Annotated in this window: 215 protein-coding genes, 1 tRNA gene and 1 pseudogene (2 of these 217 running past the window's edge); 123 read left to right on the forward strand and 94 right to left on the reverse strand. The window is 68.3% G+C overall.

The window, feature by feature from the left end; all coding sequences use genetic code 11:
• The 3 genes in view from ASC67_RS06600 to ASC67_RS06610 are tightly spaced (at most 52 nt apart) and all read right to left on the reverse strand, a layout consistent with a single transcriptional unit that may run on beyond the window.
• On the reverse strand, positions 1-152 hold the 5' portion of the coding sequence (locus tag ASC67_RS06600) for a hypothetical protein (protein ID WP_056316775.1). 142 nt of this gene lie to the left of the window's left edge; 152 of the gene's 294 nt are visible here — the first part of the coding sequence; the start codon lies at positions 150-152; its stop codon lies beyond the left edge, outside the window.
• A gap of 23 nt (positions 153-175) precedes the next feature.
• Complete coding sequence (locus ASC67_RS06605; protein ID WP_011830717.1) at positions 176-1,072, reverse strand: 5'-nucleotidase; 897 nt, start codon at positions 1,070-1,072, stop codon at positions 176-178.
• 52 nt (positions 1,073-1,124) lie between these two features.
• Positions 1,125-2,135: an AAA family ATPase gene (locus ASC67_RS06610; protein WP_056316779.1), complete on the reverse strand. Its 1,011-nt coding sequence runs from the start codon at positions 2,133-2,135 to the stop codon at positions 1,125-1,127.
• Positions 2,136-2,383: 248 nt separating this feature from the next.
• Between ASC67_RS06610 and ASC67_RS06615 the strand changes: the two genes are divergently transcribed.
• Complete coding sequence (locus ASC67_RS06615; RefSeq protein ID WP_162245608.1) at positions 2,384-2,731, forward strand: hypothetical protein; 348 nt, start codon at positions 2,384-2,386, stop codon at positions 2,729-2,731.
• A gap of 56 nt (positions 2,732-2,787) precedes the next feature.
• Here the strand turns inward: ASC67_RS06615 and gspF are convergent, their stop codons facing one another.
• From gspF to gspG, 11 genes are all read right to left on the reverse strand, one after another.
• Positions 2,788-4,002, reverse strand: a complete 1,215-nt coding sequence (gspF, locus tag ASC67_RS06620) for a type II secretion system inner membrane protein GspF (protein WP_056316785.1) — start codon at positions 4,000-4,002, stop codon at positions 2,788-2,790.
• Between the two features lie 120 nt (positions 4,003-4,122).
• Positions 4,123-5,547: a type II secretion system ATPase GspE gene (gene gspE, locus ASC67_RS06625; protein WP_056316788.1), complete on the reverse strand. Its 1,425-nt coding sequence runs from the start codon at positions 5,545-5,547 to the stop codon at positions 4,123-4,125.
• A gap of 10 nt (positions 5,548-5,557) precedes the next feature.
• Positions 5,558-7,750, reverse strand: a complete 2,193-nt coding sequence (gspD, locus tag ASC67_RS06630) for a type II secretion system secretin GspD (RefSeq protein WP_310731971.1) — start codon at positions 7,748-7,750, stop codon at positions 5,558-5,560.
• A gap of 2 nt (positions 7,751-7,752) precedes the next feature.
• On the reverse strand, positions 7,753-8,637 hold the full coding sequence (locus ASC67_RS06635) for a type II secretion system protein N (protein WP_235566244.1): 885 nt from the start codon (positions 8,635-8,637) through the stop codon (positions 7,753-7,755).
• Between the two features lie 80 nt (positions 8,638-8,717).
• Positions 8,718-9,224: a type II secretion system protein GspM gene (gene gspM / locus ASC67_RS06640; RefSeq protein ID WP_056316794.1), complete on the reverse strand. Its 507-nt coding sequence runs from the start codon at positions 9,222-9,224 to the stop codon at positions 8,718-8,720.
• Positions 9,221-10,480 (reverse strand): type II secretion system protein GspL, encoded by a 1,260-nt coding sequence (gene gspL / locus ASC67_RS06645; protein WP_056316798.1) that lies wholly within the window; start codon positions 10,478-10,480, stop codon positions 9,221-9,223. The genes gspM and gspL overlap by 4 nt, the downstream gene beginning before the upstream one ends.
• A 91-nt stretch (positions 10,481-10,571) precedes the next feature.
• On the reverse strand, positions 10,572-11,573 hold the full coding sequence (gene gspK / locus ASC67_RS06650; protein ID WP_056316801.1) for a type II secretion system minor pseudopilin GspK: 1,002 nt from the start codon (positions 11,571-11,573) through the stop codon (positions 10,572-10,574).
• Positions 11,570-12,217, reverse strand: a complete 648-nt coding sequence (locus tag ASC67_RS06655) for a type II secretion system protein J (RefSeq protein WP_056316804.1) — start codon at positions 12,215-12,217, stop codon at positions 11,570-11,572. The genes gspK and ASC67_RS06655 overlap by 4 nt, the downstream gene beginning before the upstream one ends.
• A 2-nt stretch (positions 12,218-12,219) precedes the next feature.
• The gene (gspI, locus tag ASC67_RS06660; protein WP_056316808.1) at positions 12,220-12,615 is read right to left on the reverse strand and encodes a type II secretion system minor pseudopilin GspI; all 396 of its coding nucleotides are present in this window, start codon (positions 12,613-12,615) and stop codon (positions 12,220-12,222) included.
• A complete protein-coding gene (locus ASC67_RS06665) occupies positions 12,602-13,105 on the reverse strand; it encodes a prepilin-type N-terminal cleavage/methylation domain-containing protein (RefSeq protein ID WP_056316810.1) in 504 nt (167 codons plus the stop codon). Before ASC67_RS06665 ends, gspI begins: the two co-directional genes overlap by 14 nt.
• Before the next feature lies 1 nt (position 13,106).
• Positions 13,107-13,553 (reverse strand): type II secretion system major pseudopilin GspG, encoded by a 447-nt coding sequence (gene gspG, locus ASC67_RS06670; protein WP_056316814.1) that lies wholly within the window; start codon positions 13,551-13,553, stop codon positions 13,107-13,109.
• Between the two features lie 178 nt (positions 13,554-13,731).
• Here gspG and ASC67_RS06675 point away from each other — a divergent pair, with 178 nt between their 5' ends.
• A complete protein-coding gene (locus ASC67_RS06675; protein ID WP_156466685.1) occupies positions 13,732-14,184 on the forward strand; it encodes a hypothetical protein in 453 nt (150 codons plus the stop codon).
• Positions 14,185-14,214: 30 nt separating this feature from the next.
• On the opposite strand, the gene ASC67_RS06680 is transcribed toward ASC67_RS06675, so the two are convergent.
• Both ASC67_RS06680 and ilvA read right to left on the reverse strand, forming a co-directional pair.
• Positions 14,215-15,312: a nicotinate-nucleotide--dimethylbenzimidazole phosphoribosyltransferase gene (locus ASC67_RS06680; protein WP_056316822.1), complete on the reverse strand. Its 1,098-nt coding sequence runs from the start codon at positions 15,310-15,312 to the stop codon at positions 14,215-14,217.
• Between the two features lie 113 nt (positions 15,313-15,425).
• Complete coding sequence (gene ilvA, locus ASC67_RS06685; RefSeq protein WP_056316824.1) at positions 15,426-17,006, reverse strand: threonine ammonia-lyase, biosynthetic; 1,581 nt, start codon at positions 17,004-17,006, stop codon at positions 15,426-15,428.
• A 320-nt stretch (positions 17,007-17,326) separates the two neighbouring features.
• On the opposite strand from ilvA, the gene ASC67_RS06690 reads away from it, so the two are divergent.
• Positions 17,327-17,749: an OsmC family protein gene (locus ASC67_RS06690; protein ID WP_056316826.1), complete on the forward strand. Its 423-nt coding sequence runs from the start codon at positions 17,327-17,329 to the stop codon at positions 17,747-17,749.
• 34 nt (positions 17,750-17,783) lie between these two features.
• Here the strand turns inward: ASC67_RS06690 and coq7 are convergent, their stop codons facing one another.
• Positions 17,784-18,422: a 2-polyprenyl-3-methyl-6-methoxy-1,4-benzoquinone monooxygenase gene (gene coq7 / locus ASC67_RS06695; protein ID WP_056316830.1), complete on the reverse strand. Its 639-nt coding sequence runs from the start codon at positions 18,420-18,422 to the stop codon at positions 17,784-17,786.
• A gap of 237 nt (positions 18,423-18,659) precedes the next feature.
• Between coq7 and ASC67_RS06700 the strand changes: the two genes are divergently transcribed.
• The 7 genes from ASC67_RS06700 to ASC67_RS06730 all read left to right on the forward strand — a co-directional run bounded on the left by ASC67_RS06700 (position 18,660) and on the right by ASC67_RS06730 (position 26,114).
• A complete protein-coding gene (locus ASC67_RS06700) occupies positions 18,660-19,745 on the forward strand; it encodes a porin (RefSeq protein WP_156466686.1) in 1,086 nt (361 codons plus the stop codon).
• Between the two features lie 92 nt (positions 19,746-19,837).
• Positions 19,838-20,593 (forward strand): DUF3047 domain-containing protein, encoded by a 756-nt coding sequence (locus tag ASC67_RS06705; RefSeq protein WP_235566246.1) that lies wholly within the window; start codon positions 19,838-19,840, stop codon positions 20,591-20,593.
• A gap of 55 nt (positions 20,594-20,648) precedes the next feature.
• Positions 20,649-21,632 carry an ABC transporter permease gene (locus ASC67_RS06710; RefSeq protein WP_056316840.1) on the forward strand — a complete coding sequence of 328 codons (984 nt, stop codon included), beginning with the start codon at positions 20,649-20,651 and terminating at the stop codon, positions 21,630-21,632.
• Entirely contained in the window at positions 21,625-23,208 is a 1,584-nt protein-coding gene (locus ASC67_RS06715; protein WP_056316843.1) for an ABC transporter substrate-binding protein, read from the forward strand. Before ASC67_RS06710 ends, ASC67_RS06715 begins: the two co-directional genes overlap by 8 nt.
• Positions 23,205-24,119: an ABC transporter permease gene (locus tag ASC67_RS06720; protein WP_056316847.1), complete on the forward strand. Its 915-nt coding sequence runs from the start codon at positions 23,205-23,207 to the stop codon at positions 24,117-24,119. Before ASC67_RS06715 ends, ASC67_RS06720 begins: the two co-directional genes overlap by 4 nt.
• Positions 24,120-24,132: 13 nt before the next feature.
• Complete coding sequence (locus ASC67_RS06725; protein ID WP_056316849.1) at positions 24,133-25,122, forward strand: ABC transporter ATP-binding protein; 990 nt, start codon at positions 24,133-24,135, stop codon at positions 25,120-25,122.
• Positions 25,119-26,114 (forward strand): ABC transporter ATP-binding protein, encoded by a 996-nt coding sequence (locus ASC67_RS06730; protein WP_056316852.1) that lies wholly within the window; start codon positions 25,119-25,121, stop codon positions 26,112-26,114. The genes ASC67_RS06725 and ASC67_RS06730 overlap by 4 nt, the downstream gene beginning before the upstream one ends.
• A gap of 18 nt (positions 26,115-26,132) precedes the next feature.
• Here ASC67_RS06730 and lysA read toward each other — a convergent pair whose 3' ends face one another.
• A complete protein-coding gene (lysA, locus tag ASC67_RS06735; RefSeq protein ID WP_056316855.1) occupies positions 26,133-27,407 on the reverse strand; it encodes a diaminopimelate decarboxylase in 1,275 nt (424 codons plus the stop codon).
• On the reverse strand, positions 27,404-27,583 hold the full coding sequence (locus ASC67_RS20975; protein ID WP_310731972.1) for an LPS translocon maturation chaperone LptM: 180 nt from the start codon (positions 27,581-27,583) through the stop codon (positions 27,404-27,406). Before ASC67_RS20975 ends, lysA begins: the two co-directional genes overlap by 4 nt.
• A 15-nt stretch (positions 27,584-27,598) precedes the next feature.
• On the opposite strand from ASC67_RS20975, the gene cyaY reads away from it, so the two are divergent.
• Entirely contained in the window at positions 27,599-27,964 is a 366-nt protein-coding gene (gene cyaY / locus ASC67_RS06740; protein ID WP_056316859.1) for an iron donor protein CyaY, read from the forward strand.
• A gap of 37 nt (positions 27,965-28,001) precedes the next feature.
• On the opposite strand, the gene ASC67_RS06745 is transcribed toward cyaY, so the two are convergent.
• The gene (locus tag ASC67_RS06745) at positions 28,002-30,383 is read right to left on the reverse strand and encodes a penicillin-binding protein 1A (protein ID WP_056316862.1); all 2,382 of its coding nucleotides are present in this window, start codon (positions 30,381-30,383) and stop codon (positions 28,002-28,004) included.
• 275 nt (positions 30,384-30,658) lie between these two features.
• On the opposite strand from ASC67_RS06745, the gene ASC67_RS06750 reads away from it, so the two are divergent.
• The 21 genes from ASC67_RS06750 to ASC67_RS06850 all read left to right on the forward strand — a co-directional run bounded on the left by ASC67_RS06750 (position 30,659) and on the right by ASC67_RS06850 (position 54,717).
• On the forward strand, positions 30,659-31,714 hold the full coding sequence (locus tag ASC67_RS06750; RefSeq protein ID WP_056316865.1) for a pilus assembly protein PilM: 1,056 nt from the start codon (positions 30,659-30,661) through the stop codon (positions 31,712-31,714).
• On the forward strand, positions 31,714-32,358 hold the full coding sequence (locus ASC67_RS06755; protein ID WP_056316868.1) for a PilN domain-containing protein: 645 nt from the start codon (positions 31,714-31,716) through the stop codon (positions 32,356-32,358). Before ASC67_RS06750 ends, ASC67_RS06755 begins: the two co-directional genes overlap by 1 nt.
• 10 nt (positions 32,359-32,368) lie before the next feature.
• On the forward strand, positions 32,369-33,091 hold the full coding sequence (locus ASC67_RS06760) for a type 4a pilus biogenesis protein PilO (protein WP_056316870.1): 723 nt from the start codon (positions 32,369-32,371) through the stop codon (positions 33,089-33,091).
• Between the two features lie 8 nt (positions 33,092-33,099).
• Positions 33,100-33,633 (forward strand): pilus assembly protein PilP, encoded by a 534-nt coding sequence (locus ASC67_RS06765; protein ID WP_056316874.1) that lies wholly within the window; start codon positions 33,100-33,102, stop codon positions 33,631-33,633.
• Positions 33,630-35,834, forward strand: coding sequence for a type IV pilus secretin PilQ (gene pilQ, locus ASC67_RS06770; protein WP_056316877.1), 2,205 nt, complete (start codon positions 33,630-33,632; stop codon positions 35,832-35,834). The genes ASC67_RS06765 and pilQ overlap by 4 nt, the downstream gene beginning before the upstream one ends.
• Positions 35,835-35,893: 59 nt before the next feature.
• A complete protein-coding gene (locus ASC67_RS06775; protein WP_056316880.1) occupies positions 35,894-36,448 on the forward strand; it encodes a shikimate kinase in 555 nt (184 codons plus the stop codon).
• Between the two features lie 31 nt (positions 36,449-36,479).
• Positions 36,480-37,592, forward strand: a complete 1,113-nt coding sequence (gene aroB / locus ASC67_RS06780; RefSeq protein ID WP_056316882.1) for a 3-dehydroquinate synthase — start codon at positions 36,480-36,482, stop codon at positions 37,590-37,592.
• 19 nt (positions 37,593-37,611) lie between these two features.
• Positions 37,612-38,778 (forward strand): deoxyguanosinetriphosphate triphosphohydrolase, encoded by a 1,167-nt coding sequence (locus ASC67_RS06785; protein WP_056316886.1) that lies wholly within the window; start codon positions 37,612-37,614, stop codon positions 38,776-38,778.
• 35 nt (positions 38,779-38,813) lie between these two features.
• On the forward strand, positions 38,814-40,193 hold the full coding sequence (locus ASC67_RS06790; protein WP_235566247.1) for a porin: 1,380 nt from the start codon (positions 38,814-38,816) through the stop codon (positions 40,191-40,193).
• Positions 40,194-40,248: 55 nt separating this feature from the next.
• The gene (locus tag ASC67_RS06795) at positions 40,249-40,950 is read left to right on the forward strand and encodes a transposase (RefSeq protein WP_056316893.1); all 702 of its coding nucleotides are present in this window, start codon (positions 40,249-40,251) and stop codon (positions 40,948-40,950) included.
• Between the two features lie 126 nt (positions 40,951-41,076).
• Positions 41,077-45,816 carry a glutamate synthase-related protein gene (locus tag ASC67_RS06800; protein ID WP_056316896.1) on the forward strand — a complete coding sequence of 1,580 codons (4,740 nt, stop codon included), beginning with the start codon at positions 41,077-41,079 and terminating at the stop codon, positions 45,814-45,816.
• Positions 45,817-45,854: 38 nt separating this feature from the next.
• On the forward strand, positions 45,855-47,321 hold the full coding sequence (locus tag ASC67_RS06805; RefSeq protein WP_056316899.1) for a glutamate synthase subunit beta: 1,467 nt from the start codon (positions 45,855-45,857) through the stop codon (positions 47,319-47,321).
• Positions 47,322-47,445: 124 nt separating this feature from the next.
• Entirely contained in the window at positions 47,446-48,285 is an 840-nt protein-coding gene (locus ASC67_RS06810) for an ABC transporter ATP-binding protein (protein ID WP_056316903.1), read from the forward strand.
• Positions 48,282-49,064 (forward strand): lipid asymmetry maintenance ABC transporter permease subunit MlaE, encoded by a 783-nt coding sequence (gene mlaE, locus ASC67_RS06815; protein ID WP_056316906.1) that lies wholly within the window; start codon positions 48,282-48,284, stop codon positions 49,062-49,064. The genes ASC67_RS06810 and mlaE overlap by 4 nt, the downstream gene beginning before the upstream one ends.
• Positions 49,065-49,096: 32 nt before the next feature.
• Positions 49,097-49,579 carry an outer membrane lipid asymmetry maintenance protein MlaD gene (gene mlaD, locus ASC67_RS06820; RefSeq protein ID WP_056316909.1) on the forward strand — a complete coding sequence of 161 codons (483 nt, stop codon included), beginning with the start codon at positions 49,097-49,099 and terminating at the stop codon, positions 49,577-49,579.
• Positions 49,580-49,617: 38 nt separating this feature from the next.
• Positions 49,618-50,367, forward strand: a complete 750-nt coding sequence (locus ASC67_RS06825) for a VacJ family lipoprotein (RefSeq protein ID WP_056316912.1) — start codon at positions 49,618-49,620, stop codon at positions 50,365-50,367.
• Positions 50,368-50,504: 137 nt separating this feature from the next.
• Positions 50,505-51,134, forward strand: coding sequence for a phospholipid-binding protein MlaC (locus tag ASC67_RS06830; RefSeq protein ID WP_082535862.1), 630 nt, complete (start codon positions 50,505-50,507; stop codon positions 51,132-51,134).
• A gap of 9 nt (positions 51,135-51,143) precedes the next feature.
• Positions 51,144-51,425: a lipid asymmetry maintenance protein MlaB gene (locus tag ASC67_RS06835; protein WP_056316915.1), complete on the forward strand. Its 282-nt coding sequence runs from the start codon at positions 51,144-51,146 to the stop codon at positions 51,423-51,425.
• Positions 51,426-51,506: 81 nt separating this feature from the next.
• Positions 51,507-52,457, forward strand: coding sequence for a transaldolase (tal, locus tag ASC67_RS06840; RefSeq protein WP_056316919.1), 951 nt, complete (start codon positions 51,507-51,509; stop codon positions 52,455-52,457).
• Positions 52,457-54,091 carry a glucose-6-phosphate isomerase gene (gene pgi / locus ASC67_RS06845; protein WP_056316922.1) on the forward strand — a complete coding sequence of 545 codons (1,635 nt, stop codon included), beginning with the start codon at positions 52,457-52,459 and terminating at the stop codon, positions 54,089-54,091. Before tal ends, pgi begins: the two co-directional genes overlap by 1 nt.
• Positions 54,088-54,717: an HAD family phosphatase gene (locus ASC67_RS06850; protein WP_056316926.1), complete on the forward strand. Its 630-nt coding sequence runs from the start codon at positions 54,088-54,090 to the stop codon at positions 54,715-54,717. The genes pgi and ASC67_RS06850 overlap by 4 nt, the downstream gene beginning before the upstream one ends.
• Positions 54,718-54,744: 27 nt before the next feature.
• On the opposite strand, the gene ASC67_RS06855 is transcribed toward ASC67_RS06850, so the two are convergent.
• Entirely contained in the window at positions 54,745-55,938 is a 1,194-nt protein-coding gene (locus tag ASC67_RS06855; protein ID WP_056316929.1) for a M20 aminoacylase family protein, read from the reverse strand.
• Positions 55,939-56,057: 119 nt separating this feature from the next.
• On the opposite strand from ASC67_RS06855, the gene ASC67_RS06860 reads away from it, so the two are divergent.
• From ASC67_RS06860 to ASC67_RS06880, 5 genes are all read left to right on the forward strand, one after another.
• Positions 56,058-58,115: a molybdopterin-dependent oxidoreductase gene (locus tag ASC67_RS06860; protein ID WP_056316932.1), complete on the forward strand. Its 2,058-nt coding sequence runs from the start codon at positions 56,058-56,060 to the stop codon at positions 58,113-58,115.
• Between the two features lie 230 nt (positions 58,116-58,345).
• Positions 58,346-59,548, forward strand: a complete 1,203-nt coding sequence (locus tag ASC67_RS06865) for an ammonium transporter (RefSeq protein ID WP_235566249.1) — start codon at positions 58,346-58,348, stop codon at positions 59,546-59,548.
• Positions 59,545-60,261, forward strand: coding sequence for a hypothetical protein (locus ASC67_RS06870; protein ID WP_056316935.1), 717 nt, complete (start codon positions 59,545-59,547; stop codon positions 60,259-60,261). Before ASC67_RS06865 ends, ASC67_RS06870 begins: the two co-directional genes overlap by 4 nt.
• A gap of 42 nt (positions 60,262-60,303) precedes the next feature.
• Complete coding sequence (locus ASC67_RS06875) at positions 60,304-61,413, forward strand: aminopeptidase (protein ID WP_056316939.1); 1,110 nt, start codon at positions 60,304-60,306, stop codon at positions 61,411-61,413.
• Between the two features lie 18 nt (positions 61,414-61,431).
• Positions 61,432-61,779: a polyhydroxyalkanoic acid system family protein gene (locus tag ASC67_RS06880; protein WP_056316942.1), complete on the forward strand. Its 348-nt coding sequence runs from the start codon at positions 61,432-61,434 to the stop codon at positions 61,777-61,779.
• Positions 61,780-61,955: 176 nt separating this feature from the next.
• On the opposite strand, the gene ASC67_RS06885 is transcribed toward ASC67_RS06880, so the two are convergent.
• A complete protein-coding gene (locus tag ASC67_RS06885; RefSeq protein WP_056316946.1) occupies positions 61,956-62,210 on the reverse strand; it encodes an acyl-CoA-binding protein in 255 nt (84 codons plus the stop codon).
• Positions 62,211-62,318: 108 nt separating this feature from the next.
• Between ASC67_RS06885 and ASC67_RS06890 the strand changes: the two genes are divergently transcribed.
• Positions 62,319-63,752, forward strand: coding sequence for a wax ester/triacylglycerol synthase family O-acyltransferase (locus tag ASC67_RS06890; RefSeq protein ID WP_056316950.1), 1,434 nt, complete (start codon positions 62,319-62,321; stop codon positions 63,750-63,752).
• 31 nt (positions 63,753-63,783) lie between these two features.
• On the opposite strand, the gene ASC67_RS06895 is transcribed toward ASC67_RS06890, so the two are convergent.
• The 10 genes from ASC67_RS06895 to flgA all read right to left on the reverse strand — a co-directional run bounded on the left by ASC67_RS06895 (position 63,784) and on the right by flgA (position 74,926).
• Positions 63,784-64,935, reverse strand: coding sequence for a DUF6607 family protein (locus tag ASC67_RS06895; RefSeq protein ID WP_235566250.1), 1,152 nt, complete (start codon positions 64,933-64,935; stop codon positions 63,784-63,786).
• A 122-nt stretch (positions 64,936-65,057) separates the two neighbouring features.
• The gene (locus ASC67_RS06900; RefSeq protein ID WP_056316953.1) at positions 65,058-66,407 is read right to left on the reverse strand and encodes a methyl-accepting chemotaxis protein; all 1,350 of its coding nucleotides are present in this window, start codon (positions 66,405-66,407) and stop codon (positions 65,058-65,060) included.
• Between the two features lie 30 nt (positions 66,408-66,437).
• Entirely contained in the window at positions 66,438-67,151 is a 714-nt protein-coding gene (locus ASC67_RS06905) for an RNA polymerase sigma factor FliA (protein WP_056316957.1), read from the reverse strand.
• Between the two features lie 50 nt (positions 67,152-67,201).
• A complete protein-coding gene (locus ASC67_RS06910) occupies positions 67,202-68,101 on the reverse strand; it encodes a hypothetical protein (protein WP_056318227.1) in 900 nt (299 codons plus the stop codon).
• Positions 68,102-68,132: 31 nt separating this feature from the next.
• Positions 68,133-69,716, reverse strand: coding sequence for a flagellar biosynthesis protein FlhF (gene flhF / locus ASC67_RS06915; protein ID WP_056316959.1), 1,584 nt, complete (start codon positions 69,714-69,716; stop codon positions 68,133-68,135).
• Positions 69,717-69,754: 38 nt separating this feature from the next.
• Positions 69,755-71,848, reverse strand: a complete 2,094-nt coding sequence (flhA, locus tag ASC67_RS06920; RefSeq protein WP_404932841.1) for a flagellar biosynthesis protein FlhA — start codon at positions 71,846-71,848, stop codon at positions 69,755-69,757.
• A gap of 145 nt (positions 71,849-71,993) precedes the next feature.
• On the reverse strand, positions 71,994-73,157 hold the full coding sequence (flhB, locus tag ASC67_RS06925) for a flagellar biosynthesis protein FlhB (RefSeq protein ID WP_056316966.1): 1,164 nt from the start codon (positions 73,155-73,157) through the stop codon (positions 71,994-71,996).
• 166 nt (positions 73,158-73,323) lie between these two features.
• The gene (locus ASC67_RS06930) at positions 73,324-73,716 is read right to left on the reverse strand and encodes a hypothetical protein (RefSeq protein ID WP_056316970.1); all 393 of its coding nucleotides are present in this window, start codon (positions 73,714-73,716) and stop codon (positions 73,324-73,326) included.
• Positions 73,717-73,759: 43 nt separating this feature from the next.
• On the reverse strand, positions 73,760-74,068 hold the full coding sequence (flgM, locus tag ASC67_RS06935; RefSeq protein ID WP_056316973.1) for a flagellar biosynthesis anti-sigma factor FlgM: 309 nt from the start codon (positions 74,066-74,068) through the stop codon (positions 73,760-73,762).
• A 138-nt stretch (positions 74,069-74,206) separates the two neighbouring features.
• Complete coding sequence (gene flgA / locus ASC67_RS06940; protein ID WP_056316976.1) at positions 74,207-74,926, reverse strand: flagellar basal body P-ring formation chaperone FlgA; 720 nt, start codon at positions 74,924-74,926, stop codon at positions 74,207-74,209.
• 148 nt (positions 74,927-75,074) lie between these two features.
• Between flgA and flgB the strand changes: the two genes are divergently transcribed.
• The 13 genes from flgB to ASC67_RS07005 all read left to right on the forward strand — a co-directional run bounded on the left by flgB (position 75,075) and on the right by ASC67_RS07005 (position 87,055).
• The gene (flgB, locus tag ASC67_RS06945) at positions 75,075-75,479 is read left to right on the forward strand and encodes a flagellar basal body rod protein FlgB (protein ID WP_056316979.1); all 405 of its coding nucleotides are present in this window, start codon (positions 75,075-75,077) and stop codon (positions 75,477-75,479) included.
• A gap of 11 nt (positions 75,480-75,490) precedes the next feature.
• The gene (flgC, locus tag ASC67_RS06950; protein ID WP_011830648.1) at positions 75,491-75,907 is read left to right on the forward strand and encodes a flagellar basal body rod protein FlgC; all 417 of its coding nucleotides are present in this window, start codon (positions 75,491-75,493) and stop codon (positions 75,905-75,907) included.
• A 26-nt stretch (positions 75,908-75,933) separates the two neighbouring features.
• Positions 75,934-76,587 carry a flagellar hook assembly protein FlgD gene (locus ASC67_RS06955; RefSeq protein WP_056316982.1) on the forward strand — a complete coding sequence of 218 codons (654 nt, stop codon included), beginning with the start codon at positions 75,934-75,936 and terminating at the stop codon, positions 76,585-76,587.
• A 37-nt stretch (positions 76,588-76,624) separates the two neighbouring features.
• Complete coding sequence (flgE, locus tag ASC67_RS06960; protein WP_056316985.1) at positions 76,625-77,887, forward strand: flagellar hook protein FlgE; 1,263 nt, start codon at positions 76,625-76,627, stop codon at positions 77,885-77,887.
• Positions 77,888-77,912: 25 nt separating this feature from the next.
• Positions 77,913-78,641: a flagellar basal-body rod protein FlgF gene (flgF, locus tag ASC67_RS06965; RefSeq protein ID WP_056316988.1), complete on the forward strand. Its 729-nt coding sequence runs from the start codon at positions 77,913-77,915 to the stop codon at positions 78,639-78,641.
• Between the two features lie 148 nt (positions 78,642-78,789).
• On the forward strand, positions 78,790-79,002 hold the full coding sequence (locus tag ASC67_RS06970) for a hypothetical protein (protein WP_056318230.1): 213 nt from the start codon (positions 78,790-78,792) through the stop codon (positions 79,000-79,002).
• A 103-nt stretch (positions 79,003-79,105) separates the two neighbouring features.
• Entirely contained in the window at positions 79,106-79,888 is a 783-nt protein-coding gene (gene flgG, locus ASC67_RS06975) for a flagellar basal-body rod protein FlgG (RefSeq protein WP_011830644.1), read from the forward strand.
• Positions 79,889-79,905: 17 nt separating this feature from the next.
• Positions 79,906-80,580: a flagellar basal body L-ring protein FlgH gene (locus tag ASC67_RS06980; RefSeq protein ID WP_056316991.1), complete on the forward strand. Its 675-nt coding sequence runs from the start codon at positions 79,906-79,908 to the stop codon at positions 80,578-80,580.
• Between the two features lie 42 nt (positions 80,581-80,622).
• On the forward strand, positions 80,623-81,777 hold the full coding sequence (locus tag ASC67_RS06985) for a flagellar basal body P-ring protein FlgI (protein WP_056316996.1): 1,155 nt from the start codon (positions 80,623-80,625) through the stop codon (positions 81,775-81,777).
• A gap of 1 nt (position 81,778) precedes the next feature.
• Positions 81,779-82,627, forward strand: a complete 849-nt coding sequence (flgJ, locus tag ASC67_RS06990; RefSeq protein WP_056316999.1) for a flagellar assembly peptidoglycan hydrolase FlgJ — start codon at positions 81,779-81,781, stop codon at positions 82,625-82,627.
• A gap of 10 nt (positions 82,628-82,637) precedes the next feature.
• Entirely contained in the window at positions 82,638-84,599 is a 1,962-nt protein-coding gene (gene flgK, locus ASC67_RS06995) for a flagellar hook-associated protein FlgK (RefSeq protein WP_056317003.1), read from the forward strand.
• 26 nt (positions 84,600-84,625) lie between these two features.
• Positions 84,626-85,822: a flagellar hook-associated protein FlgL gene (gene flgL, locus ASC67_RS07000; RefSeq protein ID WP_056317007.1), complete on the forward strand. Its 1,197-nt coding sequence runs from the start codon at positions 84,626-84,628 to the stop codon at positions 85,820-85,822.
• Positions 85,823-85,843: 21 nt separating this feature from the next.
• Positions 85,844-87,055, forward strand: a complete 1,212-nt coding sequence (locus tag ASC67_RS07005) for an EAL and HDOD domain-containing protein (protein ID WP_056317009.1) — start codon at positions 85,844-85,846, stop codon at positions 87,053-87,055.
• Between the two features lie 4 nt (positions 87,056-87,059).
• On the opposite strand, the gene ASC67_RS07010 is transcribed toward ASC67_RS07005, so the two are convergent.
• Complete coding sequence (locus ASC67_RS07010; protein ID WP_056317012.1) at positions 87,060-87,716, reverse strand: pyridoxamine 5'-phosphate oxidase family protein; 657 nt, start codon at positions 87,714-87,716, stop codon at positions 87,060-87,062.
• A gap of 156 nt (positions 87,717-87,872) precedes the next feature.
• Between ASC67_RS07010 and ASC67_RS07015 the strand changes: the two genes are divergently transcribed.
• From ASC67_RS07015 to ASC67_RS07055, 9 genes are all read left to right on the forward strand, one after another.
• Entirely contained in the window at positions 87,873-88,727 is an 855-nt protein-coding gene (locus ASC67_RS07015; protein WP_056317015.1) for a TatD family hydrolase, read from the forward strand.
• Entirely contained in the window at positions 88,724-89,287 is a 564-nt protein-coding gene (locus ASC67_RS07020; protein WP_082535864.1) for a DNA-deoxyinosine glycosylase, read from the forward strand. The genes ASC67_RS07015 and ASC67_RS07020 overlap by 4 nt, the downstream gene beginning before the upstream one ends.
• A complete protein-coding gene (locus tag ASC67_RS07025) occupies positions 89,287-90,096 on the forward strand; it encodes a spermidine synthase (protein ID WP_056317020.1) in 810 nt (269 codons plus the stop codon). The genes ASC67_RS07020 and ASC67_RS07025 overlap by 1 nt, the downstream gene beginning before the upstream one ends.
• Positions 90,097-90,106: 10 nt before the next feature.
• On the forward strand, positions 90,107-91,948 hold the full coding sequence (locus ASC67_RS07030; protein WP_056317022.1) for a GspE/PulE family protein: 1,842 nt from the start codon (positions 90,107-90,109) through the stop codon (positions 91,946-91,948).
• A 127-nt stretch (positions 91,949-92,075) separates the two neighbouring features.
• Positions 92,076-92,540 (forward strand): tripartite tricarboxylate transporter TctB family protein, encoded by a 465-nt coding sequence (locus ASC67_RS07035; protein WP_056317028.1) that lies wholly within the window; start codon positions 92,076-92,078, stop codon positions 92,538-92,540.
• A gap of 16 nt (positions 92,541-92,556) precedes the next feature.
• On the forward strand, positions 92,557-94,065 hold the full coding sequence (locus ASC67_RS07040; RefSeq protein WP_056317033.1) for a tripartite tricarboxylate transporter permease: 1,509 nt from the start codon (positions 92,557-92,559) through the stop codon (positions 94,063-94,065).
• Positions 94,066-94,179: 114 nt separating this feature from the next.
• Positions 94,180-95,805 (forward strand): gamma-glutamyltransferase family protein, encoded by a 1,626-nt coding sequence (locus tag ASC67_RS07045; RefSeq protein WP_056317036.1) that lies wholly within the window; start codon positions 94,180-94,182, stop codon positions 95,803-95,805.
• Positions 95,805-96,716, forward strand: coding sequence for a DMT family transporter (locus ASC67_RS07050; protein ID WP_082535865.1), 912 nt, complete (start codon positions 95,805-95,807; stop codon positions 96,714-96,716). The genes ASC67_RS07045 and ASC67_RS07050 overlap by 1 nt, the downstream gene beginning before the upstream one ends.
• Before the next feature lie 20 nt (positions 96,717-96,736).
• Positions 96,737-97,519 carry an SDR family oxidoreductase gene (locus tag ASC67_RS07055; protein ID WP_056317043.1) on the forward strand — a complete coding sequence of 261 codons (783 nt, stop codon included), beginning with the start codon at positions 96,737-96,739 and terminating at the stop codon, positions 97,517-97,519.
• 12 nt (positions 97,520-97,531) lie between these two features.
• On the opposite strand, the gene ASC67_RS07060 is transcribed toward ASC67_RS07055, so the two are convergent.
• The 3 genes from ASC67_RS07060 to ASC67_RS07070 form a co-directional block, all read right to left on the reverse strand.
• Positions 97,532-99,937, reverse strand: coding sequence for an EAL domain-containing protein (locus tag ASC67_RS07060; RefSeq protein ID WP_235566251.1), 2,406 nt, complete (start codon positions 99,935-99,937; stop codon positions 97,532-97,534).
• 69 nt (positions 99,938-100,006) lie between these two features.
• Positions 100,007-100,972 carry a DMT family transporter gene (locus ASC67_RS07065; protein WP_056317050.1) on the reverse strand — a complete coding sequence of 322 codons (966 nt, stop codon included), beginning with the start codon at positions 100,970-100,972 and terminating at the stop codon, positions 100,007-100,009.
• A 6-nt stretch (positions 100,973-100,978) separates the two neighbouring features.
• Positions 100,979-101,302 (reverse strand): putative signal transducing protein, encoded by a 324-nt coding sequence (locus ASC67_RS07070; protein ID WP_056317052.1) that lies wholly within the window; start codon positions 101,300-101,302, stop codon positions 100,979-100,981.
• A 63-nt stretch (positions 101,303-101,365) separates the two neighbouring features.
• Between ASC67_RS07070 and ASC67_RS07075 the strand changes: the two genes are divergently transcribed.
• Positions 101,366-102,361, forward strand: coding sequence for a quinone oxidoreductase (locus ASC67_RS07075; RefSeq protein WP_056317055.1), 996 nt, complete (start codon positions 101,366-101,368; stop codon positions 102,359-102,361).
• Positions 102,362-102,498: 137 nt separating this feature from the next.
• Here ASC67_RS07075 and lspA read toward each other — a convergent pair whose 3' ends face one another.
• The 4 genes from lspA to pqqA all read right to left on the reverse strand — a co-directional run bounded on the left by lspA (position 102,499) and on the right by pqqA (position 107,184).
• Complete coding sequence (gene lspA / locus ASC67_RS07080; protein ID WP_056317058.1) at positions 102,499-102,993, reverse strand: signal peptidase II; 495 nt, start codon at positions 102,991-102,993, stop codon at positions 102,499-102,501.
• 2 nt (positions 102,994-102,995) lie between these two features.
• Positions 102,996-105,851, reverse strand: coding sequence for an isoleucine--tRNA ligase (gene ileS, locus ASC67_RS07085; protein WP_056317061.1), 2,856 nt, complete (start codon positions 105,849-105,851; stop codon positions 102,996-102,998).
• Between the two features lie 87 nt (positions 105,852-105,938).
• Complete coding sequence (locus ASC67_RS07090) at positions 105,939-106,988, reverse strand: bifunctional riboflavin kinase/FAD synthetase (RefSeq protein ID WP_056317064.1); 1,050 nt, start codon at positions 106,986-106,988, stop codon at positions 105,939-105,941.
• A gap of 121 nt (positions 106,989-107,109) precedes the next feature.
• Entirely contained in the window at positions 107,110-107,184 is a 75-nt protein-coding gene (gene pqqA, locus ASC67_RS20170; RefSeq protein ID WP_081771315.1) for a pyrroloquinoline quinone precursor peptide PqqA, read from the reverse strand.
• 189 nt (positions 107,185-107,373) lie between these two features.
• On the opposite strand from pqqA, the gene ASC67_RS07095 reads away from it, so the two are divergent.
• A complete protein-coding gene (locus ASC67_RS07095) occupies positions 107,374-108,744 on the forward strand; it encodes an ATP-binding protein (protein WP_056318238.1) in 1,371 nt (456 codons plus the stop codon).
• 214 nt (positions 108,745-108,958) lie between these two features.
• Positions 108,959-109,588 (forward strand): response regulator transcription factor, encoded by a 630-nt coding sequence (locus ASC67_RS07100; RefSeq protein WP_056317069.1) that lies wholly within the window; start codon positions 108,959-108,961, stop codon positions 109,586-109,588.
• A gap of 15 nt (positions 109,589-109,603) precedes the next feature.
• Here ASC67_RS07100 and ASC67_RS07105 read toward each other — a convergent pair whose 3' ends face one another.
• Positions 109,604-110,314, reverse strand: coding sequence for a pseudouridine synthase (locus ASC67_RS07105; RefSeq protein WP_056317073.1), 711 nt, complete (start codon positions 110,312-110,314; stop codon positions 109,604-109,606).
• Positions 110,315-110,470: 156 nt separating this feature from the next.
• Here ASC67_RS07105 and ggt point away from each other — a divergent pair, with 156 nt between their 5' ends.
• Entirely contained in the window at positions 110,471-112,195 is a 1,725-nt protein-coding gene (gene ggt / locus ASC67_RS07110; protein WP_056317076.1) for a gamma-glutamyltransferase, read from the forward strand.
• Between the two features lie 111 nt (positions 112,196-112,306).
• Here ggt and ASC67_RS07115 read toward each other — a convergent pair whose 3' ends face one another.
• Both ASC67_RS07115 and ASC67_RS07120 read right to left on the reverse strand, forming a co-directional pair.
• Complete coding sequence (locus tag ASC67_RS07115; protein ID WP_056317079.1) at positions 112,307-112,963, reverse strand: TIGR02281 family clan AA aspartic protease; 657 nt, start codon at positions 112,961-112,963, stop codon at positions 112,307-112,309.
• An 11-nt stretch (positions 112,964-112,974) separates the two neighbouring features.
• Positions 112,975-113,463 carry a YajQ family cyclic di-GMP-binding protein gene (locus ASC67_RS07120; protein WP_056317082.1) on the reverse strand — a complete coding sequence of 163 codons (489 nt, stop codon included), beginning with the start codon at positions 113,461-113,463 and terminating at the stop codon, positions 112,975-112,977.
• Positions 113,464-113,505: 42 nt separating this feature from the next.
• Between ASC67_RS07120 and murB the strand changes: the two genes are divergently transcribed.
• From murB to ASC67_RS07135, 3 genes are all read left to right on the forward strand, one after another.
• On the forward strand, positions 113,506-114,534 hold the full coding sequence (gene murB / locus ASC67_RS07125) for a UDP-N-acetylmuramate dehydrogenase (RefSeq protein ID WP_056317086.1): 1,029 nt from the start codon (positions 113,506-113,508) through the stop codon (positions 114,532-114,534).
• A gap of 214 nt (positions 114,535-114,748) precedes the next feature.
• Complete coding sequence (locus ASC67_RS07130; protein ID WP_056317089.1) at positions 114,749-115,147, forward strand: 4a-hydroxytetrahydrobiopterin dehydratase; 399 nt, start codon at positions 114,749-114,751, stop codon at positions 115,145-115,147.
• Positions 115,148-115,267: 120 nt separating this feature from the next.
• Complete coding sequence (locus ASC67_RS07135) at positions 115,268-115,744, forward strand: hypothetical protein (RefSeq protein ID WP_056317092.1); 477 nt, start codon at positions 115,268-115,270, stop codon at positions 115,742-115,744.
• An 18-nt stretch (positions 115,745-115,762) separates the two neighbouring features.
• Here the strand turns inward: ASC67_RS07135 and ASC67_RS07140 are convergent, their stop codons facing one another.
• The gene (locus ASC67_RS07140; RefSeq protein ID WP_056317095.1) at positions 115,763-116,560 is read right to left on the reverse strand and encodes a M48 family metalloprotease; all 798 of its coding nucleotides are present in this window, start codon (positions 116,558-116,560) and stop codon (positions 115,763-115,765) included.
• A gap of 127 nt (positions 116,561-116,687) precedes the next feature.
• Positions 116,688-118,028: an argininosuccinate synthase gene (argG, locus tag ASC67_RS07145; protein ID WP_056317098.1), complete on the reverse strand. Its 1,341-nt coding sequence runs from the start codon at positions 118,026-118,028 to the stop codon at positions 116,688-116,690.
• Between the two features lie 129 nt (positions 118,029-118,157).
• Between argG and ASC67_RS07150 the strand changes: the two genes are divergently transcribed.
• Positions 118,158-118,538, forward strand: a complete 381-nt coding sequence (locus tag ASC67_RS07150) for a YdeI family protein (RefSeq protein ID WP_056317101.1) — start codon at positions 118,158-118,160, stop codon at positions 118,536-118,538.
• Positions 118,539-118,587: 49 nt separating this feature from the next.
• Positions 118,588-119,520 carry a bestrophin family protein gene (locus tag ASC67_RS07155; protein ID WP_056317105.1) on the forward strand — a complete coding sequence of 311 codons (933 nt, stop codon included), beginning with the start codon at positions 118,588-118,590 and terminating at the stop codon, positions 119,518-119,520.
• A 6-nt stretch (positions 119,521-119,526) separates the two neighbouring features.
• On the opposite strand, the gene ASC67_RS07160 is transcribed toward ASC67_RS07155, so the two are convergent.
• From ASC67_RS07160 to ASC67_RS07175, 4 genes are read right to left on the reverse strand one after another with little or no spacing between them, the layout of a single operon-like run.
• Positions 119,527-120,978 (reverse strand): serine/threonine-protein kinase, encoded by a 1,452-nt coding sequence (locus tag ASC67_RS07160; protein ID WP_056317109.1) that lies wholly within the window; start codon positions 120,976-120,978, stop codon positions 119,527-119,529.
• Entirely contained in the window at positions 120,975-121,718 is a 744-nt protein-coding gene (locus ASC67_RS07165) for a metallophosphoesterase (RefSeq protein ID WP_056317111.1), read from the reverse strand. The genes ASC67_RS07160 and ASC67_RS07165 overlap by 4 nt, the downstream gene beginning before the upstream one ends.
• Positions 121,719-121,755: 37 nt before the next feature.
• Positions 121,756-122,718 (reverse strand): ornithine carbamoyltransferase, encoded by a 963-nt coding sequence (gene argF / locus ASC67_RS07170; protein WP_056317115.1) that lies wholly within the window; start codon positions 122,716-122,718, stop codon positions 121,756-121,758.
• Positions 122,719-122,764: 46 nt separating this feature from the next.
• A complete protein-coding gene (locus tag ASC67_RS07175) occupies positions 122,765-123,997 on the reverse strand; it encodes an aspartate aminotransferase family protein (protein WP_056317118.1) in 1,233 nt (410 codons plus the stop codon).
• A gap of 196 nt (positions 123,998-124,193) precedes the next feature.
• Here ASC67_RS07175 and ASC67_RS07180 point away from each other — a divergent pair, with 196 nt between their 5' ends.
• A complete protein-coding gene (locus ASC67_RS07180; protein WP_156466687.1) occupies positions 124,194-124,541 on the forward strand; it encodes a DUF3579 domain-containing protein in 348 nt (115 codons plus the stop codon).
• 47 nt (positions 124,542-124,588) lie between these two features.
• Here the strand turns inward: ASC67_RS07180 and rpsT are convergent, their stop codons facing one another.
• Positions 124,589-124,882, reverse strand: coding sequence for a 30S ribosomal protein S20 (rpsT, locus tag ASC67_RS07185; RefSeq protein ID WP_056317122.1), 294 nt, complete (start codon positions 124,880-124,882; stop codon positions 124,589-124,591).
• A 169-nt stretch (positions 124,883-125,051) separates the two neighbouring features.
• Here rpsT and murJ point away from each other — a divergent pair, with 169 nt between their 5' ends.
• From murJ to ASC67_RS07245, 12 genes are all read left to right on the forward strand, one after another.
• Complete coding sequence (gene murJ / locus ASC67_RS07190) at positions 125,052-126,617, forward strand: murein biosynthesis integral membrane protein MurJ (RefSeq protein WP_056317124.1); 1,566 nt, start codon at positions 125,052-125,054, stop codon at positions 126,615-126,617.
• A 154-nt stretch (positions 126,618-126,771) separates the two neighbouring features.
• A complete protein-coding gene (locus ASC67_RS07195; RefSeq protein ID WP_056317129.1) occupies positions 126,772-126,975 on the forward strand; it encodes a hypothetical protein in 204 nt (67 codons plus the stop codon).
• Positions 126,976-127,038: 63 nt separating this feature from the next.
• Positions 127,039-127,908 (forward strand): SirB1 family protein, encoded by an 870-nt coding sequence (locus tag ASC67_RS07200; RefSeq protein WP_056317132.1) that lies wholly within the window; start codon positions 127,039-127,041, stop codon positions 127,906-127,908.
• A gap of 193 nt (positions 127,909-128,101) precedes the next feature.
• Positions 128,102-129,163 carry an AI-2E family transporter gene (locus ASC67_RS07205; protein ID WP_056317135.1) on the forward strand — a complete coding sequence of 354 codons (1,062 nt, stop codon included), beginning with the start codon at positions 128,102-128,104 and terminating at the stop codon, positions 129,161-129,163.
• Between the two features lie 10 nt (positions 129,164-129,173).
• Positions 129,174-129,854, forward strand: a complete 681-nt coding sequence (gene hda / locus ASC67_RS07210; RefSeq protein WP_056317137.1) for a DnaA regulatory inactivator Hda — start codon at positions 129,174-129,176, stop codon at positions 129,852-129,854.
• Positions 129,851-130,519 (forward strand): HAD family phosphatase, encoded by a 669-nt coding sequence (locus ASC67_RS07215; protein WP_056317139.1) that lies wholly within the window; start codon positions 129,851-129,853, stop codon positions 130,517-130,519. Before hda ends, ASC67_RS07215 begins: the two co-directional genes overlap by 4 nt.
• Positions 130,516-132,123 carry a polynucleotide adenylyltransferase PcnB gene (pcnB, locus tag ASC67_RS07220; protein WP_056317144.1) on the forward strand — a complete coding sequence of 536 codons (1,608 nt, stop codon included), beginning with the start codon at positions 130,516-130,518 and terminating at the stop codon, positions 132,121-132,123. The genes ASC67_RS07215 and pcnB overlap by 4 nt, the downstream gene beginning before the upstream one ends.
• Before the next feature lie 2 nt (positions 132,124-132,125).
• Positions 132,126-132,617, forward strand: coding sequence for a 2-amino-4-hydroxy-6-hydroxymethyldihydropteridine diphosphokinase (gene folK, locus ASC67_RS07225; protein WP_056317147.1), 492 nt, complete (start codon positions 132,126-132,128; stop codon positions 132,615-132,617).
• A 9-nt stretch (positions 132,618-132,626) separates the two neighbouring features.
• Entirely contained in the window at positions 132,627-132,983 is a 357-nt protein-coding gene (locus ASC67_RS07230) for a DMT family protein (RefSeq protein ID WP_056317149.1), read from the forward strand.
• On the forward strand, positions 132,980-133,720 hold the full coding sequence (locus tag ASC67_RS07235; RefSeq protein ID WP_235566252.1) for a deoxynucleoside kinase: 741 nt from the start codon (positions 132,980-132,982) through the stop codon (positions 133,718-133,720). Before ASC67_RS07230 ends, ASC67_RS07235 begins: the two co-directional genes overlap by 4 nt.
• 66 nt (positions 133,721-133,786) lie before the next feature.
• Positions 133,787-134,434: a DUF47 domain-containing protein gene (locus ASC67_RS07240; RefSeq protein ID WP_056317152.1), complete on the forward strand. Its 648-nt coding sequence runs from the start codon at positions 133,787-133,789 to the stop codon at positions 134,432-134,434.
• 8 nt (positions 134,435-134,442) lie between these two features.
• Positions 134,443-135,453: an inorganic phosphate transporter gene (locus ASC67_RS07245; protein WP_056317155.1), complete on the forward strand. Its 1,011-nt coding sequence runs from the start codon at positions 134,443-134,445 to the stop codon at positions 135,451-135,453.
• A 46-nt stretch (positions 135,454-135,499) separates the two neighbouring features.
• Here ASC67_RS07245 and ASC67_RS07250 read toward each other — a convergent pair whose 3' ends face one another.
• Together ASC67_RS07250 and ASC67_RS07255 are read right to left on the reverse strand one after the other, a co-directional pair.
• The gene (locus ASC67_RS07250) at positions 135,500-136,021 is read right to left on the reverse strand and encodes an SRPBCC family protein (RefSeq protein ID WP_056317157.1); all 522 of its coding nucleotides are present in this window, start codon (positions 136,019-136,021) and stop codon (positions 135,500-135,502) included.
• Between the two features lie 58 nt (positions 136,022-136,079).
• Entirely contained in the window at positions 136,080-137,072 is a 993-nt protein-coding gene (locus ASC67_RS07255; protein ID WP_056317160.1) for a YncE family protein, read from the reverse strand.
• A gap of 217 nt (positions 137,073-137,289) precedes the next feature.
• Here ASC67_RS07255 and ASC67_RS07260 point away from each other — a divergent pair, with 217 nt between their 5' ends.
• Together ASC67_RS07260 and ASC67_RS07265 are read left to right on the forward strand one after the other, a co-directional pair.
• Positions 137,290-138,135, forward strand: coding sequence for a UDP-2,3-diacylglucosamine diphosphatase (locus tag ASC67_RS07260; RefSeq protein ID WP_056318240.1), 846 nt, complete (start codon positions 137,290-137,292; stop codon positions 138,133-138,135).
• On the forward strand, positions 138,132-139,202 hold the full coding sequence (locus tag ASC67_RS07265; protein WP_056317162.1) for a glycosyltransferase family 1 protein: 1,071 nt from the start codon (positions 138,132-138,134) through the stop codon (positions 139,200-139,202). Before ASC67_RS07260 ends, ASC67_RS07265 begins: the two co-directional genes overlap by 4 nt.
• 11 nt (positions 139,203-139,213) lie before the next feature.
• Here the strand turns inward: ASC67_RS07265 and ASC67_RS07270 are convergent, their stop codons facing one another.
• A complete protein-coding gene (locus ASC67_RS07270; RefSeq protein WP_235566253.1) occupies positions 139,214-139,882 on the reverse strand; it encodes an OmpW family protein in 669 nt (222 codons plus the stop codon).
• Positions 139,883-140,372: 490 nt separating this feature from the next.
• Between ASC67_RS07270 and ASC67_RS07275 the strand changes: the two genes are divergently transcribed.
• The 3 genes from ASC67_RS07275 to ASC67_RS07285 all read left to right on the forward strand — a co-directional run bounded on the left by ASC67_RS07275 (position 140,373) and on the right by ASC67_RS07285 (position 144,214).
• Positions 140,373-141,476, forward strand: coding sequence for a porin (locus tag ASC67_RS07275; protein ID WP_056317167.1), 1,104 nt, complete (start codon positions 140,373-140,375; stop codon positions 141,474-141,476).
• Between the two features lie 153 nt (positions 141,477-141,629).
• Positions 141,630-143,732: a polyphosphate kinase 1 gene (gene ppk1 / locus ASC67_RS07280; protein WP_056317170.1), complete on the forward strand. Its 2,103-nt coding sequence runs from the start codon at positions 141,630-141,632 to the stop codon at positions 143,730-143,732.
• Between the two features lie 20 nt (positions 143,733-143,752).
• Complete coding sequence (locus ASC67_RS07285; RefSeq protein WP_056317173.1) at positions 143,753-144,214, forward strand: histidine phosphatase family protein; 462 nt, start codon at positions 143,753-143,755, stop codon at positions 144,212-144,214.
• A gap of 31 nt (positions 144,215-144,245) precedes the next feature.
• Here the strand turns inward: ASC67_RS07285 and ASC67_RS07290 are convergent, their stop codons facing one another.
• Complete coding sequence (locus ASC67_RS07290; protein ID WP_056317176.1) at positions 144,246-145,784, reverse strand: Ppx/GppA phosphatase family protein; 1,539 nt, start codon at positions 145,782-145,784, stop codon at positions 144,246-144,248.
• 98 nt (positions 145,785-145,882) lie between these two features.
• Here ASC67_RS07290 and ASC67_RS07295 point away from each other — a divergent pair, with 98 nt between their 5' ends.
• Both ASC67_RS07295 and ASC67_RS07300 read left to right on the forward strand, forming a co-directional pair.
• Positions 145,883-146,755 carry a dienelactone hydrolase family protein gene (locus ASC67_RS07295; protein WP_056317179.1) on the forward strand — a complete coding sequence of 291 codons (873 nt, stop codon included), beginning with the start codon at positions 145,883-145,885 and terminating at the stop codon, positions 146,753-146,755.
• Positions 146,756-146,866: 111 nt separating this feature from the next.
• A complete protein-coding gene (locus ASC67_RS07300) occupies positions 146,867-147,736 on the forward strand; it encodes a ZIP family metal transporter (RefSeq protein ID WP_082535867.1) in 870 nt (289 codons plus the stop codon).
• Between the two features lie 9 nt (positions 147,737-147,745).
• Here the strand turns inward: ASC67_RS07300 and ppc are convergent, their stop codons facing one another.
• Complete coding sequence (gene ppc / locus ASC67_RS07305) at positions 147,746-150,550, reverse strand: phosphoenolpyruvate carboxylase (protein WP_056317181.1); 2,805 nt, start codon at positions 150,548-150,550, stop codon at positions 147,746-147,748.
• A gap of 120 nt (positions 150,551-150,670) precedes the next feature.
• Here ppc and hemC point away from each other — a divergent pair, with 120 nt between their 5' ends.
• The 8 genes from hemC to ASC67_RS07345 all read left to right on the forward strand — a co-directional run bounded on the left by hemC (position 150,671) and on the right by ASC67_RS07345 (position 157,577).
• The gene (gene hemC, locus ASC67_RS07310) at positions 150,671-151,624 is read left to right on the forward strand and encodes a hydroxymethylbilane synthase (RefSeq protein ID WP_056317184.1); all 954 of its coding nucleotides are present in this window, start codon (positions 150,671-150,673) and stop codon (positions 151,622-151,624) included.
• A 29-nt stretch (positions 151,625-151,653) separates the two neighbouring features.
• On the forward strand, positions 151,654-152,481 hold the full coding sequence (locus tag ASC67_RS07315; protein WP_056317187.1) for a uroporphyrinogen-III synthase: 828 nt from the start codon (positions 151,654-151,656) through the stop codon (positions 152,479-152,481).
• 116 nt (positions 152,482-152,597) lie between these two features.
• A complete protein-coding gene (locus ASC67_RS07320; protein ID WP_056318250.1) occupies positions 152,598-153,617 on the forward strand; it encodes a uroporphyrinogen-III C-methyltransferase in 1,020 nt (339 codons plus the stop codon).
• A 15-nt stretch (positions 153,618-153,632) separates the two neighbouring features.
• Positions 153,633-154,880 carry a heme biosynthesis HemY N-terminal domain-containing protein gene (locus ASC67_RS07325; RefSeq protein WP_056317189.1) on the forward strand — a complete coding sequence of 416 codons (1,248 nt, stop codon included), beginning with the start codon at positions 153,633-153,635 and terminating at the stop codon, positions 154,878-154,880.
• Positions 154,881-154,918: 38 nt separating this feature from the next.
• A tRNA-Arg gene (locus tag ASC67_RS07330) sits at positions 154,919-154,995 on the forward strand.
• A 243-nt stretch (positions 154,996-155,238) separates the two neighbouring features.
• Positions 155,239-155,793: an Rrf2 family transcriptional regulator gene (locus ASC67_RS07335; protein ID WP_056317192.1), complete on the forward strand. Its 555-nt coding sequence runs from the start codon at positions 155,239-155,241 to the stop codon at positions 155,791-155,793.
• 127 nt (positions 155,794-155,920) lie between these two features.
• Positions 155,921-157,129, forward strand: coding sequence for an NAD(P)/FAD-dependent oxidoreductase (locus ASC67_RS07340; RefSeq protein WP_056317196.1), 1,209 nt, complete (start codon positions 155,921-155,923; stop codon positions 157,127-157,129).
• 49 nt (positions 157,130-157,178) lie between these two features.
• A complete protein-coding gene (locus tag ASC67_RS07345; RefSeq protein WP_056317204.1) occupies positions 157,179-157,577 on the forward strand; it encodes a cupin domain-containing protein in 399 nt (132 codons plus the stop codon).
• Between the two features lie 242 nt (positions 157,578-157,819).
• Here ASC67_RS07345 and ASC67_RS07350 read toward each other — a convergent pair whose 3' ends face one another.
• Positions 157,820-158,161, reverse strand: a complete 342-nt coding sequence (locus ASC67_RS07350) for a hypothetical protein (protein WP_056317208.1) — start codon at positions 158,159-158,161, stop codon at positions 157,820-157,822.
• 204 nt (positions 158,162-158,365) lie between these two features.
• Here ASC67_RS07350 and ASC67_RS07355 point away from each other — a divergent pair, with 204 nt between their 5' ends.
• From ASC67_RS07355 to ASC67_RS07375, 5 genes are all read left to right on the forward strand, one after another.
• Positions 158,366-158,827, forward strand: a complete 462-nt coding sequence (locus ASC67_RS07355) for an HU family DNA-binding protein (protein ID WP_056317211.1) — start codon at positions 158,366-158,368, stop codon at positions 158,825-158,827.
• Positions 158,828-159,748: 921 nt separating this feature from the next.
• Positions 159,749-160,228 (forward strand): single-stranded DNA-binding protein, encoded by a 480-nt coding sequence (locus ASC67_RS07360; RefSeq protein ID WP_056317215.1) that lies wholly within the window; start codon positions 159,749-159,751, stop codon positions 160,226-160,228.
• Positions 160,229-160,290: 62 nt separating this feature from the next.
• Positions 160,291-161,154: a DUF932 domain-containing protein gene (locus ASC67_RS07365; protein WP_056317218.1), complete on the forward strand. Its 864-nt coding sequence runs from the start codon at positions 160,291-160,293 to the stop codon at positions 161,152-161,154.
• A gap of 204 nt (positions 161,155-161,358) precedes the next feature.
• The gene (locus ASC67_RS07370; protein WP_056317220.1) at positions 161,359-162,195 is read left to right on the forward strand and encodes a ParA family protein; all 837 of its coding nucleotides are present in this window, start codon (positions 161,359-161,361) and stop codon (positions 162,193-162,195) included.
• Positions 162,179-163,111, forward strand: a complete 933-nt coding sequence (locus ASC67_RS07375) for a ParB/RepB/Spo0J family partition protein (protein ID WP_056317223.1) — start codon at positions 162,179-162,181, stop codon at positions 163,109-163,111. The genes ASC67_RS07370 and ASC67_RS07375 overlap by 17 nt, the downstream gene beginning before the upstream one ends.
• Before the next feature lie 22 nt (positions 163,112-163,133).
• Here ASC67_RS07375 and ASC67_RS07380 read toward each other — a convergent pair whose 3' ends face one another.
• Both ASC67_RS07380 and ASC67_RS07385 read right to left on the reverse strand, forming a co-directional pair.
• Entirely contained in the window at positions 163,134-163,454 is a 321-nt protein-coding gene (locus ASC67_RS07380; protein ID WP_056317230.1) for a type II toxin-antitoxin system RelE/ParE family toxin, read from the reverse strand.
• Complete coding sequence (locus tag ASC67_RS07385; RefSeq protein WP_056317234.1) at positions 163,454-163,732, reverse strand: type II toxin-antitoxin system ParD family antitoxin; 279 nt, start codon at positions 163,730-163,732, stop codon at positions 163,454-163,456. The genes ASC67_RS07380 and ASC67_RS07385 overlap by 1 nt, the downstream gene beginning before the upstream one ends.
• Before the next feature lie 151 nt (positions 163,733-163,883).
• On the opposite strand from ASC67_RS07385, the gene ASC67_RS07390 reads away from it, so the two are divergent.
• From ASC67_RS07390 to ASC67_RS07405, 4 genes are all read left to right on the forward strand, one after another.
• The gene (locus tag ASC67_RS07390; protein ID WP_156466689.1) at positions 163,884-164,633 is read left to right on the forward strand and encodes a hypothetical protein; all 750 of its coding nucleotides are present in this window, start codon (positions 163,884-163,886) and stop codon (positions 164,631-164,633) included.
• A 19-nt stretch (positions 164,634-164,652) separates the two neighbouring features.
• A complete protein-coding gene (locus ASC67_RS07395) occupies positions 164,653-165,591 on the forward strand; it encodes a relaxase/mobilization nuclease domain-containing protein (protein WP_056317240.1) in 939 nt (312 codons plus the stop codon).
• Positions 165,592-165,706: 115 nt separating this feature from the next.
• Positions 165,707-165,988, forward strand: a complete 282-nt coding sequence (locus ASC67_RS07400; RefSeq protein ID WP_056317244.1) for a hypothetical protein — start codon at positions 165,707-165,709, stop codon at positions 165,986-165,988.
• 81 nt (positions 165,989-166,069) lie between these two features.
• Entirely contained in the window at positions 166,070-166,378 is a 309-nt protein-coding gene (locus tag ASC67_RS07405) for an XRE family transcriptional regulator (protein WP_056317247.1), read from the forward strand.
• Positions 166,379-166,645: 267 nt separating this feature from the next.
• On the opposite strand, the gene ASC67_RS07410 is transcribed toward ASC67_RS07405, so the two are convergent.
• Genes ASC67_RS07410 through ASC67_RS07425 form a run of 4 tightly spaced genes read right to left on the reverse strand, consistent with a single transcriptional unit; the run spans position 166,646 to position 167,790 of the window.
• The gene (locus tag ASC67_RS07410) at positions 166,646-167,008 is read right to left on the reverse strand and encodes a metal-dependent hydrolase (protein WP_056317251.1); all 363 of its coding nucleotides are present in this window, start codon (positions 167,006-167,008) and stop codon (positions 166,646-166,648) included.
• A 29-nt stretch (positions 167,009-167,037) separates the two neighbouring features.
• Positions 167,038-167,319, reverse strand: a complete 282-nt coding sequence (locus ASC67_RS07415) for a hypothetical protein (protein WP_056317255.1) — start codon at positions 167,317-167,319, stop codon at positions 167,038-167,040.
• 19 nt (positions 167,320-167,338) lie between these two features.
• Positions 167,339-167,560: a hypothetical protein gene (locus tag ASC67_RS07420; RefSeq protein ID WP_056317258.1), complete on the reverse strand. Its 222-nt coding sequence runs from the start codon at positions 167,558-167,560 to the stop codon at positions 167,339-167,341.
• Positions 167,557-167,790, reverse strand: a complete 234-nt coding sequence (locus ASC67_RS07425; RefSeq protein ID WP_056317262.1) for a DUF2188 domain-containing protein — start codon at positions 167,788-167,790, stop codon at positions 167,557-167,559. Before ASC67_RS07425 ends, ASC67_RS07420 begins: the two co-directional genes overlap by 4 nt.
• Positions 167,791-167,883: 93 nt before the next feature.
• Between ASC67_RS07425 and ASC67_RS07430 the strand changes: the two genes are divergently transcribed.
• The 5 genes from ASC67_RS07430 to ASC67_RS07450 all read left to right on the forward strand — a co-directional run bounded on the left by ASC67_RS07430 (position 167,884) and on the right by ASC67_RS07450 (position 174,374).
• Entirely contained in the window at positions 167,884-168,951 is a 1,068-nt protein-coding gene (locus ASC67_RS07430) for an XRE family transcriptional regulator (RefSeq protein ID WP_056317265.1), read from the forward strand.
• Positions 168,952-168,957: 6 nt separating this feature from the next.
• Positions 168,958-169,455 (forward strand): hypothetical protein, encoded by a 498-nt coding sequence (locus tag ASC67_RS07435; protein ID WP_056317268.1) that lies wholly within the window; start codon positions 168,958-168,960, stop codon positions 169,453-169,455.
• Positions 169,456-169,822: 367 nt separating this feature from the next.
• Positions 169,823-171,001 (forward strand): hypothetical protein, encoded by a 1,179-nt coding sequence (locus ASC67_RS07440; protein WP_056317271.1) that lies wholly within the window; start codon positions 169,823-169,825, stop codon positions 170,999-171,001.
• Complete coding sequence (locus ASC67_RS07445) at positions 171,001-173,259, forward strand: ThiF family adenylyltransferase (protein ID WP_056317272.1); 2,259 nt, start codon at positions 171,001-171,003, stop codon at positions 173,257-173,259. Before ASC67_RS07440 ends, ASC67_RS07445 begins: the two co-directional genes overlap by 1 nt.
• Positions 173,256-174,374, forward strand: a complete 1,119-nt coding sequence (locus ASC67_RS07450) for a patatin-like phospholipase family protein (protein ID WP_056317276.1) — start codon at positions 173,256-173,258, stop codon at positions 174,372-174,374. Before ASC67_RS07445 ends, ASC67_RS07450 begins: the two co-directional genes overlap by 4 nt.
• Before the next feature lie 161 nt (positions 174,375-174,535).
• Here ASC67_RS07450 and ASC67_RS07455 read toward each other — a convergent pair whose 3' ends face one another.
• Genes ASC67_RS07455 through ASC67_RS07525 form a run of 16 tightly spaced genes read right to left on the reverse strand, consistent with a single transcriptional unit; the run spans position 174,536 to position 190,051 of the window.
• The gene (locus ASC67_RS07455) at positions 174,536-175,699 is read right to left on the reverse strand and encodes a DUF1173 domain-containing protein (RefSeq protein WP_082535869.1); all 1,164 of its coding nucleotides are present in this window, start codon (positions 175,697-175,699) and stop codon (positions 174,536-174,538) included.
• Between the two features lie 34 nt (positions 175,700-175,733).
• Positions 175,734-176,816: an LPD7 domain-containing protein gene (locus tag ASC67_RS07460; protein ID WP_056317283.1), complete on the reverse strand. Its 1,083-nt coding sequence runs from the start codon at positions 176,814-176,816 to the stop codon at positions 175,734-175,736.
• A gap of 24 nt (positions 176,817-176,840) precedes the next feature.
• Positions 176,841-177,509, reverse strand: coding sequence for an OmpA family protein (locus ASC67_RS07465; RefSeq protein WP_056317287.1), 669 nt, complete (start codon positions 177,507-177,509; stop codon positions 176,841-176,843).
• Positions 177,506-179,521, reverse strand: a complete 2,016-nt coding sequence (locus ASC67_RS07470) for a type IV secretory system conjugative DNA transfer family protein (protein WP_056317290.1) — start codon at positions 179,519-179,521, stop codon at positions 177,506-177,508. Before ASC67_RS07470 ends, ASC67_RS07465 begins: the two co-directional genes overlap by 4 nt.
• Positions 179,518-180,621, reverse strand: coding sequence for a P-type DNA transfer ATPase VirB11 (gene virB11, locus ASC67_RS07475; protein ID WP_056317293.1), 1,104 nt, complete (start codon positions 180,619-180,621; stop codon positions 179,518-179,520). The genes ASC67_RS07470 and virB11 overlap by 4 nt, the downstream gene beginning before the upstream one ends.
• 5 nt (positions 180,622-180,626) lie before the next feature.
• Positions 180,627-182,021, reverse strand: coding sequence for a type IV secretion system protein VirB10 (virB10, locus tag ASC67_RS07480; RefSeq protein WP_056317297.1), 1,395 nt, complete (start codon positions 182,019-182,021; stop codon positions 180,627-180,629).
• The gene (locus ASC67_RS07485) at positions 182,014-182,943 is read right to left on the reverse strand and encodes a TrbG/VirB9 family P-type conjugative transfer protein (protein ID WP_056317300.1); all 930 of its coding nucleotides are present in this window, start codon (positions 182,941-182,943) and stop codon (positions 182,014-182,016) included. Before ASC67_RS07485 ends, virB10 begins: the two co-directional genes overlap by 8 nt.
• Complete coding sequence (locus ASC67_RS07490; RefSeq protein WP_056317303.1) at positions 182,940-183,710, reverse strand: virB8 family protein; 771 nt, start codon at positions 183,708-183,710, stop codon at positions 182,940-182,942. Before ASC67_RS07490 ends, ASC67_RS07485 begins: the two co-directional genes overlap by 4 nt.
• Before the next feature lie 12 nt (positions 183,711-183,722).
• A complete protein-coding gene (locus tag ASC67_RS07495; protein ID WP_056317308.1) occupies positions 183,723-184,418 on the reverse strand; it encodes a type IV secretion system protein in 696 nt (231 codons plus the stop codon).
• A 25-nt stretch (positions 184,419-184,443) separates the two neighbouring features.
• Entirely contained in the window at positions 184,444-185,532 is a 1,089-nt protein-coding gene (locus ASC67_RS07500) for a type IV secretion system protein (protein ID WP_056317311.1), read from the reverse strand.
• A 12-nt stretch (positions 185,533-185,544) separates the two neighbouring features.
• Positions 185,545-185,973 (reverse strand): hypothetical protein, encoded by a 429-nt coding sequence (locus ASC67_RS20175; RefSeq protein ID WP_082535870.1) that lies wholly within the window; start codon positions 185,971-185,973, stop codon positions 185,545-185,547.
• Positions 185,970-188,456, reverse strand: a complete 2,487-nt coding sequence (locus tag ASC67_RS07505) for a VirB4 family type IV secretion/conjugal transfer ATPase (RefSeq protein WP_082535871.1) — start codon at positions 188,454-188,456, stop codon at positions 185,970-185,972. Before ASC67_RS07505 ends, ASC67_RS20175 begins: the two co-directional genes overlap by 4 nt.
• On the reverse strand, positions 188,440-188,772 hold the full coding sequence (locus ASC67_RS07510) for a type IV secretion system protein VirB3 (RefSeq protein WP_056317314.1): 333 nt from the start codon (positions 188,770-188,772) through the stop codon (positions 188,440-188,442). Before ASC67_RS07510 ends, ASC67_RS07505 begins: the two co-directional genes overlap by 17 nt.
• A 10-nt stretch (positions 188,773-188,782) precedes the next feature.
• Entirely contained in the window at positions 188,783-189,085 is a 303-nt protein-coding gene (locus tag ASC67_RS07515; protein ID WP_056317319.1) for a TrbC/VirB2 family protein, read from the reverse strand.
• A gap of 32 nt (positions 189,086-189,117) precedes the next feature.
• On the reverse strand, positions 189,118-189,582 hold the full coding sequence (locus ASC67_RS07520) for a lytic transglycosylase domain-containing protein (protein ID WP_235566254.1): 465 nt from the start codon (positions 189,580-189,582) through the stop codon (positions 189,118-189,120).
• A 16-nt stretch (positions 189,583-189,598) separates the two neighbouring features.
• Positions 189,599-190,051 carry a hypothetical protein gene (locus tag ASC67_RS07525; RefSeq protein WP_056317325.1) on the reverse strand — a complete coding sequence of 151 codons (453 nt, stop codon included), beginning with the start codon at positions 190,049-190,051 and terminating at the stop codon, positions 189,599-189,601.
• A gap of 262 nt (positions 190,052-190,313) precedes the next feature.
• Here ASC67_RS07525 and ASC67_RS07530 point away from each other — a divergent pair, with 262 nt between their 5' ends.
• Positions 190,314-191,354 (forward strand): rhodanese-like domain-containing protein, encoded by a 1,041-nt coding sequence (locus ASC67_RS07530; RefSeq protein WP_056317329.1) that lies wholly within the window; start codon positions 190,314-190,316, stop codon positions 191,352-191,354.
• Here ASC67_RS07530 and ASC67_RS07535 read toward each other — a convergent pair.
• Entirely contained in the window at positions 191,339-192,121 is a 783-nt protein-coding gene (locus ASC67_RS07535; protein ID WP_056317332.1) for an autoinducer binding domain-containing protein, read from the reverse strand. The two genes, ASC67_RS07530 and ASC67_RS07535, sit on opposite strands and share 16 nt — an antisense overlap.
• The gene (locus ASC67_RS20785) at positions 192,096-192,656 is read right to left on the reverse strand and encodes a hypothetical protein (RefSeq protein ID WP_162245610.1); all 561 of its coding nucleotides are present in this window, start codon (positions 192,654-192,656) and stop codon (positions 192,096-192,098) included. Before ASC67_RS20785 ends, ASC67_RS07535 begins: the two co-directional genes overlap by 26 nt.
• Before the next feature lie 616 nt (positions 192,657-193,272).
• Here ASC67_RS20785 and ASC67_RS07545 point away from each other — a divergent pair.
• A complete protein-coding gene (locus ASC67_RS07545; protein ID WP_056317340.1) occupies positions 193,273-195,180 on the forward strand; it encodes a ParB/RepB/Spo0J family partition protein in 1,908 nt (635 codons plus the stop codon).
• A 134-nt stretch (positions 195,181-195,314) separates the two neighbouring features.
• Positions 195,315-195,542, forward strand: a complete 228-nt coding sequence (locus ASC67_RS07550; RefSeq protein ID WP_235566255.1) for a hypothetical protein — start codon at positions 195,315-195,317, stop codon at positions 195,540-195,542.
• A 72-nt stretch (positions 195,543-195,614) separates the two neighbouring features.
• On the opposite strand, the gene ASC67_RS20180 is transcribed toward ASC67_RS07550, so the two are convergent.
• Positions 195,615-195,845: an AlpA family transcriptional regulator gene (locus ASC67_RS20180; protein ID WP_082535873.1), complete on the reverse strand. Its 231-nt coding sequence runs from the start codon at positions 195,843-195,845 to the stop codon at positions 195,615-195,617.
• A 272-nt stretch (positions 195,846-196,117) separates the two neighbouring features.
• Here ASC67_RS20180 and ASC67_RS07555 point away from each other — a divergent pair.
• A pseudogene (locus ASC67_RS07555) lies at positions 196,118-197,128 on the forward strand (IS1182 family transposase); the annotation flags it as partial.
• A 199-nt stretch (positions 197,129-197,327) separates the two neighbouring features.
• On the opposite strand, the gene pcaF reads toward ASC67_RS07555, so the two are convergent.
• The 11 genes from pcaF to ASC67_RS20200 all read right to left on the reverse strand — a co-directional run bounded on the left by pcaF (position 197,328) and on the right by ASC67_RS20200 (position 208,394).
• Positions 197,328-198,536: a 3-oxoadipyl-CoA thiolase gene (gene pcaF, locus ASC67_RS07560; RefSeq protein ID WP_056317344.1), complete on the reverse strand. Its 1,209-nt coding sequence runs from the start codon at positions 198,534-198,536 to the stop codon at positions 197,328-197,330.
• A 10-nt stretch (positions 198,537-198,546) separates the two neighbouring features.
• Positions 198,547-199,197 (reverse strand): 3-oxoacid CoA-transferase subunit B, encoded by a 651-nt coding sequence (locus tag ASC67_RS07565; protein WP_056317347.1) that lies wholly within the window; start codon positions 199,195-199,197, stop codon positions 198,547-198,549.
• Positions 199,198-199,207: 10 nt separating this feature from the next.
• On the reverse strand, positions 199,208-199,909 hold the full coding sequence (locus ASC67_RS07570) for a 3-oxoacid CoA-transferase subunit A (RefSeq protein ID WP_056317350.1): 702 nt from the start codon (positions 199,907-199,909) through the stop codon (positions 199,208-199,210).
• Between the two features lie 49 nt (positions 199,910-199,958).
• Positions 199,959-200,249 carry a Dabb family protein gene (locus ASC67_RS20185; protein WP_082535874.1) on the reverse strand — a complete coding sequence of 97 codons (291 nt, stop codon included), beginning with the start codon at positions 200,247-200,249 and terminating at the stop codon, positions 199,959-199,961.
• Complete coding sequence (locus ASC67_RS07575; protein WP_056317353.1) at positions 200,246-201,124, reverse strand: dioxygenase; 879 nt, start codon at positions 201,122-201,124, stop codon at positions 200,246-200,248. The genes ASC67_RS20185 and ASC67_RS07575 overlap by 4 nt, the downstream gene beginning before the upstream one ends.
• 54 nt (positions 201,125-201,178) lie before the next feature.
• Entirely contained in the window at positions 201,179-202,258 is a 1,080-nt protein-coding gene (locus ASC67_RS20190; RefSeq protein WP_082535875.1) for a maleylacetate reductase, read from the reverse strand.
• 23 nt (positions 202,259-202,281) lie between these two features.
• Positions 202,282-203,748: an aldehyde dehydrogenase family protein gene (locus ASC67_RS07585; RefSeq protein WP_056318257.1), complete on the reverse strand. Its 1,467-nt coding sequence runs from the start codon at positions 203,746-203,748 to the stop codon at positions 202,282-202,284.
• Positions 203,749-203,853: 105 nt separating this feature from the next.
• Positions 203,854-204,861, reverse strand: coding sequence for a hypothetical protein (locus ASC67_RS07590; protein WP_056317359.1), 1,008 nt, complete (start codon positions 204,859-204,861; stop codon positions 203,854-203,856).
• A gap of 63 nt (positions 204,862-204,924) precedes the next feature.
• Positions 204,925-205,434: a hypothetical protein gene (locus ASC67_RS07595; protein ID WP_056317361.1), complete on the reverse strand. Its 510-nt coding sequence runs from the start codon at positions 205,432-205,434 to the stop codon at positions 204,925-204,927.
• A 542-nt stretch (positions 205,435-205,976) separates the two neighbouring features.
• Positions 205,977-207,038 carry an aromatic ring-hydroxylating dioxygenase subunit alpha gene (locus tag ASC67_RS20195; RefSeq protein ID WP_082535876.1) on the reverse strand — a complete coding sequence of 354 codons (1,062 nt, stop codon included), beginning with the start codon at positions 207,036-207,038 and terminating at the stop codon, positions 205,977-205,979.
• Positions 207,039-207,383: 345 nt separating this feature from the next.
• Positions 207,384-208,394 carry a LysR family transcriptional regulator gene (locus ASC67_RS20200; RefSeq protein ID WP_082535877.1) on the reverse strand — a complete coding sequence of 337 codons (1,011 nt, stop codon included), beginning with the start codon at positions 208,392-208,394 and terminating at the stop codon, positions 207,384-207,386.
• Between the two features lie 396 nt (positions 208,395-208,790).
• Here ASC67_RS20200 and ASC67_RS20205 point away from each other — a divergent pair, with 396 nt between their 5' ends.
• Complete coding sequence (locus ASC67_RS20205) at positions 208,791-209,753, forward strand: PDR/VanB family oxidoreductase (protein WP_082535878.1); 963 nt, start codon at positions 208,791-208,793, stop codon at positions 209,751-209,753.
• A gap of 25 nt (positions 209,754-209,778) precedes the next feature.
• Here ASC67_RS20205 and ASC67_RS07605 read toward each other — a convergent pair whose 3' ends face one another.
• Both ASC67_RS07605 and ASC67_RS07610 read right to left on the reverse strand, forming a co-directional pair.
• Positions 209,779-210,012 (reverse strand): SDR family NAD(P)-dependent oxidoreductase, encoded by a 234-nt coding sequence (locus tag ASC67_RS07605; protein WP_056317367.1) that lies wholly within the window; start codon positions 210,010-210,012, stop codon positions 209,779-209,781.
• Between the two features lie 6 nt (positions 210,013-210,018).
• A complete protein-coding gene (locus tag ASC67_RS07610; RefSeq protein WP_056317370.1) occupies positions 210,019-211,641 on the reverse strand; it encodes an NAD(P)/FAD-dependent oxidoreductase in 1,623 nt (540 codons plus the stop codon).
• Between the two features lie 203 nt (positions 211,642-211,844).
• On the opposite strand from ASC67_RS07610, the gene ASC67_RS20980 reads away from it, so the two are divergent.
• The 7 genes from ASC67_RS20980 to ASC67_RS07645 form a co-directional block, all read left to right on the forward strand.
• The gene (locus ASC67_RS20980) at positions 211,845-214,520 is read left to right on the forward strand and encodes a LuxR C-terminal-related transcriptional regulator (protein WP_056317374.1); all 2,676 of its coding nucleotides are present in this window, start codon (positions 211,845-211,847) and stop codon (positions 214,518-214,520) included.
• 319 nt (positions 214,521-214,839) lie between these two features.
• The gene (locus tag ASC67_RS07620) at positions 214,840-215,451 is read left to right on the forward strand and encodes a helix-turn-helix transcriptional regulator (protein ID WP_056317378.1); all 612 of its coding nucleotides are present in this window, start codon (positions 214,840-214,842) and stop codon (positions 215,449-215,451) included.
• 208 nt (positions 215,452-215,659) lie between these two features.
• Positions 215,660-218,140: an RND family transporter gene (locus tag ASC67_RS07625; RefSeq protein WP_056317381.1), complete on the forward strand. Its 2,481-nt coding sequence runs from the start codon at positions 215,660-215,662 to the stop codon at positions 218,138-218,140.
• A 20-nt stretch (positions 218,141-218,160) separates the two neighbouring features.
• Positions 218,161-219,531, forward strand: coding sequence for a DUF1329 domain-containing protein (locus ASC67_RS07630; protein ID WP_056317384.1), 1,371 nt, complete (start codon positions 218,161-218,163; stop codon positions 219,529-219,531).
• 2 nt (positions 219,532-219,533) lie between these two features.
• Positions 219,534-220,550 (forward strand): YCF48-related protein, encoded by a 1,017-nt coding sequence (locus ASC67_RS07635; RefSeq protein WP_056317388.1) that lies wholly within the window; start codon positions 219,534-219,536, stop codon positions 220,548-220,550.
• A gap of 52 nt (positions 220,551-220,602) precedes the next feature.
• Positions 220,603-222,435 carry a DUF1302 family protein gene (locus tag ASC67_RS07640; protein WP_056317393.1) on the forward strand — a complete coding sequence of 611 codons (1,833 nt, stop codon included), beginning with the start codon at positions 220,603-220,605 and terminating at the stop codon, positions 222,433-222,435.
• Between the two features lie 21 nt (positions 222,436-222,456).
• A protein-coding gene (locus tag ASC67_RS07645) for a DUF1329 domain-containing protein (RefSeq protein WP_235566256.1) crosses the window boundary here: on the forward strand, positions 222,457-222,823 show its start. 1,109 nt of this gene lie beyond the right edge of the window; 367 of the gene's 1,476 nt are visible here — the first part of the coding sequence; the start codon lies at positions 222,457-222,459; its stop codon lies beyond the right edge, outside the window.

Here is a 222,823-nt window from a genome sequence, read left to right on the forward strand (position 1 = left end):
CTGCCCTCCAAACGGAGTTCCACGATCGCGCGGCCCTGCAGTTCGAAACGGCCCTCGCGCTCGACGAGGCGCCATTCGCGCAGTTGGCGCTTGAGCCCGGCAAGCGCCTCTTCGGCCTTGAACGGAGGCGGGGCGAAGAAGTCGTCGGTCATGGCAGGCTCCCGGCGCCGCGGCGTCAGGGGTTGGAAACTCCCGAGGCGACATGCCCCGATGGCACATGGTGCGCCGCATTCTCGACGTGGCGCGTCTGGTCGTCGAAGAAGAAGTCGGGCTCGAATTCGCGCAGGAACTCGCCCTTCGGGAGGCCGCCGAGGAACATGGCCTCGTCGACCTCGATGTGCCAGTCCATCAGTGTGCGGATCGCGCGTTCGTGGGCGGGCGCGCTGCGGGCGGTGACCAGCGCGGTGCGCAGACGCATGCGCTCGGTGCTGGCCTGCTGCAGTTGCTGCAGCGCGTGCAGCAGCGGCTTGAACGGCCCGGCCGCGAGCGGACTGGCGGCGCGATCAGCCTCGTGGCGCTGGAAGGCGTCGAGGCCGCCGCTCTGGAACACCTGCTCGGCCTCGTCGGAGAACAGCACGGCGTCGCCGTCGAAGGCGATGCGGACCTCGTTCGGATGGGCCTCGGAGGCGCGTGCCGCGTGCGGCAGCACGCGTGCCGCCGGCACGCCGGCCTCGAGGGCCGAGCGCACGTCGGCGTCGTTCGCGCTCAGGAACAGGTTGGCGTGCAGTGGTTTCAGGTAGCGCCACGGCGAACTGCCCCGTGTGAACACGCCGCGCTGGATCGGCAGTCCGTAATGCTGGGCCGAGCGGAACACGCGCATGCCCGACACCGGGTCGTTGCGCGACAGGATCACCACCTCGACGCGCGGTGCTTCGGGTGTGGTGAAGGCGAGCAGCTTGTGCACCAGTGAGAACGCGACGCCGGGACGCGCGGGCCGATCGAGCCGCTGCAGTTGCAGCTGCATGTAGGCGCGGTCGTCGTTGCCTTCGAAGATGGTGTTCTCTTCCTCGAAGTCGAACAGCGCGCGCGAGGAGATGGCCACGACCAGCTGGCCGGCAAGGGAAACGGACATGCGCTGATGCTAGCCGGCCGTCGCGCTTCGCGCCGGCCGGTGGCGCGGGCCGCTATTGCACGAAGCCGATCGCCGCCTTGCGTCCGTACGCTTCCGGCAGATCGCGCGGTTCGACCGCCCCACGGCCGGCGAGCTTGGCGTTGCCGAAGGCGGTCATCCAGGCGCGCCGCATCTCGCGTGGCGCCAGTTCGGCCATCGCATCGAGCACGTCGTCGCCCGGCTCCGGCGCGAAGCGGCTGCCCCAGTCGTGGTCGGCGCGGATGCCACGGTACAGGCGCGCCGCGATCGCGCGCGCCGCCGCAGCATCGGGCATCTGCACCTCGAACACGTTCATGCGATTCAGGATCGGCTCGGGAATCGCCCGCGCATCGTTGGCGGTGGCGACCCAGATCACCTGGCTGGCGTCGATCGCGACCTCCGCGAACTCGTCGGTGAAGCTGCCGGCGGTGTCGTGCTCCAGCAGGCTGTACAACGCGCCCAGTGGATCGTAGGCATGCTCGCCGCCGGTCTTGTCGATCTCGTCGACCACCATCACCGGGTTGGCGTACTGGCCGTCGACCAGGGTCTCGAACACCTTACCCGGACGTGCGCCCTTCCACTGGCTGGACGCGCCGCTGAGCACCCAGCCCGCAGTCAGGGAGCTCATCGACAGGAAGCCCAGGCCGGTGCCGAGCAACTGCGCCATCTCGCGGGCGAAATGGGTCTTGCCGACGCCCGGCGGCCCGAGCAGCAGCATCGGCGTGATCTCGAGCGCGTCGCGGCTGTCGTGGCACAGCGCGAGCTGGCGCTTCACGTCGTCGAGCACATCGTGGAAATTGGGCAGTTGCTCGTAGAGGTGGTCCATCGCCGGCACGCCCGAGGGCTTGACCTGGAAGCGCTCTGCGCCCTTTTCGAGCATGCGTTCGTAGGTGGCACGCAGGCTCTCGTGCTCCTTGGGCGGAAGCTTCTCGAGCCGGCGCTCGACGTCGCCGAGGCGGTAGACGCTGCGCATGTGGGCGATCGGCAGACCCGATCGCGGCAACCCGGTTGGCACGGTCACGAGTTCTGTGGCGGTGGACGGCATTCAGATACTCCAGTCGACGACCCATTGAAACGCATTGCAGCAAAGCCTGACGCAAGCCAGCCCCGGATCAACGGGGCAAACCCCGAGCAGATCGCATGCAACCCACGTGCCGGGGGTCTCGGAAGCGGGGCTGCAGTGCTGCGTCGCAACATGACGACTGCAAGCCGACGCCAATCGGCATATAATGGTTTACCCTAGTTTGACGGTGACGGGCTAGATCCCGTCGATCGACTGCTTCAGAAACGACGGTGACGGTGTCCTACAAGGCTGCCGTCGATCGACTGCCTGGTTTGAGGTTCGTCATGAAGACCCTGTTCCGCCCCCTGATTGCCCTGTCCCTGGTCGCTGCAGCCGTGCTGCCCGTTCAGGCCGAAACGACCCTGCCGGTCGAGGATTTCGGTGTGTTCGTCGATCTGCCGACGGGTTTTGCCTACGTCAAGACGCCTTCGGGCTGGCACTTCGTGCGCCAGATCGAAGCGTCGCGCTTGTCCGACCTGCACCCGACGACCTTCGTGTCGCTGAAGCAGGCCGGTACGCCGCTCAGCGACGCGAGCGCGCTGAGCCAGCGCGTGCCGTCGAAGGCGACCGTGCTCTGAGACGGCGCACCGATACCGTTCGGCGATGAAGGCCGGCCCCGCGGGGCCGGCTTTTTTTATTTGACCCAGGTGTTGAGCTGGATGATCGGCAGCAGCACGGCCAGCACGATCAGCATCACCACCGCACCCATCACGACGATCAGCAGCGGCTCGAGGATCGTGGCCAGCGCCAGCGCGCGACGCTGCACTTCGGTGCCGAGCTGCGTGGCGGCTCGCTGCAGCATCACAGGCAATTGGCCGGTCTGTTCGCCCAGGCGGGCGAACATCGCCAGCAGGCCCGGAAAGCGTCGCTTGCCGGCCAGGGCCGAAGCCAGCGGCGCGCCCTCGCGCACCTGGATCAGGGCTGCCATCGCGTCGGCCCGCATGGCGCGGTTGCTCAAGGTTTCGGCGGCCGCCTGCAAGGCCTTCAGAATGGGTACACCGGCACCGGCCAGCATGGCCAGCGTGCCGGCGAAGCGCGCGGCGTTGTAGCCCCGGGATAGGCGGCCGATCAGCGGCAGCGTGAGCCAGAAGGCGTCGAAGCGCTCGCGGAAGGCTTCGTTGCGACGCATGAACAGCAGCGTGCCCACCCCGCCGGCGATGCCGAGCACGAGCAGCCAGCCCCAGCTGCGCAGGAAGGCACTGATCGCGAGCATGGCGCTGGTGAGGAAGGGCAGGGCGCGTTTGCCGCCGGCGAACACGCTGGCGACCTGCGGCACGACGTAGGTGACCAGGAAGACCACGATCACGATCGCCACCAGGGACACGATGGCGGGATACAGCGCCGCACCGATCAACTTGCTGCGCAGTTCCTGACGTTCTTCCAGATCGTCGGCGAGCTTCTCGAGCACCAGGCCCAACTGGCCGGTCTGTTCGCCGGCGCCGACGACCGCCCGGTAGACGTCGTCGAACTCGCGCGGTGCGTTGCCGAGCGCGCGCGCGAACGGCGAGCCGGAGTTGACTTCGGCGCGCAGGTGCGCCAGCAGTTCGCGCTGGCGGGGATCTTCGGCCTCGTCGGCCAGTGCGGTCAGCGCGCGTTCCAGCGGCAGGCCGGCGCTCACGAGGCCGGCCAGCTGGCGGGTCCAGATGGCCAGGCCGGTGCTGTTGAAGACCCGCCGCCCGAGCTGGAAGCCGCCGGTGCCGGTGGTCTGAGACAGCACCGGCTTGACGTCGAGCGGCACCAGCTGCTGCAGCCGCAACTGGGCCCGTGCGGCACGCGCGTTGTCGGCCTCCAGCAGCCCGCTCTTGGGTTTGCCGGCGGCGTCGATGGCTTCGAATTTGTAGGCGGGCATAGAGCGCGGAGCGAAGGCCGAGAGGCTCCGTTTACGGAGATCGGCCAGCGCAGCGATCGGCGAGCGGCGCGGGCTCAATGCCCGCGTCGCGAGAGCGCCCGAACCACCTCAGACCGCCCATCATTCCCTCGTCACCCTCAACAACTCCTCCAGCGACGTCGCCCCGCTCGCCACCAGCCGCTCGCCGTCCTCGCGCATCGTCTTCATGCCGCCCCGTTCCGCCGCGACGAACAGCTGCGACTCGGCGGCGCGGCTGTGGATCAGGCTCTGCAGGGCGCTGTCGGCGACCATCAGCTCATAGACGCCGGTGCGGCCCTTGTAGCCGGTGCTCCCGCAGGCCGGGCAGCCGACCGGGTGCCAGCGGCCCTTGTCGTCCTGCTTCTTGCAGTCCGGGCAGAGCTTGCGCACCAGCCGCTGTGCCAGCACGCCGAGCAGCGAGCTGCTGAGCAGAAAGGGCTCGACGCCCATGTCGGTCAGCCGCGTGACGGCGCTGGGCGCGTCGTTGGTGTGCAGCGTGGCGAGCACCAGGTGACCGGTCAGCGAGGCCTGGATCGCGATCTGCGCGGTCTCGAAGTCGCGGATCTCGCCGATCATGATGACGTCCGGGTCCTGGCGCAGGATCGCACGCAGCGACTTGGCGAAGGTCAGGTCGATCTTCGGGTTGACCTGCGTCTGCCCGATGCCGGGCAGTTCGTACTCGATAGGGTCCTCGACCGTCAGCACGTTGGTCGTCTGGGTGTCGACCTGGCCGAGACCGGCGTACAGCGTCGTGGTCTTGCCCGAGCCGGTCGGCCCCGTGACCAGCACGATGCCGTGCGGCTGCGCCGTCAGGCGCTTGAACCTGGTGAGCGTCTCGCCGCTCATGCCCAGCGACTCGAGCGTGAAGCGCGTGCTGTCGCCCTTGTCGAGCAGGCGCAGCACCGCTCGCTCGCCGTGCGCGCTGGGCAGCGTGGACACGCGCACGTCGATCGCCCGGCCACCGATGCGCAGCGAGATGCGGCCGTCCTGCGGCAGGCGCTTCTCGGAGATGTCGAGCTCGGCCATGATCTTCAGGCGCGAGATCAGCGCGGCGTGCAGCGCCTTGTTCGGCTGCACTACTTCGCGCAGCGTGCCGTCGACGCGGAAGCGCACCGCCGAGCTGCGCTCGTAGGGCTCGATGTGGATGTCGCTCGCGCCGTCCTTCGCGGCCTGCGTCAGCAGCGCGTTGAGCATGCGGATGATGGGCGCGTCGTTGGCGGCCTCGAGCAGATCCTCGACGGCTGGCAGGTCCTGCATCAGCCGCGACAGGTCGACGCCGCTCTCGACCTCGCCGATCACCGCCGCGGCGCTGGACTCGCCACCGGCATAGACGCGTGCGATGCGCTGCGACAGCGTGGCCGGCGCTTCGCGCTCGAGCGCGTCGACGGCATAGAGGCGCAGCACCTCGCTCAACACGGACGGCGAGACGGCGTCGCCGGCCCACAGCACGAGCTGGCTGCCGTTGTCCTCGAGCAGCAGCGAATGCGCCTTCGCGTAGGCGTAGGGCAGCGGATGGCGGGTGGCCATGCCGGGGCGCTCAGTTCTGCAGCGGCGGCGAAGCCGGCGGCGTGGGCGCGGGCGGCATCGGCTCGCCCGGCGGCGGGCGCAGCGGCGGCAGGACTGGTGCATCGAAGGTCGGCAGCAGCACGCGCGGCTCGGGCTGGCCGTCCTTCTGCTGCGCTCGGATCATGTCGTAGCGGTCGAGCGAGAGGTTCGTGCTGCTCTCGGCGCTGCGCATCACCTGCGGGCGCAGGAAGACCATCAGGTTGCTCTTGGTGCGCGTGCGGTTGTCGCTGCGGAACAGCACGCCGATGCCGGGGAGGCTGCCCAGTCCCGGCACCTGGCTGGAGTTGTCCTGGAACTGGTCCTGCATCAGACCGCCCATGACCAGGATGTCGCCGTCATTGACGACCACGGTCGATTCGATCGAGCGCTTGTTCGTCACCAGCCCGGCTGTCGCGTCGGACGTGCCCTGCGAGACGGCCTGGTTCACCACGCTCGAAGCTTCCTGGTAAACGGTCATGCGCACGGTGCCGTTCTCGCCGATCTGGGGCTTCACGCGCAGCGTGATGCCGACGTCCTTGCGCTCGATGGTCTGGAACGGATTGGTCGCTCCGCTGCCGGTCCCGGTGCTCGTGAACGAGCCGGTGACGAAGGGCACGTTCTGGCCGACGACGATCTTGGCCTCCTCGTTGTCCAGCGTGACGAGGTTCGGCGTGGAGAGAATGTTGCCGTCGGCGTTGGTCTCGAGGAAGCGAGCCAGCGCGCCGAGTGTGTAGACGCCCCCGTAGCGCTTGATGATGCCGAGGTTCAGGCCCGCCGACGGCAGGGTGGTGCTGGCCGTTCCCTGTGCGGCGGCGATCGACAGGTTGATGATGTTGTTGCCGCCGGTGCCGAAGTTGGTGCCGCCGATCACGCCAGTGCTGTCGCCTTCCTTGCCGATCAATCCTTGCCACTGGATGCCGGCGTCGGCAGCCTTGGTGGCATTGACCTCGACGATCATGGTTTCCACATAGACCTGGGCGCGGCGCGCGTCGAGCTGGTCGATCACTGAGCGCAGCTGGCGGTACATCGGCTCGGCCGCGGTGATGATCAGCGCATTGGTGGCCGGATCGGCCTGGATGAAGCCGCCGGTCGACGGCTGGGCGGCGCCGCTGACGGGGTTGGTGGTCTGCGGTGCGGCCCCGCCGGTCGCGGTCTGGTTGCCGAGCTGGGCGCTGGCCTGGTTGGCCAGGTTCGTGACCGAACTCGTCGCACTGCTGCCCGATCCGCTGCTGCCGGTGTTGCTGGCGAAGGCCGCGCGCAGCACCTGTGCCAGCCGGGTCGCGTCGGCGTTCTTCAGGTAGACCACGTAGATGTTGCTGCCGCCGGCGCCCGCGGTGCCGGGCTGGTCGAGCTTGCTCACCAGCGAGCGCACCTGGGCCAGCTTGGCTGGATTGGAGGCGCGCACCAGCAGCGCGTTGGTGCGGGAGTCGGCGATCACGGACAGTCCGCCCCCGCCGGCCGCAGTGGCCGGCGAGCCCGCCGCGGCGGCCGGCGCGTCGGAGAGGCGCTGCACCAGCACCGCGATATCGGACGCGACCGCGTGCTGCAGCGGGATCACCTCGACATCGGTCGCCGCCGGGACGTCCACCGTCGCGATCACCTTGGCGATGCGCTGCAGGTTGTCGGCGTAGTCGGTGATCACCAGCGAGTTGTTGCCGGGGTTGGCGTTGATGGTGTTGTTCGGGCTGATCAGCGGGCGCAGCACGGCCACCAGGTTGTTGGCGTTCTCGTGGTTGAGCCTGAAGATCTGCGTGATGATCTGGTCGCCCTGGCGCGTGACGTTGCCGACCGACACCGTGCCGGTCTGCAGCTTGGCATCGGCCTCGGGCACCACCTTCAGCAGCCCGGCGACCTCGACCACCGTGAAGCCCAGGCCGCGCAGCGCGGCCAGGAAGTTCAGGTAGGCCTCGCGCGGCGACAGCGGCTGCTCGCTGTACAGCGTGATCTGGCCCTTCACACGCGGATCGATCACGATCTGCCGCTCCAGGATCGCGCCGATGGCCCGGGCCACGCCCTCGATCTCGGCGTTGACGAAGTTCAGCGTCACCGGCTCGCGCGTCTTGGTCTTCTGCGCCAGGGCCGGCGGCGTGAGGCTGCCGAGCGCGACGCTGACCGCACAGGCCGCAGCCAGCGCGCGCAGCGCCGTGGCGCGGCGGGCGGGCTTCGGTGAAGTGGTCAGGCTCATGATCATCCGATCGAAATGACGGACCGCGCGCCGTCGCGCCGCCCGATGATGTTCAGCAGGTTCGTCAGCGCCGGCTGGTCGGCCTCCGCGGCGCTCGCCTCGCCGCGGAAACGCAGGCCTCCGGCACCCAGCGTGCCTTGACCCGACAGCTGCAACGCGCCCTCGATGGTGCTCAGGGTCAGTTGTGCAGTCCCGGAATTGCCCGGATCGCTGCCGATCTCCAGACGGTAACTGCCCAGCCGCTCCAGTGTCGACACCCGGGATGCGGCATTTGCCACGTCGAGCGCGGCCTGACCGGTCACGCGCCAGCGCCCCTGCACCGTCTGCAGGCTGATGCCGGGTGAACTGAGGCGCAGCACGCCGCCGAGCTGAAGCGTGTTCCAGGGCGTTCCCAGGCCGACCAGCCACTCGGCCGGCCATTGGCCGATCCAGGTGGGCGAACCCTGAAGTGTCGCCGTGACGGTGCCAAAACCCGGCGTGAGCCGCACGCTCGGGCGGCCGTTGAGGCAGCACGCGTGCTCCAGCTGGAGCGAGAGCGCCAGGCCGGCCGGTCTCAGTGTCCATTGCAGCCGGCCCGGCAGCGAGCGGGCACCCCGACTGTCCGCGCCACCGCTCAACACCGCGACGGCACTGCCTTGCCACAGGCTGCCGCGCGCGTCGGCCAGCAGCACGTGTCCGGCGCTGGCGCGCTCCACCCAGGCAGCGAACCAGGCGGCCGGCGCAAAGGCGATGACGCCGAGCAGGCCGCCCAGCACGGCCCCACAGATTGCCCAGCGCCGCCCGGCGTGGCGTGCGCGTTCCCAGCGCAGGCCCTCGTAGGTGGACGCGCCCCATTCGCTCGCCCGCGACACGGCACCGGCATCCCGCGGCCGGCGCAGCAGCGACACGCGCCAGGTCGACGGGCGCCACTGGGAGGCGGAAAAGGATCGGGCCATGGGCTGCGTGCCTCGTGCAAATGCGTCGTCGGTCAGCCCGGTCGCGGCAGCGTGAGCAGCACGCTGCCGCTGTAGCCGTTGGGGCCGTGCGAGAGCTTGGCTTCGTCGGGGCGCGCGCGGGCGGCGCTGCGCACCTCGCCCAACCATGCGGCCAGCGCCTCGCCGGGGACGCCGCTGAGCGTGAGTGTGGCGCGGTCGCCCTGCAGCGTGAGGCGTGCGTTGGTTCCCAGCCGCTCGGTGGCGCCACGCAGTGCGGCCTCGGCCTGGGCCGGCTTGACGGTGGGCAGCTTGCGGAGTTCCTGGCTTTCGGCGGCCTGCCGCTGCATCTGCTGCAACTGGAACTCGACCGCGTCGATCTGAGCGGGCGTGTCGCGCAGGCTGCGCCAGGCCGGCTGCACGCCCAGCATCCACACGAGCGCCACGCCGATCATCACCGACGCCGCGCTGACGAGCCGGCGTTCGCGCCGCGCCATGCGCCGCCAGCGCGCACGCCATTGTTCGCTCACGGCGGCTAGGGCTGGCGGCAGGGCCGTCTTCATGTGCGGGGGCCTGCGGCAGCGGCCGGCACGCGACGCAGGGTCACGCGATCGTCGACGGCTTCGACCTGCCAGCCGCTCGGCGCCAGGGCGCTGCGGAAGGCACCGACCTGCTGCTCGCTCCAGCCGGGCGTGGCCAGCGTGAGGAGGCCGTTCTCGTAGCCGAGCGTCTGCACCGGCTGTTGGGCCGGCCAAGCACTGGCCGCGGCCTGCAGCGCGGACTCCAGGTCCGCTTCGCCGGGCCGGCCGGCGGCCACCCGCAAGGCATCGGTTTCCCTCTGCATCTGGACCGGTGGATCGAGCACGGCGCGCACCTGCGGATGCGTGTCGCGCAGGAGCGAGGTCATGGCCAGGCGCTTGGCTTCCAGGGTGCTGCGTTGCTGCCACGCGACGACGTTCAGACCGATCAACTGCACGACGACCAGTGTCGCCAACCCGATGCGGACCGGCTGCCACGCCGAGCTGCGAAAGCGGCGCAGCGCTTCGCGCAGGGCGCTCAGGCCGCGATGCCGCGGTGCCAGGCCGAACTGGCGCAGGTTCCAGAGCGAGCGCGCCGTTTGCAGGGCGTGCTCGGCGGCCGATTGGACCCGCACCGTGCTGCCGAGCCAGCGCTCCGCCGGTGCCGCGACCGCGGGCGTGGCGGTGAAGCGTGCGTCGGCGGGCAGCGGCTGGGGCAGCAGCGCGCGCGCCAGTCCGCCTTGCAACGGCCAGCTGGCTACGCCTTCGGCATGGGCCCATGTCAGCACGAGCGCGAGACCCCCGACGCCGTCGGCACTGCTTTCGTGGGTCGCCGTGAAATGCCCGTTCGGCGGTTCGTCAGGCCACGCCGCCGGCACGACACGATCGACCCGCAGCCCGGCCGCCTCCAGGGTGGCGATCTCGCCAGCCAGCCAGGCGCGGTCCGTCGCAGCCACCCAGACCCGGTCGCCGCCCTTGGCGCCGGGCGCGAGTGCCAGATGCAACTGGCCGGCGTCTTCGAGCAACGCTTCTTCCAGCACGCCAGCCAAGGCCGCACCGAGGCGGGCCGCCGGGGCTTTGGGGCACGCGATGTGGTGCCAGCTGACATCGGTGGGAGCCAGCATGGCCACCACCTGGTCAGCCTTGGGCAGCAGCGCGGGCGCCGCCTGTCCTTCGCGGTCGACGGCCAGGCCGTCGGCGCTGAACGCGTACGCGAACTCTCCCATCACCCGCGCTGCGGGGGCAGGAGCGCCGGCACGCAGGCGCGGCCGCGGTGGAATGGAGACGACGAGCGTTGTCATGGGGGCAAGGGTGCGCGGCGATTGTAGGTGTGGCACATGAGCGACAGTCCGAAATCAGGGCGGGGGAGCGGTGTCCGGATGTGTGTGCGATTTACCGGGTGAGGCTCTCGATCGCTGCGACCCGATCGCGGCGCAGGGTCACGATGTCCAGGTTGCGGCGCTCGACCAGCGCGCGTTCCTCCACGCTGCGGTCTTGCAGGCGGAGTCGGCCACGGACCTCGAAAAAGGATGATGTCACCGAAACCCGCTCGGTGGCGGCGCTCACGCCCTGCGGCAGCAGCGTGCCGAGCTCTGCCACGTTGCGGAACGGGTTGCGCTGACGGGCCTGGATCAGCCGGTCGGCGCTGGCCAGGTCCAGACCTTCGATCACCGCCGACAGCACTTCCTTGGGCGCGGTGTTGGCGTTCACGGTCGTGCGCACCGGCAGCAGTGAGACATAGGGGGTCAACAGCGCCAGGGTCTCGGCGTCGAGTCCGAGCCAGGTCAGTTGCTCGATGCGCTCGGGCATCAGTGGCGGATCGGCGCTGAGCTCCGTGCCGCTCGACTGGCCGCTGGCGAGCGTGGCAGCGCGCAGTCCGCGCACGATCAGCGGTGCGAGATCGGAGCGCGCGCCCACGGCATCGAGCAGGCGCTGGAGCACGCGTTCCTCGGCAGTGCCCGCCGTCCCGGAGCCGGCCTCGACCAGATTGCGCAGGTTGTAGCGCGACTGCGCGTCGGTGATGGAGCCGGACAGAAAGGCTTCCGGCGCGTCGTCGGTATTGTCGCGATCGACCGCCAGGAAGGTCGAGAGCTTGGCCTCGGCCAGCGGCACCGCCCAGGGCTCGCCCAGGTGGTCGGCGCCGCCGGTGCGCGCGTCTTCCCGGAGGATCAAGCGCGCCCAGTCGACCGCGCCGTTCAGGATCCACAAGGCCTGCGCACGCGCGCGCTCGGCCACTTCCACCTGCACCGCGCGCCATTGCTGCCAGACCATGGCGCTGGCCAGCGTGGCCACCAGCGTGACGATGACCATGGCGGTCAGCAAGGCGGCCCCGCGCTGACGGCCCGCGCGTCGGCCGGCAAGCTTGCGTCGTCGTCGGAGAAGGGTCGAAGTCATGAGCCCTGCGGCGACAAGCGCAGATCGCGGGTCAGGGCACCGACATTGCCGCTGCCTTCCGTGAAGGCGAGGACCAGGCGCACGCCGCCCGGCAGCGCCTGTCGCGTCACCAGCGTCGGTGCTGCCGCGGTCGCCGGCGTGGCATCCCCGCTCGACTGCGCGTTGGTCCAGGCGTTGCCGCGCCAGTAATAGAGCTGCCAGCTGGCGATGCCGCTCAGTGCGCGCAACTGTTCGGCCTCATTGCCGAGCAGTTGCTGCGACTGCAGCCAGGCTTCGCGCAGCGCTGCGCCATGCGTCACCGCCGGGCTGGCCCAGCGCGTCCAGCTGTCGCCCCGCAACGACCAGACCACCAGTTGCAGGCCGGCAGCATGACGCCGCGTCAGCCGCAGGCTCGCGCCGTCGAACTGCAGGGCCGGGACGAGGCCGCTGTCCTGGACTTCGGCGAGATCGGCCTCCCACTGAGCGATGACCGACTGCAGCCGCAGCTGCTGCTCGAGCCGCTGGGCGCTGATGTCGCGCGAGCGCACGATGGCATCGATGCCCTGCCAGGACATGGCGGAGACGATGGCCATGATCATCAGCGCGACCAGCACCTCGACCAGTGTGAAGCCGGCCTGACCATCGAGTCGAGGGGAAGCGCGCATCTTCAGTACCTCGACAGCACCGTCGACAGGGTCAGGATGGTCTGTCCGCCGGGCGTGAAGACCACCGCATCAGCGCGTCGGAAGTTGGGGTTCGGTGTCGGGCGGATCACCATCTTGCCCTGGTAGACCACGCCGAGCTGCTCGCAATAGAACTCGCTGTCGCCGACCCCGGGGAACTGCTTCATGAGCTTGAAGGCGGTGAGCTGGTTGTCGGCACACCATTCGGCCACCGTCACGTCGGTGAGGCGCTGGGCGTTGTCGGTCAGCGCGCCGGCGGCCTTGAGCCCGGCGCCCAGTGTGACGGCCACGATGGCCAGTGCCACAAGCACCTCGATCAAGGTCATGCCGCGAGCGTCGCGGCCCTGGGGCCGGCGCGCCCTGGATTCAGCGCGACGCATTCGGGGCTCCCTCGTCGCCGACGACGGCAAACGGGCCGAAGCCGTCAGTGGCGAGCGCCACGGTCTGTGCCTCGAGGCGCAGCACGATGCGCTGGGCTCCGATCACCGGCTCGGGCCCCAGCACCGCCGCCTGCGCCAGGCCCCGTCCGGTCCGCACCTCGGCGCTGACGCCGGATTCCGCGAGCCAGCGGCTCGGCAGCGCGAGTTCGCTGGGCAGTCCGACGAAACGGAATCCGGTCTCGGAGGGCACCCACAACACGGCCACGCCGGCAGCCCGTGCCTCGGCCCGCGCCGTTTCGAGCAGGGCGGTCAGCCGGGCGGCTTCGCGCTCCAGTTGAGTCGCTGCGGGGTCGCGCAGCGCCAGCGAGGCAACGGCCGAGACGATGGCGATCAGGCTCACGACGATCAGCAGTTCGATCAGCGTGAAGCCGCTCGATCGGCCGACCGGCCGGCGCAGGCCCGTTCGGCCCCAGGCCGTGAGCCCGCTCATGTCATTGCCAGGAACCGATGTCCGCGTCCTTGCCTTCACCGCCGGCCCGACCATCGGCACCGAAGCTGAACACGTCGACTTCGCCCTTCACGCCGGGATTCGCGAACTGGTAGGCATTGCCCCAAGGGTCGTTGGGCAGCTTGTCGAGGTAGGGCTTCCAGTTGGGGGGCACCGGGCTGGCGGTCGGCTTGGCGACGAGGGCCTGCAGGCCCTGTTCGCCGGTCGGGTAGCGCTGGTTGTCGAGCCGGTAGAGCTTCAGCGATTGCATGAGGTTGTTCACGTCTGTCCGTGCCGCGGTGACGCGTGCATCGTCGGCTCGCTCGAGCACATTGGGCACGATCAGGGCGGCCAGCACACCGATGATCACGAGCACCACCATCAACTCGATCAGCGTGAAGCCGCGCGCACTGCGCCGTGGCAACGAGGTCAGGGGGAAAGGATTGCGCATCTGGGTTGGGGGACGGGGTGCACCGTCGCGGGGCGATGATTCGCTTCCATCATAATCTTCAGCCATGCCAGCCCGTATTGCTGCGTTCGTCGTGTGGGCCGCCGTCGCGGCCTGTATCGCCTTCTGGGGACTGCGCATCCTCGTGACGCCCCGACCGGCACCGAGCCAGACGCAGCCTGTGTCTTCCACCGACAGCCTGCGCGGTGACGTCACGAGGCTGTTTGCCGCGGGGGCCGTGCCGGCGGCGGCGACCGGCGCGACCGAGCCGGGCCTCGCGAGCCGCTTCAAGCTGATCGGCGTCATGGCGCCGAAGGAAGGCGAACGAGGGCGCGAGCAGGGCATTGCATTGATCGCCGTCGACGAGAAGCCACCCCGCGCTTACCGGGTCGGCGCGCGGATCGACAATGCTCTGGTGCTGCAGTCGGTGGCGCGGCGCAGTGCCACCATCGGTCCGTCGCAGGGCGCCCCTGCCGTTCAGCTCGACCTGCCGCCGCTACCGGCGCCCGCGACCGGCAGCCTGCCGCCGGCCGCCGGTTTGCTTCAAGCGGCGCCGGCTGTCGAGCCCATAACGGCGGTCCCTTCTATCCCAGGATCTGCCAGCCCGCCGAGGGCTCCGATCAACCGCCAGTGAGCCCGGACTGACGGCGGGGCCTGAGTCGCCTCAAGGGCGCGTACCGGACCCGAAGTCCGCTTCAACGGGCGAGTCGAGCGTGGGAATGGTCGTCGTCGACGGCAGTGTCGGCCCCGCATCTTCACCTTCGGCCACCTGCGTCAGCAGGGCGGCGGCGCTGTGGACCAGCGGCCAGGCCAGCGTGGAGCCGGTCCCGTCAGTGCTTTCCATCCCGAGCTCGAGCAATGCGCTGGCGCGAAACAGATTGAGCGCATGGTCGAGGCCACGATGACCGTGGCTGCGACAGAACACGACGTAGTCGGTCACCGGCGCCGAGATGCGGGCGGCCACCAGCAGCGCGGCGCAGGCCGGCAGACCGTCGACCATGATCAAGTGGCGCTTGCTGGCCGCGACCAGCATCGCGCCGACCATCGTCGCCACCTCGAATCCGCCGAACGCGGCCAGCACCTCGACCGGATCGGTCACGTCACGGTGTCGCCCCTGAGTGCTCTGCAGCACCACCATCGTCTGCGCCAGCATATCGGGCGGCATGTCGGGGCCGGAGATGGTGAGGTCCCGCAGCGGAATGTCGGCCAGCCGCGACAGCACCAGCGACGCGCTTTCGTGGGCGCCGACACCGATGCCGGCGCAGGCCAGCACGTTGCCGCTGAGCGAATCGGCGATCTCCATGCCGGCGCGGATCGCGGCGTGCGCCTGGTCGATAGACATCGCCGGGCCGGACCGCGCACTGCGGGTGCCGAAACCGATCTTGCGCTGAAGCAGGCTGGGGTAAGGGCTCATCGACTCGGCCAGACCCGCATCGACGACCGTGAGACCCATGCCCTGGATGAACGAGAACACCGCCATCGGCAGCCGTCCCGCGAGCAGGTGAGTGACCTGCTGCGAAGTCGATTCACCCCGCGTCGACAGGCCGTCCACCACCAGGCCGTGGTCGCCGGCGAAGACCACCAGTTGCGGGCTCTTGAGCCGGGGCTTCAGCGAGTTCTGGATCAAGCCCAGCCGCACCGCCAGCGGCTCGAGTTCGCCCAGGCTGCCGGCTGTCTCGGCGCGGTGCTGCAGCTTCTGCCGCAGCGCATCTTCGAGTCGCGGATGGGCGGTGGGAGCAATGAGGGAGCGCTGGACAGACATGGCGGCGTGGTGGGTTGGTGCCGTGAGATTGTGAGCCCTGCGCAGACGTCGAGACAATCGCAGACGATGACGGCCCGACTCACCGTCATCCGGCGGCCTTGGCCGGCGTCGAGTCAGCGCAGGAAAAGCTGGTAGACCGGGTTGTTCGTCTCCTCGACGCAGGGATAGTCGAGCGTGGACAGGAACTCGCGCAGTGCGCGCTGCGCGCCGCGGGGAATCTGCAGGCCGACGAGGATGCGGCCATAGTCGGCGCCCTGGTTGCGGTAGTGGAACAGGCTGATGTTCCAGTCGGGGTGCATGCGGGTCAGGAAGCGCATCAGGGCCCCCGGGCGCTCCGGAAACACGAACCGGAACAGCCGCTCCTCGCGGGCCAGCTCGGAGCGGCCGCCGACCATGTGGCGGATATGGGTCTTGGCCAGCTCGTCGTGCGTCAGGTCGACCGTCGGGAAGCCCTGCTTCTCGAAGCGCTCGGCAACGCGAGCCGACTCGCCGTGTTCGCGCGTGGCCAGGCCGACGAACACCTGTGCGGTGCGTGCGTCCGAGATGCGGTAGTTGAACTCCGTGACGCTGCGCGGGCCAAGCAGCTCGCAGAAACGCTTGAAGGAGCCCCGCTCCTCCGGGATCGTGACGGCGAACAGCGCCTCCCGCTCCTCGCCCACTTCGGCCCGCTCGGCGACGAAGCGCAGCCGGTCGAAGTTCATGTTGGCGCCGCAGGTGATGGCCACGAAGGTCTTGCCCTTGCAGCCGGTGCGCGCCGTGTATTGCTTGATCGCCGCCACGCCCAGCGCACCCGCAGGCTCCAGGATCGAGCGGGTGTCCTGGAACACATCCTTGATCGCCGCGCAGACGGCATCGGTGTCGACGACCTCGAAGTCATCGACCAGCAGTTTCGTCAGGCGGAAGGTTTCCTCGCCCACCAGTTTGACGGCAGTGCCGTCGGAAAACAGCCCCACGTCGTGCAGCGTCACGCGCTTGCCCGCGCGGACCGAGCGCACCATCGCATCGGAATCGGTGGTCTGGACGCCGATCACCCGGATCTCCGGTCGGACCGCCTTGATGTACGCAGCGATACCCGAGATCAACCCACCACCGCCCACGGCAACGAACACGGCGTCGATCGGCCCCTGGTGCTGGCGCAGGATCTCCATGGCGATGGTGCCCTGCCCAGCGATCACATCCGGATCGTCGAAGGGATGCACGAAGGTCTGGCCGTTCTCTCGCTCGAGCTTCAGCGCGTGGGCGTAGGCGTCGGAATAGCTGTCGCCATGCAGCACCACCTTGCCGCCGAGCGCCCGCACAGCCTCGACCTTGAGTTGCGGCGTGGTGACCGGCATCACGACCGTTGCCCGGCAACCGAGCTTGCGAGCGGAAAGCGCAACACCCTGCGCATGGTTGCCTGCCGAAGCGCAGATCACGCCCCGTTCCAATTGCGTCGCGCTCAGATGCGCCATCTTGTTGTAGGCGCCGCGCAGCTTGAAGCTGAAGACAGGTTGCTCGTCCTCGCGCTTGAGCCAGACCCGGTTGTCGACCCGCTCCGACAGTTGCGGCGCGAACTGCAGAGCCGATTCGTTAGCCACATCGTAGACCCGCGCCGTCAGGATGCGCTGCAGGTAGTCCGGTGTGACCTTGGCCTTGCGGGGAGCGGGCTTGGCGGCGGGGGGGCGGGGCGCAGGGCGCGGCGCGGCGCGAGCCATGGAGTCTCCTTGTTACAAGCACAAGCGCGCGATGATAAGTCAGGCCCCGGCGTGGTCCCGTCGACCGCTGCAGTGCAGCAAACATGCTGCGGACACGGCAATAAAAAAGCCCAAGGCCGTGAGGCCTTGGGCTGAATCCACCTATGGAGGAGGGTGGAGGAGACAAACGGTGATCGGGTCCAACAAATTCCGATCGATGTGCAATTCTAGCGCGAGCGCATGGTGCGCCGCAACAAGCACGAGCGTTCTTTTTCTAGGGGGAGGGCTCCAGATTCGTGCGACTCGGCACAATCGGCGCCTCTTCTGGAGGAGTTTCGAACATGGAGTGCACCGTTCGCTGGCAGCCCGACGCCGGTATGGCCTTCAACGCGGAAACCGGCAGCGGCCACCTGCTGTCGATGGACGGGGCGCCCGACGGCGGAGGACGCAACCTGGCGCCGCGCCCGATGGAGACCGTGCTGGCCGGGACTGGCGCGTGCGCCGCCTACGACGTGGTGCTGATCCTGCAGCGCGGGCGACACGACATCCGGGGTTGCGAAGTGAAGCTGAGCGCCGAGCGGGCAACGGTCGATCCGAAGGTGTTCACGAAGATCCACCTGCAGTTCGTCGTTCGCGGCCGTGGCTTGCCCCAGGGAGCGGTGGAGCGCGCCGTGGCGCTGTCGCACGAAAAATACTGCTCGGCGAGCGCGATGCTGGCCAAGACCGCCGCCATGACGACCGGCGTGGAGATCGTCGAGGTTTAGTCCGCCGGACGGCGGGGCCTCATCAGCCGGTCATTCAGATGCGGTGAGCGGTCGTGGTCATGACCTTGGCCATGCCTCGCATCAACCACCGCACCGGCGCCGGCAGCGACGTGGCGCCCGCATGCTCGGCGGCGGCGGCGTGCCGCGCCTCGTCTTCGCGCATCTGGGCCACGATCGCCCGTGACTCGACGTCGGCCACCGGCAATCTGTCGAGGTGCTGAAGCAGGTGTTGCTCCACCTGCCGCTCCGTCTCGACCACGAAACCGAGGCTGGCGGCGTCGCCGATGCGCGCGGCGATCAACCCCAGGCTGAAAGAACCGGCGTACCACAGCGGATTGAGCCAACTGGTGCGTCCGTTCAATTCGGCCAACCGGGCCTCGGTCCAGGCGAGATGGTCTGCTTCCTCACGCGCTGCGTGCTCGAACTGGACCTTGAGCGCCTCGTTTCGCGTGCCCAGCGCTTGCGAGTCATACAGAGCCTGGGCGCAGACCTCGCCGACATGGTTGACGCGCATCAGCGACGCGGACAGCGCCTTCTCCTGCGGCGTCAGCGTCAGGCCAGGATCGGCGACCGGCTTCGGTGCAGGGCGCGACGCCGAATGAGCGGTGAACACCGTGTTCAGAGCTTTGTGCAGCGAAGAAATCACCTGATCGGTGCGGCTGAGTGAACGCATGGTCGAAGCGGTGCGAAGAGGGGGTCTTCAGAGGTCGAAAGGGGCTTGTTCGTGAACGATTTCATTCATGACAGTCGTATGTCAGGGCTTACTCGCACCAAATAGGTGCGAGTAAGTTGTCGTCTCACAACAGAATAAGCATAGAACAAGCGCGGTGCTGGCGGGGGGCGCATCGGTCTGGTGGAATTGCGGCAGTTGGGAAGGTGAACTGCTGATGGCGTCGCAAATGGTGGCGAAGTGGCGGGCTCATTCGAAACCACATGTTCAACTCTGGAGATAGTTGCAATGAAAAAATCAGTACTCGCTCTGGCCGTTCTGGGTGCGTTCGCCGGCGCCGCTTCGGCGCAATCGTCGGTGACCCTGTACGGTCGTCTGGACACTGCGGTCACCTGGACCGACAGCACGATCGCTGAAGACAAGTGGACCCTGAACAACCACCAGCCGATCGGTGGCTCGCGTTGGGGCCTGAAGGGCAGCGAAGACCTGGGCGGTGGCTTGAAGGCCAACTTCACGCTGGAGTCGGGCTTCAATTCCGACGATGGCAGCCCCGGTAACTCGGCCAAGCTGTTCGATCGCCAGGCCTGGGTAGGCCTGAGCTCGGCCAGCCTCGGTGAGATCCGCCTCGGTCGCCACGACACGCTGACCCGCCAGTTGAACCTGGGCTACGGCTCGGACCTGACGGCTGAAGGCGAAATCACGGTGGTGGACGGCAACTTCGGCGCCGCGGCCGGCCGTGTGCTGTTCCAGAACTTCGGTAGCCGGGTCGACAACTCGGTCGTCTACCTGTCGCCTAGCTTCGGTGGCTTCCAGATCCGTGGCTTGGTCGCAGCCGGCGAAGGCGCCACGGCTCGCCAGCAAGGTCTGCTGCTCGGTTACGCGGCCGGCCCGGTCAAGGCCGGCCTGTCGTATGAAGAGTATGACGACGCTCCTGGCGGCGGCGGCAGCGCCTACAACAAGGTCTTCACTGCGGGCGGCAGCTTCAACTTCGGCGTCGCGACGCTGGGCCTGGGCTATCAGAAGACCAGCGACTTCGGCTCGAACATCGCTGAGTCGGGCGTGATCGATGACGTCGACTCCTACAACGTCGGCGTGCTCGTGCCGTTCGGCAGCTTCGAGTTCCGTGCCCAGTACACGCACGCGAAGGTCGATCTGGACGCAGGCGGCACCAACAAGAACGACAAGTACGGCGCTTCGCTCCGTTATGCCCTGTCGAAGCGGACCACGATCTACAGTGCGTACCTGCATCGTGAGTCGGACAACGACGATGTTGTCAACCTGAACGGCAAGGATCAGTTCCTGGTCGGCATCGGCCACAACTTCTGAATCGAGTTGTACGCTTGAAGGAAGCGCCCTGCGGGGCGCTTCTTTTTTGGCCGATCGAGAACCGTGCCGACGATGGTGTCCGGAGTCCTGACTTGCCTTCGCTGATGAGGGGCCTGGCCCTCGTGCTTCTCTGCTCCGTCGGCGCCTGCGCCCATGTGTCGACCCGCGACCCGCTGGTGTTGCGGGCGCCGGCGGGCGCGGTGTGGTCGCCGCACTGCGTGCCGGCATGGCAGCCCCACGCGCTGCCGGGCAAACGCGGGACGCGCTACGACCTTGGCTCCGACGCAGGATCCGCCGTGATTCGCGCGCGAGCCGATGCCTCGGCCAGCATGCTGCGTTACACGGTGCGCCTGGAGCCCGATGCGTTGCAGATGCTCCGGTTCTCGTGGCGCGTCAGCGCACTGATCGATCGGGCCGATGTGCGGCGTCGGGAGACCGAGGACTCTCCGGCGCGCATCGTGCTCGCCTTCGACGGCGATCACGACACGCTGCCCTTGAAGGACCGCTCGCTGTTCGAACTGGCGGAACTCGTCACTGGCGAACGTCCTCCGTACGCGACGCTGATGTACGTGTGGGACAACGGCGCGCCGCTCGAAAGCGTGGTGATCAATCCGCGCAGTGACCGCATTCGCAAGATCGTCGTCGAGTCCGGTCCGGAGCACTTGCGGCAATGGCGCGAGCACGAGCGCGATATCGCCGGGGACTACCGGCGCGCCTTCGGCGAAGCGCCGGGCGCGCTGATCGGCATCGGGCTCATGACCGATGCCGACAACACCGGTACCTCGGTCACGGCCTGGTACGGCGCGGTCTGCCTCAGCGGTGTGCAGCTGAGTTCCGCGCCGAACTGATCGACGGCGGATGGCCGGGTGCGCGGCCACAATGGTCGCTCGACACCGCGCAACCATGCTGGCCTTCCTGATTCGTCGCCTTCTTCAAGCCGTGATCGTGATGCTGGCCGTTGCCTTCATCTCGTTCATGCTGTTCCAGCATGTCGGCGATCCGGTGACGCATCTGCTCGGACAGGACGCGACGCCCGAGCAGCGCACGCAGTTGCGGGCCGATCTCGGACTGGACCGGCCGTTTCCGCTGCAGTTCGCACATTTCGTCGGCAACGCCCTGCAGGGCGATTTCGGCCTCAGCCTGCGCCAGGGACGCAAGGTGTCGACCTTGATCGCCGAGCGTTTGCCTGCGACCCTGGAGCTGTCGATCACGGCCGCGCTGCTGGCCTTGGGTGTCGGCGTGCCGATGGGCGTGATCGCGGCGCTGCGGCGTGGCAGTGTGCTGTCGCAGGTGTTGATGACGGTGTCCTTGCTCGGTGTCTCCTTGCCCACCTTCCTGATCGGCATCCTGCTGATTCTCGTGTTCTCCGTCGGGCTGCACTGGCTGCCGAGCTTCGGCCGCGGTGAAGTGTTGAGCGTCGGTGGCTGGACGACGGGCTGGTTCACTGTCAGCGGCTGGCAGCACCTGGTGCTGCCGTCGATCACGCTCGCGGTGTTCCAGCTGGCCCTGATCATGCGGCTGGTGCGCGCCGAGATGCTGGAGGTGCTGCGCAGCGACTACATCAGGTTCGCGAGGGCGCGTGGGCTCACGGACCGCGTGGTGCATTTCGGCCATGCCCTGAAGAACACGCTGGTACCGGTGATCACGATCACCGGGCTGCAACTGGGTTCGCTGATCGCGTTCGCCATCATCACCGAGACGGTGTTCCAGTGGCCGGGGATGGGCCTGCTGTTCATCCAGGCCGTGAGCTTTGCCGACGTGCCGGTGATGGCCGCCTACCTGTGTCTCGTCGCGCTGATCTTCGTGGCGATCAATCTGGCCGTCGACCTGCTCTACTTCGTGGTCGATCCGCGCCTGCGTCCGGACCGTGAAACCGCTCATGGATGACACCCTTGCCACGTTGAGGCGCTGGGGAGCAGCGGCCCTGCTCGTGCTGCAGATCGCCGCAAGCCACGCCGTGACGTTGCGCGTCGCGAACCAAGGCGATGTCCAGTCGATGGATCCGCACTCGTTCAACGAGTCGCTGCAGCTCAGCTTCGTCAACAACATCTACGAACCGCTGGTGTCGCGCGACCGCAATCTGCGGCTCGAGCCGGGACTGGCGGTTCGCTGGGCGCAGCCGACGCCGACGGTATGGCGTTTCGAACTGCGCCGAGGCGTGCGCTTCCACGACGGTACCCCGTTCACGTCCGACGACGTGGTGTTCTCGTTCGAGCGTGCCGCTGGCGAGGGCTCGGACATGAAGAGCTACACCGCCACGTTCAAGACCGTGCGTCGCATCGATGACCACACCGTCGAGATCGAGACCACCGCGCCGTTCCCGATCCTGCCCGAGGTCATCGCATCGGTCTACATGATGAGCCGGTCCTGGTGCGTGGCGAACAAGGCGCAGACGCCGGTCGATCGCCGCGAGCGGGTCGAGAACGCGGCATCGTTCAACGCCAACGGGACCGGGCCGTTCCGGCTGAAGGAGCGGCGCCCCGCGGCGCGCACGGTGCTCGTGCGCAACCCGGACTACTGGGGACGGGTGGACGGCAATGTCGACGAACTGGTGTTCACGCCGATCGGCAACGATGCCACGCGCGTAGCGGCGTTGCTGTCCGGCGAGATCGATCTGATGGAGCCGGTGCCGCTCCAGGATATCGAGCGCGTCCGGGCGAGCACGGGGTTCAAGTTGCTGCAGGGGCCCGAACTGCGCGTCATCTTTCTCGGCATGGACCAGCAGCGCGACGAACTGCTGAACGCCGATGTCCGCGGCAGAAATCCGTTCAAGGACCGCCGGGTCCGGCAGGCCGTCTACCAGGCGATCGACATCGCGAGCATTCGCAGCCGGGTGATGCGCGGAGCCGCCAATCCCGTCGCACTGATGGTTTCGCCCGGCGTGAACGGCTTCATCCCCGAACTGAACCAGCGCCTGCCCTACGACGTCGACGCCGCCAGGACGTTGCTGTCACAGGCGGGCTACCCGAAGGGCTTCGGCGTCGGCCTGGATTGTCCGAACGATCGCTATGTCAACGATGCCGCCGTCTGCCAGGCGGTTGCCGCCCAGCTGGCGCGCGTGGGCATCAAGGTCGACCTGCGCACCGAGAGCAAGGCCACCTATTTCCCGAAGATCCTGCGCCGCGACACCAGCTTCTACCTGCTGGGTTGGACGCCCAGCACCTACGATGCGCACGATGTGCTGAGCGCGCTGATCGCCTCGCCCGAGGACAAGGGCCGCGGGCAGTACAACCTGGGTGGCTACCGCAATCCGCGGGTCGATGAGCTGACGACGAAGCTGCAGTCGGAGGTCGACGTCGCGAAGCGCAACGCGATGATCCGCGAGGCCTTCCGGCTCCACCAGGACGATGTCGGGCACATTCCACTGCACCAGCAGACGCTGGCCTGGGGCATGAAGAAGAACATCGACGTGGTGCAACAGGCCGACAACTTCATGCCCTACAAGTGGATCGTCGTGCGATGAGCGCAGGCGCCGTTCATCGATTCTTCGACGGCGATGTCTGGCACAGCTTCCGCGCGTCGCCGGTGGCCATGCTCGCGGCGGCCATCGCAGCGGCCTGCCTGCTCTGCGCGGTGCTGGCCCCGGTCTTGGCGCCGCACGACCCCTTCGACCTCGCGACGCTCGAACTCGGCGATTCGCGCCTGCCGCCGGCCTGGATGGCCGAGGGGAAGGCGGTCTACCTGCTGGGCACCGACGACCAGGGCCGCGACATCCTTTCGGCGCTGATGTACGGCGCACGGATCTCACTGGCCGTGGGCATCGCCTCCGTGCTGCTGTCGATGCTGGCGGGCGTGACACTCGGCTTGTTATCGGGCTTCGTCGGCGGACGGGTCGATGCCTTCATCATGCGCGTGTGCGACGTGATGCTGTCCTTCCCCGCCATCCTGGTGGCCTTGATGATCGACGGCGTGGGCCGCGCGGTCTTCCCTGCGGCGCACGAGGCACTGGCCTTCGGCGTGCTGATCCTCGCCATCTCGCTGACCGGCTGGGTGCCTTATGCGCGAACGGTGCGCGGTTCCACCTTGGTCGAACGACAGAAGGACTATGTGCAGGCGGCACGCGTGATCGGCGTGTCGCCGGTGCGCATCATGCGCCGCCACGTGCTGCCGAACGTGCTCGGACCGGTGTTCGTGCTGGCGACGATCCAGGTCGCCACGGCCATCATCACCGAGGCGACGCTGAGCTTCCTCGGCGTCGGCGTGCCACCCACCTCGCCGTCGCTGGGTACCCTGATCCGCGTCGGCAACGATTTCCTGTTCAGCGGCGAGTGGTGGATCGCGCTCTTTCCCGGCGCGATGCTGGTGCTGATCGCCCTGAGCGTGAACCTGCTCGGCGACTGGCTGCGCGATGCGCTGAATCCGAGGCTGAGATGAGCTGCCCGCTGCCATGCTGAAGCCGCCCAGCCTGCTCGAAGTGCGTGATCTGGTGGTCGAGTTTCCCGCTCGTCGCGGCACGCTGCGGGCGCTCGACGGCCTGTCGTTCGACATCGCCCCCGGCGAGATCCTGGGCGTGGTCGGCGAGTCGGGCGCCGGCAAGTCGCTCACCGGCGCGGCCATCATCGGCCTGCTGGAGCCGCCGGGGCGCATCGCCGGCGGTCAGATCCGGCTGTCGGGCCAGCGCATCGACAACCTGCCACCGGCCGCACTGCGCCGCATCCGCGGCCGGCGCATCGGCGCGATCTTCCAGGACCCGCTGACCTCGCTGGATCCGCTGTACACCGTTGGCCAGCAGTTGGTCGAGACGCTTCGCACCCACCTGCCGCTCGATGAGCGCGCCGCGCGCGCGCGCGCTGTCGAACTGCTGCGCGACACCGGCATCCCGGCGCCCGAGGCGCGCATCGACCACTACCCGCACCAGTTCTCCGGCGGCATGCGCCAGCGGGTCGTGATCGCGCTGGCTCTGGCCGGGAACCCGGAGCTGGTGATCGCGGACGAGCCGACCACCGCGCTCGACGTGTCGATCCAGGCGCAGGTGATCGACCTGCTCAAGCGCCTGTGCAAGGAGCAGGGCGCGGCGGTGATGCTGGTGACGCACGACATGGGCGTGATCGCCGAGGCCTGCGATCGGGTGGCGGTGATGTATGCCGGCCGCATCGTCGAGATCGGCGCGGTGCGCGACGTGGTGCACGCGCCGGCGCATCCGTACACGGTCGGGCTGATGAGCTCGATCCCGGCGATGAACGAAGACCGCGAGCGGCTCGCGCAGATCGACGGCAGCATGCCGCGGTTGGACGCGATCCCCGTCGGCTGCGCTTTCCATCCGCGCTGCCCGCACGCTTTCGAACGCTGCCGCGCCGAGCGACCGGTGCTGTCGGACGCGGGCCGCACGCGTGCGGCCTGCTGGCTGGTCGATGCAGCAGCGGAGCGTCCGGCATGAGCGCACCGGGCGAGGCGCTGCCGCTGGTCGAGGCGCGTGATCTGGTCAAGCGCTTCGACGTGTCGGCCCCGTGGTTCGAGCGCGTGCTGGAGCGCAAGCCACGGCAGATCGTGCAGGCTGTCGACGGCGTGAACTTCGCGATCGAGCGCGGGCAGACACTGGCGCTCGTCGGCGAGTCGGGCTGCGGCAAGAGCACGGTGGCGCGGCTGCTGGTCGGCCTGCAGCGGCCGAGCAGCGGGTCGGTGCATTTCGGTGGCGAAGACCTGGCGCGCGTGCTGACCTCGCCGCAGCGCCGTCTGCAGATGATCTTCCAGGACCCATACGCCAGCCTCAACCCGCGCTGGAGCGTGCAGTCCATCGTCGCCGAACCGCTGATCGAGCGGGGCGTCGAACGCCGACCCACGGCCCTGCGCGAGCGCGTGGCCGCATTGCTCACGTCGGTGGGGCTGGCGGCTGCGGATGCCGGTAAGTTCCCACACCAGTTCTCGGGCGGCCAGCGCCAGCGCATCTCGATCGCGCGGGCGCTGGCCACGTCGCCGGACTTCCTGGTGTGCGACGAACCGACCTCGGCGCTCGACGTGTCGGTTCAGGCCCAGGTGCTCAACCTGATGAAGGACCTGCAGCGCGAGCGCGGGCTGACCTACCTGTTCATCTCGCACAACCTCGCGGTCGTGCGGCACGTCGCCGATCAGGTGGGTGTCATGTACCTGGGCCGGCTCGTCGAGCTGGCGCCGAAGCGCACCTTGTTCGATCGACCCCGGCATCCGTACACGCGCATGCTGCTCGATGCGGTGCCCGATCTGCAGATGAGCGGGCGGCCACGCATGCCCGTCCGGGGCGAAGTGCCCAACCCTCTGCAGCCACCCAGCGGCTGCAGCTTCCATCCCCGCTGTCCGCATGCCGACGAGCGTTGCCGACGCGAGCGACCGGCCTGGCAGGAGATCGACGGCATCCGCGTGGCCTGCCATGCGGTGAGCGAAGGGCGGCTGTGAGCCGCCCCGCCGGAGAAGTCAGCCCGCAGGCAGCAGTCGCTCACCGCGGAACAACTCGGCAGCGGCCTCGCGTTCACGGATCAGCGTGGCCACGCTGCCATCGACCATGACCTCAGCCGCCCGCGGACGGGTGTTGTAGTTGCTGGCCATGCTCATGCCATAGGCGCCAGCGCTGAGCACCGCGACGTGGTCGCCGGGCTGCAGCGCCAGCGCGCGGTCGCGGCCCAGCCAGTCGCCCGATTCGCACACGGGGCCGACCACGTCGTAGACCACCGGCAGGCCGTCGCGCAGTCTGCAAGGCACGATGCCCATCGTCGCTTCGTACATGGCCGGGCGCATGAGGTCGTTCATGGCAGCGTCGACGACGCAGAAGTTCTTGTCCTCGCCGGGCTTCAGGTACAGCACCTCGGACAGCAGCACGCCGGCATTGCCGACCAGCGAGCGGCCCGGCTCGAACACCAGCGCGCGCGCACCGTGCCCGCGGGCGTCGAGACGTTCCAGCAGCGCCGCGATCAAGTCATCGGCGGCCGGCGGCACCTCGTCGGTGTACTGGATGCCCAGGCCGCCGCCGAGGTCGAGGTGGTGGATGCGCAGGCCGGTCGATTCGACGGCCTCGACCAGGTCGAGCACACGGTCGGCGGCGTCGAGGTAGGGTGCGATCTCGGTGATCTGGGAGCCGATGTGGCAGTCGATCCCGACGACATCGAGCCCGGGGAGTTGCGCCGCGCGCCGGTAGGCCGCCACGGCCCGGTCGTGCGCGATGCCGAATTTGTTGCCCTTCAGGCCGGTGGAGATGTAGGGGTGGGTCTTCGCGTCGACGTCGGGGTTGACGCGCAGGCTGACCGGCGCGGTCCGGCCCAGCGATACCGCCACCTCGGACAGCACCTCCAACTCAGCCTCGCTCTCGACGTTGAAGCAACGCACGCCGATCTCGAGCGCGCGCCGCATCTCCGAGCGCGTCTTGCCGAGCCCTGAGAACACGACCTTGCCCGGGTCGCCGCCAGCGGCCAGCACGCGCTCCAGTTCACCACCGGAGACGATGTCGAAGCCGCAGCCGGCCTGGGCGAAGGTCTGCAGCAGCGCGAGGCTCGAACTCGCCTTCATCGCGTAGCAGATCAGGTGCTGCCGGCCTGCCAGCGCCCGCTGGTACGGCGCCAGCGCGGCGAGCATGGCGCGGCGGCTGTAGACGTAAAGCGGGGTGCCGAAGCGTGCGGCGAGCTCGCTCGCCGCACAGCCGTCGATGAACAACTCCGTGCCGCGGTAGGCGATGAATGGGGCGCCGGGCAGCGTCATCGGGCAACACCGGTGGGCGCGGAGGCTGCCTGGCCTGGGGCCGGCGCGTGCGGCACCGATCCCGGCAGGTAGAGCGCGCCTTTCTGGCCGCAGCCACCCAGGGCCAGTCCCCCCAGCAAAGCACACACCGCGATCGCGGTGATGCGGCTGCCTAGAATCGAAGCAGGTTTCAACATCACCGGATTCTACGAATGAGCACCGCGACCCCCGCCACTGCGCTGAGCGACGCTGACTACCAGGCGCTGACGAGGGCCGTGCTGGGCGGCATTGAACTGCAGGTCGATCGCTGGCTGCAGGACGATGTGGTCGACATCGATGCTGCGCGCACTGGCGGTCTGCTCGAACTGAGCTTCCCGAATGGTAGCAAGATCGTCGTGAACACCCAGCCGCCCTTGCAGGAGATCTGGCTGGCCGCGCGCAGCGGGGGCTTTCATTACCGCCACGCGGGCGGGGTCTGGCGCGACACCAAGACTGCAGAAGACTTGTTCGTCACGCTGTCGCGCTGCGCCAGCGAGCAGGCGGACCGGCCCTTGAGCTTCACGCCGCCGACGACCTGACGGCATGGCGCCGGCGACGCATTTGCCGGGATGACGCTCAATTCTTGAACAGATCGAGGATGCTCTTGCGCTCTTCCTCGGTGGGCGCGGGCGCGGCGGGAGTGTCGAGCCCGAGGCTGCTGACGCCGTTGCCAGGGCTGTACTCCTCGTAGTACCACTCGCCGCCGACGTTGAGCAGGCCTTCCGGGGGTGTGAGTTCGCTCACCTTTACGCCCTTGAGCGCGACGCTCATGTAGTCGATCCACACTGGCAGAGACAGGCCGCCGCCGGTCTCGCGGTCGCCGAGCTTGCGCGGCTGGTCGTAGCCGATCCACACCACGGCCACCAGGTTCGGCGTGTAGCCGGCGAACCAGGCGTCCTGGGAATCGTTGGTGGTGCCGGTCTTGCCGTAGACGTCGGTCCGTTTCAGGGTGGCCTGGGCGCGTGCTGCGGTGCCGGAGCGCGTGACCTCCTGCAGCAGGCTGCTCATCACGAAGGCGTTGCGGCCGTCGATCGCGCGAGCCGACTCGTCCAGCGGTGCCGGCTCGGTCTGCGCCAGGATGCGGCCGCGGTTGTCGGTGACCCGCGTGACGAGCACCGGATTGATGCGGTAGCCGCCATTGGCGAACACCGCATAGCCCGCAGCCATCTGCAGCGGCGTCACCGAGCCGGTCCCCAGCGCCATCGGCAGATAGGGTTGGTGCTTGTCCGCATCGAAGCCGAAGCGGGTGATCCAGCTCTGCGCGTAATCGGTACCGATGGCCTCCAGGATGCGGATCGACACCATGTTCTTCGACTTCGCCAGCGCGCGGCGCATCGACATCGGGCCGTCGAACGTGCCGTCGTAGTTCTTCGGCTCCCAGGGCTGGCTGCCGGTGGCGGCCGCGTCGAAGAACAGCGGCGCGTCGTTGATCACCGTGGCCGGTGTGAAGCCCTTCTCGAGCGACGCCGAGTAGATGAAGGGCTTGAAGCTCGAGCCCGGCTGGCGCCAGGCCTGCGTCGCGTGGTTGAACTTGCTCTTCGCGTGGTCGAAGCCGCCGACCATCGTGCGGATCGCGCCGGTGCGCGGGTCGAGCGAGACGAAAGCGCCCTCGACCTCGGGCACCTGGGTGATCGACCAGACGTCCTTCGCGCCCTTGATGACACGGATCACCGCGCCACGCCGGATCTGGACCTTGGGGCTGGCCTTGGGCGACAACCCCGAAGTGGCCGGACGCAGGCCCTCGCCGGTGATCGTCAAGGTGTCGCCGCTCTGCAGCACGGCGACGACCTGCTTGGCACTGGCCTCGAGCACGACCGCGGCCTTGATCTCATCGTTGTCCGGATGCTCGTCGAGCGCCTCCGCAACCCGTGCGTCGAGCGCCTTGGGATCTGCCGGCAGATCCACATAGCCCTCCGGTCCTCGGTACACCTGCCGTCGTTCGTAGTCCGTGATGCCGCGGCGCAGAGCCCGGTAGGCCGCTTCCTGCTCGACCGCACGCACACTGGTGTAGACGTTCAGGCCGCGTGTGTAGGCGTTCTCGCCGTACTGGCTGAAGATCAGTTGGCGAGCCGTCTCGGCCACATACTCGGCGTGCAACGGGACCGAGATGTCCCTGCGGTACTTGAGCTGCTCGGCCTTTGCGGCCTCGGCCTGTTCCTCGGTCAGGTAGCCGTTTTCGTACATCCGCTCGATGATGTATTGCTGCCGTTGGCGCGCCCGCGTCGGGTTGGCGACCGGGTTGTAGGCCGACGGCGCCTTTGGCAGGCCCGCGAGCATGGCCGCCTCGGCGGCCGTCACGTCCTTCAGCGGCTTGCCGAAATAGATCTCCGAGGCAGCCGCGAAACCGTAGGCGCGCTGCCCCAGATAGATCTGGTTCATGTAGACCTCGAGGATCTGGTCCTTGCTGAGCTGGCTTTCGATCTTCAGCGCCAGCAGGATCTCGTACACCTTGCGGATGAAGGTCTTCTCGGTCGGCAAGTAGAAATTGCGCGCCACCTGCATCGTGATGGTCGACGCGCCCTGGCTGCGGGATTCGCCGACGTTGGCGAGGCCGGCGCGCACGATGCCGATGTAGTCGACGCCGCCATGCTGATAGAAGCGCGCATCCTCGATCGACAGCACTGCCTCGCGCATCACCTTCGGAATCTGGCCGATCGGCGCGAACAGACGGCGCTCTTCACCGTACTCGCCGATCAGCACCTCATCGGCGGAGAAGACGCGCAGGGGCAGCTTGGGCCGGTAGTCGGTGAGGCTGCTGATCTCGGGCAGGTTCGGGTAGGCCACGGCCAACGCGATGGCCAGCAGCGCCAAGCCACCCAGCAGCGCTGACCCGACGAGCGCCAGTGCCGACCCGCCGACCAGCAGGGGCCACCGGGCCGCAGCGGGCAGGTTGGAGAGAAAACCGGCACGGGAAGATGTGGACGCCGTCGGCGAGGGCTTGCGATCTTTGGCGCTCATGAATCTCCAGCAGGACCCGGCGATTATAGAAATGCGCTCAGGGCAGCATTGGTGGCATTCCGGAGTGCCCGTCGGTGCCCTGTTCCCGTGCCTGGTGCGCAAGGGCCCAGGCGCTTGCCCGGACCGTGAGTTTTGCAACGTGAGCTTGTCGCGTGCTCGCCCACGCACGGCCTGAAAGCATTGGGACACAAAGGCTTTACTGCTAGCATTGAAGTAACTTCTTAACAGCCGTGCAGCGGCGAGCGGGAGACCGTGTGGGCTTTCTAGACGGGTTGATGGGAGGCAAGCAAGCGCCGCTCGTCGGGCTGGATATCAGCTCCTCGAGCGTCAAGCTCGTCGAGCTGGGTCAGTCCGCCTCGGGTGAGTACGTGCTTGAGCGTTTTGCCACCGAGAGTTTCGAGCGAGGCTGGATCGCTGACGGCCAGATCGAGAAATTCGATGAAGTGGCCGATGCGGTGCGTCGCGTCGTCAGCAAGAGCGGCACCCGTTCCAAGCGGGTGGCGATGGCAATGCCACAGTCGGCAGTGATCACCAAGAAGATCATGTTGCCGGCTGGTTTGCGCGACGAGGAACTCGAGCTTCAGGTCGAGTCCGAAGCCAATCAGTACATTCCCTTCTCGCTGGATGAAGTGAGCCTGGATTTCTGCGTCGTCGGACCGAGTCCATCGTCGGCTGGCGACGTCGAGGTGCTGATTGCTGCCTCCCGCAAAGATCGGGTCCAGGACCGGCAGGGCCTGGCCGAGGCTGCCGGACTGAAGCCGGTCGTGCTGGATATCGAGTCGCACGCCTCCCGTCTGGCGATGATGCGCATTATCTCGGCATTGCCTAACGAAGGGCGCGATGCGCTGGTGGCGCTGTTCGAGATCGGCGCCGAAACCACCAGCCTCAAGGTACTTCGTGACGAGGAACTGCTGTACGACCGCGACCAGGCCTTCGGTGGCTCACAGCTGACGCAAATGATCTCGCGCCAATACGGCTTCTCGTTCGAAGAGGCCGAGCAGAAGAAGCTGGCCAGCGATCTTCCGGAAGACTACGAGTCCAGCCTGCTGGTGCCGTTCGTCGACAGCCTGGCGCAAGAGATCGGTCGCGCCTTGCAGTATTTCTTCACCAGCACACCGCACCACAAGGTGCACTACGTCATGTTGGGCGGCGGCACCGCGACGTTGCCTGGCCTGAAGGAGCGTGTGACCGAATTGACGGGCTTTGCGTCGATGGTGGTCAATCCTTTCGAAGGCATGCGCCTCGGGTCGGCTGTGCGCGAGAGCAAGCTGCGCCGTGAAGCCCCGGCCTACCTGACCGCGTGCGGCCTGGCGATGCGGAGGTTCCTGTAATGATCTTGATCAACCTCCTGCCGCACCGCGAAGAGCGGCGGCAGCGTCGCAAGAAGGCTTTCTTCGTCGGCTTGGGTGTCGCGGCTGCAGCCGGCATTGCCATTGCTGCGCTTTGGTACCTGGTGCTGCAACAGATGATCAGCACCCAGCAAGAGCGCAATGCCTACCTGACGGCCGAGATCAAGAAGCTCGAGGAACAGATCAAGGACATCGCGACGCTCAAGGCCGAGATCGACAGCTTGAAGGCTCGTCAGAAGGCGGTCGAAGATCTGCAGACCGATCGCAACATCCCCGTGTACCTTCTGAACGAGCTCGTCAAGCAGACGCCGGAAGGCGTGTACCTGACGACGATCAAGCAGGACGGTCAGGTGGTGGCGATCAACGGCATTGCGCAGACGAACGAACGCGTTTCCGAGTTCCTGCGCAATACCGCCTACAACTCGACCTGGCTTGAGAAGCCGGAGTTGGTGGAAATCAAGGCGGCCAGCCTGACGACGCCGAACCGCGAACAGAAGCGATTGTTTGATTTCGTGGTGAAGGTCGGTCTCAAGCGTCCTCAGGTGGAGACGCCGGACAAGTCGTCAGTCCCGGGCGCTGCGGGGGCTTCAGCCCCGGCAGCGGCTGCGTCGGTGCCCCGGTCGTGAGGACGCTCAGATGGCAACCAAAAAGAATCCCGCACTCGATCTGAACTCCGTCCTGCAAGACCTTTCCGGGCAGTTCCGTGGGTTGAACACCAACGAGCCTGGGCAGTGGCCCTGGTTGCCCAAGCTGGCGACCTTCGTGGCTGTGGCGGCCGCATTGGTGGTGGTGGCCTGGTTCGTTCTGCTGTCGGCGACGGCCGACGAACTGCAGGCGGAGCGCGACCGCGAACCGGGACTGCGACAGGACTACCGCGCCAAGCTGGCGCAGGCCGTGAATCTCGGCGAGCTACGCAAGCAGAAGATCCAGGTTCAGGAGTACGTGACTCAACTCGAGAAGCAGCTGCCGGGCAAGGCCGAGATGGATGCGCTGTTGTCGGACATCAATCAGGCCGGCTTGGGCCGTGGACTGCAGTTCGAGTTGTTCCGTCCCGGCCAGGTGGCCGTCAAGGACTATTACGCGGAATTGCCGATCGCGATCCGCGTCACCGGCCGCTACCACGACATCGGCTCCTTCGCTGCCGACGTGGCCAACCTGTCCCGGATCGTGACCTTGCACAACCTCAATATTTCCGGCGTCGGTCCCGGTGGCGCGCAGAACGCGGCCAATGCGGGAGCCGGCAATCTGAGCATGGACGCCCTGGCGCGCACCTATCGCTATCTCGACCCGACCGAGGTGGAGACCCAGCGCAAGGCGCGGGAAGCGAGCCAGAAGGCTGCAGCAGGGGCGAATAAATGACCAGGCCGATGCACCGCACCGCGCTGCTGACGTCTGCGTTGGCGGCCTTGATGATGCTGTCGGCTTGCGGCGCCGAGCAGGAAGAGCTTCAGTCGTGGATGGACCAACAGCGTCGCGAGGTCCGGCCCAGCATTGCCCCGCTGTCGCCACCGAAGCGCTTCGATCCCCAACCTTATGAGCAGGCGCGTGCGGTAGAACCGTTCAGCAGCCAAAAGCTCGCGGTGGCGCTCAAGCAGGAGGCCCGACAGCCGAATTCACTGCTGGCGGGCGAGATGAACCGTCGCAAGGAGCCGCTGGAAGCCTATCCGCTCGATTCGATGAGCATGGTCGGCAGCGTCTCTAAGCAAGGTCGTCAGTTCGCACTGCTGCGGGTCGACAACCTGCTCTATCAGGTGAAGGTGGGGGACTACCTCGGTCAGAACTACGGGAAGATCACGAAGATCTCCGAGACCGAAGTGGGTGTGCGGGAAGTTGTCCAGGATGCCGCGGGTGAATGGATAGAGCGTCCCTCTGCCCTCCAGCTGCAGGAGAAGGCGCGATGACGAAAATTCGGGAGATCACGACCATGAACCAATGGCGAGCACCAGCCGTCGCGCTCGCGCTGTTCTTCTCCGCGGTATCCGCGTGGGCGGAGAACGCGATCCAGTCGATCAACAGCAGCCAGCAAGGTGCGGCCGACGTGGTGCGCATCGAACTGAGCGAAGCGCTGGGTGCGGTGCCGGCCGGTTTCGCGGTTCAGACCCCGCCGCGTATCGCGATCGATCTTCCGGGGGTGAGCAACGCGCTAGGCCGCTCCAGCGTCGACGTCAATCAGGGCAACCTGCGGTCCGTCAATGTCGCTCAGGCGGGCGATCGAACGCGGCTCGTATTGAACCTGAAGCAGCCCGGCAACTATTCGGCGGCGCTTGACGGCAAGGCCCTCGTGTTGACGCTGCAGACCAGTGGCAATGTCGCGGCCGCACCGGCGGCGGCGCCCACGCCAGCCGCTCCTGTCGCCGCCCAGCCGGCAGCAGCCCCCGTGCGTTTCGCAGACAGCCTGAACGACGCGCCGCAGGTGCTGCGCGCGGTCGACTTCCGTCGCGGGCAGGACGGTGCCGGGCGCGTGGTGGTTGATCTCCCCAGCAACCAGGTCGGTGTCGACATCCGCCAGCAGGGCCAAAATCTGGTGGTTGAGTTCCTGAAATCCAGCCTGCCAGAAAGTCTGCGTCGCCGTCTTGATGTGACCGACTTCGGTACTCCAGTGCGGACCGTGTCGGCTTTCCAGAGCGGTGACAAGGTACGCATGGTGGTCGAGCCGACCGGCGTCTGGGAGCACAGTGCCTACCAGACTGACAACCAGTTCGTGCTCGAGGTGCGGCCGCAGAAGGTCGATCCGAACAAGCTGACACAAGGGCCGGGTTATGCCGGTGAGAAGCTGTCGTTGAACTTCCAGAGCATCGAGGTTCGCGCCCTGCTTCAGGTGATCGCCGATTTCACGAATTTCAACGTCGTGACCAGCGACACGGTGACTGGCAATGTCACGCTGCGTTTGAAGGACGTTCCCTGGGATCAGGCGCTCGACATCATCCTGCAGGCCAAGGGTCTGGGTGTGCGCAAGAGCGGGAACGTCCTGTGGATCGCACCGAAGGACGAGATTGCGACCAAGGAGAAGCTGGAGCTGGAGTCCAAGGCGCAGATTGCGTCCCTGGAGCCGGTCCGCACTCAGGCATTCCAGCTGAACTACGTGAAGGCCGAGGAGGTGTCGAAGGGGCTCACGGGGCAGCAGGCCGGGCAAGGTGGTAGTGGTGGTCAGGGCGGCGGCTCGAACAACAGCCGCATCCTGTCGCCGCGCGGCAGCATCGTGTACGAGACGCGGACCAACCAACTGTTCGTCAGCGATATTCCATCGAAGCTCGAAGAGGTCGCGCAGATCATTGCCCGTATCGACATTCCGGTCCGTCAGGTCCTGATCGAGGCTCGCATCGTCGAAGCAACTGATACTTTCGGTCGCTCGCTGGGTGCCAAGCTCGGTGCGACGGTGGCGCCTTCGTCGAAGATCAACGCCGGCATCGGCGGAAACTATCTCGGGATTGGTGCAGCGACCGGGCAGGCGCCTCCGATCAACAGCAGCGGGCTGACCACAGGCACGCCGTCGACGAACAGCTACTTCGTCAACCTACCCGCCGTCGGGCAGAACGGTTACGACGCGGCCACGTTCGCGGTGTCGATTTTCAATTCGGCGATGAATCGCTTCCTGAATCTCGAAATCTCGGCGCTGGAGGCCGATGGCAAGGGCAAGATCGTGTCCAGTCCGCGGGTGGTCACGGCTGACCAGGTCAAGGCGCTCATCGAGCAGGGCACGGAGATTCCGTACCAGACGGCAACCTCCAGCGGCGCGACGGCGATCCAGTTCCGCAAGGCCACGCTGAAGCTTGAAGTGATCCCGCAGATCACGCCCGAGGGCAACATCATCCTGGATGTCGATGTGAACAAGGACAGCCCCGGCGCGACCACAGCGGCCGGCATCCTGATCAATACCAAGCATGTGAAGACGCAGGTATTGGTCGACAACGGCGGAACGGTGGTGATCGGCGGCATCTATGAGCAGACCGAGCAGGTCGACAATACCAAGGTACCCCTGCTGGGTGACGTGCCGGTGCTCGGCGCGCTGTTCCGCAGCCAAACCAGGACGTCGAACAAGACCGAGCTGCTGGTGTTCCTCACGCCCAAGGTCGTGACAGACCGCACCGCCGCTGCACGTTGATCGGGGGCGTCGCGGTTGACGGACGACAGCCCGCCGACGGGCACCAGCAAGAAGCCGCGATGCGGCTGGCGCTTGTCGGCCTCCCTGGCTCAGGAAAATCCTCGGTCGGCCGTGCGCTCGCGCGGAAGCTCGGCGTCAGTTTCATCGATACCGATACGGTGATCCAACAGCGAATCGGCGAACCGATCCGCACTTTCTTCGAGCGGGAGGGTGAAGACCGCTTTCGCGATATCGAGCTGCAGGTGATCGCCGAACTCTGCGCGACTCGCTTTGGTGTCCTTGCGACGGGCGGCGGTGCCGTGCTGCTGGAGGCTAATCGGCGCAGCCTGCATGAGGGGTGCACCGTGCTCTACCTGCGATCTTCGCCGGAAGAGCTTCATCGGCGCTTGCGCCACGACACGCAGCGACCGTTGCTGCAGGTGAAGGATCCGCGGGCCAAGCTGCAGCAGCTGTATCGCGAGCGCGACCCCTTGTATCGCGAGACGGCCCATTTCGTCATCGAGACGGGGCGGCCGACGGTCCAGACCCTCGTCGGCATGATCCTGATGCAGCTCGAACTCGCCGGGGTCGTCGACGCGAGCCGCGTGCCCTCGGCGGTCGAGCCGCCGCGCTGAGACGGTCGGACAGGGCCCGTACACTTCGGGCATGTCAGCGTCTAACGTGGATTCTTCCTCTGCCGTAGAGACCGTCACCATTGCGCTTGGTGAGCGCAGCTACTCGATACACATCGGCTCGGGCTTGCTTCGCTCCCCCGAAAGTTTTGCGGACGCGCCACGCAGCAGCCGAGCGGTCATCGTCAGCAATACCACCGTGGCGCCGCTGTATGCGCAGACCCTCCAGGATGCACTGCGCGGCAGGTACGCTCAGGTCGAGTTGATCGCGCTACCTGACGGTGAGAGCCACAAGGACTGGGCCACTCTGAACCTGATCTTCGACGATCTGCTGGCTGGGGGAGCCGATCGAAAGACGGTCCTCTACGCTCTGGGGGGAGGGGTGGTCGGCGACATGACCGGCTTCGCCGCGGCCAGCTACATGCGTGGCGTGCCGTTCGTTCAGGTGCCGACCACGCTGCTGGCGCAGGTCGATTCCTCGGTGGGTGGCAAGACAGGAATCAACCACCCGCGTGGCAAGAACATGATCGGCGCGTTTTATCAGCCGGTCTGCGTCATCGCCGATCTCGAGACTTTGAATACGCTGCCGATGCGTGAGTTGCGCGCCGGCCTAGCCGAAGTCATCAAGTACGGGCCGATCGCCGATGCAGGATTCCTGGGCTGGGTCGAAGCGAACCTGGACGCACTGCTCGCTCGCGATGCTTCCGCCCTGCGCCATGCTGTGCGACGGTCGTGCGAGATCAAGGCCGCCGTCGTCGGTCAGGATGAGCGCGAAGCCGGCCTGCGGGCCATTCTCAATTTCGGCCATACCTTCGGCCATGCCATCGAGGCAGGTCTGGGTTACGGAGAGTGGCTCCATGGTGAGGCTGTCGGCTGCGGCATGGTGATGGCGGCTGAAACTTCGGCGCGATTGGGTCTGCTGCACGGACGAGACGCGGAGCGACTTATCCGGCTCATCGAGCGTGCCGGCTTGCCGGTGAAGGGGCCGGACCTCGGAGCGGATCGCTATCTCGAGCTCATGCGCCTCGACAAGAAGGCAGAAGCCGGCGAGATCAAGTTCGTGCTGCTCGACGCCATCGGGCATTCCGTAGTGCGCAGCGTGCCGGACGCCACCTTGTGCCAAGTCCTCGCTTCGCGCTGCACGTGACTCCCGCGCCGCGATAACGATGTCGCTAGCGTCCTACGCCAGCGATCCGGCCAGCGGCCGTGGCCGCCGCTACGCCGAGCCGGCCGCACCGACCCGGGACGATTACCAGCGCGACCGCGATCGCATCGTCCATTCCACAGCGTTCCGTCGCCTCGTCTACAAGACCCAGGTCTTCTTGAACCACGAGGGCGACCTGTTCCGGACGCGGCTCACGCACTCGCTCGAGGTGGCGCAGCTCGCGCGTTCGATTGCGCGTGCCCTGCAGCTCAACGAAGACCTCACGGAAGCCATCGCCCTGGCGCATGACCTGGGGCACACCCCGTTCGGGCATGCAGGTCAGGATGAGTTGAACGGGTGCCTGCGACGCATCGATCCGCAGGGATCGGGATTCGAGCACAACCTCCAGTCGCTGAGAGTCGTGGACCGGCTCGAGCAACGCTATGCCAGCTTCGAAGGATTGAATCTCAGTTTCGAGACGAGGGAAGGCATCCTCAAGCACTGCTCCCGACGCAACGCGCAGGCGCTCGAGCTTCATGAGCCCGGCGGTGTCGGGCGTCGTTTCCTCGATGGCACGCAGCCCAGTCTGGAGGCGCAGCTGTGCAACCTTGCCGACGAGATTGCCTACAACGCGCACGATGTCGACGACGGCGTGCGTTCGGGCTTGATCGCTCTCGAGCAGCTTCGTGAAGTTCCCTTGGTCGCCACCCACATGGACGCTGCTCAACGTGAGCACAGCGGCCTGGAGGGCCGTCGACTGTTGTTCGAAACCTTGCGGCGTTTGTTGTCCGCCCAGGTCTACGACGTGATCGATGCCACCCGCAGTGCACTGCGCCAACATCGCATCGAGCAGGTGTCCGATGTGAGGAAATCGCTGCTGCTGGTGCAGTTCACACCGGCCATGCGGGAAGAGAGCTTGGCACTGAAGCGCTTTCTGTTTGCACGGCTCTACCGCCACCCGCAGGTTGAGAGTACGACGCACCGCGCGAGGTGCGTGGTACGCGAGCTGTTCGAGGCCTACGTGACGGGTGCTGCCGAGCTGCCGTTGCCTGCGGCCGAAAGCGCCACACCGTTCCGCGCTGTTACCGACTACGTGGCGGGCATGACGGATCGCTTCGCGATCAGCGAGCACCGGCGCATCACGGGCCGTACGGTCTTCGAAGACCACGGACGAGTGTCTGGAGGGTAGTCTCTACTCCCTTGTGAGCAAATCGCAACATCCCCGTGTTGACCCGCTACGGTGCTGTGGGAGGCGTCGATACAGTCATTTGCAGAGGTTGTCGAGGCAACGCCACGACGGCCCGATTCGAGAATCTGCAGGAGACGCTCCCCATGAACAAGACCCTCTTCGCATTGGCCGCGACATCGGTTGTCGCCGCGTCGGCACAGGCACAGAACTCGGTCACGCTGTACGGCAGCGTGGATGCCGGTATCAACTACGTTTCAGGTCAGGACGCCGCCAAGACGCGCTTGGCGAGCGGCATCATGGAAGGCTCGCGTTGGGGCTTCAAGGGCAATGAAGATCTAGGGGGTGGCTACCGCGCGCTCTTCGTGCTGGAAAGCCGTTTCGAGGCCGACACCGGCGCGATCAGCAACCGGGCCGCATCGGGCATTCAGGTGCCCGATCGCTTTCTCGATCTGCAGTTCCTCGGCGTGCCGCTGATCCCGCTGGCCCCGGGTGTGACGACGCAGACGGTCGTGAACCAGGTCGGCGCGCAACTGGGCAGCCAGATCGGCGTGAACCTGACCAACAACGTCTTCGACCGGCAGGCGTTCGTCGGTCTCGTCACACCGGTCGGTGCTGTGCTCGCGGGTCGGCAGTACACGCCGGCCTACGAGATGTTCTACGTGTTCGATTCGATGCAGACCGATTCCAGCCTGTCGGCGGCACAGATCGCCACACTGCCGGCTGCGGTGGACATCCGCAAGAGCAACGCGCTGGCCTACCGTCTGCAGAAGGATGGATTCACGGCCACTCTGATGTATGCCTTCGGTGAAACCGGTGATTCCACCTCGAACAACCGCTACATGAGTGCCAACGCCTACTACAAGGGCAATGGCTTCGCGGTGGGGGCAGCCTACGGCACCAACAACAATGCCGTCGGCGACAAGGCCCTGACCGACGTGCTGCTGGGTGCTTCGGTGGACCTGGGTCCCGGCAAGCTGTCGACGCTCTATGCAACCTTCAAGGACGACAATCCTGGCGTCGGCGCGGACGTGACCGCGGGATTGATCGCTCAAAACCCGAGCCCCGCATTTGCGCCGCTCGCCACCCTGATCGGCAATGCCTTCGAGCGTGCGTTGCGCCAGGATTCGCGGCTGTTCCACGTGGGCTATCGCTTCAACTTCGGCCCGAGCACCGTGACGGTGGCCTACAACCGTTATGACGATCGCACCATTGCCGATGCGGACGTGCAGTCCTACGGTGCCGTCTACACGTATGCGCTCTCGAAGCGGACCGACGTCAACTTCGTGCTGACCCGTTTCGACAACGACGACAACGCGCAGGCCGCTCCGGGTGGCGGTGGTTTCTTCGGCGGCGTGACCTCCGAGGCGGGCAAGGGCGCTCACAACATCGCGCTGGCGCTGCGTCACCGCTTCTGAGCATCCGTCAGCCGGCGGTCCGCCCCTTCGCTGCCGCGGTGTACGCTCGCGCGCCATGGCCCGACTGCCCCGCTTGATCGTTCCGGCGCTGCCGCACGTGGTGAGCCAGCGTGCCCAGCACGGCCAGGCGATGGTGCGGGACGATACGGACCGCCAGTCATTGATGCAGTTGCTGCGCGAGGCCGCAGCACAGCATCACGTTGCGATTCATGCCTACTCGGTGCTCGAGTCGCGCCTCGACCTGGTGGTGACGCCCGAGCAGGCGAGTGGCCTGAGTTTGGTGATGCAATCGGTGTCGCGCCGGCATGCGTCGGCATTCAACCGACGGCACGGCCGCGCTGGTGGCTTGTGGGAGGGCCGTTTCCGCGCGGCAGTCATCGAGCCGACGTCGTGGCTGCTGCCTTGCATGGTGTATGTGGAGCGTCTGGGTCTTGCCGCCCAGGCCACGGCGCCTGTGTCGTGGCTGTGGTCCAGCGAGGCGGCTCATCGCGGTCACGCCGCAGACCCGTTCCTGGTGCATCCGGTGGCGTACTGGGCCCTTGGCAATACGCCCTTCGAGCGTGAGATGGCCTACGGCGGCATGCTCGAACACGCGTTGCCGGATCGGCAGATTCAGGCCATCGAAGCCGCGCTGCGCGGCGGTTGGGCGCTGGGCTCGGACCACTTCGTGGCGCAGCTCGCTTCCGCCTCGACGCGCCCGGTCGCGCCGCGGCCGCGAGGCCGTCCGCCGAAGAGCCGCACGGCGCACCATATTTGATATGTCACCATTTATTTTCGCACCAGTCTTGAGCGCTCAATAAATATAACCTGACCCTAAATTTTTAGATTGTCAGTTTTGCTGCGCTGCCGTAATCTCTTGCCCGTTTCCCGCCAGGAGAGCGCCGTGACCTCGTCCGCCCCAAGCCAGCAAGATATCGATACCCTTCGCCTTGAAGGTCTCTACGACCCGGCCAACGAGCACGACGCCTGCGGTGTCGGCTTCGTCGCTCACATCAAGGGCCACAAGGCGCACAGCATCGTCGGCCAGGGGCTGAAGATCCTGGAGAACCTCGACCACCGTGGCGCTGTCGGTGCCGACAAGCTGATGGGCGATGGCGCAGGCATCCTGATCCAGATTCCCGATGAGTTCTACCGTGCCGAGATGGCGTTGCAGGGCATCGAGTTGCCGCCGCCCGGAGAGTACGGCGTCGGCATGATCTTCTTGCCCAAAGAGCATGCCTCGCGTCTGGCCTGCGAGCAGGCCTTGGAGCGTGCCGTGCACGCCGAAGGGCAGGTGCTGCTGGGCTGGCGCGACGTGCCGGTCGACCGGGACATGCCGATGTCGCCCACCGTGCGTGCCAAGGAGCCGGTGATCCGGCAGATCTTCATCGGCCGTGGCGCCGACGTGATCGTGCCCGACGCGCTTGAGCGCAAGCTCTACGTGATCCGCAAGACGGCCTCAGCCGCGATTCAGAAATTGCAGCTCACGCACAGCCACGAGTACTACGTGCCCAGCATGAGTTGCCGCACAATCATCTACAAGGGTCTGCTGCTCGCCGACCAGGTGGGTACTTACTATCTGGATCTTCAAGACGAACGAACGGTGTCGGCGCTGGCACTGGTGCATCAACGCTTCTCGACCAACACCTTCCCCGAGTGGCCACTGGCGCACCCCTACCGGATGGTGGCGCACAACGGCGAGATCAACACCGTCAAGGGCAACTTCAACTGGATGCGCGCGCGCCAGGGCGTCATGAAATCGCCGGTGCTCGGCGACGATCTGAACAAGCTATACCCCATCAGCTTCGACGGCCAGTCCGACACCGCGACGTTCGACAACGCGCTGGAATTGCTGACGATGGCCGGCTATCCGCTGGCCCATGCCGCAATGATGATGATCCCCGAGGCCTGGGAACAGCACGCGACGATGGATGAGCGGCGCCGCGCGTTCTACGAGTACCACGCCGCGATGCTGGAGCCGTGGGACGGCCCGGCTGCGATGGTGTTCACCGACGGCAAGCAGATCGGCGCCACGCTAGACCGCAACGGCCTGCGTCCAGCCCGCTACATCGTCACCGATGACGACCTGGTGGTGATGGCCTCCGAGTCCGGCGTGTTGCCGATCCCGGAGAACAAGATCGTCAAGAAGTGGCGCCTGCAGCCCGGAAAGATGTTCCTGATCGACCTGGAACAGGGCCGCATCGTCGACGACGAGGAACTCAAGAACACTTACGCCTCGGCCAAGCCCTACCGGCAGTGGATCGAGAACGTGCGCATCAAGCTCGACGCGATCGCCGCGCCGGCCGAGGCCGCACCGGCCTTCGCCGAGACCTTGCTCGATCGCCAGCAGGCTTTCGGCTACACACAGGAAGACATCAAGTTCCTGATGAGCCCGATGGCCCAGGCCGGCGAGGAAGGCATCGGCTCGATGGGCAACGACTCGCCGCTGGCGGTGCTGTCCGACAAGAACAAGCCGCTGTACAGCTACTTCAAGCAGATGTTCGCGCAGGTCACCAACCCGCCGATCGATCCGATCCGCGAGGCGATCGTGATGTCGCTGAACAGCTTCATCGGCCCCAAGCCCAACCTGCTGGACATCAATGCGGTCAACCCGCCGATGCGGCTGGAGGTCGCGCAACCCATCCTCGACGTCGAGGACATGGCGCGTCTGCGCAGCATCGAGAAGCCGACGCACGGCAAGTTCAAGTCGTATGAGCTCAACATCGTCTACCCCTACGCCTGGGGCGGCGAGGGCGTGGAGGCCAAGCTGGCATCGCTGTGCGCCGAGGCGGTGGACGCGATCCAGAGCGGTCACAACATCCTGATCATCACCGACCGTCGCATGAGTCGCGACCAGATCGCGATCCCCGCGTTGCTGGCCCTGTCGGCGATCCACCAGCACCTGGTTCGCGAGGGTCTGCGCACCACGGCCGGCCTGGTGGTGGAGACGGGCTCGGCGCGCGAGGTGCATCACTTCGGCGTGCTCGCCGGCTACGGCGCCGAGGCCGTGCACCCCTACCTGGCGATGGAGACGCTGGCATCGCTGCACAGGGAGCTGCCGGGCGACCTGTCGGCCGACAAGGCGATCTACAACTACGTCAAGGCCATCGGCAAGGGCCTGTCGAAGATCATGTCCAAGATGGGCGTGTCGACCTACATGTCCTACTGCGGCGCGCAACTGTTCGAGGCAATCGGCCTCAACAAGCCGCTGGTGGAGAAGTACTTCCGCGGCACGGCCTCGCAGGTCGGCGGCATCGGCGTGTTCGAGGTCGCTGAAGAGGCGCTCCGCATGCACAAGGCCGCCTTCGGCGACGACCCGGTGCTGGCCACAATGCTCGACACCGGTGGCGAGTACGCCTGGCGCACGCGGGGTGAAGAGCACATGTGGACGCCCGACGCGATCGCGAAGCTGCAGCACAGCACGCGCGCGAACAAGTTCGACACCTACAAGGAGTACGCCCAGCTGATCAACGACCAGTCGCGCCGGCACATGACGCTGCGCGGGCTGTTCGAGTTCAAGCTCGATCCCAGCAAGGCCATCCCGCTCGACCAGGTGGAGCCGGTCAGCGAGATCGTCAAGCGCTTCGCCACCGGAGCGATGTCGCTCGGCTCGATCAGCACCGAGGCGCACAGCACGCTCGCGATCGCGATGAACCGCATCGGCGGCAAGTCCAACACCGGCGAGGGCGGGGAAGACCCGGCGCGTTACCGCAACGAGCTCAAGGGGATCCCGATCAAGCAGGGCACGATGGTCAGCGAGGTCATCGGCAGCAAGGTGATCGAGGCCGACTACGAGCTCAAGGAGGGCGACTCGCTGCGCTCGAAGATCAAGCAGGTGGCGTCCGGGCGCTTCGGCGTGACGACCGAGTACCTGGTGTCGGCCGACCAGATCCAGATCAAGATGGCCCAGGGCGCAAAGCCCGGCGAAGGCGGCCAGCTGCCGGGCGGCAAGGTGTCCGAGTACATCGGCATGCTGCGCTACTCGGTGCCGGGCGTCGGACTCATCTCGCCGCCGCCGCATCACGACATCTACTCGATCGAGGACCTGGCGCAACTGATCCACGACCTGAAGAACGCCAATCCGCGCGCCTCCATCAGCGTCAAGCTGGTGTCCGAGGTCGGTGTCGGCACGATCGCCGCCGGTGTCGCCAAGGCCAAGAGCGACCACGTGGTGATCGCCGGCCATGACGGTGGCACCGGTGCCTCGCCGTGGTCCAGCATCAAGCACGCCGGCACGCCGTGGGAGCTGGGCCTGGCCGAGACCCAGCAGACGCTGGTGCTCAACGGGCTGCGGGGCCGCATCCGCGTGCAGGCCGACGGCCAGATGAAGACCGGCCGCGATGTCGTGATCGGTGCGCTGCTCGGGGCCGACGAGTTCGGCTTCGCGACCGCGCCGCTGGTCGTCGAGGGCTGCATCATGATGCGCAAGTGCCACCTGAACACCTGCCCGGTCGGCGTGGCGACGCAGGACCCGGTGCTGCGCGCCAAGTTCCAGGGCAAGCCCGAGCACGTCGTCAACTACTTCTTCTTCGTCGCCGAGGAAGCGCGCCAGATCATGGCGCAGCTGGGCATCCGCACGTTCGACGAGTTGATCGGCCGCGCGGACCTGCTCGACACCAAGAAGGGTGTGTCGCACTGGAAAGCGCGTGGGCTCGATTTCGGTCGGGTGTTCCACCTGCCGCAGGTGGGCGCGGACGTGCCGCGTCGCCAGGTCGACGTGCAGGACCACGGTCTCGCCAAGGCGCTGGACGTGCGCCTGATCGAGAAGTGCCGTCCGGCAATCGAGCGCGGCGAGAAGGTCCAGTTCATGGACGAGACGCGCAACGTCAACCGCACCGTCGGCGCGATGCTGTCGGGCGAGCTGATCCGCCATCGACCCGAAGGCCTGCCCGACCACACCATCTTCATGCAGATGGAAGGCGTGGGCGGCCAGAGCTTCGGCGCCTTCCTGGCGCAAGGCATCACGCTCTACCTGATCGGCGACGCGAACGACTACACCGGCAAGGGCCTGAGCGGCGGCCGTGTGGTGGTGCGGCCAAGCATCGACTTCCGGGGCGACGCCACGCAGAACATCATCGTCGGCAACACGGTGCTCTACGGGGCCACCAGCGGCGAGGCCTTCTTCCGCGGCGTGGCCGGCGAGCGCTTCGCGGTGCGGCTCTCGGGTGCGACCACGGTGGTCGAGGGCACCGGCGACCACGGCTGCGAGTACATGACCGGCGGCACGGTGGTCGTGCTCGGCAAGACCGGGCGCAACTTCGCGGCCGGCATGTCGGGCGGCATCGCGTACGTCTACGACGAGGACGGCAGCTTCTCGCAGCGCTGCAACACCGCGATGGTCGCGATGGACAAGGTGTTGACGGCCGACGAGCAGCGCAGCACACAGGAGGCCGCGATCTTCCACAAGGGCGTGGCCGACGAGGTGCTGCTGCGCAAGTTGATCGAGGACCACCACCGGTGGACCGGCTCGCTGCGCGCGCGCGACATCCTCGACCACTGGCCCGCGGCGCGCGGCAAGTTCGTCAAGGTCTTCCCGCACGAATACAAGCGGGCGCTGGGCGAGATCCACGCCAAGAAGGAGGCCGGCGAGACCATCGCCAAGGCCAGGACCAACGACAAGAAGTCGAGCAAGGCGAAGGCCTGAGGCCTGCCTGCAAGAGCGACCGCACGGAGCATCACACCATGGGAAAAGTCACTGGATTTCTGGAGTACGAACGTCTCGAGGAAGGCTACGCGCCGGTCGAGCAGCGGCTCAAGCATTACAAGGAATTCGTCATCGGCCTGAAAGAGGACGAGGCCAAGGTCCAGAGTGCGCGCTGCATGGACTGCGGCACACCGTTCTGCAACAGCGGCTGCCCGGTCAACAACATCATTCCCGACTTCAACGACCTCGTGTACCGCGGGGACTGGGCGAACGCGATCTCGGTGCTGCACAGCACGAACAACTTCCCCGAGTTCACGGGCCGCATCTGTCCGGCGCCCTGCGAGGCCGCTTGCACGCTCAATGTCAATGACGATGCGGTCGGCATCAAGAGCATCGAGCACGCCATCATCGATCGCGCGTGGGCCGAGGGCTGGGTGCAGGCGCAGCCTGCGCGCCACAAGACCGGCAAGACGGTGGCGGTCGTCGGATCGGGGCCGGCCGGCATGGCCGCGGCGCAGCAGCTCGCCCGCGCCGGTCACGCTGTCACGCTGTTCGAGAAGAACGATCGCATCGGCGGCCTGCTGCGCTATGGCATCCCCGACTTCAAGATGGAGAAGACGCACATCGATCGGCGTGTCGAGCAGATGAAGGCCGAAGGCGTGACGTTCCGTACCGGAGTGCTGGTCGGTCACCTGCCGGAAGGCTCCAAGGTCACGAACTGGGCCAAGGAGATCGTGTCGCCCGAGCAGTTGAAGGCCGAGTTCGATGCGGTCGTGCTGACCGGCGGCGCCGAGCAGAGCCGCGACCTGCCCGTGCCCGGCCGCGATCTCGACGGCGTGCATTTCGCGATGGAGTTCCTGCCGCAGCAGAACAAGATCAATGCCGGCGACAAGCTCAAGGGCCAGCTCCGCGCCGACGGCAAGCACGTCATCGTGATCGGCGGCGGCGACACCGGCAGTGATTGCGTCGGCACCAGCAACCGCCACGGCGCCAAGAGCGTCACCCAGTTCGAGCTGATGCCCATGCCGCCGGAGCAGGAGAACAAGGAACTCACCTGGCCCTACTGGCCCTACAAGCTGCGCACCAGTTCCAGCCATGACGAAGGATGCGAGCGCGAGTTCGCGATCGCCACCAAGGAGTTCATCGGCGACAAGGGCAAGGTCACGGCGCTGAAGACGGTGCGTGTCGAGTGGCAGGGCGGCAAGATGGTCGAGGTGCCGGGCAGCGAGCAGGTGCTCAAGGCCGATCTGGTGCTGCTGGCGATGGGTTTCGTCAGTCCCGTGTCGACCGTGCTCGACGCCTTCGGGGTCGACAAGGACAACCGCGGCAACGCCAAGGCCACGACCGACTTCACCGGGGGCTACCAGACCAATGTCGCCAAGGTGTTCGCTGCGGGGGACATCCGTCGCGGCCAGTCGCTGGTGGTGTGGGCGATCCGCGAAGGGCGCCAGGCCGCCCGCGCCGTGGACGAATTCCTGATGGGATACAGCGACCTGCCCCGCTAGGGACTGCCGCAAGGCCGAGCCCGTGCAGACGGGCAGGTCGCACGGTGCCGCTCAGCGGACACCCCGGGTATCCCATATCATCCGCAAAGCCGGGTCGTTTGATTCGGCTTTTTCACTTCGGCCCATGACAAGTCCAACAGCGCCGTCGAACCCCGGCCGCGACCCGAACGCTCTCGTCGAACTCCAGCAAGTCACGTGCGGCTACGGCGAGCGCGTGATCCTGCGCGACGTGGACCTCGTCGTGCCGCGTGGCAGCGTGCTGGCGCTGATGGGCACGTCGGGTGGCGGCAAGACGACGGTGCTGCGGCTGATCGGCCGCCAGCTCGACCCGATGAGTGGCAAGGTGCTGTTCGACGGGACCGATCTGGCCACGCTGGATCGCGACGCGCTCTACGCCGCGCGGCGCCGCATGGGCATGCTGTTCCAGTTCGGCGCCTTGTTCACCGACCTGACGGTGTTCGACAACGTGGCCTTTCCACTGCGCGAGCACAGCGGGCTCGGCGAGGCGATGATCCGCGATCTGGTGTTGATGAAACTGAACGCGGTGGGCCTGCGTGGTGCCCGCGACCTGATGCCCAGTGAGGTGTCCGGCGGCATGGCGCGTCGCGTCGCGCTGGCCCGGGCGATCGCGCTCGATCCCGAACTGATGCTCTACGACGAGCCCTTCGCCGGTCTGGACCCGATCTCGATGGGCGTGGCCGCACGCCTGATCCGCGAACTCAACCGGGCGCTCGGCATCACCAGCATCGTCGTGTCGCACGATGTCGACGAGACCTTCTCGATTGCCGACCATGTGGTCTTCATCGCCAATGGCGGCGTCGTCGCGCAAGGCACGCCGGCCGAGATGCGGGCCAGCGAAGATCCGCTGGTGCGGCAATTCGTCGACGCCCAGGCCGACGGCCCGGTGCGGTTCCATTACCCGGCCTCGACCGTGAATGAAGACTTCCAGGCGGGCTCCGCATGAGCTGGTACCGCCCGTCCGACGTCGGTTACGCGGTGCGCACCCAGCTCACGGGCCTGGGCGCAGCGGCGCGGCTGTTCGGACGCATGCTCGCGAGCTTCGGGCCGGCCTTCCGGCGCGGCCGGCTGGTGGTCGATCAGGTGCATTTCCTGGGCAACCACTCGCTCGCGATCATCACCGTGTCGGGCTTGTTCGTCGGCTTCGTGCTCGGCTTGCAGGGGTATTACACCCTGCAGCGCTACGGTTCGTCGGAGGCGCTCGGCCTGCTTGTCGCGCTGTCGCTGGTGCGCGAGCTCGGCCCGGTGGTCACCGCGCTGCTGTTCGCCGGGCGCGCCGGCACCTCGCTCACCGCCGAGATCGGCCTGATGAAGGCCGGCGAGCAACTCACCGCGATGGAGATGATGGCGGTCGATCCGGTGCAGCGCGTGCTCGCGCCGCGCTTCTGGGGCGGCGTCATCGCGATGCCTCTGTTGGCGGCGGTGTTCAGTGCCGTCGGCATCCTGGGCGGCTGGGCCGTCGGCGTGCTGTTGATCGGTATCGATGCCGGCGGCTTCTGGTCTCAGATGCAAGGCGGCGTCGACGTGTTCAAGGACGTCGGCAACGGTATCGTCAAGAGCGTGGTGTTCGGCATCACGGTGACCTTCGTCTCGCTGTGGGAGGGCTATACCTGCCAGCCCACGCCGGAGGGCGTGTCTCGCGCCACCACCCGCACCGTGGTGGTGGCCTCTCTCGCGGTGCTCGGGCTCGATTTCGTGCTGACGGCGATGATGTTCTCGATTTGACGACGGACGAGGCGCCCGTCAGGAGTAGGAAGATGCAGAAATCCAAACATGACCTGTGGGTCGGCCTGTTCGTGATGATCGGTGCCGCGGCGATCGTGTTCCTGGCCCTGAAGGCCGGCAACCTGCTGAGCCTGAGCTTCGACGACACCTACACGGTCTCGGCCCGCTTCGACAACATCGGCGGGCTCAAGGTGCGCGCGCCGGTCAAGAGCGCCGGCGTGGTGGTCGGGCGCGTGGCGTCGATCGGCTTCGACGCCGATACCTACCAGGCTCGCGTCGAGATCGATCTCGAGAAGCGCTTCGGATTTCCGACAGACAGTTCGGCCAAGATCCTTACCTCCGGACTGCTCGGTGAGCAGTACATCGGTCTCGAGCCCGGCACCGAAGAGAAGTTGATGGTCACCGGCGACAAGATCCGAGTCACCCAGTCGGCGGTGGTGCTGGAGAACCTGATCAGCCAGTTCCTGTACAGCAAGTCGTCCGACTCCAGCAACGGCGAGGGAGCGAAGAAGTGAAACAGGGCTTCTGTCGATCGGCGGTCGTGGCGACGGGCATGGCCCTCTGCCTGGGCGGTTGCGCGACGGTCGAGCAGCCGGATCCGCTAGAGAAGCTCAACCGCAAGACGTTCGCGTTCAACGAGACCGTGGATCAGTACCTGATCGCACCGCCGGCCCGTGTCTATCGCGATGTCGTGCCCTCTGTCGCCCGCCAGGGCATCGACAATTTCTTCAACAACCTCCGCGATGTCTGGTCGGCCTTCAACCTGATCCTGCAGGGCCGCTTCGCCGACAGCGCGAACGACGTGATGCGCTTCGGCACGAACAGCGTGTTCGGCATCGTCGGTTTCGTCGACTGGGCCTCCGAACTGGGTCTCGCTCCCCACTACGAGGACTTCGGTCAGACCCTGGGTGTCTGGGGCTTCGACGCCGGAGCCTATCTCGTGCTGCCGGTGCTGGGGCCGTCATCGGCGCGCGATGCGGTCGGCCTCCCTGTCGATCTCCTGGCCTCGCCGGACCAGATCGTCGAATCCGTGCGGCTGCGCAATGCCCTGACCGGCCTGCGCGTGATCAACACGCGAGCCGGGTTGCTGGACGCGACGGGTCTGCTCGACGACATCGCACTCGACAAGTACAGCTTCGTGCGCGATGCCTACCTGCAGCGCCGCCGCAGCCTGGTGGAGGACGGCAAGCGCCGCGATGCGGCGGCGGCCGAAGAGGATTACGTGCCGGACGAGCCGGCTGCGGCGGCTTCGGCCCCGGCGTCGTCGCCGGCCAGCGCGCCCGCGCCGCAAGTCCGACCCTGAGTGTCGTGGCCTGTTGTGAACCGCAGGGCTCGCCGCAGCGTTGTATCCACATTGCAACGTCTTGTAGTGTCGCGAACTTGTCGCCGCAAACGGTCTCCAAGATGCACGATCGTGGTCGATTCCACAGAAAGGCAAACATGCTGAAACGTCAATTCCTGTCGCTGAGTCTGGTCGCATTCGGCCTGGCGCACGGCGTCGCCGTAGCCCAGACCGCCGCGCAGACCCCCGACGGCCTGGTCAAGCAGGTGTCCACCGAGGTGCTCGATTCGATCAAGGCCGACAAGGCCATCCAGGGCGGTGACACCAAGCGCATCCTCGCGCTGGTCGACGCCAAGATCCTGCCGCATGTCGATTTCGATGCGATGACCGAGTTCGCCGCCGGCAAGGCCGCCTGGAGCCAGGCGACGCCCGATCAGCGCGCCCGCCTCCAGGACGAGTTCAAGGTGATGCTGGTGCGCCAGTACGCCGCGGCATTCGCCCAGGTGCGCGACCAGTCGATCGAGTTCGGACGGGTCGTCAAGAGCCCGGACAACCCGGGCGAAGTCATCGTGCGGACCAAGATCGTCGGCCAGCGCGATCCGGTGCCCATCAACTACTACCTGCGGCGGACCGGCGATGCCTGGAAGATCCACGACCTCGACGTCCTGGGCATCCGTCTCGGCCTGAGCTACCAGCAGCAGTGGGTGCCCATCATCAAGGCCAAGGGCATGGATGCCCTGATCGCCGAACTGGCCCAGCGCAACAAGAGCGCCGGTGCCAAGGGCTGAGCCGGCATCATGCTGCTGCTGCCCGAGACGCTGACCCTGAACGAGGCGCGCGACACGCTGCGCCTGCTCAAGGTCTCGCTGGAGCGCGAGGCCGAGCCCCTGCTCCTGATCGACGGATCGCAGCTGCAGCGCTTCGACTCCACGGCGCTCGCGGTGCTGCTCGAGTGCCGCCGGCTTGCCCAGGCCTGGGGCAAGCGCTTCGAACTGACGGCGCTGCCTGAGAAGCTGAGCGAGTTGTCGCGGCTCTATGGGATCGACGAATTGCTCACACCGTCGCCTGTGCAGGCCTGAATCGGCGGTGTGGCGGGCTCGGCCCGGGGCAGGTGTCGGTTTACCATCGACGCCCACCCGACCGTGTCGTGCGCGAAGCCCATGTCCAGCCAACTCGAGCAGCTCAAGGCCTACACCACCGTGGTCGCCGACACCGGCGACTTCAAGCAGATCGGCGCCTATGCGCCGCGCGATGCCACCACCAACCCCTCGCTGATCCTGAAGGCGGTCAGCCAGCCGGCTTATGCGCCGTTGCTGGCACAGACCGCCACGGCGCACCGCGGCCAGCCGCTGGATGCGATCGTCGACCGTGTGCTGGTCCGCTTCGGGTGCGAGATCCTCAACGTCGTGCCGGGTCGCGTATCTACCGAGGTCGATGCGCGTTTGAGCTTCGACGCCGCAGCGACCGTGGCGCGGGCCCAGCGCATCATGGCGCTGTACGAATCCGAAGGCATCGCCCGCGAGCGCGTGCTGATCAAGATCGCCGCCACCTGGGAAGGCATCCAGGCTGCCAAGGCGCTCGAACACCATGGCATCCGCTGCAACCTGACGCTGCTGTTCTCGTTCTGCCAGGCGGTGTCCTGCGGCGAGTCGGGCGTGCAGCTGATCTCGCCCTTCGTCGGACGCATCCATGACTGGCACAAGAAGGCGGCTGGCGCCCAGTGGGACGAGGCCGCCAACGCCGGCGCCAACGATCCCGGCGTGAAGTCGGTGGCGCAGATCTGGCGCTATTTCCGCAAGTTCGGCATCGAGACCGAGGTCATGGGCGCCAGTTTCCGCAACACCGGGCAGATCCTGGCGCTGGCGGGGTGCGACCTGCTGACGATCTCGCCGGAGCTGCTGGCCCAACTGCAGGCCAGCGAGGCGCCAGTGGCGCGCGCGCTCGATGTCGATGCCGCGCTGCACTGCGATGCCAAGGCGCTGAGCTTCAACGAGGCGAGCTTCCGTTATGCGCTCAACGAGGACGCGATGGCCACCGAAAAGCTGGCCGAGGGCATCCGCGCCTTCGCGGTCGACGCCGCGAAGCTCGACCGGCTGATCCAGGCACTGTGATGGCCGCTTCCTGGATGCGTGGCGACCGCACGCCGGCCTGGGCGGACTTGCGCGCGCATTTCTCGGCATCGGCCTCTGCCTTCGATCTCCGCACGGCCTTCGCGAGCGATGCGCAGCGCTTCGAGCGCTTCGGCGTCGAGGCGCCCCACCTGTACGCCGACCTGTCGAAGAACTGGCTGGAGGCCCCGACGCTCGCGCTGCTGCTGCGCCTGGCGCGCGAGGTCGGCCTGGAAGGGCGGCGCGATGCGATGTTCGCCGGCGCGCTGCTGAACAACACCGAAGGCCGCGCCGTGCTGCACAGTGCGTTGCGCGCCCCGCGCGGCACGGCGCCCTGCAGCGACGACGTGCACGCCACGCTCGATGCGATGCTGGCCTTCGCCGAGCGCGTACGTGACACCGCGCACAGCGGCATCAGCGACGTCGTCAACATCGGCATCGGCGGGTCCGACCTCGGGCCGCAGATGGCAGTGCCCGCGCTGCAGGCCTACACGCAGCCCGGCCTGCGCAGCCATTTCGTCTCCAACCTCGATGGCCACGAACTCGCGCCGCTCCTGACGCAACTCGACCCGCAGCGCACGCTGTTCATCGTCGCGTCGAAGACCTTCACGACCCAGGAGACCCTGGCCAATGCCGAGACGGCCAAGGCCTGGTTCCTGGCGCGTGGCGGTCGCGACATCGCCCGCCACTTCGCCGCGACGACCACCAACGTCGATGCCGCCGCGGCCTTCGGCATCACCACCACCTTCGGCTTCTGGGACTGGGTCGGCGGCCGCTACTCGCTATGGTCGGCCATCGGCCTGCCGGTGGCGATCGCGCTGGGGACCACGCACTTCCGGGCCTTGCTGAGCGGCGCCCACGCGATGGACCGCCATTTCGCGGAGACGCCGCTGGAGCGCAACCTGCCGGTGCTGCTGGGCCTGCTCGACGTCTGGTACCGCAACTTCCATGGCCTCGCGAGCCGAAGTGTCGCGCCCTATCACCAGGGCCTGCGCCGCTTGCCGGCCTATCTGCAGCAGCTCGAGATGGAGAGCAATGGCAAGCGCGTCGACCGTGACGGCGAGCCCCTGCCGTTCGCGACCTCGCCGGTGGTCTGGGGTGAGCCCGGCACCAACGGTCAGCACGCCTATTTCCAGATGCTGCACCAGGGCAGCGACGTGATCCCGGTCGAGTTCATCGCGGTGCGGGACACCAGTCACGCGCGCCTCGACCTGCCGCCGGCGCTGCAGCCGCTGCTGGCCGACCAGCAGCGCAAGCTGCTCGCCAATTGCCTGGCGCAATCGCAGGCGCTGATGATGGGCAAGAGCGAGGCGCAGGCGCTTGCAGAACAGGCGCCGACCGCCGCGGCCGGTCTGCCGCGCGACGTGCTGGCGCGCCACCGCAGCTTCCCGGGCAACCGACCGAGCACCACGCTGCTGCTGGAGCGCCTCGACCCGGCCGGGCTCGGGGCGCTGATCGCGATGTACGAGCACCGCGTCTTCACCAGCGGCGTGGTCTGGGGCCTCAACAGCTTCGACCAGTGGGGCGTGGAGCTCGGCAAGGCGATGTGCAACGGACTGCTGCCGCGCCTGGACAATGGCGACGCGAGCGGACTCGACGCTTCGACGGCCGGCCTGCTGCGGAAGCTGCGCGGGTGACGCGACCGGCTGTCGTCTTCGATTTTGGCGGGGTCGTGTTCCGCTGGCAGCCGTTGTCGCTGTTGCAGCAGGTGTTGCCGCAGCACGCCACCGACGAGGGCAGTGCGCGCGTACTGGCCGAGCGCATCTTCCAGGGATTTCGCCTCGGCGGCGACTGGGCCGAATTCGACCGCGGGACCATCGAGGCCCACGGGCTGGCCGAGCGCATTGCTGCGCGCACCGGGCTGACCGCTGCCGAGGTGAGGGCAGTGGTCGATGCGATCCCGCCGCACCTCGAGGCCGAGCCCGGCACCGTGGCGCTGCTGCGTGCGCTGCGCGACGCGCAGCGGCCGCTGTACTACCTGTCGAACATGCCGGCGCCGTATGCGGACCATCTCGAGCACCATCATGATTTCCTGGCGTGGTTCGAAGCCGGGTTGTTTTCGGCGCGCATCGGTCTGATGAAGCCCGAGCCGGCGATCTTCCGGCGCGCCGAGCTCGACTTCGGCATCGACCCGGCACGCAGCCTTTTCATCGACGACCATGCCGGCAACATCGACGCGGCGCGCGCGGCCGGTTGGCGCGCACTGCATTTCACCGGGGCGACCGACTGCGAGGCTGTGCTGCGTGAGCAGGGTTGGCTGTAGCCGTCCGCGCGCGTCGACGCTCGCCGTTCAGCGCGGCGTCGCCAGCCAGCGCTCGGCCAGCCGGACCCACAGCGTCGCCCCGAGCGGGATCAGGTCGTCGTTGAAGTCGTAGCTCGGGTTGTGCAGCATGCAGGGGCCCAGGCCGTGGCCGCCTTCGCGGTGCGCGCCGTCGCCGTTGCCGATGACGAAATAGCAGCCGGGCTTGTGCTGCAGGTAGTAGCTGAAGTCCTCGGCCCCCATCGTCGGCTCGAACTCCAGCACGTTCTCGGCGCCCACCACCTCGGCCATCACCGTTTGCGCGAACGCCGTCTCCGCCGCGTGGTTGATCGTGGGCGGGTAGTTGCGCGAGAACTCGAAGCGGCAGCTCGTCTCGAAGGCCGCGCAGGTGGCTTCGGCCACGGTCTTCATGCGCTGCTCGATCAGGTCCAGCACCTCGGTGGTGAAGGTGCGCACCGTGCCGCGGATCTCGCAGCGATCGGGCACGACGTTGGTCGCCTCGCCGGTGTGGATCATCGTCACCGAGATCACACCGGTGTCGAGCGGCCGCTTGTTGCGCGTGATGATGGTCTGGAAGGCCTGCACCATCTGGCAGGCCACCGGCACCGGGTCCACACCGAGGTGCGGCATCGCCGCGTGCGAGCCCTTGCCCTGGATCGTGATGCGGAACTCGTTGCTGCTCGCGAACACCGGGCCCGTCTTCAGCGCGAACTGGCCGACCTTCAGCCCGGGCCAGTTGTGCGCGCCGAACACCGCCTCCATGGGGAAGCGCTCGAACAGGCCTTCCTTGATCATCTCGCGCGCGCCGCCGCCGCCTTCCTCGGCCGGTTGGAAGATCAGGTACACCGTACCGTCGAAGGCCCGGTGCTTCGAGAAATGCTTGGCGGCCGCAAGCAGCATGGCCGTGTGGCCGTCGTGGCCGCAGGCGTGCATCTTGCCGGCGTGCCGGCTGGCGTGCGGGAAGGTGTTGTGCTCGGTGATCGGCAGCGCGTCGATGTCGGCGCGCAGTCCGACCGCACGGTCCGAACGGCCGCCCTTCACGATGCCGACCACTCCGGTGGTACCGAGCCCGCGATGGACCGGGATGCCCCAGTCTGTCAGGGCCTGCGCGATCACGTCGGCGGTGCGGCGCTCCTCGAAGCACAACTCCGGGTGGGCATGCAGGTCACGGCGGATCGCGGTGACGGCGGCACTGTCGGCCAGGATGGATTCGATCAACTGCATCGGGCGCTCCCGCGCGGGCCGACGGGCCCCGCCGTGGAATATTACGCCGGCCCCTGGTGTCGAGGGCGCGCCGCGCTCCGCGTCCCCCGGGGTCGAAGGGCCTGTGCCATGATTTCGCGATGAACCTGCCTGCCGATGATGTCCTGTCGCCTGGGGATCGCACGGTCCGCGGCGCCTGTCCGCACGACTGCCCCGACACCTGCGCCTTGAGCGTCACCGTGCGGGACGGCCGCGCGGTGAAGGTCCAGGGCGAGGCCGACCACCCCACGACGCAGGGCGCGCTGTGCACCAAGGTCTCGCGTTACCCCGAGCGCACCTACCACCCCGAGCGTGTTCTGCACCCGCTGCGGCGCGTCGGACCCAAGGGCACCGGGCGCTTCGAGCGCGTCGGCTGGGACGAGGCGCTGGATGCCATCGCGACGCGCCTGCAGGCGATCGCCGCGCGCGATCCGCAGGCCGTCGTGCCCTACAGCTATGCCGGCACGATGGGCCTGGTGCAGGGCGAGAGCATGGCCGCGCGCTTCTTCCACCGCCTGGGCGCCTCGCTGCTCGACCGCACCATCTGCTCCAGCGCCGGCGGCGAGGCGCTGACGGCAAGCTACGGCGCCAAGGTCGGCATGCACGTCGAGCATTTCGCCGAAGCCAGGCTGATCCTGATCTGGGGCAGCAACAGCATCGCGTCGAACCTGCACTTCTGGACCTACGCCCAGGCCGCCAAGCGCGCCGGCGCGAAGCTGGTGTGCATCGACCCGCGCCGCACCGAGACCGCCGACAAGTGCCACCAGCACCTCGCGCTGCTGCCCGGCACCGACGGTGCGCTGGCGCTCGGTCTGATGCGCGAGCTGATCGTCAACGACTGGCTCGACCACGACTACATCGACCGCCACACCGAGGGCTGGCCGGCGCTGCGCGAGAAGGCGCTCGCCTGGACGCCCGAGCGCACCGCCGCCGTCTGCGGCCTGGACGCCGATCAGGTCCGCGGCCTGGCCCGCGACTACGGCACGACGCGCCCGGCCGCGATCCGCCTGAACTACGGCATGCAGCGCGTGCGCGGCGGCGGCAACGCGGTGCGGCTGGTCGCCACGCTGCCCTGCCTGACCGGCGCGTGGCGGCAGCGCGCCGGCGGTCTGCTGCTGTCGAGCAGCGGCTGGTACCCGATCGACCACGCCGCGCTGCAGCGCCCCGAGCTGCTGGGTGCGCGCCGTCCGCGCACGATCAACATGAGCACCATCGGCGACGACCTGCTGCGCGAGAGCTCGGCCGGCTTCGGCCCGAAGATCGAGGCGCTGGTGGTCTACAACAGCAACCCGGTCGCGGTGGCGCCCGAATCGCCCAAGGTCGTGCGGGGCTTCGCGCGCGAGGATCTGTTCACCGTGGTGCTCGAACACTTCCTCACCGACACGGCCGACCACGCCGACTTCGTGCTCCCCGCAACCACCCAGCTCGAGCACCTGGACGTGCACCGCAGCTATGGTCACACCTCGGTGCTGATCAACGAGCCGGCCGTCGCGCCGCTGGGCGAGGCGCTGCCCAACACCGAGATCTTCCGGCGCCTCGCCGCGCGCATGGGCTACGACGATCCCTGCTTCGGCGACAGCGACGAGGCGATCGCCCGCCAGGCCTTCGGCAACCATGTGCGCTTCGACGAGCTGCGCGAACAAGGCTGGGTCCAGCTGCCGCTGCCCGAGGCGCCGTTCGCCAACGGTGGCTTCCCCACGCCGAGCGGGCGCTGCCGCATCGACGCGCCCGGCTGGGGCGTGCCCGATCACGTGCCCAATCACGAATCGGCGCAGAGCACGCCGGCGCTCGCTGCGACCTATCCGCTGGCGATGATCTCGCCGCCGGCGCGCAACTTCCTCAACTCCAGCTTCGTCAACGTGAAGAGCCTGCGCGACATCGAGGGCGAGCCGGTGCTGGAGATCCACCCGGGCGACGCTGCGCCGCGTGGCATCCACGATGGTGCGCTGGTGCGTGTTTTCAACGAGCGCGGCCAGTATTGGTGCAAGGCCACGCTCAGCGAGCGGGCTCGCCCCGGGGTCGTCAACGGCCTGGGCATCTGGTGGCGCAAGCTCGGCGTACGCGGCAGCAACGTGAACGAAGTCACCCACCAGAAGCTCACCGACCTGGGCCGCGCGCCGAGCTTCTACGACTGCCTGGTCGAGGTGAGCCCGGGCTGAGAAGTCCGTCACGCGGTCGATGCGCCGCGCGCGCGTCCGGCCGCCGGCCCGCGCGGTGGCATGTGTCTTGCCACATTCCAGCGTCACCAGAACGTTGGGAATCCCTCTTGAAACCTGCTGTCCGTCGGGCCGCACGTCTCCTGACGTGCGCCGGTCTTCTTGCCGGCCTTGCCTTCACCGTCCGCGCCGCCGCTCCCACCTCGCTCGAACAACTGAAGACCGGAACCGACATGGTCTGGCTGACCGCGGCCGGCGCGCTGGTGTTCTTCATGCAGGCCGGCTTCGCGCTGCTGGAGAGCGGCATGAGCCGCGCCAAGAACGCGATCAACGTCATCATGAAGAACTACTGCGACATGTGCTTCGGTGCGGTCGCGTACTGGGCCGTGGGCTTCGGCCTGATGTTCGGTGCCAACGCCAGCGGCTGGATCGGGACCGACCGCTTCCTCGTCCATGCGGTGCCCGAGGCCGACTACGGCATGCTGTTCTTCCAGATGATGTTCGCCGCCACCGCGGCCACCATCGTCAGCGGCGCGATCGCCGAGCGCACGCGTTTCTGGGCCTACATCGTCGGGTCCGTCCTCATCACCGGGCTCATCTATCCGGTGTTCGGTGCCTGGGCCTGGGGCTCGCTGTTCTCGGGCCAGGGCTGGCTGCGAGAGATGGGCTTCATCGACTTCGCGGGGTCGACCGTCGTGCACTCGGTGGGCGGCTGGTCGGCGCTCGCCGCCATTCTGGTGGTCGGGCCACGGCTCGGCCGCTTCGGGTCTCATGGCGAGGTGCGGCCCGTGCTGGGCCACAACCTGACCTCGGTCGCGCTCGGCGGCTTCATCCTTTGGCTGGGCTGGTTCGGCTTCAACGGCGGCAGCACCGCCGCGGCCACGGTGGGCATCGGCAAGATCGTGCTCAACACCCACCTGGCCGGCGCAGCCGGTGCGATCGGCGCGCTGGCGGTGCTGGCGCTCGGCCGCCAACCGGTGCTGATGACGGCGGCCGTCAACGGCAGCATCGCCGGCCTGGTGGGCATCACCGCCGGCTGCCATGTCATGGAGCCGGCTTATGCGCTGCTCACCGGCTTCGTGGCCGGCGGACTGAGCGTGCTGGCCGGCTGGCTGCTCGAGGCGGGCCGCATCGACGACGTGGTCGGTGCCGTCTCGGTGCACGCGGTCGGCGGCGTCTGGGGCACGCTCGCGGCCGGGCTGTTCAAGCACGACGCGATGTTCGACCTGCGCCAGCTCGGCGTGCAGGCGATCGGCTGCGGCGTCGCCTTCGCGTGGTCCTTCGGCACCGCGCTGCTGATGTACTGGCTGCTGGCCCGCAGCATCGGCCTGCGCGCCAGCACGCTCGACGAGCAGCGCGGCCTCGATTTCACCGAGCACTACGAGATCGGCTACCCCGAGTTCCAGCAGGAAGCGGTGCACCGGGGCAAGCGATGAACGGTGTTGCATCGTCGAATGGGGGCCGCGACAACGACCCTGTCACCGTGCGGCGTGCGCTCGCGCAGGCGCTGGGCGAGTACCTGGATGCGCCGCGCGTGCGCGAGGCGGTGACGCTGTGGTGCCAGCAGTTCCAGGGGCGCGGCGCGCTGTTCCTCGGCCTGAGCCGCTACTGCCGGCAGATCGCCGACGGCTTCGACCTGGCGGGCAAGGAAGCCGAACTGCACCTCAGGATCTTTCGCGCGTTGCAGAGCGACCCACAGCGCCTGCCGGACGATCCGCTGTCCTCGCAGCCCTTCGAGTCCACCGAGCCGGGCAGCCTGCCGCCGGGCTCCGTCGCGCCGGCGGCGCCTCGGCTCGGCGAGGGGGCGGCCGCCATGCAGGCCTTCTTCGCGGCGATCGAGGCCCAGCTCTCGCGCGACCTGCCGGTCGGCCTGACGCCGGCGCGCGTGCGCCGCGCGCTGATCCGTCATGCCACCAGCCTGCCGCGGCCCCAGCAGCACGCGGCCTCGCTGTGGTGGAGCGGGCAAGTGAGCACGCTCGACGGCGACTGGCCGGCCGGCGGCCACGGCACGCTGCTGGTCAACGTGATGTACGTGGCGCTCGCCGAACTGCTGGGACCGGTGCGCGCGGACGCCTGCTTCACGCACGCCGTCGATCGGCTCGAAGCCAGTGGCGCTCCGGCGCTGATCGGCATCCGCCGCTACCTGTAGCGCCGCACCGTCCGGCCAAGGTGGGGCCGTAGACTGCGCGCCATGCTGCTGCGCGCCCGGTCCTGGTGGTTCACGCTTGCCGCGCTGGGCGCTGCGCTGGCGCTGCCGGCGGCGCTCGGCGGCTGTGGCACCGTGGGCTACCTCTCGCAATCGGTCCAGGGCCATCTCGGCGTGATGCGCGCCGCGAAGCCGGTCGACGCCTGGCTGGCCGACGCCGGCACGCCGGCGGCCTTGCGCGAGCGCCTGCTGCTGAGCCAGCGCATGCGCGATTTCGCAGTCCAGGAACTGGGCCTGCCCGACAACGCCAGCTACCGCCGCTATGCCGACCTCGGCCGGCCCGCCGTGGTGTGGAACGTGGTTGCGGCGTCCGAGTTGTCGCTGACCCTGAAGACCTGGTGCTTCCCGGTGGTCGGTTGCGTCGGCTACCGCGGCTACTTCGAGCGCGGCGCGGCCGACGCGCTGGCCGCCGAGCTGCTGGCCCAGGGCCAGGAAGTCAGCGTCTACGGCGTGCCCGCCTATTCAACGCTCGGCAAGCTGCCCGGCGACTTCTTTGCCGACCCGCTGCTCAACACCTTCATCGGCTACCCCGAAGGCGAGCTGGCGCGGCTGATCTTCCACGAGCTGGCGCACCAGGTGGCGTACGCGAAGGACGACACCGAGTTCAACGAAAGCTTCGCGACGGCGGTCGAGCGCCTCGGCGGCGAGCGTTGGCTCGCGCAACGGGCCGATGCCGCGGCGCGCGAGGAGTACGAGCGCTTCGACGCGAGACGCCGCGACTTCCGCGCGCTCGTGCTCACCACCCGCACGCAGCTCGACGTGCTGTACCGCGGCCCCGGCAGCGAGGCCGACAAGCGCGCCGGCAAGGCGGCGCTGATGGAGCAGATGCGCGCCGAGCACGCGCGCCTCAAGGCCGGCCCGTGGGCCGGCTATGCCGGCTACGACGCCTGGTTCGCCCGGGCCAACAACGCCAGCCTGGGCGTGCAGTCGGCCTACAACGCGCTGGTGCCCGGCTTCGAGGCGCTGTTCGCCGCCGAGGGCAGCGACTTCGCGCGCTTCTACGCCGAAGTGCGGCGCCTCGCCGGCTTGCCGCAACCTGAACGCCGCGCCACACTCGCAGCCGGCCGTCAGCTGCCCCTGCTGCTGACGCCCTGAACCGAACCGAGTGCCTTCATGCCCGACATCGCCCTTCATCGTCCTCACCGGCTTGGCCTCAAGCGCGCCCGCGAGATCGCTTGGAAATGGGCCGAGGATGCCGAGGCCAAGTTCGGCATGGAATGCACGGTGGAGGAGGGCGACGACGAGGACGTGGTGCACTTCACGCGCAGTGGCGTGAACGGCACGCTGCTCGTGCGGAGTGATGCTTTCGAACTTTCAGCGAAGCTGAGCTTCCTGCTCGGCGCCTTCCAGAAGACCATCGAGGGCGAGATCGAGAAGAACCTCGATGGCCTATTGGCGGCGGAGCACAAGCGGGCCAAGGCGCCGGCCACGGCGAAGAAGTCGGTGCGAAAGAAGACCTGACAAGGTCTGCATACCTGATACGGGCTGTATTCGAGCGCTGAGCGGGCGCCACGCCGGTCCGCTGTGTTGCGTTCGTGTCCCCCGGCGTCGGCCTTGCGGCCGACCCCTCCTCCTCTACCTCACTCCACACAGCGGCCCGTCACGGCGCTTCGATACACCGTGGACTGCGGGTGCCCCTACTTCAGCGACTCGATCAACTCGATGTAGCCCTGTTGCGCAGACTCGCCAGCGGTGCCCTTCAGTTCATTCCAGGCGTCCCACTTCGCGCGACCCACCATGTCGGAGAAGCCGGGGCGCTTGCCGTCGACGTCGCCGGCAGTCGCCTGTTTGTAGAGCGCGTAGATCTTCAGCAAGGTCTGGTTGTCCGGCTTCTCCGGCAGGGTCTTGGACGCGGCGACGGCGGCGTCGAAGCGGGCTTGCAGATCGGCCATGGAGCGCTCCTCGTGGGCAAGGGACAGCAGTGAAAATCAGATTGACGCTGTCGATCTTACCGAGCATCGTCCCGGCCAAAACCCGAGAACAACCCGAGGAGACCCTTGATGGCCACCGCCGCGCCGGAGCGCATGTCGCGTGTCGATACCGCGTGGCTGCGCATGGACAACCCATCCAACCTGATGATGATCCTGGGCGTGTGGCTGCTCGAGCCCGGCGTGTCGCATGCCGCGCTGTGCCAGCGCGTCGAGGCGCGGCTGCTGAAGTACAGGCGCTTCCGGCAGAAGGTGGTGGAGGACGCGATGGGCGCGAGCTGGGTCACGGACCGCAGCTTCGACCTGCAGCGCCACGTGCTGCGCGAGCGCCTGGTGCCCGGCAAGGGGCAGAGCCCGCGGCAGGCACTGGAGGCGCGCGCCGCCGAGCTGGCGACCACTCCGCTCGATCCGGCGCACCCGCTGTGGCAACTGCACCTGATCGAGGACTACCCCGACGTCGAAGGCCGGCGCGGCAGCGCGATGATCGCGCGCATCCATCACTGCATCGCCGACGGCATCGCGCTGATCTCGGTGATGCTGTCGATCACCGACGGCGGCAAGCCGCCACCCGAGCGCGCGCAGAAGCCCGACGACGAGAAGGACTGGCTGAGCGACGCGGTGCTCAAGCCCATCACCGACGTGGCGATCAAGGCCATCGGTCTCTACGGCGACGGCGTGGCCAAGTCGGTCGAGCTGCTGTCGAAGCCGCAGCCGCCGCTGTTCGGCTCGGTCGAGATGGCGCTCACCGGCGCGCAGGTCGTCAAGGATCTCGCCGCGCTCGCGCTGATGCCCGACGACTCGCCGACCCGGCTCAAGGGCAAGCCCGGCACGAGCAAGCGCGTGGCCTGGTGCGAGCCGATCCCGCTGGACGACGTGCGCTCGGTCGGCAAGGCGCTGGGCGCGTCGATCAACGACGTGCTGCTGGCCTGCGCCGCCGGCGCGATCGGCGGCTACCTCGCGGCGAAGGACGAAGACCCCACCGGCAAGGAGATCCGCGCGATGGTGCCGGTCAACCTGCGGCCGCTGGAGAAGGCGCATCAGCTGGGCAATCGCTTCGGCCTGGTGCCGCTGGTGCTGCCGATCGGCATCGCCAACCCGGTGCAGCGCGTCTACGCGGTGCGACGCCGCATGAACGAGCTCAAGGGCAGCTACCAGCCGGTGCTCGCCTTCGGCGTGCTGGCCATCGCCGGGCTGCTGGTCAAGCCGGTGCAGCACGCGCTGCTGAACCTGTTCGCCAAGAAGGCCACCGCCGTCATGACCAACGTGCCGGGACCGAAGGAACCGTTGAAGTTCTGTGGCTCGACGCTGCGGCAGACGATGTTCTGGGTGCCGCAGTCGGGCGACATCGGCATGGGCGTCTCCATCCTCTCCTACGGTGGCGGCGTGCAGTTCGGGCTGATCACCGACGCGACGCTGTGCCCGGACCCCGAGGCGATCATCGAACGCTTCGCGCCGGAGTTCGAGAAGCTGCTGCTGGTGACGCTGATGCTGCCGTGGGGCGAGTGACGGCGCCTCGCGCACGCCCCGGCGGTGGCGGTCACTGCGGCGCCGGCACGCCGGCCAGGTAGCGCTCCGCCAGCGTCCGGTCGATGAAGCGTCGGGCGTCGTCGGCGTCGAAACGCTTGCCCTCCGCCAGGCCTTCGGCGTACTCGAAGAAGGGCGCGAACAGCCCGCCCTGGTCGACCGGCGCGCGCAGCGCGAAGCGCGGCTGGGCGCTGCCGATGCGGTGCCAGGCGGCGCGCACCTCGGCCCAGAACGGCTCGGTGCGCTCGAAGTAGATCTGCCCGGCGCTGAAGTCGTGGCCGGTGATGCGCTCGTAGCGCGCCACGCCGTACTCGCGCGCCAGGTGGGGCAGGGTCGCGCGCGGCCGGCCGCCGTCGTCGAGCGCGAGCTTCAGGTTGTTCTCCTCCTGCACCCAGCCGCCGGGCGTGATGGTGTGGCGGTTGGTGCCGACCAGCACCTGGTAGTCGCTGCGCACGCTGAACTCGCGCCGCGGCAGCGGGCGCCAGGTCTCGTCGCCGATCCAGGTGGAAAAGCTGTCGCCGTGCTGCCAGCGCCCGCGTGCCGCATAGCGCGGCGAGTCGTCGACCTGCAGCACGCTCTGCACCCAGCTGCCGCTGCGTTCGCCGGCAGGCACCGGCCGGCGCACCCAGGTGTTGCGGCCTTCGTAGGCGAGCAGGCTGTCGGCCTGGTAGCGCCACTCCTGCCGCCAGTGCCGCACGACGATGGGCTCGCTGACCTGGCCGTCCTGCATCTGCACCCGCATGACCAGGATGTGCTGCAGCGCGATGAAGTCGCCGCGGTCCTCGGACACGAACACGTACTCGGTGCCCCAGCTCTGGTAGGGCGCATCCGGCTTCAGCGCGGGGTCGAAGCGCAGCACCTCGAGGAAGTCGAAGCTCACGCGGTAGGGGCCGGCCATCGCGAGGATGGCGCGGCGGTCCCGCTCGCGCGCGGCGAGGCCGGGCTCACGCAGCCGTTTCCAGGCGTCGCTGGCCGCCGTGTCGAGCTCGACCGGCACGCCGCGCGTGCTGGCGCCGCGCGGCTTCAGCGCCGCTTCGCCCAGCGGCCAGGCGAAGATGAATTGGCTGGGTGCGGAGGCCGGGGTCGCGTCGGTGTAGGTCCATGCGGCCCCGGGCAGTGCCAGCAGTGCGAGCAGGGTCAGCAAGGCAGTGAGCTTCTTCTTCATGCGGCGCATTCTGTGCGCGTTCGCGCCGCGGGCCGCAATGCACCTGCCGAATGTCCGGGCTTGGCGCTCGCCCATGAAAAACGGCGCCCCGGGGGCGCCGTGTCACGTCGAGCGGGATCGGCTCAGAACTGAAAGGCCAGCCGCACGCCACCCCAGTGGCGACCGTTGACGGTGATCGGGGCCGCGGCTTCCTTCATCAGCACGAAATTGCCGCCGCCCATGTCGCGCCGGTAGGTCTGCAGCAGGAAGGGCCGGGTGTTGCGCGCCGACGCGAGGCCGGTGCGATCGTTGAAGATACGGCGGTAGCGGCTGTTCGCGGCGTTCCACACCGGGTCGTTGCTGCGCTGCGGGTTGCAGTACTGGCGGTTGTGCGTGGCCACGTAGCCGTTGCGGTCGACCGCGATGCAGTAGACGACCTTCTGGTTCAGCGTCAGCAGGCGCTCCTGCACCTGCGGGAACAGCCGGTCGGCCAGGGCGACGAAGCGCGTGGTGTGCTGCGCCGGGTTGGTGCCGGCCATGGCCTGGTAATTCTCGTCGAACAGGTCGCCGACGGCGACGGTGTGGGTGCGCAGCGCGTCCTCCAGCAACCGGCTGATCTGCGAGGCCGCCTCCTGGACGCCGCGGATGTAGGGGGTGTCGTCGGTGTCGATGCCGCAGTCGGCCACCACCTCGATCATGTTCTCGCTGACCTTCAGGAAGGCCTCGCTGCGTGCGGTGGCGTTGCCCAGCGTCTGGCTGGAGCGCTGCATCTCGCGGTCGATGGCCGTCATCTGCTCGTTCAACCCGTCGCAGATGCTGCGGCTCTGCACCGCGGCGGCGCTGATGCTGCCGACCCCGCCCTGCACCTCGGCCAGCGCCCGGTGGAAGGCTCCTTGCGGGGCTTCGCCTTCGCGCAACTGGATCTCGCGTGCCAGCGCGCCGACGCGCTGGTCGAGCTCGGCCACGGTGCTCATGATCTGCTTCGACGAGGCCTCGACCTTGGCCGACAGGTCCTTCACCGCATCGGCCACGACGCCGAAGCCGCGTCCGGCCTCCCCGGCCCGGCCGGCCTCGACCGAGGCATTGAACGCCACCAGCCGCGTCTGCAGCGCGATCTGCGTGATCTGCCCGGCCGCGGCCGCCACCTGGCGCAGTGTGTCGACGATGCCACCCACCTCGGTGCCCACCTGCTCGACCGCAGCGCGCGCGCGCTCCACCGCCTTCAGGCTCTCCGTCGTGGTGGTGCCGATACCGCCTTGGGCGCGCTGCACCTCGCCCAACTGGCTGCCGAGCGTCTGCAGCGCCTGGACCTGGCGCTGGTTGACCTGGTTGCTGTCCTCGATCAGGCCGCGCACCTCGGCCGCGTCACGGCCGAGACGGGAGGCCGCCTGGGCGATGCTCTGCACCGCCTGGCGCAGGTCGGGAGCCGGTGCCGCGACGGGGGCCGGGTCGGCGGCGGCGGCGCTCGAAGTCTTCTTGAACAGGCTCAGCATGGTTTGTCTCTTGTTCGGTTTCTTCTCGGTTCAGTGGTCGCGCAGCTTCGCGCGCAGACGCGCGATCGACTGGCTGTGCAGCTGGCAGACTCGCGATTCGGTCACGCCCAGCACCGCGGCGATCTCCTTGAGGTTCATGTCCTGCTCGTAGTACATGCCCATCACGAACTGCTCGCGCTCGGGCAGCGTCTTGATTGCCTCGATCAGTGCCAGGCGCATGCGGTGGTCCTGCAGCAGGGCCACCGGGTTCTCGTTCTCGTCGGCCACGTGGCGGTCGAGGAAGTCGTTGTCGCCGTCGTCACCGGACATGTCTTCCAGGTAGACAAGCTGCGTGCCGCGCACCTTGCCCAGCAGCTCCTGGTAGTCGGCGAGCGACAGGCCCATCTGCTTCGCGATCTCGCTCTCGGCCGGCGCACGGCCGAGCTGCTGCTGCAGCTTGTGCACCGCGACCTCGATCTCGCGCTGCTGCTTGCGGTTGCCGCGGCTCATCCAGTCGCTGCCGCGCAGCTCGTCGAGCATCGCGCCGCGGATGCGCTGGGTGGCGAAGGTCTCGAACTGCACGCCCTGCGCACTGTCGAAGCGCGTCATCGCGTCGGTCAGGCCGATCAGGCCGACCTGGATCAGGTCGTCGATCTCCACGTTGGCCGGCAGCTTGGCGATCATCTGGTGCGCGAGACGGCGCACCAGCGGGCTGTACTGCTTGATCATGGCGTTCGTTTCGAGGCGACCGGTGGCGGTGTACATGTCGGGCTCCAGGCGGTGTTCGGCGGTTCGTTCGGTCTTCGATCGGGGATTCAGCGCGACCGCGGCAGGCGCGAGCCCAGCGACGGCAGCGCGGAGCGCGCACCGATCTCGCCGGCCAGCGCACCGAAGACGCTGTCGCTCACGGTGTGCGGCAGCGCGCAGGCAAGCTGTTCGCGTGCCAGGCGCTTCAGGCGCAGGCTGGGGCCGTCGGTCGGCGCCTCGGCGGGGTCGACGGCCACCCAGTCATGCAGCGTGGCCCCCAGGAAATCGTCGGCGCAGCGCGCCAGGCGTTCGGCCACCTTGGCGGCGCGCGGCGAATCGGGCAGGGCGCTGAACAGCAGGTCGTGCGTCAGCAGGCCGGCGCGCATCGCCAGCAGCTTGATGGCCGCGTAGGCATGCGTCACGCTGTCGGCCTGTTCGTCGCACAGCACGATCGGGCGCACGGCCACCGCCTGCAGCTCCTGCACGCGGCGGGCGAACAGGCGCGCCAGCTCGGGGGCGCTGGCATGCACCAGCAGCACGTCGATATCGGGGGCGGCCTCGGAAATGGCGTCGAGGAAGCCGGAGGTCGAGCCGCTGGCGTCCACGAAGCGCAGCGTCAGGCCGCCGGCGGCGAGGTAGCTCACGTGCGAGCTGAGCACTTCCACGCCCTCGGCGAGGTCGAAGCTCGCCAGCTCGGCCGGCGCGCGAGCGTTCTCGCCGGCGTCGACCACGAGCGTGCGCAGGCCCTGCTCGGCGTAGGCGCTGCACAGGCGTTCCAGCAGCGCGCCGCCGAAGGCGATGGCGGGGTTGGACACGACCGGGATGCAGCGCATCGTGCGGCTCACGAACATGCGGCGCAGGCCCTGGGCCTGGTCGGCCGGGGCAGGGCTGGTGGGCAGGTCTTCGAGCTGGTTGTACCAGCTGTCGGTCGCGGGGCGGTAGGCGCGGCGGGGCAGGTCGGCGGACATGGCGGCAGCGGGGTCGTCGGGATCGGGGAGGTCAGGCGCGGCCGGCCGGCACGGCACGGCGCTCCGTCATCTGCGGCGTGGCGAACACCAGGTTCATTTCGCTGGCGTCGAAGTTGTAGGCCGGGCTGCCGGTGGCGCGCAGCGCGCGGTGCACCAGGGCCTGGCCCGACAGGCGGTGCCAGTCCTCCGGCACGCGCTGGCCGTTGGCCACCGCGACGATCTTCTGCTTGTGGCGGATCACGGCGTCGAGGGCCGGGGCGAGCTTCACGGCCTCGTCGAGCTTGGACAGCACGATGCCCTTGCAGGCGGCGGCGCGGTAGGAGGTCATCACGTCGTCGATGGTCTCGCCCTGCACGGCGGTGTTGACCACCAGCAGCTTGTTGATCGAAGGGTGCGCGAGCATGTCGAGCAGCTCGCGCGTGCGGGTGTCGCGCTGGGCGACGCCGGCGGTGTCGATCAGCACCATCTTCTTGGCCGACAGCAGCTCGAGCAGGTCTTCCAGCGCCGTACGGTCGTGGGCCGTGTGCACCGGCACGCCGAGGATGCGGCCGTAGGCACGCAGCTGCTCGTGGGCGCCGAGGCGGTAGGCATCGAGGGTGATCAGGCCCAGGTTGGACGCGCCGTGCCGGGTGGCGAAGGCGGCGGCCAGCTTGGCGGTGGAGGTGGTCTTGCCGACGCCGGTGGCGCCGATCATCGCGAACACGCCGCCCTGGTCCTCGATCGGCAGCTCGCGCTCGCCGGTCATCAGGTTGCGCTCCAGCACGCTGGCGGCCCAGGCCTGCTCGTCGCCGACGTCGGCCGTCATGCCGGCCACCAGCTTGCGGATCAGCACCGGCGAGAAGCCGCACTCGAGCAGCTTCTGGGTCAGCTTGGCCTGGCCGGGCTCGCGCTGCAGCTTCTCCATGAAGGCCAAGGCGCCGAAACGCTCCTCGATCAGTCCCTTCATCGAGCGCAGCTCGCTCAGCATCGTGGCATCGGCCTGGGCCTCGCGCAGCACCGGCTCGGCGGCCGCGGCGGGGGCTTGCGACCGGCGGCCGTAGACGACCTGCTCGCGCAGCACCGGCATGGCGGCGGGCTGCTGCTGGCTGGCGATGCGGTTCTGCACGGCGTCCACCGCGGCGTCGACCGCATCGTCGTCGTCCAGATCCTGGGCGTACAGAGTCGCCTGGGCAGCGGCGCGGGCCGGCGCCATCGGCGCGGCGTTCAGCGTCGGTTCGGTGCGTTCCTCGCGCAGCGCCTCGCCGCGCAGCGCGGCCTCGCGCTTCTTCAGCATGCGGTCGCGCACATAGTCCTGGAAGGACAGCGTGCTCATCGTCAGTTGCTCCACGTCCTGCTGCACGTCGTCGGCTGCGGCGGAGCGGGCGCCCTTGGCCGCCTTGACCGGTTTCGTGGCCTTGGCGGGCGTCGCGGCCACAGGCTGCGCGGCGACAGCCTGCTGCTGCTGCACGGCCGCCTGGCGCTCGACCGCGGCCAGCGCGCCCGGTGCCATCGCCAGCATCTCGATGCCTTCGGGGCAGGGCTTGGTCGACAGCACCACGGCGTCGTCGCCGAGGGTCTGGCGCATCTTGGTCATCGCGTCGCGCGAGGTACGGCCTGTGAAGCGTTGGACGTTCATGCGGAGCCTCTGGGTCGGGGTCTGTCAGGGGGCCCGGATCAAGCGGCGGCGCCGATGATCGAGCCGATGCGGATCGAATGGGTGTCGGGGATCTCGCTGTGCGAGAGCACGCGCAGCCGCGGCGCGGCGCGCTTGAGCAGGCGGGCGATCGGCACGCGGATCGCGTCGGGCACCAGCAGGCAGGCCGGGTGGCCCAGGTCTTCCTGGCGCTTGGCGGAATCGGCGGCGGAACGGGTCAGGATGTCGGCCATGCTGGGGTCGAGCACCGGGCCGTTCTGCGAGGCCAGGGCCTGCGACAGCAGGCGCTCGAGGTCGGGTTCGATGGCGATCACTTCCAGCTCGCGCACGGGGCCGTAGATCTGCTGCACGATCGACGGCGCTAGCGCCACGCGGATGCGGCGCGACAGTTCCTGCGGATCGTTGGCGAGGTTGGGGTTGGCGCCGACGTGCTCGGCCAGCGCTTCCACCACCGAACGCATGTCGCGGATGTGCACGCCTTCCTCCAGCAGCAGCTGGAGCAGTTTCTGGAGGGCGGCGATGGGGACCATCTTGGGGACCACGTCTTCGATGAGTTTGGGTGCCAACTTCGTCACATGCTCGACCAGCTGCTGCGTTTCCACGCGGCCCAGCAGGCGCGCTGCATTCACTTGCATCAAGTGTGAGAGGTGGGTCGCCACCACGGTCGAGCAATCAACGACCGTATAGCCGGCCATTTGCGCCGCTTCGCGCTGGCGCTCCTCGATCCACGTGGCGGGCAGGCCGAAGGCGGGGTCGGTGGTGGTGGTGCCGATCAGCGGCGTGCTGGCGTGGCCGGGGTTGATGGCCATCAGCATGCCGGGGAAGGCCTCACCCTCGCCGATCACCGCGCCGCGCAGCGTGAGCCTGTACATGCTGGGGCGCAGCTCGAGGTTGTCGCGGATGTGCACCGACGGCGGCAGGAAGCCCACGTCCTGCGCGAACTTGCGCCGCACGCCCTTGATGCGCGTCATCAGATCGCCCTGGCGCTCCTTGTCCACCAGCGCGATGAGGCGGTAGCCCACTTCCAGACCCAGCGTGTCGACCGGCTGCAGGTCGTCCCAGCTCGCCTCGGCGTCGGGGGCCGGTCCGGCTGCGGCGGCCGGCCGGGGCGGCGCCAGTTTGGCGCGCTGCTCGCGCTGGTGCATCAGCCATGCGATGTAGCCGAGCGCGCTCGCGATCAGCAGGAACACGAAATGCGGCATGCCCGGGATCACGCCCAGCAGCCCGATCACGCCGGCCACGATGCCCATCGACTTGGGCGTCTTGAACATCTGGCCCATGATCTGCTCGCCGACGTCCTGCTCCTTGCCGACGCGCGACACCACCATCGCTGCGGCGACCGAGATCAGCAGGGCCGGGATCTGCGCCACCAGCGCGTCGCCGATCGCCAGCAGGATGTAGCTGTCGGCGGCCTTGCCGGCACTGAGGTCGTGCTGGACCACGCCGATGATGAAGCCGCCGACGATGTTGATGAACAGGATCAGCATGCCGGCGATCGCGTCGCCGCGCACGAACTTGCTGGCGCCGTCCATGGAGCCGAAGAACTCGGCCTCGTTGCCCACCTCGAGGCGGCGGCGCTTGGCCTCCTTCTCGTCGATCAGGCCGGCGTTCAGGTCGGCGTCGATCGCCATCTGCTTGCCGGGCATCGCGTCCAGGGTGAAGCGCGCGCCGACCTCGGCGATGCGCTCGGCGCCCTTGGTCACCACGATGAAGTTGATGACCACCAGGATCGCGAACACGATGATGCCGACCGCGAAGTTGCCGCCGATCAGGAAGTGGCCGAAGCTCTCGATCACCGCGCCGGCCGCGCCGGGGCCGGTGTGGCCTTCCATCAGCACCACGCGCGACGAGGCCACGTTCAGCGACAGCCGCAGCAGCGTCGTCAGCAGGATCACCGCCGGGAAGGCCGAGAAGTCCAGCGGCTTGACCATGTAGGCCGACACCATCATCACCATCAGCGCCAGCGCGATGTTGAAGGTGAACAGCAGGTCCAGCGCCAGCGGTGGCAGCGGCAGCACCATCATCGCCAGCACCATCAGCACCAGCAACGGCACCGCGAGACTGCGGATCATGCGGGCGTTGGGCCCCAGCCAGGCCTGGACTTGGGAGAGCATCGGGTTCATGACAGCCCCCCGACCGGCGGGTACGCCGTTCGTCCCCCGGGGGCCACGAGGGGCCCCTTCGTGGCCCTGGGTGTGCGGGCCGGCTTGGGAGCGGCCCGGCGCTCGGCCCGCTCAGCTCCGATGGGGGTCAGTGACGTCATGCGAGGGCTCCATCAGCGGAAGACGGTTTGTTGTGCGGGTCGAGTTCGGCGGGCACCGGCAGCTCGGGCAGCTCGCCCGGCAGCGGTGCCTTGCCGGCCAGCGCCGCGCGCAGCTGGTACACGTAGGCCAGCACCTGGGCTACCGCGGTGTAGAGCGCGATCGGGATCTCGCGGTCGAGTTCGGCGTGCGCGTACAGGGCTCGGGCCAGCACCGGTGCCTGCAGCACCGGCACCTTGGACTCCTTGGCGAGGTCGCGGATGCGCAGGGCGATCAGGTCGGCGCCCTTGGCGACGACGCGCGGGGCGCCGCCACGGCCTTCCTCGTACTTCAGGGCGACGGCGTAGTGGGTCGGGTTCATCACCACCAGGTCGGCCTTCGGCACGGCCGCGAGCATGCGGCGGTTGGCCATCTCGCGCATGCGCGCCTTGACCTTGGCCTTGACCTCGACGTTGCCCTCGTTCTCCTTGTGCTCCTGCTTCATTTCCTGGTGGCTCATCTTCAGCCGCTTCGCATGCTGGAAGCGCTGCAGCGGCACGTCCACCATGGCGAACACCGCCAGCGCGAGCAGCAGGAACATCAAGCCGTAGAGCACGTCGCTGCCGGCCTGGGCCAGTGCCGTGGGCAGCGGCAGCGTCAGCGTGGTGGTGAACTGGTAGACGTTCTGAGACAGGTAGAAGGCGCCGACCAGGCCGATCACCAGCGCCAGCACGCAGCTGCGCACCGTGTCCACCAGACGGTCGGCCGACAGCATGCGGGGCAGGCCGGTCAGCGGATTGAGCTTGCTGAACTTGGGCTCGATCGGCTTGAGCGTGAAGTTCCAGCCGCCGACCGCCAGGCCGCTGGCCAGGGCCGCCAGCACCATCACCGCGCCGACCGGCAGCATCGCCCACGCGAACTGGGTGCCCAGTTCGGCCAGGCGCTCGGACATGCTGGCGGTGCTGTCCAGGGTGCCGGCATCGAAGCGCAGGCCGCTCTGCAGCAGCCGCGTCATCCAGCCGGTGGCCGTGGGCGCCATTGCCGCCAGCAGGGCGACGCCGGCCGCCACGGCCGCGAAGTGACCGAGGTCGCGCGAACGCGGCACCTGCCCGTCTTCGCGCGCCTTCTTCAGCTTGCGTTCTGACGCGGGCAGGTTGCGGTCTTGGGCGCCTTGATCGGCCATGGTTCCTCGGAAGAGTCCTGAAGGAGGATTCTTCCGGGCGGCCGCGAAAACTTGAGCGAGATAAGCAGGGCGGGGACCGTGCTTTTCCGGCCGCGGGCCTGGAACAGCCCGGAATGCAAACGGCGCTCCGAGGAGCGCCGCTAGGAGGCCGGGTGTTCGCGGGAACTCAGGCCTTCACCACCCCGCTGTGCGCGGCCAGAGCTGCCGCGCCGCGCGCGTTGTAGACGGCCGCTTCGCGCGGGATCAGCACCTCGATCGCGCGGTCGAGGGCCGCGGTGGCCCGCGCCAGCGTGTCGCGTTGCGAGGCGACCTGGCCGCTGGCCTGTGCCAGGCGCTGGCGCAAGGCCGCGGGGATCGGGCCGCGGTTGCGGCCGAAGCAGTCGAGGGCGGTGGCCAGGGCGCGCTGCAGTTCGACGGCGGCCGTGTCGACACCGCGGCTGTCGCGCTCGAGCAGCGTCAGCGCCAGCGCGGCGAGGCGTTGCTCGACGTCGGCGATCGCGGCCTCGAGGATCTGGGGCGCAGACGCGCGCAACGGGGCGGAGCTCAGATCGGTCTGCATGGGAGGCTGGTGGGCAAGGACGAGGGCATGCGGAGGGGCGGGCTCAGCGCTTCACGGCGTCGAGCATTTCCTGCGCGTTGGCGATCAGCTTGTCGGCGATGACGTCGGCGTTCACCTTGAACGAGCCGTCGGCGATCGCCTGCTTCATGCGCTCCACCTTGGCGGCGTCGAACTCCGGGCTGCTGGCGCCGGCCAGCAACTCCGTCGCGGTGCTGGAGAGCTCCACCGTGCTGGTGCCGGCATCGGCGGCCTGGGCGACACGCGCCTTGGCGGCGGCAGCGCCGGCTTCGGCGTTGGAACGGGCCAGGATCGCGGCGTCGGCAGCGGGCGTGGAGGTTTGACCGATCTTCATGACGGGCTCCTGCAGACCAAGGGCAGCGCCCCCGGACGGTTCAACATCCCAGCGGTATCGACGAGGGTTCGTCGAACTTGAGAGATTCTTTTGTAACAGCGAGAGGGGTGCACGGCAAGCTCCGGGTTCAGACGCGGATCACAGCCGCAACTCGACGCGCCGCTCGCCCACCGGCAGGCCGGTGACGATGCGGCCACTCTCGGTGCGCACACGCACCGGGCTGCCGTCGAGGCCGGGCGTGATCGCCTGGCCTTCGCTCTGGACGGAAAAACCGGGACCGACGGCGACCAACTGCACGGTCTCGCCGGCGGCGAACCACTGGCGGGCGCGCAACAGGTTCTGGCGCAGGTCCTCGCCGGCGCTCACCATGCGCAGCAGCGAGCGGCCGACGGCCTCTTGCGGATCGGTGAGGGCGGCGGCCGGGTCGGCCGCGAGGTCGATCTCGGCCTCGCGCAGGTCGGCGGCGGTCAGCACGGTGCCGGCCGGCAGCGCGCTGGCGGCGACCAGTGCACGGCCAAACACCTTGACGGTGATCGGCAGGTAGACGTTCCACTTGGTCGCACCCTGCAGGCAGCGCAGGCCGACGCGCGTGCGGCCCCAGGGCTTGAAGCCGGTCGGCAGATAGGGTTCGATCTGCTGGCAGGGGGCCAGCTTGAGGCGGGGGTCGAGCGCGCCGGCCTCGACCTCGACCCGCAGGCCGGCGGCCGGCTGCGAGCTCTTCAGGGCCAGGCTGCGCACCTGTTCGGCCAGCACGGCGGTGGCCGCGGCGTCCTGCGCCCGGGCGGGCAGCGACGCGGTCGCAGCGGCCAGCAGGAGCAGGCACAGGGCGAGGGCGGCGGGGACGGCGTTCGGCTTCATCGAGCAGGACTTTAGAGGGCGGCCTGCATCGGCGAGCCGGGAATTGAGCGGGGAAGAGGGTCCTATTCCCGCTAATGTTTCAGACGGTCACGACCAAGAATGCCAACCATCGCCACCCAAGCGTGGCCATCCGTCCGGGCACCTCATCATGATGGACCGACTCACGAACTCGCTGAACTTCCAGACCCAGGCGCTGCTGCTGAGGTCGGAGCGCCAGCGCCTGATCGCGAGCAACATCGCCAATGCCGACACCCCGGGCTACCAGGCCCGCGACATGGACTTCGGTGCCGCGCTGCGCGAGGCCACCGGCTCAGCAACGCCCGGCAATGCGCTATCGGCCACGCAGACCGGGCACTTGAGCCCGGCCGCCGGTGCGCGCAGCGAAGCCGGGCTGAAGTACGCCACGCCGAGCCAGACCAACCTGGACAGCAACACGGTCGACATGGACCGCGAACGCGCGGCCTTCGCCGACAACGCGGTGCACTACGAGGCCACGCTGCGCTTCATCAACGGCAGCGTGCGCACCATGCTCAGCGCGATCACCGGCCAGTAAGGGGAACGATCATGTCGATGTTGAACATCTTCAACGTGAGCGGCAGCGCGGTGAGCGCGCAGAGCCAGCGGCTCAACGTCGTGGCTTCCAACCTGGCCAACGCCGACACCGTGGCCGGCCCCGATGGCAAGGCCTACAAGGCGCGCCAGGTGGTGTTCCAGACGCTGCCCTTCCAGCAGCCCGGCGAAGCCGGTACCGCCGCCGGCGTGCAGGTCTCGCAGGTCACGGAAGACAACGCCCCCGGCCGCAAGGTGCTCGATCCCAAGCATCCGCAGGCCGATGCCGACGGCTACGTGACCTACAGCAACGTCAATGCGGTGGAGGAGATGGTCAACATGATCTCGGCCTCGCGTTCGTACCAGAACAACATCGAAGTGATGAACACCGCCAAGACCCTGCTGCTGAAGACGCTGCAGATGGGCCAGTAACGCTGACTTCCTGAACAGGACCCGCCATGGCCACCGCCCCCGTCACCAACAGTTCGTCCAGCGTCTACGACGCATTGAACGGCAGCACCACCACGAAGACGGACGACGGATCCGAACGTTTCCTCAAGCTGCTCGTCACGCAGATGAAGAACCAGGATCCGATGAATCCGATGGACAACGCGCAGGTCACCAGCCAGATCGCGCAGATCAACACCGTGACCGGCATCAGCACGCTGAACCAGACCGTGAAGTCGCTGTCGAGCCAGATGTTGTCTTCGCAGGTGCTGCAGGGCGCCGGCCTGGTGGGCCACACCGTGCTGATGGAGGGCAGCAAGCTGCACTTCGGAGAGGACGGCACGACGGCCGGCGGCTTCGAGCTCGCCAACGCCGCCGACAGCGTGAAGGTCGAGATCCTCTCGCCGAGCGGCCGCGTGGTCGACACGATCAATGTGGGTGCTGCCTCGGCCGGCCGCAGCGGCTTCGAATGGACCGCACCGACCGGCACCAGCACCGACGGCATGAGCTTTCGCGTCACCGCGAAGTCCGGCGGCACGACGCTGACCGCCACGCCGCTCACCACCGATCTCGTGAAGGCCGTCTCGACCAGCGGCGACACCCTGAACCTGGAGCTGCTGTTCGGCGGCTCGATCCCCTACACCCAGGTCAAGGCCATCTCCTGAGCCGCGACTGCCGTCCCCTACCGAAGAGGAAATCCCCATGAGCTTCCAGCAAGGTCTGTCCGGTCTGAACGCCGCCAGCAAGAACCTCGAGATCATCGGCAACAACGTCGCCAACGCATCGACCTTCGGCGCCAAGAGCTCGCGCGCCGAGTTCGGCGACGTGTACGCCAACGCGCTGAACGGCTCGGGCACCAACATGGTCGGCATCGGCGTGAACCTGGAGACCGTGGCCCAGCAGTTCACGCAGGGCAACATCACCACCACCGACAATCCGATGGACCTGGCGATCAACGGCTCGGGCTTCTTCCAGGTGAGCGACGGCAAGAACCCGACCATGTACGCCCGCAACGGCCAGTTCAAGATCGACCGCGAAGGCTTCATCGTCAACAACTCGGGCTACAAGCTGCTGGGCTACCCGGCCGACGGCCAGGGCGTGATCGTGCCGGGCCAGGCCCAGGCGATCCAGCTGCCGACGGCCGGCATCGCGCCGCGTGCGACCGACCGCATCGAGATCGAGATGAACCTCGACGCACGCCAGGCCGTCACCACGCCGGCGACCGGCAGCATCGACTTCGACGATCCGGCGACCTACAACAACGCCACCTCGGTCACGGTGTACGACGCCAAGGGGCAGGACGTGGCGCTGACCTACTACTTCCAGAAGTCGGGCACCGACCAGTGGGACGTGTACGTGACCGCGAACGGCACGCCGATCAGCGTCGACGGCACCGGCGCGGCGCTGCCGAGCACCACGATGCAGTTCCCGACCAACGGCTCGGCGCCGACCGCGCCGGTCGGTGCGGTGGCGATCGACATCCCCAGCACCACCAACGCGAGCGGCGGCACCACGCTGCCGATCACGGGCGTGGAGCTCGACGTGACGAGCGCGACGCAGTACGGCTCGGGCTTCGGCGTGACCGACATGTCGCAGACCGGCTACGCGCCGGGCCAGCTGTCGGGCATCTCGATCGAGGCCAACGGCGTGATCATGGCGCGCTACAGCAACGGCCAGTCCAAGCCGGGCGGCCAGCTCGAGCTCGCCAACTTCCGCAATCCGCAGGGCCTGCAGCCGCTGGGCAACAACGTCTGGGCCACCACCTTCACCTCCGGCGACCCGGTGGTCGGTGCGGCCGGCGACGGCAACTTCGGCGTGCTGCAGTCCGGCGCGCTGGAGGAAAGCAACATCGACCTGACCGGCGAGCTGGTCAACATGATCACCGCGCAACGCGTCTACCAGGCCAATGCGCAGACCGTGAAGACGCAGGACTCGATGATGCAGACGCTGGTCAACCTGCGCTGATCGCAGCGGACACTGAGGAGTCGCGATGGACCGGATGATCTACTTGTCGATGTCGGGCGCGAAGGCGACGATGCAGCGGCAGGAGACGCTCGCGAACAACCTCGCGAATGCCTCGACCACCGGCTTCCGCGCCGAGCTGCAGGCCTTTCGCGCCGTGCCGGTGCGTGGCGACGGCGCCAGCACGCGCGTCTACTCGCTCGAGACCACCACCGGCTACGATCCCACCCCCGGCCCGATGGCCTCCACCGGCCGGGCGCTCGACGTCGCCATGCAGGGCAACGCCTGGCTGGCCGTGCAGGGGCTCGATGGCACCGAGGCCTACACCCGCATGGGCTCGCTGCAGGTCGACGCCGAGGGCACGCTGAAGACCTCCGGCGGCCTCACGGTGCTGGGCGACGGCGGTCCGATCGCGCTGCCCGCAAACTCCACGCCGCAGATCGCCGCCGACGGCACGGTCAGCGTCAAGCAGGCCAACGGCGGCGTCACGTCGGTCGGTCGCCTCAAGCTCGTGACGCCCGAGGCTGCGCTCCAGCGCGGCGATGACGGCCTGTTCCGCGCCGCCGACGGCGACCTGCCGGTCGACCCGAACGCCCGCGTGGCCGAAGGCACGCTCGAGGGCAGCAACGTGAACCCGATCGAGAACATGGTGGCGATGATCGCCGCCGCGCGCCAGTTCGAGAGCCAGATGAAGATGCTGCAGACGGCCGAGGGCGACGAGAAGGCCGCCAGCCAGCTGCTGTCGATGAACGGCTGATCTCGGCGCGCTCGCGAGGCCGAGCGTTGACGGCCTCCTCGCCGTCGTGCACCGCTGCGGCGGGGGAGGCAGTTGCTGGCACGGTCCCTGCTCGGGTCCGATCGGGCGGATCGTTTCGACCGCCCGGTCGATACGAGGAGTGATCTTCATGGCCCATCTGCCGACGGCAACCGTCGCCGCAACCGGCTTCCTGCTGCGCTTTCGCTCGCTGTTCGACGAGGGGCGCGGCTACGTCTTCCCCTGCGATGCCGCCGGCCACGTCGACACCGACGCGCTGAGCGACCGGGCCCGCCGCAACTACTTCTACGCGCGCACCGCCGTCGGCCGCGAGCTCGGCGTACCCGCGGTGCGTCCGGCCTGACCCCGCGCCGCTGCGGCGCGGAACTGGGGCCCGAAGCGGGCCCTTATCCGGGGCTCGCCGGCCTTCATCGCCGTCATGATCGGTCGATGAGGAGTCCCCCGCCATGATGCGTTCCCTTTGGATCTCGAAGACCGGGATGGAAGCCCAGCAGACCCAGCTGGACCACATCTCGCACAACCTCGCCAACAGCGCGACGAACGGCTACAAGCGTTCGCACGCGGTGTTCGAGGACCTGATGTACCAGACCATCCGCCAGCCGGGTGCCAACAGCTCCGAGCAGACGCAGCTGCCCACCGGCCTGCAGCTCGGCCTGGGCACGCGCGCCGTCGCCACCTCTCGCCAGTTCAGCCAGGGCTCGCTGCAGCAGAGCACGAACCCGCTGGATCTCGCGGTCAAGGGCCAGGGCTTCTTCCAGATCCAGCTGCCCGACGGCACCACCGGCTACACCCGCGACGGCGCCTTCCAGGTCAGCGCGCAGGGCCAGCTGGTCACCAACAACGGCTACGTCGTGCAGCCCGGCATCACCATCCCGGCCAACGCCCAGAACGTGACCATCGGCGCCGACGGCAACGTGAGCGTCACGCTGCCCGGCCAGGCGGCCGCGCAGACGGTCGGCCAGATCCAGCTCGCCAGCTTCGTGAACCCGGCCGGCCTGGAGCCGCGCGGCGAGAACCTCTACACCGAGACCGCGGCCTCGGGCACGCCGAACGCCGGCGCGCCGGACAGCAATGGCCTGGGCGCGATCGCCCAGGGCTTCGTCGAAGGCAGCAACGTCAACGTGGTCGAGGAGCTGGTCGCGATGATCCAGACCCAGCGTGCCTACGAGCTCAACTCCAAGGCCATCCAGACTTCGGACCAGATGCTGCAGAAGCTGGCCCAGCTGTGAGCCTGAAAGGCGATCCCATGTCGTTCGTCCTCCGCCGTGTCGCTTCGCTGACGCCGCTCGTCCTGCTGTTCGGCTGCCAGGCGATGACGCCCAAGGTCGATATCGCCGACACCTCGCCGGTGCTGCCGCAGGCCGTGGTCGCGCCGCCGGTCAACAATGGCGCGATCTTCCAGGGCGCCAGCTACCGGCCGCTGTTCGAGGACCACCGCGCGCGCCTGATCGGCGACACGATCACGGTGCAGATCGTGGAGAAGGTCGCGGCCAGCCAGCAGTCCACCAGCAGCATCGACAAGAACGGCTCGGTCAACGGCAGCATCTCGGCGCTGCCCTTCTTCGCGCCCAACTCCTTCAAGCGCGCCTCGGCCACCGGCAGCAACGAGCAGGCTTTCGAGGGCAAGGGAACGACGGCCAGCGCCAACACCTTCAGCGGCACCATCACGGCCACCGTGATCAACGTGCTGCCGAACGGCCACCTCGTCATCAGCGGCGAGAAGCAGATCGGCGTGAACCAGCATGTCGACGTGCTGCGCTTCTCCGGCCAGGTCGATCCGCGGGCCATCCAACCCGGCAACGCCGTTGCGTCGGCGCAGATCGCGAACGTGCGCATCGAGCAGCGCGGCCGCGGCGCCCAGGCCGAAGCGCAGGGAATAGGCTGGTTGGGACGCTTCTTTTTGAACGTTCTCCCGCTCTAAAGTTTTCCAGAATGGTGGCATCCCCCCGGGAAAGCCACCACCATGCACCGCCCCTTCCTCCCTGCTGAACAGCGCGCCGACCTGCTGCTGCGCCTGCTGATCGCGTTCAGCCTGTTCATCGCCAGCGCGGCCGTCTGGTGGCCGGTCGATGCCCAGGCCGCACGCCTGAAGGAAGTGGCCGCCGTACAGGGCGTGCGATCCAACCAGCTGATCGGCTACGGCCTCGTCGTCGGTCTCGACGGCACCGGCGACCAGACCACCCAGACCCCGTTCACGACGCAGAGCCTCAACGCCATGCTGCAGCAGTTGGGCGTCACGGTGCCGCCTGGCACCAGCGTGCAGCTGCGCAACGTCGCTGCGGTGATGGTCACCGCCTCGCTGCCGCCGTTCGCTCAGCCGGGCCAGCAGATCGACATCAACGTGTCCTCGATGGGCAATGCCAAGAGCCTGCGCGGCGGCACGCTCGTCGTCACGCCGCTGCGCGGCGCCGATGGACAGATCTATGCGCTGGCGCAGGGCAACCTGATCATCGGCGGCGCGGGCGCCTCGGCGGGCGGCTCCAAGGTCCAGGTCAACACGCTCAACGCGGGCCGGGTGCCCGGCGGCGCCACCGTGGAACGCGGCGTGCCGACCCCGCTGGCGCAGGGCGACGCGATCCAGCTCGACCTCAACGCCACCGACTACTCGACCGCGCGCGAAGTGGCACGCGTGATCAACGGCAAGATGGGCGCGAACACCGCCCAGGCGCTGGACGGCCGCACGGTGCGCGTGCTGATGCCGGCCGACGCGAATGCGCGCGTGGCCTTCCTGGCCGACATCGAGAACCTGCCGATCGACCTGGCCGCACCCGCCGCGCGCGTGGTCGTCAACGCCCGCACCGGCTCGGTGGTGGTGAACCAGTCCGTCACGCTCAACCCCTGCGCGGTGGCGCACGGCAACCTGTCGGTCACGATCAGCTCCCAGCCGGTCATCAGCCAGCCGGGGCCGCTGTCGAGCGGCCAGACCGTGGTGGCCGAACGCGCCGACATCTCGATCAAGCAGGACGCCGGCTCGTTGATCCAGTTGCCGGCCGGCACGCAACTCACCGACGTCGTGAAGGCGCTGAACTCGCTCGGCGCGACGCCGCAGGAGCTGCTGGCGATCCTGCAGGCCATCAAGGCGGCAGGCGCGCTGAACGCCGAGCTCGAGGTGATCTGACGTGAAATCGACCGTCGGCCTCGACGCCAACGCGCTGCGCTCGCTGCAGGCGAACGCGAGCGCCGACCCGCGTGCGGCGATCAAGGAGACGGCGAAGCAGTTCGAGGCGCTGTTCATGCAGCAGCTGATGAAGAGCATGCGCCAGGCCACGATGTCCAGCGGCATGCTCGACAACTCGGGAACCCAGATGGGCACCGAGCTGCTCGACACCCAGTTCGCGCAGAAGCTCACCGGCCTGCCCGGCGGGTTGAGCGCCCAGATCGCGCGGCAGCTCGAGCAGCAACTCAACGGCAAGGTCGCCGCCACCACGGCGCCTGCGGCGCAGGCCGCCGGTGCCGCAGGCGCGCAGGTCTGGAACCGCCTGCCCGGCGCATCGCGGGCGCAGGACTTCGTCGCACGCCACAACACGGCCGCCGAGCAGGCCGAGGCCGAGACCGGCATTCCCGCCGCCTTCATCCTGAGCCAGGCCGCACACGAATCGGGCTGGGGCCAGCGCGAGATCAAGAACGCCGACGGCAGCAGCAGCCACAACGTGTTCGGCATCAAGGCCGGTACCAGCTGGAAGGGTGCCGTCACCGAGGTCACGACGACCGAGTACGTGAACGGCCAGCCGCAGAAGGTGAAGGCGAAATTCCGCGCGTACGCGACGCCCGAAGACGCCTTCCGCGACTACGCGAACCTCATCAAGAACAGCCCGCGCTACGCCAAGGTGGTGGAGCAGGGCGGCACTGCGCAAGGCTTCGCGGTGAACCTGCAGCGCGCCGGCTATGCCACCGACCCGGCCTATGCCGCGAAGCTCGGCCGCGTCATCAACACCACGCTGCGCCTGCAGCGCACGCTGACCGCGTGAGGAGAAGCACATGGCCGGCCTGATGTCCCTCGGCACGCGCGCGATGTTCGCGAACTACGCGACGCTGCAGACGATCGGCAACAACATCGCCAACGCCAACACGCCGGGCTACTCGCGTCAGCAGGTCGAACTCGGGACCGCCGGCGGGCAGTCGACCGGTGCCGGCTTCTTCGGGCAGGGCGTGAACGTGCAGACGGTCACGCGGGCGAGCGACGCCTTCCTGACGCGCGACGCCTCGATGTCGAAGTCCCAGGCCGCGCGCGACGCGGCGCGGCTCGAGCAACTGGAGCGGCTCGAGAAGGTGTTCCCGACCGGCGAGTCCGGCCTCGGCTATGCCGCGGGTGACCTGCTCAATGCCTTCGTCGACGTGGCCAACCGGCCGCAGGATGCCTCGGCGCGTCAGGTGGTGCTGGCGCGTGCGGAGGAACTGGCCTCGCGCTTCCGCGCTGCCGACAGCCAGCTCGACGCGTTGCAGAGTGGCGTGACCGAGGACGTGAAGAACTCGATCACGGTGGTCAACACGCTGGCCAAGCGCGTCGCCGACATCAACCGCCAGATCGCCGCGGCGCAGGGCGGCGGCCACACGCCGAACGACCTGCTCGACCAGCGCGACCAGCTCATCAGCGAGATCGGCAGCTACGTGCAGGTCACCACCATCGAGGCCGACGACGGCTCGCTGGGCGTCTTCGTCGGCGGGGGGCAGCGGCTGGTGCTCGGCAGCAATGCCCTGCAGCTCAAGGTCGTGCCGGACACCTACGACGCCTCCAAGGTGCGCCTGGCGATCAGCGAGGCCGGCGGCGACCGCCTGCTGCCCGAGGACGCGCTGGTGTCGGGCAAGCTGCCCGGCCTGCTGGCCTTCCAGAACGAGGACCTGGCCGACGCACGCGCGATGATCGGCCAGCTGGCCAGCGCGATCGCCGGCGCGGTGAACCGCCAGCAGGCGCTCGGCCTGGACCTGGGGCAGCCGGCGGGCAGCGGTGCGCCGCTGTTCGCGCTCGCTGCGCCCGCGGCCCTGCCGGCATCGACCAATGCCCGCGACGCGAGCGGCAACTTCCTGTCGTCGGTCTCGATCACGGTGGCGGACTCCAAGCGCCTGCAGGCCAGCGACTACGAACTGCGCGTCGACGCCGGCACGCCGGGGCAGTATTTCCTGACGCGGCTGAGCGACGGCCTGACGCGCAGCGTCGCCGACGGTGACACGATCGACGGCTTCACCATCGACATCGGCACGCCGGCGCCGGGCGCGACCGACCGCTTCCTGCTGCAGCCGGTCAGCCAGGCCGCGCAGAGCATGGCGCGGGTGCTCAACAACCCGAACGGCATCGCCGCGTCGTCGCCGGTGGTCGCCACGGTGGGCGCCGGCAACAGCGGCACCGCGACGGTGGGCACGCTCACCGTCGCGAGCACCGCGCTGAACCCGACGCAGACCGCCAACATCAGCTTCACCGACGACAGCGGCAACTACGACTGGGAGCTGCGCGACGCCAGCAATGCGGTGGTCAGCAGCGGCACCGGCACCTGGACCGCGGGATCGACGATCGCGCTGAACGGCTTCGAGCTCACGCTGGCAGGGGTACCGCGCAGCGGCGACACGCTGCAGGTCGCGCCGACCACGTTCCCGGCCGCGAACAACGGCAACGCGCTGTCGCTGCTGGCGCTGCGCGACGCAGGACTCGTCGGCGAGGAACTGCTGTCCGGGGGCGTCGTGTCGGCGGGCGAAAGCATCACCAGCGCCTACGCGAGCGCGATGGCGGACATCGGCGTGCGAGTGCAGAGCGCCCGCTCGTCGAGCAACATCTCCACCGCGGTGGCGACCAATGCCGAGGCGGCGCGCGCCGGCGTGTCCGGCGTGAACCTCGACGAGGAAGCCGCGCGGCTCATCCAGTTCCAGCAGGCTTACCAGGCCGCGGCCAAGGTCTTGCAGGTGGCGCAGAGCGTGTTCGACACCCTGCTCAGCGTCGCCGCTCGCTGACCGACCGATACGACGAGGATTCCTCCATGCGCGTGAGCACATCCAGCACCTACGACGCCACCATCGCCAACCTGCAGCGCCGAGCCCAGGAACTGAGCCGCAGCCAGGAGCAGATGAGCAGCCTGAAACGCGTCAACCGCGCCAGCGACGACCCGACGGCCGCTGCCCGGGCCGAGCGCGCGCTCGCCGTCGAGGCGCGCAGCGCCGCGACCCAGCGCGCCATCGACGCCAGCATGAACGCCGTGAGCCAGACCGAGTCGACGCTCGGCGATGCGCTGGGCCTGCTCCAGCAGGCTCGCGACACCGTGGTATCGGCCGGCAACGCCAGCTACAGCGATGCCGAGCGCGCCAACCTCGCGATCAGCCTGCGCCAGATGCGGGCCGAGCTGCTGACCATCGCCAACAGCCCCGACGGTGCCGGCAGTTACCTGTTCGCAGGGCAGGGCGCGAGCAGCCCGCCGTTCGTCGACACGCCGGCCGGCGTGCAGTTCCGCGGCGTATCGGGCGAAACCGGCGCGCCGTCCACCGAACCGCTGCCGCTGACGATGGATGGCCGCAGCACCTGGCTGCAGGCGTCCAGCGGCAACGGTGTGTTCGTGACCAACGCCACCCAGCAGAGCGGCACCGCGTGGATCGATGCCGGCAGCGTCATCGATCCGTCGGCCGCGACCGGTGATCCGTACAGCCTGAGCTTCACCGTCGCCGGCGGCGTGACGACCTACACCGTGCTGCGCGACGGCAATCCGACCGCGCTGACCAACGTGCCCTACCAGAGCGGGCAGGCGATCGAGATCGACGGCCTGTCGGTCACCGTGACCGGCGCGCCGGCCGACGCCGACAGCTTCGACCTCACGCCTTCGTCGGCCTCGCTCAGCGTCTTCGACGTGCTCGACCGCGCAGCGACCGAGCTGGAGACGGGGGGGCGCAACAATGGCCAGATCGCGCAGTCGGTGGCCACCGCGCTGCGCGACATCGACGCGTCCAGTGCCAAGCTGACGGCGCAGCGCGCCGTGGCGGGCGAGACGCTGAACCGCATCGACCGGGCCGCCGAGCGGCTCAGCGGCCAGAAGCTCGCAGCGAAGACCGACCGCTCGCAAGCGGAAGATCTCGACATGGTCGAGGCGATTTCCACGTTCCAGAAACAACAGACCGGCTACGAGGCGGCGTTGAAGTCCTATGCTTCGGTGCAGAACCTGTCGCTGTTCCAATACCTCAATGTGTGATTCGTCTGCGGAGACCCTTTCGTGAGTGACTCCCTCCTTGGCCAGGTCGCGCTGAGCTACTCCCCGATGATCGACCGGCAGCGCATCGTCAGCGCGACCCGTCTGACGGTGTTTCCGCTGCAGCCCGGTGCCGAGCTCGACGCGGCCGGCCTGCTGGAGGAGGTGGCCGCCGTGTGGCCCGAAGGCGGAGGCCAGGTGTCGCTGAACGTCGTCAGCGAGAACCTGCTGACCGGCCTGCTGCAGGCGCAGCCGACCCCGAACGTGATGATCGAGATCCCGGCCTTCATGGCCGGCGACGAGGCGCACACCCAGGCCATCCGGGACCTGCATGCACGCGGCAGCACGCTGCTCATCAAGGGCCGGCCGCTGCGCGAACTGCCGCGCGAGGTGCTGCCGTGCTTCCGCTACTCGATCGTCGACCTGGCCGACGACCGCCGTGTCGGTGAAACCGCACCGGCCGCCGGTGTCACGCGCAGCATCGGCTACGTGCAGTCGGGCGTGAACACCCTCGTCGACATGGAGGCTTCGTTCGGGCGCGGCGCGGTCGCCGTGCTCGGATGGCCGATGGACGATGCGATCGCGCACTCCTCGGTCAGCAAGGAGAAGGACCCCAAGGCGGCGACGCCGGATCTGCAGGTGATGGTCGAGCTGATCCACCGGGTCGACCAGCAGGAACCGATCGAGAAGCTCGAGGACACGCTGCGGCGCGACCCGACGCTGGCCTTCAAGCTGATGCGCTACATCAACTCGCCGGCCTTCGGACTGAGCGTGGAGATCAGCTCGTTCCGCCACGCCATCATGATGCTGGGCTACAGCCGGCTCAAGCGCTGGCTGGCGCTGCTGCTGGCCACCGGCAGCAAGGACACCAACCTCAAGCCGGTGATGTTCGCCGCCGTGCGCCGGGGCATGCTGATGGAGGAGATGGTGCGCAACCTCGGCGACGAGGAAATGCGCAACGAGCTCTTCATCTGTGGCGTGTTCTCGCTGCTCGACCGCATGTTCAAGCAGCCGTTCTCGGAGTTGCTGAGCACGATCCCGGTGCCCGAGCGGGTGTACCAGGCTCTGGCCGAGGAGTCCGGTCCCTATGCCCCGTACTGCACGCTGGTGCGTGCGGTCGAGGGCAATGCGCTGGACGCGATCCGAGAAGCCTGCGACGGCCTGTTCACCGACCCGGGGGAGATCAACCGCGGGCTGCTGCGCGCGCTGGCGAAGGCGGCGCAGCTGGACGCCTGAGTCCTCAGCCGTCGCCGGCCGCCACCTTGCCCAGGTAGTTGCCGAAGTCGATCACCCCGCCCGCCGCCGGAACGCGGGCCACGTCCTGCGCCGGCAGCACGTCCTGCACCAGGTCGATCCGCTTCCATTGCGCCAGCGGCGCCTCGCAGGCGGCCTGCGGCACGTACTTCGAGGTCCCGAGCTTCTGGTAGCGGTGGATGTAGCGCGGGCAGTTGACGAAGATCGACGAGATCGCCAGCCGCACCACCAGCTCGGCGCCCGGGTAGTGGGCCTTCAGGGGGTCGTCGTCGGCGATCGAGGCCTCGCCGTGCACGCGCAGGCGGTGCGGGGTCTCGAAGTCGATGAACAGCAGGCCGATCTTCGCGGTCGCGCGGATGTTGCCGGTCGACAGGAACATGCCGTTGCCGTCGTAGCTGGGAAACGCCAGCGTCTTGGCGTCGACCACCCGCACGAAGCCCGGCGCGCCACCCTTGTAGGAGCAGGACGGCTGGCCGTCGGCGCCGACCGAGGCGAGGAAGAACATGTCGCGGCTCTCGATGAAGCCGCGCTCGTCGTCCTGTACTTCGTCGTGAATGATCAGGTCGGTGAGACGGTCCGCCAGCGCGCGGCTGTCGAACCGGTCCTGAAGCTGGCGCTGTGCGTCGCCGTAGAAATCGCTCATCCGGGGTCTCCTTTGGGGCTGCTCGGGCCGTGTGACGCCAACAAACGCGCTAGGGTAGGGGCGAGCCCGGCCGCTGCGGCCCCAGGAATACCCACAGAACGGCGGCGCCCGTCGGCGGCCGGTGGGCGCCGGCGCGGCCCGCGGTCTAATGTCGCCATGGCCACGCCCACAGCGCCCGCCGGGTGGACCGACACCCACTGCCACCTCGACGCGCCGGAGTTCGACGCCGATCGGGTGGCCGTGGTCGAGCGCGCGCGCCACGCCGGGGTCGTGCAGATCGTGCTGCCGGCGGTCGCGCCGTTCGACTTCGACACCGTGCGGGACCTGGCGCACCGCCACGGGCTGGCCTATGCGCTGGGCATCCACCCGATGTACACCGGACCGCTCGACGATGCCGCGCTCGATACGCTGCGCGAGGCGCTGGCGGCGCACCGCGACGACCCCCGGCTGGTGGCCGTCGGAGAGATCGGGCTGGACCACTTCGTGCCGGGGCTGGACCGCGCGAAGCAGGAGCACTTCTACGTGCGGCAGCTCGCGCTGGCGCGTGCCGCCGGCCTGCCGGTGCTGCTGCACGTGCGCCGCTCCGCCGACAGCCTGCTCAAGCACCTGCGTCGCGCGCCGGAGTTGGGTGGCATCGCGCATGCGTTCAACGGCAGCGCCCAGCAGGCACGGGCCTTCGTCGACCAGGGCTTCAAGCTCGGCTTCGGGGGCGCGATGAGCTTCGAGCGCGCCTTGCAGCTGCGCCGGCTGGCGACCGAGCTGCCACTGGAGGCGATCGTGCTGGAGACCGACGCACCCGACATCCCGCCGCAGTGGCTCTACCGCACCGCGGCCGAGCGCGCCGCCGGCGAGCGCAGCCGCAACGAGCCGGCGGAGCTGCCTCGCATCGCCGCCGGGCTGGCGGCCTTGCGCGGGCTGACGCTCGAGGCGCTGGCGCGCGCGACCCAGGTCAATGCGCGCGCGGCCTTGCCGCGCCTGGCCGTGCTCGATGCCATGGAGACGGCAGCATGACCCGACCGCAGACGCCCGATGTCGCCGGCGCAGCGCCGCGCGCCGACGCCGCCACGCTGTCGATCTTGTCCGGCCTGCCGCCGGTGGTCGGCCCGGCCACGCGCCTGGTGGTGCTGGGCAGTTTCCCCGGCGCGGCCTCGCTGGCCGCGCAGCAGTACTACGCGCACCCGCGCAACCAGTTCTGGCCGCTGCTGTCGGCGCTGTGGGGCCTGGATCTGCGCGCGCTCGACTACCCGCAGCGGCTGCAGGAGCTCACCGCGCGCGGTCTTGGTCTGTGGGACGTGTACGCCGCCTGCCGCCGCGAAGGCAGCCTGGACAGCGCGATCCGCGATGCACAACCCAATGACCTGGCGGGCCTGCGCCGGCGGGTGCCGCACTGGCAGGCGGTGGCGCACAACGGCGGCGAGTCGTCGCGGTCCGCGCGCCTCACCGCCGCGCTCGGGCTGGTCGTGCATCGGCTGCCCTCCACCAGCCCGGCCAACGCCAGCTGGTCGTTCGAGCGCAAGCTCGCGGCCTGGCGCGCCGCCTTCGAACAACACGGACTGATCCCTTCCTCCTGATGGCGACCTCCCGCAAGCCCAAGACGCCGACGCTCGCGCCGGCCACGATGTCCGAGTTCGACGGCGTGCGTTATCTACACCTGGGCACGCCTTGGGTGCAGGGCGCGATGCGCATCGCCAAGCCGCACAAGATCGAGCTCGAGTACGTGCAGCGCATGATGGCGTGGATGCTGCTGTCGGGTCGGCTGCACGCCGCCGCCGGCAAGGATCAGGACGGCGAGCCGCCGCATGCGGTGCAGCTGGGCCTGGGTGCGGCGGCCATCACGCGCTTTTGCCACAAGAAGCTGCGCTGGCGCACCACTGCGGTGGAGATCAATCCGAGCGTGATCGGCGTGTGCCGCCTGTGGTTCAAGCTGCCCGCCGACGACGCACGATTGGCGGTGATCGAGGCCGATGCCGGCGCCTACGCGGCCGATGCGGCGCACGCCGGCCGGGCCGACGCCCTGTGCGTCGATCTCTACGACCACGACGCTGCGGCGCCGGTGCTGGACGACGAAGCCTTCTATCGCGACTGCCATGCGCTGCTGGCGGAGGGCGGGGTGATGAGCGTCAACCTGTTCGGCCGCGACGTGAGCTTCGACCGGAGCGCGCGGCGCATCGCGACGGTGTTCGGCACCGGCCGCATCCTGATGCTCAAGCCGACCCGCGAGGGCAACACCATCCTGCTGGCCTGGCGCGGCGGCGATCGGCCGGGGCGTGAAGAACTCGAACGTCGCGCCGTGGCGATCGAGGCAAAGTTCGACCTGCCGGCCCGCAAATGGCTCAAGCTCTTGCAGAATCTGCCCGAACGCCTCCCCACTGCCGCCTGACGAACCCTGCATGACCGCTCGCACTCCCGCTGCCTCGCGCGCGCCGGCGCCGGCCGACACGGCCCCTCCTGCGCCCGACACGGCGCCGCAAGGGCCGCTGCACTGGCGCCAGCTCGTCACCTGGCTGCTGACCGACGGCGTGATCACGCTGGCCGACGGCAAGCGCGTGGCGCAGCGCTTCGCCGCCGGTGACAGCGCGCAGCACCCGCTGGTGCGGCTGAGCGGCGCGGGGCTGGTGCATGCGACCACCGGCGCGGCGCTCGACGTCGAATCGCTGACCGAGTGGCTGGCCAAGCGTTGCCAGCTGCCTTATGTGCGCATCGACCCGCTGAAGGTCGACGTGGCGCGCGTGGCCGACGTGATGTCGGCCACCTATGCCGAACGCCGCCGCGCGCTGCCGCTGCAGGTCGGTCCGACCGAGGCGCTGGTGGCGACCTGCGAGCCCTTCGACATCGACTGGCTGCCGCAGATCGAGGCGCACACGCGCAAGACCATCAAGCTCGCGCTGGCCAGCCCGCTGGAGATCCAGCGCTACACCACCGAGTTCTACACGCTGTCGCGCTCGGTGCGCGCGGCGCAGAAGAGCGGCGACGGCGCCGGACCGGCCAGCTTCGAGCAGCTCGTCGAGCTGGGCAAGAGCAACAAGCAGCTCGACGCCAACGACCAGGGCGTGGTGCAGGTGGTCGACTGGCTGTGGCAATACGCCTTCGACCAGCGCGCCTCCGACATCCACCTCGAGCCGCGCCGCGAGATGGGCGCGATCCGCTTCCGCATCGACGGCGTGCTGCACACCGTCTACCAGGTGCCGCTGTCGGTGATGAATGCGATGACCAGCCGCATCAAGCTGCTCGGCCGCATGGACGTGGTGGAGAAGCGTCGCCCGCTCGACGGCCGCATCAAGACGCGCCGGCCGGGCCCCGACGGCACGTCGCGCGACGTGGAAATGCGGTTGTCGACGTTGCCCACGGCGTTCGGCGAGAAGATGGTGATGCGCATCTTCGATCCCGATGCCGCGGTCAAGCCGCTGTCGGGCCTGGGCTTCGCGCCACACGAGGTGCGGCTGTGGGAGCAGCTCGTCACGCGCTCGCACGGCATCATCCTCGTCACCGGTCCCACCGGCTCGGGCAAGACCACCACGCTCTATTCCACCCTCAAGCGCCTGGCAACCGACGAGGTCAACGTCTGCACGATCGAGGACCCGATCGAGATGATCGAGCCGGCCTTCAACCAGACCCAGGTGCAGCCGGTGCTCGACCTCGGCTTCGCCGAGGGGCTGCGTGCGCTGATGCGCCAGGACCCGGACATCATCATGGTCGGCGAGATCCGCGACCTCGAGACCGCCGAGATGGCGATCCAGGCCGCGCTCACCGGTCACCTGGTGTTCAGCACGCTGCACACCAACGACGCCGCGGCGGCCGTCACGCGCCTCACGGACCTCGGCGTGCCGCCCTACCTGATCGGCGCCACGGTCATCGGCGTGCTGGCGCAGCGCCTGGTGCGCACGCTCTGCCCGGCATGCAAGCAGCCCGACGACAGCGCCACCGGCCGCGAGGTGCTCGACGAGGCCATCAGGCCCTGGAAGCTCAATGGCGAGTACCAGCCCTGCAAACCCGTCGGCTGTCTCGAATGCCGCCACACCGGCTACCGCGGCCGAGCCGGCCTGTACGAGTTGCTGGAGCTGAACGACGCGCTGCAGTCGAGCATCCATCCGCACTACGACGCCGGGGCCTTGCGCAAGCAGGCCGCGAAGCAGGGCCTGCAGCCGCTGCGGCTGGCCGGTGCGATGAAGGTCGCACAGGGCCTGACCACGATCGACGAGGTGCTGCGCGCCACGCCGCGCTGGGAGATCTAGACCGAGGCTGACACTGGGCCGGAACTCCTGGGCGCTACGTGTAAACCACACAGAGCGTGCCGCCGGGCGCTTCCTAGAATCGCGTTCACAACAGTGCTGCAGGGCACGGACCGAGAGGAGACACCCGGTGAAGATCAAGAGTCAGCGAGATTTCGTGTCCGGCGTGATGTTCGTCGCCATCGGCGTGGGCTTTGCGATCGGTGCCACGACCTACAACTTCGGCACCTCGGCCAAGCCCGGTCCCGGCTACTTCCCGTTGCTGCTGGGCCTGATCCTCGCGGTGCTGGGCGCAGCGGTGCTGTTCAAGGCCTTGACGATCGAGAGCGACGGCGGCGACCCGATCGGGCACATCGCCTGGAAGCCGCTGCTGCTGATCCTCGGTGCGGTGATCCTGTTCGGCGCGCTGCTGCCGCGGCTGGGCATGGCGATCACGGTGCCGATCCTGATCGTGATCGCCAGCTTCGGTGGCGACCAGTTCCACTGGAAAGGCGTGCTGGCGACCTGCGTGCTGCTCACGGTCGGCAGCTATCTGGTGTTCGTGAAGGGCCTGAGCCTCACGATCCCGGTGTGGCCCACCTTCCTAGCCGGCTGAAACGAGGCACACCGTCATGGACCTGCTCAACAACCTCGCGACCGGCTTCGGCGTCGCGCTCTCGTTCCAGAACCTGCTGTACGGCTTCTTCGGCTGCGTGCTCGGCACGCTGATCGGCGTGCTGCCCGGGCTGGGCCCGGTCGCCACCATCGCGATGCTGCTGCCGTCGATCTACGCGCTCGACGCGACGCCGGCGCTGATCATGCTCGCCGGCATCTACTACGGCGCCCAGTACGGCGGATCGACCACTGCGATCCTGATCAACGTGCCGGGCGAGTCGAGCTCGGTCGTGACCGCGATCGACGGCTACCAGATGGCGCGCCAGGGGCGCGCCGGCGCGGCGCTGGCCACCGCCGGCCTCGGCAGCTTCTTCGCCGGCACCGTCGGCACCATGATCCTCGCGGCCTTCGCACCGCCGCTGACCGAGTTGGCCTTCAAGTTCGGCCCGGCCGAGTACTTCTCGCTGATGGTGCTGGGCCTGATCGGTGCCGTGGTGCTGGCCTCGGGTTCGCTGGTCAAGGCGATCGCGATGATCCTCCTCGGCCTGCTGCTCGGTCAGATCAACACCGACGTGATCTCCGGCGTGCCGCGCTACAGCTTCGACATCGCCGAACTGACCGACGGCATCGGCTTCGTCGCGATCGCGATGGGCGTGTTCGGCTTCGGCGAGATCATCGCCAACCTCGGCCAGCCGCCCGAGCACCGCGAGGTCTTCACCAAGTCGGTGGGCGGGCTGTGGCCGACCAAGGAGGACTTCAAGCTCGCGGCGCCGGCGGTGCTGCGCGGCACGGCACTCGGCTCCATGCTCGGCATCCTGCCGGGCGGCGGAGCGTTGCTGGCCTCGTTCGCCGCCTACACGCTGGAGAAGAAGGTCGCGAAGGACTCGCGCAAATTTGGCAAGGGCGACATCCGCGGCGTCGCCGGCCCCGAGAGCGCCAACAACGCCGGCGCGCAGACCAGCTTCATCCCGATGCTCACGCTCGGCATCCCGCCCAACGCGGTGATGGCGCTGATGGTCGGGGCGATGACGATCAAGGGCATCCAGCCCGGTCCACAGGTGATGACCAGCAACCCCGAGCTGTTCTGGGGTCTGATCGCCAGCATGTGGATCGGCAACCTGATGCTGGTGGTGCTGAACCTGCCGCTGATCGGCATCTGGATCAAGCTGCTGACGGTGCCCTACCGCTTCCTGTTTCCGGCCATCCTCACCTTCTGCTGCATCGGCCTGTACACGCTGAACAACAACAACTTCGACGTCTACATGGCGGCCGGCTTCGGCCTGATCGGCTACGTGTTCTACAAGCTCAGCTGCGAGCCGGCGCCGCTGCTGCTGGGCTTCATCCTCGGGCCGATGATGGAAGAGAACCTGCGCCGCGCGCTATTGCTGAGTCGCGGCGACTGGAGCACCTTTGCGACGCGGCCACTGTCGGCCGGGCTGTTGCTGGCGGCGGTCCTGATGATCGTGGTCGTGATGCTGCCCTCGATCCGCAGCAAGCGCGAGGAAGCCTTCCAGGACGCGGACTGACGCCGCCGCGCGCGTTCTCGCCATGCCGCGTCGTCGGCGCCCCAAGGCCCCTTGCGGTGCTGTGGCAGAACGATCGGGGCAGCGAGTCGCGAGGCCGCTGCCCATAATCGGGTCATGAACCCCTTCGACTACCGGGCGGGCTACGGCAGCCAGCGGCTACCGCTGTTCGCGCGCAACGTCGTCGCCACCTCGCACCCGCTGGCGGCCCAGGCCGGCCTGCGCATGCTGGCGGCAGGCGGCAACGCGGTCGATGCCGCCGTCGCCACTGCGGCGGTCATGACGATCGTCGAGCCCTGCAGCAACGGCCTGGGCTCGGACGCCTTCTGCATCCTGTGGGACGGGCAGGCGCTGCACGGGCTCAATGCCTCGGGCCGCGCGCCGCAGGCCTGGACGCCCGAGTACTTCCATCGCAAGTACGGCCGCGACACGGCCGCGCCACCGGCGCGCGGCTGGGACAGCGTGACGGTGCCCGGTGCGGTGGCCTCGTGGCTGGCGCTGAGCGAGCGCTTCGGCAAGCTGCCTTTCGGCGATCTGCTGGCGCCGGCGATCGAGGTGGCCGAGCGCGGCTACGCGGTGCCGGTCGTCGTGGGCCAGAAGTGGGCGGCGGCCGCGCAGGTCGAGGCGCTGGTGGCGCAACCCGGCTTCGCCGAGGCCTTCCTGCCGCGCGGCCGCGCGCCGCGGGTCGGCGAGCTGTTCAGGCTGCCGGGCGCGGCCCGGGCGCTGCGCGCGATCGCCGCGTCGCGCGGTGCGGCGTTCTACGGCGGCGAGATCGCCGAGGCGCTGGCGCAGCAGGCGCGCGCACAGGGTGGCGGGCTGACCGCGCAGGACTTCGCCGCCTACCGGCCCGAATGGGTCGCGCCCATCGCCAAGGCCTACCGCGGCCAGGTGCTGCACGAGATTCCACCGAACGGGCAGGGCCTCGCGGCGCTGCTCGCGGCCGGCATCCTGGCGCACTTCGACGTCGCCGCGCTCCCGGTCGACGGCGTGGCGTCGCAGCACCTGCAGATCGAGGCGATGAAGCTCGCCTTCGCCGACGTCTACCGCTACGTGGCCGAGCCCGGCAGCATGGAAGTGAGCGCCGAACAGCTGCTGGCCGACGACTACCTGGCCGAGCGGGCTCGGCAGATCGACCCGAAGCGCGCACAGGACTTCGGCGCCGGCAACCCGGTGAAGGGCGGCACGATCTACCTCACCGCGGCCGACGAGACCGGCATGATGGTGAGTTTCATCCAGAGCAACTACATGGGCTTCGGTGCCGGGGTGGTGCTGCCGGAATGGGGCCTGAGCCTGCAGAACCGCGGCCATGCCTTCAGCCTGGACGCGCGCAGCCCCAACGTCGTGGCGCCGGGCAAGCGGCCCTTCCACACCATCATCCCGGCCTTCCTGAGCGATGCCGACGGCGCGCCGCGCATGAGCTTCGGCGTGATGGGCGCGAACATGCAGCCGCAAGGCCACCTGCAGACGCTGGTGCGCATGGTCGACTACGGCCAGGACCCGCAGGCCGCCTGCGACGCGCCGCGCTGGCGCTACAACGCCGGGCTGGAGATCAACGTCGAGGCCGGCATGGACCCGGGCACGGTGCAGGGGCTGGCCGCGCTGGGGCACCGCATGGAGGTGATCCAGGACAGCTACCAGGACTTCGGCGCCGGGCAGTTCATCTGGCGCCTGGGCGATCCGGCGGTCGAGGGCTACGTTGCTGCGAGCGATCCCCGGCGGGACGGCCAGGCCGTGGGCTTGTAGTGCCGTCGGCGCCGTCGCTCGGGGCTCGGCCCGGCCTCCCCTGGGCCGGCCTTGCGCTGGCGATGGCCGGCGCGATCGCCTTCTCCGGCAAGGCCATCGTCGCCAAGCTGCTGTACCGCCACGGCCTGGACGCCGTCACGGTGCTGTTCTTCCGCATGCTGTTCGCGCTGCCGCTGTTCCTGGCGATGGCCTGGTGGGCGAGCCGCGGCAAGCCGCCGCTGACGGCGCACGACAAGCGCATGGTGTTGCTGCTCGGCTTCACCGGCTACTACCTGGCGAGCTTCCTCGATTTCCTGGGCCTGCAGTACATCAGCGCGAGCCTGGAGCGGCTGATCCTCTACCTCAACCCGACGCTGGTGCTGGCCTTCGGCGTGCTGCTGTTCGGCCGGCGCGTGACGCGCCCGCAGGCGCTGGCGATCGGCGTCAGCTACCTTGGCGTGCTGCTCGTGTTCGGCCACGAGGTCGGTTTCCAGGGGCCCGATGTCGTGCTGGGCGCGCTGCTGGTGTTCGCCAGCGCGGTGAGCTACGCGATCTACCTGGTCTACAGCGGTGAGGTCGTGCAGCGCCTGGGCTCGATGCGGCTGGTCGGGCTGGCGAGCACGGTGGCCTGCGCGCTGTGCATCGCGCAGTTCTTCGTGCTGCGCTCGCCGGAGGTCGCGCTGGCCGTGCCGGTGCCGGCGCTGTGGCTGTCGCTGCTGAACGCCACCGCCTGTACTGTCGCGCCGGTGCTGATGGTGATGATGGCGATCGAGCGCATCGGCCCCACGCTGGCGGCGCAGACCGGCATGGTCGGACCGATGAGCACGCTGCTGATGGGCATCGTGATCCTCGGTGAGCCTTTCACCGCCTGGGTCGCTGCCGGGACCGCGCTGGTGCTGGTGGGCATCTGGCTGCTGGCGCGGGCGCGCTGAACGACGACGAGGAGAACGACATGGATCTGGGCATCGCCGGCAAGTGGGCGCTCGTGTGCGCCGCCAGCAAGGGACTCGGCCAGGGCTGCGCACAGGCGCTGGCCGGCGAGGGCGTGAACCTGGTCATCACCGCGCGCGGTGCCGAGGCGCTGCAGGCGGCGGCGGCGGCGCTGCGTGTGTCGAACCCGGCCATCGAGGTGCGCGCGGTCGCGGGTGACATCACCACCGCCGAGGGGCGTGCCGCGGCGCTGGCGGCGTGCCCGCAGGTTGACATCCTGGTGAACAACGCGGGCGGTCCGCCGACCGGCGATTTCCGCGACTGGGACCGCGACACCTGGATCGCGGCGCTCGACGCCAACATGCTGACGCCGATCGAGCTGATGAAGGCCGTGGTCGACCCGATGATGGCGCGCGGCTTCGGCCGCATCGTCAACATCACCTCGGCAGCGGTGAAGGCGCCGATCGACATCCTCGGCCTGTCCAACGGCGCTCGTTCGGGGCTCACCGGCTTCGTGGCCGGCCTGTCGCGCAAGACGGTGGCGCGCAACGTGACGATCAACAACCTGCTGCCCGGCCCGTTCGAGACCGAGCGGCTCGCCGCGACGCTGGAAGGCGCCGCGCAGGCCAGCGGCCAGACGACCGCCGCGGTGATGGCACAGCGTGCGCTGAAGAACCCCGCGGGGCGCTTCGGCACGCCGGCCGAGTTCGGTGCGGCCTGCGCCTTCCTGTGCGGCGCGCAGGCCGGCTACATCACCGGCCAGAACCTGCTGATGGACGGCGGCGCCTACCCGGGGACGTTCTAGTCCTGCCCGCGCTCACTGGCGGCCCGCGGCCCAGATCTGCAGGTCGGCCTCCGAGAGCGGCGGCGCGATCCGCAGGCCCTGCAGTTCTTCGCATCCCAGTTCGCGCAGGAAGCGCTCCTGGGCCTCGGTCTCCACGCCCTCGGCGATGACGGTCATGCCCAGGCTGCGGCCGAGCTGCACGATCGCCCGCACGATGGCTGCGGCGTCGGCGTTCTGCGGCACGTCCTGCACGAAGGACCGATCGATCTTCACCTTGTCGATCGGCAACTCCTTCAGGTGGCCGAGCGACGAGTAGCCGGTGCCGAAGTCGTCGACCGAGATGCGCATGCCCAGGGCCTTGAGCTGCGCCAGCGAGGCCTTCACCTCGACCAGGTCGTCCATCAGCATGCGCTCGGTCAGTTCGAGCTCCAGCCACTCGCCGCTCACCTGTTCCTGCTGCAGTAGTTCGGCCAGCGAGGCGACGAAGCCGCGCTGCTGGAACTGCATGCTGCTGAGGTTGACCGAGATCGGCAGCTCCAGCCCCTGCGCATGCCAGCGCCGTGCGCAGCGCATCGCCTCGCGCAGCACCCACTGGCCGATCGGCAGCATCAGCCGGCGTTCCTCGGCCACAGGGATGAAGTCATCGGGTAGCAGCAGGCCCCGCTCGGGATGGTGCCAGCGGATCAACGCCTCGACGCCGACCAGCCGGCCGTCACTGGAGCGCAGCTGCGGCTGGTAGTGGAGCTCGAAGGCACCGGTCTCCAGCGCCTGGGCCAGCTGGCTCTCGACCACCAGCGCATCGTAGGCGGCGCTGGCCACTACCGGATCGAAGAACTGCACGTTGGCGCGACCGCGCGCCTTGGCCATGTACATCGCCGCGTCGGCATGCTGGATCAGCTCGGCCGGTGTGCGGCCGTGCTCGGGGAACAGCGAGACGCCGATCGACGGCGATACCGAGATCGAGCGGCCCGCGGCCTCGAGCGGCGCCTCGATCACCGCCAGCAGCTTGCCCGCCACCTGCTCGACCACGCTGCGGTCGGTCACGCCCGGGATCAGCACCATGAACTCGTCGCCGCCGAAGCGCGCCACCACGTCGTCGGCGCGCAGACTGGCCGTGATGCGCGCCGTCACGGTCTGCAGCAGCAGGTCGCCGACCAGGTGGCCGAGCGAGTCGTTGATGCGCTTGAAGTGGTCGAGGTCGATGAACAGCAGCGCGATCTGCGCATCGCCGGCGCGGTGCGATGCGGTCAGCTGCTCGAGCTGCAGGCCGAACGCGGCGCGGTTGGGCAGGCCGGTCAGCGCGTCGTGGTGCGCCAGATGGTGGATGCGCGCCTGCGCGGCGACGCGCTCGCGGATGTCGCGCACGATCACCAGGCGCAGCCGCTCGCCGCTGCGCATGATCGAGCGCGTGATCAGCTCGACCGGGATGCGCTCGCCGGACCGGCCGAGCGCGACGCTCTCCCACGCGGTCTCGGCGCCGGTGGCGAGCGCCTGCTGCGCGCGTGGCAGGTGATCGGGCGCCAGGAACTCCGAGGTCTGCCGGCCGATGACCTCGTCGCGCGCGTAGCCGGTGAGTTCGCAGATCGGCGCGTTGATGTCGATCACCGTGCCGTTGCGGTGGAACAGGATGCCCTCGGCGCTGGCCTGCATGAACTTCGCGAGCCGATCCTCCGACTCGCGCACGGCGCGCTCGGCCAGGCGGTGCTTGGTGATGTCGGTGACCCGCACGAAGGCGCCCGACAGCTCGCCCTCGTCGTCGAAGTTCGGCAGCACGTCGACCTCGAGCCACTGCGGCCGGCCGGCGGTGTCGGTCAGTTCGCGCTCGTAGGACACCTGGGCTCGGGTCTCGACCACCTGCTCGATGTAGGGGCGGATCTGCTGCCAGCCGCGCTCGCCGACGATCTCGGCCGCGGTGCGGCCGAGGATGTTCTCGGGGGTCCAGCCCAGTGCGCTCGCGTAGTGGCGGTTCGCGAAGGTGCAGCGGAAGCCCTGCTGCTCGTAGTACGCGATCAGTGCCGGCACGTTGTCGGCCAGCACGCGCAGCTGCGTGGTCTGCTCGCGCAGCGCGAGTTCGGTGCGCTTGCGCGCGCTCACGTCGTGCAGCGCGCACAGGCACAGCTCGGTATCGCGGTTCCAGCGCGCGTCGCATTCGAGCCAGCCGACCTCGCCGCCGGGCCGACGGAACTGCAGTTCGAGGCGGAAGCGGTCGGTGGTGCCGACGTTGTCCAGCGCCTTCAGCAGCTCGCGGCGCGACGGCGCGGAGAGCCGGTCGAGCCAGGCTTCGCCGTCGGCGGCGGCGTCGCGGTGCCAGCCGGTGCATGCCGCCAGCGACTCGTTCACGGCCAGCAGGCGCGCCTCGCGGCTGAGCGCCATCATCAGACCCGGCAGCCGATGCCAGTCGTGCGTTTGCGGAAGGGCGACGTCGCGGGAGGTGTGCATTGGGGGCGGCTGCTTGCGCGGATCATAGCGAGCAGGCCGACCGGCGGGTGCGACCAAACGTTCGTCGGACTAGGGGCTGTCGAGGCCTCGGGAAGTCGGGCGCCGCGACGACACGGCGATGCCGGCCACGATCAGCGCGAACGCCACACCGTGGTACCACTGCGGCAGCTCGCCGAGCAGCGCGGCCGACAGCAGCGCAGCGAACAGCGGCGTGAGGTTGCCGAAGAAGGCGGCCGCTGCCGGGCCCGCCACCGCCACCCCCAGGCCCCAGCAGCGGTAGGCGATCAGCGAGGGGCCGATGGCGACATAGAACAGCGCGGCCACGACCCAGCCGTTCCAGCGGATCGGCGGGCTGCCGAGCGCCTGCTCGCCCGCGGCGGCGGCCGCGGCGCTGACCAGTCCGAACACCACCTGCACCGCCAGCGCCTCGGACCAGTTCCACGGGCGCGCAGCTTCGCCGCCGTCCTCCAGCAACGGCTGCCCCGTGCCGCGCAGGTGAGCCGGCGGACGCGCCAGCATCCAGCTGTAGAACGCCCACGCGACGATGGCGACCAGGATGTAGAGATCGCCCGCGACGAACTGCACGCGCGCCAGCGCTGCCGGGTCGCCGCGCGCGATGACCAGCGTGACGCCTGTCAGCGACAGCGCCGCGCCCGCGAGCTGGCGGCGCTGCGGATGCACGCCGTGGAACAGCGCGCCGATCGCGAGCATCCAGACCGGCATGCTGGCGGCGATCAGCGTCACGTTGATCGGCGTCGAGGTCTGCAGCGCCAGGTACTGCAGTGCGTTGTAGCTGCCCACGCCCAGCGTGCCGAGCAGCAGCAGGTGCGGCCAGCGCACCGCCAGCTCGCGCGGCGCGCGGAACACGCGCCAGGCCAGCGGCAGCAGCAACAGCAGAGCCAGCACCCAGCGCAGCAGGTTCAGCGTCAGCGGCGGCACGCTGCCCACCGCCAGCCGGCCGACCACGGCATTGCCGGCCCACATGAGGGGCGGCAGGGTCATCAGCAAGGCGATGCGCGGGGTCAGGCCGGCCATCGACGTTCAGAGCCGGGTCGGCGGGTCCGGCGGCATGGCGGCCCCGCAGTTCCAGCATTGCTCGAACGGACCGTCGATGCGCTCGCCGCAGCCCGGACAGACCCACAGGCGCGCCGGGCAGTGCGTCAGCTCGTCGAGCAGGGCGCCGGCGCGGTCGAACTGCTCCTCGTGCTGGATCCAGACCTCCGGCAAGGCCTGGTCGGGCGGCACCTGGCCGGCAATGCTGCTGGCGAACGCGCGCTGCACCGTGGCCGCGACGCCGGCCTGCCCGAGCAGGTCGGTCCACAGCGTGGCGATCGCGAGGTTGGGGGCGGAGCGAAGTCGGCGCATCGGCAAGGGGTAAGGGAACCCTGGCACGATACCGGAGAACACGACATCACCGAGGATCCCCGCATGCCAGCAACCACCGTCAAAGCCATCCAGGTTCCGCAAGCCGGCGGTGCCGACGCGATGCAACTCGTCGACCTGCCGATCGGCGAGCCCGGTCCCGGCGAGGTGCGCATCCGCCACCATGCCTGCGGGCTGAATTTCATCGACGTCTACCAGCGCAGCGGCCTGTATGCACTGCCGATGCCGCTCACGCTGGGCATGGAGGGGGCCGGCGTGATCGAGTCGGTCGGCGCCGGCGTGACGCACCTGCGCCCCGGTGACCGCGCCGCCTACGCCGGCCAGCCGCCGGGGGCCTACTGCGAGGCGCGCGTGATGCCGGCCAAGTGCGTGGTGCAGTTGCCCGACGGCATCGACTTCGAGACCGGTGCCGCGATGATGCTCAAGGGCCTGACGGCCCAGTACCTGCTGAAGAAGACGCTGCCGCAGGGCGGGTTGCAGCCGGGCGATGCCGTGCTGTTCCATGCCGCGGCCGGCGGCGTGGGCCTGATCGCCTGCCAGTGGGCGCGCGCACTGGGCCTGCGGCTGATCGGCACCGCCGGCAGCGACGAGAAGTGCGCGCTGGCCGTGCAGTACGGTGCCGAGCACGCCATCAACTACCGGCGCGAGGATTTCGTCGCGCGGGTGAAGGAGCTCACCGGTGGGCGCGGCGTGAAGGCGGTCTACGACTCGGTGGGTCTCGACACCTTCGAGAAGTCGCTCGACGTGCTGCAGCCCTTCGGCCTGCTGGCGAACTTCGGCAACGCCTCGGGCAAGGCGCCGCCGGTGGACCTGGGCGTGCTGGCGGCCAAGGGCTCGCTCTACGTGACGCGCCCGACGCTGTTCACCCACATCGCCACGCGCGAGAGCACGCAGGCGATGGCCGACGACCTGTTCGCGGTGGTCGGCAGCGGCGCAGTGAAGATTCCGGTCGAGCGCCGCTATGCGCTCGCCGACGCGGCGCAGGCGCACCGCGACCTGGAGGCGCGCCTCACCACCGGCTGCTCGGTCCTGATTCCCTGACGAGCTCCGATCGGACATTGCGGCACTTGCGTCGCACGGAGCGGCCAAGCGAGTAGCCGCCGCGGACCGGCTTTGCCGGGCCGCCAGCGGCGCCCCCTCGAGGGGGAGCGGCGAAGCCGCAACGGGGGTGGGTGTCTCTAGCCTCGGCGCACGCGCCGCAGTTCGTCGAAGATCAGCAGCGTGGCGCCGACGGTGATCGCACTGTCGGCGATGTTGAAGGCCGGGAAGTGGCGGGCACCGAGGTGGAAGTCGAGGAAGTCGACCACGTAGCCGTGCAGCAGCCGGTCGATCACGTTGCCGAGCGCGCCACCGAGGATCAGCGACAGCGCCCAGGCGAACAGGCGCTGGTGCCCCTGGCTGCGCAGCATCCAGACGATGAAGCCGGCCGCCACCAGGCCCAGCCCGACGAAGAACCAGCGTTGCCAGCCCGAGGCCCCGGCCAGGAAGCTGAACGCCGCGCCGGTGTTGTGCACGCGCACGACGTTGAAGAAGCTCGTCACGTGACGCGAATCGCCGTACTGGAAGTAGCCGAGGATCAGCGTCTTGGTGAACTGGTCGAGCACGATCACGATCAGCGCGATGCCTAGCCAGGTGAGCAAGCCGGTGCGGCCGAAGGTCGTCGTCTTGGCCATGGTCAGGCCACCGTGCGGGTTTCGCCGGCACCGTAGAGATTGCTCGTGCAGCGGCCGCAGATCGTCGGATGGGCCGGGTCGGCGCCGACGTCGTCGCGATAGTGCCAGCAGCGTTCGCACTTGGGCGCGGAACTGGCTTCAGGCGTTACGCGAAGTGTCTCTGCGTCGTCGGGCGGTAACAGAGCGAGTTCAGCTTTAGATGCAATGAGGACGAACTTGAGCCCATCGCCAAGGCTATTCAACAGATCGTAGAGCTCGGTCTTAGCAGCGACATTTACATTTGCCTGGAGTGACGATCCGACCAAGCCAACGCTGCGGAGCGCCTCGATGCGCCAATTGGACGCATTGCGGACTGTTTGAACACGAGACCACTTGGCAAGTCGCGCGGCATCGGGCGCATCGAAGGCGGCATACGTCTGCGTGAAGATCGACGGCGACACGCCCGGCGCGAAGATCGGCCAGGCCTCCTCGGCGGTGAAGCTCAGGAACGGCGCCATCCAGCGCAGCATGGCGTCGGTGATGCGGTGCAATGCGGTCTGCGCGCTGCGGCGCGCCAGCGACTTCGGTGCGGTGGTGTAGAGCCGGTCCTTCAGCACGTCGAGGTAGAAGGCGCCCAGGTCCTCGCTGCAGTAGACCTGCAGCTTCGAGACCACCGGGTGGAACTCGTAGACCTCGTAGTGCGCCAGGATCTCGGCCTGCAGCTGCGCGGCGCGGTCGATCGCATAGCGGTCGATCTCCAGCATCTGCTCGGCCGGCACCGCGTCCTTCGCGGGGTCGAAGTCGCTGGTGTTGGCGAGCAGGAAGCGCAGCGTGTTGCGGATGCGGCGGTAGGCGTCGACCACGCGCGCGAGGATCTTGTCGTCGATGTTCAGGTCGCCCGAGTAGTCGGTGCTCGCGACCCACAGACGGATGATCTCGGCGCCGAGCTTCTCGCTCACCGACTGCGGCGCCACCGTGTTGCCGAGCGACTTGCTCATCTTGCGGCCCTGGCCGTCGGTCGCGAAGCCGTGCGTCAGCAGGCCGCGGTAGGGTGCGCGGCCCTCGATCGCGCAGGCGATCAGCAGCGAGCTGTGGAACCAGCCGCGGTGCTGGTCGTGGCCTTCGAGGTAGAGGTCGGCCTCGGGCCCGCCGTCGTCGCGGCCGGCGCCGGCATGGCTGCCGCGCAGCACGTGGAAGAAGGTCGAGCCGGAGTCGAACCACACGTCGAGGATGTCGGTGCTCTTCGCGTAGTCGTCGGCGGCCTCGCCCAGCCACTCGCGCGGATCGAGCCGCGACCAGGCCTCGACGCCGCCCTGCTCGACCAGCGCCGCGGCGCGGTCCATCAGCGCCGGCGTGTCGGGGTGCAGCTCACCGCTCACCTTGTGCAGGAAGAAGGGCAGCGGCACGCCCCAGTTGCGCTGGCGGCTGATGCACCAGTCGGGCCGGTTGGCGATCATGTCGCGCAGCCGGGCGCGGCCGTTCTCGGGGTAGAAGGCCGTGGCGTCGATCGCCGCGAGCGCGGTCTGGCGCAGCGTCTTCGGCGCCTTGTCGACGGTGAACACGCCCTCGCCCTCGTCCATGCGCACGAACCACTGCGCGGCGGCGCGGTAGATCACCGGCGTCTTGTGGCGCCAGCAGTGCGGGTAGCTGTGCTCGAGCTTCGCGGTCGCCATCAGCCGGCCGGCGTCCTGCAGCGCCTGGACGATCAGCGGGTTGGCCTTCCAGATGAACTGGCCGCCGAACAGCGGCAGGTCGGCGGCGTAGACGCCGTTGCCCTGCACCGGGTTCAGGATCTCGTCGTGCTTCATCCCGTGCGCGATGCAGGAGTTGAAGTCCTCCACGCCGTAGGCCGGCGCCGAGTGGACGATGCCGGTGCCGTCCTCGGCGGTGGCGTAGTCGGCCAGGTAGACCGGGCTCCGCCGCGCATAGCCGGGGTGCACGTGCGCCAGCGGGTGGTGGAACTCGAGCCCCTCGAGCGCCTTGCCGGCGGTCGTGGCGAGCACCGTGCCGGCCAGGCCGTAGCGCGCCAGGCACTTCTCGACCAGCGCGCTGGCCAGCAGCAGCAGGCCGCGCTCGGTGTCGACCAGCGCGTACTCGAGTTCGGGGTTGAGATTCAGCGCCTGGTTGGCGGGGATGGTCCACGGCGTGGTGGTCCAGATCACCGCGAACGCGTCCTTGGCCAGCGCCGGCAGGCCGAAGGCGGCGGCGAGCTTCTGCGGCTCGGCGGCCAGGAAGGCCACGTCCACCGTCGGCGAGGACTTGTTCTCGTACTCGATCTCGAACTCGGCCAGCGAACTGCCGCAGTCGAAGCACCAGTACACCGGCTTCAGGCCGCGGTAGACGAAGCCGCGCTCCATCACGCGCTTCAACGCGCGGATCTCGCCCGCCTCGTTGCCGAAGTCCATCGTGCGGTAGGGTCGGTCCCAGGCACCGAGCACGCCCAGGCGCTTGAAGTCGGCCATCTGCTGCGCGATCTGCTCGGTGGCGTAGGCGCGGCTCTTCGCCTGCACCTCGTCGCGGCCCAGGCCGCGGCCGTGCAGTTTCTCGATCTGGTTCTCGATCGGCAGCCCGTGGCAGTCCCAGCCGGGCACGTAGAGCGCGTCGTAGCCGGCCAGCTGGCGGGCCTTGACGATCATGTCCTTGAGCACCTTGTTCAGCGCGTGGCCGATGTGCAGTTGGCCGTTCGCATACGGCGGGCCATCGTGCAGCACGAACTTCGGGCGGCCGACCCGCGCGTCGCGCAGGCGCTGGTAGGTGCCTTGTTGCTCCCACTGCTTCACCCAGCCCGGCTCGCGCTTGGGCAGGTCGCCGCGCATCGGGAAGGGCGTGTCGGGCAGGTTCAGCGTGGCGCGGTAGTCGGTGGGCTGGTCGGTGCTCATGGCGTTCTCGGCGCGGCCGCGCGGGCGGCGCGCGGCGGGGACAGGGCAGGTGGGTGCGTCGGCGCAGCAGGCGCCGGCGCCGCAGGGTCAGCGGCCCTGAATTCGATCGCGGGTGGTCTGGCGGCGCTCGGCCGCATGGGCCGCGTGCGGGCTGCTCGTCAGCCACTGGCGCGCCTGGCTCACGTCCTGCGCGATCGCGGCGGTCAGCGCAGCGAGCCCGTCGTAGCGGGCTTCGTCGCGTAGCTTGTGCAGCAGTTCCACGCGCACGAGTCTACCGTAGCCCCCCTCGGCGCCCAGGTGCGGCGGCCAGTCCAGGCAGTGCACTTCGAGCAGCACGCGCCCGCTGTCGTCCACCGTGGGCCGGGCCCCCAGACTGGCCACGCCGTCCAGCGGCTCGGCGGTCAGCCCGTGGGTGCGCACCACGTAGATGCCGTGGGCGGCCGGCCGGGGATGAGGGAAACGCAGGTTGAGCGTGCGGAAGCCGTCGCCGCCGTTCGGACCGGCGCCGAGCTCGCGGCCCAGCTTGCGGCCGTGGGTCACATGCCCGCTGATGCTGTAGGGCCGCCCCAGCAGGCGGGTGGTCAGCCCCATGTCGCCCACCGCCAGTGCTTCGCGCACCGCCGAGCTGCTGACGCGCAGGCCGTGCACCTCGTAGCTCATCATCCGCGCCACGTCGAAGCCCTGGCGTTCGCCGGCGGCGTCGAGCATCGCGTAGTCGCCGGCCCGCCTGGCGCCGAAGCAGAAGTCGTCGCCGACCAGCACGTAGCGCGCCTTCACGCCGCCCAGCAGCACGTCGTCGATGAAGGCCTGCGGCGACTGGTCGGCGAAGGCCTGGTCGAAGCGCAGCACCACGACGCGCTGGACGCCGCAGCGCGCCAGCTCGCCGAGCTTGTCTCGCAGCGTGGCGATGCGCGCCGGCGCCTTGGCCGGGGTGCCGGCGCGCGCGGCGAAGAAGTCGCGCGGATGGGGCTCGAAGGTCAGCACGGTGCTGACCAGGTCGCGGTGCTCGGCCTCGCTCTTGAGCAAAGCGAGCATGGCCTGGTGGCCGCGGTGCACGCCATCGAAGTTGCCGACCGTGACGGCAGACGCTCCGCCATCGGCCAGCAGGGTGTGGTGCAGACCTCGGAAGACTTGCATCGCCGGATTATCGCGACAGCGCGCGCAGGACCCTGTCGCCTCGGGGGCAGACGCAAAAAGGCCCGCTCGAGGCGGGCCTTCCTGAACCGGCGCGGCGCGAGGCCGGCCGGAACCGTTGCCATCAACGGTTCGAGATGTACATCGTGATCTCGAAGCCGTAACGCAGGTCGGTCGCTTGGGGCTTTTGCCATTGCATGTTGAATCTCCTTCACTCGGTGGCACAGGGCCGGGTCGGCTGCTGCGGAGTGAACGGTTTCCCGTCAACTCATGGCTCATGATGCCCACGACGCCGGCTGCCGGGCAGTGCCCCGGCCATGATTCGCGCCTCATGATTTTCTGGAATCGACGGCGTGCCGGCGCGCGGTCGGCCGATACCATGCGGCGCATGAGTCTGCGCTTGAAGATCCACCTGATCGTCGGTGTGCTGGTGGCGCTGTGCCTGGTTGCGGTCATGGCGCTGCAGGTCAAGGGGGCGCGCGACTCGATCCACGAGGAGATCGAGGCCGCCAACCGGGTGGCCGCGCAGTTGCTGCAGCGCACCCTGTGGCTGCAGGCGGCGCGCGGCACGCCCGCGATGATCGGCTACCTGCAGGGGGTGGGCCGGGTGCGTGCGAACGACATCACGCTGCTCGACGGCAAGGGCGAGCTGGTCTACCAGTCGCCGCCGTCACCGTACAAGTCGGGCCGCGATGCACCCGACTGGTTCGTCGACTTCATGGCGCCGCCGCTGGAGCCCCAGAAGATGGACTTCCCCGACGGCACGCTGGTCGTGCGGGCCGACCCGTCGCGCGCGGCGCTCGATGCGTGGGACCAGTTCGCCGTGCTCTTCCTGGCGGCCCTGGGCGTGCTGGTGGTCCTGAACCTCATCGTCTACTGGGTCGTCGGCCGCACGGTCAAGCCCTTCGGGCAGATCGTCGCGGCGCTCAATCGCATCGAAGCCGGGCAGCTCGACGTCACGCTGCCGCGCCTGCCGGGCACCGAGGCGGCCGCGATCGGCGCTGCCTTCAACCGCATGGTGGTGGGCGTCAGCGAGCGCATCGAGGCCGAGCGCCGCGCCGCGCAGGCCGAGCACGAGCTGTCCGACCGCCGCGACCTGGCGCGCTGGATCGACCGCCATCTGGAGCAGGAGCGTCGGCTGATCGCACGCGAGCTGCACGACGAACTGGGACAGTCGGTCACCGGCATGCGCAGCCTGGCGCTGTCGGTGGCACAGCGCGTCGCAGTGGCCGACCCGGAAGCCGCGCGTGCGGCCAACGTGATCGCCGAGGAAAGCTCGCGCCTGTACGACGCGATGCACGGCCTGATCCCGCGGCTGGCGCCGCTGGTGCTCGACGCCTTCGGGCTGGCCGATGCGCTGCGCGACCTGGTCGAGCGCACGCGGGTCAGCCAGCCGCAGGCCAGCGTGGAGCTGCGCATCGACCTGGGCGACGTGCAACTGGGCAGCGAGGCGACGCTGGCGCTCTACCGCGCGGCACAGGAAGGGCTGACCAATGCGCTGCGCCACGGCCAGGCCCGGCACCTGAGCGTCAGCCTGCAGGCCGAGTCCGAGGGCGCCAAGCTCCAGGTCGCCGACGATGGCCAGGGGCTCGCGCCCGACTGGCGCGAGAAGGCGAAGCAGGACGGCGGCCACTACGGCCTGCGCTGGCTGGCCGAGCGCGTGGAGGCGCTGGGCGGCGTGCTGCGCATCGACAACCGCAGCCCGCGGGGCGCGGAGCTGCAGGTGTGGGTGCCCTTCACGGCCGCGGAGCCGGTGTGAACCGCACACGGGTCGGCACCGGTAGCGCTCCGCGTTGGCACACGGTGGCCGCGCTGCGACCCGCGGCGTGGGGGACAACGATAGGGGGCCGTCGGCGGCCTGCTGCGTTAGTCTGTGCCGAGGGTCCGGCGTCCGCAGGCCGGGCCGGTTTCCGGACGTTTTCTCCCATGCCGATTCACTCTTTCCTGCGCGGTCTCTTGCGCCCCTCGCGATCATGATCCGCGTGATGCTGGTCGATGACCATGCGCTGGTCCGCATGGGCTTTCGCATGCTGCTGGCCAATGCCGACATAGAGGTGGTGGGGGAAGCCGAGACCGGCGAGGAAGCCTGCCAGGCGGTGCCGAAGGTCAAGCCCGACGTGGTGGTGATGGATCTGTCGATGCCGGGCATGGGCGGTCTGGAGGCGGTGCGGCGGCTGCTGGCCCAGGACCCGAAGCTGAAGCTGCTGGTGCTGTCGGCCCACGAGGACACCGCGCACCCGCAGCGCGTGCTGCGGGCCGGCGCGCTGGGCTATCTGGCCAAGCGCAGCGCGCCGGAGGCGCTGATCGCCGCGGTGACCGCGGTGGCGCGCGGCGAGCGCTACGTGGACGCGCAGACCGCGCAGCGGCTGGCGGTGGCGCAGATCGACGGCGAGACCAGTCCGGCCGACATGCTGAGCGAGCGCGAGTTCTCGGTCTTCATCCAGCTTGCGCGCGGCATGACCGTGGCGCAGATCGCCGAGACGCTGAAGCTCTCGCCCAGCACGGTCGGTACCCACCTGTACCACATCAAGCAGAAGCTCAACGCCAGCAACCAGAGCGAGATCACGCTGGTGGCGCTGCGCTGGGGCCTGATCCAGGCCTGAAGCCGCCGACGCGGCTTACGCGTCCGATTTCTGCGTGAGCCGGGCCCGCTCGTCCGGGCCGATCCAGCGCCACTGGCCGACCGGCAGGTCGTCCAGGTCCAGCGCGCCGATGCGGCTGCGGTGCAGCCCCTCGCAGCGGTTGCCCACCGCCGCCAGCATGCGCTTGACCTGGTGGTACTTGCCTTCGGTCAGCGTGAGGCGCAGCGTGAACTCACCGGTGCGTTCGGCTGCGGCCGCGCGCACCGGGCTGGGGTCGTCGTCGAGCACCACGCCCTCGGTCAGGCGGGCGACCTGCTCGTCGGCCAGCGGATGCTTGGCGGTGATCTCGTAGACCTTGGGCACGTGGTGCTTGGGAGACGTGAGCCGGTGGATCAGCGTGCCGTCGTCGGTGAGCAGCAGCGCGCCGGTGGTGTCCTCGTCGAGCCGGCCCACCGGCTGCAGGCCGCGCACGCGCAGCGGCGTGGGCAGCAGCGAGAGCACGCCGGGGTGGTGGCGCGGCTTCTGCGAGCACTCGTAGTGGGTCGGTTTGTGCAGCAGCACCAGCGCCTTCTCATGGAAGGGCCAGCCCCGGCCCTGCACGCTGAACACCAGACCCTCGGTCGGCAGCTCCTCGTCGGGGTCGTCGATCACGCGGCCGGCCACCTCGACCGCGCCCGCGTGGATGAGCCCGGCGCAGTCGCGCCGCGTGCCGAAACCCTGGGAGAACAACACTTGCGAGATGCGCATCCGGCAGTGTAGCGAGCGGCTACTCGCGCTCGCCGGGGCCGGGCAGCGCCGCAGCGGCCGGCTGCGGTTCTGTCCTGCGTCCCGCGCAGGCTGGGCCCGCGGGCTATCCTGCCCCGGTCGTCCTCGAGCGGGCGACGCGCGCCCAGGAGCTTCGCCATGCATGCAGCCCAGTGCTTCAGGTCCCTCTTTGCCGCGGCTGTGGTGCTGGTCGCGGTGGCCGTGCAGGCGGCGTCGGTCGCGCCGGTGGCGGCCGAGAACGGCATGGTCGTCACCGCGCACCGGCTGGCGACGCAGGTCGGGGTCGACGTCCTGCGGCGCGGCGGCAATGCGGTCGACGCGGCGGTGGCGGTCGGTTACGCGCTGGCGGTGGTGTACCCGGCGGCCGGCAACCTGGGCGGCGGCGGCTTCATGACGCTGCAGTTCGCCGACGGCCGCAAGACCTTTCTCGACTTCCGCGAGAAGGCGCCGCTCGCGGCCACGGCCGACATGTACCTCGGCGCCGACGGCCAGCCGGTCAAGGGCCTCAGCACGCGCGGCCATCTGGCGGTGGGCGTGCCCGGCACGGTATCGGGGCTCGAATTCGCACGCGCGAAGTACGGCACGATGCAGCGGGCGGCGCTCGTCGCGCCGGCGCTGCGGCTGGCGCGGCGTGGCTTCGTGCTGGAGCCGGGCGACATCGCCATGCTCGCCACCGCCACCGAGGACTTCCGCAAGGACCCGGCCTCCGCGGCGATCTTCCTGCGCGACGGCGTGCCGTGGGCTACCGGCCAGCGGCTGGTGCAGAAGGACCTGGCGCGCACGCTGCAGCGCATAGCCCGGCATGGCAGCCGCGGCTTCTACCAGGGGCCGGTGGGCGCGGCGCTGGCGGCATCGAGCCGCGCCGGCGGCGGCCTGATCACGCAGGCCGATCTCGACCAGTACGCGACCCGCGAACTCGCGCCGGTGGAGTGCGACTACCGCGGCTACCGGGTCGTCTCGGCGCCGCCGCCGAGTGCCGGCGGCGTGATCCTGTGCGAGATCCTCAACATCGTCGAGGGCTATCCGCTGAAGGACCTGGGCCACGGCTCGGCGCAGGGGGTGCATTACCAGATCGAGGCGATGCGCCACGCCTACATCGACCGCAACAGCTACCTGGGCGACCCCGACTTCGTGCAGAACCCGCTGGAGCGCCTGCTCGACAAGAGCTATGCCGCGCGCATCCGCGCCGCCATCGACCCGGCGCGCGCCGGCGTGTCGCAGGAACTGCGGCCCGGCGTGGCGCCGCACGAGGGCAGCAACACCACGCACTACTCCGTCATCGACCGCGAAGGCAACGCGGCCTCGGTGACCTACACGCTCAACGACTGGTTCGGCGCCCGCGTCACCGCGGCAGGTACCGGCGTGCTGCTGAACAACGAGATGGACGACTTCACCGTCAAGCTCGGCGCCGCGAACATGTACGGCCTGGTGCAGGGCGAGTCCAACGCGATCGCGCCGGCCAAGCGTCCGCTCAGTTCGATGAGCCCGACCATCGTGTCGCGCGACGGCAAGCCGGTCCTGGTGCTGGGCACGCCCGGCGGCAGCCGCATCATCACCGTGACGGCGCTGGTGCTGCTGAACCTCATCGATTACGGCATGACCGTGCAGGAGGCGGTCGATGCCCCGCGCTTCCACCAGCAGTGGCAGCCGGAGGCGACGAACCTCGAGCCTTTCGCGCTGAGCCCCGACACGCGGCAGATCCTGCTCGGCATGGGACACCGATTCGGTGCCCCGCAACCGGCCAACCACGTGACGGCCATCCTGGTCGGCGCGCCCTCGCTGGGCGGCAAGCCGGTCGGCAGCAACCGCTATTACGGCGCCAACGACCCGCGGCGCAACACCGGTCTGGCGGCCGGCTACTGAGCACCCCCAGGGCCGGTCTGCGCCCAGCCCGCCCCCCGCGGGGGTCAAGGAAACTTGAGGCGGCCCGACGTTTCCTTGAGAACGGCCACGCTGCGCACTGCCGATCCGCGCTCAGTAGCGCCGCTGCAGCAGCAGCGTGTCGTTCTCGCGCTTCATCTGGAAGCGCGTCAGAAAGCTGTTGCCGAGCAGGATGAAGGGCATCGGCTGGGGCTGCACCACCGCCGCCACGTTGTGCACCTCCACGTCACCGACCCGCACCGTGTTCAGCGAGATGCGGTAGCCCACGGTGTTGCCGTTGGCGGTGCGCAGGCCGATGCGCTCGCCGTTCTTGTAGGACAGGCCCAGACGCTCGGCCTCGTCCTGGCCCATCGCGACCATCGTCGCGCCGGTGTCGACCAGGAACAGCACGCCGCGGCCGTTGATCTGGCCATTGGCCTGAAAGTGGCCGTTGGCATCGCTGCTGAGGGCGATCTCGGTGCCGCTGCCGGCGCTCGCCGTGCCGCCCAGGTTCACCGCCGCTTCACCGAGGCGCAGCGTCTGGCGCTGGCCGTCGATCTCGACCACCGCCTGCGCCTCGTTCAGGCTGACCAGCTTGACGCCCTGCACGGTGGTGCCCACCGCGACCGCACGCGGCGCGCCGCCGTCGATGACCAGCAGCGCGCGGCTGCCCATGCTGCCGCTCAGCGCCACGCGACGGGACGGTGGCTGCTGCGCCGCCGCCAGGGCGGCGGCGAGGATCAGCACGGCGGACAGCAGCGCGGCGCGCATCCGGCGCCGGCTCAGTCGCGGAAGTTGTTGAACGACAGCGGCACGTCGGCCACGTCCTTGCGGATCAGCGCCATCGCGGCCTGCAGGTCGTCGCGCTTGGTGCCAGTGACGCGCACCGCATCGCCCTGGATCGCGGCCTGCACCTTCATCTTGCTGGCCTTGATCAGCTGCTGGATCTTCTTGGCGGTCTCGCTGTCGATGCCTTCCTTGACCTTGAGCACCTGCTTGACCTTGTCGCCGCCGATCTTCTCGATCTTGGCGCTGCTGTCGAGGAAGCGCGCATCGACGCTGCGCTTGGTGAGCTTGAGCGTCAGGATGTCCATCACCTGCGAGAGCTGGAAGTCGCTGTCGGCATAGAGCGTGATGTCCTTGTCCTTCAGCTCGACGCGGGCCGACGAGCCCTTGAAGTCGAAGCGCGTGCCGATCTCCTTGCTGCTCTGGTCGACTGCATTGCGCACCTCGACGAGGTTGGGTTCGAGCACGGTATCGAAGCTGGGCATGATGAAGGGCTTCCTGTGACGGAGATCAGCGAAAATTCTGCCATGCCGGACGTGCCTGCCCTCGAAACCAATGTCAGCCTGAGGCCGTACAACAGCTTCGGCCTGCCCGCGCTGGCCCAGCGGCTCGTGCGCGTGCGCGCACCCGAGGACGTGCAGCGCCTGCTGGCCGACCCCGATCTGGCCCGTCTGCCCAGGTTCGTGCTGGGCGGCGGCAGCAACATCGTGCTGACGCGCGACCTGCGCGCGCTGGTGCTCAAGGTCGAGATCCCCGGGCGTCGCGTGCTCGAGCGCCGGGACGATGCGGTCATCGTCGAGGCGGGTGCCGGCGAGAACTGGCACGAGTTCGTCGCCTGGACGCTGGAGCAGGGCCTGCCGGGGCTGGAGAACCTGGCGCTGATCCCTGGTTGCGTGGGCGCCGCGCCGGTGCAGAACATCGGTGCCTACGGCGTGGAGCTGAAGGACCGCTTCGACTCGCTCGACGCCATCGACCTGCAGACCGGCGCCGCGCTCACGCTGGACGCCGCCGCCTGCCGATTCGGCTACCGCGACAGCGTGTTCAAGCAGGCGCTCGCCGGCCGCTGCCTGATCACCCGCGTGCGGCTGCGACTGCCGCAGCCGCCGACCGCGGTGCTGGGCTACCTGGACCTGGAGCGCAGGATGGCCGACACCGGCATCACCCACCCGACGCCGCGCCAGGTGTTCGACTGGGTCTGCGAGATCCGCCGCGCCAAGCTGCCCGACCCGGCGGTGATCGGCAACGCCGGCAGCTTCTTCAAGAACCCGGTGGTCACGCCGGAGCAGTGCCGCGACATCATCGCGCGCGACCCGGCGATCGTGCATTACCCCATGGCCGACGGCAGTTTCAAGCTCGCGGCAGGATGGCTGATCGACGCCTGCGGCTGGAAGGGCAAGTCGATCGGCCAGGCCGGCGTCTACGAGAAGCAGGCGCTGGTGCTGGTGAACCGCGGGCAGGCCATCGGCGGCGAGATCGTGACGCTGGCGCAGGCGATCCAGGAAAGCGTCTACGGCCGCTTCGGCATCCGGCTCGAGCCCGAGCCGGTGGTGGTCTAGGGCCTGTTAACGCTACCGGAGGGCTCGCGCCCGTGCTGCGCAGGCCCGAAGGGTGACCCATGAAACGGGCGCCCTCGGCGTTGCCCATGCTCGCCGGGGGCCGACCCCGGCTGCGCTGTGCGCCTTGATGGCGTCCGTTTCATGGGTCACGCGAGCCCTCCGGTAGCGTTAACAGGCCCTAGGGCGGGGCTCATCAACCATCGAGGAGACGGTCATGACGCAATGGCGCAGGAAGGGGGCCGACGAGGTCTATGCCCCCGAGGAGATCGAGGCCCGGCTGAAGGCCGAGCTGCCGCACTGGACCTACGAGGACGGCTGGATCCGTCGCAAGTACAAGACCAGCGGCTGGAAGGCCACGCTGATGGTCGTCAACACCGTCGGCCACCTCGCCGAGGCGGCCTGGCACCACCCGGACCTGGCGGTCAGCTACGCGTTCGTGATCGTGAAGCTGGTCAACCACGCCGCCAAGGGCGTGACCGAGAAGGACTTCGCGCTGGCCAGGAAGATCGAGGAGGTGGTGCAGTGGCAGCCGGCGAAGGAGGAGGGCGCGGTGCTCGAGGGCACGCCCAATGACGATGCGCGCTTCAAGTATCTGAAATACGACGCGGCGTGAGCTGCGGCTGCCGCGCGGGCAAGCCACTCGAATGCGGGAGGCCGAGGCACGCAAGTTCACGCCCCGGTCGCCGTTCCATTCGGCACACTCGCTCGGCGTCGCATCGAGGAGTGCCCTGCCATGTTCGCCCGTTCGCTTGCCGTTGTCATGCTCGTTGCCGGGCTGCTGGGGGGTTGCGCGTCGTCGCGCCACACCGAACCGGGAGCGGCGGCCGCAAGCGCCCTGTCGCAGGGCAATGCCACGGTGAGCCGGATCACCTACTTCGCGGCCTGGGTCGACGCACCGGCAGCGGTCGCGGTCCCGACCGCCCCGGCCGTGGCCAAGCCGGCCCCGGCCTCCAAGGCCAAGCCGGCGGCGAGCGGCAAACGCGACAAGCGCACGGCGCCTTCAGCAGCCACGGCTCGACCCGCGACGCCTGCCGCGCCAGCGGCTCCCGTCGACGCAGGTCCCAAGCCCCCGCCGCAGCCGCGCTACGAGTACACCGTCGAACTCGATGGCGGCGGTGTCCAGACCCTGGTGGGGCATCGCGACCTCGGCATCCGGGTGAACGATCGCGTGCTGGTGCAGGGCGGCAGTGTGACCGCGCTGGCGAACTGAGCCGGCGGTCCGCCGGGGTCAGGGGCGACGGCCGGCGGTGTCTCGACGCGCCGCCTCGTACAGGCGCCAGGCCAGCGGCAGTCGCTCCTGCAGGCGCAGCAGCCGCTGCGTCGCGGCCGGGTGCGTGGCGGCCAGCGGACGGCGGCCATCGTCCTCGGCCACCTCGTTCTGCATGAACTCGAGCTGCCGGGCGGGCGCGTAGCCGGCCAGCGCGGCCAGCAACAGGCCCAGCTCGTCGGCTTCGTATTCGCCCTGGTGCAGCACCGGTTCCAGCGTCTTCAGCAGGCCGAAGTTGAACTCGAACTCGACATACATGTCGGGCACGCTGCGCTCGACCAGCCGCGGCAGCAGCAGGCGGCCGGCGGTCAGCAGCTGGCGTTCGTGTTCCAGCAGGCTGTGCGCCATCTCGTGCGCCAGCACGAAGGCCAGCGCCTCGTCGGACAGGCCGCGGTCGTCGATCAGCGTTTCCGACACGACCACCTGACCGTCGGGCAGCGCGAAGGCGCCGCTGTCGTCCTGGTGCAGCACGGTCAGCGACCAGGGCAGCAGGGCGGCGCGTCGCGTCTGCTGGCGGGCCTCGACGACCAGCCGGTCGAAGATGCGCTGCAGGCGATCGCAATGCTGCACGCAGCCGAGCCGGTCGTGCCGGGCCGCGTGCGCGACGGTCTGCTGCAGGGTTTCGGCACCGATGCGGCCGACCTCGCCCGAGGTCCAGTCCAGCGCGGTGGGTTCGTAGGCGAGCTGGACGGCGGCCGCTCCTCCGGAAAACACCGAAGCCAATCCCAGGGCCAAGACGCGGCGGCACACAGCGTTCATCGCAAGCCTCCTGGACGGAGACTACGCTTTGTGACGCGGGTGTGAAAGACCCTGGGTGCCGCTCAGGCCGGGGCCCGGCGGACGGATCGCACGGCCGGCGGCGCGAGGCGCTGCCGAGCAGGCCTGATCAGGGCGTGTCGTCGTTCTGCAGGCGCGCCAGCGCCGCGCCGCTGCCCAGCGACAGCAGCCCGCTCTTGGCGTAGATGCCCAGCTTGGCGCGGGTGTCGACGATGTCGAGGTTGCGCATCGTCAGCTGGCCGATGCGGTCGGCCGGCGAGAACGGCGCATCCTCCACCTTCTCCATCGACAGCCGCTCGGGCTGGTAGGTGAGGTTGGGGGAGCGCGTGTCGAGGATCGAATAATCGTTGCCACGGCGCAGTTCGAGCGCGACCTCGCCGGTGATCGCACGCGCCACCCAGCGCTGCGCGGTCTCGCGCAGCATGATGGCCTGCGGGTCGAACCAGCGGCCCTGGTAGAGCAGGCGGCCGAGCTTGCGGCCGTTGTCGCGGTACTGCTCGATCGTGTCTTCGTTGTGGATGCCGGTCACGAGGCGCTCGTAGGCAATGTGAAGCAGCGCCAGGCCCGGGGCCTCGTAGATGCCGCGGCTCTTGGCCTCGATGATGCGGTTCTCGATCTGATCGCTCATGCCCAGGCCGTGCCGGCCACCGATGCGGTTGGCCTCCAGCAGCAGCGCCACCGGGTCGGCGTACTCGACGCCGTTCAAGGCGACGGGCCGGCCCTCGTCGAAGCGCACCGTGACCTCCTCGCGCTTGACCTCGACCTCGTCGCGCCAGAACGCCACGCCCATGATCGGGTTGACGATGCGGATGCCGCTGCTCAGGTGCTCGAGATCCTTGGCCTCGTGCGTGGCGCCGAGCAGGTTCGAGTCGGTCGAGTAAGCCTTCTCGGCGCTCATCTTGTAGCCGAAGCCGGCCTGGGTCATGAAGGCCGACATCTCGGCGCGGCCGCCGAGCTCGTCGATGAAGGCCTGGTCGAGCCAGGGCTTGTAGATCTTCAGCGCCGGGTTGGTGAGCAGGCCGTAGCGGTAGAAGCGCTCGATGTCGTTGCCCTTGAAGGTGCTGCCGTCGCCCCAGATGTGGACGTCGTCCTCCTTCATCGCGGCGACCAGCATCGTGCCGGTGACGGCACGCCCGATCGGCGTGGTGTTGAAGTAGGTGATCCCGGCGGTCGAGATGTGGAAGGCGCAGGCCTGCAGCGCGGCCAGGCCTTCGGCCACCAGTTGTGCGCGGCAATCCACCAGCCGTGCCTTCTCGGCACCGTACTGCATCGCCTTGCGCGGGATCTCGTCGTAGTCCGGCTCGTCGGGCTGGCCGAGGTGGGCGGTGTAGGCATAGGGCAGGGCGCCCTTGAGCTTCATCCAGTGCAGCGCGGCGCTGGTGTCCAGTCCGCCGGAGAATGCGATGCCGACCTTCTGGCCGGTGGGAAGGTGCTGGAGGATGGTTGCCATGGTGGGGGACAGTGCTGCGGGTTCGGACTCGCCGGGGCGCGGGCGGGACGGGCGCGCGAGTGAGGTCAAATCGGCGAAGCCGAGATTTTAGGCGCGCCCCCGAACCGCCCCCGAACGAGAAAGCCCGCGATGCCCGGAGACACCCTGCCCCCCCACGCCGTCGAGGCGGCCGACCGCGCCGCCTGGCGCCGCTGGCTGAGCAAGCACCAGGGCCAGGCCAACGGCGTGTGGCTGGTGATGGCCCGCAAGGGCAGCGACCACGAGGCGCCGACGCTGGACGAGGCGATCGACGAGGCGCTGTGCTTCGGTTGGATCGACAGCAAGCAGGGCCGGCTCGACGAGCGCCGCTCGCTGCTGTGGTTCGCGCCGCGCAAGCCCAAGAGTGCCTGGTCCGGCCCGCACCAGCGTCGCGCCGAGGCGCTGGAAGCCGCCGGCCTGATGCAGCCGGCCGGGCAGGCCAAGATCGACGAGGCGCGGCGCAGCGGCCTGTGGCACAAGCCGCCGGCCTGATGCGGCACCTGCCTTTTTTCCCTGCCCCGCCACCGAGCGAGCCCGCGCCATGATCGTCGTCGACCGCCCGAACGGCTTCCGCCTGTTCTTCGCCCTGCGCGGCTCCATCCTGCCGCGCATCTTCTGGAGCCTTGCCACCTGCACGGCGCTGGCGACCGCGGTGGCGCTGAGCCACGGCATGCTGTTCCAGTGGAAGGTGACGCTGACGCCGGTGCCGTTCTCGCTGATCGGGCTGGCGCTGGCGATCTTCCTCGGCTTTCGCAACACCGCAGCCTACGACCGCTACTGGGAGGCGCGCCGGCTCTGGGGCGACGTGGTGCATCGCTCGCGCAGCCTCGCGCGCGAAGTGCAGACGCTGTTCCAGGCGCCCGCCGCGCCCGGCCCGGCCGACGGCGCGCGGGCCGCGCTGGTGCGGCGGACCATCGGTTTCGCCCACGCCTTGCGCCACCAGCTGCGCGACAGCGACGCCGGACCCGACATCGAGCGCCTGCTCGGGGTCGACGAGGCCCGTGCCTTCCGCGCCGCGAGCCTGGGCACGGAGCACCTGCTGCGCAGCGTGGGGCGCGGCCTCGGCGAGGCGCTGAGGGCCGGACAGGTCGATGCCCGCATCGCCGCCGAGATCGACACCCATGTCTCGGGGCTGGCGGCTGCAGCGGCCGGCTGCGAGCGCATCGCGAGCACGCCGATCCCGTTCGCGTACACGCTGTTGCTGCACCGCACCGCGTACGTCTACTGCTTCCTGCTGCCGTTCGGCCTGGTCGATCTCATCGGCTACCTGACGCCTTTCGTGGTGCTCGTCGTCGCCTACACCTTCTTCGGGCTCGACGCCGTGGGCGACGAGATCAAGGACCCGTTCGGCCTGAAGCCCAACCACCTGCCGCTCGAGGCGATCTGCCGCACCATCGAGATCAACCTGCTGGAAGCGCTGGGTGAGACCGACCTGCCGGCACCGCTGCAGCCCACGGGATCCGTGCTGCGCTGACGCGGATCAGCCGCGGCCGGCCGGGTCGCGCACCACGGTCACGCTGCAGTCCGACTCCGCCACCACCTGGGCCGACACGCTGCCGAGGTAGCGCCGCAGCGGCGAGGCGCTGCGGGCGCCCATGATGATGTGGTCCACCTCGTTGCGGCGCGCGAACTCGACGATCGCGTTGGCGGCATCGGGCGCCTCGAGCACATGGAAGGTCACGCGGCCGCTGCGCTCGGGGCCGTCGAGGCCCAGCGCCTGCTGCAGCGGGCGGGCCCAGTGCTTCAGCGCCACGAGCTGCTTGACGTGCAGGCTGCTGCCTTGCGCGTCGACCAGCTCGTCCAGGCCGATGCGCGCGGTCTTCATCACACCCACGCAGGCCAGCCGTGCGCCGGTCTCGGCCTGCAGGAACTGCTGCGCCGTGTGGCGCAGCGTCTCCAGCAGCCCCGGCGTGCCGCCGACATCGACCGCGGCCATCAGGATCGCGTGCCGCGGCAGGTCGGCGCTGGCGCCGCCATGCGCCTGGGGCTCGGACCCGACCGACGCGAACCAGCGCCGCAGCGCCTGCAGGCGCCCGGAGCGCTCGCGCTTCTCGGCCCGGGCGGTCAGCGACACCTGTTGCGGGTGCATCAGGTCGAAGGCGAGCTGGGCCGCAGTGTCGTGGCGTTGCTCGGCGCGCGGCTCGAGGCAGCGCAGCAGGATCTCCTGCAGCCACGGTGGGCAGTCGGGTCTCAGCACGCGCGGCGGCACCGGCTCGCGGTAGAGCCGCTGGCGCAGGCCGGCAATGCTGGTCGGTTGGCCGAACGGTCGCTCGCCGGTCGTCAGGTGGTAGAGCATCACGCCGAGCGCGTAGAGGTCGCTGCGCGGCTCGTCGCGCACGAACTGGATCTGCTCCGGCGACATGTAGGGCCCGGTGCCCATCGGCAGCGTGAACTCCTCGTCCAGCAGATCGGGCAGGTGGTCGTGGCGCGACAGCCCGTAGTCGATCAGCACCGCCTCGGCGTCGCTGCCGTCCGGCGCGTGGCGGAACAGGATGTTGCTCGGCTTCACGTCGAGGTGGATCACGTGCTGGCGGTGCAGGTCGTGCAGCGCCGTGGCGACCTTCGCGCCGATGGTCGCCACCTCGTCGATCGGCAGCGGCGCGCGGTCGAGCCGCGGGCGCAGCGTCTCGCCGGCCAGGCGTTCCATCACGAGGTAGGGCTGGGCAGTGAAGTCGCCCTGCGCCACGTAGCGCGGCACGTGCGGTCCCTGCAGGCGCGGCAGGATCATCTGCTCGACCTCGAAGCCGACGATGGTGGCCGGGTCCTCGCCGCCCTTGATGCGCGGCAGCTTCATCAGCATCGGCAGCGCGTGGTCCGGGTGGGTCACGCGCCACAGGGTGGTCATGCCGCCCTGGTGCAGGGGTTCCTCGAGCCGGAAGCCGTCGATCACGGCGCCCGGCTGCAGCGGCACGGGACCGGCACCGCCGTTCATCGGCCCTCGATCAGCCGATCGGCCAGACGGCCCGGCAGGCCAGCCCCGCGCACCTTCGCGGCCGCGGCGTCGTGGTCGTAGGGCACACGGTGGAAGCACAGGCTGAACGCGTCGGTGTCGAAGAGCGCCCAGCAGGCCGCCGGGTCGCCGTCGCGCGGCTGGCCCACCGAGCCCGGCAGCACCAGCCACTGCCGGTGCGCCGGCACCGGGATCTCGACATCGGGCACCGGCAGGAACTCGCCGGTCTTGCCGGTGCCGGCCAGGTGGTAGAGCCGCGGTTCGTGCACGTGGCCGATGAACACGTGGCGCGCCGCCGTGGCCTGCAGGCAGCGCACGGCGTCGTGCCGGCTGGTCACGTACTCCCAGTCGGCCGGCGCCCAGGTGTTGGCGTGGGCGAAGCCGCAGCCGGCGCGCTCGACGGTGAGCGGCAAGGCATCGAGGAAGGCGAGTTGCGCGGCGTCGAGCTGCGCCCGGGTCCAGGCAATGACCCGGCGGGCGTCGTCGACCATCGTCGGTCGCGGCCCCTGCACGGTCGATTCGTCGTGGTTGCCCTTGAGCACGATGGCGCCTTCTCGCGCCAGCGCGCGCACCCGATCGACGACCCAGGCCGGATCGGCGCCATAGCCGACCAGGTCGCCGAGGATCGCGTAATCGGTCGCACCGCGGGTGGCCGCGTCTTCCAGGCAGGCCTCGAAGGCCTCGCGGTTGGCGTGCAGGTCGGTCAGCAGTGCGAGCTTCATGACGCTGCGCGTTCGGGCGACGCCCCGGCCTGCGGGTTCAGCCGATCCGGCCGAGCAGCAGGTACTCCATCAGGGCCTTCTGCACGTGCATGCGGTTCTCCGCCTCGTCCCAGACCACCGACTGGGCGCCGTCGATCACCTCGGCCTCGACCTCTTCGCCGCGGTGGGCCGGCAGGCAGTGCATGAACAGCGCATCGGGGCGCGCCGCGGCCATCATCTCGCGGTCCACGCACCAGTCGGCGAAGGCCTGCTTGCGGGCCTCGTTCTCGGCTTCGTAGCCCATGCTGGTCCACACGTCGGTGGTCACGAGGTGGGCGTCGCGGCAGGCGTCCATCGGATCCTTGAAGACCTTGTAGCAAGCGCTGCTCGAGATGCCGGCCACGGCCGGGTCGATCTCGTAGCCGCCGGGTGTGCTGACGTGCACCGTGAAACCCAGGATCTCGGCCGCCTGCAGCCAGGTGTGCGCCATGTTGTTGCCATCGCCGACCCAGGCCACCACCATGCCGCGCAGGCAGTCGGCGGCCTTCGCGCTGCCGTCGTGCGTGCCGCGGTGCTCGATGTAGGTGAACAGGTCGGCCAGGATCTGGCAGGGGTGGTACTCGTTGGTCAGTCCGTTGATCACCGGCACGCGCGAATGCGCGGCGAAGCGCTCCAGCTTGGCCTGCTCGTAGGTGCGGATCATCACGATGTCGACCATACGGCTGATGACGCGCGCGCTGTCCTCCACCGGCTCGGCGCGGCCGAGCTGGCTGTCGCCGGTGGTCAGGTGCACGACCGAGCCGCCCATCTGGTACATGCCGGCCTCGAAGCTCACGCGGGTGCGGGTGCTGGCCTTCTCGAAGATCATCGCCAGCGTGCGATCGAACAGCGGCGTGTACTTCTCGTAGTTCTTGAAGCGGCGCTTGATGATCGCGGCGCGTTCGAACAGGTAGGCGTACTCCTCGGCGCGGAGGTCCTTGAACTGCAGATAGTGCTTCATGAGGCTGGAGCCGGGTTTCATGGTGCTCGTTCGGGCGAAGGCCACGGGGCAGGGCGCTGCGTGCGGCTCAGGCGGCCGGCTTCGGCGGCTCGGCGAGGAAGCTGCGGATCAGCGGGCACAGGATCGCCACGATGCGCTCGGCCTCGGCGGCGGAAAGAATCAGCGGCGGCACCAGCCGGATCACGCGATCGGCGGTCACGCTGATCAGCAGGCCGGACTCGGCGGCGCGGCCGAGCAGCTCGCCGCAGGGGCGGGCCAGCTCGATGCCGATCATCAGGCCCTGGCCGCGGATCTCCGTCACGCCATCGGGGCCGCTCAGGTCGGCCAGTTCGCGCGCCAGCGCGGCGCTGAGCGCTGCGCCCACCGTCGCGGCGTTCTCGAGCAGGCGGTCCTGCTCCATCACCGCGAGCGTCTCGATGCCGGCGCGCATCGCCAGCGGGTTGCCGCCGAAGGTGGTGCCGTGGTTGCCCGGGCCGAGCACGGTGGCTGCGCGCGGGCCGCACACGACCGCACCGACCGGCACGCCCGAGCCCAGGCCCTTGGCCAGCGGCATCACGTCGGGCTGGATGCCGGCCCACTGGTGGGCGAACCACTTGCCGGTGCGCCCGATGCCGCACTGCACCTCGTCGAGCATCAGCAGCCAGTCGTGCTCGTCGCACAGGCGACGCAGCGCCTGCAGGTAGGGCACGGTGGAGGGGTTGATGCCGCCCTCGCCCTGGATCACCTCCAGGAAGACCGCCACCACGTTCGGCCGCGTCTGGGCCACTTCCTCGATCGCCGCCACGTCGTTGAGCGGCACGCGCACGAAGCCCTCCACCAGCGGCCCGAAACCGGCCTGCACCTTGGGGTTGCCGGTGGCCGACAGCGTGGCGATCGAGCGGCCATGGAAGGCCTTCTCGTAGACGATGATCTCCGGGCGGTCGATGCCCTTGTCGTGACCGAACTTGCGCGCGATCTTCAGTGCGGCCTCGTTGGCCTCCAGGCCGGTGCTGCAGAAGAAGGCGTTGGTCAGCCCGCTCAGCTCGCACAGTCTGGCGGCCAGCTGCTCCTGCAGCGGCGCCTGGTAGTAGTTGGAGCAGTGGATCAGCTTGCCGATCTGGTCGGTGAGCGCCGGCACCAGCTTCGGGTGGGCGTGGCCCAGGGTGTTGACGGCGATCCCGCCCAGCGCGTCGAGGTACTCGCGGCCGTCGGTGTCCCACACTCGGCAGCCCTGGCCATGCGACAGCGCGAACGGAAGGCGGCCGTAGGTGTTCATCACGTGGGGGGACGGCGGCGGCTTCGGGGCTTCGGGCGCGTTCATGAGCGGCTTCCTTGAATGAAAAAGGCGCAGTCCGTCACGGATGCTGCGCCTGCACGATTCTACGGATGCCTGACGACGGCGCCGCGACGCGGTGCGCCGCGCTTCCTCGCAAGGATTTGCCGATTGTCTCTGCTGCGCTGCAGCACAATAGTGCCGTCCATCGCCGCCACAAGCGGCGTCCTGCCTGCGCCTGTCCGTGTCCACACCCGAACGCCCCCAACCGAGAGAAGTCTTCATCCAGGGCCTGACCCTGGACGGACGCACCTTCCGCCCCAGCGACTGGGCCGAGCGGCTGGCGGGCGCGATGTGCAGCTTCCGGCCGGGCGGGACGCAGATGGGCCGTGCGGCCTACATCGGCTACTCGCCCTACTGTGTGCCCAACGTGATCAATGGCGTGAAGTGCGTGGTCGTCAACGAGGCACTGCGAGAGCTGGAGCCGATGGCCTGGGACTTCGTCATGAACTTCGCGCGCGACAACCAGCTGCAGGTGGCCGATGCCTGCCTGCTGCCGGACGCGCCGCCGGCGGCGCGCCCTCCAAAGTAAAAAGGGCTCCTTGCGGAGCCCTCTTCATTTCCCACCCGGATGCGGTTTCAGACCGCCAGCGCCTTGATCTTGGCCGACAGGCGGCTCTTGTAGCGAGCGGCCTTGTTCTTGTGGAACAGACCCTTGTCGGCGATCGAATCGATCACCTTCTGGGCCGACTTGAAGGTTTCACCGGCCTTGGCCTTGTCGCCAGTGGCCACGGCCTTGAGCACGCCCTTGATGGCAGTGCGGAACTTCGAGCGCAGCGAGGTGTTGGCGGCGTTCAGGCGGACGTCCTGACGCACGCGCTTGCGGCCCGACGCGATGCGGACCGATTTCTTGACTTTGGAAGAGGTGGCCATTGTGTGACGGGGTTTTGGGGGGAAAGCCTGCGAGTATATCACTGGCCCCCAGGTCGTCCATGGGGCCGGGCGCCGGCGTGAACCGACGTTAGTAGGCACTTCTATACTCGCGCACCTTCCTTCGTGTCTGCCCCGCTCTCGACCAGCGTCAGGCCAGCCCATCTCCTCCATGAACCTGCTGCGTGCCGCGTCGACCGTCTCCCTGCTGACGCTGGCGTCCCGCATCACCGGTCTGGTGCGCGAGCAGATGGTGGCGGCGGCGTTCGGCGCGAGCGTGATGACGGACGCCTTCAATGTGGCCTTCCGCATCCCCAACCTGCTGCGCCGGCTGTTCGCGGAGGGCGCGTTCTCGCAGGCCTTCGTGCCCTTGCTGGCCGAGAGCCGCGCGCGCGACGGCGACGAGGTGACGCACGCGCTGATCGACGCCGTGGCCACGGTGCTGCTGTGGGCCCTGCTTGTCACCTGCGTGCTCGGTGTCGTCGGCGCGCCGGTCCTGGTGTGGGTGATGGCGCAGGGACTGCAGAAGAGCGGCGGCTTCGACCTCGCGGTCGCCATGACGCGCTTCATGTTCCCCTACATCGGCTTCATGTCGCTGGTCGCGCTGTCGGCCGGCATCCTGAACACCTGGAAGCGCTTCGCGGTGCCGGCGGCCACGCCGGTGCTGCTGAACCTGTCGTTCATCGCAGCCGCCTGGTGGGGCGTGCCGCGCTTCGAGGCCTGGGGCATCGAGCCGATCTATGCGCTCGCGCTGGGCGTCATGGTCGGTGGCGTGCTGCAGCTCGCCGTCCAGCTGCCGGCCTTGAAGCGCATCGGCGCCCTGCCGCATTTCGGCCTGTCGCTGGCCCGCCTGCGCCGTGCCTGGCACCACCCCGGCGTGCACCGCGTGCTGAAGCAGATGGCGCCGGCGGTTCTGGGGGTGTCGGTGGCGCAGATCTCGCTGCTGATCAACACCCAGATCGCCACACAGATCGGCGCCGGCGCGGTGTCGTGGCTGACCTATGCCGACCGGCTGATGGAGTTTCCGACTGCGCTGCTGGGTGTGGCGCTCGGGGTGGTGCTGCTGCCCCAGCTGTCGGCCACCCAGGCCGAAGGCGGCGGCGAACGCTACGCGGCGCTGCTGGATTGGGGCCTGCGGCTGGTCGTGCTGCTGGCGCTGCCGTGTGCGGTGGCGTTGATCGTGTTCCCCGAGGCCCTGGTGTCGGTGCTCTACCACCGCGGCGCCTTCAGCGCCTTCGACGTGCACCAGACCGTCACCGCACTGCGTGGCTACGGTGCCGGGCTGCTGGGGCTGGTGGCGCTGAAGGTGCTGGCGCCCGGCTTCTATGCCAAGCAGGACATCCGCACGCCGGTCAAGGTGGCGATCGTCGTGCTGGTGCTCACCCAGTTGCTGAACCTGCTGTTCGTGCCACAGCTCGGCCATGCCGGCCTCGCGCTGTCGATCGGATGCGGGGCGCTCGTCAACGCCCTGTGGCTGCTGATCGGCCTGCACCGCCGCGGCAGCTGGCGGCCGTCACCGGGCTGGCTGGCCTTCGGCGCGAAGGTGCTGGTCGCGAGCCTGCTGATGGGAGCAGGGCTGACCTGGGCCGCGCAGTTCTTCGACTGGGTGGCGCTCGGCGCGCGCGAGCTGCAGCGCGCCGGCACGCTGGCCGCGGTGCTGCTGGGTGCGGCGTTGCTGTACTTCGGCACGCTGCTGGCGTTGGGCGTGCGGGTGAGGCACTTCGCCCGCCGCGCGTGAGGGTCCCCGGTAGGACGCCGCCTACAGGGCCTCGCGCCGGCGTCCGGCCGACAGTCCGCAGGCAACTGCCTACAGTGCGTTCAGGCCGCAGCTCGCGAGCAGCGGCCCAGCAGAACCGAACGCAACCGGCACCCAGCACATCGAGGAGAAGCCCATGAACACCCCCCGTTCCACCCTGGCCGTCATGGCCCTGAGCACCCTGTTCGCGCTGGCCGCCTGCCAGCCTGCCGAAGGCCCGGCCGAGCGCGCCGGCAAGCAGATCGACAACGCCGCCGAGAAGGTGGGCGATCAGGTCGAGAAGGCCGGCGACAAGATCAAGGACGCCACCAAGGAAGCGAAGAAGGAACTGAGCAACTGAGGCCGGGTCCTTGCGGCGGGCCGCCGGCTCGCCGCCGCTGACGATCCGCTCTAGACTCGGTGCATGCCTGCACCGTTTACCGTCGAGGTGCCTACCGCGCTCGAGCATTTCGCCGCGTTGGTGGCCGACGACGCCAGCCTCTCGCTCACCGAGGCAGCCATCTCCATCGCGCAGGACGAGCACCCTCTGCTCGACAGCCAGTCGGTGCTGGCGGAGCTCGATGTGCTGGCCGATCGGCTCAAGCGCCGGATTCCGGCCGATGCGCCGGCAGTCCAGAAGCTGCGCTTCCTGAACCGCTATTTCTTCCAGGAACTCGGCTTCGCCGGCAACCTGAACGATTACTACGCCAGCGGCAACAGCTACGTGCACGAGGTGCTGCGCACGCGCTGCGGCATCCCGATTTCGCTGGCGGTGATCTACCTCGAGTTCGCCGGCCAGATCGGGCTCACCGCGCGTGGGGTGTCCTTCCCCGGCCACTTCCTGGTCAAGGTGAAGATGCCTCAGGGCGAGGTGATCCTCGATCCCTTCACCGGCCAGTCGCTGTCGCGCGACGAGCTCGACGAACGCTTGGTGCCCTACAAGCGCCGCCAGGGCCTGCAGGGCGAGTTCGACATGCCGCTGGGCCTGTTCCTGCAGGCGTCGTCGTCGCGCGAAGTGCTGGCGCGCCTGCTGCGCAACCTGAAGGAAATCCACCGTGCGGCCGAGGACTGGGCTCGCCTGCTGGCGGTGCAGCAGCGGCTGGTGCTGCTGCTGCCGCGCGAATGGGACGAGCGGCGCGATCGCGGCCTGACCCAGGCCGAACTCGGCGTCTGGGATGCCGCCGCCGACGACCTGGATGCCTATGTGGCGCACAGCCCGCAGGCCGAGGACCGGCGCGCGATCGCCGAGCGTGCGGCCGAGCTGCGCGCGCAGGGTCGGCCGCGCCTTCACTGAGCCGCCACCGCGATTCACCGACACGCCGAGCCGCGAAGTGCGGCCCCGGCGCGAGACACCGTCTCGCTGGCGCGCCCCGGGCGCCCCATAAAATCGGTGCATCTTCGGGGTGGCCTGCCAGGCAGGGACCGCCTCACTCGCCGACGCCGGATGCGCGTCGCCCGCCTTGCCTCCCGCTGCCGACACCCGCCCCATGACCCTGACCGCCGCCCAAAAGCAGAGCCTGGCCTGGCTCGTCATCGGCGCCGCGCTGGCGCTGGCGTTGTGGTTGCTGGGGCCGGTGCTCACGCCGTTCGTCATTGCTGCGGTGCTGGGCTACGCGCTCAACCCGCTGGTCGATGGGCTGACGCGCCGCCGCGTGCCGCGGCCGCTGGCCGCCCTGCTGGTGGAGGTGCTGGCCCTGCTGGTGCTGCTGGCGGTGCTGCTGCTGATCGTGCCCATCTTCGTGAAGGAGCTGCCGGCGCTGCGCGACCAGATCCCGGAACTGCTGACGCGGCTGGATCGCTGGCTGCAGCCGACGCTGGCGCGCTTCGGCGTCGACGTCGCGCTCGACGTGGCCAGCATCAAGGCCTTCATCCTCGGCCACGTGGGTGACAACACCGAGAGCTGGATCGCGACCGCGCTCGACTCGCTGCGCATCGGCGGCAGCTTCATGCTGGGCCTGCTCGGCGGCGCGGTGCTGCTGCCGCTGGTGCTGTACTACGTGCTGGTGGACTGGCCGCAGATCGTGGCCCGCGTCCAGGCGCTGGTGCCGCCGCGCCGCCGCCCCGGCTTCGACAGCTTCATGGGCGAATGCGACCGCATGCTCGGGCAGTATCTGCGGGGACAACTGCTGGTGATGGGCATCCTGGCCGCCTTCTACAGCATCGGCCTGGCGCTGTTCGGCTTCGACCTGGCCCTGCCGGTCGGCGTGTTCACCGGCGTCGCGGTGTTCATTCCCTACGTGGGCTTCGGGCTCGGCCTGGTGCTGGCGTTGCTGGTCGGCCTGCTGCAGTTCGGCGGGCTGTACGGCATCGTCGCGGTGGCGGTGGTCTACGGCCTGGGCCAGGTGGTCGAGAGCTTCTACCTCACGCCGCGGCTGGTCGGCGAGCGCATCGGCCTGCACCCGATCACGGTCATCTTCGCGCTGCTGGCCTTCGGCCAGCTGTTCGGCTTCATCGGCGTGCTGGTCGCGCTGCCGGTCAGTGCCGTCGGCGTGGTGGCCTTCCAGCGCCTGAAGGCGCTCTACCTCAGCAGTCCGCTGTACCAGGGGTGATGCCGTCCGCATGAAGCAACTGCCCTTGCTGCTCGGGCCCGGCCCGGCGCAGAGCTTCGAGAACTTCGCGGTCGGCGCCAATGCGGTGGCCGTCGGCGCCTTGCGCGCGGCGTCGTCCTCGTCGACTCCGCTCTACGTGTGGGGGCCGGCGGGAGCCGGCAAGACCCACCTGCTGCGCGCGCTGGCCCGCGAGGCGGCGGTGCAGGGTCGGCGCGTCGGCGCCTTCGATCCGTCGCTCGAGGCGCCCTGGCCCTGGGGCGAAGGCGTCGACCTGGTCCTGCTCGACGGCTGCGACGATTTCGACGCTGCCCGGCAGCACGCCGCCTTCGCGCTGTTCGTCGAGGCCGCGACGCATGGCGTGCCGGTGGTGGCCGCCGGGCGCCTGCCGCCGGTCGACCTGCCGGTGCGCGAGGACCTGCGCACGCGCCTGGGCTGGGGGCCGGTGTTCCAGCTGCTGCCGCTGGCCGAGGCGGAGATGCGTGTCACGCTCAAGCGCGAGGCGGGCCGCCGCGGCATCGCGCTGTCCGACGACGTGACGAGCTACCTGCTGACGCGCTTCGCACGTGACCTCGGTTCGCTGATGGCGCTGCTGGACGCGCTGGACCAGTTCGCGCTCAGCGAGCAGCGCGCGGTCACCGTGCCCCTGCTCAAGCGCATGCTGACCGAGCAGCCTCTCAAGGAAGGTGCATGAATCTCTGCCTGTTCGATCTCGACCACACGCTGCTGCCGCTGGATTCCGACCACGCCTGGGGCGAGTTCGTCGTGGCGCTGGGCTGGGCCGACGGCCCCGAGCAACGGCGCGCCAACGACGCCTTCTACGCGCAGTACCAGGACGGCACGCTCGACATCGCGGCGTACGTCGAGTTCGCCACCCGCGCGTGGCGCGCGCGCCCGGCCGCCGAGCAGGCCGCCGCCCACGAACGCTTCATGCGCGAACTGATCCGCCCGGCGATCCGGCCCGAGGCGCTGGCGCTGGTGCGCGAGCACCAGCAGCGCGGCGAACTGACCGCCATCGTCACCGCGACCAACGAGTTCGTCACCCGGCCGATCGCGGCCGCCTTCGGCGTCGAGACGCTGATCGCGGTCGAACTCGAGCGCGACGCGGCGGGCGCCGTCACCGGCCGCATCCAGGGCACGCCGTCCTTCCGCGAGGGCAAGACAGTGCGTGTGCAGCAGTGGTTGCACGGCCTGGGCCGGCGTGTGCAAGACTCCGAACGCGTCACCGTCTACAGCGACTCGACCAACGACCTGCCGCTGCTCGAACTCGCGACCCACCCGGTCGCAACCAACCCCTCGCCGGCGCTCGAGGCGATCGCCCGTGAACGCGGGTGGCCCCTACTGAAACTGTTCCCATGATCAAGAGACTCATCAACAAGCTGCTCGGCAAGGGCGACGACGGCACGCCGGTGGCACGCCCCGACAAGGGCCAGGCCAAGGCCGGCAAGCGCGTCGAGGTGGCGCAGGCCGAGCACGGCATCGACCCGGCACTGGTCGACGACCGCGCGCTGAAGGTCGTGGCCACTCTGCACGAGGCCGGCTACGAGGCCTACATCGTCGGTGGCGCGGTGCGCGACATGATGCTGGGGCTGCGGCCCAAGGACTTCGACGTCGCCACCAACGCGACGCCGGAGCAGGTCAAGGGCCTGTTCCGCCGCGCCTTCATCATCGGGCGGCGCTTTCGCATCGTGCATGTGGTCTACGGCCGCGGGCGCGAGCACGAGGTCATCGAGGTGTCGACCTTCCGTGCCTACCTCGATTCGGCCGCAGCCGAGCAGGTGGCCGGCAACGAGAAGACCTCCAAGGCCGAGCTGTCCGGCAAGAGCCACGTGGTGGACGCCAGCGGCCGCGTGCTGCGCGACAACGTCTGGGGCCCGCAGCACGAGGACGCCGCGCGGCGCGACTTCACCGTCAACGCGCTCTACTACAACCCGCAGACGCAGATCGTCGTCGACTACCACGGTGGTATCGCCGACGCGAAGAAGCGCCTGCTGCGCATGATCGGCGACCCGGTCACGCGCTACCGCGAGGACCCGGTGCGCATCGTCCGCGTGGTGCGCTTCGCGGCCAAGCTGGGCTTCGAGATCGAGCCGAAGACGCGCGCACCGATGCGCGAATGTGCGGCCCTGCTCGAGGCGGTGCCGATCTCGCGGCTGTTCGACGAGATGATCAAGCTGCTGCAGACCGGCCACGCGCTGGCCTCGATCGCCCAGTTGCGCAAACAGGGCCTGCTGGGCGCCGGCCCCGATGCGCCGGGCATCTTCCCGCTGCTCGACGCGGTGCTGGCCGACGCCGAGCGCAACCCGGCCCGCGCCGCCTTCATCGACGCCGCGCTGGCCGACACCGACCGCCGAGTCGGTGAGGACAAGCCGGTCGCGCCGAGCTTCCTGCTCGCCTGCCTGCTGTGGCACGAGGTGCTGGTGGGCTGGGAACGCGCCAAGGCCCAGGGCGAGCCGCCGTTCCCGGCGCTGCAGCTGGCGATCGACGGCGTGTTCGACATGCGCATCGGCGACATCTCGGGCCGCGGCAAGCTCGGCACCGACATGCGCGAGATCTGGATGATGCAGCCGCGCTTCGAGCGCCGCAGCGGCAGCACGCCGCTGAGCCTGGTGGAGCAGCCGCGCTTTCGTGCCGGCTTCGACTTCCTGCGCCTGCGCGCCGACACCGGCGAGGTGGAGCCCGAACTCGCCGAGTGGTGGGAGGACTTCTCGCTCGGCGACGACGAGGAGCGCCGCGCCTTGCTCGATCTGGCGCGCGAGCAGGACCACGGCCGGCGCGCGGCCGGCGGCGCCGCTGGCCGCAGCGGCGGCCATCCGGCAATCGCTGGCGGCGAAGTCGTCCCGGACAGTGTCTCCGACGCGCCGGCGAAGAAGCGCCGCCGCCGGCGCCGCAAGCCGGCCGGTGGCGCGGGAGCTGCCGGCGAGGCGCTGGTGGGCGCATCGGCGGGCGACGGGGACGCCTGAGCATGGCGGAAGTGCGGCGGGCCTACGTCGGCCTCGGCGCCAACCTGGGTGATGCGCGGCTCACCCTGCAGGCCGCACTCGACGCCCTGGCGGCGTTGCCGGACACGCAGCTCGTGGCGGTCTCTTCCCTGTACCGCAGCGCCCCGATCGACTCCAGCGGCCCCGATTATCTCAATGCCGTCGCGGCGCTGGACACGGCGCTCGAGCCGCACGCGCTGCTGTCCGCGCTGCAGGCCATCGAGCAGGTGCACGGCCGCGAGCGCCCCTACCGCAACGCGCCGCGCACGCTCGATCTCGACCTGCTTCTGCACGGCGACACGCGCCTCGACACGCCGGTGCTGACGCTGCCGCATCCGCGCCTCCACCAGCGCGCGTTCGTTCTGCTCCCGCTGGCCGAGATCGCGCCATCGCTGGCGCTGCCGGGCCGCGGCGCCGTGGCCGACTGGCTGCCGGGCGTTGCCGACCAGGCCGTCGAGCGCTGTCCCTCCGACTGAAAGCCGCGCATGAACCTGTCCTTGCCGATCCCGTTGCAGACCATCCTGCTGCTGACCGCGTCCAACGTCTTCATGACCTTCGCGTGGTACGGCCACCTGAAGAACCTGGCCGACCGGCCCTGGTACGTGGCGGCCCTGCTGAGCTGGGGCATCGCCCTGTTCGAGTACATGCTCATGGTGCCGGCCAATCGCATCGGCGTGCAGCAGTTCAGCGTCGGGCAGCTGAAGATCATCCAGGAGGTCGTGACGCTGAGCGTGTTCGTGCCGTTCGCGGTGTTCTACCTGCGCGAGCCGCTGAAGCTCGACTACCTGTGGGCCGGCCTGTGCCTGGTGGGAGCGGTGTACTTCATGTTCCGGTCGTCATGAGCGCTGCAGCCGGGATGCGCTTCGCGCACGTGGTGGTGGAAGGGCCCATCGGCGTGGGCAAGACCACGCTCGCCCGCTCGCTGGCGGCTCACTGGGGCGCCAGACTGGTGCTGGAGCAGCCAACCGAGAACCCCTACCTCGCGCGCTTCTACGAGCACATGGGGACGCCGCAGGGCCGCGGCCGCGGCAACCCGCTGGCGCTGCAGACCCAGCTCAGCTTCCTGTTCCAGCGCGTCGAGCAGATGAAGGAGCTGGGGCAGGGCGGCATGTTCGACCACGGCGTGGTGAGCGACTTCCTGTTCGCCAAGGATGCGATCTTCGCGATGCTCACGCTGGGCGACGAGGACCTCGCGCTCTACCGGCAGATCTACAAGCGCCACAGCGCGCAGGCACCGCAGCCCGACCTGGTGATCTGGCTGCAGGCGGAGCCCGATGTACTGATGGCGCGCATCCGCCGCCGCGGCATCGAGATGGAGCGCCACATCACCGAGGACTACCTGGGCTCGCTGTGCCGCGGCTACGTGCGCTACTTCGCCAACCACCGGGGCGCGCCGGTGTTGGCGATCAACACCGAGGTCTTCCACCCCAGCGAGAACCCGGCCGACTTCCGGCGGCTGCTCGATCGCATCGATGACTTCAAGGGGCCGTTCGAGCTCTTCGACCCGCCGGACCCGCCCGGTCGGGGCGCCGATGGACAGATCGGCGACACCGTCGCCGGGGGGCTGATCGAACTGTGACAGTAATGTGACAATCCGCCTCGCGCGGCGCCGGCCCTCGGCACCGCACCCGTTCCTGGAGCGTCCATGCTGTTCGGCAAGCTGCTGCCGCGTGAAGGCAATTTCTTCGAGTTGTTCAACCAGCATGGCGAGCACATCGTCGAAGGCGCGCGCGCCTTCATCGCGATGATCGAGCACTATGCCGACGTGCCCGAGCGCGAGCGTCACGCCGCCGCCGTGATCTCGGCCGAGCAGAAGGCCGACAAGATCACGGCCGAGGTCAACCGCCTGCTGCACAAGACCTTCATCACGCCGCTCGACCGCGAGCAGATCCACGGCCTGATCAACGCGATGGACGACGTGCTCGACCTGCTGCAGGACACGACCGAGACGATGAGCCTCTACGACGTGCGCCGCATGACCGAGGAGACGCTGCGCCTGGGCCAGCTCAGCGCGCGCTGCTGCGAGCGGGTGCGCGACGTGGTGGCTCTGCTGCCGCGCATCAGCGAGCCCAGTGCGGTGGAGGCGGCGATGAAGACCTGCGAGGAGATCGACCACCTGGAGAGCGACGCCGACCGCGTGATGCGCTCGGCCATGAGCAAGCTGTTCCGAGAGGAGCCCGACGTGCGCGAGCTGATCAAGCTCAAGGCGATCTACGAGATGCTCGAATCGATCACCGACCGCTGCGAGGACGTGGCCAATCTGATCGAGGGCATCGTCCTCGAGAACTCCTGAGACCGTCCGTGGAGGCGGTCCAAATCAGCTTCTGGGTCGTCGCATTGCTGGTTCTTCTGGCGATCGCGTTCGACTTCATGAACGGCTTCCACGACGCGGCGAACTCGATCGCCACCGTCGTCTCGACCGGCGTGCTCAAGCCGCAGCAGGCGGTGGTGTTCGCGGCCGCCTTCAACTTCATCGCGATCTTCGTCTTCCACCTGTCGGTGGCGGCCACCGTCGGCAAGGGCATCGTGCAGCCGGGCATCGTCGACCCGAACGTGGTGTTCGGCGCGTTGGTCGGGGCGATCGCCTGGAACCTGATCACCTGGTACTACGGCATCCCGTCGTCGAGCTCGCACGCACTGATCGGCGGCATCGTCGGGGCGGTGATCGCGAAGGCCGGCCCCGATGCACTGGTGCTGGCGGGCGTGCTGAAGACGGTCGCCTTCATCCTCGTCTCGCCGCTGCTCGGCTTCGTGCTGGGCTCGGGCCTGATGGTCGCGGTGGCCTGGCTGTTCCGCGGCAAGACGCCGCTGCGCATCGACCGCTGGTTCCGCCGCGCCCAGCTGGTGTCGGCCGGCATGTACAGCCTGGGCCATGGCGGCAACGATGCGCAGAAGACCATCGGCATCATCTGGATGCTGCTGATCGCCTCGGGCTACGCGGCGGCCAGTGACACATCGCCGCCGTGGTGGGCGATCTGGTCCTGCTACATCGCGATCGCGCTCGGCACCATGTTCGGCGGCTGGCGCATCGTCAAGACGATGGGGCAGAAGATCACCAAGCTCAAGCCGGTGGGCGGCTTCTGCGCCGAGACCGGCGGGGCGATCACGCTGTTCCTCGCCACCGGGCTGGGCATCCCGGTGTCGACCACGCACACCATCACCGGCGCGATCGTCGGGGTGGGCTCCACGCACCGCCTGTCGGCGGTGCGCTGGGGCATTGCGGGGCGGATCGTCTGGGCCTGGATCTTCACGATCCCCGCCTCGGCGCTGATCGCAGCGGTGTTCTACGGGCTGAGCCTGCTGGTGTTCTGAGCTGACGCAGCGCGGCCCGCAGCGCGCGCCGCATCTCCAGCGCTCACTACTTCTTCTCGACCAGCTTCTTCAGGTTCGCGAGCCCGGACTGGTAGACGCCGGTCACGGCCTTGACGGCCGCCTCGTCGTTCTGGTCCGGCGGCGGATCGTTGTTCGGGAAGCCGCGGTAGAACGCACCGCGCCACTCGACGGTGCTCTTGGCGCCGTCGCCGCTGACGGTGAGGGTCGAGGTGTAGTTGGTGACCGGCAGCGCGCCGCCGTCCTTGGCGCGGTAGGTGTAGCTCCTGCCTTCCGCGTTGTAGCGCTCGAGCGACTCGACGAGGCTGCCGCCGCCCTTGATCTTGACGGTGCGCACCGAGCCTTCGGTGTTGCCCTTGTCGGCCGGGCTCTCGGCCACGGCGGGGTGCCACTTCGCGAGCGCGTCGAAGTCCTTGATCTGCGCCCACACCGCATCGGCCGGCGCGTCGATCGTGATCTTCTCGACCACCTTCTGACGTGTCGGGCCGTGGGCGAGCGCCACGCTGGAAGCCAGTGTCAGTGCCGCGAGGGCGAGCCACCGTGAAAACATCGAAAGTCTCCTGTCTGTTGGGGGAACACAAGGCGCAGGGCGGGAGCCCTGCATCGAATCAGGGTGCGACCGGTGCACCGACGAAGGCGCCGAAGCCGCGCGGGTTGCTGCCGGTGTTCACGCGGCGCAAGAGTTGTCCGGTGGCCGCATCGAGCACCGAAACATTCTCATCCATCCAGTTCACCACCAGCACGTGGTCGCCTGAGGAGGCTACGCCTTCCGGGTAGCCGAAGCCCGTCAGGGTCTGTACCAGCGTGAGTGTGTCGGGATCGACCACCGACACCGTGTCGTCGCGCTGATTGGTGACGTACAGGCGCCGGCCGCCCTGCGCCAGTGCGGCGCCGTAGGGCGCCTTGCCCACCTTCACGCGACCGGCGACGCGCGGCGCCGCGGCGTCGCGCACGTCGATGGCCGTCAGGTCGTCGCTGTAGACGTTCAACGCATACAGCCGCTGGCGCGCGGCATCGAACAGCAGTGCGAAGGGGTGTTCGCCGACCGGCACCCGGGCCCGCACGGTGGCGCTGGCCACGTCGACCAGCGCCACGAGGTTGTCGTCGCGCTCGGCCACGTAGACGGTCGCGCCGTCGGCCGCTACCGCCACGCCGGCCGGCGCGCGGCCCAGCGGCACGCGCAGGGTTTCCTGGTGCGTGGTGGTGTCGAAGCCCAGCAGGTGCCGGCCGAACCAGTCGGCCACGTAGACGCGCCGCCCGTCGGCCGAGGCATCGATGCCGACCGCGCCCTGGCCGGCCGGCAGCGTGTCGATCACGCGCTGCGTGCGCATGTCGATCACCGATACGGCATTGCTGTCCGGCGCGGTGACGAACACCTTGCCGACCCGCCCGACCGCCACCACGCCGGCCGGCGAGCGGGCGACCGGGATGGTCGCCGTCACGCGGTCGGTCGCCAGGTCGATCACCGACACGCTGTGGTCGCCCTGGTTGGTGATGTAGGCATAGGGCGCGGCGGGGGCGGCCGTTGCCAGCATCAGCAGCGCCAGCAGCGCGATCGTGCGCGGTTCGGGGGTCGCCGCAGGCCGGAAAGGGAATGACATGGCGGGACGATACCAACGCTCGCCGCCGTCGCCCGGTCAAAGTCCTGCCGCGCCGAAGGGCTGTCGGCGGCCGGGCGGTCATCGAAACGTCATGCGCCGGACGCCGGCGCGTCATCGGCCGGCGTGACCATGGCGGTCCATGCGATGGGCGTCTCTTTCCTTTCGAACCATGGGCACGCGCCTGGCGGCCGAGTCGGTCGCCTCGCGCCTCTCGCCCATGGCGACACTGCCTTCGTCGGATGATGAAGGGGAGGGGCGGTTGCAGGTCCGCAGCGTCTGGATCTCCGACGTGCACCTGGGCACGCCGGGCTGCCAGGCGGCCGCGCTGCTCGACTTCCTGAAGACCGTCGACAGCCGTCACCTCTACCTCGTCGGCGACATCATCGACGGCTGGCAGCTGCGGCGAAGCTGGTACTGGCCGCAGGCGCACAACGACGTGGTGCAGAAGCTGCTGCGCAAGGCGCGCAAGGGCACCCGCGTGGTGTTCGTGCCCGGCAACCACGACGAGTTCGCGCGCAAGTACCTGGGCCACAGCTTCGGCGGCATCGAGGTGGTGGACGACTGCGTCCACACCACCGTCGACGGCCGGCAGCTGTGGATCACCCACGGCGACTACTTCGACGGCGTGATCCAGTGCGCCAAGTGGCTGGCCTACGTGGGTGACTCGGCCTACGAGTTCACGCTGCGGCTGAACCGGCACTTCAATTCGCTGCGCGCCCGGCTCGGGCTGCCGTACTGGAGCCTGTCGAAGTACCTGAAGCTCAAGGTCAAGCGCGCGGTCAGCTTCATCGGCGACTTCGAGCAGGCGGTCGCGCGCGAGGCGCGCCGGCGCGGCGTGCAGGGCGTGGTCTGCGGCCACATCCACCACGCGGAGCTGCGCGACATCGACGGCATCCTCTACGCCAACGACGGCGACTGGGTCGAGAGCCTCACCGCGCTCGTCGAGCATGTCGACGGCCGGCTCGAGATCCTGGACTGGGGTGATCGCGCCGCGTGGGGCGCCAAGGCCTCGGCGCAGGCCGTGGTGAGCACCGGGCCTGCGGCGGCGGGGGTCGGCGCATGAAGCTGCTGCTGGTCACCGACGCCTGGCACCCGCAGGTGAATGGAGTCGTCACGACGCTGGTCGAACTGGTGGACGGCCTGCGCCAGCGCGGGCACGAGGTCGAGGTGATCGACCCCTCGGGCTTCCGCCGCTTCGCCTGCCCCGGCTACCGCGAGATCGAGCTGGCGTGGCGCCCCGGCGCCGAGGTGGCGCGCCGCATTGACGCGGCCAGCGCCGATGCGATCCACATCGCCACCGAAGGGCCGCTCGGCGGCGCGGCGCGCCGGCACTGCCTGCGGCGCGGCCTGGCCTTCACCACGGCCTTCCACACCCGCTTCCCCGACATCCTGGCCAAGGCGCTGCACGTGCCCACGGCTTGGGGCTACGCGTGGTTCCGGCATTTCCACGGCGCGTCGAGCGGCGTAATGGTGCCGTCGGACGGCATGCGGCGCCTGCTCGAGAGCTACCGCTTCCCGAAGCTGCGGGCCTGGTCGCACGGCGTCGACCTGCGCCTGTTCTCGCCGGTGGCGGGCAGCGAGTTCGATCTGCCGCGCCCGATCTTCCTGTATGTCGGACGGGTGTCGTACGAGAAGAACCTCGAGGCCTTCCTGCAACTCGACCTGCCCGGCAGCAAGCTCGTCTACGGCGTGGGGCCGGTCGAGGCGACGCTGCGGCGCCAGTACCCGCAGGTGCACTGGCGCGGCCTGGTGCCGCGCACGTCGCTGCCGGCGATCTACAGCGCGGCCGATGTGTTCGTGTTCCCGAGCCGTTCCGAGACCTTCGGGCTGGTGATGCTCGAGGCCATGGCCTGCGGCACGCCGGTCGCGGCCTACCCGGTCGCCGGCCCGCTGGACGTGGTGGGCGACTCGCGCGGCGGCGTGCTGCACGAGGACCTGCGCACCGCCGCGCTGCGCGCGATGGAGCTGCCGCGGGAAGGCGCCCGGGCGCGCGCCCTGCAGTTCGACTGGTCCTCGGTGTGCGAGCAGTTCATCAGCCTGCTGGTGCCGGCCCACCGGCAGGCGCGGATGCGGCCGGACGCCGCATCACCCGACGCTGTGAATGCCGTCGCTCCGGCCCAGCGGGCCTGAGCTCCGTTCCGTCAGAACTGCAGCAGCAGCCCGGCCTGGATCACCAGCGGATCGAGCTTCGCATCGGCGGTGACAGGGGCTCCACCGAGCGCCGGCAGGGTGCCGCTGGCGGTGGTCTTGAGGAAGAGCTTCTTCACGTCGACGAACAGGCCCAGCGTGGGCGAGAGCTTGTAGTCGATGCCGGCCTGCAGCACCGAACCCCAGGCGTTGTCGACCGAGAGCCGCGCGACCGAGCCGTCCTTCTCGTCCATCACGAGGTAGTACACCGCACCGGCGCCGACATAGGGCTGCAGCGTCCCGCCGGCGTTGAACTGGTACTGCGCGGTCAGCGCCAGCGGCCCGTACTTCATCTCCCCCAACCGCCCGAAGGCCGCGGCGCTGCCGGTGCCGTCGATGTCGGTAGTGGGCGGGATGCCGACGGTCAGGCCGGCCGACCATTCGGGCGTGAAGCGGTAGCCGATCTCGGCCAGCAGCGTCGTGTCGTCCGACAGCTTGGCGCCGGCGCCGGGGACCGGCGCGCCGCCGATGCTCAGGGTGATCCGTTCGTCGAAGGCGATGCGGCCGGGGCCGATGCGCAGGCGCCAGTCTTCGTCGGCCGCGAGGGTGGTGGTCGCCATGCTGCCTAGCAGGCCGGCCACGACAAGGGCACGGCCGATGCGGCCTTGGGTCTCGAGTTTCAACGGACGCTCCGATCTTGTTGTTGCAGTTCCCTTGACGAATCAGGGCGGGTGACAGCACGCCCGCGGCCTCCCGCCGCTGCTCCGGCGCGGCCGAAGCCGGCAGATGATAGGGGAAGCTGTCGGCCCAGCCGAAGGGTGACCGGGCAGCCTGTCGCTCCGCTTGCAGGACGCTTCAGCGGGCCACGCATCGCACTCGGCAGCAGCAGCCGAGAGGGCTGAACGGTTGTTCCACCCACCGATCACTGTGTGACAGGTGGAACGGAAATGTGTCATGGGCGGCGGGAACACATGCTTGCGACCCCCCTTGGTGTTATCCCTTGTTTCCGGGCTTCGGGCTGCTCATTCGGCCCTTCGTCTGCGCCATTGCGGCGCAGACCGGCCTCTTCAGCGTGGGTTGAGCAACTGGCATAGCGATTGCGCGCTATCACCTGCGGTTTTGGCCGCGACATGTCGAAACTGATCCAAGACCTTCCCATAACGAGGAGACACCATGACGAAAAAGACGACGGCTCACACCCTTGTCAAACGCTCGCTCATCGCTGGCGCCGTGCTGGCGACGGCCGGCGTGGCCAGTGCCCAAAGCAACGTGACGATCTATGGCCGCATCGACACCGGCGTCGAGTACCAGGACAAGGTCGCGACCGGCACCGGCGACAGCTCGCGCACGTCCCTGGCCAACGGCGGCATCCTGCCGAGCATCTGGGGCTTCAAGGGCAATGAAGATCTCGGCGGTGGCCTGAAGGCCGTGTTCAACCTCGAAGGCGACTTCGACGGCAGCACGGGTGGCACGCGCTTCGGCGGCGGACTGCAGCTCTTCGGTCGTCAGGCCAACGTCGGCCTCGCGGGCGACTGGGGCACCGTGCTGCTGGGCCGCCAGTACAGCCCGGCGATCCTGGCCGACCTGGGCACCGACCCGCGCGGTTTCAAGGAGTCGTTCTCGACCCTGCTGCCCTACGCCCTGTCGCAGAACCCGGCGGGCAACGGCGTCACCGGGAACAACTTCCTCGGGATCTTCAATGGCAACATGATCTCGTACACCAACGCCTTCGGCCCGGTCACGCTGCGTGCCGGCTATGGCTTCGGTGAGGTGGCGGGTGGCGGTTCGGAGGGCAGCACCGTGGCCGTGGGTGTCACGTACGCTGGTCCTGTGACCGTGTCGAGCACGTACCAGCAGATCAAGGGCATCGCCTCGGGCGACGCGGAAAGCAAGCGCTTCTCCCTCGGCCTCGCGGTTCCGTTCGGCGCGCTGACCGGCAAGGTGTACTACGCGAAGGCCGAGACCGACGATGCGGCGGGCGCCAAGATCTCCGACTCCGATTACTTCGGCGTCGGCGGGGACTGGGCCTGGAACCCGCAGAACACGCTGACGGTCGCCGTCTACATGGGCGACGACGATGTGTTCGACGGCAAGACCAAGGACCTCGTGATCAGCAACGACTACGCCCTGTCGAAGCGCACGACCCTGTACGCGCAGTTCGTGTACGCGGATGTCGACACCGGCGCGAACCCCGCCCTGTCGATCGCCGCGGACCGTGGCCCGATCCCCGGCGAGAAGACCAAGATCCTGGGCATCGGCATCAAGCACGACTTCTGATCGATCGTGTGAGCACCCCGATGCGTCGGGGTCCTGTCGAGGGGCTGCATCCGCAGCCCCTTTTTTGTTGGCCGGGGGCCGCAGGCCGGGTTCTACCGGCGCGGGACACGGGACTGTCACGAATCTGCCTCATGTCTTTCATAGACTCTTGAAATGAGCGCTCTTCCGAAGTCTGCCGTCGAACCGGCGGTCCTGCCCCCGCCCCCACCTCCGCTGCTCAACCGTGAGCAGGCCATCCTGGAGTTCAACCGTCGCGTGCTGGCCCAGGCCCTGCGCGAGGATGTGCCGTTGCTGGAGCGGCTGCGCTATGTGTGCATCGTCTCGTCCAACATGGACGAGTTCTTCGAAGTGCGTTTCGCCGACTACCTGGAGGCCTCGCGACTGCCCGGCTCGGGCATCACCTCGCGCGAGATGGCGGAGGTGGCCGCCGCGGCCCACGCGCTGATCGACGCGCAGTACGCCGCCTTCAACGAGGTGGTGATGCCGGCCCTGCAGCGCCAGGGCATCGTGGTGCTCAACCATGCCGAGCGCGACGCCGCGCAGCGCCGCTGGGTCGACGGCTTCTTCCAGCGCCAGGTGCGACCGCTGCTGGTGCCGGTCGGCCTGGATCCGGCCCACCCCTTCCCGCAGGTGGCGAACAAGTCGCTCAACTTCATCGTCAAGCTCGGCGGGCGCGACGCCTTCGGGCGCGACAACTCGATCGCCATCGTGAAGGTGCCTCGCGTGCTGCCGCGCGTGATCCGCCTGCCCGAGCCGCTGGCGCCCGGGCGGCAGGCTTTCGTGATGCTGTCCAGCGTGATCCGCGCCCACCTCGAGGAACTGTTCCCCGGCCGCACCGTCGAGGCCTTTTCGCAGTTCCGCGTGACGCGCGACTCCGACCTCGACGTCGACGACGACGTGATCAACCTGCGCCAGGCGCTGCGTTCCTCGCTGTCGACGCGCCACTTCGGCCAGGCGATCCGGCTCGAGGTGGTGGCCACCTGCCCCGAGGAACTGAGCGAGTTCCTTCTGCAGCAGTTCGGCCTGCCCGACGCCGCGCTCTACCACGTCAACGGGCCGGTGAACCTGGTGCGGCTGAACCAGCTGATCGATCAGGCCGATGCCGACGACCTGCGCTTCCCGTCCTACGAGTGGGCCTGGCCGAAGGGCCTGCCGCGCGGCGAGGGCGCGCAGGGTTCGATGTTCGAGCGCCTGCGCGAGGGTGACGTGCTGATGCACCACCCCTTCGAGAGCTTCGAGCCGGTGGTGCAACTGCTGCGCGAGGCGGTGCACGACCCCGATGTGCTGGCGATCAAGCAGACCATCTACCGCACCGGCGCGCAGTCGGTCCTGATGGACCTGCTGCTCGAGGCGGCGCGGCGCGGCAAGGAGGTGATGGCGGTCGTGGAGCTGAAGGCGCGCTTCGACGAGGAGGCCAACATCAACTGGGCCGAGCGGCTGGAGGCGGTCGGTGCGCAGGTGGTGTATGGCATCGTCGGCCTGAAGACGCACGCCAAGCTGCTGCTGATCACGCGCCGCGAAGCAGGCGCTCGCGGGCCGCTGCTGCGCCGCTACGGCCACCTGTCGACCGGCAACTACAACCCCCGGACGGCGCGCCTGTACACCGACGTCGGCTGCCTGACGGCCGATGCCGAACTGACCGCCGACATCGACCTGGTGTTCCAGCAGCTCGCGAGCCTGACGCGCGGCAAGGCGCCGAAGCAGCTGCTGCTCGCGCCGAGCAGCCTGCACCGTCAGATGCTGCGCTTCATCCAGCGCTGCACAGAGGCGGCGCGTGGCGGCCAGGCCGCGCGCATCGTCGTGAAGATCAACTCGCTCACCGACGAGGCGCTGATGCTGGCGCTGGCCGAGGCCTCCCAGGCCGGCGTCGAGATCGACCTCGTCGTGCGCGGCGCCTGCATGCTGCCGCCGGGGCTGCCGGGGTTCACCGAACGCGTCCGCGTGCGCTCGGTGGTGGGGCGCTTCCTCGAGCACACCCGCATCCTGTACTTCCGCTGGGGTCCGACGGACGACGACGAGGTGCTCTACCTGTCGAGCGCCGACTGGATGACGCGCAACATGCTGCGCCGCATCGAGGTGGCCTGGCCGGTGCGCGATGCGCGGGCCCGCCAGCGCGTGATCGACGAGTGCCTGCTGCCCTATCTGCACGACCGCCGCGATGCCTGGCGCCAGCTCGCCGACGGCCGCTACGAGCGCATCGGCACCGACGGGCCCAGCGCCCAGCAGGCGCTGATGACGCGCTACCACCCGGACTGAGCGCCGGCCCCGGACGCGGCATGGACCTGATCCTCTGGCGCCACGCCGAAGCGCATCTGCTGCGCGAGGGGCAGGCCGATGCCCAGCGGGCGCTCACCGCCAAGGGCGAGCGGCAGGCGCAGCGCATGGCCGAGTGGCTGAACCAGCGCATGGCCGAATCGACGCGCGTGTTGGTCAGCCCGGCGCTGCGGGCCCAGCAGACGGCGCGTGCGCTCGACCGCAGCTTCAAGACCGTGGCGGCGCTCGCGCCCGAGGGCACGCCCGACGGCCTGCTGGCCGCGGCACGCTGGCCGGACTCGAACGAACCGGTGCTGGTGATCGGCCACCAGCCGACGCTGGGCTTCGTGGCCGCGCGGCTGCTGGCCGATACCGAGCGCTACTGGTCGATCCGCAAGGGCGCCGTCTGGTGGCTGCGGCACCGTGAACGAGAAGGCGTGGTGCAGGTCGTGCTGCAGGCGGTGCAGGGGCCCGATCTGCTCTGAGCGAGCCCAGCGGCTTTCGCCGCGGCGGCGCTCAGCCGTCCGTGCGGACCGCCAGCTTCAGGCGGCCGGCCCGTTCCCAGGCGCGCACCTCCTCGCCCAGCAGGTGCATGGTGCGGGGGTGGCCGTCGGCCCAGGCACGGTCGATGCGGAGTTGCGCGCCGTCGTCGGTGCGCCGCAGCGCCACCACCCGCTCCGGCACGTCGTTGCGCGCATGGCACAGCAGCGCGGCGAGACGCAGGCTGAGCACCGGCCACAGCGTGGCTTCCTGCTCCAGCGTGCTGTCGAGCTTGCGCAGGCTGCCGCGGTGGCCGAGCACCAGCTCGGCCACACGCCGCTGCTGACTCTGCGAGAAGCCCGGCGCGTCCACATGCGCCAGCAGGTAGGCGCTGTGGCGGTGGTGGTCGTGGTGCGACACCGACATGCCGACCTCGTGCAGCGCGGCGGCCCAGGCCAGCTCGCGCGCGGTCTCGGTATGGCCGTTGCGCGGCGTGGTGGTGCTCCGGTACAGCGCGCCGGCCAGGCGCTGCACGCGCGCGGCCTGGGCGAGGTCGCTGCCGAAGCGGCGCTGCAGTTCGTGAACCGAGGTGTCGCGCATGTCCTGCCGGTGCGTCTGGCGGGTCGGGGCCTGCGCCGCCTCCAGGCGCTCGGCCAAATCGAACAGCACGCCCTGGCGCAGGGCACCGCGCGCGGGCTGCAGCGCGTCGATGCCGAACTGCAGCGCCAGCGTGTAGAGGATCGACAGGCCGCCGCCCAGCACCGCACGGCGCTCGGGCTTGAGCCCCGGCAGGTCCAGCGCGTCCTGGTGGCCGGCGGCGAGGCAGGTCTCGATGCACCAGCGCAGGCCCACCGGCGTGATGACGCCATCGCTGATGCCGTTGGCCGCCAGCAGCTGCGACACCGCGCCCACCGTGCCCGAGGAACCCAGCGCCTCGATCCACTGCCCCGGTGCGAAGGGCTGCAGCGCTTCCTCGAGCTCGGCGCCGGCCGCCACCTGCGCGGCACGGAAGGCGTCGGCAGTGAAGCGGCCGTCGGGGAAGTAGCGCATCGACAGGCTCACGCTGCCGACCTGGAAGCTCTCGGCCTGGCGCGGTGTGCGGCCCTGACCGAGGATCATCTCGGTGGAGCGGCCGCCGATGTCGATCACGATGCGCGGCCGCTCGCTGGGCTGCAGCCGCGCCACGCCGGCGAAGATCAGGCGGGCCTCCTCGCGGCCCGAGATGACTTCGATCGGGTGGCCGAGCACCGTGCGCGCGCGCGCCAGGAAGGCGTCGCGGTTCCTGGCCTCGCGCAGCGTCTGGGTCGCCACGGCGCGCACCTGGGCCGGCGCGAAGCCGCGCAGCCGCAGCGCGAAGCGCGCCAGGCAGGCCAGGCCGCGCAGCTGGGCCTCCTCGTTCAGCCGACCGTCGGCGTCGAGCCCGCCACCGAGGCGCACGGTCTCCTTCAGGTAGTCGATGCGCTTGTAGCGGCCCCGGATCAACTGGCCGATCTCGAGGCGGAAGCTGTTGGAGCCGATGTCGATGGCGGCCAGCTGGGCGGCTTCGGGGAACTCGGGCAGGGCGTTCGTCGGCATGGCAGGGATTGTCCCTGCATTCGGTGACGCTACCCTCACCGCGGCAGGGCCGGCAGCCTCTTCCTAGAATCCGCCGCACCCCGACACTGGAGCGAACGATGCTGAAGCAGGATCTCGACAGCCTGACCCCGACGCGTGATTTCAGCCGGCGCGATTTCGTCGCCACCTCGCTCGGTTCGGGTTTCGCCGCCGCGGTGCTGCCGGTGTCGGCGCAGACCATCACCACCGACACGGCCGGATTGACGGCCGGACCGGTGAGCATCCCGGTCGGTGGTTTCGCGCTGCCCGCCTACCGCGCCGCTCCGGCCGGCCGGAGCGACCTGCCCATCGTGCTGGTGATCAGCGAGATCTTCGGCGTGCACGAGCACATCGCCGACGTGGCGCGGCGCTTCGCGAAGCAGGGCTATCTGGCGATCGCACCCGAGATGTTCGTGCGCCAGGGCGACGCCAAGGCCTACAGCGACATCCCGAAGCTGATCGCCGAGGTCGTGTCGAAGAAGGGCGACGCCGAGACGATGCAGGACCTCGACGCCACCGTCGCGTGGGCGGCCGCGAACGGCGGCAACCGCGCCAGGCTCGGCGTCACCGGCTTCTGCTGGGGCGGGCGCATCACCTGGCTCTACACCGCGCACAACCCGCAGGTGAAGGCCGGAGTGGCATGGTACGGCCGCCTGGTCGGCGAGGCCACGCCGCTCGCGCCGAAGCACCCGGTGGACGTGGCCGGCACGCTGAACGGGCCGGTGCTCGGCCTCTACGGCGAGAAGGATGGCGGCATTCCGCTTGACACCGTTGATAAGATGAAATCCGCCCTGGCGGCCGGGAACGCCGCGGCGAAGCAGTCCACGTTCGTCGTCTACCCCGATGCGCCGCACGCCTTCCACGCCGATTACCGGCCGAGCTACCGCAAGGAGGCGGCCGACGACGGCTGGAAGCGCTGCCTGGCCTGGTTCAGGGCGAACGGCGTGGCCTGACCCCGGCCGCCACGCATCGAGTGAGCCGCGCCTTCGGGCGCGGCTTTGTTTTGCCCGACGACGCACACTGCGGACCGAGAAGCGAGCGAGAGTGAGAGAAGAAAGAAGAACATGTCGATGACCCTGTTGTGGATCGTGCTGGCCACCTTCGCCGGCGGCGTGCTGTCGGTCGTGATCGCGGCCGGCCTGACGGTCTCGGTGCTGTCGCTGATCGTGCGTCACCTGGTCAGCCTGTCGGCCGGCGTGCTGCTCGGCACCGCGCTGCTCAAGCTGCTGCCCGAGGCCTTCGAGACCGGCGGCTCGCCGCAGGCGCTGTTCGCCACGCTGCTCGGCGGCCTGCTGTTCTTCTTCCTGCTCGAGAAGGTCGAGCTCTACCGCCACAGCCACCACCACGAGGGCGACGGCCACCACCACCACCACGACTTCGACGCCGAGCAGGCCGGCCGCGGCGGCTGGAGCGTGCTGCTCGGCGACAGCATCCACAACTTCTGCGACGGCGTGCTGATCGCCACCGCCTTCCTCGCCGACCCGCATCTGGGCGTGGCCACCGCGGTGGCGGTGATCGCCCACGAGATCCCGCAGGAGGTGGGCGACTACATGGTGTTGCTGAACGCCGGCTTCTCGCGCGCCCGTGCGCTGCTCTACAACGCGATCTCCGGGCTGGCGGCGGTGCTCGGCGGCGTGCTGGGCTACTTCGTGATCCAGCCCTTCGATCCCTGGGTGCCCTATCTGCTGGTGATCGCCTCCAGCAGCTTCATCTACGTCGCGGTGGCCGATCTGATCCCGCAACTGCAGCGCCGGCTGGCCTGGCGCGAGACACTGACCCAGCTCGCCTGGCTGGCCGCCGGCCTGGGCACGATGGCGTTGATGTCCACGCTGACGGACGAACACGCCCACGCTGGCGGCGAGGCGCCCCATGAGCACGCGCACGAGGCGGCCGTCGCGCCGTCCCCGGCCGGATCGGCCGAGCCGGCGCGCTGAGCCCCGGGCTCAGCCGGAGTTGCGCAGCCCGGCCGCCACGCCGTTGATCGACATGTGGATGCCGCGCTGCACGCGATCGTGCAGTTCGCCGCGCCCCTGCTGTGCGCGATAGCGGCGCATCAACTCGACCTGCAGGTGGTTAAGCGGGTCGATGTAGGGCAGCCGGTGTTCGATCGAGCGCGCCAGCGCCGCATTGCCGGCCAGACGGCGCGGCTCGCCGGTGATGGCGGCCAGCACGGCGTCGGTGCGCAGCCATTCCGACTGGATCGCCGCGAAGATCTTCTTCGCGGCGCGCTTGTCCGGCACCAGCTCGACATAGCGCGTCGCGATCGCCAGGTCGCTCTTGGCCAGCACCATGTCGATGTTCGACAGCAGCGTGCCGAAGAACGGCCATTGCGCGTGCATGCGCTGCAGCAGCGCGAGGCGCTCCTTGCGCAGCTTCGGTGCGTCGCCCAGGAAGCCCTCGACGGCCGAGCCGAAGCCGTACCAGCCCGGCAGTGCGACGCGGCACTGGCCCCAGCTGAAGCCCCACGGGATGGCGCGCAGGTCCTCGATGGCGCGCGTGGCCTTGCGCGAAGCCGGGCGCGAGCCGATGTTGAGCTCGGCGATCTCGCGGATCGGCGTGGCGGCGAAGAAGTAGTCGGCGAAGCCCGGGGTCTCGTAGACCAGCTTGCGGTAGGCCGCCATGCTGAGCTGCGACAGCGTGTCGGCGGTGTCGAGGAACAGCTTCGGCGCGTGGCGCTTCGGCGGCAGCAGCGTGGCCTCCAGCGTCGCCGCCACCAGGGTCTCGAGGTTGCGTCGGCCGATCTCGGGGTTGGCGTACTTCGAGGCGATCACCTCGCCCTGCTCGGTGAGGCGGATCTGGCCGTTCACGGTGCCCGGCGGTTGCGCCAGGATCGCCTGATAGCTCGGGCCGCCGCCGCGGCCGACGGTGCCGCCGCGGCCATGGAACAGACGCAGCGTCAGGCCGTGCTCGCGCTTGAGCGGCTCGAACAGCTCGACCAGCGCGGTCTCGGCGCGGTAGAGCTCCCAGTTGCTGGTGAAGAAGCCGCCGTCCTTGTTGCTGTCGGAGTAGCCGAGCATCACGTCCTGCTCGCAGTACTGATCGGCGCGGCTGCGCAGCACCAGCGGCAGCACGCCCGGCAGCGCGTAGAACTCGCGCATGATGGGCGCGGCCTGGCGCAGGTCGGTGATGGTCTCGAACAGCGGCACCACGATCAGGTCGCAGCGCGCGTCGGTGTCGAGCGTGCCCTGCAGCAGACCGGCCTCCTTCTGCAGCACCAGCACTTCCAGCAGGTCGCTCACCGTCTCGGTGTGGGAGATGATGCAGTGGCGGATCGCGGCGTGGCCATAGAGGGCCCGGCCCTCGCGTGCGGCCTCGAAGATCGCCAGCTCGCCGCGCGTGCGCTCGCTGTAGACGGCGCCGCGCACCTGCAGGCTGCGCGCGTCGTTCAGCAGGCCCAGCAGCAGCGCGACCTTGGCCTCCTCGGGCATCGCGGCGTAGTCGGCCTCGATGCGGGCGCCGGCCATCAGCTCGGCGAGCACCGCCTCGTGCTGGTCGGAGCTCTGGCGCAGGTCGACGGTGGCGAGATGGAAGCCGAACACCTGCACCGCGCGGATCAGCGGCTTGAGGCGCGCCGCGGCGAGCGCCGCGCCGTGGTGCGAGGCCAGCGAGGCCTCGACGGTGCGCAGGTCGGCCAGCAGTTCCTCGGCGGTGGCATAGGGCGTGGACGGCGCGACCGCGTGGCGCAGCGCCTCGGTGCCGGTCAGCGCCGTCAATGTGCCGGCGAGGCGCGCGTACACGCCGATCAGTGCGCGGCGGTAGGGCTCGTCGAGCCGGTGCGCGTTGTGGTCGCCGGAGCGGTCGGCCAGCGCCTGCAGCTCGGGCGTGACCTGCACCAGCAGCGCCGAGATCGAGAGCTCGGCGCCCAGCTCGTGCACCTCGATCAGGTAGAAGCGCAGCACCGTCTCGCTGTGGCGCGCCAGCGCGAGGCGCAGTGTCTCGGCGGTGACGTTGGGGTTGCCGTCGCGGTCGCCGCCGATCCAGTTGCCCATGCGAAAGAACGGTGCCACCTCGAAGCCCGGCAGCAGCGCCTCGAGCTCGGCGTAGAGCTTGGGGATCTGGCGCAGGAAGGTGCTCTGGTAGTAGGACAGCGCGTTGTCGATCTCGTTGGCGACGCTGAGCTTGGAGGTGCGCAGCAGCCGCGTCTGCCACAGCTGCGTGACGCGGGCGCGCAGCATCGCCTCGTTGGCGGCGCGCTCGCGCACGGTCGGCAGCGTGTCGCGCGCGCCGATCAGCTCGGCCACCGCGCGCTCGGCGTCGAGCACGCTCTTGCGCTGCACCTCGGTCGGGTGGGCGGTAAGCACCGGCGACAGGTAGGCGTGGCCCAGCAGGTCAGCGATCTCGGTGGCGCGCACGCCGCGCTTGGCGAGCCGCTCGAAGCTCATCGCCAGCGAGCCCTCCTGCACGTGGCCGAGTTGCTCGTGGTGCTCGCGGCGCCGAACGTGGTGGCGGTCCTCGGCCAGGTTGGCGAGGTGGGAGAAGTAGCTGAAGGCGCGCACCACCGACACCGCCTGCTCGACCGACAGGTTCTTCAGCAGGCGGTCGAGTGCGCGGCCGGCCTGGGCGTCGCGCTTGAGCCGGTAGGCCACGGCGAGCTGGCGGATGCGCTCGATCAGCTCGAAGGCCGGCGCGCCTTCCTGTTCGCGGATCACGTCGCCCAGGATGCGCCCGAGCAGGCGGATGTCCTCGATCAGCGGGCGGTTCTTGTCGGCGCTGCGGTCGGCGCTGCGAGGGGTCTTGGCGATGGCCATGGGCGGGGAGTGGGCGGGAAGGGGTCGGGTGGGAAGGACGGCGCCCGAAGGCGCAAAGGATGCTAGCAGCGCTCATGCCAGCGACCGTGTGGCGGGCTGACGCGCTGCTAGCATTCCCGCATGGAAGCGAGCACACAAGCCTGGGTCATCGCGACCCGCGAGAGCCGGCTGGCACTGTGGCAGGCCGAGCATGTCCGCGCACTGCTCGGCGCGCGCCTGGTGGAGCCGGTCGAGCTGCTGGGGATGACGACGCGCGGCGACCAGATCCTGGACCGCACGCTCAGCAAGGTCGGCGGCAAGGGCCTGTTCGTCAAGGAGCTCGAGACCGCGCTGGAGGCCGGCGACGCCCACCTCGCCGTGCATTCGCTGAAGGACGTGCCGATGGACCTGCCGTCCGGCTTCGTGCTCGCTGCGGTGCTGGAGCGCGAGGATCCGCGCGACGCCTGGGTCTCGCCACGCTACGCCGACCTGGCCGCGCTGCCGGCCGGCGCAGTGGTCGGCACCTCCAGCCTGCGGCGGCTCAGCCAGTTGCGGGCCCGCCGGCCCGACCTGCGCATCGAGCCGCTGCGCGGCAACCTCGACACCCGCCTGCGCAAGCTCGACGAGGGCCAGTACGACGCCATCGTGCTGGCCGCCGCCGGCCTGAAGCGCCTGGGCCTGGCCGAGCGCATCCGCAGCGTGTTCGAGCCCGACGTCATGATCCCCGCGGCCGGCCAGGGCGCGCTCGGCATCGAGCTGCGCGCCGATGCGCCCGAGCGCCACCCCGCGCTGTGGGCGGCGCTGCGCGCGCTGACGCACGAGCCGAGCTGGCTGGCGGTGCATGCCGAGCGCGCCGTCTCGCGGGCACTGGGCGGCAGCTGCAGCATGCCGCTGGCGGCGCATGCGCAATGGCAGGCCGACGGCCGGCTGGTGCTGAGCGCGGCGCTGGGCAGCGTGGCCGAGGCAGCGTCCGCATTGGTGCACGCCGAGGCGGGCGCGGCCGTGGCCGACACAGCCGCGGCCGAGGCGCTGGGCCTCGCGGTGGCGCAGCAACTGCGCCAGCGCGGCGGCGACGCGCTGTTGGCGGCGCTCTGAACGTCGTCGTTTCGACGGGCCTCCGCCGCATGCGCGTGCTCGTCACCCGTCCCGAGGAGCAGGCGCGCGAGTGGGTGGCGCGGCTGGCCGAGCGCGGGGTCGTCGCCGCGGCCTTGCCGCTGATCGCGATCGAGGCGCCGGCCGACCCGGTGCCGGTGCGCTCAGCATGGCAGACGTTGCCGCAACGCAGCCTGCTGGTGTTCGTGAGCCCGAACGCGGTGACGCAGTTCTTCGCGCAGCGGCCGGCCGGCGGCGATTGGCCGGCCGCGTTGCGGTTCGGGTCCCCCGGGCCGGGCACCAGCGCGGCCTTGCGTGCGGCCGGCGTGGCGCCGGGCGCGATCGTCGAGCCGCCGCTCGATGCGGGGCGCTTCGATTCGGAGGCCCTGTGGGCCGTGCTCGGCCCGCTGGGTCCGTGGCAGGGCCGCTCGGTGCTGATCGTGCGCGGCAGCGTCGACGGTGAAGCGCAGGGCCGGGGCCGCGAGTGGCTGTCGCAGGTGCTGCGCGACGCCGGGGCCCACGTCGACCTCGTGGCGGCCTACCGCCGCGTGCCGCCACGGCTGGATCCAGCGGGGCAGGCGGTGTGGGCCGCAGCGCTGGCGGCCCCGGCCGAGCACCTGTGGCTGTTCAGCAGCTCGGAGGCCATCGACCAGCTCGACGCGCTGACCGCGGCGGCCGGCTCCGCGCCCGACTGGCAGGCTGCGCAGGCGCTGGCGACGCACCCGCGCATCGCCCAGCGCGCGCGCAGCGCCGGCTTCGGCCGGGTGATCGAGGCGTCGCCGACGCTGGAGGCGGTGGTCGCCGCGATCGGCGTGTCACGGTCCGATGGAGAGCGGCCGATAGAATCGTCAGCACCGTGAGCGAGTCCCCAGAGCCCCCTGTCGCGCCGCCCGCGCCCCTTCCTCCGCACCCCGTGCCGGTCGTCGTCCAGCCGGCGACCCGTTCGACGCGGTCGCGGCGCTTGCAGTTCGGGCTGATGCTGCTGCTGTTGCTGGTCAGCGTGACCGCGCTGTCGATGGCGTGGTATGGCCAGCGCCGGGTGCACACGCTGGAGCAGGAACTGGTGCGACGCCAGCAGGACAGCGCCGGCCAGGCCACCGAGGCACAACTGCTGGCCAAGCAGGCCCAGGAGCTGTCGCGCGACGCGGTGGCCAAGGTCACGCTGACGGAGAGCCGGTTGGCCGAGATCACCGCACAGCGCGGTCAGCTCGAGGAACTGATCCAGTCGCTGTCGCGCGCACGGGACGAGAACCTGGTGGTCGACATCGATGCCGGCATCCGCGTGGCGTTGCAGCAGACGGCCATCACCGGCAGTGCCGCGCCACTGGTGGCGGCGCTGAAGGCGGCCGACGAGCGCCTCGCGCGCGTCAGCCAGCCGCGGCTCGAGTCGGTGAGGCGTGCGATCGCGCGCGACCTCGATCGCGTCAAGGCGGTGAGCGTGGCCGACATCGCCTCGCTGGCGATCAAGCTCGACGAGGCCGCGCGCCTGGTCGACGAGGCGCCCCTGCAGGTGCTCGATCCGCAGCGCCTGGTCGAGGCGAAGGCCCCGCGAGCGGTCGTGCGCGGCGGCGCCGGCGGCACGCCGTCGCCGGCCAGTGCCGCGGCGTCGGCGACCCGGGTCGGTGGCTTGCGGGCGGAGCTGAGCGATTGGTGGCAGGGCCTGTGGGCAGAGACGCGCAGCCTGCTGCGCGTGACGCGCATCGACCAGCCGCAGGCCATGCTGCTGGCGCCCGAGCAGGGTTTCTTCCTGCGCGAGAACGTCAAGCTCCGGCTGCTCAATGCGCGGCTGGCGCTGATGAGCCGCCAGTTCGACACCGCGCAGTCCGATCTGCAAGCCGCGCTCGCGGCCATCGACAACTACTTCGACCGCAGTGCGCGCAAGACGCAGCTGCTGACCGAACTCCTGCGCAGTGTGGTCCCGCAGGCGCGCCAGGCGGGCGTGCCGCGCCCCGACGACACGCTGGCGGCGCTGACGACCGCGGCGGCGGGCCGCTGAGAGGCGTCGGCTCCGATGCGCAACGTGATCTGGTTGCTGTTGCTGGCCATCGTGGCCGTGGTGGCGGCCAGCCTGCTCGGCAGCAACGACAACCTCGTCACGCTGTATTGGGCGCCGTGGCGCGTCGACCTGTCGTTCAACCTCTTCATGGTGATCCTGGTCGGGCTTTGCCTGGTGCTGAACGCGCTGATCCAGGCGGTCGGGCTGCTCATCGGGCTGCCGCAGCGCGCGCGCGAATGGCGCGTGTCGCGCCGCGACCGCATTGCCCAGGGCGCGCTGCGCGAGGCACTGTCGCAGTATTTCGGCGGTCGCTACGGGCGCGCCCACAAGGCGGCGCAGCGGGCGGTGGCGATCCAGGCCGACACGCCCGAATTGCGTCAGGATACCGAGTTCACCGTGCTGGGGCACTTGCTCGCTGCCGGCAGCCTGCACCGCCTGCAGGACCGCACGCGGCGCGACGAGCAGCTCGCGCAGGCCCTTGATCTGGCCCGCCGCAGCACCGCTGCGCGTCCGGCGGAAGAGGGCGCCCGGCTGCTGGCCGCCGAATGGGCGCTCGACGACCGCGATGCCGCCCGCACGCTGGAACTGCTGTCGCAACTGCCGCCCGGCGTGTCGCGGCGGACCCAGGCGCTGCGCCTGAAGCTGAAGGCGGCGCGCCTGGCCCAGGAGCCGCTGGAGGCCCTGAAGACGGCGCGCCTGCTCGCCAAGCACCAGGGCTTCTCGCCGGCCGCCGCGCAGGGGTTGATGCGCACGCTGGCCGTCGAGGCGCTCGACACGGCGCGCGACACCGACCAGACCCAGCGGGTCTGGCGCGAGTTCGACGCGGCCGACCGGCGCGATGTGGTGGTGGCCGCCCACGGGGCGCGTCAACTGGTGGCGCTGGGAGCGACCGAAGATGCGCGGGCCTGGCTGCGCCCGTTCTGGGACCGCGTCGCGGCCTTGCCGCGCGAGGAACGCGACACGCTGGCCTTTGCGCTGGCCGACGCCGTCGACGGCATCGGCCCCGAATGGCTGCCGCGCCTGGAGGCCGCGCTGCAGACCTGCCCGGGCGAAGGCGCGCTGGCCTATGGCGTCGGGCGCGCGATGATGGCGCGCCAGCTCTGGGGCAAGGCTCGAGCCCTGCTGGAACAGGCGGCACGTGACGAGGCGCTGACGCCGACCGTGCGCCGCGAGGCCTGGCTGCATCTGGCCACGATGGCCGAGCAGGATCGCGACGAAGAGCGCGCGGCGCAGTGCTTCCGCGCGGCGGCGGCCCTTGGTTGAGGCGTGAAAAGGCTTCGTGCTAAACTGCGAGGCTTGATGCGGCTGTAGCTCAGCTGGATAGAGTACTTGGCTACGAACCAAGGGGTCGTGGGTTCGATTCCTGCCAGCCGCACCAGATTCGCTCGACGAAACAACGGGTCAGCTTCACAAGAGCTGGCCCGTTTTTCTTTTTGGCGCGAGCTTGCGCGACAGGGCTTGACGCCGTGGCCGTTGCGTCGTGCCTTGAACAGGCGATCAGTCCGAAAAATTGGCTGCGATCGGCCTGTCGTCGAAGCGCAGGGATCGACCGTTCGACCCCACAGGTCGCCGCGACGGATTTCGCTTGCGTCTATTAACGCAGACAAATATAGTCTGCGTTATGGCGCACCTCACCAGCAGTGTCGAATACGGTCTTCATTGCCTGCTCTGGCTGGTGGACGCCGGCGAAAAGCAGCCGAGCAGCCGCGACCTGGCGGAGCTTCAGGGCCTGTCGCCCAGCTTCGTTGCCAAGATCTTTCCTAAGCTCGAGAAGGCCGGCATCGTGGCGGCCGCCGCCGGTGTGCGCGGCGGCTACCGCCTGGCCCGGCCCGCAGAGCAGATCACGGTGCTGGACGTCGTGGACGCGATCGAGGGCGACAAGCCCCTGTTCGACTGCCAGGAGATCCGCGGCCGTTGCGCCGTCTTCGAGGGCGATGCGCCGCGCTGGGCGACCAGCGGCGTCTGTGCCATCCATGCCGTGATGCTGCGGGCGGAGAAATCGATGCGCGATGCCTTGGCGGAGGAAACGCTCGCCAGCCTGGCTCTCACGCTGGGCCGCAAGGCACCGGCCCGTTTCGGCCCGGAGGTGCAGGCGTGGCTGAGCGATCGAGGCGAGTCGCGCGGCGCTGCCAGGACCGTGCAGATGGCACCGCGACGGCCCGATCACGACCCGTGACCTGACCGACCCCTTCCCGTTCGACACGCCAGTTCCCGGTCGCCTGCTGGACGACCGGGAGCGCCGCCGCATGCCTGCCTCCGTGACGGCAGGCACCGCCGTCCAGCCACCTTGAAGGAACAATGAAATGACCCAGAAGATCGTGATCGCAGGTTCGGGTTTCGCCGGGACATGGGCCGCGATATCCGCCGCCCGCGCCGTGTCGCTGGCCGACCGGGAGGATGATGTGAAGATCATCGTGGTGTCGCCGACGCCCCATCTGCACATCCGTCCGCGCCTCTACGAAACGGCGTTCGAGGACATGGCGCCGGACCTTGCGCCGTTGTTCGCGGCGGTGGGTGTCCGGCATGTCGCCGGCACGGTCGAGGCCATCCATGCCGACCGGCACGAAGTCGAGGTGAACGGCGCCGATGGCCAGCGCACGACGCAGCCCTACGACCGCTTCGTGCTGGCGACCGGCAGCCGGCTGTTCCTGCCCGACGTGCCCGGGCTCGCCGAGCACAGCTTCAACGTCGATCAACTGTCCCATGCGATGGCACTGGACGCTCACCTGCGCTCGCTGGCCGACCGGCCGGAGACGGCCGCGCGCAACACGGTCGTGGTGGCCGGCGGCGGCTTCACCGGCATCGAGACCGTGGCCGAGATGCCGCGACGGCTGCGCGACATCCTGGGTCCGGCCGCGAAGATCCGTGTCGTGGTGATGGAGCAGGCGCCGGTCATCGGCCCGGACCTCGGGCCGGTGCCGCGGCCGGTGATCGAGGCGGCCCTGGCCGAGTGCGGCGTCGAGGTGATGACCTCCGCGGGGGCCGTGGCGATCGACGCCGATGGCGTGACCACCTCGAGCGGCGAGCGCATCCCGGCTCACACCGTGGTCTGGACCGCCGGCGCCAGAGCCCACCTGCTCGCCGCCCAGATCGAAGGCGAACGCGATCGCTACGGACGGGTGCACGCCGACCCGCAACTGCGGGCCCGCAGCGTCAAGGACGTGTTCGTCGCTGGTGATGTGGCGTTGGCGGCCACCGACGACGAAGGCCACCACGCGGCGATGTCCTGCCAGCACGCGCTGAGCCTGGGCCGCGTTGCGGGCCACAACGCCGCCGCCGAACTGGTCGGCCTGCCGACTCATCCTTACAGCCAGCCGAAGTACGTGACCTGTCTCGATCTCGGGCCCTGGGGCGCCATCTTCACCGAAGGCTGGGACCGCCAGATCAAGCTGACCCGCGAGGTCGGCAAGGCCACGAAGCAGGCGATCAACACGCAGTGGATCTATCCGCCCAAGGCGGATCGCGAGGCGGCCTTCGCGATCGCCAACCCCGACCACGTCATCGTGCCATGACGCGCAGCAGTGTGTCGCGCAGTCCTTTCATTTCCTCCTGGAGTTCCTCATGACGAAGATGCTCGCTTCCCTTCTGCTCACCAGCGTTGCGCTCGCTGCGCCGTGGTCTCAAGCAGCCCCGCCTGCCCACGTCGAGCAGGTCATGTCCAAGCCGCTGGCCGACCTGGCCGGCAAGGAAGGGCTGGTGCTCACCGTGAAGTACCCGCCGGGCGGCGCCGACGACATCCATCGGCACAACGCGCATGCCTTCGTCTACGTGCTCGAGGGAGCGATCGTGATGCAGGTGAAAGGCGGCCCCGCGGTGACGCTCAAGCCCGGGCAAGGCTTCTACGAAGCGCCGGACGACATCCACCTCGTGGGCCGCAATGCGAGCCAGACCGAGCCGGCGAAGTTCGTCGTGTTCCTGCTGAAGGACCAGGGCGCGCCGGCGGTCGTTCCGGTCCAGTGAACGGGACGCCAGGGCTGCAAGGCCGGGCATGAAAAAAGCCCTGGAGCATCGGCGCTCCAGGGCTTTTGTCTTTGTCGGGGACTTGGCGTGAAGTCCTGGACTCTGTAGATGGTGGAGAGGAGGAGGATCGCAATGCGCCTTGCAGGGCGCATGGTTCCTCGGTTTCTCCGATGTGGCGAAGCCAAGTTACTGCAAAAGTTCCTGCATCCGAGCTGGATCGTCGCTGGGGCGTGAGTTCGATCTCACATCTCGCCGAAGTGCTGCTCTTCAGACGCATCGAGGTGGGCGGGCCACTCCCAGCTCAGCAGTTCTGCCGTACGTCGGGTGACCCAGCACGCCTCCTGGGCGCTGACGCCGGACTCCGCGTGGCGCAGGCCGGCCAGGCAGCGCTCGAGCACCGTCGCTTCGTCGACCCCGTCGCGGAAGTGCACGGTCGAGCAGTGGCCGCTCATCACGTTGGCCAGGTCCTCGCAGAACTCGCTGCGCTGCGCCAGCTCGGCCTTCGTGACGGTCAGGCGCCTGCGGCCGTCGAGGTAGAGCGCCGAGAAGGACTCGGGCACGAAGGTCTGGTTCTCGTCGTACACGGCCAGACTCAGGGCGGTGGTGCGTCGGACGCGAGATCGACGACGAACCGGGTTTCGGCTTCGGACATCGGCCGATGATGCCGTGTCCACGGAGCTGACCGGTGCGATCCGATGCGCCGCTGTCTGCGACGTCCTGTCAGGACAGACAATGCGGTCGGCCTGCCAACGCGGGCCACCACGCAACTTCAGGACTCCAGACTCCCCATGGCAACTGCAAAGAAGACGACGACCAAGACCGCGGTGAAGAAGACCGTGAAGGCCTCGACGGCGAAAGCCCTCGCGAAGCCGGTCGTCGCGGCCAAGAAGGCCAAGCCCGCCCAGGCCGCCGCGCCCAAGGCAATCGACGCCTCCAAGCCGATCAAGTCGGCCTTCAACAAGAGCCAACTGGTCGCCCACTTGGCCGCGGCGTCGGCCGTCGAGCCCAAGGCGGTCAAGGCCGTGCTCGCCTCGCTCGAGGCCACGATGCTGGCGTCCGTGCACAAGAAGGGCCTGGGCTCGTTCACGCTGCCGGGTCTGCTGAAGGTCAACGTCATCAACGTGCCGGCCAAGAAGAAGCGCACCGGCATCGACCCGTTCACCAAGGTCGAGCGCGTGTTCGCGGCCAAGCCGGCGACCGTGAAGATCAAGGTCCGCTCGCTGAAGAAGCTCAAGGACGCGGCGCTCTGACCTGAAGCCCTGAGCTGAAAGGTCGGTGTGCGCCTTCCGGGGCGCTGGGCCGGCAGTGGCACTCGAGTGCCACCGCCGGCCTTCTCCTTTCTGTTGGCGCGTGAGGGCTAAGCGGTTTGCCCTCTGGTGCCGCAGCGAGGCTCCAGTGGTGCGCTGCGCGGTCCGATGCAGCATGGCCTACCGACATCCCGGTGCGCGTGCCCCCGCTGCGCGGGGCCGGGCTGTGGCGCTGCGCGTCGAGCCACCGACCGAGGGCCGGCGTCTCGCCCCTGACGGGCGGCCATCCCTCACGCAACATGGCCAGGCCGGCGGAGCCGGCGGTCGCACGACGGCGGCCCGTCCCGTGGCCGGGTTCGCGGGACTGCTTCCTTCACGCTGCGCGTGAACGAGCCCGCTGGACGAACTGACCGGTGCTGCGCTCACGCCGCTGCGCTTCGTTCGCTGCGCGCCGCCCAGATCGTCCCCCCGTCCACCCGCCACGCCCGCAGCCGGGCCGCCGAGGACCTGAGAAGTGCCCGCCGCGGCTCGACCGCCGCGCCAGTCGCACGCCTGCGGCGTGCTTGGTGGCACGTCGGCCGCAGGGCCGCCGCGGCGGGAGGATCGTCGGGCGTCTGCGCGTTGCTGCGACGCCCGCGACGGGGCAACCCGTCGCCGGCGGGGCCCACCGCGCTCTCCCCATCAAGCCCCCGACCTTCGGCGAGGGGGACTTGTGGGGGGATCTTTCAGCGGTGGGCCGGGAAGCCGGCTCACTGCTTCGGCTGCAAGGCACCCCACCCATCCCCCACCCCTTCCCGTGAGGGAAGGGGCCTTGCCCACCCCCCGCCCGCCCGTGGGCGGGAGCGAGGAAGTCCGAGCGAGAGGATCAGTTTGCAGGGACACCCGCTCCGGGGTCCGGCTGGTCTCTCATGCAAGGAGAAGGTCATGGCCAACGTTCAAGTCATCCAGCGCCATGCGCACCTGGCGGGCGCGGTCAAGCTGGAGTTCGTCAACGGTCGCGAGGGCAAGGTCGCCAAGGCGGTGCTGACGGCGATCAGCAACACGCGGCGCGCGAACCGTGGTGCAGGCGAGGCGCGCGAGGAGGAATCCACCGCGATCCAGTGGACGCTGTGGGGCAAGCAGGCCGAGAACGCGGCCGAGTACCTGGGCAAGGGCTCGCACGTCAACATCGTCGGCCGCCTGCGCAACAACAACTACGAGAAGGACGGCGAGGAGGTCTACGCGCTAGCCTTCACGGCCGAGGAACTGGACTACCTCGACAGCAAGGCCGAGAGGGAGGCGCGCCGCACGCGCGGCCAGGGGCCGGCGCCGGCCGGTGGCGAGGGCGGCGAGCCGGGGACCCCCGCGGCGACGCGTACCCGCCGCACGCGCAGCGAGCGCCAGCCCGAGCCGGCGCACGCCTGAACCCACGGGGCGGGGCCCCGCGGCTCCGCCCATCGTCCCACCCACTACCGACGAGGTATGCCATGCACACCCAACCGACACTCGCGACCCGTTTCGCGAACAGCACGCGCGTGCTGCGCAGCGAGCAGCCGCTGGACGAAGAGCAGATGCGCCGCGCGGCGCCGTCGATCTTTGCCGAGGGCAAGCACGCCAGCCGCTCCGAGCGCTATACCTACATCCCGACCATCGACGTGCTGCGCGGACTGCGGCGCGAGGGCTTCGAGCCCTTCATGGTGGCCCAGGGCCTGAGCCGCATCGAGGGCAAGGCCGAGTTCACCAAGCACCTGATCCGCCTGCGCCACCATCGTGAGGGCAGCGGCCAGGTCAGCACGCGGCCCGAGGCCAACGAGATCATCCTCATCAACAGCCACGACGGCGCGAGCAGCTACCAGATGCTCGCCGGCCTGTTCCGCTTCGTGTGCTGCAACGGCCTGGTCTGCGGCCAGGTGGTCGAGGACATCCGCATCCCGCACAAGGGCAACATCCAGGGCGAGGTGATCGAGGGCGCCTTCCGCGTGCTCGACGGCTTCGAGGCCGTCGAGGCCTCGACCGACGCGATGAAGGCGATCGAGCTGAAGCCCGCCGAGGAGCAGGCCTTCGCGACCGCGGCGTTGGCGCTGCGTTTCGGCGAGCGCGGCGAGGGTCAGCCGCCGGCGCCGGTCACCGCCGCCCAGCTGATCGAGGCGCGGCGCTTCGAGGACGTGGGGCACAGCCTGTGGACCACCTTCCAGCGGGTCCAGGAGAACGCGCTGCGCGGCGGCCAGCCGGGCCGCAGCGTGCAGGGCCGGCGCATCCGCACCCGCGAGGTCGCGAGCATCGACCGCGGCGTGAGCCTGAACCGCGCGTTGTGGCTGCTGGCCGAGGAGATGCGCAAGCTCAAGGGCTGAGCGATCCGCCTGCGCTGGATTCGACGCCGAATCCAGCGTGAGGGCGCGGGCACCCCGCCGCGATCATCGGGCGGGGCGTGCGCGCCCGACCTTCGCGCGCTCGCCGGCTGGCGCCGGCTCGCGCGACCCGGCCGCCGGCCTTCGAGGCGCGGCGGCCGGGACCCTCCGACGCCGTCCTGGACGGTCGCGCCGGAGGACTCCCCGATGAAGACACTCGTGCTGGCCAACCAGAAGGGCGGCGTCGGCAAGTCGGCGGTCGCGACGCTGCTGGCCCACCACCTGCGCCGCCTGGGGCAGCGCGTGCTGGCGATCGACCTGGACCACCAGGCCAACTTCTCGCAGGCGCTGACGCGCTCGGGTCGCGCCGTGGTGGCCGAGGTCACGGCCGACCGGCTGCTGGCGCAGGCCGGCGTCGGCGTACCGGACGCGCCTTTCGTGCTGGTGTCCGGGCACCGCGAGCTGCTCGCGCTGGAGCGTCAGGCGGCGCAACACAACGCCTACGCGCGCAACGTCCGCGCCTTCCTGGCGGCGGTGGATGGGGTCTTCGACGTGGCGATCGTCGACACCAACCCCAACCCCGACATCCGCGTGATCGCCGCGCTGGCGTCAGCCGACTTCGTCGTCTCGCCGGTGCAGCTGAACCAGGAGGCGATGAGCGGCGTGAACATGCTGCTCAACCATGAGCGCGTCGGCATCCGCCGCATCAAGGCGGTGCTCAACCCCAAGCTGCAGCTCGTCGGCCTGCTGCCGACGATGGTCGAACCGACGCCCTTCCAGAAGGCCAATTACGTGCAGGTGGTGCAGGCCTTCCATCCGATCCTGATCCGCGTCGGCGACGGGCCCGGGGCCTTCGCGGCGATCCCGCGCCGCTCGTGCATCGCCGAGGCGCAGGCGAGCGGCGAGGTGCTGTGGGAGATGAAGAAGACCGCGGCGCGCGAGGCCTCCGCCGAGATCCGGCCGACGCTGGACGCGATCGCAGCGCGCGTGATGGGTGCCGCGATCCAGCCGGCCGAGGGGGCACCGCATGCCGCTGCAGCTTGAGGGCTACGCGCTGCTGCCCGACGAGGACGCGCCGGCGGCCGGCGCGCCTTTGCAGATCGCCATCGAGGCGATCGACGAAGACCCGGAACAGCCGCGGCAGGAGTTCGATGCCGCGGCGCTCGAGGAGCTCGCCACGACGATCCGCGCGCGCGGCGTGCGGCAGCCGATCTCGGTGCGGCCGCATCCCGAGGAGCCAGGGCGCTGGATGCTGAACTTCGGGGCACGACGCTTGCGCGCCTCGAAGCTGGCCGAACGGTCGCATGTGCCGGCCTTCGTGGACCATGCGGTCGACAGCTATGACCAGGTCATCGAGAACGAGCAGCGCGAGGGCTTGCAGCCGCTGGAGCTGGCGCTCTTCGTGCAGCGGCGCATGGCCGCCGGTGAGACACCTGCCGAGATCGCTCGCCGGCTGGGCAAGTCGCGCGGCTACCTGACCTTCGTCGGTGCGTTGATCGACGCGCCGGACTGGCTGATGGCGCTGTACCGCAGCGGTCGCTGCCGCGGCCTGGCCGAGCTGTACGAGCTGCGCCGGCTGCGCGGCAGCGAGCCAGCGGCCGTCGAGCGCTGGCTGGAGGCGGCCGGCAAGGTCACTCGGGGCGGGGTGCAGGGCTTGAAGGAGAGCCTGGAGCCGAGCCGGTTGGTCGAGGCGGTGGCGACCGCGGTCGCGGATGAGCCATCGTCACGGCGGGCTTCCCCCGAAGCCTCGATGAAGGCCGGCACGCCGCGTGCAGCCATCGTGCGGGCCCAGGCTGTCACGCTCTGGGGGCGGTGCGACGATGGCGACGTGATCGTCGACTTCGGGGCCGTGCCCGAGCGCGAGGGTTTCGTGTACGTGGTCCGACCCGAAGGCACCGAGCGCGTCGAGGTGGAGGCGTCCCGCGTCCGGCTGCTGCGCATCACGCGCAGCGTCGTATAACGGTTATCGGGCGGGGCCGGCCTCAGCCGTCGAGGCCGCTCGACAGCGCAGCCTCGTGGTCCTGTCCGCCGTAGAACACGCCGAGGATGGACACGCGCAAGGCCGCCTCGTCCACCGCGTACGCGATCACGGTGCGGCCGCGGTGGTGGGTGACCCGCAGGCCGGGGCGGAGGTCGTCGCGTGCGACGCCACGCAGCGGGAACCGGTTCAGGCCTTCGCAGGTGGCGACGATCGCGTCGGTGTAGTGCTGTGCGGTGGCCGGCGAGGCCTGCTCGGCGATGTAGAGGTACAGCGAGGCGAGCTGGTCGACCGCCTCGGGTGCGAAGTCGACGGTGTAGGCCATCAGGCCTTGGCGGTCGACTTCTTGTGCACGGCCGCAAGCCGGGCCTTGACCTCGCCAAGGCCGACGGCGCGCGACGGCTCGGCCTTCAGCGCGTCGTAGGCCGCGATCACATCGCGACGCAGCCAGTCCTCGACGGCGCGGTCGCGCGCGAGCAGGGCCCGCAGGCCGTCGCGGATCACTTCGCTCTCGGTGGCGTACTCGCCGGCGGCGACCTTCGCCCGCACGGCCTCGGCCATCTCGTTGGGCAGCGTGATGCTGAACTGCTGGGTGGAGCGCATGGCGGCCTCGCGTGATGTGTAGGATTGAATCCTACTACTTCCGCCGGTCCCGGGCGTGGCGGTTGGTGGTCCCGATGGGGCAGCACCTGGTACGTCACACGCTTCCGGCCGTCGTTCGGCGGTGCAGGCGGCGATGGTTCGGCTCGGCTCGGTGGCCTCGATCTTCGCGAGGCACCCACGCCGTCGCGTTGCGGCATTCGAGACCGAATCCAGCGCCTCGGACCTGCTGGTCCTCGACGAATATCAATGCATGGACGAGTGCAGGATAGGCGCCACGGCGCCGATGTCGGACACGCCGGCGCGTGCCGAGAAAGGACGGTCCTCTGGTCTCATGGCGTGCGCAGCGCGTGGACGCATCAGCGTCGATCTCGGTGGCCTAAAGGCCGCGCTCGCGGCACGTGCACGGGCGCGCGGCACGCTGCCGTCGGCCTTCGTGCGCGAGGCGTTGGCTGCGGCGCTGGGGCAGGGCGCTGTCATCGAACTACCGCGTGGTGCGGAAAAGCCTCCCGCCACTGACACCGTCCGCCTGTCGCTGCGCCTGCCGCGCCAGGCCCGCGACGCGCTGTTGTCGGCCGCGCAAACCTCGGGCCTGTCGACCGGCGACTTCGTGGCCGGCCTGTTGTCCCAGGCGCCGGCACTGACCGACGCCGCCGGCGCCACTGCCCGCCTCGCCACGCTGACCGCATCCTGCGCTGAGCTGGCCACGCTGTCGCGCAACCTGAATCACCTGACGACGCTGCTGCGCCAGGGCTCGGGCCGGGCGGCGCAGGAGTACCGCGCCATGCTCGACGAGGTGGGCGCCGACGTGCGCGCGCATTTGGCCCTGGCCTCGTCGGTCGCCGCCGAACTGCAGCCGCTGGTCCGTCCGCGGCGTCCACGCGCGGCACAGGCCGTGGGCTGATGCGTATCGAGGTGCCGTGATGACCGAACCCAAGGCGATCGACGGTGTGCTGGTCCAATGGGGCGACCGCCTGTTCTACCCCGGCAACCGCATCGTCAGGCCGCGGTCCGAACCGCGGCTGCGGCCACCGGGTCTGGCGGACCGCGCTGCCGCGGTCCGCGCGCGCATCGCGGCCACCGTGCTGCGCCGCGCACCGCAGGTGATGGTCAAGGTCACGGGTGGCGGGCGCGGCATGAAGGCGATCGCGGCCCACTTCCGCTACATCAGCAAGCAAGGCCGGCTCGAGATCGAGGACGAGCGCGGCCAGACCACCCAGGGCCGCGACGCGGTGCGCGAGCTGGTCGACGAGTGGCGCCATGGCGGCAGCCGGATCGACGACCACAGCGAGCGGCGCGAGGCCTACAACTTGATGCTGTCGATGCCGCGCGGGACGGCCGACGCATCGATCGTCCTGCGCGCCGCGCGCGAGTTCGCGCAGGCCGAGCTGGCCGACCACAAGTACGTGATGGTGCTGCACGACCACCAGGCCAATCCGCACGTGCACCTGAGCGTGCGCGCCGAGTCGCGGCACGGCCGGCGACTCAACCCGCGCAAGGCCGACCTGCAGCGCTGGCGCGAGACCTTCGCCGAGAAGCTGCGCGGCCACGGCATCGACGCCGAGGCGACGCGGCAGGCGACGCGCGGCGCGACGCGGGCACATCCGTCGCTGTGGCAGGTCAAGGCCGGCGAGGACGGGCGGCTGTTGCGGCCGCGTGGGGCGGCTCGCAACGGCGTGACCTCGGCCGGCCGCCAGTCGGCGCTCGAAGCCTGGTCACAGATCGGCCGCGCCCTGGCGCGCTCCGGCGATGCCGGTGACCGCCGGCTCGCCGAAGCGATCGGGCGTTTCACGCGGGAGGGGGAGGTCGACCGTGGGGCGGCGCGGTCACCCAGCGGCGCGGCGCAAGGGCGGCCGCGCTGAGGGCGGCGACGCTATGTCGACCGAGAAGCAGGGTGAGTGACTTGCGGTAATGCTGGATGAATATACAGTATCCAGCCGACTTCACTTCACGCATGTCCTCCGTCCACCGATCGCTATGAACGCCCCGCTCCTCCCCGAAGTGCTCCTCGGTCCGCGTCGCGACGACGAGCCAGCCTTGCCCCTTGAGACCGAGGGCGTGCAGCGCTACGTGTGGGAGGGCGCCTTCGGCCCGATGCTGATCGAGGTGCGGGAGGGGGCGGCCTTCGTGAACGGACAGCGCGTCACGTCGATCGGGGAGATGCGTGAAGCCTCCGTCGCAGGTCAAGGCACTCCGCCGGCCGCGAGTTCCGGGGACGTGTCCCCTCCCGATGGCTCACCGATGACGTATCGAGAATGATCCAATTCAGATGGGATCGACAACGCACAAGCCTACCCTTGACCTGGCGAAGCAACGGTTGAAGAAGCATAGGAGTGCCGCATGACGAGCAGAACCATCGCGAAGGCGAACCCGCACATCGGATCGGACTTCGCCGACTTCATGGAGGACGAGGGCCACTACGGAGATGCCCAGGCGATCGCGGTCAAGCGGGTGCTGGCCTACCAGCTGGAGCGCGACATGCAGAAGGTCAAGCTGACCAAGGCAGCGATGGCCCGACGGATGGGGACCACGCGGGCGCAGCTCGATCGGCTGCTGAATCCCGAGAACCCGTCGACGACGCTGCAGACGCTGGTGAAGGCGGCCGGCGCGGTCGGCAAGCGGATCAAGATCTCGTTCGTGAACGCCTAAGTCGTCAGCCGGGCCAGACCGGCAGCTTGTTGCGGTGGCGGTGGTCGTTCTCCGACCTCGAGCCGACCGTCAGGTATCGTGGAGTAGACGCTGATGTGGAACCGTGATCCTGTCCTTGGCCTTGAGCACAACCGTGCGGCAGCGATGTTTGCGCGTGCGCTCAGCCTGAAGGCATCGCCACAGCGAGTCTTCCCGCGGGGGCGTCAGTTGCGATTGCGTTGCTTGAGCTGCAATCGGCCTCAGCGCTCCATCCCGTGGCGCGGGTGGTCAGATCAGCGGAAGTGACTTGGCTGTCAGGGCGTCCCGGGCGAGATGTGCCAAGTAGGCTCCACCGCCAACCAGCAGCAGGACACGAGCGAGTCGTTTCCACTCGTCCTCGGCTTCCCACTTGTAGACCCGATGCATCAGGCAGGCCAGAGCGGTCGCCGTCGTGATGCTGTGAAAGAACCGCCGATGGTTCGGGTGCACCGCGGGTTCCAAGATATCCGGAAGAGACGGCAAGCACGCGGCCGCGGCTCCCATGGAGATGGACGCCACGCCAACAGGGCGGCCTTCGCGGTGCTGGACAACTGCGGTCGCGGCCGCGACGGCGAAGAAGTTGAAACTGGCGTGTTCGGCTGCGCAGGCCATGGCCCCTCCTTGAATTGTCGCTTCGTGCGTTAGCTGCCAAAAAGCCGACGGCGATCTTTGCAATACGTCTTGACGGCCACGAGCAAGAAGCTGCCGAGCGATATCCAGGCGGCCATGTCGTAGCGGCGCATGAGATGGTCCCCGAGCACGTCTGTTAGTGGCGCCAGTGGGCCACGCAGCTCGAGTCCGCTGACGAGTACAGGGCCCATGATCTGGAAGCCGATAAAGAAGGCCACCCCGAAGGCAAGCGCAAGCTTCGTCTTCGTGGAATGACTGAGCACCAGCAGGACCTCGACAAGCCAATCGACCATGTTGTGATCTCGCTTAGGTTCAGCCAGCGACCGCCGCCTTCGCGGCTTCGATCGCAGCTTCCGAGCCCTGAAACTCGATCGTCCGGATGCTTCCATCCGGCTTTCGACTGAACCGGACCGTCACACCACCATGCCGCGCCGCTGCACTCCGCGCCTTCTTGGTGATGTGCTTCTCGGCATCGGCCATGGCTGCTCGCATCAGGTCGGCCTTGCTGGGGAGCTTGATGTCGATCTTGATCATTTGCGATCCTTCGGCGGGCAGGGGTCGTTGCCGTAGGAGTCGCGGGCACGGATTCGGTCGTTGCGACCGTGGATCAGGAGCTCCCCTTGGCCCTGACGCGCCATCTGTCGCCCGGCCTGGATGGCCTGCGCCTGCGTTCCGAACACCTGGGTCGCGCGCTGTCCACCTTCACGGAGCGTGCCCCAGCCGTTGTCGCGCTGAACGATGTGAACGTTGTTCCGGTTGGCCATCACGAACCTCCAGTTCGCTGAAGTTGACGGAAGTGAGTTTACAAACCATACTTAAAAAAGTCAATACGTAAACAAACGGGCGCGGAGAACACCATGATCGGAAACCGACTTAAGAGGGCGCGAGGAGCCTGTGGCTTGTCGCTGCGCGAGCTTGAGGCTGCGATCCAAGGGCAGGTCTCGGCACAAGCCATCGGCAAGTACGAGCGCGACGAGATGATGCCGAGCTCCACGATCCTGCTGGCTCTATGCAAGGCCTTGCAGGTCTCGCCGGAGTACCTGCTCAGCGAGCGCGAGATCGCGCTGACGGGCGTGGACTTTCGCAAGGCACCGCATGCGGGCGCCAAGGAAGAACGTGCCGTGGAAGCTTCTGTGCTCGACCAGGTCGAGCGCTACTTGGAGCTGGAGGAGTTGCTGCCCGGCGTGGAGCAGCCCTGGAATGCCCCTGCCGGGGAAGCTTTTGACGTCAGCCGCATCGAGGACGCCGAGCAGGCCGCCGACGCCTTGCGGCATCTATGGAAGCTGGGCATCGACCCGATCCCGCTCATGGCCGAACTGCTGGAGGACAAGGGCGTGAAGGTCATTGCCCTGGACTTGCCGGAGAACGTTTCTGGCTCCAAGGCCTTCGTGCAGCGTCCAGAGCGGGAGGAAGTGCCGGTGATCGTTGTCAATCAGAGCCATAACGGCGAGCGGCAGAGGTTCACGCTGGCCCACGAACTTGCGCACTTGGTGTTGCGCTTCAGTGGGCTAAACGACGCGGAGCAAGAGAAGGCCGCCGATCGATTCGCGGGAGCCTTCCTGATGGCCAAGGACATGGTTCTAGGGTTGCTCGGTACGCACCGCACGTCGATCGCGATCGGTGAGCTGGCTGAGCTGAAGAAGATCTTCAAGGTCAGCATCGCCTCGCTGGTGGTTCGCTGCGCTCAGCTCGGCGTTCTGCCGAAAGCCGCCTACGGCCGGTTGTGGGCCCAGATCAAGGATTTGGGATGGAACAGCCAAGCGTCCGCCGAACCCAACCTTCTGCCGCCCGAAGTGCCGCAACGCATGGAGCGTCTGTGTCTGCGCGCGGTGGCTGAGGGAGCCATATCGGAGGCCCGTGCCGCGGAACTGCTGAACATCAGCGTCCGCGAGCTGGATCGCCGACTGATGGGTCAGGGTGCCTGAGTAGTCATGGTTATCCTGGTCTCGGACACTTCCGTGCTGATCGACTTGGAGCGAGGCGGGCTCCTGGAGCCCGCCTTTTCATGCGGCCTCACCATGGTGGTGCCAGATCTGCTGTACGCGCGTGAGCTTGAATCGGACAACGGGCCTTTGCTGCGGCGTCTCGGGCTGGGTGTTGTGGCGCTCACCCCAGACGAAGTGGTCTTTGCCCAGGAGCTCCGTCAGCAGCAGCCCGGCTTGTCGCTTCCCGACTGTTTTGCCCTTAGCTGTGCGCTGCGACCGGAGCATGCCTTGGTGACTGGCGACAAGCTCTTGCGTACGGAGGCGCAATCTTGGAAGTGCACGGTTTACGGGTTGCTGTGGATCCTCGACCAGATGGAGGCATCCGGAACCGTTGGCACGGCAACGCTCCACGAGGGCCTGACACGTATCTCGAATCACCACCGCTGCCGACTGCCCAAAAGCGAAGTTCAAGGTCGGATGCAACGATGGTCGCCTCTTGCGTGAGTAGACCGACGATTGACTGAGACTCTTCGACCCGCGGCAGCTATCGACGTGCCATGGCGGGGCCTTGGCAGCGGGGGCTGATAAGCGGCCCAACTTTGGCAAGTCGACCCTGCCGCCTGAAAGTCCGGGATAGAAGACTCCCTTCTACCCCTGGGCAGCGAAACCGAGGTTCATAGGCGCGGAAACGGCCGGCCAGACGGACCGCGGATGTACGGATATCCAGGCTGTTAATTTATACGGCACTACTGGTAGTGCCTTGACTCCTCAGGAAGCCTGTATATAGTGTTTGGCAGCACTCTTTCGGATTGAGTGCTAACGCATCTGGCGAACCCCTTCCCGCAAAAATCCGAAACGGAGTTCGACAGTCATGCCGACAGCACACACCATCACCTTCTACCCCGTCGGCAACGGCGACACCTGCCAGATCCTCCTGGCCGGCGGCAAGCGCGCCCTGTTCGACTACTGCCACCGAAGGGTGGCGGAGGACGAGAACGACCCTCGGATCGACCTGAAGAAGCACCTCCAGGACGAACTGAAGTCGGCCAAGCGCGACTACTTCGACATGGTTGCGTTCACGCACGCCGATACGGATCACATCTGCGGCAGTACCGACTTCTTTGAGTTGCGCCACGCCGCCCTCTACCAGGGCAACGGCCGCATCAAGATCAACGAACTGTGGCTGCCCGCGGCGATGTTGATCGAAGATGTCGCTCGCGAGCAAATGAGCGACGAGTTCGCGATCCTGCGCCGCGAGGGGCGGCATCGCCTTCTTGAAGGCAAGGGTATCCGCGTGTTTTCCAAGCCCCAAGCCCTGCTCGATTGGCTACACCCAGCGCTGCGCGCGCGAGGCGAGCCGGTCACCGCGCGCGATCACCTGTTTGTCGATGCCGGCACGGTCGTCGACAGCTTCTCGCTCGCCAACGACAGCATCGAGTTCTTCTGCCACTCGCCGTTCATCAAGCATTGCGACGAAGGCGACGTTGTCCGCAACGACGCATCGCTCATCTTCAACGTGCGCCTGCGGGCCGACGGCGCCGACTACGACTTCATGCAGGTCGGCGATAGCACCTGGGAAGTGCTCGAAGATGTGGTAGCCATCACCCGAGCCCACAGTAACGATGACCGCCTGCGCTGGAACCTATTCAACATACCGCACCACTGCAGCTACCGTGCGTTGAGCGACGTGAAGGGAGAGCGCGAAACTGTCCCCAAGCCGCGCATCAAGGAACTGCTTCTTGAGGGCCAAGCCGGGGCCTACCTCGTCAGTTCGAGCAATCCGATCCCTGACTCGTCGGACATGTACAAGCAGGATCAACCGCCGCACATTCAGGCACGCAAGGCCTACGAGTCCCATCTGCGCCAAGTAGCCGGGCGCAAGTTTCTGGTAACGATGGAGGAGCCTAACGCGACGAAGCCCAAGCCCTTGACCTTCGAGGTCACGGCCGGCGGTGTTTCGTGGATCAAGGCCATCGTCGGGGCCCCCGCCATCGTCGGTGCGACGGCTCCAAGGGCCGGGCTGGCATCCCCGCCTTCGCGCTTGGGCTGATGCCGAACGAGTTCTACGCGATCTCGGGCGTCCGGAAGTTGGCCGGTCCGGACGGTCTCACGATCGCCCGCGCCTGCGCCCTTGCCGATGCTTTGATCCGACACAAGGACTTTGACATCATCGAATGCTTGGCGCGCGACGACAACGGGGACGCGGAGGCCGAGTTCTTGATCGTCGAAGTCCGATGTGATGCGGTGCCGCCGAACAACCCGCACGGCATCGGCTACCCCGAGCGACTGGCACTTGGGGTAGCGAAGGATCCGAAGCATCTGGTCGCAGTCCATGCGCTGCGGAAGACCTTTCCACGGCTGATGCACCAGAACCTGACGCCCGAAGGCGCGCCGGCAGGTCTGTGCCTGTACTACGAACCGACCCGCGCTGTGCAGCGCACGTGGACACCTCAGAACTTTCTCAGCCGAATTCAGACGTGGCTGGAGAAGGCCGCACGCGACGAACTCCATGCCGCTGACCAACCGGCGGAACAGCTCTTCTTTATGACGCCGTTCGAACTGGTCCTGCCATGGAACTTCGACCAGCTTCGCCAGGCGGCTGACGTGGCGTTCCAGGTGATCGAGGGGCCAGATCGTCCTGGGCCTGGCCGAACATACTTTCTTCGTCCGACGTCTAAGGGCGCACAGCCAGAACGCGCATTTGCGCCCATCCTGTTGCGGCTGCAGCCGGTCATCCATGGCCGCGTCGACATCGACCCGCCCGACCTTGGCGGCTTGGCTGATCTGCTGGCGGCGCGAGGACTGAACCTCCGTCTCAGCATCGCGCAAGCCGTGCAGGAGCAAGTCGGCACCGAAGGTGCTCCAGCTGCTGCCGACAGCAATTTCTCGGTGCTACTGCTGGAGATCCCCGTGAGCCGGGCCGAAGGAGCCGCGGTCGAGCACGTCGTCCGGCGGGCGTACTTGCTACCGCAGGGCCCGCTCAAGCTCGGCGCGAGCTGCGGTGCACTGATGCTGCAGAGTGACCGGTACTACAGGGAACAGCTGGCCGGACCGTTCGCGCCGCCGCCCGGCGACGGGTGGCGTGCCATGGCGACCCCGGCCATGGAAGTGCAGCAGGGCCTTGATCGGACCGGTGCTCGCAGGCAGTCCGGAATCGTCGACGAAGGCCCCACCGGTACCTTCGTCGGCGCTGGCGCACTAGGCAGTGCTGTTCTCGACCTATGGACGCGGTGCGGTTGGGGCCAGTGGACCGTGATCGACAACGACCATGTGAAGCCGCATAACCTGGTGCGTCACATTGCTCGATCTGGCCAGATCGGAGCATCTAAGGCGCAGGCCATGGCTGAGTTGCACGACGCTGTGATGCGCGGAGCCGGAACGATGACCGCGATACACGCGGACGCTTGCGAACTGGACAACGCCGATGTGCTCGCCGCCCTAACAAGGGCCACGCTGGTCGTTGACGCATCGACTACGCTCGACTACCCGCGGCTCGTGAGCACCCGAGACGACATAGCGCGCCATGCCTCGATCTTCGTGACGCCCGACGCCAACGGCGCAGTCCTTTTGATGGAGGATGCGAAACGAGCGATCCGTCTGAGGACGCTGGAGGCACAGTATTACCGTGCCTTGATCCAACACGACTGGGGTCGTGAGCATCTGGCACAGCATCTGGGCAAGTACTACAGCGGCGCTAGCTGCCGCGACATCTCCTACGTCATGCCGTACACGCGGCTGCAGGCACACGCCGCCTTGCTTGCCGAGCAATTGCAGTTGGCCGCAGCCGACTCGGAGGCGGCCATCCGTATCTGGGCGCGCGAACCGAGTACTGGGACGGTGTTGGCGCAGCAGGTGCCTGTGAGCACTGAGCGCGCGATGAAGCTTGGCAACTCGACGCTGTTCATCGACCAAGGTCTGGAAGAGAAGTTGCGCACGCTGCGAGCGGAAGGGCTCCCTTCCGAGACAGGCGGAATCTTGCTGGGCCACTACGACTTCAATGTCGATGCGGTTGTTGTCGTCGACGCGCTTGCGGCGCCCGCCGATAGCCTGGCCTCGACAGCGTCCTTCGAACGCGGTGTCGAAGGTGTGATGGAGTCCGTCACCGAAGCCAGCAGACGAACAGCGAATATCGTTCGCTACATCGGCGAGTGGCATAGCCATCCCCCAGGGCACAGCACAAGGCCTAGCCGCGACGACTTCTTTCAGCTTGTCTACCTCGCCGCAGGCATGGCACACGAAGGCCTGCCCGCACTACAACTGATCGTCGGCGACCACGAGCTGAGCGTCGTGAGCATGCAGGTGTCATGAGTTCTGCCGAAAGCAATCCGCGCATCGCTCTGGTGCTGTCGGGTGGGGGCGTGAGGGCGATGGTGTTCCACCTCGGTGTCCTGCGGCACTTGGCAGAGCGTGGTGCCCTTGAGCATGTGCACCGGTTGTCGAGCGTGTCGGGCGGCAGCTTGTTGGTCGGGCTCATCCTGCAGAGCGCAGGCATGCGTTGGCCCAGGTCAGCCGAGTTCCTGTCCACGACCTACCCGGCGCTGCGCGACAAGTTATGCAGCTCCAGCTTGCAATGGGCCGCCGCGCGGCAGTTGCTGAATCCCTTGCGCTGGCGCTTCGCATTGTCGCGGGCGAACCTGCTCGCCCTGGCACTGCGCAAGCACTGGGGCGTGAAGGCCAGGCTGGCGGATCTGCCACGCACGCCCGAGTGGTCAATCAACGGCACGACCGCCGAAACGGGTCGACGGTTCCGGTTCAAGCCGGAGAGCATTGGCGACTACCAGCTCGGCTATGCCCATCCCGGCGAGTTCCAGCTGGCCAGCGCACTTGCGGTGTCAGCAGCTTTCCCAGGCGGCTTTGGACCATTGACTCTCGCTGCGAGCCGGTTCGTGTGGAAGAAACGCCCGTCGTGGGACAGCGACCCCGAGTCTGTGCAGCCAGTCGACATCGGATTCCGCCGGCTACACCTATACGACGGTGGCGTGTACGACAACCTCGGGCTTGAGCCCTACTTCGACGCAGGGCATGGAGTTCCCAAACACAAGAGTTTGTTCATTCTGGTGTCGGACGCGGGGGCACCGCTGCCCACTGGTTTTTCGTACGGCGTGATGAGCCCCTGGCGGCTCAAACGGGTGGCTGACATCATGTCCGAGCAGGCTCGTGCTCTACGAGTCCGTACGTTCACTAGCTATTTGCAGAGGACACCTGGTGCGGGAGCTTATGTATACATTGGCGCATCTAGTGCCGTGGGAGGAAGCACAGGGAGCAGCCAGCACCCGGCTCTCTTCCCGACGACGCTGCGTCGGCTGACGCGCACAGAGTTCGATCTCCTGGCCGACCATGGCTATCAGATCGCCGACGCCGTCGCGGCCGAGCATGCGATTGGGTCTGCAGCGGCCGGCCTTGACGTGGAGGAATCGCTATGAGCACCGCGCTGAAGCAGGTAGGCACTCGATTCTGGACTTGCGCGGCCGCAACCCGAAGTTGGTCGCCTTCAGCGACCGCTACGAACAGTACGGCACGTAAGGCACGACCGCCTACTATGGGGTGAGAACCATCCGAGCCGGCAGCGAGGGCATCGCTTCGGTCATGTGATGCCACACCAAGTCGCCGCGAGCGGCTGCTCGCGCGATTCCCTGTCGGTTCCCCATCGCGCCGCTTCGGCCAGCGAGGAGACGAACAGCATCGTAGGGCGATCGCCAGTGTCGATGAGCGCAGCGGTGGCGACGACTGTTGAAGGGCTCACGTTGTAGCGTAGCCCTTTGATGAATGAGCGCCGTTCCGTCACGAGCCGATCGACCAGCTGCATCTCGAACAAGTTGTCGACGGGCAACCACTGCAGGGTCACCGCCATCAGCGACAGCTCGGCGATCGTCGGGATGCCTGTCTCGTTCACTGCAAAGGTCGCGATGGTCAGCATTCGCACCCCGTCCGTGGCTCCCCACAGGGTCAACTCCGCCTCGAAACGACGCCCCAGCCGCCGGTAGAGCGCTTCGTCGAGCGCAAAGGCCTGGTCGGGCACATGCTTGATCACGGCCCTGTAGCCATAGCGTGCCGGCACGATCTCCTTCACTTCGCCGATCAGCAGCATCAGTTGCTGCGGCCGGCCCGGCGCCGCTACTGCATGGCGCCAGTGCCCGAGGCGACGCGCATTGAGTTGGTCGCGCTGCTCGACCGTGAAGACTTCGGGGATGTAGAGGCGGCTGCGCAGCGATTCACCACGGGCGATCTTGTGTTCGGCGGCTTGCAGCAGGTGCTTGCGCACCGTGCCCCAGCTGCGCTTGCCCGCGAAGCCGGGCTCCCATCGCGTCAGCCCGGCCTGATCCCACAGGTAGTGCAGCAGTGCGCGCAGCGACAGCTTGCTGCCGTCGGACACCACACTGTCGGCCGAGGGGCTACCAGGCTCCGGTAGCTTTGATCGGCCGCCGAGCTTGGACATCGAGAAGCCGAGCTTCAAGGCCGTCTCGCCGGTCGTCGGGTCTTCAAGGATCGCGGAGCCGAGGACCTGACCGAGGCCCGAAGCCTCTGGGGGCGGTTCATAGGAGGGGCAATCCGGGGCGTGGTGGCTCCCAGTTCCGGGCATGCGCTTGACGATGTAGCTCTCGCCGAGCCGGGCGACGTACATCTCGACGCCGACGACTAGGCACAGGCATCTCGGCCTGAGCCGCTCGGAATGCGCTTCCGCCAGCGCAGCCGCAAGACCTTCATCGTCCGACGACCACCGGTGACGCCCGATCAGATAGATGGCCATGACGCCGCTCGGGAGTGCGGAGCTCGAAGGCCCGCTATCGAACGAGCGCCGTGCGCTCCCGTCCGCGCTGCGGCTCCGGCGTCGGGCGGGTGACCACCCGCTGCGAAGGCGCCGCCTTGTCGTACACCTTGACCTTGTGCACCTCGCCCGCCGCCAGGCGCTTTGCCAGGTTGGCTGCCGCGGCTGCCATGATGACTTCCCGCCGCTTCTCGGGCACTCGCTGGGCGACCAGCACGGCCTCGATCGCGGCGAGCACCGTTTTGCGACTGCCGCTGCCGCGGCTCGAGGGCTTGGCGGTCGTTGCGCCCGCCTCGGCCCCGGCCGCCCGCTCGATGCGGTTCACCTGTCGCGCCTCGCGCTCCTTGCGCAAGAGCTCGAGGTCGCCCGGCACCGGCTCGTAGCCGATCGTCTTGACGCCGCGCACGCTGGCCTCGAGCCAGACCAGGCGCCGGAAGTCGTCATGACCGGACACGCGCAGCGCCTCCCAGTGCCGCGTTTCAGCCACGTCGACCATCGAGCGGGCGACCGAGGGGTTGTTGGTGTCGGTGGCAAGCCGGAAGGTCGACTCTGTGAACGCCACGCGGGCGGCGTCGCCTCGGTAGTGGTACTCGGTCTGCCCGAGCGGGCGGTCGCCGACGGTGACGACTGCGCGCTTGACGATGTAGCGGTCGTTCAGCGCCGCTTCGAGGCGCGCCACCAGCGCGGCGCGCTCGGCCTCGGCATCGATGCGGGCGACGATGGTTTCGGCGATGGCGGCCGGCGGCGAGGGCTCAGCCTTGCCGGACGGCGCCATGCCGCGTTGCGAGGCTTCTGTTCTATTGGGCTCGAGCCAGGTCGGCCGCTGCCAGGTGCCCTCGACCTTGTGGACGAAGCTGCGTTGTCCCTGCTCGTCGATCGCCGTGAAGCGCAAGGCGTTGACGCGGTCGGCCTTGACGACCATGTCCCCGAACGTCGTCGCGTGATAGATCAGATCCGTCGTCGGGTCACGCAGTTCGAAGCGCGGGCCCTCGGGCTCGGGTGTCTGGAACCGCGCCTTGGCCACAGCGGCACGATCGTTCGGCTCGACGACGCCCCCCGGGGTGGAGGGCGAAGCTGCGCGAGCGGGCAAGTCATCCATGGAAGCCTCCTTGCTTGATCAGCCTCACTGCGCCGCCGTGCGCTGGGCGGACGGTGCTCCGAACCCTTCCACGGTCGCCACGATCGGCGCGGCGCGATAGACCTCGATCTCGACGCGCCGGTTGAGCGCGCGACCGCCCAGCGTGCTGTTGTCGGCCGCGTGGTCGCCGACCGGCTGCCAGGTGGTGCGGATGCGTGCCGGCTCGACACCGGCCTGCACCAGCCAGCGCTCAACGGCGGCGGCACGTTGGCGGGCGACCGCGCTTTCTACGGAGGAGTCGACCGAGCCGTCGGTACGACCGCGCAGCAGGATCAGCGGCGCCCCCCGCACGGCCTCGACGATCCGCGTCGCATCGGCATCCGGCAGGGTCATCCTGGTGCTGCCGAAAGCGAACAGCACCGGCACGAGCAGGTTGCGCTGCGCGGCGGGGGAGGTCGATTGCAGCAGGGCCTGCTGGTGCTGCGTCAGTCTGGCTGCGGTAAGACCGCTTGCTTCCGCGCTGCGCACGCTCTCGGTAGCCATCAGCCTCGTGTTTTGCAGCTCGTGACGGCAGGTCTGCAGTTCGACCGCCATCGACGTGTTGGCCGGCCGCTTGCGCGACTCGTCGACGGTCGGCGGCTTCGGTGGAGCGCCGCAGGACGACACGAGCAGCAGCCACGGCAGCCAGGGCAGGAGGGGGGCGGAAGGGTTCATGTCGAGGCTCCTTCTTCCAAGAGCTGCAGGCTTGGTAACTCGTGCCACGCTGCGTCGTCGTCGGCGCGGTCGGGTAATGCCGGCTCGACCTCGCCGCCGTGCCGCCCGGCGACGCGCGTGGCGCCGAAGAACTGGTCGAGCGAGGCATCGATGTCCACGGGCGTCTCGGCTGCGGCGAAGTCGGGCAGGTCGGTCGAGGCGAGGGCGAGCTGTTCCAGCCTCAGCGTTTCGCCGGCGCCGATCTCGTCCGGGGCGTGGACCCAGCGTTGCTGGACGCGGGCGAAGTGCAGGTCCATGTCGATCGCCGGCACGGCGGGCGGCGGCCGCAGCCGGTCGCGGAAGGCCGGCTCGCGGTGGTAGCGCAGCTTCTCGCCGAGGATGGGCTTGCAGTTCTCCATCACGATGACCAGCCGCTCGACGCCGAGCTCCTTGAACTCCTGGGGCAGCAGCAGCGCCCGACGCTGGTCCGACTCGTTGCGGCTGACGGTGGTCTGGCCACGGCCGCTGAACGAGCGGCTGCGGCCGCGCGAGGTGGAGCGCTCGGTGAAGTGCCCGAGCATCGCGCTGTACTCGTCGGCGTCGCGCTGCTCACGCGGCGCGTAGAGGATCTGGAGGCCGTGGTTGGTGGCGAAGCTGCGCGCCTCCTTCTCGCCGTAGACGGCGTCGAGCTGCGACATCGCCTGCACGACGGTCAGCAGCCGCAGGTTGTACCCTGCGAGGAAAGCAACCGCCGTGCTGATGACGCCGACCCGGCCCATCGCCGTGAACTCGTCGTTGACGATCAGGCACTGCAGCTTGAGGCTCGGGTCCTGGCGGGGCAGGGTGCGCGTGTTCAGGCTCACCAGCTGCGAGAAGAAGAGGTTCAGCAGCGGCCGAGCGCTGGCCAGCCGGTTCGGTGGCACGCGCACGTAGACCGACATGCGCCGCCGCCGCAGGTCCTCGAGCTGGAAGTCGTCGGCGCTGGTGGCCGCGTCGACGATCGCATCGGCAAAGATCACCAGCGGCGCGTTGAAGGTCGCGACGACGCTCGACAGCGTGTTCTCGGAGTTGGACAGCAGCCGCTGCAGGGCGTCGACGCATTCGTCGGACAAGGGCTGGCCGTCTTCCTGACGCTGTCGGATCACGGCCGTGAAGTGATCCTTCATCGGCTGCCCCTTGCCGGAGGACTGGCGCAGCATCTCGCCGATCGTGCGCGGCAGATCGGGCGTCTCCAGCAGGTACAGCCCGATGCCGAGGAAGAGGTTGCGGGCCTGGTCGTTGAAGAAGGCTTCAGACGAGCTTCCGCCGCCTTCGTTCGGAAAGAACACCTGGCCGACCGCGAGCAGGTCGCCGACCCGGTGCAGCGGACTGGTGCGCACCGTGCTCAGCGGGTTCCAGCGGTGGCTGCGCGCGCCTTCGTCGAAGGGCGAGAAGGCGTAGACCGCCTGGCCGCGCGCCGCGCGGTAGCCGGCCGTCACGTCGTAGTTCTCGCCCTTGATGTCGAGCACCACGACCGAGTCGGGCCAGTTCAGCAGGTTCGGAATCACGACGCCGACGCCCTTGCCGCTGCGGGTCGGCGCCGACAGCATCACCGACAGCTGGCCGGGCAGGGCGAGAAACTGCCGGCCGTGGCGGCCGACGAGGATGCTGGAGCCTGTGCCGCGGAGCAGCCCGGCACGGCGGATCTCGGCCGCGTTAGCGAAGCGGGCGTTGCCGTGCAGCGGCCGACGCCGGCGCGCCGCGGCGACGAGCGCGGCCGGGAGCGCGATCAGCACGCCGACGCCGGACAGGAGGATCGAGGCGAGCAGCTTGCGGCGCAGCGGCGGATCGTCCGCGTAGAGCGTCCAGTAGTGCAGCAGGCTGGTGACATCGGCCTGGCGCGGATCGGCCTTGTTCAACAGCAGGAAGAGCACCGCGGCGGCGTACGTGGCCGCGATGACCAGCACGAGGCCCGCCAGTCCCACGAAGACGCACGCGGCAGCCTTGCGCCCGGCTGGCCAGGCCGCCAGCGGCATCGGGAGGACGCCGCTCATGCCGCCGCCCCCATGGCGTCGTCCCAGCGCGCCAGGCGCTGGCGTCGCGGCTCGTAGTACAGCTCCGAGACGAAGCGCCCGCGCTCGTCGCGGTCGAACTGCACCACCACGTCGACCACGACGCCGAGCAGCCACTTGATCTCGTGCATGCGCAGGCCGCCGCCGGCGCCGCTCTCGCGGATCATCAGCGCCATCTGCTCGAAAGCCAGCGCGCAGCTGCCGGCATGCACGCTGGTGATGCTGCCGGGGTGTCCGGAGGCCGCGAGCCGCACGAAGTGGAAGCATTCGTCGCCGCGCACCTCGGCCAGGAAGATGCGGTCCGGCTTCATGCGCAGGCAGGCTTCGAGCAGCGACTTGGCGGTCACCTTCGCCGTGCCTTGGGCGTCCTTGCTGTAGTACAGGTGGACGACGTTGGGGTGATGCGGCAGCGTCAGCTCGGCGGTGTCCTGGATCGTGATCAGGCGCTCGTGGCGCGGCACCTCCTCGACCAGGCCCTTCATGAAGGTGGTCTTGCCCGAGCCGGTCTTGCCGCTGACGACGATGGTCTGGTGGCGACGCACCGCCAAGCGCAGAAAATCGGCCCAGCGGCCGGCCTCCTTCAACGCGAGCAGTTCGCGCTCGAGAGGCAGCAGCTCGCTCGACGCCGCGTGGGTCACCGTGGCGGTGCGCTCGAACAGGCCGTCACGCTCGAAGTCCTCGAGTCGCTTGATCAGCCCGGAGGGCTTGCGGATCGTGATCGACACCGTGCCGCGCGTGACCGCCGGCGGGATTGCGAACTGCACCCGCTCGCCGCTTGGCAGCGTGGCCGACAGCAAGGGGCGCTCCGCGTCGATGCGCTGGTCGCCATAGGTCGCCACCGCCGTGGCCAGCGACAGGCAGCGCTCAAGCGTGAGCTCGGGTGCCGCGGCGGGCGTCCATCCTTGCGCCGTCTCGACCAGCATCCGGCCGGGCTGGTTGACACAGACCTCGAGCACGCCGGGTGCGTCGAGCTGGGCGCGCAGCGGGCGCAGGAACTCGTTGACCGAGGTCGCGTCACCGGCCCAGGCCGCTGGCGGGCCGTCAGCGGCCGCGCTCGCGAGGGTGACAGCCTTGTCGCTCATTGACCTCACCGCGCGGTGTCGCGGGCCGTGGGATGCAGCTCGTACACCGACGAGAAGTCCACGTCGCGGGCCACGTAGATGCCGACGATGCCGCCCTGGTTCTGGTAGATCAGCGGCGGGATGCCGATGGTGCTGTCGAGCAGCTTCTCTGCGAGCTTGCTGGTGTTGGCAGTCGTCGAGGGCAGCACGATGGTGTCGGCGCTGCGGTCGTTGGCCTGGTTCTGGATCACGAGCTTGACCGAGTCGTCGATCAGCGACAGCAGCATCGCGGCGCCGATGCGTTCGCCCCAGCGGTTGTCGACGTAGCCGTCGACGCCGGATTCGCCGAGCGGGCCGGTGCCCGGTGATTCAATGTCGACGGTCACGCCGTGCGGCGTGCGCAGCCGGGTCCACAACACCGGGATGCGGACCGTGCCCGGCCGGACCGAGGCGATGCGGTACTCGCCGTCCAGATGCGAGCCGCGCTCGATCAGCAACACGCGGCCGTCGTCGCTGTAGACATTGCGCTGGACCTGGCACCCGACCATGCCCGAGGTCGCGCTGATCACCTTGGTCTTGAGCGCGCAGGTGAACGCCGTCCCCTTGGACAGGGTCAGGCTGCGGTTGCCGAGCATCGCGGCGACGACCCGCGGCGTGGCGGACCCCTGCATCTGGCCCCCGAAGAGCCCCCCTGCCGAGGGCACCCCTGCCGGGGGCGGCAGGCCACCCGCAAGGGGGTTCACAAGGGACGCGCCGTCGCCTGCCATCGTCGGCTCACCCTGGGAAGTCGCTGCGGCGGCCGACGCGTTGAGCGTTGCGAGCAGGCCCTGGAGCTGGCGCTGGTAGTCCTCGAGATTGCGGCGCGTCTGGTCCAGCGGATCGGCCGGATCCGGTGCCCGTGCGTCGGGCCCTGTCGGGGTTGCGGCGACGGCGGCCTGCTGCCGGCCGGGGGCCTCCGGACGGGTGGACACCAGCAGGACGGGGGCATCCTCCGGGAGGGTGGGGCGGGTTCCCCCGTTGGCCGGAGATGCCGCTGCTTGACCCGTTCGGCGCACGCCGATCGGCTCTGCGGCCTCGGCCACTGTCGGCTCAATCGCCGGGATGCGCGGCGGGACAGTCGGTGCAGACGCCGCCTTGGCTGGGACGGCCATGTCGAGCGTGCGCGGCTGGCCCGTCGCAGCAGCCGGCCGGTCGCGAGTCGGCTGGGCGTCGTCGGCCGGCTTGCCGCTGGACGCGAAGCGCTGGATCGAGAACGCCGACACGGCGATCAGCGAGCCGACGAGGAGGACGACTGCGACCAGCCCCTTCTTCGACCACGGCGGCCGCGCCGCTTCGGCGACGTTGGGAATGCCCGGCTCGCCCGGCAGCGGCTCGATGCGGTCGGCCGGCGGGCCGGCGGAGGGCCTCGGATCGTCACTCATGGCGGGGCTCCTGCGCGGTTGCCCGGGTCGTCGCCGGCGCCGAGACAGCGTGTTCCGCCCTCAACGATCGCCGTACGCCCGGCACGGTGGTCGACTCGACGGGCGGCACGCCGTCGATGTCGAAGGCTTCGTTCCACAGACCGACGACGGCCGATCCGGCGCGCAGCACGAGGCGTCGGCTGACGCGATCGACGACGAGCAGCTCGTCTTCCATCCGCGCGTTGACCAGCGACTCGCCGCCGTCACCGAGCACGTGGAACACCGCCGGAATCTCGCGGTTGCCCGGGAAGCGCAGGTAGGTGAACCGACCGTCGTCGAACACCAGTGTCGGCACGATGTCCGCGGAACCCTTGCCCTCGGCGATCGAGTAGCTCGTGTTGAGCACCTGGGGTTTGGCCTTGATGCGCTCGGCCACGAGCTCGGCGGCCGTCGGGGCCGGCGCGACCGGAATCGGTCCAGGGCGCAGCGCCAAGCCGGGATCGCGCAAGGGGTTTGAGGCCAGAGGCCGCTGCGTCGGCGCCCGGACGACCAGGCGGTATACCGCGGGCCTGGGATCACCGTCGGCCAGCGGCACGAAGCGGAAGGCGTGGGTCCGTCGATCCGTCACGACCGCCAGGTTGTTCGGTGCGGAGGCCGTCGACTTGGGTTTGACGAAGATGTTGCGACCACCAGGCTGGGTCGCGATGCACCAGGCGGCGTCCGGCTTCGCGCAGTCGCCGCCGAGGCCGGCACCCACCTCGGTGATCGCTTCGTCGGCATCGAGGACGACATGCGTCACGATGCCGCGCTTGACCGGCACGGTGACGACGGCCTGGGCGTCGTAGCTCACCTCGCGCAGGCGCGGGTCGCTCTGGGCGGCGCCGGTCGTCGGCCCAAGCAGGGCCGCAGCAGCCAGCAGCGTCGTCGTGCCGGTGGCTTTCATGGCTTGGCTCCTGGGACGGTGTTGATCTCGGGGTCGGAGCGGTAGGCCGTCACCACGAAACCGAAAGGGTTTTCGAGCCGGTCGCGCTCCTTGGCGAGCACCTTGGGCTGGTACTGGTAGACGACGCTGGCAACGTGGCGCGTCGTGACGTCGGGCAGGTTCCGCTCGGCGAGGCGCACGACCTTGTCGTAGGTGACCGTGGCGTCCGATCGGTTGCCGCTGCGACCGGATGGCGTGAGCCGGACCCCGACGATCTGGATGCGCCATTCCTCGGCAGCGCCGATCTTCTTCTGCAACGCGCCGTCGCCCTCGAACTGGCGGTTGTAGTCGGCAAACACCGTTGACGCCGCCATGCGCGCGACCTGGTCGAAGTCGCGCTGCAGGAACATCCAGCTGTAGCCCTCGCGGGCCCGTACGAAGGTCGCGAGGTTGTGCTTGTCGAGCGCCTCCAGCGGTGGAATCGTCTCGACGGCCAGGCGCTGCTGGATCGTCGTCTCGCCGGTGACGCGGTCGACGACGATCGGCACTTCCACGACGCGGCGCAGTGGGCCCTGCGCAAAGACGGCCGCGATGCCGAGCAGGCCCAGCATCATGCCGACCCCAGCGACCCACCAGGCGCGGCGCTCCGACCGTTCGAGCATCAAGGCCCGATCGACCTCCCAGTTGCGGTTGGCGGCGAGGGCGTCGTCGTCCTCGTCGGTCAAGGGGCGCCGCGGCCATGCGGCGGCTCCGACCGGCGGGCTGCCGGCCCCGATGACGGCACTCATGGGCGTTCCGCGCTAGGGCAGGTAGTCGGCGATGCGACCGGTGCGGCCCAGCATCTCGTACTGCCGCTCGCGGTCGCGCGAACGGGCGATGCGCTCGTCGCTGTCGGCCAGGCCCTGCAGCATCTGGATCTGGGACACCTCATGCGCCAGCAAGGCGTTTTCGGCGCCGACGCGGGCCTGGATCTCGAGGATCGACTTCTGATCGGTCGTGGCGTCGATCTGGTCCATCAAGCCTTGAATCTGCGCCAGTCGGCCGGCCGCCGACTTCATCGCATCCTGCAGCACGCCCTTGTACTGGTAGGGCTCCGCCAAACTCGCCTGGCACGAACTGCGGCTGCTGCCCGAGAGGTCCATGCAGTTGTAGATCAGCGTCGCGTCGCGCAGCGCCTTGGCGGTACCCGTCAGGCCGGCGTAGCCTGAGCCGTGGACCGCGTTGACCACCGTGTAGGCCTCGGCCGGAACGTAGTTGCGCAGCTGCGGGTTGTTGAGGACGTTGCCCAGGTTCCGCACGCCATTGATGCTGGCGAGCTGGTTCTGCAGCTGCGTGATCTGCTGCAGTTGGTTCTGGATCTTCGTGATGTCGTTGACCACCTGCTGCACGGTCTGCGCGAGGTTGGCCACGTCGATGACCGGAATGCCGCCGGCGTGGGCGCCGCTGGTCGCCAATGCGGTGAGCAGTGCAGCGGTGATGCGAAGTCGATGCTTCATGCGAGCCTCCCAGGCGTGGGTTGAATCAGGCGCGGCCTCGAAGGGCAGCGAGCTTGTAGGCGGCGGTGCGGACGTAGCCATAGCCTTGTCGGGCCATGGCAGTGGTGCCCGTCGCGGCCATCGGCGCGAGGCGGTTTCCGACGGCGGTCGCGGCGCTGCTGACCGCCCGCGGTAGGCCGGCGCCAGCCCGAATGACGCCCCCGGCCGTCGGCGGCGCAGCGGGGCGTGACAAGGCGGCCGACCTGAGCCCGGCGACCATGAGCGCGTTCTGGACCATCTGGAAGCCCTGTTGGACCGCGGCGCCACCGGTCAAGGCAGAGGCAAGGGACGGTGCCTGGAAGCAAAGGATCCCCATCAAGACCATGAGCACGCAGTACCGGATCGCCTCACCCAGCACGTTGAACGTCGCTCCGAGGAACCCACCGCCGCTCTGGATTGCCGCGAACATCTGTTGACCCATGTAGGCGCTGAGGCCCAATGCGAAGAAAGCGAACCAGGTGAGCACGACCGCGTTCAGCAGCATCGACAGCCAACTGTCGAAGAAGCGGACGGTCGGTCGCCAGGCCAGGCCGAAGATGAAGAGGGGGCCGATCGCGATGAGGAAGGTCAGGAGCAGCTTAGACAGCGTGACCACGAACAGCGCGATGCACAGGAAGATCACCGACCCCATCGAGAAGATCGCCGCGGCAAGCACGAGGTCGAGTCGGAACATGCTCGCGTCCTTCATGATGTCGGCCACTTGCGCGCTTGCATCGTCATTGAATCGATCCAGCAATGCATACGGCGAGCTGATCGTGGCTGGGTCAGCCGCGGCTGGAAGGAAAGTGGTTGCCACTCCCATGGCCAAGGCGTTGGCTGTCTCAGCGACGTTCGAGACGTAGAAGCCGGACTGAAGCGCGAAGGTGAGGATGAGCCCGATCTTGAACACCTTCCACAAGAAGGTCGGAACCGACTCGGGAACTTCGTTTCGCAGGACGGCCCAGCCGTACAAGGCCACCCAGAGAGTCATCGCGGTCAGCACGACGGGGGTCAACGCGCTCATCAACGCGGACACGACGCCGAGCGCGTAAGTGCTCAGGATCGCATCGAAGCGGGCACCCATCCAAGCAAACACGCGGTGTCTCCTTCACTGAACGGCGTCGTACGGCAGGTTCGCCGGCGGCCGCGCGTGCATGTCGACGCACTTGCTGCCGATGTCCGGGTATTGACACCAAAGCCAGGTCGGACCGCGCTTCGCGATCCAGAGCCGAGACAGCTTCTTTGTTCCGTAGCTTGATGCACGGCATGTCGTCGGACGCGCAAACGGCTCGGTGCACTCCCGCAAGCCATCGGTCGTCTCGACCATGTGCCACGGCCCGGCGTTGCAGCCCGCCTCCGCTGCGCATGGGCGTGACTTGGATGCGGGCCCCGCCACCGGAACGGGAGGTAGCTCGACGCGTCTTGATCCGTCCGGCATGACCTTCACCGCCTCATTGCCCTTGACGTACTGAGCGGAGGCTGGGGCGGCGGCAAGCGCGCAGAACGTCGCTGCCATGGCGAACTGAAGCAGTTTCATGCTGCTCTCCTCGAGTTTCTGGACTTGCGATCCTGAACCTCGCGCAGCAGGACGGGAAGCCACTGAAACGCATCGTCACCATGCCGTGCGCGGATGCCGTCGAGCAGCGCGACGTTGTCGGTCGTGGCCGACAGCACGGTGATGAAGTCGTCCAACCCGGACAGGTCGAGCTCGCAGATCGCGCTCGCGTGGCCCTGCTTGACCAGGAAGCGCCTTCCGCCCTGGGAGCCCAGGCTGCGCACGATGTCGAACTCGGCCAGGCTCAACCCGAAGCCTTCGACGTACTCCTCGCGGACCGCTTCAGGGTTGGCCAGGAAGATCTTGGTCACGCTCTGCTCGATCATGGTCCGGCCGATCGGGTGGCGCAGCACGTCCGACGGGCTTTGCGTGTCGAAGATGCCCAGGCCGTTCTGCTTGCGGATCGTCTTCTGCTTCTGCTTGGCGAAGTCGCTGAAGATCGGGTGGTCGAGCGCCTTCCAGAACTCCGAGATCACGTAGATCAGCCGCTCGCCGTTCACCAGCTCTTCCATGAGCTGCAGCAGGTACATCATCACCGGCGTGCGGACCTCAGGCAGGTCCAGAAACTCGGTGGTGTCGAAGCCGATCACCGGCGCAGCCTGCAGGTCCTGCAGGCGGTCGTCGGCCTGGTCGAACACCCAGCCGAGCGCGCCACCCTGGCACCAGCGGCCGAGCCGCTCGAACAGGCTGTTCTCGCCGGTCTTGGGCAGGTTCTGCCGCAGCGTCGAGAAGCGCCGCAACGGCGCCGGCATCAATGCGACCGCGCGCACCGCATCGGCGATCGCCCGCTCGTCGGACGGCAGCAGCGGCAGGGCCGGGGTCTCGAGGCAGGTGCGGACCAGCTGTTCCCAGAACTGCAGGCGCGCCGGCGTCGGCTCGCGTTGCAGTGGGTTGCAGCCGGTCGGCTGACCGGCTTCGAGCGTGAAGTAGCGGCCACCCAGGGCACGGATCGCGATCTCGCAGCCCCGGTCGAGGTCGAACAGCACCAACCGCGGCGCAGGCGTCCACTTGCGCGTGAGCGTCAGCAGGAACATCTCCAGCGTCGTCTTGCCGACGCCCGTCGAGCCGATGATCAGCGTGTTGCCCGGCAGCTTCCGGTCGGCCGAGTCCTCGCCCTCGGGGCTGTGGTGCAGGTTCAGGTAGTAGGGCTGGCCGGACGGCGTGCGCAGCAGCGCCAGGGCCTCGCCCCAGGGGTTGCCGTCGCGCTTGCCGCGCGCGAAGTTGTGGCCGCTGGCCAGCGCCGCGAAGGCACGCGACGACAGCTTGGCATCGCGTGGCCGCCACTGCCAGTTGCCCGGCATCTGCGCGAGCCAGGCGGCATCGGCGACCAGGTCCACCGGGGCCATCTGAAGGCTCGACGCCTCGCCGACGGCGCCGATGGCCTGCGCGGCGCGCCGGCCGGCATCGGCCACGCTGTCGCCGAAAACCACCAGGCTGTAGTGGTACTCGCCCATGCAGAACTGGCCGTCGCCCAGCTCGTTCAGCGCCACGTCCATCTCGGCCACCTGCGTGGCGACCACGTCGTCGCTGGCGATCAGCTGGTCGCGCTGCAGCTCGAGCGCGGCGATCGCCTCGCGCCGCGGCAGAACCGAGAAGCTCTGCGTCTCGATGAACTCGCTGGCTTCGTACAGCAGGGCATCGAGGATGCCGGGCTCGACCGCATCGGCGTACTCCTTGATGTCGACCAGCGCGGCGTAGCGGCGCTGGTCGCCCTGCCGCAACTCCAGCTTGTCGCCGCCGAAGCACAGCCTGGCCGTCGGCAGGCTGCGGTAGAGCGGTCCGGCGGTCGCCGGGACGGGACGCCAGACGCCGTTGACGAGGTAGCCGAGGAACTCGGCGACTTCCGAGTAGCTGCGGCCACCCTGCCGACGCAGCCCCAGCAGTTCGGGGCCGAAACCGCGCAGCACCCGGGCGACCAGTGCCGAGCGCTCGTCCATCAGCCGCAGCGCGTCGGCCTGGGCGGCGGCGATGGCCGCGCGCGAGCGCTGTGTCGGCTGGAGCGCCCGGCTCACCCGCGAGACGTTCGGCCGGTACACCAGCGTCAGGTAGAGCTCGTTGCTCATCATCCGACGTTGACCCAGGCGCGCCTGGTAGGCGGACGACAGGTCGCGGGCGAAGCCGGGCTCGGCGGGCTCCTGCAGCCGATCCTCGACGACGCGGTGCAGCCGATGCGTCCAGACCGCCCACTGGCCACCGGCCAGGTTGCGCAGCAGGCTGCACAGCGCCTCGTGCCGTTCGGCGATAACCTGTTCGTCGGTGCATTCGAAGGGAATGCCATCCAGGCGCCAGACCCGCAGGTAGTCGCCACCACGGGTGATGACGTCATGGGGACCGACGAGCGACGAGAACGGCACGAAACGCGCCAGCGGGTTCTCGCGCAGCGCCTGCGCCCAGTAGCGTGGCAGCAGCGGCGCCGGCCGGTGCTTGCGCGCCGCCTTGCGGCTCGATTCAGCGGTGCCAAGCATCGTGGGCTCCTCGGTAAGCCATGGGCGCGTAGCTCCGCGCCTGCCAGAAGCGTCGGTTGCGGTCACACAGCCCGAGCTTCGCAGCGACGAACATCTGCCGGAAGCGCTGGTCGTCGCGCCGCGTCACGAAGCGCATCCACAGTAGGACCGGCACGGTTGCCAGCACCACGGCCGCGGCCAGCCAGCCGCTGACCAGGATGCCGCCCCACATCACCAGCAGCATCGCCGTACCTGCCAGCACGACCAGCGGCACGAGCGGGACGCCCAGCTTCATGGCCGGCCGCGTCGCGCCCTTGTAGATCGCTTCGGCATGCATGGCGGCAGCCTCAGGTGCTCGGCGCGACGATGTAGCTGGCGAACGCCGCGGCGCCGCCGACCAGCGTGCCGCCGATCAGCACGTTCGCGACATCGCTCAGCCGCGCGCCTTGGAAGATCATCTTGAAGCCGGCCCAGATGATCGCGATCGTCACGACGGCGATCGAGATCGTCACCAGGATGGCGTTGACGTTCGTGACCGTCGTGTTGACCCGCTCGAAGCCCTGGGCGCGGGCGACGCCGGACGCGACGACCAGGGTCAAGGCGATCAGCCGGTGCGGCAGCGACGACGGGGCGGGGTGTGGGAATGGCATGGAGGTCTCCTCGGAGAGCTGGGCGTGATGCGTCAGCGAGCGGTTGCCATGCGCCGCGCCGCCTCGACGACACGGTCGACGTAGCCGTGCCGAAAGCCGGTGACGGCATTGCCGCTGTAGTAGCAGGACAGCGCCCGGCGCAGCGCGACTTGCGGCGTCGCATCGCCGCCATGGCGATCGAAGCACTCGCCAAGGACCGTCTGCATCGCCGTCAGGCTCGTGCAGGCGTCCAGTGCCGATGCGTCGGTGAGGCCCAGGCGCTCGAAGTTGTGCCGATTGATCTGTGCCAGGCCGACGCTGTAGTTCCAGCCGTCGGACCGCAGCCGCTCGATCGTCGCCAGCGCCTCGGCAGCATGGCGCGGCTGGCGCTCCAGCGCGCCGCCGAACACGCCGATCGCGTGCGGGTTGAATCCGCTCTCGACGTCGACCAGGGCGCGGGCCGTGATGCCGTCGACCTGCGGCGCGCAGGCCGCGACCAAGGCAAGGAAGGTGGCCATGTCCATCGCTGGGCCTTCAGGGCGTCAGGTCGAAGGTGGCCGGCGGCGGCAGCGACGCCAGCCAGGCGGCATGGTCGTCGTCGAAGCGCGTGTCCCACTGGCCGAGTTGCGCTTTGGCGGCCGGGCTGAACTGGGTCACCGTGCCGCCCGACCGGGCCCACCAGGTGCGGGCGAACAGGGTGCCGTCGATCGAGACGCTGACCACGCCGCTGTAGTCGCAGGTGTAGACCGGGCCGAGCATGCGGGTGTACTGCGGCGGGCAGCGGTAGGGTGCGTAGGCCCAGGCGTGCGTGGCCGAGTTGCCTGCCCCGGCCATGCTGCAGCTCGGAAACGACCTGCCGCGGGCGAGGTCACGGAACAGCTGCCTGATCGGCGGCACGCACTGCGGGACCGCGCGCCAGTTCGGTGCGGCGAGGCACAGCAGCACCAGGCAGCCATCGACCGCCTTCGCAGGGCCTGGCGCACCCATTGACAGCAGCGCGACGGCGACGCTCAGCAGCGTCGCGTGTGTCCTTGTGCAAGACCCGCCACGGCACTCGCAACGGTCCTTGGCATGGGCTCGGGCCGCGTCTAGGATAAGGCTGCTTCGCATGCTGAGTCCTCGCTGCTGACGTCGTCCGGGGAGGAGTCCTTCGGCGCCTCGCAAGGCCCCGCAAGGTCACTCTAGGTTCGATCGCCACGCGGGCTCATGCTGGATTCAGGGTGTTTTCCTGCTGTCTCGAGGAGGTCCGGTGCTCACGACCATGGCGTCTCTCGATCCGCTCGTGCATCCGCATCAGCTGGAGGTTCAGGACTTCGACGACTACGCGCTCGTGATCGATGCGCGCAGCGCCGAGGCGTACGCGCAGGATCGCGTGCCCGGGGCGATCCATCTGCCGGTGCATCTCGCGTCGGCGGTGTCGTCACCGCCCGGCGAGTTGCCGCCGGGTCTCGCAGCACATGTCGCGGCGCTGGACCGACAGGCGGCCATCCTCGTCTACTGCGGCCGGGGCGGACTCGACAGCGAGGTCTGGGCCCGGCCCTTGAGGCGGGCTGGCTGGCAGGTCGACGTGCTCGGCGGCGGCTGGCCGAACTACCGCCGCTGGGTGGATGCCGGGCTGGAGCGCTTGCCGCGCGCGCTGACCTTCCGGCAGCTCGTCGGTCCGCCGGTCGGCGGTGTGTGCCGCTTCCTGCGCGTGCTGAGGCGACGCGGCGAGCAGGTGCTCGACGTGGCGAGCCTCGCAGGGCAACACCTGGTGCCCGGATTGAGCGTCACGGGGGACCGGCCCGTGTCACAGGCCAGCTTCGAGGGGGCCTTGCTCGATGCGCTGCGTCGCTTCGACCCGGCCCGTCCGGTCTGGGTCCGGTGCGGTGGTCAGTTGCCGAGCCAGTTGAGGTTGCCGCCGGCTTTCGCAGAGGCGATGCAGCGGGCCATTGCGATGAAGATCGAAGCACCGGTCGAGGCGCGTGCCCGGCTGTGGCGCCACAAGCTCCGCGCGACGCGCACGCCGGTCGACGCCGTGCTGCTGGCGCTCGGGGCTCAAGTGCCGTCGCGGACCGCATCGATCGCGACCGCTGATGTGGTCACCGACTGGCCGGGCGGCGCCACCGATCTGCTGGCAGCGTTGATCGAAGACCGCATCGATCCTCTCGATGCAAGATTGGCAAGCGCAAGGCCCGCCGAAGTCGTTCGCCTGGCTTCGCTGGACGTAGGCACCGTGTCCGCAGTCGTCGCAGCTTGGCTGAAAGCACCCCCCGCCGCTCGCGGCGGCTGGGCTCAGAGCAGACCGTAGAGCTTGGCGATGCGGACTGCGGCACGCCGGTTCGGCGTGCCCAGCTTGGCGTTGATGCGCTGGAACCGGCAATCGATCGTCTTCGCCTCGGTCTGCAACCCGGCAGCGATCGCTTTGCTGCTGTGGCCGGCGTCTTCGTGCCGAAGCAGGTCGAGTTCCGCTTCGGTGATGCGCGAGCGGGCGATCAGCTCGGCCTTGATCTGGCCTTGCCACCAGCCATGCAGCTCCATCGCCAGGCAGCGCGCCAGCAGCTTCACGGTCCGATAGCCTTCGTCGTCGAAGTAGCCCTCGGTGGCCGAACCGAGACAGAGCACACCGACGCGCGAGTGGCCGGCGGCTGACGGCGTCGGCGCGATCAGGGTGGAACGGAAGCCGTAGGCGCCGGCAGCCTCCACGAAGGCGCGCTCGCGAGGCGACCGCGGCATGAGCTCGCTCGAGCGGGTTGGCTCCGAGGCCTGCATCGCGTAGCGCAGCCAGGGATCGTCGGCAAACCAGCCATCGCGCGCATACGCCGTGCCCCATGCGGGATCGCAGGCCAGCAGGCAGCGGTACGAGGCAAGCGTGGCGTCGTCGCGGATGAAGCTCGTGAACCATCCGGCGTCGGCCCCCAGATGCTCGACAGCTTGTCGCAGCAGGTCGACCGCAGCTGGCTTGGACGTCGCCAACTCGATGCGACCGGCGATCTCGAGCGCCCGCGACGAGTAGCCCGGCGCACTCGCATGCTCGCGCAGGCTCGCTTGGTCAAGCGCGTTCGGGCAGCAGCTCATCGCCGTGGCGCCGCAAGTGGCTGTGCAGCATCGGATGGTCGAAGCGGACCGGGTCGCTGTCGCACCAGCGCGCGAACGCGTCGCGCCGCTCGAACACCATCGCCACCGTGACGAGGGCGCCCAGTGGACGCCTCTGCGTGCGCTCGACGAACAGGCCTTCCGGCACCGCATGCAAGGCAAACGCGACGGCACCGTCGTCGCTCGCGAGCCGGACTGCATCCACAGAGCGCGATGAGTCGCGGGGCGTGGGCTTCGACAAGGCGCGACGTTGACGCCGCTCGTGGAGGAGCGCGGCCTTCGGCCCGAGCGGCGCGATCTCGCTGGCATCCAGCTCGGCGGTCCGGCGCTGGCGGCAAGCCATCGGCTTGCGCCCGGCATGCTGCGCCGTGGCGCCGCAGGAGGTCTCTGTGCCCATCTGCGCTCCCTGATTGCACGGCCGCTGAAGCCGCCTGTGATGGTGGCTGCCGATGGGCCGGAGCAATGATGACCCTCTCAGGCGCGGATTGATCCAAGCTTTCGATTTGCTGTCAATCACTGCATCCCACTCGAATCGTGACGGCTGGTTAACGGCTCATGCAATGTCTTGCATGCGTCCAAGCCAGGTCAGAGCGCCCGTGTACGGGCGCTGGACATCGGCCGGGCTGTGGGCTGACGCCCTGCGCACGGCCGGACCCCTCGTCGCACCGGTCGGCGTGGCCCGCATCCGCCGGTCGCCTCCTGTGCGAACCGTAGCGCCGCGCGCGCGGGCACCAGGGCCTTTCGCGGCATAAACGGCCGCCTTCCCACCGCCGCTGCGCGCCGGCGGGCCCCTTCCATTTATTCCACGTTGCCCTGGCGCCCGCGCTTCATCGCGGCGCTGTCGGTCTCGCACGGCGACCGACGAATGCGGGGCAGGGCACAGCCCGACACCGGACCTGACGCCGAGGGATCAACCGCCACGAACGGCTCCCTCGGAACTTTGGGCAGGGGCCGGGAGGTGGAAGGGGCAACAGCGTGAGAAACACCAAGGATCGATCGAGCCGCGCGGTGCGTCTGTGGCGCGGAGCGGGGGCTGCGCGGTGTCGGCGCTTCGTGCTGCCGCGGGCCGGCGTGCCGCCGTGAGGCGGCGGCTCGCCCTCCAAACGCATCGCATTCAACCCAAGGAAATCATCATGGAACACAGGAAAGAACTGCTGGGCATCGAGCTGTCCCAGCTGGTGACGTCACCGTTCAACGTGCGTCGGCACAGCAGCGGTCAGGTGGAGGAGCTCGCCGCACTCATCGACGCGCAGGGTCTGCTGCACAACCTGGTCGTGACCGAGCAGGTGGTCGGCAAGGGTCGGGCACGTCAGGTCCGGTTCGCGGTGGCGGCGGGCGAGCGGCGTCGCCGTGCGCTGATGCTGTTGCAGCAGCGCGGCCGGCTGCCGACCCCCTTCGTGGTGCCGTGCGAGCTGGTGCCGCCCGAACGGGCCCGCGAGGTGAGCCTGGCGGAGAACAGCGGACGCGAGGCCATGCACCCGGCCGACGAGTTCGACGCCTTCAAGGCGCTGATCGATGAGGGCAAGGGTGTCGAGGACGTGGCCGCGCGTTTCGGGGTGTCGGTGCTGACCGTGCAGCGACGGTTGCGGCTGTCGAACGTCTCGTCTCGCCTGCTGGCGCTGTACCGCGAGGACGGCATCAACCTCGACCAGCTGATGGCCCTGGCCCTCAGCGAAGACCATGCCGCACAGGAGCGGGCGTGGTTCGAGGCGCAGCCCTGGGACCGTACGCCGGCCGTGCTGCGGCGGGTGCTGACAGTCGGGCAGGTCGAGGCCTCGCGGGATGCGATGGCGCGCTTTGTGGGCATCGAGGCCTACGAGGCGGCGGGTGGCGTTGTTCGCCGCGACCTGTTCGACGACGACTGCAGTCGCTATCTGGCTGACCTGGACCTGCTGCGACGGCTCGCGTACGAGAAGCTGGGCACCCTGGCTGCCGAGGTGCGTGGCGAAGGCTGGGCCTGGGTCGAGCCGCGGCTCGACGTGGACAGCCCCGCGCTGCGGCAGTTCACGCCGGCCGAGCACATGGCCCGCGTTCCGACGGCGCAGGAACAGGCCGACCTGGACGAGCTCGATGCGCGCAGTGCCGAGCTGGAGCGTGAGGTCGATGCGCTCGATGAAGCAACCGAGTGGTCGGCCGACGATGCGGAACGCATCGACCTGGAGGAACAGGCCATCGACCAGCGCCGCAAGCTGATCCTGGCGGGCTTGCGGACGTGGTCGCCCGTATTGATGTCGAGGGCCGGGGCGCTCGTGACGATCAGTCGCGAGGGCGAAGCCGAGGTCTTGCGGGGGCTGTTGCGCGAAGGGGATCGGAAGGCCTTGGTGGCTGCACGGCACAAGGCAGCGCGGCAGGTCGGTCCCGAACGGACCGAGGCGCCCAGTCCAGGGGAGGGGAGCCGTTCAGGCTGTAGCGATAGCCTGCTGCGTCGGCTGGCGGCGCACCGCACCATGGCGCTGCAAGTGACGCTGGCACGTCACACGCAGGCGGCCTTGGCCTCGCTGGCCCATGTGTTCGTGCAGGGGCTGTTTGGCGAGGACTTCCATCGCGTGCGCTCGCCGCTGCAGGTGTCGCCGGTCTACTGCCGCAGCGCGCTCGAGGTGGCGGCGGACGACCTCAAGACCGGCCGGGCTGCTCAGCAGTTCGACGCGCTCACGGAAACATGGAGAGCTCGGTTCCCAGCCGAGCAGGGCGAATGGTTGGGGTGGTTGATCGGTCTGCCGCAGAGTGAGCTGTTGGAGCTGTTGTCGCTGTGCGTGGCGTCGACGGTCAACGCGCTCCCCGCTGCGGGTGGACCGCATGAAACCGATGCGCTGAGTCGGGCGCTCGGTCTGGATATGGCCGAATGGTGGGAGCCGTCTGCGACAAGCTATCTGAACCACGTGCCGAAGAGCCTGATCCTGCAAGCCTTGCAGGAAGCGGGCGTGGGCGAGGGAGCGGAGAAACTCGCCACCATGAAGAAGACCGAACTGGTCACTGCAGCAGCCGCACGGTTGGCTGGGACGCGGTGGATGCCTGCGGTGTTGCGGATCGCGCCCGACTGATGGTGAAGGCTGGCCCGGCCGCATGGTCGGGCCGGCGTTGAACCGAGTGGATCATGTGGATCCTATTTGCAGGCGCGTCCAGACCGGACGCGCCGTACTGGCCGGGGCGGCGGTGGCTGGCCGCGGTCGATGCTATGGCGTGGCCCACCGCCTGGGTGCTGCTGCTGCTGCGTGCGCTACCGGAGCCCGGTGGCGTGGTGCTGCCGACGATGAGCGCGGTCGCAGCTTTGGTGGTCGTTGGTCGGCTGCGTCGCGCGGTCTACGCCAACCACCACTACCGGTTCACGACGTCGCGCTGGTGTCGTGCTGTGGGCACCCTGCTGGTGATCGGGTGGATGCTGAAGTCGATGCTGGGCGCTTGAGTCAGCGAATGCAGTGCTCGCCGAGATCGATCACGATCAGAGCGCTGCAAGCATCTGCGACGGCGTAGCGCGTTAGTGCGTAACGACGGGGCGTGCTTCGCTCCAGCGGTCGAGGTCTGCACGGCGCCACGCCACCGCCCGTGAGCCCAAGCGCACAGGGCGGGGGAACTTGCTTTCGGCCATCATTCTATAGATCGTGGATCGTCCAAGACCGGTCATCCGCATCACCGTAGGCATGCGGAGGAACGGCGAGCCAGCCGATTCCACTTGAGGTGACGGATCCTCGGGCTGAGGGTGCACCATGCTTGATCTCCTGGGACGCGTTCTGACCAATTTAAGTGATGGGCCGCTAGGCTACGACGCTGGATTTGCAGCTGAAACCCGCCCGATCGCCGCAGATAAGACGAACGAGTGGAGAGTGGATCAGAAGACCGTGAAGAAGGAGCTGCTAACGGCAGAACGTCGCGGTCGAGGCCGCGGGCCGATCGACCACTGCAGACTGAGGCTGTGTGAAAACGCATTGATTGGTCGAGGTGGTCGCCTAAGTTGTGGCAACGCGACTTCGGGCGGGCCACATGAAGCGATTCATCGAGGGCGAGGAACGCGGCCAGATCACGTTGCTGCCGGAGTGCCTGGACGACTTCATCGCCGAGGACAACCCGGTGCGGGTCGTTGATGTCTTCGTCGATGAACTGAAGCTGTACAAGCTCGGCTTCGATGGCGTGAAGCCCGCGGCAACCGGCCGGCCGTCGTACCACCCGGCGGTGCTGCTGAAGCTCTACATCTACGGCTACCTCAACCAAGTCCAGTCGAGCCGACGCCTGGAGCGCGAAGCGCAGCGCAACGTCGAACTGATGTGGCTGACCGGCCGCCTGACGCCGGACTTCAAGACCATCGCCGACTTCCGCAAGGAGCACGGAGATGCGATCCGCAGGGTATGCCGCGAGTTCGTCCTGCTGTGCCGGCGGCTCAAGCTGTTCGCCGTCGGCATCGTTGCCATCGACGGGAGCAAGTTCAAGGCCGTCAACAACCGCGACAAGAACTTCACCAGTCACAAGGTCCAGGTCCGGATGCAGCAGCTGGAGCACAGCATCAACCGCTACCTGACCGAGCTCGATCGAGCTGATCGTGATCCGGCGATCGTGCTTCCCGAGCGGGCGGCGCGTCTGAAGGAGAAGATCGCCAAGATCAAGCAGCAAATGCGAGACCTCGGCGAGATCGAGGAGCAGCTGCAGGCCTCGCAGGAGCGGCAAGTCTCCCTGACCGACCCTGACGCGCGCTCCATGGCGACCAGCCGCCTGGGCTCGGCAGTAGTCGGGTACAACGTTCAGACCGCGGTCGATGCGAGGCATCACCTGATCGTTGCGCACGAGGTCACCAACGCCGTCACGGACCGTGGACAGCTGGCCGCGATGGCGAAGGCCGCCAAGGAGGCCGCCGGGCACCCGACGCCCATCGTCCTGGCGGACCGTGGCTACTTCGAGGGGTACCAGATCCTCGAATGTGAACGTGCAGGCATCGCGGCGATGGTGCCGAAGCCACTGACCTCGGGCGGCAAGTTCGAGGGTCGCTTCGACAAGCGCAACAAGCGGTCCCGCGCATGCGCGGCGGGGAGGGCTATCGCCGATAACTGACTGATCACGCCGACGATCTTGCGCCGTCGCTGGGTGCAGATGACGCTGCAAGTTCTTACAGCATCTAGAGTGATGGCGGGTACAGGCAACGAGAAGCTTGAACGGATGCGGCACAGCAGTTCACCGCGCCGCGAGGAGACCACTGGCGTCTTTACACGCGCTCGATCACCATCGCGATACCCTGTCCCACTCCGACGCACATTGTGCAAAGAGCGTAGCGTCCGCCGATACGATGCAGTTGACGGGCTGCGGTAATGACGAGGCGTACACCGCTGGCGCCAAGCGGGTGGCCGAGCGCGATGGCACCGCCATTCGGATTGACACGCTCGTCGTCGTCGGCCAAGCCTAGGCTCCGCAGCACGGCGAGCCCCTGGGCGGCAAAGGCTTCGTTTAACTCGATCACGTCCATCTGTGCCAACGACAGTTTGGTGAGAGCGAGCAGCTTCTGCGTAGCAGGCGCTGGACCAATACCCATTATGCGGGGCGCGACACCGGTCGCTGCCATTCCGACGATGCGCGCCATCGGTGCAAGACCGTTCCGCGCAGCGGCCGACTCGCTCGCGAGCAACAGCGCGCACGCACCGTCGTTGATTCCTGAAGCATTGCCGGCCGTCACGGTCCCCTCGGGTCTAGCTACGCTCTTGAGCTTTGAAAGCGCCTCGAGCGAGGTCTCTCGCGGGTGCTCGTCAGTCGCGACCAGAACCGAGCTATCCTTCTTCTGCGCAACACTGACCGGTGTGATCTCCGCCTCAAAGTAGCCCGATTTCTGCGCTGAAACCGCCTTCGTCTGAGAGGCAACCGCCATGCGATCCTGATCTTCGCGCGAGATGCCGAATTCTTGAGCTACGTTCTCAGCGGTCTCTGGCATCGAATCGACACCATACTGCTGCTTCATTAGCATGTTGATAAATCGCCAGCCGATCGTTGTGTCGTGCACGGCGTTGCTGCGACTAAAGGCGCTTCCGGCCTTTGGCATGACGAAAGGCGCACGGCTCATGCTTTCGACGCCACCGGCGATCATCAGCTGCGCTTCGCCGGACTTAATGGTGCGAGCCGCGATCCCCACAGCATCCATGCCAGAACCGCATAGACGGTTCACAGTTGTGCCTGCGACTTCTGTTGGCAGACCAGCAAGCAGCGTCGCCATGCGCGCGACATTGCGGTTATCTTCGCCAGCCTGGTTGGCGCATCCGTAAATGACGTCGTCGATGCTCGCCCAGTCCATCGTCGGATGCCTCGTAACCAGGGCCTTGATGGGAACTGCGGCCAGGTCATCGGCGCGTACGGCGGAGAGCGCACCGCCGTAGCGACCAAAGGGCGTTCGGATGCCGTCGCAGATAAAGGCTTGGGGGCTACTCATATGCCAATTCCTATGCGTCGGGGCTTGATGCGATCAGCGGTACACCGCAAAGCCGCCGGAGTTCATCGAAGCTCAGGCCGTCGACCATCTCGACGACCTTCAATCCCCGCGGTGTCACGTCGATCACGGCCAAGTCGGTGTAGACGCGACTCACGCAGCCGATCCCCGTGAGCGGGTAGACGCAGCGCTCCACTAGCTTGCTCTGTCCCTGCTTCGTCAGCAGTTCCATCATGACGAACGTTCTCTTTGCGCCGATCGCCAGGTCCATCGCTCCCCCCACCGCGGGAATTGCCTCCGGGCCGCCGGTGTGCCAGTTCGCTAGGTCGCCGTTGACCGAGACTTGGAACGCCCCGAGCACGCAGAAGTCGAGATGACCGCCACGCATCATTGCGAAGCTATCGGCGTGGTGGAAGTAGGCCCCGCCGGCCAACAGCGTGACCGGTTGCTTGCCGGCATTGATCAGGTCGTAGTCTTCCTCGCCCGCCATGGGCGCCGGCCCCATGCCCAGCAAGCCGTTCTCGCTTTGCAGGAAGATGTCGCGATCCTTCGGAAGATGGTTGGCAACCAGCGTCGGCAAGCCGATACCCAGGTTCACATATGAGCCTTCCGGGATGTCTTTGGCAACGCGCGCGGCCATCTCATGGCGATTGAGTCTGTTCATCGCAACCTACTCAGTTGGCTTGCTTGAATCCGGCAGGCCCGGTCGCCGTATAGGGCACCTGAACGATGCGCTGTACGAAGATTCCTGGCGTCACGATGGACTCTGGATCGAGCTCGCCGAGCGCCACGGCCTCGTGAACGGATGCGATGGTCAGTTTGGCCGCCATCGCCATGACGGGACCGAAGTTGCGCGCAGTCTTTCGGTAGACCAAGTTGCCCCATCGGTCACCGCGTTCCGCCTTGATCAGTGCGACATCGGCATGTATGGGCGATTCGAGAACGTACATCCGGCCTCCGATCTCCCGGGTCTCCTTCCCGTGGGCCAACTCGGTGCCGTAGCCAGTAGGCGTGAAGAAGCCTCCGATGCCTGCACCCGCTGCGCGGATGCGCTCGGACAGGTTGCCCTGCGGTACGAGCTCCAGCTCGAGCTTCCCACTTCGGTACAAGCCATCGAATACATGAGAGTCGGCCTGGCGCGGGAATGAGCAGATGATCTTGCGGACCCGTCCTGCACGCAGCAGAGCGGCCAAGCCCGTCTCGCCATTGCCGGCGTTATTGCTGACGATGACGAGATCCTTGGAGCCTTGAGCGACCAAGGCATCGATCAGCTCGTTTGGCTGCCCAGCGCCACCGAAGCCCCCGATCATGATGGTCGCTCCATCGGGAACATCAGCTAAGGCGTGTTCAGCATTCTTGTGCCGTTTGTCGATCATTGCGGGTGCGTTATCTGTGTCCACTGCGGAAAGCCGCTGACTAGGGCTTTCAGCTACGAGAAGAATCGAAATCTATGACGTGCCGCTCGCGACGGAGAGGAGCCAGGGCTCGACTGATTTGTAGGTGCTGAGGATGTTCGAGGTACGCATGCAATGCGGACTCATTATCAAAACTTGACAATAGACACAAATCGACCGAGGCAGGCATCTGGTCCGTGCGTACACCCACTTCGAATTGCCGTATTCCAGGAACTATGGCGCTGCAACTGAGCAAGGCTTCGCGGAAATGATCCGCGTCTCGCGCATCATGAAGCGTCCACATGACTATGTGCCAGATCATTCTGCGGACTTATTCAACATTGCGCCTGACGTTCCATCGTGGCATGCCTTGTTCGATTGCAGCACGAAGTCATGGCACAGGACACCGGTTCCCTGTGCGTCCTGCATCTTCACGACAAGTCCCGATCTCACGCCGAAAACAACGTCCGAATCCAGGAATGGATCGCCTTCTCGAAAAAGATGCGTGACCAGGGTTTCATGACCGTCGGCGCGGATCATGAAATGCAAGTGAGCGGGCCGCCAAGGATGGCGACCAGACGCCATCAACATACGACCTACCGGTCCGTCAGTGGGAACGGGATAAGCCTTCGGCAGGACCGTGTGAAAATTCAGCCTACCGGATGCGTCCGTTCGCATAAGGGCTCGGGCCCGGTATTCACCGGCCTTGCTGCGCTGCACGTCGTACAGTCCATCGTCGTCAGCTTGCCAGGCGTTGACCTCGGCACCAGCCAATGGGTGACCATCGGTTGACCTCACCGTGATATTGACCTCCAGCGGCAACCCCGAACTGCCTTCTGCGATATTGCTGCCAGGACTCCTTTCGGGGGCATTGGCAACATAGAAAGGCCCCAGCACAGTCGATTCGGTGACGTCCTTCTTGGCGCGCTTCTCGTTCATCGTGACCACCAGCATCGATAGCCCCAGGGTATCGGATAGCAGGATGAACTCTTGGCGAGTCTCGTCACGCAGTTGCCCTGTGGCGGTGAGGAACTTGATGCCGTTGAGCCACTCGTCCGGAGTCAGGCGAACCTCACGTGCGAACCCATGCAGGTGCTTGACAAGGGAAGTCAATATCTCCTTGAAGCGAGGGCTGTCGCATTCCGACAGGTGGCTGATGAAAGCATCCGTCACCGACTGTTCATCGATATTGCGCATGGAGAATTGACGCTTCGGAGGTGAGGCGGGTGTTAGATGAAACTTGGGGATCTATCAAGCCTTTGGCATCTCGCCGTCATATGCGCGCCGAAGCAAGGCTAGAAGTTCCCCGCGTTGAAGGGGACGAGGATTGGGGTATGGGATTTCGACGGCTAAATCGGCGGCACGGTCAAGCCCATCGAACGGCATGCCGATCTCCCGCAGCGTGTAAGGAGCGCCGTTGCTGCGAGCCAGTTGCTGCAGCGTCTTCGGCACTGCGTCAGGTGCGACTCCTAGCGCACGCCCTAAGGCTGTCATCGCCATTAGTGCATACGCCGAGTTGTACGCTAGCGCATGCGGCAGCACGACGGTGTGCACTTCGGCATGTGGGAGGTTGAAGCTTCCACCAAGCGTGTGGCACAGTTTGTGATGGAGCCCCATCGATGAATTGCCCAGCACCACACCACTCAGCCAAGCGCCGTATAGCGCTTGACTACGGGCCTCGAGGTCGCGCGGCGTTCTCATCAATCGTGGTACAGCTTGCGCCAACGAGCGAACGGCTTCCTCGGCCATCAGGCAAATGATGGGATTGCCGTCGCGTGCGTACAAGCTTTCGGCCGCATGCGCGATGGCGTTCAATGCGCTCGTGACACTCAAACTCAGCGGAAGATCGAGTGTGAGTTCGGGATCGTAGAGAACGCTTCGCGGTAGAACGCGCGCATCACGTCCGGTTTTCTTGATGCCGCCTTCGGTGATTCCGAAGATCGCCGTCATCTCACTGCCGGCGTAGGTCGTCGGAACAGCGATGATTGGCAGCCCCGAATCGAGTGCGATGGCTTTGCCCAGCCCGGTCGTCGAACCGCCGCCCACTGCAACGGCACAATCGGCGCCAAGAGTCTTAGCATGCTCAGTGGCGTCGCGGGCGGTTTCGATCGGTATGTGCATCACGGCGCGATCGAAGATTCCTGCGCCGCGCGCTCCGAGCAACTGCAGCACGCGCTCAGCCCCATCGCGCTGCTCAGGCGTGCACAAGACGAGTGCACGTTTCGCTCCGATCCGTTCTACTTCGACCGGCAACTGTGCCAAGCTGCCGAACCCAAAGATGACCCTTGGCAGTTTTGCATCGAACTGAAACGCGTTAGGAGCACCAGCCATGTTCACCGCCGTGACCGTTGACTTCAACGCGGATACCAAGGCGGTATCTGGGCGTCCACGTTGACCCAGACGCTTTTGACCTGCGTGTACTCGCGCATGGCCTCAAATCCCATATCGCGGCCGTAGCCACTTTGTCCGAATCCCCCGAACGGCGATCCGGGACTGACACGCTTGTAGCTGTTGATCCAGACCATGCCCGCCTCGAGGGCCTGTGCCATTTGGTGAGCGCGTCGCAGATTTGTGGTCCAAAGACCACTTCCCAGCGCGTAATCGGTTCCATTGGCAATTTCGAGTGCCTCTGCATCGTCCTTGAAGGTGAGAACCGTGACAAACGGACCGAAAACCTCCTCCTGCGCGACTCGGTCGCGCCAGGATCTCGCGCGCACCACTGTTGGCTCGACATAGCAGCCGCGCGAGAGCTCCTCGGCGCGAGGCGGGTGGCCGCCCATGACAAGCTCACCGCCCTCGCTGCGCGCGATATCCACGTAGCTGAGCACACGGTCGCGGTGCAGGCTGCTGGTAAGCGGGCCCATCTCCGTACTCGCATCGAGCGGGTTGCCGAGCTTGATTGATCGAGCCAAGCTCACGAACTTGTCGAGAAACGCGTCGGCGATCCGCTCGTGCAGCATCAAGCGAGAGCCGGCGATGCATGCTTGGCCTTGATTGTGGAAGATGGCCCAGGCCGACCCGTTCACCGCAGCCGCCAGATCGGCGTCCTCGAAAACGATGTTTGCGCCCTTGCCGCCCAGCTCCAGTTGCAGCTTTTTCAAGTTTCCAGACGAAGCATTCACAATGCGCCGACCTGTTGCCGTGCTCCCTGTGAATGAAACCTTCGAAATGTCCGGATGCTCTGAAATGGCCTGACCTGCTTCACTACCAAGACCAGGAAGAACGTTGACGACGCCGTCGGGCAAGCCCGCTTCGCTCAGTAGCTCGGCAATCTTGAGGGCGCTGAGGGGCGTGATCTCGGAAGGCTTCAGGACTACACAGTTGCCGGCAGCTAGTGCCGGCCCCATCTTCCAACTCGTGAACATGAGCGGGAAGTTCCACGGCACAATTTGTCCGACTACGCCGAGCGGTTCGCGCTGGACATAGTTCAGGAACCCGGCATCAACTGGGACAACGTCACCGTGCAGCTTGTCAGCCATTCCGCCGAAGTAGCGAAAGCAGCTTGCTGTACGAGGCACGTCCAGATTGCGTGAATCTCGCAATGGATGGCCGGTGTCCAGCGACTCCAGCAAAGCTAGATCTTCGGAATTCTTCTCGATCAGGTCGGCCAACCGCATCAGAATTCGTCCGCGCTCGGCGCCCGAGAGACGACGCCAAGCCGGCAATGCACGACGGGCCGCTGTGACCGCCTTGTCAACGTCTGCGCGTCCGGCCATTGCGACGTCGGCTATGACCGAATTGTCGTGCGGATTGAGCGTGGCCAGCGTCGCTCCGGACTCGGCGTTCAGGAATCTACCGCCGATAAAGAGCTGGTGTCGAATAGGCGTGCGTAGACCAACGGCGGACTGCAGATCCGCAAGGTTCATGAATGATCCTCCGTAGAGCCGCGAGTGATGGCGGCGGGATGGTCTCTTGGGCTGGGCGCGTCAGAATACGACCGGAATTTCCGGTGAATCGCCTTTCTGAATCTCATAGACCAAATTTGGAGATCCGTTCTCCCAGACCAGCAGCATTGAGCGCTTGGGGCTATAGCCTTGGTGGCGACAGTACGCCGGCATTGCGGCCATGTCGCCAGCCTTCATGATGACGCGAGCGAGCGGCTTCCCGGAATTCTTGTCCGCGCAATCCCAGTGAATCTCGTCGGTCATCTGGAAAAACCACTCGACGCGGTCATTCGCGTGAATGATGGGCAACATGTGCTCTTCGGTCGTCGGGCACATGAAGCTATGCTTCACGACCGATGTAAAGCTTGGGTTCCAAGTAACCTGTGATCGGCTCAGAAATCCGAACAGGTTGAACGCATGCACCTCGTCTTCGTAGCCAGGCTCGGGGTGCAACTCAGGCTCGTCCTGAGGCACGTCGGAGAACGCACGATTCACAGGTGCGCCACGTGCGTCAGTGCGCAACGGCAGATCGCCCTTCATCCCGACGCAACGCACGGCCAGTTCGCGTGCGCGCGTGATCTTGGCCGTGTTGTTGCCATTCTTGCGACCATAGGCGCTGCCGGTCTCTTGAGGTGCGGCAAAAGGATCGAAGCCCTCATTGGTCCAGTCGTCGAGGATCTGCTCGAAGGTCGCAGCAATCTGCGCGGTCGGGAAATTCTCGAGCCGATCAACGCCAGCTGCCTTCATCGTTGCGTTATAGGTGCCGGCGTACAGGTCAACCGTCTTGTAGTGATTGGTTGTGCCAAATACGTGGTCAAAGTTGACCCCGCCATAGAAGAAGCCCCAGGCTACATCACGCATCAATGCACGCAAAAACGCTCCCACATCTATTGTGTGCGAGAGCGGGCGGCCATCTCGCGTCAACCAGGAAATGTGAGCAAAGTATTCGTCACGGCGAAACTGAAAGCTCCTCAGCGTGAAAGATTTATATCCAAGAGCCGCATCGGGTGCGCTCGCGATGACTTCAGCGGTTTCGGCGGTCGCGCTCATTCTTTGATCTCCTATGAATGGTGGGATGCCCTGCAAGGCAACGGTTTGCGCCTTGGGGCTTACTCAAACAGATTGGCAGATGTCCGGCCAACGCTCGATCGATAGTTCACCCATGCAGGTCTGCTGAATTAGGACCGCCGGCTTGACTGCGCGAAACTGATAGGCCGTGCTCTTGGGCAGCATGGCCTGGTGGCCACGCTTGATGCGCATCCAGCCCATCTTCTGTCCACGAGGTTCGCCCTCGACCAGAACAGCGCCGTTGCGCTCCGCATCACGAACCGTCTGCGCCGCGTCCAGCTTGATGAGGTGAATGTCGATTTCGCCATCCATGCTGAAGGCAAATTCGTCGTGCGCGCATGTGTACCAAGGGGAGGTCCCTTCGGCGCGAATCACCTCCAGCACATAGATCTGGTTCTTTCCAAAAACAACCTTCTCGTACGGCCGCGATTTGCTCGCGACATCGAAGCAATTCGAGAACGCGTAGTTCTTCACATTGTCATCAATGACCTGCACTCCGCCCTTCTCGAAGCTCTGCAGTGATCCGAACTTGGTCTTGTAGTTCGTGGTGGTCATATTGCTCTCCGAAGATGTAAGACAACTTGTTTGCGTATGAGTCTAGGCAGCACCTCAAGCGATGAGAAGTGCCGACAGAGATACCCTAGCGTTCTGAATTTGCGGACAATCGAACGGGCCGAAACGTCTTGGCTGAGAGGGTGAGGATGAGAAACCGCTGTTGCTTTGGAGTCGGGACGTACCTCGGTGTGGACGCGCGAACTCTTGTGTTGCGTGAGTCCCGCGATCAATCGCAATGACCATGACGTGGCTGTACGCTGCCGCAAGGTGTGGCGCCTGTTGCGTTCGCGATGCGGTCCGGGAGGACGAGCGCCTGGCCGTGGTTTGGGCTGGCCGCGTTGCGTAAAGTGTGAACGGCGTGCTGGCGATGGCCGGTTGTGCGTGGGGAGCACAGCACTTCGTACGCGAGCAAAGCAGGCGAGTGGTCGTCTCGATGGCGTGGGCCGGAAGGCGGCGCGATCGGTTGTCGACCCAAGCCAGTTCGAGGGAGGCGCTCGGCCAAAGGCGTCGTGCGGCCTGCCTCGAGTTGTGCCGTCTGCGATCTACGAAGGGTATGCGGCGGTCGGGGTCGGTTCGCAGGTCTTGGGCCGCTCGGCCTCAATCATGGCCGCCAGTTTTCGGCGCGCGCGTACTGCTCCAGCGTCCGCTGAGATGAGGACTGGCTTCATGGACCAGAAGTCGCGATTGCCGATCACCCGCTGTTGCGCTTCCAGCATGGGCTTGTCTTGTCCGGAGAATGCACCGTCGATCGCTGCAATCCATGCTTCTCCGGCCTTGGGATCATCCAGCGCGTAAGCCCGGGAAACGCCCCAGAAATAGTAGGTCTTCGAGCTCGTGGAAGGCGTGAGGATGTCAGTTCCAAGCATCCAGATGCCGTCACTTCGGTCTTTCCCGGTGGGCGTGATTCCGACATCGAGGAGCATATGAGCGGGGGCGTTCCAGCGCATATTAAGCCAGTGATCCACGGGCTTCCCGTAATTGCCGAACATTGCATCCCATGCGGGAGGGGCCAACCCATCGGGGCACCAGCGATTGCTATGCAGGGTTTCGCCTTCTTCGATAACCTTTGTAATCCCTCTAGAAATCGCGTCGCTTCCGAGAATGCCGCGATGAACATATTCGACGTGCGAGAGATCCATTAGATTGTCTGTAATGAGCTCGTACTGAGCCTCCATTTCAATTACGCCACCAACGGTCGCGAATTTACTGGTGTCGGTGAGGCAACTGAAATCCGGGATTGCGTTGGTGTCTGCGAGCTTGGGATCTCCCATCCAGACCCACACCAGACTGTGGCGCTCCTCCGCAATGTACGAAGAGATCTTCGCTGCGGCGGGAATGCGGCAATCGCCATGGGGATTGGCTGTGCATTTGCCGTTGGAGTTGAAAATCAGGCCGTGGTAGCCGCACTCCACCTGGTCACCGATCAACCGTCCGAGGTGTAGCGGTGCAAATCTATGAGGGCAAATGTTCGAAGCGCAAACAACCTTTCCGTCCTGCGTTCGATAAAGCAGCAACGGTTGTTCAATGATGGTTCGACTGAAGAGTTCCCGCTTGATCTCAGAAGACCAAGCCACGACATACCAAGCGTTCCGAAGATATTCCATGTCTCTCTCTTTTGGTCTGGCCAATAAAAATACACGAACAACATTACGCTATTTTTCTAGCGTCTCTGTCAGTATTGCTTGAGCGATGGCAACGGTCAACGCTCTTCGATTGATATTCGGCAAACGGATCGTTCTCGCAAAACGAACAAAGAGTGAGGCCATTGGCTGCGCGGGTGGGGCGTCGATTGCGTCAGGTGAGGCTTGGCCGCCGTGACCGGATCCCGGCCGCATGGACACTCGCGATGCACTGCGTCGCTGTGCCTTTTTGTCAGCGAAGAAGTGGTGGAGTCGATCGTGCAACGCCGTCCGTGTGTGTCGACCCTGGCGGTGTGCATAGCAAACGCATCACTGAGGGCGGCCTGACGATGCAAGCCCAGCGTCCGAGGAATTGATTGAGCGGTTTACGAGCATTGTTGGCGCCATCGTCGCCAAAGGCCAGGTTGTATGCCGAGCACTATCGATGTGAGTCTCGAACGGTTGGCAGCGGTCTCGGAGATAGTCTAGAAATATCTTGACCTTGGCCGTTGAGCGATGTGACGCGGGATAGACTGCCGATAACCAGAGCGTGGGGGCGCTATATTCAGGTAGAACACGAACCAAATTACCGGACTCGAGATCCTCTGAGGCGACTAGCGTGGGGAGATAGGCCACGCCGATTCCCCTCAAGGCGAAATCTCTGATCAGATGAATGCTGTTGCTGCGAAGCACGGGATTCAGGTCTATATCTACCCGTTCGCATCGATGATTGGTCAGAGACCAATGATTGCCCCAGAGATACGAATACGTTGCAAAGTCGTGCTCGTGAAGGTCAGTCGGAGATTTTATTGGGGGATTTCCGTCGAGATAATCAGGGGTGACGCAAAAGAAGCCATGAACGGGGAAGAGTTGTCTTTGGATCAGATCGTTTGACGCGGGCGGGAAGATCTGAATCGCCAGATCCACGCCTTCTTGTACTGGGTCGACCACTCGGTCGCTGACGACGATGTCAAACTCTATGCCCTGATGCAGGGCGCGAAATCCGGCCAAGATCGACGCGAACTGTCCGAGCGCGAATCCTGGGAGAACGTGAATTCGCAACAACCCTTTCGGTGATGCGCAGAGTTCGCGAGTTCGCTCGTTCAGCTCGTCGATCTGCTGAATCACGAGTTTGCAGTCGTGGTAGTACTGCAGGCCCGCTTCAGAGAGCTTTACGGCGCGGGTCGACCGGTGAAAAAGAGAATGACCTAGATGAGTTTCGAGGGCCTTTATTCTCGTTGTCACCACGGATTTGACTATGCCAAGTTGATGTGCTGCGCGAGAGAAATTGCCGGACTCTGCTACGCGCAAAAAGCTCTCCATGCTTAACAGCATATCCATGCTTGTCTTCCTCGAGGGTTGGCCGACGCCTCCGCGGCGCATTGCGGCGTTACGGGGCCATTGGTGGTGCGATCCGATTTGGGCGGGGCGGGGTGTTCGTCTTCAGCTTTCGATTGAGAGTGGGCGGCTGACGCGTTGCGATGCTCCCTTGTTGGGTGCCATGAGGGCGCTCGGGCCGCAGCTCGGCGCGGGGAGTGTTCGTATTTGCAGAACGGGGGCGGTGCATTTCAATCTCTACCGCGATCGTTCGGTGATCGCTAGACTGGCAATTGACCTGAAGTCCGCGCGCTTGTCTTGCCGCCGCTGTTTTTCCGGATGCACATGGCAAGCGAGCCGATATCTTGAAATTGCTGGTGCGATGCACATTTGGATTATTTAACGTTTTTGAGCTTGAACATGAAGAAGGCTTGGATCGATGTCAGGGTTGCGCGTAGAACTACTGAGGCAATCAACATAATTTCGCTGGAACTCGTCCCGGTCGGTAATTCGATGCTGCCGCCGTCCAGTGCGGGGTCTCACATCGACGTCGAGTTGCCGAACGGACTCATCAGGCAGTATTCGCTTTGCAATGATTCGGTGGGTACGAATAGCTATCGGATAGCAGTTCTGCTTGATGCAAGCACCAGAGGCGGCTCGGAGAGCGTTCATCGCGATCTAGCCATCGGTTGCACATTTCGTATCAGTGAACCTCGGAACCATTTCCCGCTGGTGCCCGCGCGCCGCTCCATCTTGTTCGCCGGCGGTATTGGTGTGACGCCGATCTTGTCCATGATGGAGCGCCTTTCGGCGTCAGGGGCGGATTTCGTTGTGCACTATTGCGCGCGATCGCGCGATCACGCTGCGTTTGTTGAGTACATCCGTGATTCGATTTCTTCTGACAGGGTGATTTTTCATTTCGACGACGAGTCGCCTGAGCAGAAACTGGATGCAAATTTGATCCTGGCGCGTCCGAGTGAGGATGTTCATGTTTATGTGTGCGGCCCTCAGGGGTTTATGGACCATGTCATCGGAGTTGCGCGAGCCAATGGTTGGGCGAAAGAGAGCGTGCATTTCGAGTATTTTTCTGGGAAAGATTACTCGCTGGCGCTGAATGGGGGGTTTGATGTAAAAATTGCAAGCACCGGATTGGTTATACCGGTGGCCGCTGAGCAATCAATCATCGATGCACTCCTCAAGCATGGAATTGAAGTGCCGGTCTCCTGTGAGCAGGGGGTGTGCGGTACCTGCGTAACTCGAGTTCTGGATGGCGTGCCAGATCATCGCGACATGTATTTCAGCGATGATGAGAGGCAAAAGGGAGGGCAAATCACGCCCTGTTGTTCGAGATCGCTTTCTGCAATGTTGGTGCTGGATCTGTAGAGAAACTTTTATAGATAGCTTCGCTTCAATGGCTTGCCGCTGCTCGAACAACAGTAAGCCGGCATCGGCGCGCGCGCGTTCTCCCGCGAGCGCGGTGTGCGCTGCGCGAAGCGTGCGCCGCGGTACGGCCGATGTCGGCGCAGACCACCTGCGCGCCGGCCTCGGCCATCGCCTCGGCGATCTCGAAGCCCAGGCCCTGGCCGGGGCCGGTGACGACCGCGATGCGGCCGCTCAGGTCGAGCAGTCGGTGGACGTGCATGCCGGGTCAGCCGAGCGCGAAGCCCTCGTAGCCCTTCGAGGCGACGGCCTCGCAGGTGTCCTTGTAGGCCTTGAAGCCGCCGAGGTAGAGCAGGATCTGGCGCGCCTTGCCGGGCACGTTGGCGCCCATGTACCAGGAGTTGGCCTGCGTGAAGAGGGTCTGGTTGCCGACCTCGTTGACGTGGCGGGTCCAGTGCTCCTCGAAGGCCGCCGTCGGCTCGATGCTGCGGCGCTGCGTGCGGCGCAGGTCCTCGATCGCGCGGACGATCCAGTCGACGTGGTACTCGTTGCCGAGGATCATGTTGAACAGCACCGACGGGCTGCCCGGCCCGGTGGTGACGAACAGGTTTGGGAAGCCCGCGCTCATGATGCCCAGCGCGGTGCGCGGGCCGCCGCGCCAGCGCGCGGACAGCCGCTCGCCGCCGCGGCCGCGGATGTCGATGTTGCTGAGCGTGCCGGTCAGCGCGTCGAAGCCGGTCGCGGTGACCAGCACGTCCAGGCCGTGGTAGCGGCCGTCGGCGGTGTGCACGCCGCCGGCGTCGAAGCGCTCGAACGGCGTCGCGCGCAGGTCGACCAGCGTGACGTTGTCGCGGTTGTAGGTCTCGTAGTAGCCGCTGTCGGCGCACAGCCGTTTGGTGCCGAAGGGATAGTCCTTCGGGCACAGCATCTCGGCGACCACCGGGTCCTTGACCTTCTGGCGGATCTTGTTGCGCACGAACTCGGCAACGGTCTCGTTGGCGCGCGGGTCGGTCAGCAGGTCGACGTAGGACATGTAGTAGCTCAGCCCGCCCATCTGCCAGCGGGCCTCGTACTCGGCCTCGCGCTCGGCCGGCGTCGCGTCCATCGCGTGGTCGCCACGCACCGGCACGCGGCAGATGCCTTGGTTCGAGTCCCACTCGCGCGCGCGCAGCACGGCGTACTCGGCCTTGTGCACCTGGCGCTGCGCGTCGCTCAGCGGGTGGTTCCAGGCCGGGATGCTGAAGTTCGGCGTGCGCTGGAACACCGTCAGGTGCGCGGCCTGCGCGGCCAGGTGCGGGATCGCCTGGATGCCGGACGAGCCGGTGCCGATCACGCCGACGCGCAGGCCCGTCAGGTCAGCGCCCTCGCGCGGCCACGCGGCGGTGTGCAGGCTGCGGCCGCGGAACTCGCCGATGCCTTCGACGTCGACCTGCTTGGGTGTCGACAGGCAGCCGGTGGCCATGATGCAGAACTGCGCGCTGTAGGTCTCGCCGCGGCTGGTGGCCACGGTCCAGCGGTCGGCGGCCTCGTCGTACAGCGCGCTGGTGACGCGGGTCTCGAGCTGGATGCCGCGGCGCAGGTCGAAGCGGTCGGCGACGTGGTTGATGTACTTCAGGATGTCGGCCTGGTCGGCGTAGCGCGCCGGCCAGTCCCACTCCTGCTGCAGGTCCTCGTCGAACGAGTAGGAGTACTCGACGCTCTCGATGTCGCAGCGCGCGCCGGGGTAGCGGTTCCAGTACCAGGTGCCGCCGATGCCGTCGCCGGCCTCGAACACGCGCACGGAATAGCCCTTCTTGCGCAGCACGTGCAGCGCGTACAGGCCGGCGAAGCCGGCGCCGACGACGACGACGTCGATCGTGTGCGGCGCATTGGGGGCAGGGGTCAGATACATCAGGGTCTCCGGCAATGGGGGTGCGCGATGTGCGCACCGTGCTGGGATGCGATCGTCGGCAAAGCCCTTGCTACCGTCCCTATCCGTCAGGCTAGTTTTGCGCCGCAATGACTGGGGGATTCCCTAGGCCGCGGCGCGGCGCAGCGGTGCGTTCGCAGGGCAAAATCGTTGTGCAGTCATCGAAACTGCAACGGTGTCTCCCTTTGAAGCTCGCCGCGTCGGCCGGTGTCGCGCCGCCCCCCCTGAACCACAAGATCCTGCCGCCCCGCGCCCACCGGCATGCGGTGCAGCGAGAGGTGCTACTCGCGCGGCTGTTCGGTGCAGCCGCGGCGCGCGTTGTCGTGTTCCAGGGCCCGGCCGGCCACGGCAAGACCAGTCTGATGCTTCAGGCGCACGCGGTCTGCGAGCAGCAGGGCATGCTGACCGGCTGGCTGTCGCTGGACGGCGGCGACAATGACGCGCGCCGCCTGCTCGGCCACCTGCAGGCGCTGGTCGCGATGCTCGGCGCCGACGCTGCGGCCGACGACGAGGACACCGGCACGATTACGCCGCGCGCCGACTGGCTCATTGGCCGACTGCTTGGGCTGGGTCACCCGGTGGCGCTGTTCATCGATGACCTGCACGAGGTGACCAGCGCTGGCGCGCTGCGGCTGCTGCGCGAGCTGATCACCAACACGCCGGACCGCGTGCGCTGGTTCCTTGCCAGCCGGCTGGTGCCCGAACTCGGGCTGCCGCGGCTGGTCGCCGGGGACGAGGCATGCGTAGTCAGTGCCGAGGACCTGCGCTTCTCGCGCGACGAGAGCCGCCGCGTGTTCGAAGCCCTTCCGGGCGCGGCGCTCAGCGACTTCGAGCTAGAGGCAATTTTCAGCGGTACCGGGGGCTGGCCCGCGGCGGTGCAGCTGTACCGACTGGCGCTCGGGTCGAGCTCGGTGCGCGACTCGCTGCAAGCCGGGCGCGCCAACGCGCCGCGCGAGGTCGCCGACTACCTGGCCGAGAACGTGCTCGGCCAGCAGACGCCGCGCGTGCAGGACTTCCTGCTGCGCACCTCGGTGCTGGCGCGCATGTCGGCGCCACTGTGCAACGCGCTGCTCGACCGCGACGACGCGCACGAGATGCTCGCCTCGCTCGAGCGCGACGGCCTGTTCGTGCGGCGGCTCGAGTCGCGCGAGGGCTGGTTTACCTATCACGCGCTGTTCGCCACTTTCCTGCAAGACCAGCTTGCACGCGCCGAGCCCTCCGCGCCAGCCGCGGCGCACCGCCGAGCCGCGGCCTGGTTCCAGGCGCATGGCCACTACGAGGAGGCGCTGCACCACCACCTGAGCGCCGGCGACGACGATCGTGCCTGCGAGGTCTTCGACCTGTGGAGCGACTCGCTGGTGCCCGACGGCCACCTCGCCACCGTCGACCGCTGGGCGCGCCGGCTGCCGGCCGATGCAGCGCGGCGGCGGCCGGGCCTCGCGGTCAAGCTGGCCTGGGCCTTCAGCTTCCTGGTGCGCCACGAGCCGATCGAGCCGCTGATGCCGGTGCTTGAGGCTCACCTTGCGCAGGGACCGAGTGGGGTCGACCCGCGGCTCGCGCTGGCGATGGTGATGGTTCTGAAGGACGACATGGCGCAATCGCTCGTCTACGCGGCGCTTACTGACGACCGAGAGCCGGCCGACACGCGCTTCGGCCGCTTCGAGTACTCGGCCAGCTACAACGTGCGCGGCTTCGTCGCGTTGACACGTGGCCGCTTCGACGACGCGCTGGCCTTCTTCGCGCGCGGCCGCGAGCTCAGTGAGCAGGCCCACGCAACCTTCACGCTCGGCTACTCGGGGGTGCACACGGGGCTGACGCTGCTCGCGCAGGGCCATCTGCGCGAGGCGATCAGCCACCTGCGCGCGGTGATGGCTGACCGCCGCATGCTGCTCGAGGAGTCAGTGTCGAAGGCCTGCCTGGCCTGCGCGCTGATCCTCGCGCTCTACGAGGCAGACGAGACCGCCGAGGCGCTGGCGCTGTTCGAGCAGTTCCACGAGATGATCGTCGAGGCCTGCATACACGACTACCTGGTCGTGTGCTACCGGAGTGTCGCGCGGCTGCACGATCTGCGCGGCGCGCCCGAGCGCGCGCTCGCGGTTCTCGAGGAGGCCGAGGGCCTGGCCTACGCTGGGCGCTGGCCGCGTGCGGTACGGCTGATCCAGTGCGAGCGGCTGCGCCGCGAGCTGGTCGCCGGCCGGCTGAATCGCGCGCGCGGCCTCGCGCCGCGCCTGGCTGACGAGGGCGGCGACGGCCCCGACGACTGGGTGCGCTTCTCCGAGGAGACCGACGACCCCAAGCTCGCGCGCATGCGCCTGGCGCTGCACTGCGACGATGTCGAGGCTGCGCTCGCCGCGATCCGCGCCGCGCTGGACGTCGCGCGCCGCCACGGCCGCGTGCACCGGCAGATCCGGCTGCAGCTGCTCGCCGCGCTGGCGCAGCAACGGCTCGGTCGGATGGCGCAGGCGCACCAGGCGCTGCAGCGCGCGATCGCGCTCGCCGCGCCGGGCGGCTACGTGCGCATGTTCCTCGACGAGGGTCCGGGACTGCTGGGGCTGTTGCAAGCGCATGCCGACGACCCCGCCGAGGCGCCGCCGCCCGGCAGCGAGGCGCGCGCCTTCGTCGAGCGGCTGGTGGCCGCCGCCGTCCGGTCGCTCGCGCCCGCGCCGCTGCTCGAGCCGCTGACCAAGCGCGAGGCCAAGGTGCTCGCCATGCTGGCCGACTACCTGTCGAACGAGCAGATCGCCGAGCGTTTGTGCGTCTCCGAGAATACGGTCAAGTTCCACGTGAGGAACGTCTACTCGAAGCTCGGGGTGAAGACCCGGCTCGACGCGATCCGCTTTGTCAAGACGCACGGAGTCTGAGCTCGCGCGCCGCCGCTTGTAATGTGGCAGCCCTCCCGGTTCGCGGCGCGCCGCGCGGCCGAAGCACGCCGGGCTCTCCACCGCACGAGCGTCCGATGTCCGAACCGATCGGCTTGGCCGACCTTCCCACCTGGGTGCCGGGCCCCGTGCTCGGCACCGCCGACGCGCTGCGCTGGAACGGCGTCGGTCTGCGCGCCTACGGCTAAACCGAGCTGAACGTCGAGGTCCCGCTGATGCGCGACTACATGATCGTGTCCTATCTGCGCCGAGTGACGCCGATGTAGCGCCACTTCGACGGCCGTGGCCCCTGGAAGCGTGCGTGCGCAGCGAGTCTGGCGACGTCTTGCTGGTGACGCGATCTCGGCGCTCGCACGGGCAATGGACCGAGAGTCTGGACGTACGCCATGTCTGCCTGACCGAGCGGCTGGTCTCGGTCGTCGCGCGCGACATTGATGGATCGCGAGATTGCCGAAATGGGACTGCTCGACGTCGTCAAGGCGCGCGACCCGATCATCGAGCGCTGACCACAGCGATCGCACAGGATGCCGGCCCGCAGGGCCTGGGCGGCACGATCTACGTCGAGGCACTGGGCACCCAGCTCGCGGGGCATCTGCTGCGCTACTACGCCAAGTTCCGCCTGCGCGAGCGGAGCGTGCGCGGACGGCTGTCGCTTGCGATGGCGCGGCGCACCGCCGCGTACTTCGACGGGCAGCTCGCCGAGCCGCTGACTCGCGAGTCGCTGGCCGTGGTCGCCGGTCTCGGCGTGTGGAGCTTCGGGAGGCAGGTCCGCGCCAGCATCAACTGCGCGCCGCATGCCGACGTCATCGCGCGCCGCGTCGCCTGCGCCGAGCAGCTGTTGCGGCAGGGCGAGCTGCCGCGGATGGTGATCGTCGCGGTCGACGGTTACGCGGACATCGACGTCATGCCCTGACCCCAGGCCTCGCTGCTTCGAGGTAGGCAGCGCGCACGGCGGCGATCAGGGTTCTTCCTAGGTCTGTGGGCAGCAAAACCATCCGCGCGGATGGGGTCCCTGCGGCGTCGAGCCTCTCCAATGGCTCCGACAGATGGAGACAGGCGCGCCAGACGGCCGGGCCGCGGCGCAGCACAACAACAGCGCAAGACATTCGGGTGGTGGATAGATGGAAAAGCTAGACCTACGGCGCCGGCTCGCGGCCTTCACGCTCGGCCACCGGTGGCTGATCCTGGCGGCGATGGGGTTGATCACGGCCTTCTTCGCGGTCGGCCTGTTCAAGGTCGACGTCCGGACGATCTTCTCGGACCTGTTCCCGAAGGACCATCCCTTCGTGAAAGTCTTCAAGGAGCACCCGAACTTCGGCAACCCTCTGACCGTCACGCTGATGGTCAAGCGCACCGACGGCAAGGACATCTACCAGGTCGACACGCTCGCGAAGATCTACCGGCTGTCGCGCGACATCGACCTCGCGCCTGGCGTCGACCACGACCAGATCCTGTCGATCGCGACGCCGAAGGCGCGCTACACCGTCGTTACGCCCGACGGCATCTTCTCGAACCCGATCATGGACGACGACCCGCCGTCCACGCCCGAGCAACTCGCCGAGATCCGCCGCCGCGTCGGCGAATCGGCCGCTGCGGCGACTTTCCTGGTCTCAGGCGACTCGACCGCCACGCTGGTCAACGCCACCTTCATCGAGAGCCAGCTCGACTACGGCAAGGCCTTCGAGTTCGTCCAGGATATCGTCAAGAAGGAGCGCGACGGCAAGCACGAGATCTACGTCTCCGGCTTCCCAACGATGACCGGCTGGGTCTATGCCTTCGGCGCCAACACCGCCGAGATCGCCGCGCTGACGCTGCTTCTGATGTTCGCGGCGCTGGCCTTCCATATGCGCAATCTCTCGGGCATCGTCGCGCCGGTGATCGTCAGCACGGTGTCGGCGATCTGGGGTTTCGGACTGGTCGGCTGGCTCGGTCTTCCGGTCGAGCCGCTGCTGATGGTCGTACCGCTCATGCTGGTGGCGCGCTGCTTCAGCCACTGCGTGCAGGCCACGGAGCGCTACTACGAGCTGCTGCACCAGGGCCATGAGAAGGAGAAGGCCGCGCAGCTGTCGCTGGTCTCGCTGGTGTGGCCAGGCACGCTCGGCATCTTCACCGACGTCGCGGGCCTGCTGCTAGTCGCGCTGGCGCCGATCCCGGCGATGGAGCGCTTCGCGCTGTTCACCGGCCTGTGGGCTGCCAACCTGGTGCCGTGCAGCGTGTTCCTGACGCCGGTGTTGCTTAGCCTGCTGCCCAAGCCGAAGAACCTCGAGCACGTGCTCGGCGTCGAGGGCCACTCCGGCCCGCTGCAGCGCGGCATGCAGGGCATCCTCGGCGGCTTCGCGTCGCTGGTGCAGGGCCGCGCGCTGCGCTACACGACCGTCGTATTTCTGGTGCTCACCGCTGTGTCGGTCTACTTCATGCTGCGCATCCAGGTCGGCAACCCGGTCGAGGGAACGAACCTGCTGCGCCATGACTCCGAGTTCAATGCCGCGGTGCGCCAGATCAACCGCCATTTCCCCGGCTCGATGACGATGGAGGTGGTGTTCGAGGGCAAGGAGGGTGCGCGCATCCTGCGCCAGTCCGACACGCTGTCAACGATGCGCGAATTGCAGCAGTGTCTCGAGAGCGGTCCGAACCCGCCGACCGCGACGCTGTCCTTCGCCGACATGGCGCTCGAGGCCAACCGCGTGTTCAACGGAGGCAACCCGAAATGGGCGCCATTGGACAACGACGACGCGTCGGCCAGCGCCGCTGTCACTGGGCTGATGGCCGGAACCAACGCCAAGTCATTCGCGCATGTCTCGGACTTTGAGCTGCGCAACGCCACCGTCTCACTCTGGTACGCGAACAACAAGCAAGCGACCGTCGACGCCGCGCTCGCCTCGGCGCGCTCCTGCGTCGCCGACGTCGGCGCGGAGCACGCGAGCTTCCGCGTGCGGCTGGCCTCGGGCGCGATCGCGCTACAGCAGTCGATCAACGATACGGTGGTGCGCTACGAGGGCCGCATCGTGTTGGCGCTGAACCTGGTGATCTTGATCGGCTGCTCGCTGGCCTACCGCTCGGTGGTGGCGGGCCTGCTGTTGTTGATCCCGGTGAACCTCGCCAACACGATGCTGACCGCGGCAATGTCGGCCTTCGGCCTCGGGCTGGACGTCAATACCCTGCCGATCCTGGCGATCGGCATCGGTGTGGGCATCGATTACGGCATCTACCTGCTGACGCGCATCTGCGAGGAGTACCAGGGCGTCGCCAACAAGAACCTCGGCGTCGCGATCCGCGTGTCGCTGCAGACCTGCGGCAAGGCGATCTTCTTCACCGCGGCGCTGATGACCATCGGCCTGGCGCCCTGGTACTTCCTGTCCGAGCTGAAGTTCCTGTCCGACATGGGTCTGCTGCTCGTGATCGTGATGCTGATCAACATGGTGCTCGCGCTGGTTCTGCTGCCGCTGCTGATCTACCTGATCAAGCCGCGCTTCCTAGACAGCGACATCTCGACGCTGTCCGAGAACGTCGGCGAGCCGCAGCACGCCCCTGAACCCCAGCCTCAACCTTCCCCTCCCGCACATACACAAGACGCCCGGTGCACGGGTGCATCCGCCCACTGACGCAGACCCAGGAGACGACTATGCACATTCGTAAATATGACCATGACTACAGCCGCCGCTTCTTCCTGGAGCAGACCGCAAAGGGCGTGGCGACGGCCGGGGTGCTGGGCCCGATGTGGCCGCTGGTGGGCCATTCGGCCGACATCAGCAAGGCGTACCCGGACGAGCTGATGTCCATCGAAGCCTGGTCCAAGGGCAAGATCAAGACTGGGGACTTAATTGACGCGAACAACGTCGACCTCGTCAAGGACCTCATCGACCCGGTGGCCTACAAGCAGGTCAAGACCATGGGTCGCAAGATTCGCATCGTGCCGACCACGCGCGACGTCACGCGCCTGTACCCGGCCGAGTACCTCGAGGCGACACTGCGCAACGCCGGCAAGGCCAAATTCAACGCGGACGGCAACATCGTCACGCTCGACGGCAAGCCCTGGATCGGCGGTAACCCCTTCCCGGATGCCAAGACCGGTGCCGAGCTGCAGGCCAACCTCACCCTGTCGTGGGGCAGGCACGACAACTCCACCTATGCGGTGCGCGACTGGGAGATCGCGCCCGACGGTTCGCAGAGCTACCAGTACGACTTGGCCTGGATCGAGGAGAACACCGTCGCGCGCAACACGCCGAAGTCCTTCCCGGGCGGCGAGGACAAGCTGCGCTTCCAGGCCGTGTACTTCACCTCGCCCTCGGACGTGAAGGGTACGAGCTACCTTAACACCTGGTACTACGACCAGCGCAAGTTCCCGGATCTCGTCGGCTACCTGCCGGCCTTCAAGCGGGTGCGCAAGTTCCCGACCAACCAGCGCTTCGAGCCGCTGGTGCCGGGCAGCAACCTCTACCTGTCGGATGCGTGGGCGGCCGGCGACCCGATGCTGACCTGGGGCAACTACAAGCTGATCGGCCGTGGTCCGTTCCTCGGCGCGGTATCGCAGGTCTGGTACGGCGACCACCCGAACTGGGAGCGCCCGGTGCACGGTGGTCCGAAGGGCATCACTTTCTTCGACACCAACATGGAGCTGTGCCCCGACGTCGCGGTGTTCGAGGCCGAGCCGGTCGGCTACCCGCGCGCTCCCGTCGGCAAGAAGCGCGTATGGATCGACATGCGCAACATGATGTACGTCACCTACATCACCTTCGACCGCCGTGGCGAGATCTTCAAGTCCTTCGAGCCGCAGTACAGCCTGTACGAGAAGGGCGACAAGAAGGTCATGGACGGCAAGCACACCGCTTGGTCGTGGACGGCGGTGATGAGCCACAACGTGCAGGACGGCAGGACGACGCGCTTCCTGCAGGCCAAGTCGATCACTGGCGGCATCACCTCGGGCTACCACAACGCCGACGGCCTGTACGAGAAGTTCCTGACCGAGCAGGCACTGCAGCGCATGGGGACCTGAGCATGGCCGCGTTGTTCACGTTCCTGACGCGCCGCGCCGCGCGCGGCGCGGTCTGGCTAGCCGGCATGTCGGCTGTCGCCGCGGTGACGGTGGCCGATGTGCCGTCCGAGGTCACCGCGAGACCCGACGCGATCCAGCAGATCTATCGCGGTACACCGCACGATGCGCTGTTCGACATCGCATTTGACGGCCCGCAAGGCGTGGCGGTCGGCGCGTTCGGCACCGTGCTGGCTTCGCGCGATGGCGGGGCGAGCTGGACGCGCCAAGCCATCCCGATGGGCAACCTCGCGCTGCTGTCGACCGCGACCGCCGCTGGCCACTGCCTCGCGGTCGGCCAGACCGGCATCGTCTTCACCGCCGAGGACTGCAAGACCTGGCAGGCTTCAGCGCCGGTGACCAAGTCGCGGCTGCTCGCGGTCGGCGTCAACGCGCAGGGCGTGGCCTATGCGGTGGGCGCCTTCGGCACGGTCCTGCGCTCGAGCGACTGGGGCCGGACCTGGGCGCTGCAGCCGGTCGACTGGGCCGGCCATACGCCCGACGGCGCCGAGCCACACCTGTACGACGTGCATGTCGCCGCCGACGGCAGCGCGACCGTGGTCGGCGAGTTCGAGCTGATCCTGCGCAGCGACGCCGCCGGCGCGCAGTGGAAGGTGCCGCACAAGGGCGAACGGTCACTGTTCGGCCTGACGGTGCTCGACGACAAACGCGCCTACGCGGTCGGTCAGAGTGGCGCAGTGCTGGCCAGTGGCGATGGCGGCGCGAGCTGGCGCACGCTGGCCACCGGCACGCAGGCAATCCTGACCGGCGTTCACGTCGGCGCCGACGGCCGCCTGACCGTCAGCGGCATTAACACGCTGCTGAGCAGCAAGAACGAGGGCGCGAGCTGGCAGCGCGTGCAGTCCAAGTTCATCGGCGGCGGCTGGTACCAGGCGCTGGCCGCCGCCGCCCCGAGCGCCGCAGGCAAGCCGCGGCTGCTGGCCGTCGGCTCGGGCGGATCAATCCTGGCCATAGAGCCCTAGCGCGACATCCGACGCGCGAAATGACAGACCACAACGAGGAGACAACAGCGTGATGAACATCGAAGCGAAGGCCGCACGGCGGCATGCGGTCGCAGCGGCGGCGCTCGCCGTGCTAGCCGCTCCCGCGGCGGCTGCCGACTGGGAGGTCTCGGGCCAGCTGCGCCAGGAGCTCGCAGTCAAGACCACGGACGATCAGAACAAGAACAACCAAGGCGGCAACCCGTCCAACGGTGTCACCGACATCAACCAGCGCAACGGCGGCCTGGCCGGCGACGCTCTGTCGCGGCCGGCCTCGTTCCAGGACCGCGCCAACATCAACTCGCTGACGACGCGGCTCGACCTCAACTTCGACGGTCGCGTTAGCGACGCCTGGAAGGCGACCATCAAGTTGCGCGCGCGCTCCGAGCAGGTCGGCGCGGTCGACGACGCCTTCGACGGCAAGCCGCAGGCGGGCTTCCTGTCGGGATCGATGTTCCAGCAGGAGTTCGGTGGCACAGCCGGCGGCCCGCTGGCTTACGGCGGCCGCAAGAACTCGATCGACCTGCCCTCGGCCTACCTGGACTACAACAACGGCCCGCTGTGGATCCGCGCCGGCAACCAGCAGATCGCCTGGGGCGAGGCGATCTTCTTCCGCGTCGCTGACGTGCCGAACGCGCTCGACTTCCGCGGCCACCTGTTCGATCCGGCCGCCGAGGAGTACTCGGACAAGCGCCGCGCCGCGCTCGGCCTGCGCCTCAACTACCGCCTGAACGAGAAGACCGACATCGACAGCTTTGTGCAGCGCTTCGCGCCGACGCTGCTGCCCAACGGCGAGACGCCGTACAACTTAATCACCGACCAGTTCACGATCCACCAGCGCGAGGGCTACGACGACGTCAAGAACAACTGGAACGTCGGCTTCCGGGTGCGCAGCGAGATCGGGTCGGTCGGCCTGCAGGCCTTTGCTGTCAGCCGCAACAACCCCGACGGCGTCTACAAATGGTCGGGCGCGACCGGCGCCGGCGCGTTGCCCTTGACTTCCTTCGAGGCCGGCACTGGTACTGGCGTCTACAACGCCGGCGAATGGTTCCAGTCGGCCTCGCGCTCGCGCCTGAACGGCATCGAGGGGCTCGATGCGGCGCTGCGTTACGTCTACGAACAGTCGCCTGGCTTCGACGCCTATGGCCTGTCGGGCTTGGCGGCCGGCTGCGGCGCAGCCGACTCGACCTACGGCCAGATCCGTGCCGGCACCAAGGCTGCTGTGCAATGCATCCTGAACACCTTCTTCAGCCCGGCGGTGGCCGGCAACCTGCGTGGCCACCTGAGCCGGCGCTACCCGCACGAGAACGTGTTCGGCTTCGGCCTGAACAAGGTCTTCGAGGGCGAGCCCGACTCGCTGCTCGACCAGCTGATCGGCCGCTTCGAGCTGTCGTACACGCCGAACAAGAAGTTCACCAACCCGACGCTGGGCAACTACATCGAGGAGGACGAGTACGCCTTCGCCTTCATCGCCGAGAAGTACCACAAGTTCGTCAGCAGCTTCCCGGCCACCTACTTCGTGCTGCAGTGGCTGCACAAGTCCGAGAGCGACCTGTTCGGCCGGCACCTGAGCGGCCTGGACAGCCGGCCCGGTGAGCGGCCGAAGGGGCAGGGCGGCGGCTTCAACGCGATCGCGCTGGCGCTGCAGCAGCCCTCGCCGACGCTCGAGTACCGCTTCGACTTCGCGATCCTGACCGACCTGCAGGGCGGCTGGTACGCGCAGCCGGGACTGCGCTGGAAGCCGTCGAAGTCGATCCAGGGCGACCTGTACGCGAACATCATCGCCGGCTCGAAGTCGAACAAGACCTTCACCGACGGGCTCCAGCACAGCAACGAGATCTTCGCGCGTCTGGGCATCCTGTTCTGAGACCGTGAGGGCCGCCAGCCGATGGCCCACCTGCGACGCTACGACCGCGACCACAGCCGCCGTGCCTTTCTCGAGGCGACGGGTCGGGGGCTGTTGCGCGCGGGCGTGTTCGGCTCGGCCTGGGCGGCGTTCCTGCGCAGCGGCTCGGTCGCGGCGGCCTACCCGGACGAGCTGCTGTCGATCGAGGCCTACACCAGGGGCCGGCTGAAGCCGGGCGACACCATCGACGCCGGCAACGTCGAGTGGGTCAAGGACCTGCTCGACCCGGTGCGCCATGGCCAGATCGCCGGCATGGGCCGCAAGCTCGTGCTGGCGCCGACCACCACCGACCTGGCGCGGCTGAACCCGCTGCCCTACCTCGAGGCGAGCGCGCGCCACCGCGGCAAGG

The sequence above is a fragment of the Methylibium sp. Root1272 genome (assembly GCF_001425905.1).
Lineage (GTDB): Bacteria > Pseudomonadota > Gammaproteobacteria > Burkholderiales > Burkholderiaceae_C > Methylibium.

What these genes read in the sequence shown, in the direction of transcription:
- ASC67_RS06605 (WP_011830717.1), bottom strand. Translation starts at nt 1,072, where the DNA reads ATGTCCGTTTCCCTTGCCGGCCAGCTGGTCGTGGCCATCTCCTCGCGC.
- ASC67_RS06610 (WP_056316779.1), bottom strand. Translation starts at nt 2,135, where the DNA reads ATGCCGTCCACCGCCACAGAACTCGTGACCGTGCCAACCGGGTTGCCG.
- gspF (WP_056316785.1), bottom strand. Translation starts at nt 4,002, where the DNA reads ATGCCCGCCTACAAATTCGAAGCCATCGACGCCGCCGGCAAACCCAAG.
- gspE (WP_056316788.1), bottom strand. Translation starts at nt 5,547, where the DNA reads ATGGCCACCCGCCATCCGCTGCCCTACGCCTACGCGAAGGCGCATTCG.
- gspD (WP_310731971.1), bottom strand. Translation starts at nt 7,750, where the DNA reads ATGAGCCTGACCACTTCACCGAAGCCCGCCCGCCGCGCCACGGCGCTG.
- gspM (WP_056316794.1), bottom strand. Translation starts at nt 9,224, where the DNA reads ATGAAGACGGCCCTGCCGCCAGCCCTAGCCGCCGTGAGCGAACAATGG.
- gspL (WP_056316798.1), bottom strand. Translation starts at nt 10,480, where the DNA reads ATGACAACGCTCGTCGTCTCCATTCCACCGCGGCCGCGCCTGCGTGCC.
- gspK (WP_056316801.1), bottom strand. Translation starts at nt 11,573, where the DNA reads ATGACTTCGACCCTTCTCCGACGACGACGCAAGCTTGCCGGCCGACGC.
- ASC67_RS06655 (WP_056316804.1), bottom strand. Translation starts at nt 12,217, where the DNA reads ATGCGCGCTTCCCCTCGACTCGATGGTCAGGCCGGCTTCACACTGGTC.
- gspI (WP_056316808.1), bottom strand. Translation starts at nt 12,615, where the DNA reads ATGCGTCGCGCTGAATCCAGGGCGCGCCGGCCCCAGGGCCGCGACGCT.
- ASC67_RS06665 (WP_056316810.1), bottom strand. Translation starts at nt 13,105, where the DNA reads ATGAGCGGGCTCACGGCCTGGGGCCGAACGGGCCTGCGCCGGCCGGTC.
- gspG (WP_056316814.1), bottom strand. Translation starts at nt 13,553, where the DNA reads ATGCGCAATCCTTTCCCCCTGACCTCGTTGCCACGGCGCAGTGCGCGC.
- ASC67_RS06680 (WP_056316822.1), bottom strand. Translation starts at nt 15,312, where the DNA reads ATGTCTGTCCAGCGCTCCCTCATTGCTCCCACCGCCCATCCGCGACTC.
- ilvA (WP_056316824.1), bottom strand. Translation starts at nt 17,006, where the DNA reads ATGGCTCGCGCCGCGCCGCGCCCTGCGCCCCGCCCCCCCGCCGCCAAG.
- ASC67_RS06690 (WP_056316826.1), top strand. Translation starts at nt 17,327, where the DNA reads ATGGAGTGCACCGTTCGCTGGCAGCCCGACGCCGGTATGGCCTTCAAC.
- coq7 (WP_056316830.1), bottom strand. Translation starts at nt 18,422, where the DNA reads ATGCGTTCACTCAGCCGCACCGATCAGGTGATTTCTTCGCTGCACAAA.
- ASC67_RS06710 (WP_056316840.1), top strand. Translation starts at nt 20,649, where the DNA reads ATGCTGGCCTTCCTGATTCGTCGCCTTCTTCAAGCCGTGATCGTGATG.
- ASC67_RS06715 (WP_056316843.1), top strand. Translation starts at nt 21,625, where the DNA reads ATGGATGACACCCTTGCCACGTTGAGGCGCTGGGGAGCAGCGGCCCTG.
- ASC67_RS06720 (WP_056316847.1), top strand. Translation starts at nt 23,205, where the DNA reads ATGAGCGCAGGCGCCGTTCATCGATTCTTCGACGGCGATGTCTGGCAC.
- ASC67_RS06725 (WP_056316849.1), top strand. Translation starts at nt 24,133, where the DNA reads ATGCTGAAGCCGCCCAGCCTGCTCGAAGTGCGTGATCTGGTGGTCGAG.
- ASC67_RS06730 (WP_056316852.1), top strand. Translation starts at nt 25,119, where the DNA reads ATGAGCGCACCGGGCGAGGCGCTGCCGCTGGTCGAGGCGCGTGATCTG.
- lysA (WP_056316855.1), bottom strand. Translation starts at nt 27,407, where the DNA reads ATGACGCTGCCCGGCGCCCCATTCATCGCCTACCGCGGCACGGAGTTG.
- ASC67_RS20975 (WP_310731972.1), bottom strand. Translation starts at nt 27,583, where the DNA reads ATGTTGAAACCTGCTTCGATTCTAGGCAGCCGCATCACCGCGATCGCG.
- cyaY (WP_056316859.1), top strand. Translation starts at nt 27,599, where the DNA reads ATGAGCACCGCGACCCCCGCCACTGCGCTGAGCGACGCTGACTACCAG.
- ASC67_RS06745 (WP_056316862.1), bottom strand. Translation starts at nt 30,383, where the DNA reads ATGAGCGCCAAAGATCGCAAGCCCTCGCCGACGGCGTCCACATCTTCC.
- ASC67_RS06750 (WP_056316865.1), top strand. Translation starts at nt 30,659, where the DNA reads ATGGGAGGCAAGCAAGCGCCGCTCGTCGGGCTGGATATCAGCTCCTCG.
- ASC67_RS06755 (WP_056316868.1), top strand. Translation starts at nt 31,714, where the DNA reads ATGATCTTGATCAACCTCCTGCCGCACCGCGAAGAGCGGCGGCAGCGT.
- ASC67_RS06760 (WP_056316870.1), top strand. Translation starts at nt 32,369, where the DNA reads ATGGCAACCAAAAAGAATCCCGCACTCGATCTGAACTCCGTCCTGCAA.
- ASC67_RS06765 (WP_056316874.1), top strand. Translation starts at nt 33,100, where the DNA reads ATGCACCGCACCGCGCTGCTGACGTCTGCGTTGGCGGCCTTGATGATG.
- pilQ (WP_056316877.1), top strand. Translation starts at nt 33,630, where the DNA reads ATGACGAAAATTCGGGAGATCACGACCATGAACCAATGGCGAGCACCA.
- ASC67_RS06775 (WP_056316880.1), top strand. Translation starts at nt 35,894, where the DNA reads ATGCGGCTGGCGCTTGTCGGCCTCCCTGGCTCAGGAAAATCCTCGGTC.
- aroB (WP_056316882.1), top strand. Translation starts at nt 36,480, where the DNA reads ATGTCAGCGTCTAACGTGGATTCTTCCTCTGCCGTAGAGACCGTCACC.
- ASC67_RS06785 (WP_056316886.1), top strand. Translation starts at nt 37,612, where the DNA reads ATGTCGCTAGCGTCCTACGCCAGCGATCCGGCCAGCGGCCGTGGCCGC.
- ASC67_RS06795 (WP_056316893.1), top strand. Translation starts at nt 40,249, where the DNA reads ATGGCCCGACTGCCCCGCTTGATCGTTCCGGCGCTGCCGCACGTGGTG.
- ASC67_RS06805 (WP_056316899.1), top strand. Translation starts at nt 45,855, where the DNA reads ATGGGAAAAGTCACTGGATTTCTGGAGTACGAACGTCTCGAGGAAGGC.
- ASC67_RS06810 (WP_056316903.1), top strand. Translation starts at nt 47,446, where the DNA reads ATGACAAGTCCAACAGCGCCGTCGAACCCCGGCCGCGACCCGAACGCT.
- mlaE (WP_056316906.1), top strand. Translation starts at nt 48,282, where the DNA reads ATGAGCTGGTACCGCCCGTCCGACGTCGGTTACGCGGTGCGCACCCAG.
- mlaD (WP_056316909.1), top strand. Translation starts at nt 49,097, where the DNA reads ATGCAGAAATCCAAACATGACCTGTGGGTCGGCCTGTTCGTGATGATC.
- ASC67_RS06825 (WP_056316912.1), top strand. Translation starts at nt 49,618, where the DNA reads ATGGCCCTCTGCCTGGGCGGTTGCGCGACGGTCGAGCAGCCGGATCCG.
- ASC67_RS06830 (WP_082535862.1), top strand. Translation starts at nt 50,505, where the DNA reads ATGCTGAAACGTCAATTCCTGTCGCTGAGTCTGGTCGCATTCGGCCTG.
- ASC67_RS06835 (WP_056316915.1), top strand. Translation starts at nt 51,144, where the DNA reads ATGCTGCTGCTGCCCGAGACGCTGACCCTGAACGAGGCGCGCGACACG.
- tal (WP_056316919.1), top strand. Translation starts at nt 51,507, where the DNA reads ATGTCCAGCCAACTCGAGCAGCTCAAGGCCTACACCACCGTGGTCGCC.
- pgi (WP_056316922.1), top strand. Translation starts at nt 52,457, where the DNA reads ATGGCCGCTTCCTGGATGCGTGGCGACCGCACGCCGGCCTGGGCGGAC.
- ASC67_RS06855 (WP_056316929.1), bottom strand. Translation starts at nt 55,938, where the DNA reads ATGCAGTTGATCGAATCCATCCTGGCCGACAGTGCCGCCGTCACCGCG.
- ASC67_RS06860 (WP_056316932.1), top strand. Translation starts at nt 56,058, where the DNA reads ATGAACCTGCCTGCCGATGATGTCCTGTCGCCTGGGGATCGCACGGTC.
- ASC67_RS06865 (WP_235566249.1), top strand. Translation starts at nt 58,346, where the DNA reads ATGGTCTGGCTGACCGCGGCCGGCGCGCTGGTGTTCTTCATGCAGGCC.
- ASC67_RS06870 (WP_056316935.1), top strand. Translation starts at nt 59,545, where the DNA reads ATGAACGGTGTTGCATCGTCGAATGGGGGCCGCGACAACGACCCTGTC.
- ASC67_RS06875 (WP_056316939.1), top strand. Translation starts at nt 60,304, where the DNA reads ATGCTGCTGCGCGCCCGGTCCTGGTGGTTCACGCTTGCCGCGCTGGGC.
- ASC67_RS06880 (WP_056316942.1), top strand. Translation starts at nt 61,432, where the DNA reads ATGCCCGACATCGCCCTTCATCGTCCTCACCGGCTTGGCCTCAAGCGC.
- ASC67_RS06885 (WP_056316946.1), bottom strand. Translation starts at nt 62,210, where the DNA reads ATGGCCGATCTGCAAGCCCGCTTCGACGCCGCCGTCGCCGCGTCCAAG.
- ASC67_RS06890 (WP_056316950.1), top strand. Translation starts at nt 62,319, where the DNA reads ATGGCCACCGCCGCGCCGGAGCGCATGTCGCGTGTCGATACCGCGTGG.
- ASC67_RS06895 (WP_235566250.1), bottom strand. Translation starts at nt 64,935, where the DNA reads ATGAAGAAGAAGCTCACTGCCTTGCTGACCCTGCTCGCACTGCTGGCA.
- ASC67_RS06900 (WP_056316953.1), bottom strand. Translation starts at nt 66,407, where the DNA reads ATGCTGAGCCTGTTCAAGAAGACTTCGAGCGCCGCCGCCGCCGACCCG.
- ASC67_RS06905 (WP_056316957.1), bottom strand. Translation starts at nt 67,151, where the DNA reads ATGTACACCGCCACCGGTCGCCTCGAAACGAACGCCATGATCAAGCAG.
- ASC67_RS06910 (WP_056318227.1), bottom strand. Translation starts at nt 68,101, where the DNA reads ATGTCCGCCGACCTGCCCCGCCGCGCCTACCGCCCCGCGACCGACAGC.
- flhF (WP_056316959.1), bottom strand. Translation starts at nt 69,716, where the DNA reads ATGAACGTCCAACGCTTCACAGGCCGTACCTCGCGCGACGCGATGACC.
- flhA (WP_404932841.1), bottom strand. Translation starts at nt 71,848, where the DNA reads ATGCTCTCCCAAGTCCAGGCCTGGCTGGGGCCCAACGCCCGCATGATC.
- flhB (WP_056316966.1), bottom strand. Translation starts at nt 73,157, where the DNA reads ATGGCCGATCAAGGCGCCCAAGACCGCAACCTGCCCGCGTCAGAACGC.
- ASC67_RS06930 (WP_056316970.1), bottom strand. Translation starts at nt 73,716, where the DNA reads ATGCAGACCGATCTGAGCTCCGCCCCGTTGCGCGCGTCTGCGCCCCAG.
- flgM (WP_056316973.1), bottom strand. Translation starts at nt 74,068, where the DNA reads ATGAAGATCGGTCAAACCTCCACGCCCGCTGCCGACGCCGCGATCCTG.
- flgA (WP_056316976.1), bottom strand. Translation starts at nt 74,926, where the DNA reads ATGAAGCCGAACGCCGTCCCCGCCGCCCTCGCCCTGTGCCTGCTCCTG.
- flgB (WP_056316979.1), top strand. Translation starts at nt 75,075, where the DNA reads ATGATGGACCGACTCACGAACTCGCTGAACTTCCAGACCCAGGCGCTG.
- flgC (WP_011830648.1), top strand. Translation starts at nt 75,491, where the DNA reads ATGTCGATGTTGAACATCTTCAACGTGAGCGGCAGCGCGGTGAGCGCG.
- ASC67_RS06955 (WP_056316982.1), top strand. Translation starts at nt 75,934, where the DNA reads ATGGCCACCGCCCCCGTCACCAACAGTTCGTCCAGCGTCTACGACGCA.
- flgE (WP_056316985.1), top strand. Translation starts at nt 76,625, where the DNA reads ATGAGCTTCCAGCAAGGTCTGTCCGGTCTGAACGCCGCCAGCAAGAAC.
- flgF (WP_056316988.1), top strand. Translation starts at nt 77,913, where the DNA reads ATGGACCGGATGATCTACTTGTCGATGTCGGGCGCGAAGGCGACGATG.
- ASC67_RS06970 (WP_056318230.1), top strand. Translation starts at nt 78,790, where the DNA reads ATGGCCCATCTGCCGACGGCAACCGTCGCCGCAACCGGCTTCCTGCTG.
- flgG (WP_011830644.1), top strand. Translation starts at nt 79,106, where the DNA reads ATGATGCGTTCCCTTTGGATCTCGAAGACCGGGATGGAAGCCCAGCAG.
- ASC67_RS06980 (WP_056316991.1), top strand. Translation starts at nt 79,906, where the DNA reads ATGTCGTTCGTCCTCCGCCGTGTCGCTTCGCTGACGCCGCTCGTCCTG.
- ASC67_RS06985 (WP_056316996.1), top strand. Translation starts at nt 80,623, where the DNA reads ATGCACCGCCCCTTCCTCCCTGCTGAACAGCGCGCCGACCTGCTGCTG.
- flgK (WP_056317003.1), top strand. Translation starts at nt 82,638, where the DNA reads ATGGCCGGCCTGATGTCCCTCGGCACGCGCGCGATGTTCGCGAACTAC.
- flgL (WP_056317007.1), top strand. Translation starts at nt 84,626, where the DNA reads ATGCGCGTGAGCACATCCAGCACCTACGACGCCACCATCGCCAACCTG.
- ASC67_RS07010 (WP_056317012.1), bottom strand. Translation starts at nt 87,716, where the DNA reads ATGAGCGATTTCTACGGCGACGCACAGCGCCAGCTTCAGGACCGGTTC.
- ASC67_RS07015 (WP_056317015.1), top strand. Translation starts at nt 87,873, where the DNA reads ATGGCCACGCCCACAGCGCCCGCCGGGTGGACCGACACCCACTGCCAC.
- ASC67_RS07020 (WP_082535864.1), top strand. Translation starts at nt 88,724, where the DNA reads ATGACCCGACCGCAGACGCCCGATGTCGCCGGCGCAGCGCCGCGCGCC.
- ASC67_RS07025 (WP_056317020.1), top strand. Translation starts at nt 89,287, where the DNA reads ATGGCGACCTCCCGCAAGCCCAAGACGCCGACGCTCGCGCCGGCCACG.
- ASC67_RS07030 (WP_056317022.1), top strand. Translation starts at nt 90,107, where the DNA reads ATGACCGCTCGCACTCCCGCTGCCTCGCGCGCGCCGGCGCCGGCCGAC.
- ASC67_RS07040 (WP_056317033.1), top strand. Translation starts at nt 92,557, where the DNA reads ATGGACCTGCTCAACAACCTCGCGACCGGCTTCGGCGTCGCGCTCTCG.
- ASC67_RS07045 (WP_056317036.1), top strand. Translation starts at nt 94,180, where the DNA reads ATGAACCCCTTCGACTACCGGGCGGGCTACGGCAGCCAGCGGCTACCG.
- ASC67_RS07055 (WP_056317043.1), top strand. Translation starts at nt 96,737, where the DNA reads ATGGATCTGGGCATCGCCGGCAAGTGGGCGCTCGTGTGCGCCGCCAGC.
- ASC67_RS07060 (WP_235566251.1), bottom strand. Translation starts at nt 99,937, where the DNA reads ATGCACACCTCCCGCGACGTCGCCCTTCCGCAAACGCACGACTGGCAT.
- ASC67_RS07065 (WP_056317050.1), bottom strand. Translation starts at nt 100,972, where the DNA reads ATGGCCGGCCTGACCCCGCGCATCGCCTTGCTGATGACCCTGCCGCCC.
- ASC67_RS07070 (WP_056317052.1), bottom strand. Translation starts at nt 101,302, where the DNA reads ATGCGCCGACTTCGCTCCGCCCCCAACCTCGCGATCGCCACGCTGTGG.
- ASC67_RS07075 (WP_056317055.1), top strand. Translation starts at nt 101,366, where the DNA reads ATGCCAGCAACCACCGTCAAAGCCATCCAGGTTCCGCAAGCCGGCGGT.
- lspA (WP_056317058.1), bottom strand. Translation starts at nt 102,993, where the DNA reads ATGGCCAAGACGACGACCTTCGGCCGCACCGGCTTGCTCACCTGGCTA.
- ileS (WP_056317061.1), bottom strand. Translation starts at nt 105,851, where the DNA reads ATGAGCACCGACCAGCCCACCGACTACCGCGCCACGCTGAACCTGCCC.
- ASC67_RS07090 (WP_056317064.1), bottom strand. Translation starts at nt 106,988, where the DNA reads ATGCAAGTCTTCCGAGGTCTGCACCACACCCTGCTGGCCGATGGCGGA.
- ASC67_RS07095 (WP_056318238.1), top strand. Translation starts at nt 107,374, where the DNA reads ATGAGTCTGCGCTTGAAGATCCACCTGATCGTCGGTGTGCTGGTGGCG.
- ASC67_RS07100 (WP_056317069.1), top strand. Translation starts at nt 108,959, where the DNA reads ATGATCCGCGTGATGCTGGTCGATGACCATGCGCTGGTCCGCATGGGC.
- ASC67_RS07105 (WP_056317073.1), bottom strand. Translation starts at nt 110,314, where the DNA reads ATGCGCATCTCGCAAGTGTTGTTCTCCCAGGGTTTCGGCACGCGGCGC.
- ggt (WP_056317076.1), top strand. Translation starts at nt 110,471, where the DNA reads ATGCATGCAGCCCAGTGCTTCAGGTCCCTCTTTGCCGCGGCTGTGGTG.
- ASC67_RS07115 (WP_056317079.1), bottom strand. Translation starts at nt 112,963, where the DNA reads ATGCGCGCCGCGCTGCTGTCCGCCGTGCTGATCCTCGCCGCCGCCCTG.
- ASC67_RS07120 (WP_056317082.1), bottom strand. Translation starts at nt 113,463, where the DNA reads ATGCCCAGCTTCGATACCGTGCTCGAACCCAACCTCGTCGAGGTGCGC.
- murB (WP_056317086.1), top strand. Translation starts at nt 113,506, where the DNA reads ATGCCGGACGTGCCTGCCCTCGAAACCAATGTCAGCCTGAGGCCGTAC.
- ASC67_RS07130 (WP_056317089.1), top strand. Translation starts at nt 114,749, where the DNA reads ATGACGCAATGGCGCAGGAAGGGGGCCGACGAGGTCTATGCCCCCGAG.
- ASC67_RS07135 (WP_056317092.1), top strand. Translation starts at nt 115,268, where the DNA reads ATGTTCGCCCGTTCGCTTGCCGTTGTCATGCTCGTTGCCGGGCTGCTG.
- ASC67_RS07140 (WP_056317095.1), bottom strand. Translation starts at nt 116,560, where the DNA reads ATGAACGCTGTGTGCCGCCGCGTCTTGGCCCTGGGATTGGCTTCGGTG.
- argG (WP_056317098.1), bottom strand. Translation starts at nt 118,028, where the DNA reads ATGGCAACCATCCTCCAGCACCTTCCCACCGGCCAGAAGGTCGGCATC.
- ASC67_RS07150 (WP_056317101.1), top strand. Translation starts at nt 118,158, where the DNA reads ATGCCCGGAGACACCCTGCCCCCCCACGCCGTCGAGGCGGCCGACCGC.
- ASC67_RS07155 (WP_056317105.1), top strand. Translation starts at nt 118,588, where the DNA reads ATGATCGTCGTCGACCGCCCGAACGGCTTCCGCCTGTTCTTCGCCCTG.
- ASC67_RS07160 (WP_056317109.1), bottom strand. Translation starts at nt 120,978, where the DNA reads ATGAACGGCGGTGCCGGTCCCGTGCCGCTGCAGCCGGGCGCCGTGATC.
- ASC67_RS07165 (WP_056317111.1), bottom strand. Translation starts at nt 121,718, where the DNA reads ATGAAGCTCGCACTGCTGACCGACCTGCACGCCAACCGCGAGGCCTTC.
- argF (WP_056317115.1), bottom strand. Translation starts at nt 122,718, where the DNA reads ATGAAACCCGGCTCCAGCCTCATGAAGCACTATCTGCAGTTCAAGGAC.
- ASC67_RS07175 (WP_056317118.1), bottom strand. Translation starts at nt 123,997, where the DNA reads ATGAACGCGCCCGAAGCCCCGAAGCCGCCGCCGTCCCCCCACGTGATG.
- rpsT (WP_056317122.1), bottom strand. Translation starts at nt 124,882, where the DNA reads ATGGCCACCTCTTCCAAAGTCAAGAAATCGGTCCGCATCGCGTCGGGC.
- murJ (WP_056317124.1), top strand. Translation starts at nt 125,052, where the DNA reads ATGAACCTGCTGCGTGCCGCGTCGACCGTCTCCCTGCTGACGCTGGCG.
- ASC67_RS07195 (WP_056317129.1), top strand. Translation starts at nt 126,772, where the DNA reads ATGAACACCCCCCGTTCCACCCTGGCCGTCATGGCCCTGAGCACCCTG.
- ASC67_RS07200 (WP_056317132.1), top strand. Translation starts at nt 127,039, where the DNA reads ATGCCTGCACCGTTTACCGTCGAGGTGCCTACCGCGCTCGAGCATTTC.
- ASC67_RS07205 (WP_056317135.1), top strand. Translation starts at nt 128,102, where the DNA reads ATGACCCTGACCGCCGCCCAAAAGCAGAGCCTGGCCTGGCTCGTCATC.
- hda (WP_056317137.1), top strand. Translation starts at nt 129,174, where the DNA reads ATGAAGCAACTGCCCTTGCTGCTCGGGCCCGGCCCGGCGCAGAGCTTC.
- ASC67_RS07215 (WP_056317139.1), top strand. Translation starts at nt 129,851, where the DNA reads ATGAATCTCTGCCTGTTCGATCTCGACCACACGCTGCTGCCGCTGGAT.
- pcnB (WP_056317144.1), top strand. Translation starts at nt 130,516, where the DNA reads ATGATCAAGAGACTCATCAACAAGCTGCTCGGCAAGGGCGACGACGGC.
- folK (WP_056317147.1), top strand. Translation starts at nt 132,126, where the DNA reads ATGGCGGAAGTGCGGCGGGCCTACGTCGGCCTCGGCGCCAACCTGGGT.
- ASC67_RS07230 (WP_056317149.1), top strand. Translation starts at nt 132,627, where the DNA reads ATGAACCTGTCCTTGCCGATCCCGTTGCAGACCATCCTGCTGCTGACC.
- ASC67_RS07235 (WP_235566252.1), top strand. Translation starts at nt 132,980, where the DNA reads ATGAGCGCTGCAGCCGGGATGCGCTTCGCGCACGTGGTGGTGGAAGGG.
- ASC67_RS07240 (WP_056317152.1), top strand. Translation starts at nt 133,787, where the DNA reads ATGCTGTTCGGCAAGCTGCTGCCGCGTGAAGGCAATTTCTTCGAGTTG.
- ASC67_RS07250 (WP_056317157.1), bottom strand. Translation starts at nt 136,021, where the DNA reads ATGTTTTCACGGTGGCTCGCCCTCGCGGCACTGACACTGGCTTCCAGC.
- ASC67_RS07255 (WP_056317160.1), bottom strand. Translation starts at nt 137,072, where the DNA reads ATGTCATTCCCTTTCCGGCCTGCGGCGACCCCCGAACCGCGCACGATC.
- ASC67_RS07260 (WP_056318240.1), top strand. Translation starts at nt 137,290, where the DNA reads ATGGCGACACTGCCTTCGTCGGATGATGAAGGGGAGGGGCGGTTGCAG.
- ASC67_RS07265 (WP_056317162.1), top strand. Translation starts at nt 138,132, where the DNA reads ATGAAGCTGCTGCTGGTCACCGACGCCTGGCACCCGCAGGTGAATGGA.
- ASC67_RS07275 (WP_056317167.1), top strand. Translation starts at nt 140,373, where the DNA reads ATGACGAAAAAGACGACGGCTCACACCCTTGTCAAACGCTCGCTCATC.
- ppk1 (WP_056317170.1), top strand. Translation starts at nt 141,630, where the DNA reads ATGAGCGCTCTTCCGAAGTCTGCCGTCGAACCGGCGGTCCTGCCCCCG.
- ASC67_RS07285 (WP_056317173.1), top strand. Translation starts at nt 143,753, where the DNA reads ATGGACCTGATCCTCTGGCGCCACGCCGAAGCGCATCTGCTGCGCGAG.
- ASC67_RS07290 (WP_056317176.1), bottom strand. Translation starts at nt 145,784, where the DNA reads ATGCCGACGAACGCCCTGCCCGAGTTCCCCGAAGCCGCCCAGCTGGCC.
- ASC67_RS07295 (WP_056317179.1), top strand. Translation starts at nt 145,883, where the DNA reads ATGCTGAAGCAGGATCTCGACAGCCTGACCCCGACGCGTGATTTCAGC.
- ASC67_RS07300 (WP_082535867.1), top strand. Translation starts at nt 146,867, where the DNA reads ATGTCGATGACCCTGTTGTGGATCGTGCTGGCCACCTTCGCCGGCGGC.
- ppc (WP_056317181.1), bottom strand. Translation starts at nt 150,550, where the DNA reads ATGGCCATCGCCAAGACCCCTCGCAGCGCCGACCGCAGCGCCGACAAG.
- hemC (WP_056317184.1), top strand. Translation starts at nt 150,671, where the DNA reads ATGGAAGCGAGCACACAAGCCTGGGTCATCGCGACCCGCGAGAGCCGG.
- ASC67_RS07315 (WP_056317187.1), top strand. Translation starts at nt 151,654, where the DNA reads ATGCGCGTGCTCGTCACCCGTCCCGAGGAGCAGGCGCGCGAGTGGGTG.
- ASC67_RS07320 (WP_056318250.1), top strand. Translation starts at nt 152,598, where the DNA reads ATGCTGCTGCTGTTGCTGGTCAGCGTGACCGCGCTGTCGATGGCGTGG.
- ASC67_RS07325 (WP_056317189.1), top strand. Translation starts at nt 153,633, where the DNA reads ATGCGCAACGTGATCTGGTTGCTGTTGCTGGCCATCGTGGCCGTGGTG.
- ASC67_RS07335 (WP_056317192.1), top strand. Translation starts at nt 155,239, where the DNA reads ATGGCGCACCTCACCAGCAGTGTCGAATACGGTCTTCATTGCCTGCTC.
- ASC67_RS07340 (WP_056317196.1), top strand. Translation starts at nt 155,921, where the DNA reads ATGACCCAGAAGATCGTGATCGCAGGTTCGGGTTTCGCCGGGACATGG.
- ASC67_RS07345 (WP_056317204.1), top strand. Translation starts at nt 157,179, where the DNA reads ATGACGAAGATGCTCGCTTCCCTTCTGCTCACCAGCGTTGCGCTCGCT.
- ASC67_RS07355 (WP_056317211.1), top strand. Translation starts at nt 158,366, where the DNA reads ATGGCAACTGCAAAGAAGACGACGACCAAGACCGCGGTGAAGAAGACC.
- ASC67_RS07360 (WP_056317215.1), top strand. Translation starts at nt 159,749, where the DNA reads ATGGCCAACGTTCAAGTCATCCAGCGCCATGCGCACCTGGCGGGCGCG.
- ASC67_RS07365 (WP_056317218.1), top strand. Translation starts at nt 160,291, where the DNA reads ATGCACACCCAACCGACACTCGCGACCCGTTTCGCGAACAGCACGCGC.
- ASC67_RS07370 (WP_056317220.1), top strand. Translation starts at nt 161,359, where the DNA reads ATGAAGACACTCGTGCTGGCCAACCAGAAGGGCGGCGTCGGCAAGTCG.
- ASC67_RS07375 (WP_056317223.1), top strand. Translation starts at nt 162,179, where the DNA reads ATGCCGCTGCAGCTTGAGGGCTACGCGCTGCTGCCCGACGAGGACGCG.
- ASC67_RS07380 (WP_056317230.1), bottom strand. Translation starts at nt 163,454, where the DNA reads ATGGCCTACACCGTCGACTTCGCACCCGAGGCGGTCGACCAGCTCGCC.
- ASC67_RS07385 (WP_056317234.1), bottom strand. Translation starts at nt 163,732, where the DNA reads ATGCGCTCCACCCAGCAGTTCAGCATCACGCTGCCCAACGAGATGGCC.
- ASC67_RS07395 (WP_056317240.1), top strand. Translation starts at nt 164,653, where the DNA reads ATGACCGAACCCAAGGCGATCGACGGTGTGCTGGTCCAATGGGGCGAC.
- ASC67_RS07400 (WP_056317244.1), top strand. Translation starts at nt 165,707, where the DNA reads ATGAACGCCCCGCTCCTCCCCGAAGTGCTCCTCGGTCCGCGTCGCGAC.
- ASC67_RS07405 (WP_056317247.1), top strand. Translation starts at nt 166,070, where the DNA reads ATGACGAGCAGAACCATCGCGAAGGCGAACCCGCACATCGGATCGGAC.
- ASC67_RS07410 (WP_056317251.1), bottom strand. Translation starts at nt 167,008, where the DNA reads ATGGCCTGCGCAGCCGAACACGCCAGTTTCAACTTCTTCGCCGTCGCG.
- ASC67_RS07415 (WP_056317255.1), bottom strand. Translation starts at nt 167,319, where the DNA reads ATGGTCGATTGGCTTGTCGAGGTCCTGCTGGTGCTCAGTCATTCCACG.
- ASC67_RS07420 (WP_056317258.1), bottom strand. Translation starts at nt 167,560, where the DNA reads ATGATCAAGATCGACATCAAGCTCCCCAGCAAGGCCGACCTGATGCGA.
- ASC67_RS07425 (WP_056317262.1), bottom strand. Translation starts at nt 167,790, where the DNA reads ATGGCCAACCGGAACAACGTTCACATCGTTCAGCGCGACAACGGCTGG.
- ASC67_RS07430 (WP_056317265.1), top strand. Translation starts at nt 167,884, where the DNA reads ATGATCGGAAACCGACTTAAGAGGGCGCGAGGAGCCTGTGGCTTGTCG.
- ASC67_RS07435 (WP_056317268.1), top strand. Translation starts at nt 168,958, where the DNA reads ATGGTTATCCTGGTCTCGGACACTTCCGTGCTGATCGACTTGGAGCGA.
- ASC67_RS07440 (WP_056317271.1), top strand. Translation starts at nt 169,823, where the DNA reads ATGCCGACAGCACACACCATCACCTTCTACCCCGTCGGCAACGGCGAC.
- ASC67_RS07445 (WP_056317272.1), top strand. Translation starts at nt 171,001, where the DNA reads ATGCCGAACGAGTTCTACGCGATCTCGGGCGTCCGGAAGTTGGCCGGT.
- ASC67_RS07450 (WP_056317276.1), top strand. Translation starts at nt 173,256, where the DNA reads ATGAGTTCTGCCGAAAGCAATCCGCGCATCGCTCTGGTGCTGTCGGGT.
- ASC67_RS07455 (WP_082535869.1), bottom strand. Translation starts at nt 175,699, where the DNA reads ATGGCCATCTATCTGATCGGGCGTCACCGGTGGTCGTCGGACGATGAA.
- ASC67_RS07460 (WP_056317283.1), bottom strand. Translation starts at nt 176,816, where the DNA reads ATGGATGACTTGCCCGCTCGCGCAGCTTCGCCCTCCACCCCGGGGGGC.
- ASC67_RS07465 (WP_056317287.1), bottom strand. Translation starts at nt 177,509, where the DNA reads ATGAACCCTTCCGCCCCCCTCCTGCCCTGGCTGCCGTGGCTGCTGCTC.
- ASC67_RS07470 (WP_056317290.1), bottom strand. Translation starts at nt 179,521, where the DNA reads ATGAGCGGCGTCCTCCCGATGCCGCTGGCGGCCTGGCCAGCCGGGCGC.
- virB11 (WP_056317293.1), bottom strand. Translation starts at nt 180,621, where the DNA reads ATGAGCGACAAGGCTGTCACCCTCGCGAGCGCGGCCGCTGACGGCCCG.
- virB10 (WP_056317297.1), bottom strand. Translation starts at nt 182,021, where the DNA reads ATGAGTGACGATCCGAGGCCCTCCGCCGGCCCGCCGGCCGACCGCATC.
- ASC67_RS07485 (WP_056317300.1), bottom strand. Translation starts at nt 182,943, where the DNA reads ATGAAAGCCACCGGCACGACGACGCTGCTGGCTGCTGCGGCCCTGCTT.
- ASC67_RS07490 (WP_056317303.1), bottom strand. Translation starts at nt 183,710, where the DNA reads ATGAGTGCCGTCATCGGGGCCGGCAGCCCGCCGGTCGGAGCCGCCGCA.
- ASC67_RS07495 (WP_056317308.1), bottom strand. Translation starts at nt 184,418, where the DNA reads ATGAAGCATCGACTTCGCATCACCGCTGCACTGCTCACCGCATTGGCG.
- ASC67_RS20175 (WP_082535870.1), bottom strand. Translation starts at nt 185,973, where the DNA reads ATGAAACTGCTTCAGTTCGCCATGGCAGCGACGTTCTGCGCGCTTGCC.
- ASC67_RS07505 (WP_082535871.1), bottom strand. Translation starts at nt 188,456, where the DNA reads ATGCTTGGCACCGCTGAATCGAGCCGCAAGGCGGCGCGCAAGCACCGG.
- ASC67_RS07510 (WP_056317314.1), bottom strand. Translation starts at nt 188,772, where the DNA reads ATGCATGCCGAAGCGATCTACAAGGGCGCGACGCGGCCGGCCATGAAG.
- ASC67_RS07515 (WP_056317319.1), bottom strand. Translation starts at nt 189,085, where the DNA reads ATGCCATTCCCACACCCCGCCCCGTCGTCGCTGCCGCACCGGCTGATC.
- ASC67_RS07520 (WP_235566254.1), bottom strand. Translation starts at nt 189,582, where the DNA reads ATGGCCACCTTCCTTGCCTTGGTCGCGGCCTGCGCGCCGCAGGTCGAC.
- ASC67_RS07525 (WP_056317325.1), bottom strand. Translation starts at nt 190,051, where the DNA reads ATGGGTGCGCCAGGCCCTGCGAAGGCGGTCGATGGCTGCCTGGTGCTG.
- ASC67_RS07535 (WP_056317332.1), bottom strand. Translation starts at nt 192,121, where the DNA reads ATGAGCTGCTGCCCGAACGCGCTTGACCAAGCGAGCCTGCGCGAGCAT.
- ASC67_RS07545 (WP_056317340.1), top strand. Translation starts at nt 193,273, where the DNA reads ATGGAACACAGGAAAGAACTGCTGGGCATCGAGCTGTCCCAGCTGGTG.
- ASC67_RS07550 (WP_235566255.1), top strand. Translation starts at nt 195,315, where the DNA reads ATGGCGTGGCCCACCGCCTGGGTGCTGCTGCTGCTGCGTGCGCTACCG.
- ASC67_RS20180 (WP_082535873.1), bottom strand. Translation starts at nt 195,845, where the DNA reads ATGGTGCACCCTCAGCCCGAGGATCCGTCACCTCAAGTGGAATCGGCT.
- pcaF (WP_056317344.1), bottom strand. Translation starts at nt 198,536, where the DNA reads ATGAGTAGCCCCCAAGCCTTTATCTGCGACGGCATCCGAACGCCCTTT.
- ASC67_RS07565 (WP_056317347.1), bottom strand. Translation starts at nt 199,197, where the DNA reads ATGAACAGACTCAATCGCCATGAGATGGCCGCGCGCGTTGCCAAAGAC.
- ASC67_RS07570 (WP_056317350.1), bottom strand. Translation starts at nt 199,909, where the DNA reads ATGATCGACAAACGGCACAAGAATGCTGAACACGCCTTAGCTGATGTT.
- ASC67_RS20185 (WP_082535874.1), bottom strand. Translation starts at nt 200,249, where the DNA reads ATGATCTGGCACATAGTCATGTGGACGCTTCATGATGCGCGAGACGCG.
- ASC67_RS07575 (WP_056317353.1), bottom strand. Translation starts at nt 201,124, where the DNA reads ATGCGCAATATCGATGAACAGTCGGTGACGGATGCTTTCATCAGCCAC.
- ASC67_RS20190 (WP_082535875.1), bottom strand. Translation starts at nt 202,258, where the DNA reads ATGGCTGGTGCTCCTAACGCGTTTCAGTTCGATGCAAAACTGCCAAGG.
- ASC67_RS07590 (WP_056317359.1), bottom strand. Translation starts at nt 204,861, where the DNA reads ATGAGCGCGACCGCCGAAACCGCTGAAGTCATCGCGAGCGCACCCGAT.
- ASC67_RS07595 (WP_056317361.1), bottom strand. Translation starts at nt 205,434, where the DNA reads ATGACCACCACGAACTACAAGACCAAGTTCGGATCACTGCAGAGCTTC.
- ASC67_RS20195 (WP_082535876.1), bottom strand. Translation starts at nt 207,038, where the DNA reads ATGGAATATCTTCGGAACGCTTGGTATGTCGTGGCTTGGTCTTCTGAG.
- ASC67_RS20200 (WP_082535877.1), bottom strand. Translation starts at nt 208,394, where the DNA reads ATGGATATGCTGTTAAGCATGGAGAGCTTTTTGCGCGTAGCAGAGTCC.
- ASC67_RS20205 (WP_082535878.1), top strand. Translation starts at nt 208,791, where the DNA reads ATGAAGAAGGCTTGGATCGATGTCAGGGTTGCGCGTAGAACTACTGAG.
- ASC67_RS07605 (WP_056317367.1), bottom strand. Translation starts at nt 210,012, where the DNA reads ATGCACGTCCACCGACTGCTCGACCTGAGCGGCCGCATCGCGGTCGTC.
- ASC67_RS07610 (WP_056317370.1), bottom strand. Translation starts at nt 211,641, where the DNA reads ATGTATCTGACCCCTGCCCCCAATGCGCCGCACACGATCGACGTCGTC.
- ASC67_RS07625 (WP_056317381.1), top strand. Translation starts at nt 215,660, where the DNA reads ATGGAAAAGCTAGACCTACGGCGCCGGCTCGCGGCCTTCACGCTCGGC.
- ASC67_RS07630 (WP_056317384.1), top strand. Translation starts at nt 218,161, where the DNA reads ATGCACATTCGTAAATATGACCATGACTACAGCCGCCGCTTCTTCCTG.
- ASC67_RS07635 (WP_056317388.1), top strand. Translation starts at nt 219,534, where the DNA reads ATGGCCGCGTTGTTCACGTTCCTGACGCGCCGCGCCGCGCGCGGCGCG.
- ASC67_RS07640 (WP_056317393.1), top strand. Translation starts at nt 220,603, where the DNA reads ATGAACATCGAAGCGAAGGCCGCACGGCGGCATGCGGTCGCAGCGGCG.